Origin of the sequence: Bifidobacterium sp. ESL0728, assembly GCF_029392015.1 — a bacterium.
Classification (GTDB): Bacteria; Actinomycetota; Actinomycetes; order Actinomycetales; family Bifidobacteriaceae; genus Bifidobacterium.
In genome coordinates this window covers 346,029-576,714 of record NZ_CP113925.1, presented here as the reverse complement: position 1 = coordinate 576,714, position 230,686 = coordinate 346,029, and the positions used below count along the sequence as shown (strand labels likewise).

At 55.7% G+C, this 230,686-nt stretch carries 163 protein-coding genes, 4 tRNA genes and 8 pseudogenes (2 of these 175 only partly in view); 38 read left to right on the top strand and 137 right to left on the bottom strand.

Annotated elements, in window-relative coordinates; genetic code table 11:
* The 10 genes and pseudogenes from OZX67_RS01920 to OZX67_RS01885 all read right to left on the bottom strand — a co-directional run.
* A protein-coding gene (locus OZX67_RS01920; RefSeq protein ID WP_277143665.1) for a 3-isopropylmalate dehydrogenase crosses the window boundary here: on the bottom strand, positions 1–986 show its 5' portion. 58 nt of this gene lie to the left of the window's left edge; the window shows 986 of its 1,044 coding nt (coding positions 1–986); its start codon is at positions 984–986; its stop codon lies beyond the left edge, outside the window.
* A 134-nt stretch (positions 987–1,120) separates the two neighbouring features.
* Positions 1,121–1,420, bottom strand: coding sequence for a prolyl oligopeptidase family serine peptidase (locus tag OZX67_RS09615; protein ID WP_348519617.1), 300 nt, complete (start codon positions 1,418–1,420; stop codon positions 1,121–1,123).
* Between the two features lie 150 nt (positions 1,421–1,570).
* A pseudogene (locus OZX67_RS09610) lies at positions 1,571–2,521 on the bottom strand (prolyl oligopeptidase family serine peptidase); the annotation flags it as partial.
* A gap of 579 nt (positions 2,522–3,100) precedes the next feature.
* Positions 3,101–4,021 (bottom strand): annotated as a pseudogene (locus OZX67_RS09605) (S9 family peptidase); the annotation flags it as partial.
* A 226-nt stretch (positions 4,022–4,247) separates the two neighbouring features.
* On the bottom strand, positions 4,248–5,480 hold the full coding sequence (locus tag OZX67_RS01910) for a phosphatase domain-containing protein (protein ID WP_277143660.1): 1,233 nt from the start codon (positions 5,478–5,480) through the stop codon (positions 4,248–4,250).
* 118 nt (positions 5,481–5,598) lie between these two features.
* Entirely contained in the window at positions 5,599–6,009 is a 411-nt protein-coding gene (gcvH, locus tag OZX67_RS01905) for a glycine cleavage system protein GcvH (protein WP_277144830.1), read from the bottom strand.
* A gap of 308 nt (positions 6,010–6,317) precedes the next feature.
* Positions 6,318–7,847, bottom strand: a complete 1,530-nt coding sequence (locus OZX67_RS01900) for a L,D-transpeptidase (protein WP_277143658.1) — start codon at positions 7,845–7,847, stop codon at positions 6,318–6,320.
* Positions 7,848–8,029: 182 nt separating this feature from the next.
* Positions 8,030–9,094, bottom strand: a complete 1,065-nt coding sequence (gene nudC, locus OZX67_RS01895) for an NAD(+) diphosphatase (RefSeq protein WP_277143655.1) — start codon at positions 9,092–9,094, stop codon at positions 8,030–8,032.
* 394 nt (positions 9,095–9,488) lie between these two features.
* Complete coding sequence (locus OZX67_RS01890; RefSeq protein WP_277143653.1) at positions 9,489–10,334, bottom strand: alpha/beta hydrolase; 846 nt, start codon at positions 10,332–10,334, stop codon at positions 9,489–9,491.
* A 322-nt stretch (positions 10,335–10,656) separates the two neighbouring features.
* Positions 10,657–11,289: an NUDIX hydrolase family protein gene (locus tag OZX67_RS01885; protein WP_277143651.1), complete on the bottom strand. Its 633-nt coding sequence runs from the start codon at positions 11,287–11,289 to the stop codon at positions 10,657–10,659.
* Positions 11,290–11,449: 160 nt separating this feature from the next.
* On the opposite strand from OZX67_RS01885, the gene trxA reads away from it, so the two are divergent.
* Together trxA and OZX67_RS01875 are read left to right on the top strand one after the other, a co-directional pair.
* Entirely contained in the window at positions 11,450–11,800 is a 351-nt protein-coding gene (gene trxA, locus OZX67_RS01880) for a thioredoxin (RefSeq protein ID WP_277143649.1), read from the top strand.
* A 411-nt stretch (positions 11,801–12,211) separates the two neighbouring features.
* Positions 12,212–13,213: a G5 domain-containing protein gene (locus OZX67_RS01875; RefSeq protein ID WP_277143647.1), complete on the top strand. Its 1,002-nt coding sequence runs from the start codon at positions 12,212–12,214 to the stop codon at positions 13,211–13,213.
* 151 nt (positions 13,214–13,364) lie between these two features.
* On the opposite strand, the gene galE is transcribed toward OZX67_RS01875, so the two are convergent.
* The 8 genes from galE to OZX67_RS01835 all read right to left on the bottom strand — a co-directional run bounded on the left by galE (position 13,365) and on the right by OZX67_RS01835 (position 24,134).
* Positions 13,365–14,384, bottom strand: a complete 1,020-nt coding sequence (galE, locus tag OZX67_RS01870; protein WP_277143645.1) for a UDP-glucose 4-epimerase GalE — start codon at positions 14,382–14,384, stop codon at positions 13,365–13,367.
* Positions 14,385–14,880: 496 nt separating this feature from the next.
* A complete protein-coding gene (locus tag OZX67_RS01865; protein ID WP_277143643.1) occupies positions 14,881–16,830 on the bottom strand; it encodes a polysaccharide deacetylase family protein in 1,950 nt (649 codons plus the stop codon).
* Positions 16,831–17,020: 190 nt separating this feature from the next.
* The gene (gene rfbB, locus OZX67_RS01860) at positions 17,021–18,043 is read right to left on the bottom strand and encodes a dTDP-glucose 4,6-dehydratase (protein WP_277143641.1); all 1,023 of its coding nucleotides are present in this window, start codon (positions 18,041–18,043) and stop codon (positions 17,021–17,023) included.
* Positions 18,044–18,109: 66 nt separating this feature from the next.
* On the bottom strand, positions 18,110–18,808 hold the full coding sequence (locus OZX67_RS01855) for an NUDIX hydrolase (protein WP_277143639.1): 699 nt from the start codon (positions 18,806–18,808) through the stop codon (positions 18,110–18,112).
* A 150-nt stretch (positions 18,809–18,958) separates the two neighbouring features.
* Complete coding sequence (locus tag OZX67_RS01850) at positions 18,959–21,139, bottom strand: hypothetical protein (RefSeq protein WP_277143637.1); 2,181 nt, start codon at positions 21,137–21,139, stop codon at positions 18,959–18,961.
* Positions 21,140–21,231: 92 nt separating this feature from the next.
* Complete coding sequence (locus OZX67_RS01845) at positions 21,232–22,557, bottom strand: MFS transporter (protein ID WP_277143635.1); 1,326 nt, start codon at positions 22,555–22,557, stop codon at positions 21,232–21,234.
* 15 nt (positions 22,558–22,572) lie between these two features.
* Positions 22,573–22,839 (bottom strand): hypothetical protein, encoded by a 267-nt coding sequence (locus OZX67_RS01840; RefSeq protein ID WP_277143632.1) that lies wholly within the window; start codon positions 22,837–22,839, stop codon positions 22,573–22,575.
* Positions 22,840–23,321: 482 nt separating this feature from the next.
* Positions 23,322–24,134: a LicD family protein gene (locus tag OZX67_RS01835; protein ID WP_277143630.1), complete on the bottom strand. Its 813-nt coding sequence runs from the start codon at positions 24,132–24,134 to the stop codon at positions 23,322–23,324.
* A gap of 156 nt (positions 24,135–24,290) precedes the next feature.
* On the opposite strand from OZX67_RS01835, the gene OZX67_RS01830 reads away from it, so the two are divergent.
* Positions 24,291–26,105, top strand: a complete 1,815-nt coding sequence (locus OZX67_RS01830) for a phosphotransferase (RefSeq protein ID WP_277143628.1) — start codon at positions 24,291–24,293, stop codon at positions 26,103–26,105.
* Positions 26,106–27,090: 985 nt separating this feature from the next.
* Here OZX67_RS01830 and OZX67_RS01825 read toward each other — a convergent pair.
* Both OZX67_RS01825 and OZX67_RS01820 read right to left on the bottom strand, forming a co-directional pair.
* Positions 27,091–28,320 (bottom strand): oligosaccharide flippase family protein, encoded by a 1,230-nt coding sequence (locus OZX67_RS01825; protein WP_277143626.1) that lies wholly within the window; start codon positions 28,318–28,320, stop codon positions 27,091–27,093.
* A 189-nt stretch (positions 28,321–28,509) separates the two neighbouring features.
* Positions 28,510–29,496, bottom strand: a complete 987-nt coding sequence (locus tag OZX67_RS01820) for a glycosyltransferase (protein WP_277143624.1) — start codon at positions 29,494–29,496, stop codon at positions 28,510–28,512.
* Positions 29,497–29,776: 280 nt separating this feature from the next.
* Here OZX67_RS01820 and OZX67_RS01815 point away from each other — a divergent pair, with 280 nt between their 5' ends.
* The 3 genes and pseudogenes from OZX67_RS01815 (at position 29,777) to OZX67_RS01805 (ending at position 33,690) form a co-directional block, all read left to right on the top strand.
* A complete protein-coding gene (locus OZX67_RS01815) occupies positions 29,777–30,976 on the top strand; it encodes an acyltransferase (protein WP_277143622.1) in 1,200 nt (399 codons plus the stop codon).
* Positions 30,977–31,350: 374 nt separating this feature from the next.
* Positions 31,351–32,430 (top strand): acyltransferase, encoded by a 1,080-nt coding sequence (locus tag OZX67_RS01810; protein WP_277143620.1) that lies wholly within the window; start codon positions 31,351–31,353, stop codon positions 32,428–32,430.
* A 212-nt stretch (positions 32,431–32,642) separates the two neighbouring features.
* Positions 32,643–33,690: pseudogene (locus OZX67_RS01805) on the top strand (transposase).
* A 206-nt stretch (positions 33,691–33,896) separates the two neighbouring features.
* Here the strand turns inward: OZX67_RS01805 and OZX67_RS01800 are convergent.
* From OZX67_RS01800 to OZX67_RS01790, 3 genes are all read right to left on the bottom strand, one after another.
* Positions 33,897–35,222 (bottom strand): hypothetical protein, encoded by a 1,326-nt coding sequence (locus OZX67_RS01800; protein ID WP_277143618.1) that lies wholly within the window; start codon positions 35,220–35,222, stop codon positions 33,897–33,899.
* A gap of 341 nt (positions 35,223–35,563) precedes the next feature.
* Positions 35,564–36,391, bottom strand: a complete 828-nt coding sequence (locus tag OZX67_RS01795) for a DUF4422 domain-containing protein (RefSeq protein ID WP_277143616.1) — start codon at positions 36,389–36,391, stop codon at positions 35,564–35,566.
* Positions 36,392–36,457: 66 nt separating this feature from the next.
* Positions 36,458–38,290, bottom strand: coding sequence for a DUF4012 domain-containing protein (locus tag OZX67_RS01790; RefSeq protein ID WP_277143613.1), 1,833 nt, complete (start codon positions 38,288–38,290; stop codon positions 36,458–36,460).
* Positions 38,291–38,542: 252 nt separating this feature from the next.
* Here OZX67_RS01790 and OZX67_RS01785 point away from each other — a divergent pair, with 252 nt between their 5' ends.
* Both OZX67_RS01785 and OZX67_RS01780 read left to right on the top strand, forming a co-directional pair.
* On the top strand, positions 38,543–40,282 hold the full coding sequence (locus OZX67_RS01785) for a sugar transferase (RefSeq protein ID WP_277143611.1): 1,740 nt from the start codon (positions 38,543–38,545) through the stop codon (positions 40,280–40,282).
* A gap of 388 nt (positions 40,283–40,670) precedes the next feature.
* Complete coding sequence (locus OZX67_RS01780) at positions 40,671–42,446, top strand: MFS transporter (RefSeq protein ID WP_277143609.1); 1,776 nt, start codon at positions 40,671–40,673, stop codon at positions 42,444–42,446.
* Between the two features lie 268 nt (positions 42,447–42,714).
* On the opposite strand, the gene OZX67_RS01775 is transcribed toward OZX67_RS01780, so the two are convergent.
* Positions 42,715–43,392, bottom strand: coding sequence for an HNH endonuclease family protein (locus tag OZX67_RS01775; protein ID WP_277144828.1), 678 nt, complete (start codon positions 43,390–43,392; stop codon positions 42,715–42,717).
* A gap of 740 nt (positions 43,393–44,132) precedes the next feature.
* On the opposite strand from OZX67_RS01775, the gene OZX67_RS01770 reads away from it, so the two are divergent.
* Positions 44,133–45,335, top strand: a complete 1,203-nt coding sequence (locus OZX67_RS01770; RefSeq protein ID WP_277143607.1) for an IS1249 family transposase — start codon at positions 44,133–44,135, stop codon at positions 45,333–45,335.
* 139 nt (positions 45,336–45,474) lie between these two features.
* Here the strand turns inward: OZX67_RS01770 and rplA are convergent, their stop codons facing one another.
* The 15 genes from rplA to dapE all read right to left on the bottom strand — a co-directional run bounded on the left by rplA (position 45,475) and on the right by dapE (position 62,302).
* Complete coding sequence (rplA, locus tag OZX67_RS01765) at positions 45,475–46,170, bottom strand: 50S ribosomal protein L1 (protein WP_277143605.1); 696 nt, start codon at positions 46,168–46,170, stop codon at positions 45,475–45,477.
* Positions 46,171–46,184: 14 nt separating this feature from the next.
* The gene (rplK, locus tag OZX67_RS01760) at positions 46,185–46,613 is read right to left on the bottom strand and encodes a 50S ribosomal protein L11 (protein WP_277143602.1); all 429 of its coding nucleotides are present in this window, start codon (positions 46,611–46,613) and stop codon (positions 46,185–46,187) included.
* A 303-nt stretch (positions 46,614–46,916) separates the two neighbouring features.
* Positions 46,917–47,831 (bottom strand): transcription termination/antitermination protein NusG, encoded by a 915-nt coding sequence (gene nusG, locus OZX67_RS01755; RefSeq protein ID WP_277143600.1) that lies wholly within the window; start codon positions 47,829–47,831, stop codon positions 46,917–46,919.
* A gap of 30 nt (positions 47,832–47,861) precedes the next feature.
* Positions 47,862–48,089: a preprotein translocase subunit SecE gene (gene secE / locus OZX67_RS01750; protein WP_277143598.1), complete on the bottom strand. Its 228-nt coding sequence runs from the start codon at positions 48,087–48,089 to the stop codon at positions 47,862–47,864.
* 29 nt (positions 48,090–48,118) lie between these two features.
* Positions 48,119–48,194, bottom strand: a tRNA-Trp gene (locus tag OZX67_RS01745).
* Positions 48,195–48,525: 331 nt separating this feature from the next.
* The gene (locus OZX67_RS01740; RefSeq protein ID WP_277143596.1) at positions 48,526–49,731 is read right to left on the bottom strand and encodes a pyridoxal phosphate-dependent aminotransferase; all 1,206 of its coding nucleotides are present in this window, start codon (positions 49,729–49,731) and stop codon (positions 48,526–48,528) included.
* A 358-nt stretch (positions 49,732–50,089) separates the two neighbouring features.
* Positions 50,090–51,223, bottom strand: coding sequence for a glutamate 5-kinase (gene proB, locus OZX67_RS01735; protein WP_277143594.1), 1,134 nt, complete (start codon positions 51,221–51,223; stop codon positions 50,090–50,092).
* A 257-nt stretch (positions 51,224–51,480) separates the two neighbouring features.
* The gene (obgE, locus tag OZX67_RS01730; protein ID WP_277143592.1) at positions 51,481–53,184 is read right to left on the bottom strand and encodes a GTPase ObgE; all 1,704 of its coding nucleotides are present in this window, start codon (positions 53,182–53,184) and stop codon (positions 51,481–51,483) included.
* A 203-nt stretch (positions 53,185–53,387) separates the two neighbouring features.
* A complete protein-coding gene (locus OZX67_RS01725) occupies positions 53,388–55,826 on the bottom strand; it encodes a hypothetical protein (RefSeq protein ID WP_277143590.1) in 2,439 nt (812 codons plus the stop codon).
* A 35-nt stretch (positions 55,827–55,861) separates the two neighbouring features.
* Positions 55,862–56,089 (bottom strand): hypothetical protein, encoded by a 228-nt coding sequence (locus OZX67_RS01720; RefSeq protein ID WP_277143588.1) that lies wholly within the window; start codon positions 56,087–56,089, stop codon positions 55,862–55,864.
* Between the two features lie 7 nt (positions 56,090–56,096).
* Entirely contained in the window at positions 56,097–56,360 is a 264-nt protein-coding gene (locus OZX67_RS01715; RefSeq protein WP_277143586.1) for a hypothetical protein, read from the bottom strand.
* 535 nt (positions 56,361–56,895) lie between these two features.
* Positions 56,896–57,147, bottom strand: coding sequence for a 50S ribosomal protein L27 (gene rpmA, locus OZX67_RS01710; RefSeq protein ID WP_277143584.1), 252 nt, complete (start codon positions 57,145–57,147; stop codon positions 56,896–56,898).
* 40 nt (positions 57,148–57,187) lie between these two features.
* Positions 57,188–57,496, bottom strand: a complete 309-nt coding sequence (gene rplU / locus OZX67_RS01705) for a 50S ribosomal protein L21 (RefSeq protein ID WP_277143582.1) — start codon at positions 57,494–57,496, stop codon at positions 57,188–57,190.
* Positions 57,497–57,707: 211 nt separating this feature from the next.
* Entirely contained in the window at positions 57,708–60,818 is a 3,111-nt protein-coding gene (locus OZX67_RS01700) for an Rne/Rng family ribonuclease (protein ID WP_277143580.1), read from the bottom strand.
* Positions 60,819–61,111: 293 nt separating this feature from the next.
* Positions 61,112–62,302 carry a succinyl-diaminopimelate desuccinylase gene (dapE, locus tag OZX67_RS01695; RefSeq protein ID WP_277143578.1) on the bottom strand — a complete coding sequence of 397 codons (1,191 nt, stop codon included), beginning with the start codon at positions 62,300–62,302 and terminating at the stop codon, positions 61,112–61,114.
* 357 nt (positions 62,303–62,659) lie between these two features.
* Between dapE and OZX67_RS01690 the strand changes: the two genes are divergently transcribed.
* Positions 62,660–63,601, top strand: coding sequence for an AEC family transporter (locus tag OZX67_RS01690; protein WP_277143576.1), 942 nt, complete (start codon positions 62,660–62,662; stop codon positions 63,599–63,601).
* 374 nt (positions 63,602–63,975) lie between these two features.
* Here OZX67_RS01690 and OZX67_RS09600 read toward each other — a convergent pair.
* From OZX67_RS09600 to OZX67_RS01660, 7 genes and pseudogenes are all read right to left on the bottom strand, one after another.
* Positions 63,976–64,494: pseudogene (locus tag OZX67_RS09600) on the bottom strand (NUDIX domain-containing protein); the annotation flags it as partial.
* A gap of 363 nt (positions 64,495–64,857) precedes the next feature.
* Positions 64,858–65,667, bottom strand: a pseudogene (locus OZX67_RS09595) (nucleoside triphosphate pyrophosphatase); the annotation flags it as partial.
* A gap of 144 nt (positions 65,668–65,811) precedes the next feature.
* Positions 65,812–67,143: a homoserine kinase gene (locus OZX67_RS01680; RefSeq protein ID WP_277144827.1), complete on the bottom strand. Its 1,332-nt coding sequence runs from the start codon at positions 67,141–67,143 to the stop codon at positions 65,812–65,814.
* 234 nt (positions 67,144–67,377) lie between these two features.
* Entirely contained in the window at positions 67,378–68,685 is a 1,308-nt protein-coding gene (locus OZX67_RS01675) for a homoserine dehydrogenase (RefSeq protein WP_277144825.1), read from the bottom strand.
* A 189-nt stretch (positions 68,686–68,874) separates the two neighbouring features.
* On the bottom strand, positions 68,875–70,593 hold the full coding sequence (locus OZX67_RS01670; RefSeq protein WP_277143572.1) for a diaminopimelate decarboxylase: 1,719 nt from the start codon (positions 70,591–70,593) through the stop codon (positions 68,875–68,877).
* Between the two features lie 238 nt (positions 70,594–70,831).
* Entirely contained in the window at positions 70,832–72,742 is a 1,911-nt protein-coding gene (gene argS / locus OZX67_RS01665; RefSeq protein WP_277143569.1) for an arginine--tRNA ligase, read from the bottom strand.
* A gap of 230 nt (positions 72,743–72,972) precedes the next feature.
* Positions 72,973–74,319: a hypothetical protein gene (locus OZX67_RS01660; protein WP_277143567.1), complete on the bottom strand. Its 1,347-nt coding sequence runs from the start codon at positions 74,317–74,319 to the stop codon at positions 72,973–72,975.
* 632 nt (positions 74,320–74,951) lie between these two features.
* Here OZX67_RS01660 and OZX67_RS01655 point away from each other — a divergent pair.
* On the top strand, positions 74,952–75,302 hold the full coding sequence (locus OZX67_RS01655) for a hypothetical protein (RefSeq protein ID WP_277143565.1): 351 nt from the start codon (positions 74,952–74,954) through the stop codon (positions 75,300–75,302).
* Between the two features lie 174 nt (positions 75,303–75,476).
* On the opposite strand, the gene OZX67_RS01650 is transcribed toward OZX67_RS01655, so the two are convergent.
* Positions 75,477–75,550, bottom strand: a tRNA-Arg gene (locus tag OZX67_RS01650).
* A gap of 268 nt (positions 75,551–75,818) precedes the next feature.
* Between OZX67_RS01650 and OZX67_RS01645 the strand changes: the two genes are divergently transcribed.
* Complete coding sequence (locus OZX67_RS01645; protein ID WP_277143563.1) at positions 75,819–76,469, top strand: hypothetical protein; 651 nt, start codon at positions 75,819–75,821, stop codon at positions 76,467–76,469.
* Positions 76,470–76,721: 252 nt separating this feature from the next.
* Here OZX67_RS01645 and OZX67_RS01640 read toward each other — a convergent pair whose 3' ends face one another.
* The 3 genes from OZX67_RS01640 to OZX67_RS01630 form a co-directional block, all read right to left on the bottom strand.
* Positions 76,722–77,696, bottom strand: coding sequence for a tetratricopeptide repeat protein (locus OZX67_RS01640; protein WP_277143561.1), 975 nt, complete (start codon positions 77,694–77,696; stop codon positions 76,722–76,724).
* Positions 77,697–77,826: 130 nt separating this feature from the next.
* Entirely contained in the window at positions 77,827–78,777 is a 951-nt protein-coding gene (locus tag OZX67_RS01635; protein WP_277144823.1) for a hypothetical protein, read from the bottom strand.
* 53 nt (positions 78,778–78,830) lie between these two features.
* The gene (locus tag OZX67_RS01630; RefSeq protein ID WP_277143559.1) at positions 78,831–80,822 is read right to left on the bottom strand and encodes a hypothetical protein; all 1,992 of its coding nucleotides are present in this window, start codon (positions 80,820–80,822) and stop codon (positions 78,831–78,833) included.
* Between the two features lie 225 nt (positions 80,823–81,047).
* On the opposite strand from OZX67_RS01630, the gene OZX67_RS01625 reads away from it, so the two are divergent.
* Complete coding sequence (locus OZX67_RS01625) at positions 81,048–82,013, top strand: FKBP-type peptidyl-prolyl cis-trans isomerase (protein WP_277143557.1); 966 nt, start codon at positions 81,048–81,050, stop codon at positions 82,011–82,013.
* A 267-nt stretch (positions 82,014–82,280) separates the two neighbouring features.
* Here the strand turns inward: OZX67_RS01625 and nucS are convergent, their stop codons facing one another.
* The 10 genes from nucS to metA form a co-directional block, all read right to left on the bottom strand.
* Positions 82,281–83,144 (bottom strand): endonuclease NucS, encoded by an 864-nt coding sequence (nucS, locus tag OZX67_RS01620; RefSeq protein WP_277143555.1) that lies wholly within the window; start codon positions 83,142–83,144, stop codon positions 82,281–82,283.
* Positions 83,145–83,323: 179 nt separating this feature from the next.
* Complete coding sequence (locus tag OZX67_RS01615; RefSeq protein WP_277143553.1) at positions 83,324–83,617, bottom strand: F0F1 ATP synthase subunit epsilon; 294 nt, start codon at positions 83,615–83,617, stop codon at positions 83,324–83,326.
* Positions 83,617–85,110: a F0F1 ATP synthase subunit beta gene (atpD, locus tag OZX67_RS01610; RefSeq protein ID WP_277143550.1), complete on the bottom strand. Its 1,494-nt coding sequence runs from the start codon at positions 85,108–85,110 to the stop codon at positions 83,617–83,619. The genes OZX67_RS01615 and atpD overlap by 1 nt, the downstream gene beginning before the upstream one ends.
* Positions 85,111–85,118: 8 nt before the next feature.
* Positions 85,119–86,114 carry a F0F1 ATP synthase subunit gamma gene (locus tag OZX67_RS01605; protein WP_277143548.1) on the bottom strand — a complete coding sequence of 332 codons (996 nt, stop codon included), beginning with the start codon at positions 86,112–86,114 and terminating at the stop codon, positions 85,119–85,121.
* Between the two features lie 3 nt (positions 86,115–86,117).
* Positions 86,118–87,746 (bottom strand): F0F1 ATP synthase subunit alpha, encoded by a 1,629-nt coding sequence (gene atpA / locus OZX67_RS01600; RefSeq protein WP_277143546.1) that lies wholly within the window; start codon positions 87,744–87,746, stop codon positions 86,118–86,120.
* Between the two features lie 88 nt (positions 87,747–87,834).
* Complete coding sequence (locus OZX67_RS01595) at positions 87,835–88,662, bottom strand: F0F1 ATP synthase subunit delta (protein WP_277143545.1); 828 nt, start codon at positions 88,660–88,662, stop codon at positions 87,835–87,837.
* An 80-nt stretch (positions 88,663–88,742) separates the two neighbouring features.
* On the bottom strand, positions 88,743–89,273 hold the full coding sequence (locus OZX67_RS01590; protein ID WP_277144821.1) for a F0F1 ATP synthase subunit B: 531 nt from the start codon (positions 89,271–89,273) through the stop codon (positions 88,743–88,745).
* Between the two features lie 59 nt (positions 89,274–89,332).
* Positions 89,333–89,560: an ATP synthase F0 subunit C gene (gene atpE, locus OZX67_RS01585; RefSeq protein ID WP_277143542.1), complete on the bottom strand. Its 228-nt coding sequence runs from the start codon at positions 89,558–89,560 to the stop codon at positions 89,333–89,335.
* Positions 89,561–89,645: 85 nt separating this feature from the next.
* A complete protein-coding gene (gene atpB, locus OZX67_RS01580) occupies positions 89,646–90,458 on the bottom strand; it encodes a F0F1 ATP synthase subunit A (protein WP_277143540.1) in 813 nt (270 codons plus the stop codon).
* Positions 90,459–90,746: 288 nt separating this feature from the next.
* Positions 90,747–91,793 carry a homoserine O-succinyltransferase gene (gene metA, locus OZX67_RS01575; RefSeq protein ID WP_277143538.1) on the bottom strand — a complete coding sequence of 349 codons (1,047 nt, stop codon included), beginning with the start codon at positions 91,791–91,793 and terminating at the stop codon, positions 90,747–90,749.
* Positions 91,794–91,899: 106 nt separating this feature from the next.
* Here metA and OZX67_RS01570 point away from each other — a divergent pair.
* A tRNA-Met gene (locus tag OZX67_RS01570) sits at positions 91,900–91,976 on the top strand.
* Between the two features lie 201 nt (positions 91,977–92,177).
* On the opposite strand, the gene OZX67_RS01565 is transcribed toward OZX67_RS01570, so the two are convergent.
* The 6 genes from OZX67_RS01565 to OZX67_RS01540 all read right to left on the bottom strand — a co-directional run bounded on the left by OZX67_RS01565 (position 92,178) and on the right by OZX67_RS01540 (position 105,438).
* On the bottom strand, positions 92,178–93,035 hold the full coding sequence (locus OZX67_RS01565; RefSeq protein WP_277143536.1) for a hypothetical protein: 858 nt from the start codon (positions 93,033–93,035) through the stop codon (positions 92,178–92,180).
* Between the two features lie 379 nt (positions 93,036–93,414).
* Positions 93,415–96,174, bottom strand: a complete 2,760-nt coding sequence (locus OZX67_RS01560; protein WP_277143534.1) for a glycosyltransferase family 39 protein — start codon at positions 96,172–96,174, stop codon at positions 93,415–93,417.
* Positions 96,175–96,197: 23 nt separating this feature from the next.
* Entirely contained in the window at positions 96,198–97,091 is an 894-nt protein-coding gene (locus tag OZX67_RS01555; protein WP_277143532.1) for a glycosyltransferase, read from the bottom strand.
* Positions 97,092–97,323: 232 nt separating this feature from the next.
* On the bottom strand, positions 97,324–98,334 hold the full coding sequence (locus OZX67_RS01550; RefSeq protein WP_277143530.1) for a hypothetical protein: 1,011 nt from the start codon (positions 98,332–98,334) through the stop codon (positions 97,324–97,326).
* A gap of 353 nt (positions 98,335–98,687) precedes the next feature.
* Entirely contained in the window at positions 98,688–104,189 is a 5,502-nt protein-coding gene (locus OZX67_RS01545; protein ID WP_277143528.1) for an LPXTG cell wall anchor domain-containing protein, read from the bottom strand.
* A gap of 127 nt (positions 104,190–104,316) precedes the next feature.
* Positions 104,317–105,438, bottom strand: a complete 1,122-nt coding sequence (locus OZX67_RS01540) for a hypothetical protein (protein ID WP_277143526.1) — start codon at positions 105,436–105,438, stop codon at positions 104,317–104,319.
* A gap of 328 nt (positions 105,439–105,766) precedes the next feature.
* Between OZX67_RS01540 and OZX67_RS01535 the strand changes: the two genes are divergently transcribed.
* The 3 genes from OZX67_RS01535 to OZX67_RS01525 all read left to right on the top strand — a co-directional run bounded on the left by OZX67_RS01535 (position 105,767) and on the right by OZX67_RS01525 (position 109,723).
* Positions 105,767–107,938: an alpha-1,4-glucan--maltose-1-phosphate maltosyltransferase gene (locus OZX67_RS01535; RefSeq protein WP_277143524.1), complete on the top strand. Its 2,172-nt coding sequence runs from the start codon at positions 105,767–105,769 to the stop codon at positions 107,936–107,938.
* A 244-nt stretch (positions 107,939–108,182) separates the two neighbouring features.
* Positions 108,183–108,677, top strand: coding sequence for an inorganic diphosphatase (locus tag OZX67_RS01530; RefSeq protein WP_277143522.1), 495 nt, complete (start codon positions 108,183–108,185; stop codon positions 108,675–108,677).
* A 476-nt stretch (positions 108,678–109,153) separates the two neighbouring features.
* Positions 109,154–109,723, top strand: a complete 570-nt coding sequence (locus OZX67_RS01525) for a manganese efflux pump MntP family protein (protein WP_277143520.1) — start codon at positions 109,154–109,156, stop codon at positions 109,721–109,723.
* Between the two features lie 302 nt (positions 109,724–110,025).
* On the opposite strand, the gene OZX67_RS01520 is transcribed toward OZX67_RS01525, so the two are convergent.
* Positions 110,026–110,955, bottom strand: coding sequence for a hypothetical protein (locus tag OZX67_RS01520; RefSeq protein ID WP_277143518.1), 930 nt, complete (start codon positions 110,953–110,955; stop codon positions 110,026–110,028).
* A 308-nt stretch (positions 110,956–111,263) separates the two neighbouring features.
* Between OZX67_RS01520 and OZX67_RS01515 the strand changes: the two genes are divergently transcribed.
* From OZX67_RS01515 to ppdK, 5 genes are all read left to right on the top strand, one after another.
* Positions 111,264–112,046: a response regulator transcription factor gene (locus OZX67_RS01515; protein WP_277143516.1), complete on the top strand. Its 783-nt coding sequence runs from the start codon at positions 111,264–111,266 to the stop codon at positions 112,044–112,046.
* Between the two features lie 330 nt (positions 112,047–112,376).
* Positions 112,377–113,045 carry an endonuclease III gene (gene nth / locus OZX67_RS01510; RefSeq protein WP_277143515.1) on the top strand — a complete coding sequence of 223 codons (669 nt, stop codon included), beginning with the start codon at positions 112,377–112,379 and terminating at the stop codon, positions 113,043–113,045.
* Positions 113,046–113,132: 87 nt separating this feature from the next.
* A complete protein-coding gene (locus OZX67_RS01505) occupies positions 113,133–114,665 on the top strand; it encodes an ABC transporter substrate-binding protein (RefSeq protein ID WP_277143513.1) in 1,533 nt (510 codons plus the stop codon).
* Between the two features lie 68 nt (positions 114,666–114,733).
* Positions 114,734–117,484, top strand: coding sequence for a valine--tRNA ligase (gene valS, locus OZX67_RS01500; protein WP_277143511.1), 2,751 nt, complete (start codon positions 114,734–114,736; stop codon positions 117,482–117,484).
* Positions 117,485–118,080: 596 nt separating this feature from the next.
* The gene (ppdK, locus tag OZX67_RS01495; RefSeq protein WP_277143509.1) at positions 118,081–120,726 is read left to right on the top strand and encodes a pyruvate, phosphate dikinase; all 2,646 of its coding nucleotides are present in this window, start codon (positions 118,081–118,083) and stop codon (positions 120,724–120,726) included.
* Positions 120,727–120,986: 260 nt separating this feature from the next.
* Here ppdK and OZX67_RS01490 read toward each other — a convergent pair whose 3' ends face one another.
* From OZX67_RS01490 to OZX67_RS01480, 3 genes are all read right to left on the bottom strand, one after another.
* Entirely contained in the window at positions 120,987–121,901 is a 915-nt protein-coding gene (locus tag OZX67_RS01490) for a hypothetical protein (protein WP_277143507.1), read from the bottom strand.
* Positions 121,902–122,229: 328 nt separating this feature from the next.
* Complete coding sequence (locus OZX67_RS01485) at positions 122,230–123,084, bottom strand: alpha/beta hydrolase (protein WP_277143505.1); 855 nt, start codon at positions 123,082–123,084, stop codon at positions 122,230–122,232.
* A gap of 84 nt (positions 123,085–123,168) precedes the next feature.
* A complete protein-coding gene (locus OZX67_RS01480) occupies positions 123,169–124,404 on the bottom strand; it encodes an MFS transporter (protein ID WP_277143503.1) in 1,236 nt (411 codons plus the stop codon).
* A gap of 242 nt (positions 124,405–124,646) precedes the next feature.
* Between OZX67_RS01480 and OZX67_RS01475 the strand changes: the two genes are divergently transcribed.
* Positions 124,647–125,726 (top strand): LacI family DNA-binding transcriptional regulator, encoded by a 1,080-nt coding sequence (locus tag OZX67_RS01475; RefSeq protein WP_348519608.1) that lies wholly within the window; start codon positions 124,647–124,649, stop codon positions 125,724–125,726.
* A 3-nt stretch (positions 125,727–125,729) separates the two neighbouring features.
* Here the strand turns inward: OZX67_RS01475 and OZX67_RS01470 are convergent, their stop codons facing one another.
* The 6 genes from OZX67_RS01470 to OZX67_RS01445 form a co-directional block, all read right to left on the bottom strand.
* Positions 125,730–126,206, bottom strand: coding sequence for a chorismate mutase (locus tag OZX67_RS01470; protein WP_277143501.1), 477 nt, complete (start codon positions 126,204–126,206; stop codon positions 125,730–125,732).
* Between the two features lie 261 nt (positions 126,207–126,467).
* A complete protein-coding gene (gene rho, locus OZX67_RS01465) occupies positions 126,468–128,525 on the bottom strand; it encodes a transcription termination factor Rho (protein WP_277143499.1) in 2,058 nt (685 codons plus the stop codon).
* 241 nt (positions 128,526–128,766) lie between these two features.
* Positions 128,767–130,449 (bottom strand): NAD(P)/FAD-dependent oxidoreductase, encoded by a 1,683-nt coding sequence (locus OZX67_RS01460; RefSeq protein WP_277143497.1) that lies wholly within the window; start codon positions 130,447–130,449, stop codon positions 128,767–128,769.
* A gap of 654 nt (positions 130,450–131,103) precedes the next feature.
* Entirely contained in the window at positions 131,104–131,418 is a 315-nt protein-coding gene (locus OZX67_RS01455) for a DUF2469 domain-containing protein (protein ID WP_277143495.1), read from the bottom strand.
* A complete protein-coding gene (locus OZX67_RS01450) occupies positions 131,415–132,638 on the bottom strand; it encodes a GNAT family N-acetyltransferase (protein ID WP_277143493.1) in 1,224 nt (407 codons plus the stop codon). Before OZX67_RS01450 ends, OZX67_RS01455 begins: the two co-directional genes overlap by 4 nt.
* Before the next feature lie 223 nt (positions 132,639–132,861).
* Positions 132,862–134,331, bottom strand: a complete 1,470-nt coding sequence (locus tag OZX67_RS01445) for a CoA-acylating methylmalonate-semialdehyde dehydrogenase (protein ID WP_277143492.1) — start codon at positions 134,329–134,331, stop codon at positions 132,862–132,864.
* Between the two features lie 174 nt (positions 134,332–134,505).
* On the opposite strand from OZX67_RS01445, the gene OZX67_RS01440 reads away from it, so the two are divergent.
* A complete protein-coding gene (locus tag OZX67_RS01440; RefSeq protein WP_277143490.1) occupies positions 134,506–135,303 on the top strand; it encodes an IclR family transcriptional regulator in 798 nt (265 codons plus the stop codon).
* A gap of 271 nt (positions 135,304–135,574) precedes the next feature.
* Here OZX67_RS01440 and OZX67_RS01435 read toward each other — a convergent pair whose 3' ends face one another.
* From OZX67_RS01435 to rmuC, 12 genes are all read right to left on the bottom strand, one after another.
* Positions 135,575–136,525 (bottom strand): 3-hydroxyacyl-CoA dehydrogenase family protein, encoded by a 951-nt coding sequence (locus OZX67_RS01435; RefSeq protein ID WP_277143487.1) that lies wholly within the window; start codon positions 136,523–136,525, stop codon positions 135,575–135,577.
* 539 nt (positions 136,526–137,064) lie between these two features.
* Positions 137,065–138,564, bottom strand: coding sequence for an Asp-tRNA(Asn)/Glu-tRNA(Gln) amidotransferase subunit GatB (gene gatB, locus OZX67_RS01430; RefSeq protein ID WP_277143485.1), 1,500 nt, complete (start codon positions 138,562–138,564; stop codon positions 137,065–137,067).
* A 24-nt stretch (positions 138,565–138,588) separates the two neighbouring features.
* Complete coding sequence (gene gatA / locus OZX67_RS01425) at positions 138,589–140,127, bottom strand: Asp-tRNA(Asn)/Glu-tRNA(Gln) amidotransferase subunit GatA (protein ID WP_277143483.1); 1,539 nt, start codon at positions 140,125–140,127, stop codon at positions 138,589–138,591.
* Positions 140,127–140,426: an Asp-tRNA(Asn)/Glu-tRNA(Gln) amidotransferase subunit GatC gene (gene gatC / locus OZX67_RS01420; protein ID WP_277143481.1), complete on the bottom strand. Its 300-nt coding sequence runs from the start codon at positions 140,424–140,426 to the stop codon at positions 140,127–140,129. The genes gatA and gatC overlap by 1 nt, the downstream gene beginning before the upstream one ends.
* A 293-nt stretch (positions 140,427–140,719) precedes the next feature.
* Complete coding sequence (locus OZX67_RS01415; protein ID WP_277143479.1) at positions 140,720–142,006, bottom strand: ABC transporter permease subunit; 1,287 nt, start codon at positions 142,004–142,006, stop codon at positions 140,720–140,722.
* The gene (locus OZX67_RS01410) at positions 142,003–143,022 is read right to left on the bottom strand and encodes an ATP-binding cassette domain-containing protein (protein WP_277143478.1); all 1,020 of its coding nucleotides are present in this window, start codon (positions 143,020–143,022) and stop codon (positions 142,003–142,005) included. The genes OZX67_RS01415 and OZX67_RS01410 overlap by 4 nt, the downstream gene beginning before the upstream one ends.
* 106 nt (positions 143,023–143,128) lie before the next feature.
* Positions 143,129–143,365: a hypothetical protein gene (locus OZX67_RS01405; RefSeq protein WP_277143477.1), complete on the bottom strand. Its 237-nt coding sequence runs from the start codon at positions 143,363–143,365 to the stop codon at positions 143,129–143,131.
* Between the two features lie 9 nt (positions 143,366–143,374).
* Positions 143,375–143,644, bottom strand: a complete 270-nt coding sequence (locus OZX67_RS01400) for a hypothetical protein (protein ID WP_277143475.1) — start codon at positions 143,642–143,644, stop codon at positions 143,375–143,377.
* 287 nt (positions 143,645–143,931) lie between these two features.
* Positions 143,932–145,992, bottom strand: coding sequence for an ATP-binding cassette domain-containing protein (locus tag OZX67_RS01395; RefSeq protein ID WP_277143473.1), 2,061 nt, complete (start codon positions 145,990–145,992; stop codon positions 143,932–143,934).
* A gap of 94 nt (positions 145,993–146,086) precedes the next feature.
* A complete protein-coding gene (locus OZX67_RS01390; RefSeq protein ID WP_277143471.1) occupies positions 146,087–146,875 on the bottom strand; it encodes a TrmH family RNA methyltransferase in 789 nt (262 codons plus the stop codon).
* Between the two features lie 207 nt (positions 146,876–147,082).
* Positions 147,083–147,745: an orotate phosphoribosyltransferase gene (locus OZX67_RS01385; protein WP_277143469.1), complete on the bottom strand. Its 663-nt coding sequence runs from the start codon at positions 147,743–147,745 to the stop codon at positions 147,083–147,085.
* Entirely contained in the window at positions 147,745–149,094 is a 1,350-nt protein-coding gene (gene rmuC / locus OZX67_RS01380; protein ID WP_277143467.1) for a DNA recombination protein RmuC, read from the bottom strand. The genes OZX67_RS01385 and rmuC overlap by 1 nt, the downstream gene beginning before the upstream one ends.
* A 281-nt stretch (positions 149,095–149,375) precedes the next feature.
* On the opposite strand from rmuC, the gene OZX67_RS01375 reads away from it, so the two are divergent.
* Positions 149,376–150,575 (top strand): hypothetical protein, encoded by a 1,200-nt coding sequence (locus OZX67_RS01375; protein ID WP_277143465.1) that lies wholly within the window; start codon positions 149,376–149,378, stop codon positions 150,573–150,575.
* A 553-nt stretch (positions 150,576–151,128) separates the two neighbouring features.
* Here the strand turns inward: OZX67_RS01375 and clpB are convergent.
* From clpB to OZX67_RS01295, 17 genes and pseudogenes are all read right to left on the bottom strand, one after another.
* Complete coding sequence (gene clpB, locus OZX67_RS01370; protein ID WP_277143463.1) at positions 151,129–153,762, bottom strand: ATP-dependent chaperone ClpB; 2,634 nt, start codon at positions 153,760–153,762, stop codon at positions 151,129–151,131.
* Positions 153,763–154,083: 321 nt separating this feature from the next.
* Positions 154,084–154,899, bottom strand: a complete 816-nt coding sequence (locus tag OZX67_RS01365) for a fumarylacetoacetate hydrolase family protein (RefSeq protein WP_277143460.1) — start codon at positions 154,897–154,899, stop codon at positions 154,084–154,086.
* Between the two features lie 158 nt (positions 154,900–155,057).
* Positions 155,058–155,387, bottom strand: coding sequence for an acylphosphatase (locus OZX67_RS01360; RefSeq protein ID WP_277143458.1), 330 nt, complete (start codon positions 155,385–155,387; stop codon positions 155,058–155,060).
* A 195-nt stretch (positions 155,388–155,582) separates the two neighbouring features.
* Positions 155,583–156,377, bottom strand: a complete 795-nt coding sequence (locus tag OZX67_RS01355) for a YggS family pyridoxal phosphate-dependent enzyme (protein WP_348519616.1) — start codon at positions 156,375–156,377, stop codon at positions 155,583–155,585.
* Between the two features lie 39 nt (positions 156,378–156,416).
* Positions 156,417–156,716, bottom strand: a pseudogene (locus OZX67_RS09590) (YggS family pyridoxal phosphate-dependent enzyme); the annotation flags it as partial.
* A 341-nt stretch (positions 156,717–157,057) separates the two neighbouring features.
* Positions 157,058–157,975, bottom strand: a complete 918-nt coding sequence (gene trpA / locus OZX67_RS01350; protein ID WP_277143452.1) for a tryptophan synthase subunit alpha — start codon at positions 157,973–157,975, stop codon at positions 157,058–157,060.
* Between the two features lies 1 nt (position 157,976).
* Positions 157,977–158,123, bottom strand: coding sequence for a hypothetical protein (locus OZX67_RS01345; protein ID WP_277143449.1), 147 nt, complete (start codon positions 158,121–158,123; stop codon positions 157,977–157,979).
* Positions 158,116–159,315, bottom strand: coding sequence for a tryptophan synthase subunit beta (gene trpB / locus OZX67_RS01340; protein ID WP_277143446.1), 1,200 nt, complete (start codon positions 159,313–159,315; stop codon positions 158,116–158,118). The genes OZX67_RS01345 and trpB overlap by 8 nt, the downstream gene beginning before the upstream one ends.
* Positions 159,316–159,575: 260 nt before the next feature.
* On the bottom strand, positions 159,576–160,391 hold the full coding sequence (locus OZX67_RS01335) for a phosphoribosylanthranilate isomerase (protein WP_277143444.1): 816 nt from the start codon (positions 160,389–160,391) through the stop codon (positions 159,576–159,578).
* A gap of 301 nt (positions 160,392–160,692) precedes the next feature.
* On the bottom strand, positions 160,693–161,544 hold the full coding sequence (gene trpC / locus OZX67_RS01330; protein WP_277143442.1) for an indole-3-glycerol phosphate synthase TrpC: 852 nt from the start codon (positions 161,542–161,544) through the stop codon (positions 160,693–160,695).
* A gap of 229 nt (positions 161,545–161,773) precedes the next feature.
* Complete coding sequence (gene trpD, locus OZX67_RS01325) at positions 161,774–162,820, bottom strand: anthranilate phosphoribosyltransferase (RefSeq protein WP_277143439.1); 1,047 nt, start codon at positions 162,818–162,820, stop codon at positions 161,774–161,776.
* Between the two features lie 86 nt (positions 162,821–162,906).
* Complete coding sequence (locus tag OZX67_RS01320; RefSeq protein ID WP_277143437.1) at positions 162,907–163,494, bottom strand: aminodeoxychorismate/anthranilate synthase component II; 588 nt, start codon at positions 163,492–163,494, stop codon at positions 162,907–162,909.
* Between the two features lie 94 nt (positions 163,495–163,588).
* Positions 163,589–165,175 (bottom strand): anthranilate synthase component I family protein, encoded by a 1,587-nt coding sequence (locus OZX67_RS01315; protein ID WP_277143435.1) that lies wholly within the window; start codon positions 165,173–165,175, stop codon positions 163,589–163,591.
* 333 nt (positions 165,176–165,508) lie between these two features.
* Positions 165,509–165,835 (bottom strand): annotated as a pseudogene (locus OZX67_RS01310) (hypothetical protein); the annotation flags it as partial.
* Positions 165,836–166,102: 267 nt separating this feature from the next.
* Positions 166,103–166,870 (bottom strand): annotated as a pseudogene (locus OZX67_RS01305) (glutamate--tRNA ligase family protein); the annotation flags it as partial.
* Positions 166,871–167,220: 350 nt separating this feature from the next.
* Positions 167,221–168,060 carry a DUF3152 domain-containing protein gene (locus OZX67_RS01300; protein WP_277143433.1) on the bottom strand — a complete coding sequence of 280 codons (840 nt, stop codon included), beginning with the start codon at positions 168,058–168,060 and terminating at the stop codon, positions 167,221–167,223.
* 855 nt (positions 168,061–168,915) lie between these two features.
* Positions 168,916–169,656 carry an MIP/aquaporin family protein gene (locus tag OZX67_RS01295; protein ID WP_277143431.1) on the bottom strand — a complete coding sequence of 247 codons (741 nt, stop codon included), beginning with the start codon at positions 169,654–169,656 and terminating at the stop codon, positions 168,916–168,918.
* Between the two features lie 723 nt (positions 169,657–170,379).
* On the opposite strand from OZX67_RS01295, the gene OZX67_RS01290 reads away from it, so the two are divergent.
* Positions 170,380–170,453, top strand: a tRNA-Lys gene (locus OZX67_RS01290).
* A gap of 386 nt (positions 170,454–170,839) precedes the next feature.
* Here the strand turns inward: OZX67_RS01290 and OZX67_RS01285 are convergent.
* The gene (locus OZX67_RS01285; protein ID WP_277143429.1) at positions 170,840–171,175 is read right to left on the bottom strand and encodes a hypothetical protein; all 336 of its coding nucleotides are present in this window, start codon (positions 171,173–171,175) and stop codon (positions 170,840–170,842) included.
* A 115-nt stretch (positions 171,176–171,290) separates the two neighbouring features.
* Entirely contained in the window at positions 171,291–172,079 is a 789-nt protein-coding gene (locus OZX67_RS01280) for a hypothetical protein (RefSeq protein WP_277143427.1), read from the bottom strand.
* Here OZX67_RS01280 and OZX67_RS01275 point away from each other — a divergent pair.
* Positions 172,027–176,391 carry a BspA family leucine-rich repeat surface protein gene (locus OZX67_RS01275; protein WP_277143425.1) on the top strand — a complete coding sequence of 1,455 codons (4,365 nt, stop codon included), beginning with the start codon at positions 172,027–172,029 and terminating at the stop codon, positions 176,389–176,391. The two genes, OZX67_RS01280 and OZX67_RS01275, sit on opposite strands and share 53 nt — an antisense overlap.
* A gap of 254 nt (positions 176,392–176,645) precedes the next feature.
* Here the strand turns inward: OZX67_RS01275 and OZX67_RS01270 are convergent, their stop codons facing one another.
* The 7 genes from OZX67_RS01270 to rpsF form a co-directional block, all read right to left on the bottom strand.
* A complete protein-coding gene (locus OZX67_RS01270; RefSeq protein WP_277143423.1) occupies positions 176,646–176,837 on the bottom strand; it encodes a hypothetical protein in 192 nt (63 codons plus the stop codon).
* A gap of 37 nt (positions 176,838–176,874) precedes the next feature.
* Positions 176,875–178,641 (bottom strand): pyruvate oxidase, encoded by a 1,767-nt coding sequence (gene spxB, locus OZX67_RS01265; RefSeq protein ID WP_277143421.1) that lies wholly within the window; start codon positions 178,639–178,641, stop codon positions 176,875–176,877.
* 309 nt (positions 178,642–178,950) lie between these two features.
* Positions 178,951–180,369 (bottom strand): MFS transporter, encoded by a 1,419-nt coding sequence (locus OZX67_RS01260; protein WP_277143418.1) that lies wholly within the window; start codon positions 180,367–180,369, stop codon positions 178,951–178,953.
* Positions 180,370–180,586: 217 nt separating this feature from the next.
* On the bottom strand, positions 180,587–181,033 hold the full coding sequence (rplI, locus tag OZX67_RS01255; protein WP_277143415.1) for a 50S ribosomal protein L9: 447 nt from the start codon (positions 181,031–181,033) through the stop codon (positions 180,587–180,589).
* Positions 181,034–181,049: 16 nt separating this feature from the next.
* A complete protein-coding gene (rpsR, locus tag OZX67_RS01250) occupies positions 181,050–181,298 on the bottom strand; it encodes a 30S ribosomal protein S18 (protein ID WP_277143412.1) in 249 nt (82 codons plus the stop codon).
* A 76-nt stretch (positions 181,299–181,374) separates the two neighbouring features.
* Entirely contained in the window at positions 181,375–182,031 is a 657-nt protein-coding gene (locus tag OZX67_RS01245) for a single-stranded DNA-binding protein (protein ID WP_277143408.1), read from the bottom strand.
* Between the two features lie 86 nt (positions 182,032–182,117).
* Positions 182,118–182,414, bottom strand: a complete 297-nt coding sequence (gene rpsF, locus OZX67_RS01240) for a 30S ribosomal protein S6 (RefSeq protein ID WP_277143406.1) — start codon at positions 182,412–182,414, stop codon at positions 182,118–182,120.
* Between the two features lie 280 nt (positions 182,415–182,694).
* Between rpsF and OZX67_RS01235 the strand changes: the two genes are divergently transcribed.
* A complete protein-coding gene (locus OZX67_RS01235) occupies positions 182,695–186,186 on the top strand; it encodes a zinc-ribbon domain-containing protein (RefSeq protein ID WP_277143405.1) in 3,492 nt (1,163 codons plus the stop codon).
* Positions 186,187–186,438: 252 nt separating this feature from the next.
* Complete coding sequence (locus OZX67_RS01230) at positions 186,439–187,452, top strand: ribose-phosphate diphosphokinase (protein WP_277143403.1); 1,014 nt, start codon at positions 186,439–186,441, stop codon at positions 187,450–187,452.
* Between the two features lie 415 nt (positions 187,453–187,867).
* Here OZX67_RS01230 and OZX67_RS01225 read toward each other — a convergent pair whose 3' ends face one another.
* The 4 genes from OZX67_RS01225 to OZX67_RS01210 form a co-directional block, all read right to left on the bottom strand.
* Complete coding sequence (locus OZX67_RS01225) at positions 187,868–188,707, bottom strand: hypothetical protein (protein ID WP_277143400.1); 840 nt, start codon at positions 188,705–188,707, stop codon at positions 187,868–187,870.
* 823 nt (positions 188,708–189,530) lie between these two features.
* On the bottom strand, positions 189,531–191,153 hold the full coding sequence (locus OZX67_RS01220) for an MFS transporter (protein ID WP_277143398.1): 1,623 nt from the start codon (positions 191,151–191,153) through the stop codon (positions 189,531–189,533).
* A gap of 502 nt (positions 191,154–191,655) precedes the next feature.
* Entirely contained in the window at positions 191,656–192,612 is a 957-nt protein-coding gene (locus OZX67_RS01215; RefSeq protein ID WP_277143395.1) for a nucleoside hydrolase, read from the bottom strand.
* A gap of 129 nt (positions 192,613–192,741) precedes the next feature.
* Positions 192,742–193,764, bottom strand: coding sequence for an alpha/beta hydrolase (locus OZX67_RS01210; protein WP_277143393.1), 1,023 nt, complete (start codon positions 193,762–193,764; stop codon positions 192,742–192,744).
* Positions 193,765–193,932: 168 nt separating this feature from the next.
* Here OZX67_RS01210 and OZX67_RS01205 point away from each other — a divergent pair, with 168 nt between their 5' ends.
* On the top strand, positions 193,933–194,901 hold the full coding sequence (locus OZX67_RS01205) for a ribokinase (protein ID WP_277143391.1): 969 nt from the start codon (positions 193,933–193,935) through the stop codon (positions 194,899–194,901).
* A 160-nt stretch (positions 194,902–195,061) separates the two neighbouring features.
* Here OZX67_RS01205 and OZX67_RS01200 read toward each other — a convergent pair whose 3' ends face one another.
* Positions 195,062–196,111 carry a LacI family DNA-binding transcriptional regulator gene (locus tag OZX67_RS01200; RefSeq protein ID WP_277143389.1) on the bottom strand — a complete coding sequence of 350 codons (1,050 nt, stop codon included), beginning with the start codon at positions 196,109–196,111 and terminating at the stop codon, positions 195,062–195,064.
* A gap of 431 nt (positions 196,112–196,542) precedes the next feature.
* Between OZX67_RS01200 and OZX67_RS01195 the strand changes: the two genes are divergently transcribed.
* The 3 genes from OZX67_RS01195 (at position 196,543) to OZX67_RS01185 (ending at position 200,326) form a co-directional block, all read left to right on the top strand.
* Complete coding sequence (locus tag OZX67_RS01195; protein WP_277143387.1) at positions 196,543–197,481, top strand: nucleoside hydrolase; 939 nt, start codon at positions 196,543–196,545, stop codon at positions 197,479–197,481.
* Between the two features lie 126 nt (positions 197,482–197,607).
* A complete protein-coding gene (locus OZX67_RS01190; RefSeq protein WP_277144817.1) occupies positions 197,608–199,002 on the top strand; it encodes an MFS transporter in 1,395 nt (464 codons plus the stop codon).
* Between the two features lie 172 nt (positions 199,003–199,174).
* The gene (locus OZX67_RS01185; protein ID WP_277143385.1) at positions 199,175–200,326 is read left to right on the top strand and encodes a YwiC-like family protein; all 1,152 of its coding nucleotides are present in this window, start codon (positions 199,175–199,177) and stop codon (positions 200,324–200,326) included.
* Positions 200,327–200,600: 274 nt separating this feature from the next.
* Here OZX67_RS01185 and OZX67_RS01180 read toward each other — a convergent pair whose 3' ends face one another.
* The gene (locus tag OZX67_RS01180; protein WP_277143383.1) at positions 200,601–201,170 is read right to left on the bottom strand and encodes a DNA-3-methyladenine glycosylase; all 570 of its coding nucleotides are present in this window, start codon (positions 201,168–201,170) and stop codon (positions 200,601–200,603) included.
* Positions 201,171–201,555: 385 nt separating this feature from the next.
* The gene (locus OZX67_RS01175) at positions 201,556–204,384 is read right to left on the bottom strand and encodes a phosphomevalonate kinase (protein WP_277143380.1); all 2,829 of its coding nucleotides are present in this window, start codon (positions 204,382–204,384) and stop codon (positions 201,556–201,558) included.
* 613 nt (positions 204,385–204,997) lie between these two features.
* Between OZX67_RS01175 and OZX67_RS01170 the strand changes: the two genes are divergently transcribed.
* Complete coding sequence (locus OZX67_RS01170; protein WP_277143378.1) at positions 204,998–205,351, top strand: phenylpyruvate tautomerase MIF-related protein; 354 nt, start codon at positions 204,998–205,000, stop codon at positions 205,349–205,351.
* A 330-nt stretch (positions 205,352–205,681) separates the two neighbouring features.
* Here the strand turns inward: OZX67_RS01170 and OZX67_RS01165 are convergent, their stop codons facing one another.
* The 14 genes from OZX67_RS01165 to topA form a co-directional block, all read right to left on the bottom strand.
* Positions 205,682–206,620 carry a hypothetical protein gene (locus OZX67_RS01165; protein ID WP_277143376.1) on the bottom strand — a complete coding sequence of 313 codons (939 nt, stop codon included), beginning with the start codon at positions 206,618–206,620 and terminating at the stop codon, positions 205,682–205,684.
* A gap of 9 nt (positions 206,621–206,629) precedes the next feature.
* Positions 206,630–208,195, bottom strand: a complete 1,566-nt coding sequence (locus tag OZX67_RS01160; protein WP_277143374.1) for a formate--tetrahydrofolate ligase — start codon at positions 208,193–208,195, stop codon at positions 206,630–206,632.
* A gap of 266 nt (positions 208,196–208,461) precedes the next feature.
* The gene (locus OZX67_RS01155) at positions 208,462–210,078 is read right to left on the bottom strand and encodes a C69 family dipeptidase (protein ID WP_277143371.1); all 1,617 of its coding nucleotides are present in this window, start codon (positions 210,076–210,078) and stop codon (positions 208,462–208,464) included.
* Between the two features lie 334 nt (positions 210,079–210,412).
* Entirely contained in the window at positions 210,413–210,970 is a 558-nt protein-coding gene (locus OZX67_RS01150) for a YbhB/YbcL family Raf kinase inhibitor-like protein (RefSeq protein WP_277143369.1), read from the bottom strand.
* A 73-nt stretch (positions 210,971–211,043) separates the two neighbouring features.
* Positions 211,044–211,586: a hypothetical protein gene (locus OZX67_RS01145; protein ID WP_277143367.1), complete on the bottom strand. Its 543-nt coding sequence runs from the start codon at positions 211,584–211,586 to the stop codon at positions 211,044–211,046.
* Complete coding sequence (locus tag OZX67_RS01140; RefSeq protein WP_277143365.1) at positions 211,516–211,947, bottom strand: hypothetical protein; 432 nt, start codon at positions 211,945–211,947, stop codon at positions 211,516–211,518. Before OZX67_RS01140 ends, OZX67_RS01145 begins: the two co-directional genes overlap by 71 nt.
* Positions 211,948–212,048: 101 nt before the next feature.
* Entirely contained in the window at positions 212,049–213,200 is a 1,152-nt protein-coding gene (locus tag OZX67_RS01135; RefSeq protein WP_277143363.1) for a DNA polymerase III subunit delta', read from the bottom strand.
* Positions 213,201–213,486: 286 nt separating this feature from the next.
* Entirely contained in the window at positions 213,487–214,113 is a 627-nt protein-coding gene (gene tmk, locus OZX67_RS01130) for a dTMP kinase (RefSeq protein ID WP_277143361.1), read from the bottom strand.
* A gap of 109 nt (positions 214,114–214,222) precedes the next feature.
* The gene (locus tag OZX67_RS01125; protein WP_277143359.1) at positions 214,223–214,495 is read right to left on the bottom strand and encodes a DUF4160 domain-containing protein; all 273 of its coding nucleotides are present in this window, start codon (positions 214,493–214,495) and stop codon (positions 214,223–214,225) included.
* On the bottom strand, positions 214,488–214,868 hold the full coding sequence (locus tag OZX67_RS01120; protein WP_277143357.1) for a hypothetical protein: 381 nt from the start codon (positions 214,866–214,868) through the stop codon (positions 214,488–214,490). The genes OZX67_RS01125 and OZX67_RS01120 overlap by 8 nt, the downstream gene beginning before the upstream one ends.
* A 41-nt stretch (positions 214,869–214,909) precedes the next feature.
* The gene (locus OZX67_RS01115; RefSeq protein WP_277143355.1) at positions 214,910–215,179 is read right to left on the bottom strand and encodes a DUF4160 domain-containing protein; all 270 of its coding nucleotides are present in this window, start codon (positions 215,177–215,179) and stop codon (positions 214,910–214,912) included.
* The gene (locus OZX67_RS01110; protein WP_277143353.1) at positions 215,172–215,405 is read right to left on the bottom strand and encodes a hypothetical protein; all 234 of its coding nucleotides are present in this window, start codon (positions 215,403–215,405) and stop codon (positions 215,172–215,174) included. The genes OZX67_RS01115 and OZX67_RS01110 overlap by 8 nt, the downstream gene beginning before the upstream one ends.
* A gap of 549 nt (positions 215,406–215,954) precedes the next feature.
* Positions 215,955–216,653, bottom strand: a complete 699-nt coding sequence (locus OZX67_RS01105; RefSeq protein ID WP_277143351.1) for a hypothetical protein — start codon at positions 216,651–216,653, stop codon at positions 215,955–215,957.
* 158 nt (positions 216,654–216,811) lie between these two features.
* Positions 216,812–219,835, bottom strand: a complete 3,024-nt coding sequence (gene topA, locus OZX67_RS01100; RefSeq protein ID WP_277143349.1) for a type I DNA topoisomerase — start codon at positions 219,833–219,835, stop codon at positions 216,812–216,814.
* Between the two features lie 426 nt (positions 219,836–220,261).
* On the opposite strand from topA, the gene OZX67_RS01095 reads away from it, so the two are divergent.
* The 4 genes from OZX67_RS01095 to OZX67_RS01080 all read left to right on the top strand — a co-directional run bounded on the left by OZX67_RS01095 (position 220,262) and on the right by OZX67_RS01080 (position 228,012).
* Complete coding sequence (locus OZX67_RS01095) at positions 220,262–222,943, top strand: BspA family leucine-rich repeat surface protein (RefSeq protein WP_277143347.1); 2,682 nt, start codon at positions 220,262–220,264, stop codon at positions 222,941–222,943.
* A gap of 1,085 nt (positions 222,944–224,028) precedes the next feature.
* Positions 224,029–225,537, top strand: coding sequence for an MATE family efflux transporter (locus tag OZX67_RS01090; protein WP_348519607.1), 1,509 nt, complete (start codon positions 224,029–224,031; stop codon positions 225,535–225,537).
* A 323-nt stretch (positions 225,538–225,860) separates the two neighbouring features.
* Positions 225,861–226,400 (top strand): MarR family winged helix-turn-helix transcriptional regulator, encoded by a 540-nt coding sequence (locus tag OZX67_RS01085; RefSeq protein WP_277143345.1) that lies wholly within the window; start codon positions 225,861–225,863, stop codon positions 226,398–226,400.
* Positions 226,401–226,590: 190 nt separating this feature from the next.
* Positions 226,591–228,012 carry an MFS transporter gene (locus OZX67_RS01080; RefSeq protein WP_277143343.1) on the top strand — a complete coding sequence of 474 codons (1,422 nt, stop codon included), beginning with the start codon at positions 226,591–226,593 and terminating at the stop codon, positions 228,010–228,012.
* A gap of 391 nt (positions 228,013–228,403) precedes the next feature.
* On the opposite strand, the gene OZX67_RS01075 is transcribed toward OZX67_RS01080, so the two are convergent.
* The gene (locus OZX67_RS01075) at positions 228,404–228,961 is read right to left on the bottom strand and encodes a type 1 glutamine amidotransferase domain-containing protein (protein WP_277143341.1); all 558 of its coding nucleotides are present in this window, start codon (positions 228,959–228,961) and stop codon (positions 228,404–228,406) included.
* 129 nt (positions 228,962–229,090) lie between these two features.
* Positions 229,091–230,686: the 3' portion of a DUF6541 family protein gene (locus tag OZX67_RS01070; protein WP_277144812.1), read on the bottom strand. The gene runs 918 nt beyond the window's last position; only the last 1,596 of its 2,514 coding nucleotides appear in the window; its start codon lies off the right edge, out of view; it ends in the stop codon at positions 229,091–229,093.

Sequence of the window (230,686 nt, the reverse complement as noted above, 5' to 3'; positions counted from 1 at the left end):
TTCTCGGCGATGTCGTCCTCGACGACCTTTTCGATGCGCGCGGCGGGCTCATCCATGCCAAGGTGACGCAGCAGCATCGCGGTGGAAAGAATGGTGGCAGTCGGATTGGCGATGCCCTTGCCGGCGATATCCGGCGCGGAACCGTGGATGGGCTCGAACATCGAGGGATACTCGTTGCTCGCGTTGATGCAGCCTGACGCGGAATAACCCACGCCGCCGACCACGGCGCCCGCCTCATCGGTGATGATGTCGCCGAAGAGGTTGTCGGTGAGAATCACGTCGAAACGGCTGGGATCGGTGATCATGAAGATGGTGGTCGCGTCGATGTGCAGGTAATCGTGGCTGACTTCGGGGTATTCCTCGCCCACCTTGTCGACAATGCGCTGCCACATATCGCCGGCGTTGACCAGCACGTTCTTCTTGTGTACCAGCGTGATGTGCTTCCTGCGCTTCATCGCCAGATCGTAGGCGTAACGAACCACGCGCTCGACGCCGTAAGCCGTGTTGGTGGAAACTTCGGTGGCCACCTCTTGCGGTGTGTTCTTGCGAATCGCGCCGCCGACACCGCAATACATACCTTCAGTGCCTTCACGCACAACGACGAAATCGATGTCGCCCGGGTTCTTGAGCGGGGACTCGACGCCTTTGTAAAGCTTGGAGGGGCGCAAATTGACATACTGGTCAAGGTCAAAACGCAGCTTCAACAGCAAACCGCGCTCAAGCAAGCCGGCCGGTACTGGGAGCCGGGGGTCGCCAATGGCCCCCAACAGAATGGCGTCGGTTTTCTTGATACGCTCGAGATCCTCGTCGGGCAGCACCGCCCCATCACGCACATAACGTTGGGAGCCGAGGTCGAATTCCTCGTAGTCGAAGTCGGCCACGCCTTGTGTGGCCTTTTCCATGACCTCTTGGGCCGGCGGAATGATTTCCTTGCCAATGCCGTCGCCAGGAATGACGGCGATATGATATGTCTTTTTAGTGCTCATAGCCCATGACCATAGTCGCGAAAATCACACTGTCCGCTATTTGGTCCGGAAAATGGACATTCTCGCAAATCATGCCAAAACCACGGATCTGTCCATCTCAAGACGTGCCAGTAGCGCGCTTTGCCGAATCCGACTTAATGGTTAATTCCCATTACGTTGAGACACCAGGCATTTTCGTCGCTGACTTCCTGCCATTGCTTGTAACGCCCGGAAGTACCACCGTGGCCGGCCTCGACCTCGACGCGCACGATGGCATCCACACCCTGCGATTGCAGGCGGGCGACCCATTTGAGTGGTTCAACGTAGAGCACGCGAGTATCGTTCAGCGAGGTGGTGGCGAAAATCCTCGGGTAACGCACGGCAACGTTGTGACCTTGCCGGGCGGATTGACCCGATTTCTCGACTGCATCGCTGCTTCTAGACCGGCACGGCATATCGGCTGCGGAACCGGCATCACCATCCGCACCGGTTTTCACCGCACTTTCGCCGCACGCATTTTCACGGCTTGCCTCCGCCTTAGCCTTCTCATCCGCCTTGTCGCCATCTCCCGGTGCGGCCGTACCTTGCCAATGGCCGAACGGCGCGTTTTCGTAAGGAGAATAGGACTTCATATAGTCGTAGACCTTCTCATCGTGAAGCGGATCGCCCCACTCGTCCCATTCCGTGACCGTCAGCGGCAGCGACGGGTCGAGGATCGAGGTGAGTGCGTCAACGAAGGGCACGTCGGCTTCGATGCCCGCGAAGCATTCCGGTGCCATATTCGCCACGGCACCCATCAGAAGACCTCCTGCCGAACCGCCGTTTGCGACGGTGCGTTTGGGGTCTGCGAGTCCGGCCTGTTGCAAGGCTTTGGTGCCGTCCACGAAATCCGTGAAAGTATTACGTTTATTGAGCCTTCGACCTTGCTCGTACCACGCCCGGCCCATTTCGCCGCCGCCACGAACGTGTACCACGGCGTAGAGAACGCCACGGTCGAGCATGCTTACGCGCGCCACGGAAAAACCGGGGTCACTGTCGGCTTCGTAGGCACCGTAACCGGTGATGAACATCGGCCCGCCAACAGAAGGTCCACCACTCCCCTGTCGCGAAACGTTGCCCGAAGCCGAATCGCCCGCATCGGCGGTCTTATTCTCCGCAGCGGAACGTTCATTATTGTCACCATTGCGATTCGGCCTATCGCCATTGGCCAGGAAAGAACCACGCAGCATCGCTTGAGGCGTGGGGTTATCGGCCATATCGAGCAAATCAATGCTGCTCAAATCATCACCCAACGCGCTCATGGCCTTGCAACGATCCGGCCGCCAAACCAAAGAGACCGGCACCAGCTCGCCGTCGCGCACACGCACCCAGATACGCCGTTCGCGGTAGTCCCCCGCGTCGAAACCACCATGCACCTTTGCCCGCTTGAGCAGTTTGCTTTCGCCGGTCGCAACGTCGAGCTCACGCAACTGGCCCGGCTGCGTATAGCTCGCGAACGAATAGCGCAGGCGCGGCACATTATAGGAGGGATTGCCGCCGGCGGAAATCGAATAGAGGCGATCAGCGCAAGAAGCAGGGTCGTCATTCCCGCTTTTCGGCAACTTCGAATGTTGAGCCAAGAGACGATCCCCGGAATCCGCAGCCTTGTCGGAATCAGCCTCATTGCCGCTTCCATCGCACGCTGGCATGCAATCCGTTTCGGGCTTCAGTTCGTCGAAGCGCCATGGACGGTGCGCCAGGAAGTCTTCCAACGCATCGCTTTTGGTCATGACCGCGATATGCGGAAGGCTGTCTTTGCGATAGCTCAACACCACGAAATTGCGATACATCGCGATGCCTTCGATACCCAGTCCGTGAGCACCACGCAGGATTTCAGGATTGCCGGGATTGCTATACGGCGTATTCACCGGCTTTCTTGACGCCCCGGGTTCCACCTCATCTCCGCGCTCGCAACCATACGGCGAACCTTGGGCCACAATCACGCCCTCGCCCAATGCATACGGTGGTTCGTGCGAACTCAGATCCACCACGTCCATCTCGAAATTGGGGTTCTTCGCATTGTGGTAAACCAGCGCGACCGGGATATCCGAACCAGCCTCGCCGCCGCCTTCGAACCGCGCGAAACTCACGTCGTATTCGATGCCTTCCTGCCGCGGTATGAAGGCCCTGAACTCGCCTTCCGGATCGTCGACCGGGAGTATCAGAACCTCGCTGGTGGTTTTGGAGGAGCAGCCGATGACCATATTGCGCTCGTCAAAGCTCAGGCCGACACCGATCCAGAAGCGTTCGTCGGTTTCGCGGAACACCTCGACATCCTTTTCAACGCTCGTGCCGACCTCGTGCCGGCGCACCGCATACGGCCGCCACGACTGGTCGAGCAGAGTATAAAACACCCATTTGCCATCAGGCGTGAAACAGGCTTCCGCAATGCCCTTGAACACTTCGGGCAGTTCGTGACCATCCTCAAGACTGCGAATGCGATAGTCGTAGCGTTCGCTGCCTGCCGTGTCAACGCCATAGAGCAGCCAACGTCCGTCACGGGTCAAATCAAGCCCGCCCAAACGGAAGAAATCATGACCTTTCGCCTCGACGTTCGGATCGAAGACCACCTGCTCCCCCGGCATTGAGCCGGGCGCGTCGCTTGCCTTGATTTGCGGCGGCTCCCAGTCGTCCGGTCCGGCGATCGGCAGGCGGCACTGCACTCCATATTGCAGCCCCTCCTGCGTGCGCACAAAATACCAATAATCATCCATTCGTGTGGGCACGGACATATCCGTCTCGTCAACCCGCGACTTGAGTTCCTCGAAAAGGCGATGCTTCAGCCCATCGAAACCGGCCGTCCTCGCCCGGTAATAGTCATTTTCTTCTTGCACAAACCGTTGCAATTCCAGCGAATCCTTGTCGCGCATCCACTCGTAAGGGTCGATAAAGGTGTCGCCGTGCACCGTGCGCGGGTGCGGCTCGCATTTTGCGCGCGGAACGGGCAAAACCTGTGGAATAGTCGGGCTTTCGGCAGCTTGCGTCGACGGTGCCGTAGAGTTCGTTTCGTCTGTCATAAGCATCAAGCCTATACTCATCGAACGAACAACAATATCGAGCGAAAATCAAGGCGGCAATTCGGAAACTGCGACCATCAGAGCCTGCGAATAGCCGATTGTCGACGATTATCGGTTACACGAAATCCGCTATCGCGGTCGTGATTGTTTTCGATTACCCTGCCATCAGTCCGGAGCCAAACCTGACATCGGATGTACACCATCAGCCATCTCGCAAGGCAGAAACCTACTCGATCCCCAACGTATTACGCAAATACGGCAGCATCGTCTTCATGATATTGGACCCGGTGGTGCCGGTGAAAACGGGGACGTCGGTGACCGGCATCGGCTGGGTGGCGGTGAGCCCCGCAACTTGGGCCAAAGCCGAAGACTCGCGTGGGCTCAACTCACGAATGGCGATGGCCAGCACGCGCCCCGGGTAGCGCCGCGCGATGGTGGCGTAGGTCACCGGGTCCTTCTGCCCGTCGTCGCCGATGAGGATGAATTTCATATCCGGGAAATCCTCCATCAACTGCTCGGCGAACTGAAGTTTGTGCTCGACGCCGGAGGGAATGAAGGTCTTGGGCCGCGGATCGAGGTCGCGCAGCAGCAGAGGCCCGGCCGGATAGCCTTGATCGATGATGAAATTGCGTATCGAGCTCTCGACGTTCCACGGCGAGGTCGACAGATAGAAGAATGGCGCACCCGGCATCATATCGGCCAGCCTGGTGAACAATGCGCTCATCCCCGGCACGGTGCTGCGTTTCTTGGGATTGAGCAGAAGCAGGTTATAGGCCGCTTTCACCGGACTCGGAGCATGGGTGACCATGATGGTGTCGTCGACGTCGGTGATGATGCCCACCGACGCTGCGGCCGGCACCACGAACAGCTCCGAAGTCACCTTCCTGCGCCCGGCCACCTGGTAGGAGACCACATGAGTGCCCGGCGTATTGCCGCGCTCGGCGAGAAGATCGAGGTAACCGGCACTATCGGAGATGGCATATGCCGAGCTGGTTTCCCGCGAGGAATCGTAGCGGTCGTAGATCTCGGAAACGCCGACCTGAACCTGATTGACCGGCACCCCATCGATGGCGATTTTCACGCGCACCCCGGCCGCCGGTACCGCGAGCATGCCCCGGATACCACGCATCAGCTCACCGGAACTCGAACCGCCTGGCGCCATCACCGTCCGGCAGACGAGCCGTGCGTAGTCGTTAGTCCCGTAGCCGGCGTATGGCTCGACTTTCGGGTACCAACCCAACTTGCGTACCAGCTTGGTCGAAAATCGGGTCCACGCGCCGAATCCGCGAGTAATGGCTTTGCGGCTGCCCTGAGCCCAAGGTTCGCGCCATCGACGAGGCGCGCCGATGGCCTTCGGGGAATCAAACGACGTGGAAGCGCGGTGTACCTCAATCGGCACAGTCGGCATTTGGCCGGCCTGCTCCGAGCTCTCGTACTGTTTGACACGTTTGCGTACCATCGGCTTCCGTTCGTTTGAGATTGGGGTGCGTGTTTGGTCTGGTATTTGGTTTTCGTTTATTGATAAGCAATTATTGATATTGAATATTATTTACTAATAATCCAGTGTCGATAATGGATTATTGAGCGCGGCGAACCATGGCGGCATACTGGTCGGCATCCATCAGCTCCGGCTCATCGCCATCCATTTCGATTTTGAGAATCCAGCCTTCACCATACGGGTCATTGTTGATGACCTGCGGATCGTCGGAAACGGCCTGATTGACGTACTTGACGGTGCCTTCGACCGGGGAAATGAGGTTTTGCACGGTTTTAGCGCTTTCCATTTCCACGATTTCGTCTCCCGCACGCACCGGGGTGTCGGTTTCGGGCAAATCGACATAGACGATTTCACCCATCTGCGAGGCCGCGTATTCGGTCAGGCCGATGACGGCCAGCCCATCCACATCCTCGACCCACACATGGTCGGCGGAATATTGCAGATGGTCGGGCACATCCAAAGAAACGGATTCTGCAGCCGTGCTGGCCATCCCGGAATCGGTGGCATCGTTGGTGGTGCCGGCGTCTTCGGTTTCGTCGAAATCATCGATATCGTTTTCGTTCATACTGCCAGATTACAGCATCGGCCACTTATCCGTTTTGCATTGCGCGAAACCCGTTGTCATGCCCGGCGGTTTCCTATCGAATGCCTAGGATTTCACAGCTATCCCGATAATCACCGAGTGCAAACAGATATCTGAATGTAACTGAATGCTGCCAAACGCCTTTACATAAATCAAACGCCCTGCTTGCCGAAACAAACAGAGCGCCTAACGATAAAAACCGAACGGATCCGCGTTTAACGCACCGGACCGCCGGGCTGAGCACCGACGACCTGGACCAACGTGCCTTGCGGGCAGTTGTCGAAGATCCACTTGGCGTCCGAGATATTCATGTTGACGCAGCCGTGCGAGCCGTGGCCGGCCGGGTCGCCGGTGCCAATACCCGTCGGGTTCCAGGGAGCGCCGTGGAAGCCCTGACCACCGTTGAAATAGCTGACCCATTGCACGTTGGGGGTGACGTAATCCGCCCCGCGCATGGTCTGAACGGTGTAGCGCACGTTGATGACGTAGTTGCCGAGGCTGGTCTCGTGGCCGGGTTTGCCGGTGCACACCGGGAAGGACTGCACCTGCTGGTCGTCCTTGTAGACGGTGGCCGTCTGGGTGGAGCGGTCGACGACGATGCGCATTTCGGATTTGGTCTGCTTGACGTCGAATTTGGTGATGTCCGCCGCGGCCTGAATGGTGGCCGGCTGGCTGCTGGTCATCGCGTTGTAGACCTGATCGGCCACCGAGTTGCCGTCTTTGACCTTGACGCCGTTGACACCCTTGGTCATGGTCACAAGCACGTTGCCCGAACCATCGACGATATCCTGCTGGCTGACCATGTCCTGATCGAGCCGCTTGGGCATTTCGCTGTTCATATAGCCGGCGATCGCGGCCTTGTCGATGTCGAGTTTGATGGATCCCTTTTCGAGATCCGCGTTGGGCTTGATCCACGAAGCGAGCTGCACCACCGGCACCTCGAACTTGCCCGCATCGCCGTTGCCGATGACGATCTTGTTCGCCAGAATCTTGTTCGCGCTGTCAGCGGCAGTTCGGGCGGTCTCTTCGGTGATGGGGGTATCGATGTTCTTGTAGGAAATCTTGACGGACTTGACTTGCCCCGGGTCGGCGATCAGGGTATTGACGGACTTCTTGACGCCGTTCATTTCCGGCGAACGTCCGCCGTGCCCCGCGTTGGCCACAAACGTATTGGTATTGCCATCGAAAGCGATGCTGGAAGGAACGGCCTTGTCGCCGTCCTTGACGAACGTGTTGGTCAGGTAAGTATCGATAGGGAGGTCGGCCACGTCGGCCGCGAGCTTCACATCGGCTTTCTGGAACGGAACGATACGACCGGCGCCATCACCCTTGGCCGCCAAAAGGTTCTGCACGGTCTTGTCGGTGTCGACTTTGACGCCCAAATCCTTGAAATTGGCGGTGGCCTTCTTGCCTTGTCCGTCGGTGATGATGATCTTCGAGTTTTGTACTCGCTGGTCCACAGTCTGTTTGAGTTGCGTGGCATCCTGTCCGGCCACGGCCACATTGCCGAGGGAGACTCCCGGCGCCGCCTTGTCTTTGTAATACCAACGTGCGCCAAAGAACGAAGCCACCAATGCTACGATAAGCACCGCGAACACGATGGCCGCGATAATGATTCCCAGATGACGCTTGCCCTTTTTCTTGAGCTGCACGTGAGCACCGATACCAAGCGCGGCAATATCGGCTTGACTCAATTCGCTCGTCAAAGCCTCAGGCTCATTGCCGTTGTTGATCACGTTGTCCATTACTTCCTCCAGATACCCTTCTCAGCGTACTGAGGTACTAGGTTATCCCAGAGATATGACGTCAAGGTAGTGCAGAAAGCAATAAACGAAGCCGTTCGCCATATAGCGAAAAACGAAACGCCCAAACAGATAATCGCAAGGTATCTAAATATTTAACCTGACAAAAACAATTCGTTTTTGCATTACAGTTCTTGTCCGTACCATTCTTCGATCATGTAACGCGCGACCGTCGCCTTGCCGGGCTGCGCCACCCAACCGCTGGTCAGGGCCTCTGCGAATTCGTCTCTGGTGAAGAAACGGGCATCGAGCGTTTCATGGCCATCCACCTTGACGTCGGTGCCAAGCGCCCGCGCCTTGAATGCCATCATCAGGGAGGCGGGGAACGGCCAGGGCTGGGAGCCGAGATACTTCACTTCGCCAAGTTCCAGACCTGTTTCTTCCGAGGCCTCGCGCTTTACCGCATGTTCGAGGTTTTCGCCGGCCTCCACGAATCCGGCGCACACCGAATAGAAGGACGGATTCTTCCAAGCCTTGTTATGCTGCAGCAGCAATCTGTCCTGTCCATCGACGATCGAGGTGATCACCGCCGGCTCGATGCGTGGGAAGAGCGGCGAATGATGGGCCTTACAGTTTTCGTTGCTGCATTGCTGGGCCCATCCGGCCAATGTCGGACGAACCGCACAACCGCAACGAGGGCAGTATTTCTGATTATTATGCCAGTTGCTCAGCGCGACCGCCGTGGTGGCCTGCCCGGCTTCGCGAGCCGAGGCATGCGGGGCAAAACCCAACAGCGAGACCCAGTCGAAACGCTGCAAGGCGCGTTCGAGCACCCGGGATTGCGCGGAAGCGCTACCTGCATCGGCAATCTTTGCGAAGCCAGAAACATCAAGCGCCACAACCGCCTGTGGATGTTCGCTGCCAACACCATAGCTGCCAAGGAACATCGGGATGATACCGGTTTCTGCGGTATCGCCAAGCTGGTTCCCAAGCTCACGCAAAACGTATTCGCCGGGCACTCCGGCCAAGCGTATCTTCGCGGTTTCGTAATCGACCCGCGCGGCCTGTCCGTCGGGAACGGCCACAAGCCCGTCCCGCACGAAAACTACGGTGGTCTTCGGCTGTGCCAAAACCTCGTCGAAGAGGTTCGGGTCGTTTCTGCACTCGCTCTGGTAGTCAATGTCGCCTTGCGCAAGAGGCAGGAACGGCAGCACCTGTGTCAGCGCCAACGATGAAAACGAAGCAACCATGTCAACCTCTTTCAATCTTTCAGAAGGGTCTATTCCCGTGAATTTCGTGCGCTTTTACTTGCGCCATTATATGAAATGCTATAACAGATTAATCATTATCGAGCAACGACAGCGGGGTTTGCTCCTCAAGATGCACTTTTTGCACCCCAGCGTCAAATAACTGCACTTTAGCCAGTCCAACTTGCACTTTCCAAACAGCAGCGTCACAAAAGTGCACTTTAGCCCACCCAACTCGCACTTTCCAAACAGCAGCGTCACAAAAGTGCACTTTAGCCCACCCAACTCGCACTTTCCAAACAGCAGCGTCAGAAAAACGCACCTTAACCCACCCAACTCGCACCTTCCAAACAGCAGCGTCACAGCGATCAAACGCCACGGGCTAACCGGCAACCGCTTATACGCGTTCGACCAAATCAAGCAGGGCGTTCGCCACGGCATCGGGATGCTCGACGGCGCTGAAATGCCCGCAATCCGGGATTGAGGTGAAAGCGACGGACGGGGAGGTCATGGCGTCGGCCATCGGCCGCATCTTGGCAGGCGGACTCGATGGGTCATTCTCGCCACTGATAATCGCCACGGGAGCGGTAATGCGCGCCAGTTGGTCGGTGGTGTCGACGCGGCCGGCTGCCATACGTTCGCGCCACGTCAAACCTTCCGGACGCTGGTCGCGAATCCAACCGGTCAGCAAGTCCTGGAACGGCTGACTTCGTTTGATGGTGGAATCCCCTTCCTGCGGACGCGCGAAATGCATCACCGGCTCGACGGTGTTGTCACTTTCGCAAGTTTTGGCAATTTTCAGACGGTTTACGCGGGCCTCGGGGCTGTCGGCAGTAGTGGTGGTGTCGCATAAGGCAAGTCCGGCAACGGTTTCGGGGAACAGACGCTCAATATCCATCGCGATATAACCGCCCATCGAAAGGCCTACCCAGATGGCCTTTTCGTGGCCGGTGATATGCAAGACGGAAACGTAGGCTTCGGCCACCTTGTCCATCGCCTCGACGTAAGCGCCGTCCTCGGCAATCGTTCCGGTAGCTTGTGCATCCGGAATCGAGGCGTCGCCTGCACCCGGCGTATCCGGGGCCCAGATCGGGAACGGTGCCACCCCGCGCTGATCGCCCAACCTGATCAGGCTTGCCGCGCAATCATCCCACATTCGCGCATCCACCGGAAAGGCGTGCAGAAGAATGAGCGGAATGGCTTTTCCAGAACGATAGACCTTACTATTAATGCGAATATTCATACAACACTTCCTATAAAACCGATAAGCCCTGTAAGAACGGCCATAATCCATGCATATGGACTCTTTGCCGAATCAAGACCGGGCACGCGAGACTATCTCAAATCTTCAATCTGAACTTAATCTCGTTTTTCTTGACAAAGCCGTACCAAGTGCCGAAAACGTTCAAAACAAGCAAAGCAAGGTCATTCACAGGAACTCCGAGAGACCCAACCCAACACCAACGGCAGGTGTGCAAAGTCCCTGAAAGCAACTCGCAGGCATCGAGTCCGTCGTCTCAAAACTTTCCATATATGCCATGCGATCAAACGCCGCCACCAAACGACTATTCCTCGACGCCGGACCACGAGAGCGCGCGGCGCACAATCTGGCCGTGACCACCGGACATCTGGGCGATGAATGTGTCGAGCTGTTTGCTATCCACCTCGCACCATTCCACGTCCAACGCAGGATCGAGCGGCTTGCAATCGCCGGAAATCTGCACCACATAGCACAGCGCGATGGCATGCTGGCGCGGGTCGTAGAACTCGGAAATGCCGGGGGTCGGGAAGAATTCCGCGACGGTAAAGGGCTGGAGGCTCGCGGGAAGAATCGGCAGGGCAAGGTCGCCCAGATCCTTGGCTATGTTGCGCGCGATAGCCTCACGTATGGTCTCATGGAAAAGAATGCGGCCGGTGATCAGGGTGCGTTCCACCGAACCGCTGTCGCGCACGCGTAGAAGCGAGCCGACCTCGGAAACTCGACCCATTTCGTCGGTACGCACCGGAACCACTTCGGCGTAGACGATGGGCAGTTTGGCTCGCGCCTCGTCGATATCGTGCGGCGTCAGCCAGCCCGGAGGATTGCCGTTGCTGCCACCGCGCACAAAGTCCTCGGGTGTGATGCCATCGAATTCGCCACGATGCCGCCCCGCATCGAAATCGCCCTCGTCGGGCACTTCATCATTCAAGACTGCCATGGCTCCATTATCGTTTCACTGCCTGACGAATGCGCGAAGTGACTGACCTTTTCGTCACTGGCTTAGCAATGTTGGGGTTTACTGAGAGACTGAATATTACATCGTTGACGAGGGTAAGCCCACGAAATGGTGCAACGTACAAGCGGAAGGAGCCATAATCATGGCAACGCAGACTTTGACGGCAAAGAACTTTGAAGAGACCATTACCAGCAACGACCTCGTGTTCGTTGATTTCTGGGCCACCTGGTGCGGCCCGTGCAAGGCGTTCGGCCCGGTTTACGAGAAGGCCAGCGAGGCCAATCCCGACATCGTCTTCGGCAAGGTCGACATCGACCAGAACCAGGACCTTGCCACGGCGGCCGAGATTCAGGCCGTCCCTACGCTGATGATCGCCAAGAAGGGCCAGATCATCTTCAAGCAGGCTGGCGCACTGCGCGCCTCCGACCTTGACGAGGTCATCAAGCAGGCCCGCGCCCTTGATGTCGATGCCAAGGAAGGCGCCAACGCCTGAAATCCTCAAACTTAAGGCAGGAAATGTTCAGGTTCGTCAATTCAAACCAATCTTGAGCAGCTCTTGAACATTTTCACGTAAAGCGATATGCCGATAGCCAGCAACGTTTGGCTATCGGCATATTTGTTACCAAATCGACAGAATAACAGCGTTTCAGATAGTAATACGTAATTCACATTATCAAAATTCACTATATTATGACCGTTTATCCAAAAGATTTTTCGTGCCACCGCGTTATAATTATGTTTGTTTTGTAATGTAGTGATGTACCCGCCAAGCTGGATTGAGAAGTTGTGGCGTTGCATCCCGCGCGGCAGATACGCGCGTAAGAGATTTGAGATGAGAGTTGTGCAGTGCGTCGGTTGTTCGACGCATTGAAACTGTAGGACTACTTAGGAGTATTTAAGGCAAATGGCTAAGGCTAACCACCGTAAGCAAACCAAGACCTTGAGGTCGCTGAGCAAACGCCAGTGGACGAAGATCGCGGCCGGCGTAGCAGCGGTTGTGGCATTAGTGGGCGGCAGCGTCATCGCCGTCCATTCCCATGAAGCACGCCAGAATTCCGTCAATCGCGTCACTTCGTATTCGGCCACCGATGCCAATGCACTGGGCGTTTCCCGTGGCAGCGACCGCGAGGATCTTCGCGGCGGCAAGGCCGGCGACACCTACGTCACCGTCAAAATCAACGGCAAGAACCGCGCCGTGGTCGGCTCCCACTTCACCGACGTCAAGTCCGTGCTCGACCAGGGCGACATCACCCTTGAGACCGGTGACGTCGTCAACCCAAGCCTCAAGACCAAGGTCAACGAATCCACCGTCATCACCATCGAGCGTGCAGACGCGAATCTCGAGACAACAGAGGCTCCCATTGGTTTCAACGTCGTGACCAAGGAAACTTCCGATTTGCCCAGGGGCCAGCAAAAGGTTGAGTCCGAAGGCCAGGAAGGTGTGATGGAGACTACGAGCCTCGTCACCAAGGCCGGTCAGAAGACCATCTCCTCCAACGTATTCACTTCATTCGTGCGTCAGGCTCCCGTCGACAAGGTCATTCTTGTAGGCACTGGCTCCGGCTCCTCCGTTTCCAGCGCAGCCGCGAACATCGGCTCCACCGTTCCTGTCGGCGAGATGCAGCAGTGGGCGCATGATTACCTGCTTTCCAACGGCGGCTCCGAAGCCGACTTCACCGCCACCGTCTTCATCATCAGCCACGAATCCGGCTGGCGAGTCGATGCACAGAATCCTTCTGGTGCTTACGGCCTGCCTCAGGCACTGCCCGGTAGCAAGATGGCAAGCGCCGGTGCCGACTGGGCGACGAACTATCAGACCCAGCTCAAGTGGTTCTGGGGCTATTGCGCACGCTACGGCGGTGTGCAAGGCGCCTACGCCCACTGGCAGACGGCCCACAGCTACTAAAATCCAGCGTAGCGTAAATCTTTTCAGTTGGGGCTTCCGGTTACACGCCGGAAGCCCCAATTTGTATTTGAAATGAAAAGTAGCCGCCACCATGCATGCACACGGTGGCGGCTACTTAACTATCGGTCTATTAGAACTTATTGGAGAAACGTCAGTCCTTGCGGAAGCCCTTCGGGTTCTTGGTCTGCCAATTGAGAGACGAAGCGGCCATCTCATCGATGCCCAGCTCAGCCTTCCAACCCAGCTCACGCTCTGCCTTCGAGGAATCCGCGTAGCAAGCCGCGATGTCGCCGGGGCGACGTGGCTTGATGGCGTACGGGATCTTGTGGCCGGCGGCCTTCTCGTAGGCCTTGATGACTTCAAGGACGGAGTAGCCGTGGCCGGTGCCGAGGTTGTAGGTGTAAACGCCCGGATTCTCAATCTTGTCGATCACCGCAACGTGGCCGCGGGCCAGGTCGACGACGTGGATGTAATCGCGCACGCCGGTACCGTCGGGGGTTGGGTAATCATTGCCGTAGACCTGGACTTCCTTGAGCTCACCCAGCGCCACCTTGGCGATGTAGGGGGTGAGGTTGGCGGGGATGCCCTTCGGGTCCTCGCCGAGCAGTCCGGAGGAGTGCGCGCCGACCGGGTTGAAGTAGCGCAGCAGCACGATGGTCCATGAATCGTCGGCAACATAGACGTCGCGCAGGATCTGCTCCTGGAAGAGCTTCGAGGTGCCGTATGGGTTAGTGGTACCGCCGACAGGGCTTTCCTCGGTGAGCGGCAGATGCTCGGCCTTGCCGTAGACGGTGGCGGACGACGAGAAGATGATCTTCTTGACGTTGTGGTCGCGCATCGCCTTCAGCAGCACCATGGTGCCGGTCAGGTTGTTGTCGTAGTATTCGATTGGCTTGGCGACAGACTCACCCACAGCCTTGAGGCCCGCGAAGTGGATGACCCAGTCGACGTCGTTCTCTTCGAAGATGCGGTTCATCAGCTCCTCGTCGCGCACGTCCCCGTCGTAACGCTTCACGGTCTTGCCGGTGATCGTCTTGACGCGATCAAGCGCTTCCGGCACGGAATTGACGTAATTGTCGACGCTGATGACGTCGTACCCCTTGTTCAGCAGCTCCACATCGGTGTGCGTGCCGATATATCCGGCTCCCCCGGTAACCAACACAGTTGTCATTTTTGCTCCTTAATTGTGTCGTAACCTAACAAAACTTAACATTAACACACATATAGTACACACGCTTTGTAACAATTTGCAACATCTATATCGCTTGCGTGTTGTCAAATCGGAGCGCAAATGCCGTCCAGTATTCAACAATGTTAGCATCTCCGACACCGAACAAATAAAAACGAAAACGGCCGATACGAAACCGCCCCAAACATCGCCGTTCGAGATGAAACCTTCAAGCCAAAACCGTTCTAAACCTTACTGACCGATAGATCATCAAGACAAAAAAATTGGTTTAAACGCTACTGACCAATGCGTCACTGCCATTACCGATAAAACGAAACGAGTCCAAGACATTACCGATCGAGACGTCACTGCCTGCAAAAGCTGCTTTCACCTGGTGTTTTGACCGAGAGGTCTCACCGCAAGCCCGAAAATCCTCAGCACAGACAGGAAGCCACGTCACGAACAGGAAACCTCACCACAAACGGAAAGCCGCACCCCGTCACTTGCCGTCCATCGCCATGAGTTGATCGATGGTAACGAATTCATAGCCCTGGCCCTTGAGGCCGTCGATGATTTGAGGCAGCGCCGCGATATCCTCGGTCCGGTCGCCGCCACCGTCATGCATCAGAATCACGGCGCCGTTGTATGCCTTGGAAAGCGCCGCATTGGCTATCGCCGGCGCACCGGGCTTCTTCCAATCCTGCGTATCGATGGTCCATATCACGTTATAATCAAGCAGATCGCTGACATAAAGCCACTGGTTGGGCCCGAAATTGCCGTACGGAGCCCGCAGCATCCTGGTGGTGACCTCGGAAGCCGACTTGATGCTGGCCAGGCCCTGCGTGATGTTTTCGCGCAGCTGATCGGGGTTGAGCTTGTACATGTCGGGGTGCGAATAGCTGTGGCTGGCCACCTGGTGGCCCTCAGCCGCCATGCGCTTCTCATATTGCGGCCATGCCGCCGCGCCATTGCCGACGTCGAAGAACGTGGCTTTGACACCTTCCTGTTTCAGGATGTCGAGAATAGGTCCGCTGTACTGGCTGGGGCCGTCATCGAACGTCAGCGCGACCACCTTGTGACTTGCCGGCTTGGGCGAGAACGTATCAACAATGACGTTTTTCGGCTGCTTGACCACGCCTTTGTCGACCTTTTCGCCGGAAATCTTGCCGGTCCACACTTCCTGCCTGCCTTGTTCGCCCTTCTGAGTGAGTTTTTGTATGACACCATGGCCGTTGACGTTGACACCGAACGGAATCATCGTACGCTGAACATCATGCTTCTCGGTCAGGTTCTTACCGTCTTTTACGGTAATTTTCGCGTTTTCGGTGAGCTTGACCTTATTGAGGTCTGTGGAAGCATTGGCTGCGTTCACCGCGGAACTTTTATCACTCTTTCCCGCACTTTTCGCAGAGCCGGTAGCCTCAGCACCCTTGGCTCCGTTGGCATCCTTGATTTCCTTACCATTGAGTGTATATCTCACCGGACCGCCGCCCGCCCCTTTGAGGACCTTGCCCGAAACAGAAAGCAACATGCCCGGCTTGGCACCGAAATTATCGTTATCTGCCACCAACTTACCAAGAGACGTATTGGCGCTTACCCTCTGCTCGGCACCATTGACACTCACCGTGATAGGGCGGAATTGGCTGTAGCCCCACGCCCCGACGCCCGTAAGCGCGAGCACAACGACGAGAACGAGCGCAACGATAAGCGAGACGCGCGCCCACTTGGGCATCTTAGAGGATTTGGCCACCTTGATCGACAGTTCCTCGATAGGCGTCTCTCCGGAGGGCTTTTCTTCTGGTTCTGTAGATGAGACGGAAGCTGGTTCCGAGGAAGGTCCAGCAGATGTCGCGTCTCGGCCCGACTCCAGTGAGTAGTCATCTTCATTATCATCGGCATTTTTGGAATCATTACCATCGCCGGCGCCGGAAGCAACATCTCGATCAGCAGCATCAGGAGCCACATCGCGGCTCGCGTCATCCGGGCCATCCGCGCTATCTACATCGTCAGCGTGGCCAACATCTTCCGAATTCCCCGAATCGCCCACGTCACCTTCGCCGCCATTATCAGCTTCGGTTTTATAACCAGCAACAGCTCCGGTTTTATGACCAGTTCCGTCTTTATTATCTGCGTTGGCCTCTTGAGTGGCCTCGTCCGTATTGTCGGCATTATCGTCTTCAGCGCGGTCACTAGTTTCTGCTTCGTTACTTACCGCTTTATCGTTACTTACCGCTTTATCGTTACCTACCGCTTTATCATTCCCAGAAACAATCTGGCTCTTAATCTTTTCTTTACGGCTGGTATCAGCCTCATTTTGGCGGACTTCGTTATAATTGGCAACGTCTTTGACACCGTTCACATCGTCGTAAGCAAAGTCGGCTTTGTCGCCGCGCGTGACGACGGCTTTACCAGATATAGGCTTCCTGCGCTTATTCCTCCTGCGTGTCATCGTTTCCCTTCATCTGCCAATGCGGATTCCTCCGCGCTCTCAACGGTAGTCACCATCTAAGTAAGACACTACACAATCAGGTGGAAATGAAGAAAACCGGGAGATTCGAAGTACAGACGGTTTAACAAAATAAATAACAATCCTCTTTCGTGCATAAGCTGACCATAATTGCCGATGCACTTTTGCAAGATCACTGGCCTTGTTTCTTGTACTTGGCCTCGGTGGCCGCCGTGGCAGGCCTCCACCAGTCCTCGTTGTCCGTATACCACTGGATGGTCTGTCTGAGGCCGGATTCGAAATCGGTGTGCTTCGGCTTCCATCCCAGCTCAGTCATGAGCTTGGTCGGGTCGATGGCGTAACGACGGTCGTGGCCGGGGCGGTCGCGCACCCAGTCGAACGCGTCCTCGCTCTGGCCCATCACGCGCAGGATGTCGTGCAAGACGTCAAGATTGTTGCGCTCGCCGTTCGCGCCGATCAGGTAGGTCTCGCCGATCCTGCCTTTGGTGAGGATCGCCCAGACCGCGCTGGAATGGTCCTCGGTGTGGATCCAGTCCCGTACGTTCAGGCCGTTGCCGTAGAGCTTCGGACGCACGCCGTCCAGGATGTTCGTGACCTGACGGGGAATGAACTTCTCCACATGCTGGTACGGGCCGTAGTTATTCGAGCAGTTCGAGATCGTGGTCTTGAGGCCGTAGGTGCGGTGCCAGGCGCGCACCAGCATGTCGGCGCTGGCCTTGCTGGACGAATACGGCGAGGACGGGCGGTACGGAGACTGAGGCGTGAAGCGGTGCGGGTCGTCAAGCGCGAGGTCGCCATAAACCTCGTCCGTGCTGATCTGGTGGTAGCGGACGTCGTACTTACGCGCCGCCTCAAGCAGACGGTACGTGCCCACGATATTGGACTGAATGAACGGCTCCGGGTCAGCGATGGAATTGTCGTTGTGCGACTCGGCCGCATAATGCACGATGGCGTCGTGGCCGGGAACGATCTTGTCGAGCAGATCGGCGTCGCAGATGTTGCCGTGCACGAACTCGACCTGGTTTTCAGGCAGCCCGGCGATATTCTCGATATTGCCGGCGTAGGTCAGCGCGTCCAGCACCGTGACGTGCGTTTCCGGATGGTTCTTCGCCACCCAGCGCACGAAATCCGAGCCAATAAACCCGCATCCGCCGGTTACAATAATGTTCTTGGGCACAAATAATGATCCAGCCATCAAAACCGAACCTTTCGAATAAAAATATATTCTTAAGTAAATTTACATATCCAACAGGCAACAAATTTACTTGTGCAACAAATAAAGGAAGAACGATGAAAGCGTAATCCCGTCGACAATGCCGCCTTGCGCGATATACCTTTTAAGGTCGGTTTCCGTTACCCAACGCATGTGCGAAAGTTCCCAGTCGAGTCCTGGCTGCGAGACCCGCGAATCGGAACAGGCCTCGCCGTTGTCTGTTTCCTCGGGTACCTTGGTCAAAGCTTCCCTGCGCTCTTCGTCATCGCGGAATTCGACTCCGGTCACTGCGACATTATCGCGTAACACGCCTGTATCGGCATGGATAATCTGCAAAACCCGAACTTGTGCAACGTCTGCAGAAATCCCAGTCTCCTCATGCAACTCACGCACCGAAGTCTCCTCAACCGTTTCGCCGGGTTCACCCATGCCGCGCGGGAATTCCCATTCCCACTGCTTCACCGACGGCCGCCAGTGACGTGCGACAAGGTAGCGGTCCTCGAGTCCAGAGTCTTGTGCAGCCTTCAAAACCGCGACGCACACGGCTCCCGGCCGGTCATCCTTGACCGAAGCGAAATGGAGCGTCATCTTCTCGCCGGTCCGCTTGGCTACAGCATCCACCGCCGTCACGGTGAAATCCGCGCCGCCCTGCTCACGAAACACCTGACGTTCGCCGCTTAGTTCCAGAGGAATTTCACCGTCCTCAACCCCAAATACATCATCGTTTAAATCAGATTTTGCCGACATATTCAAACCTTCCCATTACACCCATATCCAAGATGTCTTTCGAAGCATGCAACCCATCCATTCACGACATGTTTATCACAAGAATAGCCGGTTCCGCATAGCCCTGTCACTTTCGATTTGGCTAATGAAACCAACGAATTCCACGTTTTATCACCCGTCAATGAGAACAGTCTGGCCACTGGACTGCACTTCTTTCTTCCACCGATGTAGAGTGATGAGACTGGGAAGGGTGGAAATAATCCAAGAAAGAAGCACCATCAAGACCAGAGGCAACGCGTTGCCGGGCAGAACCAAATCAATCAGCACCGCCACAAGAGCAAGCACCAATGCGAGCGCCGTATCCTCCTTCAACCCCGCATCCTGGCTGGAAAGCGTATGCTGGCTGCCGGCTTGCATAATACAGTAGCCGACATCACGGGTATTGTCTTTGTCGGTGCCATCCAGTCGCCACCTTTCAATCGCTCCCCGCGATTCATAGCAGAATGTTTGGAATTTACTATGCGGCATGTGACGCAGGGTATCGGTCACCGGACCAAAAAGCGTATGGATACCATCTGTCTTGTCTTTCTTATCCTCCTCTCCCTTTTTTGCATTCCTGTTTTTCCCCATATTCTTGGAAGCCACCCTCGCCAATTCCCTTACACGATCAAGGAAACAGTTCTCCACAAAGATTTGCCCGTCAAGATCGTCGGAATCGATGTCTTTGGGAATCTCTTTCCATTTCAGAACACGCTTTACCCAGCGCCACGCAGCAGAAGCAGCCCTTTTAATGTTCTTCCAGACTTTTTTGACGAAAGAAAGGTCCTGCTCTTTGGACCTTTCTTCCCTGTTGCTGACGTAAATCAGATTGCAGAAGCCTTCTTCGGATTGGTTCTCTTTGCACTCTTGGGTTGCCGGGAGGCCATTGCTTTCTCTCGCCGCACCACCCGGGTCATCGTTTTCACGTCCGTTGCGCACGAGTTTCCTTGCCTCTTCAGCATCGGCTTTCAGACATTCACCGATATGATCGGCCATGGCTTTCTGATAGATGTACTCATACCAACCTTCGAACCACTTATGCTCCTCACGTTTATCCTCTTCGTCTTTTCCGTTTTTGACGCCGCCGCTATTTTCGTAAACATCCTTGAAAAATTCCAGCGCTTCACTACGCTTGCACATATTGTTCTCGACGACCATCCGCGCCACCATGGCCCGTCTGCGTTTATGATCATACGAGGCAATCTCATCGGTCGCCGCCTTTCGCTTTTTCGCATCTTCGCTGAGAACAGGCAGCTCCACACTGGGATCTTCGTAGGAATCCGCGTCGTAAACAAAGCCATCAACGGCTTTCTGGACCGGAGTGGACTGAATCACGTTCTTGAATCTTTCTGAAAATTCATGGTTCTTTTGCTGCTGATAGCTAATCTCCCCACGTTTTTCGGCATCAAGCCATTCCTGCCAGCGTCTTGCCAAAAACTCGGAGAACCGCATCATTGTTGCAGTTGAAGACACAGCATCCACTTCATCATCCGGTATCCCGCATCGAATCAGTTCATCGAAACGCTGCTGATACAGTGCCTGCATAAGCACATCAACCAACGGCCGGGCAACACCCGTTCCCGCCGATCGCGTTTGTTCAGATTGGAATGCCTTCTGTATGCGTTCTTTCTGATACCATAAATTTCCCAACGCAGTCGACGCAAGATGCGTGCCCCAACCCAGTGAGGCTTGTTCGAGTTTCCCGACTCCGAGCAGCCTGCCATCCAGCGTGCAGTAGGTCTTCTCGTTGACGCGCTCGCGGTCCTTGTCGAGGACGAACGAGACCAGGTTCTCTTCCAGCGTGGCCTCCCAACCGGAAACCACAAGCTTCGCCCCGTCCTTGTAGGAGGTCCCGAGGATGCCGTTGACCGCCTTCGGCCCCAACGCCACAAAGAACACCCCATCGAACAGATCGGCGACCGTCACCACAATCTTCGGGGCATACAGATACGCTGTGCGGATGATGCCCGCAAAACACGAGGCGAACTGCGGATAAGTATTCAGCAGACTCTCGCAATTATTTTTCACGGACGACTGCGCCCACAAACCGTCGGAAAGAGACGCGGGCTGGGCCGGGCCTCCGGTCGTGGGGTTTACCCCAGGCTGCAGGAACCGAGACGAAACTTCGGCAGCGTCCTTCCTGGCGGCACCGCCTTCGCCCCCAGCTCGTGACACCCCGTCTGACCTGTTCTCAGCTTTCGGCACTCCATTGGCCCAAATCTTGAGATCACCGGCAATACGCATCCACTGCTTCAGTTGCTCCATAGAATCGAAATTCGCAACCATCGTCGTCTGGTCATTAATTGCGTTCATAAAGTCAAGTGTAATTGTCGGTATTCAAAACATTATGGTGAAGTACAGCAGAAAACCACATTCACGTTCCCCGCTGCACGTCGATTCTCTACTTAAGCAATAGTCGGCTTGTAACCATGTTTGATTACCTTAGAATTAATCAAATTGAGCACGATACCAAGAACGCTGAATATCACAAGCACAGTGAAGATGATGGAGTAGGCTTTGTTGTTTGGATAAGCATCGAGAATCCTGCCGAAGACGGGATAGGCAAAGAATACCGGACTGTAGCCGAAGAACGAGGCAATCGACATGGCTGTCGAGGAAATCTCATCCGGCACCCCGTACTGGCCCAACGGCGAATAATACACAGCTCGGATAAGGTAACACGAGAAAGTCGTACAAAGCAAGAAGATCATGGCCGGAACCACATACTTTCTCTGCTTCGGAATCATCAGGGTGATGGTGATGAAGACAACCATAAGCGTGAAGCAAATAGCCATCCAGCTTGCGCTGTTTTTAAAAAACTTGTCGGAAATAATACCGGACACCGCCGCTGCGAGAATGTTGACAGCGGTGACATTGACGATGCCGAAAACAGCTGCCAGCGAAGCAGCCATCACGAACGAATGCTGCAAATAAGGCACAAAGTAAGTACTCACGCAGATATAGGTGATATAAGCACAAGCGGAACCAAGACCGGTAACCCAGACAACCGGTATCTTGATGGCCTTGAGGACGATACGGAAGCTGATCTTCTGTTTGCCGGTTCCGTCAATCGACCTGCCCTTGACATCGTCCATGAAGTCATTCGGCATCTTGAACCAGATGAGAACGCCGAAAAGCGTCGTAATCGAAGCGTTGAGAGTCATCGCGGCCTTGATGCCGAAGAAGACACCCACGCTGGCCTGCAGGGCGGTGAATATGATGACATCGATGCTGTCGACGATCAGGCCGCCGATGCCACGTATGGATTCCATAATGCCGAATGCCCTGGCCTGGGCATGTTTCCCGCCGATGTATTTGATGGATTTCTGAATGGTTGGCCAATACATCGCGTCGCCAAAAATACCGAACAATATCCAGCAGCAAATAAGCACTACAAACGGCAGATTATGGGTAAACGCAAGGAACAAGCCGGTAAGACCATAGCCAAGCATATCAAACGTAAGAAGCTTTCGAACGTTCATACGCTCCTGAAGCCAGCCAAAAGCAACATAACCAAAAATCTGTACGAAGCCGGCGATACTCATAAGAGTGCCAAGCTGTGCATTGGTCAAACCGAGCCCATGCCTGAATGGCTCATAGAGAATGCCGCGCAAACCCACAAAAAGATACATCGTCGCGGCACTTCCGGCTACGAGCAGATACTCCAGCAGCTTGGTCGTCGAGAAACCGAGCGAGGCGAGTTTGCTTCTGATAAAACTGTTGTCTGCCATTAAAGTTCCTTTAAACTACAGAGTTTCCATGGTGGTGATAAACGGCTGACAATCAGACAGATCAGAGGGAATCATCTTGATATCACCAAACTTTACGTTCTTGGTGGTAAGTATATCGTCGATGGAATTGAATTTCACGGCGCCGAAACGATAGTTCTGATGGTCGATCTCCTGGAAGGCGCAGAGATTTATTCCCCTCTCCTTCAGAAGTTTCACCTGTTCAACGCTGTTATTGGGTCTGTTGCGCAGCAAATTAAATGTCCCGACAGTCGATACCGCCATTTTGCTCCTTTGAACAGAACATACTGTGTTTGCAATATGCTGAATCTCTTGACCACCTTGTACAGCTATCGGCTTGCCATCCGACCTTTACTTTGTTGAAACGTCATTTTACATCCAACGTGAACAACCTTCCTACTCCCATTTTCCGAGACTCGGTTAAGACCGGAAAAGCACATAACCCTCCATAGAAGTTCAGCGAATAGCCATCCATCGACCAATAACGTTTAACCGAATCGACATATTACACGGACTCATGACCCAACCAAGAATGAAAACATTAAGCAACAAAACGTGCGCCAAAACCAATCCCAAGAAATCGAGAAAGCAACCCCAAGTCTTTTCGGCATAACCTCAAGTCACTTTACGTCGAATTGCAGAAAACTTTGAGGCTACTTTGGGCATACATCCATGCCTATAATCTTCAGATTATGTTAAAGACAGCAAGCAAATCTGATCGCATTGATAAATCTGCAATAATGTCCCTAAAGGTTAATCTTCCATGCATGGATATCATGCGTCTCTCTTTGTTCGACTGGGGGAAGTTGCATATAATCTCCATACATTGCTGTCAATACTTCATCCCAATGCGCGACGCTGGGGAATTCATGCCCGCAAAACTCCAATTCAGTCATCGCATCAAAATCATCCGTACGATAAAAAGAAACAGGGAATGGCATCCAGACTAGATTACGACAGTATTCCGATCGGCCAAAAGGAACGCTACGAGCCATACGAACGACCTCTTCGTAATCGCTTTTGGAAGAATGGAGCACACCCATGGCAACCATCGGTTTACATAACGAACGGTAGATATACTTGGGGTATTTTTTCCATCCCTTAGAATTCCCGATTTTCCGAGTAGCCCTATTCAGCAGTTTCTCTGCTTTCGCGTATTGTTGACGGACAAGAAGCTCATCTTTGGGCGAGCCATCCAAAGGGAAAATATCAACCCATAAATATTCATCGTACGTAGCCAGACCATAGTCTTCTACACAACGGATGTTTTTATTGCAAAACTTTGCGAACGGAAAAGGAAAACCTGAACTTATCGGTTTTAGCAACCGGACATCTTCGGGTACTGAAGAAGCTAATTCCAGCAGCTTCTCAAAATCCGGACGAGGCATCGCCACATCTATATCATCATCCCAGGGGATAAAACCTTTATGCCGCACAGCACCCAACATTGTCCCGGAATCCAACGTATATCGCAAACCATTTGCAGCGGCAAAGCGATCGAACTTACAAAGAAGATTAAACAGTTCAAGTTGAAGCTCTTTATGGGATAAATACTTCATAATTCTTCTCTCTGTTTATATCTTCGTAAAACAAAACACACATCAGTCTAACATAATCGTTGCGAAGGAGGTTGCAACAAGAATATCCAGCATTGATTCAAACAATAATCAACTATGACCCACCCTTTCGCATGTTCATTTTCTCGTATGAGTGATATGGTATTGAACGTCACTGTAATTCAACGAAATCAGGCTCCAGTGCTGTCCAAGAAACAATTCACAACCCTCAATTACTTACGAGCTCACCCCAACGCACAGCAGCGTCTCATAACGGCAGAGACCGGTCTTTCCCTCGGTAGCGTCAACACAGCCATAGGAGAGCTCACCGATGCAGGCTACATCGCGGATTCCTGTATCACGCCTGCTGGCCTTGAAGCACTTGCTCCCTATAAGGTAGACAACGCCATCATCATGGCAGCAGGCATGTCATCAAGGTTCGCCCCCATTTCCTACGAGAAACCCAAGGGGCTTCTGAAAGTTCGCGGCGAGATTCTCATCGAACGTGAGATCAAGCAATTGCAAGCCGCCGGCATCCACGACATCACCGTCGTGGTGGGTTATAAGAAGGAGTTCTTCTTCTATCTTGAGCAGAAATTTGGCGTTTCTATCGTAATCAACGACGAATATGCAACGCGCAACAACAATGGAACGCTCTGGCGCGTGCGCGATCAACTGGCCAATACCTACATCTGCTCGTCCGACAATTACTTCACCATCAACCCCTTCGAACCATATGTATGGAAAGCCTACTATGCCGGCCAATATTCCAAGGGCCACACCGAGGAATGGTGCATGACTATAGGTCCGCATGGACGCATCATGTGGGCGGAAGAGGGAGGCTCCGACGCATGGTACATGATCGGTCAGGCATACTTTGACCGGGCTTTTTCACAGAAGTTCCGTACCATTCTCGAAACCGAACACGAATTGCCCGAAAGCACCGACAAACTCTGGGATGCAATCTATGTCAAGCACATCAAGGAACTCGACATGGAATTGCGTCCTTACAAAGACGGCAGCATCTACGAATTCGACTCACTGGATGAGGTACGGACCTTTGATCCGGATTTCCTGCAGAATGTCGACATGGATATTTTCGATAATATCGAGCGCACACTGCACTGCGACAAAGAGGAAATCCATGATGTATACCCTCTTAAACAAGGCCTGACCAATCTGTCATGCCACTTTTCGACGAACAGCGGTGAATACGTGTACCGCCACCCTGGCACAGGAACGGATGAGATGATCAACCGTCGCGCGGAGGTGGAAGCGAACGAAACCGCCAAACAGCTCGGTCTTGACCCCACGTTCATTTACGAAGATCCCGAGCGCGGCTGGAAGATTTCGCATTTTGTCGACCACGCTCGCAATGTCGACCCGCACGACCGCGACCAAGTGGCGCATGCCATGCAGATAGGACGCAAGCTCCACAAAAGCGGCGCAACCGTTAATCAACAGTTCGACTTTTATACGGATGCCAAGCGCTATGAGGCTCTACTCCGCGAAAAGGGCCCTATCGACATCCCCGGTTTTGACGAGATGGCTGCACAAGTGGAACGTGTCGCAGAATATGTCCGCGCCGACAAGGCCCCGATATGCCTTTGCCACAACGACTTCCTGCCTCTTAATTTTCTTATCGACGAAAATGGTTCCTACTCAGTCATCGATTGGGAATTTGCCGGTATGGGCGACTACGCCAACGACTTCGGCACATTCTGCGTATCCGGCCAACTTGATGAAAACGAGGTCGACGCCGCGATGGCTGCTTACTTCGGTCGCACTCCCACGCTCAGCGAACGGCGTCACAATTATGCCCATATACAGCTGGCCGGCTGGTTCTGGTATGTATGGGCGCTTGCCATGGAGGCCGAAGGCCATGTGCTGAATGAATGGCCTTATATCTATTTCCGTTACGCCACAGGGTATCTCGATCGTACGCTGGAATTGTACGAAAAGGATGAGTCCTGAAATCTGATGCAATACCACTCTCGGTGGGCGCGATACCCGTTGCTTTGGGCGTCGCGCCCACCTCGTTACTTTCTCTGAGTACAATCAGAACAGGAGCTGTAGTATGCCCAAAAAGTTGGCTCATTGGGATTGGTGCCTAGTCTCTTACACCGGAATGCATAAGACATGTGCAAAATTCATCCTAGTCAATTCTGCAGTCGAAATCATGCTCATTACCTAATCTTGTCTCCTTTTCCGCTTTTCTTTCTTTGCTCTATCAATTTCATGTTCGATGTTGTCGAAGTAGACATCAAGCACACTCCGAGTCGAGGTGCGAGCTTTTCTTATGTTATTTCATTCACCCCAATCGCATCAGGGCATATCGCATTCATCTTCAATCATGCGTTTCAGCGGCAAATCGAAGATGTCGTTCGGGCCAAACAACTACGTACGAGACACCCGTCACCGTGAATAATGTCCGTTTCTAAAATGTGATGTCGGCCCGCCATAGAAATAACGAGGAATACTATATTCAAAACAAGCCCTCTTCTAGTTAGGGGTATGACGTTCTAGCCTCAGAGCCATGGAAGATATCTCTGACTCAACATTCCAAGTACCGCTGGAACTGCACATCTTCTCAGATATACTCGTTTTTCTACGCAGTTCCATCACACAATGGGCAACGCTTCACCTTCACCGACTTTGTCCTTACACCGTTCTGCGCTATTTAGAAAGTCGTGAAATTCCGAAGAAAACAATAGGATAAAACGTCTCTTCACCCCTCAACCCCTCCCCAATCACAACCATCTCTTTTTGTCCGAAACCCAAAGAGAAACACTATTCTCCTGCACAAAATATCAGGAGAATAAGAATAATTACGCTGACTTTCAAAAATTATTCTTATTATTCAGTTGATTATGTTCGATTTGTTCACTTACTCGATTCTTTCATGTCGAAGAGCAATTTACGGATTTCACGGGCAATGAATCTAGATAGAGCCAGAGTTTCATAGACCCTCTTCCTTTATTGTTCGTATTGTAAAATAACTACGTAGTACGAGCATCACTGCTTCGGTGCAAGAACGAAGGATGGCTACTGCGGTAATAGAGAAATACCCGCTGATGCCTAAAATTACCAACCCTATAATATGGAAAATCGCAGAAACAATTGACGAGAAAGTAAGTTCTCTGACCTTTCCGACTGCGGCTAGAAGCGGGAAACCAATAAGCATGCTAGGGAATGAAAGCCAAAGGACCGGCGCAAGTTGTGCAATGATGTAACTTCCCGCAAGATATTGCCGGCCGCCTAAAACGAACATAATGAGTTTTGAACAAAGCGCAAAAAGAATTGAGCCAATGGTTACTACTATCATGCCGTAGAAGAGGAATTTCTTTAGCAGTTTGATGTCGCGAGACTTTACTATATGAGGATATAGAGTATTGATTATCGGGTTGTACAAAGATTGTACAGCTGTGATCGCGGTCATCGCCAACGACCAATAGGATATTTGCACTTGATCGGTGACGTATGCACCTATCATCATCGTTGTAAAAGCATTGAAAACTGTTGTTGCTGCATCTGACAAGAAGAAAATAGTTGATTCTTTAAAGACAGACCATATAAAATCGAACTTGACTTTAGTAAAATGAATAGAACGAACCCTGATTACATTGTCCCAAGACCAGATAAATGCTATCAGTGAAGCGACACCCTCGAAAATCGGAACTAATAATAAATCTGATGGCTTATGAATGAGGGCGAAAATTAGTAACGTAGAGACAGTTTGTGACCCTACGAAACGTTGAGTAATGATACCCATGTCTTCTAGGCCTTGAAAAACGAAATCAGGCAGCGAGGCTTTGAAGCAAATTCCTAAATAGGCGATGATGACGTATAGAATATTTTCCTTCAAGATTGAAAGGAATGGTACGAGACAAACGAGTATTACTGCTCCAACGACGCAGAGAATTCCACGCAATAGCACAATGCATGAAGTGTGCTGACGCAATTTTTCAATGTTCCCATTATCTTCTGCAATAGATTTTGTGCCAGAAAGAGTAAAACCATAATCAAGGAAGATTGCCATGAAATTCATAACAGCAAGTACGTAAGCGCGTACAGCATACTGATTTGGCCCTAAGACTCGCGTAAGATATGGGAGTGTAATGAAGGGGAATAAGTATTTGGCTACCTGTAACCCGTATTGCGAGAAAAGATTCTTGCGTATACTACTCATAGTCAGGCACTAAACCTTATGGAGCTATTTTTTCTGCAAATATATAGCTCCATTCGACACTTCCTTCATTCTTTAGATCAACGTACGGGTGGAATTTTAGTCTATGAGCACCCACGTTCTAGGCAAATAGACAACAATATCAAATTTTTTTCACACAAATTTTAAACTTGTCAGGCCAAGGATTATCTATCATCTTCTGAGTCGTATAGAAAGATTAGGAGCTAAAGCCATTATCAGAATTCTTAAACGCTGAAATAACGCGGCGTAAGAATCTGTAAAAGCAGATAATGTATGGCGTCTTAGGAAATACAGTGCTGTCCTATGTATGGACTGGATTTGACCTTTATCGGAATCTGAAGATTCTAATTTAGCAACCATTTCAAGGAGCCGACAATATTCCAGACAACAGCGAAAAGAAATTGCGGGAATTAATTCCGGGTATTTTGCTGTTGCCTGCCCCCATACCTCTTGTATGGATTTTTTGTAATCGATAAGAGAGTTGATCTTCGGCGTGCTGCTGATAGAATTGTTACGTTTCCGATAGCCATAATAACTGCCAGTTAATAGAACTGTTTGGTTGCCGTCAGCAAGTAATTTCCATGTGGTTGGTAAATCTTCATAGTCTCTATTTTCTGGGAATGGATGTTTTATCCAAAGTTCGGTACTCGCCAACTTTCCCCATGCCGATGTGCTCGCTTTTTTTTCGGAAAACAATTCTCCGACTGCTCTTTCAGACGGAAGAATTGATGCCAAATTAGATTCTTCAGCTATGAATGGCGTTCCGTCTTGGAAAACTTTGCCCTTACAAATAGCCACTTCGCTGTGAGTTGATAAAGCTGCTTTCAATAAATGTTCGATGAAGTGAGGAGAGACAAGATCGTCGCTGTCGACATAGACTGTCCAATCACCTCTACATAGTTTGGTCCCATTGTTTCTAGCTGCCGATAGACCTTGATTCGTTTGGTGAATAACTCGGATTCGTTTATCAATAGTGGCAAAGTAGTCACAAATTGCATCTGAAGCGTCTGTGGAACCGTCATCAACTAAAAGAATTTCAAGATTGCGGTAGCTCTGTTCTCGGATCCCTCTGAGACATAATTTCAGATATTTCTCGACATTATATACAGGTACGACAACACTGACTAAAGGATCAGTAATTTTGCCATTTTCATTCATACCATTAGCATACGTTAATGCATCACCGTTTGAGCAAATCTTCAAACCAAATCATCTAATGATTCAGATTCTATTACTCAAACATTTAAGGAAATTTGTTTAAATAAGACAAGGCATTGCACTGACGCTACTTCGTGCAAAAAAATCATTCCAATTTAGTATAGTTAGGTTTAGAGTGTGTAAGAGTATTCTATACGAGTGATAAGTTGCACAATTTTCCTTAACCTTTAAAAAGGAAAAAGTGGTGACCTTGGAAGGGTCTATTGTGAAGGAAACCAATGTGAGCGAAACGACAAAAGCTAAACAAAAACTGACTAGAAATTCTAACGTTGAAATTCTGCGTTTAGTAGCAATGCTTCTCATAGTTTTGAACCATTTTCCTTGGCCCAAAATAGCGATTTGGGGTACGATCTTACCATACACACAACGTTTCCCCTTAGTTTTATTGACTTCTTTTCTCTCTAATTTTGGAGGACTGGGAGATTGTCTGTTCTTTGGAATCAGCACTTGGTTTCTGTGTATGGAACAACCTGATTTTCGTAAATCAATTCGAAGAGTTTGGCAGCTAGAAAAGCAGCTCCTTTTTTACTCATTTCTTTTTCTGTTTTGCAGTTTTGCTGCATCAGCAGCCGGTATGATCACATTATCGAAGAAACTAATCTTGGTGAACATCGTTAAAGCGTTTTTCCCGGTTTTGCTGACACATTGGTGGTATCCTGCCAGTTATATTCTTTTCCTGCTTCTTTTTCCTTGGATTAACGCTTTTTTAATAAAAATGGGGAAACAACTGCATAAGTCGCTCTCTCTCATTTTACTCTTGTTTTGGGGATTCATACCTTTTGGCGCTGATCAGATTTCACATGGAATGTCATATTCCATTGTTCTTTTCATCTATCAGTACATTTTGCTCTCGTATATAGTATGGTATAAAAAGGATTTTCTGAAGTCAAAGAAAAACGCACGTAACCTGCTCCTTGCGGGCTTCATCATAGGGGTTACAACTCAATTTATCTGTGAAATGTTGCTTTGTTTCGCTAATAAGAATGTGCTGTTTACCAAGGGATGGTTAAATTGCCCCTCATGCATTCCATCCATGTTTATGGGATTGGGAATGTTAATGCTCGCAACGCAAAAAACTGAAATTTACAATAAGGTCATTAACAGATTGGCTTCATGCACTCTTGCGATCTATTTGTTAATCACTGACAAGAACATGAATACTATAATTGCAAAAGTACTGTCAATTCTTTTCACCGGGCAATCGGGTTACATAATCGTCCTTACGTGTGTTATCATGGCGCTTTTGATTTTTATCGTTTCTATTCTTCTCGATCTCATACGCCAAGGAATATTTGCCATTACCGTTAATCGTCGGCCTTATCGTTGGCTATATGCCTTGGAAAATAAAGGAAAACAATCTAAGAGACTCTCTTCCCTTTTTTCAACAATCAAATTCCCAACTTCTGACTCACTTTTATGATTTATTAACCAGCATTATTTAAGGCTCAAATTTAGCCTCCAAGAGCTACATGTCCAACGCTATTTTATCAGCAAACTTGTTGGTTGATTTGGGTTGCATCCAAACAGCCTTAAGCAATGAGCTTTAATGCCATCTCTATCAAGTGAGATTTCCCAATGAGTTTAAACGAAGCCAAAATTTACATCACCATTATAAGATTCGCGTCATGTACTCAACTGCTTATATTGCAACCCATGCGATACCGTCAAAACAGAGAAAAATGCAGACACAACCAGTCCCACAACTTCCTCATCCCCAGAACTTATTCAGAATCTTTGTCTGAATATATTGTTAACGTTGTAACGTTTATTTATCTGATGCGACAGAGAGATTGAATGCAAATGAAAGAACGGGACTATTCTCTGGATGTCATTCGAATAATCGCTATTTGTTTAGTCGTATTTAGGCATTCATCTTCTTCTTTAAGCAATAACAAAGCTCAGGTGATAACGAATACTGTCGGAACCTTGGGAGTTCCTTTATTCGTCATGCTTACCGGCTATCTAATGGTCGATCGTGAATACGATAGTTCATATATCCAACGTTTTCTGGTCAGAAATCTTCTGCCTCTCTTTGTTTCTCTCGAAGCATGGAATATACTTAATTTCCTTCATGACAAAATTGCAGGAATTAATGAAATATCTTTCGGAAGAATGATGAGAATTGCATTTTTCGTCGGCCCGACTAACTCTGCATTTTGGTTTCTTCCAATGATTTTGGGGATATATCTGGGTATTCCCATTATTTCGATAGCCATTCATCAACTGTACCGACAAAATTCACATCTTTATATCTATCTATTGACTGTTTTAATTCTATTTTTCGGTACCGTCGTACCGACAGCTGGACAGATTTTCCAATTGTTCTTTCATGGAGAAGAATTGGAAGGTGTAATCAATATGAATCTCTTTGGAACCGACGTTTGGGGTGCATCTTGTTGGATTTTGTATTTGTTAGCAGGCCTCACGATTAAAAAAATAAATAGCAAACATTTTGTGGGGCGAAGGAACATTCTTTGGCCATCTTTTTCTTTTATAGTTTCTTTGGCTCTGCTGATTATTTTTAATTTGTCATTAATCAAAATGGGGCAACAATGGTCGCCCGCTTATTCCAATATTTTCGAAGTTACAGCAGCAATATCTCTTTTTGTATTGATGAATAGAATTCATTTATCCCGATTAAACAAACAAACGATTATCAAATATATCGTTTATACTTCACAACTTTCCTTCTCTGTTTATATAATCCATATTTGGATACTTCAATTTGTTCAGCCTCTTTGGAAAAATTCCGTCGGAAATGGGATACTAGCATTTCTCGGTTCTTTCATTATAGCTTATTTAGGTTCTCTCATCGTTGGATGGATTCTTTCAAAAATTCGGTTCGTTCGTAAATGGCTGCTTTTAATGAAGTGATGATAATCAGTTTGTTACGTATTTCCGCTTCCAACTTTTCCAATAGCACCCATGCGTCTCGTTATTAAGAATGGTATCTACCTCATCAATCGGGGTAGTGTCCAGTAGCTTGCGCACTTTGGGTTTTGGGATTTGATAGGAGGGCGTGTCCCCTGCCCGTGTACGATTTTCAATCATTGACAAAGAAAACCGATTGGAAACAGGCGGGGACCATGCCCGATACCAGAATCATACAGTTCGACGAGTCCAAGTTCGAGACCGAGCTCGACAGGCTCGTCTCCTCGAAAGTCGAGGAGATTTTGAACGCGATGCTCGACGCCGAGGCCGACGAGGCCGCAGGGGCGGCCCGATACGAGCGCGGGGAAGGCAGGAAGGCGTACAGGGCCGGCCATTACGAGCGGAATCTGACGGTGAAGGCCGGCAGCATGAGCGTGAGGGTCCCCAAGCTGAAGGGCGCCCTGTTCGAATCGGCCGTGATCCAACGGTACCACACGCGCGAGTTGAGCGTCGAGGAGGCGCTCATGGAGATGTACTTCAGCGGGGTCTCGACCTGTCAGGTCGACGCGACCGGCGGGCAGCTGTGGGGTGACCGCGTGCCGCCCCAGACTCTTTCGGACGATCTGAAGAAGGTCTACTCGGAGATCGACGCGTGGCGGGATAAGCTTCTAGAACAGAAGTTCCCGTATTTATTTATGAACGGCATATGGCTGAAACGCTCGTGGGGCAGAAGCATCGAGAACGTGTCGGCACTGGTCGCCGTCGGCGAGCTGCTTCCACAGGCCCGCTAAGCGGTGCATGGTTCACTTCGAACGCAACGTCCTCTCCCCCGGGGCCAAGAAGGAGACACAAGACGTTGGCGGCCAAACTCAAAGCCATATTCGTCATGGGGGACCGAGACAAGACCCTAACTAAAGCGAATTCCGTCTCCTCTCAACTGGAAGACATGAAGCTGAAGGAGGCCGCCAAATGCCTGCTCGAGGGCATCGGCGAGACGACCGTGTACCAGCTGCCGGGATTCCCCATGAAGCACTGGAGGCTCATCCGAACCAACAACATATTCGAGCGACTCAACCGCGAAATCAGGCGCAGGACACTGGTCGTCGGTCAGTTCCCCGACGGCCGCGCAGCGCCCTCATGCTCGTCACCGCGAGGATCCGCCACGTCACTCAAGCCTGGCCGGACCGCCGCTATCTGGACATGTCACTGCTCGAACCAATGAAAGACATGGTTGAAACACCGCACGCAGGCAATCAAGGCTGAAACCAAAAGTGCATAACAAGCCAGACGTTATCTCAATCGGCCTTCTTTATCACCAATTGAAAATTATGCACAGACAAGGTCTGCACCAACTCAAATAGCAAAACCTAATTTGTGCAAGACTCTGGACGCTAAGAGAGCTATTTCAAATGAATATACGTATATAGTATCCAATTAAAAACAACCGATAATCTTATTGCAGACAATCATCACTCAAGTTGATTTACGGGTTGTAGCACTTCAGCATATTTCTCATTTTCAAATGGAACTGCATAACAAAAAGCAAGAACCACTGCAAATAATGGGTTGTTATCTATTACTATAATCGTAAACATAATCAGTATGATTATTGCGCATGTAGACTGTCCTAAATTTCTCTTTTTCACACCCCCTAAAATAAGTATTACTAATGGAATTAGATAGGGAGCCAATAACAAGATTCCACCTTGAGCTGCGACAGAGAGCAAGCCACTCGTCTGTCCATTACCACCTCCAAAAGCAATAAACGAACTCTGATAATTCCCAATTCCATGCCCCCAAATAGGACTGTCTGCAAACGATCTGACACCTACTATAAAATCTATAAAATGTATCTTAAGAGATGTCGTATTGCTTTTATTCCTTACAAGCAGGTAAGCCGCAATAGGGAAAAGAACAATAAAACAGGAAACAGCAATCAAAATGCAAATATTAAGTTTTTTGTTTTTCCTGCGAAAGTTTTTTCCTGAATCCGAGACCGTTATCCAACAAATGAAAATCAAAGGAAGCAAAATCAGGCTGGCTGTAGAAAACGTCAGTAAAGAACTTAAAACAAAAATTCCCACGGAAATCCATTTTGGACGCATTTTGACGAATAATTCAGTCATTATTCCTAGAATAAAAACAAAATTAGCCAACGGGGCCTCTATAAAAAAGAGAGTAAATCTTGGAAAACTCATACTCTTAAAGTGGGCAAGTTGCGGAGTAAAAACTAAACCTAAATAACCATTAGATACATTAGAATGTCCTCCCCATATATAATTCACGGGAAAAGAAGGAAGAATATTCCCAAATATTGAAATGATTAACCATATGCACAACCCAACAGCGCATAAACAACTTAGAACGATTCTAAATTCTTCGAGAACAATCGTAACCAAGTAGATAAATCCTAATCTTTTAAAAAGTAGCAAATATGATGGAATGAGAATCAAAAGAATCATACTTTTCTGTAAAACATAAGGTATACTTGATTCGTTAGCACTCAAAAAGATAACAAGTCCTATACAAGCAAGAGAACATAACGCGATTAAAAGTGGCTCCCGTATATCATCCAACGTCCAACGTGTAGGAATAGAAAATATCCAAATATACAGACTTATAAAAAGCAAAACTTCGAAAACCGCTGGACTTTTTGATGATTGCCTAAAATAGAGACTATAGGCACATAACAAAAGGCAAACTATATTAATATACTCAAGACAACGTCGAAAAAAAAGACCATTCTCTTTATTTATTTTGGTTTGCCAAGTGTTTTTCAAACCGGAAATCAACATACTCAACTCTTTTCTACAAGTATTTTCCTTACTCGGTACCCTTTATTATTGTCTATCTTATAAAAACTCTTACATTTTATGGAGTGATTACCAACCAATAAAGATCAGACAAAACGCGCTGTTCACTTTACGTTGGCAAACATCAAAGACTAAACCTATGAAAACGCCACATCATCTCTATAACATGATCGCATCAATCATCACCATTATTAATCCAGAAGCAACTGACAAACATGTCTAACTTTAGTAGCACTATACGCTGTATATTTAATTTATTCATTATCTCTTGCAAAATAACAGTTCCTCCACTTTATTTGCATAGGCCCATTCAACCATCAGTTTTAAAAACTCTTACTATAACTTTTACCAAAAAACTTAGCTTGTAAAAACGCACTACCTTTTTTGGGCCAGTTCACCGGCTCGGGACTCACTGTGGGAAGCTCCGTATACACATAGCTGTGTGTTTTCAGCCACACGTCAAGCAGACGCTCACTCACACGACCAGGATAACGCGCATTGAACGCATCGTACTGATTGGGATCAATGCGCTTGGTGAGCTCGTCAAGAATTGGGAAAAGCCACGCGCAATACTCATCAAACCGATGCCTGCTCATAATGAACATGTTGAATATGTGGGCGCTTTTGCCGGCCATTACCTCATCGAAGGCGGGAACATACTCAGGCTGCTTCTCCATCAGTATTTTTCGGGTTTCATCGAATTGCTCGGCATGGAATGTATGTGCGTAGTGCGAATAAACGCTTTCAATATAATAATTGCGCTTCTTCGGAAGAACGATTTCGATGGCAGAGCCGTCTTTAGTCTTCTTGTTTAAAGCCGCCTCAACATCTTCACGCTTTGCAATCCTGTCGAACCTATCCTTGGCGAATAAACGCTTCACCGTGTTCACGGTAGCAAAATGACGACGATAATGTACCAAACCTTTATAATCCGCATCGCAATTTTTCCAAAGCCAATATAAAGCAGTCACTTCGGAATACGAAGCATTGAAATCAGAAATGTTGTCACCTGTATTATCGGCAACGAATTGCGCGCCTAAATCGACTTCCGGATGCAAAGAAGCTCCTACGTGCATCGGCAGGTAGATATCGTCACTGGGCATACGATACGGCTTGTGGGCCGCTACTGCAATACAGATGTTTTTACTCATCTCCAGTTACTTGTCTCACTTTCTGCATTCTTTAGGGATGCTACTCCCGTACAACAACTTTATCCATCAAAAATTGACTTGAGTCACACCTGGGTCTTCCCAACCCATCGGGCTCTGGTCCAATTGCAAATCCGAAACTGCCTTTTCGGATGTTGTGACATCGAAAGAGAACGTAACCGTCTGTTGGGGAGGTATGGCTGCCACACTGGCAAACAAAGGCTTATCATTCAATGTCATTCGCTTGGGGGCAGTAGCTTGACCTTGTACTTTCAGATTGGTGATACTGCCGCCAGCCGGGGCATAAAACAGCGTTTTCTCCCTACCGTATCCTCGTGGGGTGCTTGGCGGAACCATACCAGTGATATAAGCGGGCAACGAGGCAATCTCAGACGGAGACATGGTATTCGTCATGCTGTAATCGACATGATACGTACGGGCTCCAGTGGCATTGGTACTGGTTCTGGTAATCTTTGAAGCCCGATGAATATACCAGCTCATCTTCGAGATATTCTGTTCGGTTACGTATACCCCGACTTCAGGATTTTCTTCACTGCTCGGCGTCTGACCGGTGTAACCGTTCTCCATGTATTTCTCTTCCAACTGCTGATCAAAAGAATATATCGAGAAATGCCGCCAACGGGCCATGTTGCCCATAATCCCAGCAATCCTGGAAATCTTGTCAAAGTTCATGTTCGAGAACATACTGCTCAAACCCTGCGTAGCCACTTCTCCGAAAAGTACATCCTGCTCCTCAGGACCATATGTCTTGTAGACCGTATTGAGAAGATATTGCGCAGTATTCTCGCCGTTAAGCACGACCCCATTTGACAGCTTGATATTGCCGTTTACACTAATCAACTGCTGTAAAAAGACAGGGTCAATGGTAATAATGCCGTCGATTGGATTTTTGGAACCATTCGGACTCTTTTGCCAAATAACCTTCATCATTTCAGCTGTTCGCGCCGTTTCCGGTACCGCCGCCAAATCACGGATGTCGAGAGACATCGTCTCAGGCCCCCATTTGTTGAACATGGCTATTTCGCTGGCTGTCGGGTTGCCTGCCCCATAATGTTCATACGCAGTATTCGGCAAGAAGCCGCCAACGACGATTTTCCCGTTGTTCGTTGTAAGACTGCCGACAGACCCAACCAAACCACCGCTGGAACGTACTTCGGAGGTGGTCATAGACATTACCGCATAATGATGCGGCTGGTTGGCACCAAGAAAATCCGGAACAATCTGGAAAGTTTTCGAAAGCTCATCTAGTTTCTGTGCCAGAGCACTCAATTTCCCATCAGCCGAGGTATAGGCATTCCGTACCTTACCAAGCTTCGCTTTTTGTGCAGGCAACTGGTGATAGGCATGAATTTCCGTTTGCATGGAATCATTGGCGACTTTTATCTGCTGTTGCGATTGCAAAATCGGCTGAAGATTGACTTGGCCATCTCCTTCGCTGAGCTGGGAGCCCTTCAGATTGTTTACCACATTGATAAACTGCGGTACTGAATCGTGCGTAATCCCGTCAACAGCCGAAGTCATACCCTGCACCGTCTTGATGTCATTTCCGACAAGCGGGGCTTTGGCTGCCAGATTCCACAATTTGCCGTGCGAAATTTCCTTGGCTTGCTGGGTTTCGCTTTGCACCTGCGGCAATTTCTGCGAAACCTGATCGAGGGAATTGAGGTCATTCGTGCTCGAGAAGCCACTGAGCATGGTTACGGCGTTTTGCTCGTGCGCTTTTACCTCTTTGGCCTGCCCGTACATGGTCTTGGCAGCGTATGCCCCGACCCCTGCCATCGCGAGCAACAGCACGAATATCACAAGAAGCACCCACGGCCAGACACGATGCCGGCGCATGGGCCTTGTAGCCGCCAAATGTCTGCCTCGTGGTTCACGCATAAAACTTCCCTTCGCCTATATAACAATGAACCATTATGCACTACCAACTTGGATTTCACGGCTTTGGCGCAAATTCTGCACAGATTCAGTATAAGTAAGAGAAGATAATGGGGATGTTAAGTATCGAAACAATAGAATAAATGCGCAACATAGTGAAACGGACACACGCCGAAGAGGATAGTAAAAACCTGTTTTGCCTACGCATTATGTATTATAGTATGAGCAGTTTTATTCGACAGAAGAGGCGACATCGTGGCACGGAGAGTTGAGGCGGGTCAAATTCCTCAGACCCCTGACGCTTCTTGCCTTGACGACAAAACCTTGAAAATCGACCAGGACTCGCAAGTCCTCTTCTCAAATACACACAAGAAACGAACCGCTTCCTCGCATCCGCATCGCGGAGATCAATCCGTAGGCAACAGTTTCTTTGACGGTTCGTATTTTCTTTCAGACAGCAAAGGCAAATTCCATTCCAAAGCCACCGATTCCAGCCATCGGCTGCTGAGCTATTCCATACCTAAATGGAGCCTCGTCTTCAACACAACCCTTATCGTGCTCGACGTCGTCATGACGCTTTTGGCTACGGCTATCGTGCTGTTCTTTGATGCTGATGCCTATGCGAATCTACGCGGATATGGGTCCAGCCCGGAACGGCTAAACGAATTCCTTATACTCATCTGCGTCGCTTGGCTGGTCAGCCTCGCCTCGCAGCATATCTACCACCGTCACGCCATGGGCGAAGGCTACGAACTCTATAGCAAAATCCTCAACGCGACCATAGTCGATTTCGTCATTATCTGCATGTTCAGCTATATCTTCAAGCTCAACATTCCGCGCTTACTGACCATTTTCATACCGCTGTGTTCATGCGTGCTGGAACTGTTGGAACGTTGGATCATGCGCCGTTCCTTGCACCATCACCGTCGCAAAGATGTCTATATGTACGACACAGTGATTGTCGGCTCCCCCGAAGGGATCCACAAGGTCATCGCGCAACTGAAGGAAAACCCGGGAATGGGCTACAAACCCATCGCCGTCTGCCCGGTGGTTTCCGTCTCCGATAGCGCTGAGAATCAAAATTCTCCGGACGCACAGCAACTCGTTTCGGTGCCGTTCAGCGCTACCTGCCCCGAGGAAAAGAACCTGCGGATATTGCCGATGGACTCTCATCTGCCACAAAAGGCGAAGGAACTCGGATCCCAGGCAATCGTCATCGCCGACGTGATGTCCCGGTATTCCGAAACGATGCGCACCTTCTCGCTGGCCGTCGAATCCATGGGCATTGAGCTCGCGTTCATGGCCAACGTCGCCGATATCGCCTCCTCGCAGCTTCATCTGCGCAGCAACCCTTCGATGCCGATGCTCACCGCGCGTCTGCCACAGTACTCGACGCTGACCAGAGTGCTCAAACGGATGTTCGATATCGTCGGTTCCACGTTCGCCATCATCATTTCCTCACCGGTGATGGCTTTCGTCGCCATTCGCGTCAAGGCTCAGGACGGTGGCCCGGCAATGTATTCCCAGCAGCGCATCGGGCTTTACGGCAAACCGTTCACGCTTTACAAATTCCGGTCGATGCGCGTGAACGCGGACAAGTATGACGAAGAGGTGGCCGAGGAAACCGGCAACACGCACGGTATTCTGTTCAAGGCCGAAGACGACCCACGCATCACCAAGTTCGGACGTTTTATTCGCAAAACCTCGCTTGACGAATTCCCGCAATTCTTCAACGTATTCAAGGGCGACATGAGCCTCGTCGGCCCCCGACCGCAGCAGCAATACGAAGTGGACCAATACGGCTCGCTCTATTCCGCACGTCTCTTGGTCAAGCCGGGCATCACCGGGCCTTGGCAGATTTCCGGGCGCAACTCGCTGAGTCAGGAGGAAAGCGAGCAGCTCGATATTTCGTATGTCGAAAACTGGTCCTTCACCGGCGATATCGCCATTCTGCTCAAAACCGTCATTGCCGTCTTCCGCGGCACCGGGGTATGATCCTCGCTCTTCGTAACGTGTGATGGCAGCCGTTGCATATGTACGGCATTTTCTATGCCAGGCGTATGAAACTTCCCTCCTGACGTGCAATATTGTTGCTTTCCAGCGTGCGGCACTTTCACCTTCCAGTGCATAAAAATCCGCGTTCCCAGCGCGCAACATTTCTGCTTTCCAACGTCTCATATTTCCTCTGCTCAACGTGTGACACCACCCGTTTCAACCATCCGGCTGATGGTGTAATCTGAACCGGGGTTATAAGGCGGTAGTGAACGACGTTTCTTCTCCGCTGAAGTTATAATCAAATGCTTTTGAATATATTTTGAATATAGTGGAAAACGTATGCAGGTAATAATGAAATTTCATCGCAACAGAGAAGGAGTGACCGAACGTGACTAATCGCGTGCAAGCACCGGTAAAATCTCCCTCGAAACCATCCTTGTCACAGGCCCTCACCAAAGAGGAATCCTACATCGACGGGCATCTGAGCCATGCGGCTTTCATCTCCATCGCCATTCTCACGTTCATTACTTTTATCGGTAATTTCACACAGCTGCAGCTGAGCGCCGCGCTGCCCACCATCGTCCATGAGTTCAACATCAACGTGACCACCGGCCAGTGGCTCACCTCTGTCATTCAGCTCGTACAGGGCGTCATGGTGCCGCTGACGGCCTACCTCACCCGTCGCTTCTCCACCCGCCAGATCGTCATCACCTCGATGGCCATCTTCACGCTGGGTTCCGTTCTGGCCTGGCTTGGACCGACCTTCATCCTCGTGCTCGCCGGACGTACGCTGGAAGCCATCGGCTCCGGCGTGATGTGGCCGGTGCTGCAAATCATCGTCTTCTCGGTCTACCCGATGTCCAAGCGCGGCATGGCCATGGGTACCGTGGGCGTGGCCATGAGCGTCGCCCCCGCCATCGGCCCGACCTTCGGCGGCTGGCAAACCGATGCCAACGGCTGGCGCTCCATCTTTGTTTCGCTGACAGTCGTCGGGGCAATCGCATTGGCGCTCGCCATCTTCTTCCTTCATAACTTCGGCGAGCGCGACAACGAAGTCAAGGCCGACTTCTTCTCAGTGTGCCTTTCCGTTATCGGTTTCGGCGGATTGCTCTTCGGCTTCACCAATATCGAAGCCTATGCGTTCACGGCTCCGGTGGTCTGGCTGCCCATGGTCATCGGCTTGATCGGCATCGTCTGGTTCGTCACCCGCCAGCTGAAGGGGGCCAAGCGCTACAAGGCCCAGCTCAAGGAGCTTCTTGCCGGGCTTGAAGAGAACGAGCACCTGCAGGAGGAAGCCGACCGCCCCCAGAACGTAGCCGAGCTGCGCGCCGCCATCAAGCGCTTGAAGGCCGATCCCGATTCGGCCGCAAGGCTTGAGGAACATTTCAAAACACCCAAGGTCCGCGAGCAGATCGAGAAGATCCGCAAACTACAGCCGCCGCTGCTCGACCTTACGGTTTTGAAGAACAAGAACTTCTGCGTCGGCACCATCACTGCGGCGATGAGCTTCTTCGCTTTCAGCTCGATTACCGTCATCATCCCGCTTTTCATCCAGAACGACCGTGGCTATTCCGCCACGATTTCCGGCCTGGTGATGCTTCCCGGCGCGCTTGGACAGTGCATCTCGCAGTTCGGCGGCGGCAGGCTGCTCGACCGGTTCGGGGCGCGCCCCGTGGCCTTACTCGGCTCCTTCACACTGATGACCGGTACTATCATGATGAGTTTCATCGGCATGGGCATGCCGATCTGGTGGGTCTCGATCTGCCAGTTCATCCGTCAGATCGGCATGGGTTTCGTACTGATGCCGATTACGACGTGGTCGCTTAACTGCCTCACCCCCGGAAGCGTTTCCGCAGGTTCCGCCGTCACGAACACGGTCCGGCAGATATCCGGAGCCATCGGTGCACCGGTTCTGGTGATTCTGATGGAAGAGTTCACCAAGGTCTTCCGCCCCTTCATGAGTTCCGGCCACACGGGTGCCATCCTCGCCAACGTCTGGGGCATCAGGATGTCGCTCATCATCAGCTCGGTCATCGCGCTGGGCATGGTGTTGCTCGTGCTCTTCGGCGTGCGCGGCCAAGGCGCCGGTTCCGCCCGCGACCTCGCCAACCGCACCCTGCGTCACGTCCGCGTTCCTCGCATCCACCTGCACAAGCAGCCCTGATAAATCATTAACTTAACAAACACAAACGCCGATGCGTCTCTTGTAATCACAGATCATGCATCGGCGTTTTTATATCCTTAAGCTGGACCAACTAGTGCTATTTGATGTCCAATCTCTTCTTTGCGGTAGACCGATTCGAAATACTCCAAGCACAATCTTTACCCTACCTTGCTGTATCCTTCTGAATTCTTCTTTCTGCTCCGAACACTTTTCGTAAGCCGAGGTTCATAACGAATTCAGAAAGATACCCGATAGCTCATCAATCCCGTCATTGTTTCGGAATCTGCTGCGCTGGACAGGTGCGTAGGACCTTCGAGATGGCTTGCTTTTCAGGGGTCGTCACCGTGAGGTTGTATTTTTGCTTCACGCCAACTTGGCGAGCGACGTAGGCGCAACGGAACCTGCGGTTTGATGGCAGCCAGTAGGCGGCCGAGGCGGAACCTTTTTGCTGGTTGGCAGGGCCGTCGACGGCCAACAAGTTGTAGGCGTCATTGCCATATTGCTGCTTTGTGGCTGCGTCCCATTTATTCGCGCCTGACTGCCAGGCGTTCTCCAGCGCCACCACATGGTCGATCTGCACCGCCGCGCTGGTCTGCCTGCCGCGCACGAAACGGATGGATTTGCCGGTATACGGTTCTTTCAACGCACCCGTCTTGACCTGGCAAGGGCTCGGTGCCTTGTATCGAATTGCCGTCATATCGCGCTTGAGGATGTCGTCGCGGATGGTGCAGCCGTCGCCATCGTCATCGGTGGTGTTGTAGCCAAACGAATCACGGTTGTAACCGCGCGTACTCGGATGATCGTCGACCGGCAGCGTCGCCAGCACCTGCGCCACTGGGCCGGTGGCCACGTACTGGCCAGTCATTTGAGCAAGTGGCCTGCTCACTTTCGGCAACACCAAACCGGTGGCGACGCCGATAAGGCAGGCAGCCACCAACAGAATCAGAAATCGTACCAGTAAACTGTTGAAGTTAATCCGTCGACGCCGAAAATGGGCATTAATAGCTCTTCTGCGATGTTTTATAGGCTGATGGCAACAATTATTAGGTCGCGAGCAAATCGCCTCTCTATTGTGCCAAATCATCATGTTTATCCTCTAGTTCTACCCGAATAATTCTTATTGTGTTGAAAACACAACGCAACGATCACACCTACCGTGATTCAGGGATATAAAAAAACGGAGGGAAAAGCAAGAAACGAACGTCGTTTTACGGAAAAATCAAGATTTCTTGATATTACGTTTTATTGGAACATACCAATACGGAGAATTCGGTCAAACCTCCATGACCAAACCATAAGCGTGAAAACCGCTATTTTATTGTGTTTCCCATTGGCGAAAACCAATCGAGAAAATAGAAATACAGTAAGTAGAAACGAAAATCAGAACGCGGTGGGTGAACTAAATGAGATGAGCGAGGCAATGGAATAGATGGGACTAGAGAGACGGAAACCGAAAATGATAGACGGCGCAATCGACGGGAAGGCCAATCCTAAAAACAACGCTTTTGGCCTATAAGCCAGGAAAGCAATTGGGGTTAAGTAAACAAAAGTGTGTCTTATGACGTCCTTCGGGCCTTGTGGGAGTAAGTGTTTGACGCTGTTTTTAACGTCCCGGGCGTTAAAACGGGTTTCCGTGTCTTCCGGCTTGACTTCGGTGCGGTGGCGTGCTGGCTGTTGCATGGCGGTATGGTCAAACGGAAATCGTCGAGGGCGAGGCGCTGCCCGCTGTGCGGGCTGCCGATGCGCAGGAACGGATACACGAAGGCCGGACGGCAGCGCTGGAGGTGCGACGCGTGCTCGGCGAGCGGCGTCGCCGCGAGGCCGGACGCCACGCGCCTGGCCGAGTTCCGCTCATGGCTCTCGTGGGCGCTGGGCCGCACGGACGTCCAGCAGGCCGCCCGGGCGATCGGGGTCGCCACCCGACAGGGGTTCGCGAAACGCACCGCCTGGTGCTGGCGGATCAGGCCCAGGCTGCCGAAGCCCCCGAAAACGCATTGCGTGGAGGTGGACGGCACGTACCTCAACGGCTGGTGCCTGCTCATCGCCGTCGACGCGGACGACGGCGCGCCGCTGGCGTTGCAGTGGTGCGACACGGAGAAGAAGGCCGCCTGGCTCGCCCTGTTCCGCCGGATCCCGCGGCCCGACGCGGTCGTCTGCGACGGCGGGCGCGGCTGCCTCGCCGCCATCGGCCAGGCATGGCCCGGCATGCGCGTGCAGCGCTGCCTGGTCCACGTGCTCCGGAACACGAGGGCCGACCTGACCTCCAGGCCGCGCACCGAGCCGGGCAAGACGCTCTACAAGCTGGCCAGAAGGCTCGTGAACGTGAAGCGCTGCGGCACCCCGGAACAGGCCGGGCAGTGGCTGGCGGACCTGAACGAATGGTACGCGGGGAACAAGGAATGGCTGGACGAACGGACCGTGGCCCGCGACCCCGACACCGGTTTCCGCCGCACCTGGTTCACCCACCAACGCGCACGCGACGCCTACCACCGGCTCAACCGCCTCAACGCCGCCGGCATGCTCTTCACATGGCTCGACCCCTCCCTGACGGCCGGAGGGCCGGTCGCGTGGAACACGAACATGCTCGAGGGCGGCGTGAACAAGCCGGTCAAGGACGCCATGCGCCGCCACAACGGCCTCAGCCCGGAACACGCCAGAAGGATCTGCGAATGGATCCTCTATATGAAGACCCGCGACCCCGACCCGGAACGGATCGCCAAAGACCGGCTCCGGAAAGGAAAACCGAAACGAGAGGAGGAGCACGACGCCATCCCGTTGCCCGGCCTCGACCGGCGCTCCGTGCAACAGACGGACCCCCAAGACCCCGCGGTAAACGCCTACGAATCAGGCTTCGGCATCAGACACGGATGGGCCGGATACTCGGCATGACCACCATCCGGACGTCATAAGACACACTTTTGTTTACTTAACTCCAAAATTGTCCAACAAAAGAAAAGTTGCCCGGCACCTCTTGCGGGGTACCGGGCAACTTATCGATTCGACTACGCTTTAAAGCGCGTTATACGCTTCAGGAAAGCGGGGCGAGGTCCAGCGGAACGCCGGGACCCATCGTCGAGGTGAGCGTCGCCTTGGAAATGTAGCGGCCCTTCACGGTGGAAGGACGCAGACGCTTGATCTCGTTGGCAACAGCCTGGAAGTTCTCTTCCAGAGCCTTCTGATCGAAGGACTTCTTGCCGATGATGAACGACAGGTTGCCGTTCTTGTCAACGCGGAACTCGATCTTGCCGCCCTTGATGTCCTTGACAGCCTTGGCCACGTCCATGGTCACGGTGCCGGTCTTCGGGTTTGGCATGAGGCCACGGGGGCCGAGCACGCGGCCCAAACGACCGACCTTGCCCATCATGTCGGGAGTGGCGACCACGGCATCAAAGTCGAGGAAACCGCCCTGCACCTTGGCGACCATGTCGTCGTCACCGACCATGTCGGCGCCGGCCTCAGCGGCTTCGGTAGCCTTCGGGCCACGTGCGAACACGAGGACCGTTGCAGTCTTACCAGTGCCGTTGGGCAGGTTGACCACGCCACGGACCAGCTGATCCGCCTTACGCGGGTCGACACCCAAGCGATAGGTGGCTTCGATGGTCTCATCGAAACCGCGCTCGGGCATGCTCTTCAGCAGTGCGATAGCCTCGGAAGCGGTGTACAGATTGCTGCCGTCGACCTTCTCGGCCGATTCACGATATTTCTTGGAATGCTTGTTAGCCATCTGTCTATCCTCCCTCAGCCTTCGACCGTGATACCCATCGAACGGGCGGTGCCCGCGATGATCTTCATTCCGGCCTCGACGTCGCGAGCGGACAGATCGGCCATCTTGGTCTCGGCGATCTCACGGACCTGTGCCGAAGTCACGGAACCGACCTTGTGGGTCAGCGGGTTGTCGGTGCCCTTCTTGATGCCGGCGGCCTTGAGCAGAAGCGCTGCGGCCGGCGGGGTCTTAAGGATGTAATCGAACGAGCGATCCTCATAGACGGTGATTTCGACAGGAACGACCTGTCCCATCTTGTCTTTCGTCGCTTCGTTGTAGGACTTGCAGAAGTCCATGATGTTGACGCCATGCGAACCGAGGGCAGGACCGAGCGGCGGGGCAGGATTGGCCTTGCCGGCCTCGATCTGCAGCTTGATCAGCGCAGTGACCTTTTTCTTAGCCATGGAAATGGCTCCTTTTCATTGTCCGTGCGGTAATGACGGTCGCCCACGACACCTTGCGATATATCAGAAAACCTTGGTATATCAGTGTCACGGGTCTCCTCCCGCAACTGATATTGCTGTGCTGTGCTAGCGGGTCTCCCCTCCAGACACAAGCCTTTCTATTATTCCAACCATGCGCGACAATGGCAATACTGATTCAAGAACCGTTATTCTTCAAATCAGTAACAATAACTCTGATACGAATGATGCCGCAGACCTTGCGACCTGCGGCATCATTACTCAAAAAACTGAACGGAACGCGACTCAGACGATCTTCTCGACCTGGCTGAAACCAAGCTCGACCGGCGTATCGCGGCCGAAGATGGAGACCAGGACAGTGAGCTTCTGCGTGGTGGGCTCGACGTCGGAAACGGCACCGGCCATCGTGGCGAACGGGCCGTCGATGACGGTGACCTGATCGCCGACCTTGTAGGAGACCTCGACGGTGCGTTTCTTGGCTGCGGCAGGCTTGTCGCCCGCTTCCTTCAAAGCCTCGGAAGCAATCATCGGAGCCATCATCTTGACGACGTCCTTGCGGCTCAGCGGCGCGGGCTCCTTGGTGGGGCCTACGAAACCGGTGACACCTTCCGTCTCGCGGACGATGCGACGGGCGTTCTCGTCGGGCCACATGCGGATGAGCACGTAACCGGGCACACGCACGCGGGTGACGACCTTCTTGCCCTTGTCGGTATGCTTCTCAACCTCTTCCATCGGCACTTCGATCTGAAAGATCTGGTCTTCAAGGCCGAAGCTCTGAATACGCGACTCGACGTTGGCCTTCACACGCTTCTCATAGCCGGAATAGGTGTGGAGCACATACCACTTACCGTCCAGACCACGCAGGCTCTTGGAGAATTCCTTGACGGCCTTGGCACCGGCATCGTCGGCGTCTTCGCCTTCGGCGTTAGTCGCAGCATCGGCAGACGTTTCAGCAGCAGTGTCATCGGTCGCTTCGGTAGCGCCTTCAGGCGCAGCCTCGGAGACCTCAGAACCCTCGGCAGAAGCCGTATCCGCAGAATCATCGGAAGTCTTTTCCGCAGCGTTCGCATTTTCGATACCCGCAACGGCATCTTGTGCCGCACTATCGACGCTGGAAGCCGCAGACGTATCCGCAGACTGCTCGTCGTTCGGCAAATCGGACAATGCGTCCAAGCCTTCAAGATTTACTTCATTATCCATGCTGTTAGTCACCTTTAAAATCGTTTACGCTCAGCCGAAGATCCAGAGGGTCAGTTTGCCAAGACCGAAATCCATTCCCGAAACAAGAGCCATCAAAATGATCACAAAAAGAAACACTGCAACCGACCAACCGGCCAGCTCCTTGGCGCTCGGGGTGACAACCTTACGCAATTCGTCGATAATCTGCTTGATGAACAAGCCGATACGCATGAAAATGTTCGGCTTGACGCTCTCTTCAGACTCGTGTGCCTTCGCCATATCCGTCCTTCGTTTGGCTTGTGATTACTTGGCAGGGAAGGCGGGACTCGAACCCACAACCTACGGTTTTGGAGACCGTTGCGCTACCAATTGCGCCACTTCCCTAGGTGAACTCTGTCTACGATACTCGAAGCACGAGACCATACGACATAAACCGCCGAGGAGATAGTCTAGCCTCTTTTACTGCTTTCGTCCACTCCACGTGTCGCGGCGAAAGCCTGGCAAACATCGCAGGGGCACTGTAAATACATCGTTTCAAACGACAAACGATCTTACTGACAACGGCGATAAGCACAGCTCCGCCGTATGCCATAAAATGCAGCGAAACCGACATCGGGCGTCGCTTTCAAACGACACCTTACAGCGCCGACAACGCGGGTGTTTTACGGTTGTCCGGCAGCACCGGCAAGCGGCGAAACCTCGCAGACAGTTGTTTTCAGCCGACCCATTCCTTGAAACGCCGCATGCCTTCGGCCAGATCGTCGTCGTCAAGCGCGTAGGAGAAACGCAGGAAACCGGGGGCGCCGAATCCTTCTCCGGGGACGGCGGCAACGTGGGCTTCCTCAAGGAGCAGCTCGGCCAGCTCCGAGGAGGTCTTGGCGACACTTCCGTTCTTGCCGAGCGGACGGTTCAGCAACGCGGTGACATCGGCGAGAGCGTAGAACGCGCCCTTAGGCGTGCGGCAGGTGACGCCGTTGATGGCGTTGAGACCGGTGACGATGGCCTTGCGACGCTTGTCGAAGGCCTTGCGCATCATCGCCACCGCATCGAGCGAGCCGGAAACGGCCGTGAACGCGGCCTGCTGGCAAACGTCGGCGACGTTGGAGGTCATGTGGCCCTGCAGTTTGGCAGCAGCTTTGGCAACCGGGATGGAGCCGATAAGCCAGCCGACACGCCAGCCGGTCATGGCGTAGGTCTTGGCAACGCCGTTCAGGACGATAAGCTGGTCGCGCACTTGTGGCACAACAGCGCCGATATACGCGGTCTTTTCGCCGTCATAGGTGAGGTGTTCGTAAATCTCGTCGCTTAAGACCCAGACGTGGTGCTCGACGGCCCACTCACCCACGGCTCGCACCGTTTCCTCGCTCCATACCGCACCGGTCGGGTTTGAGGGTGTATTGACGAAAATGGCCTTGGTACGCGGCGTACGTGCGGCTTCAAGCGCCTCGACCGTGGGCTGGAAGCCGTTTTCGGTACCGCTGAAAACAGTGACTGGCTTGCCGCCGGCAAGTTTCACAGCCTGCGGATATGTGGTCCAATAGGGAGCGGGAATGATAACCTCGTCGCCGGGATTGATGAGAATCTGGAGCGCTTCGTAAACGGCCTGTTTGCCGCCGTTGGTCACCACGATCTGGTCGGGCGAGACTTCATATCCGGAGTCGCGCAGCGTTTTTTCCGCGATGGCCTTGCGAAGCTGTGGCAGACCCGGGGTCGGGGTGTAACGATGGTTTTTCGGGTCGTGGCACGCTGCGGCGGCCGCGTCAACGATGTAATCGGGAGTCGGGAAATTGGGCTCGCCGGCACCGAAACCGATGACGTCGACGCCCGCGGCCTTCATCGCCTTTGCCTTAGAATCCACAGCCAGGGTAGCGCTCGGCGCCACGGAATTGATACGGTCACTCAACATCTGCCACTCTGCCATTTTATCTCCCGCGCTCTTAAGTGGTCATTACCAACTTAAGACTAGACCGCCGTGGCGAATTGACGAGGCGGATGTGCATATAACGAAATCGGGACGTATTCTCAAACTTTATGGTGTCGCCATTCCACAAACCCTGAAATCAATTAATCACAGACGAATAACGCTTTGAACTCCAACAGCCGTCGGGCTCGTGCGACTGCTACTTTGTTTCCAAGACTTCACGACTGGCGAATCACAACCAAATCCCGAAACGAATTTGAAATTCACTTCCAAATGCATGATCGATACTACGAAAATGGGTTATCCCTACGAAATTCCAGTAGCCAGCAGCCGGGATTACTACCACCTTGCGGAAATATTACAACAGAACAAGATTATCGCGATGCACCAGCGGATGGGCATACTCCTCGCCCAGGAGTCGTTTGAGTTGGGAGGTGTCGCGGCCGAGGGTGTGGGGAATTTCGTCGGAATCGAAACTCGAGAGGCCCTTGGCGATGTGATTGCCCTCTTCGTCATTAATCCAGACAGGGTCGCCGGCGGAAAAATCGCCGTGGACTTCAAGCACGCCGGCTGCAAGCAGGCTGGCTTTACCACCGAGAACAGCCTTGATGGCACCTTTGTCGCCAATCAACGAACCGCGCGGGTTCGCGGCGAAACCAATCCACAGGCGACGCGAGGAATCACGGTGTTGAGACGGGGCAAACGCCGTACCAGTAGGTTTGCCGCTCAGCGCGTCCTCTATATTATCGGCGCTGGTCAGCACGACGGGAATACCGGAATTGACTGCTATACGTGCCGCTTCGAGCTTGGTGACCATGCCGCCGGTGCCGACGCCGGACGAACTGCCAACCACCGAAACTTCATTCAGAATCTCGTCGGCGTCTGGGACGAAACCGACTCGTTCGGCTCCTGGCATGGAAGGCGGAGTGGTGTAAAGCCCATCGACGTCGGTGAGCAGGATCAAAGCGTCTGCACGCACCAAGTTGGCGACCAGCGTGGAAAGATGGTCGTTGTCGCCGAAACGGATTTCGTTCGTCGCCAGCGCGTCGTTTTCGTTGACAATCGGCACCACGTTAAGGTCAAGAAGGCGCTGCAACGTGCGTTGGGCGTTGCGATAGCGGGAAGCGTGCATCGTGTCATCGGCGGTGAGCAAAATCTGGCCGACACGCACACCGTAACGGGCAAAACCGGTCTCATAATGCTGCATCAACACGCCCTGACCTACCGACGCTGCGGCCTGCTGGGTCGAGACATCGTCCGGCCTCGAGTCGAAACCTAGCGGGCCAAAGCCTGCGGCGATGGCACCGGATGACACCAACACCATGCGGGTGCCGTTTTTGGCATGCTGCGCCAGAACCTCGACCAAAGCACTGACCTTATCCGTATCCAAATGGCCGGAAGGCTTGGTCAGCGAGCTGGAACCGACCTTCACCACCACGGTTCGCGCGTCCGCCACCGATTGGCGAACCTGCGATTCACTTGCTGTGTTCATTAACCGTCACCTGTTTTGCGTTTTGCGCCATCTGTCACCTTCACAGAAAGGCAAAACGCTTCTCGTTTCATCCCAAATTATATATGGACAACCATGAATGGCATATATGAAGCTAACCTATGCCTTCACCGGTCGCCGCGAAACAGTCGGTGCCAAATTGTTTCAGCCGACATTGCCGAATCACAATCCTCATTAATTTAGACAACATCAGCCGGGACAAACCCCGCAAATTCAAGGGCTGTCCCTGCGATTCCACATCAGTTATCGCTGGTGGCGTTCTCGATGTCATCATCATGGCCGCCCAAAATCGCGTGTTCGTCGTGACGGTCGTCGTCGACGCTCGGGTCAGCCCAGTGGCCGGCGAAGCGCTCCTGACGCATGGCTTCTCGTACGGCGGTTTTCGCGTCCATCATCTCATGATACTGACGACGACGCTCGGCGTTGGTGCGGCGGCGGACGCGGTTGCCATCGGCTCCGTCGTCCAAGCGCAGATCCTTGCCTCGAGCACCCAACTGAGTGCCGTCGAGCATTTCCGCGCCGGCAGCGATGGTCGGGTCCCAATCGAAGGCGACCGCGTTCTCGCCCTTGCCGATACGCACCTCGTCACCGGGTTTGGCACCGTGACGGCGCAGTTCATCTTCAACACCCAAGCCAGCCAGGCGGTCGGCAAGATAGCCCACGGCCTCGTCGTTGTCGAAATTGGTCTGGCGCACCCAGCGCTCCGGCTTCGCTCCGGTGACGGCGAACCACACGGCTCCCCTACGGTTGGTCTCGCGCTCGACATTGAAATCAAGCGAGGTGCCGCGTTCGTCATCGGCTCGGCGACGCCTACGTGCCGGCTGCTCCAACGGCTTGATGACCACGCGTTCCTCATCACGTTCGGCCTCTTCCTTGGCCAACTTCGCTCGCAGCTCAGTCACCATCTTGCCCAAAGCGAAACCAAGCTCCTTGAGACCTTCATGAGAGGCTGTCGAAACGATGAAGGTTTTGAGCCCCATCTTCTCGAACTCGGGACGCACAAATTCCGCCAATTCCTTGGCTTCGGGCACGTCGGCCTTGTTGAGGATGATGACGCGAGGACGCTCGGGAATCGGGATGACGCCAAGCGGAAGCTTCAGCTGGGCCGCATACTTCGCCAGTTCGTCTTCCAGCGCATGGTAGTCGGAAATCGGGTCGCGATCAGGTTCCAGCGTGGCACAATCGATGACGTGCGCGATGATTTCGGTACGTTCGATATGGCGCAGGAACTCAAGGCCGAGCCCCTTGCCTTCGGAAGCTCCGGGAATGAGCCCCGGAACATCAGCGATCGTATAGCGGTATTCCTCAAGCTTCACGACACCCAAGTTCGGTACCAGCGTAGTGAAGGGATAATCGGCGATTTTCGGCTTCGCAGCGCTCATCGCGGCGATCAGGCTGGACTTGCCAGCCGACGGGAAGCCTACCAAAGCGACGTCCGCAATGGATTTGAGCTCAAGAATCACATCGCGTTCTTCACCCGGTTCACCAAGCAGCGCGAAGCCGGGGGCGCGGCGTGTCTTGTTGGCCAGCGCGGCGTTGCCAAGACCACCCATACCGCCTGCAGCAGCGACGAACTTGTCACCGGCGTGGCGCAGATCGGCCAGCTCACGGCCCGGGTGCTTGGCTTTGCCTTGCGCACCCTTGGCTTCGAAAATCACCGTTCCCGACGGAACGGGCAGCACCACGTCGGCGCCTTTCGAACCGTCCTTGGTGTCGCCCAACCCCATCGTGCCGCTTTCGGCCTTGCGGTGCGGGACGAAACGATAATCCAAAAGGTTGTTGGCGTTGGCATCCGCCACAAAGATGACGGAACCGCCGTCCCCGCCGTTGCCTCCGTTCGGACCTGCCAGCGGCTTGTATTTCTCGCGCTTCACACCTGCGGAACCGTTGCCGCCATCTCCGCCCTTGACGTGGACGGTCACTCTATCTACAAAGTCTGTCATATTTCCTTACCTTACCGGTGGGTATTCATCTTCCCATACCCCCACCGACGAGACGCAAAATTATCGTTTTGGGCAAAAGTTCCGGTATTGCCTCCCCTATGAATTTGAACAATTTGCGGAAATTAGAGTCAGGCTAATTAAGCAAAACTTATCTTAAATTCCAATCAAGCAATCAACTCGACTACCAACAAGTACCTTCAAAACTATTTATCTGTCGTAAGTTCAGGTAATGAAGAATCTGCGTTTTCTTCATCAAGAAGCTTCTGAAGTTCTTTGGCGGTCTTCTTGAGATAACGAAGGCTTTTTTTAATTCTCTTGATTATTGCTTTGTCCGTCTTTTGCTCTGATCTTCCCTGTTGTTTCCCTTGTTTCGATAGCTGCGATGCCATCTCGAAATAATTCTCTAACTGGTTGATTTCAATGTCTAGCCGTGCTTGAAGCCCCATCATAACTTGCCGGCGTTCCTCTGTATCAGAAAGAATCTCTTTGCACACCGTCAATAATTTGGAACATTCATCCAAAATATAGGTATCTGACGAGCCCATCACCATAGAAGCCGCGGTGAGTGATCCACCAGCTCCAAGCATGCCGAGTACAGCACCGCCGCCTGCAATCACAGCGGTACCTCCTGCCATGCCCAAGCCTCCGACAGCAAGCGACCCTCCGCCCAACGCGGCCAAACTTGCACTGGTCAAGGCAGCGCCCGACAAACCGGCAACAGCCGAACCGGCTGTATAAGCTGCTACCGCAGGAGCAATCACAGGAGCAAATATCAGTGCCGCACCTCCGCCAACGGAGATAAGAGCAACAGTTCCAGCCACTTCTATGGCTTTATGCTTGTTGCTGCCACTAACGATGCCCTTATATTTCTCAAATGTCTTCTTGAGTCGAGAACATTCTTGTTCATGCATAACGGGACACTTGACGCACCAAATGTCATCCAAGTAAGCATTGTCAAACGGCAACTTCCCATCATGCTTCTCATGACGAGTTTCGTCCGAGGATTCTTTCTTCCTACTTGCATGATTTCCTAAATCGGCGTAAGGAGTGAACAATGCCGCCTCCAACGCAACCACATGAATCCACTCTTCATTGCTGCGTTTTACTTCGGAATCAACCCTCCGATACATCTCGTCTTCGTCATAAAGACTGAATTCTTTCGCCAGCTTTCCTTGCCACTCGTCAAGCCAAGCTTCTTTGGCGTTTCTTTTTTGGGCATTCTTCGTGTGCTCAATATCTACTTTGACGGCGCAACGCTCGAGCGAATAAAGGATAGACATCTGCTCATGGGTAAGAGTAAAGGCAGCGAACGCACGCTCCTCATTCTTCGCATATTCCTCGTCACGCTCTTTTTGCCGTTGCTTCCTTTCCTCGTTATGGTTACCCAGCACTCTCTTGGCATCAGTAACTATGGAAATAGTCAAGTAGGTGACACCGGCAAGATTTATTCGAACCACAAAACTTTTCAGATATTGTACCGCCTCAGCGTGCAAACCATTTTCTAGCACAGTACGAATGCTGGCATCAGTGACATCCAAAAGCTCGAAAGTGGCTGAAGCAATCGTATCCATTCGTGTCAGTACTGAATCCTGATCAGGCGGGATATCAGAAATCTCCAACTGTCTGAGTTCCTTGAAATCATTTATTCTCCGGTTTTTGATTTCTTGGTATAGCCTGTGCAAAACATAGCAAACCCGTACCAGAACAATATTGAGAACCACCGGAATTGCCTGCCTGCCCAATTCATGAGCGACGCCAAACTCTCCACGAAAATCAAGGCGTCTTGGCTCTTTGCGTCCCTGCTCGTTGATTGTATCGAGCAAAGTGCCGTTGAAGAGTTTTGAAATCAGCTTTCTAAAGTCAAGAGAGTCGACCTTGCCATCTTTGAAAATCGGAAGTGTTGAAATATCTTTCAAAATCGAGAGAATTGGGCCAGGTATTCCCGTTCCTTCGCCAGGGTTGTTACTTGAACCGGCCATGTCGCTGACCATGTGAAGGAACCATTCAACAGTACCATTGAAAATCTTCTTTTCAAGAGTTTTGCCTATTAAACCTTTGTCGTCGACGATTTTGATTGCCTGAAACACACCGTGCGTGTCAGTGCCGTATACACATCCTGTGAATTGCGTAAGCAGGGAAAAAGCCAAACCGTCCAGACCAAAATGGTGAGAGAAATCCCTGAGATGGTGCTGTAGACCGCCTCCAAATTGCGCTGTAGCCTTATCACCTACAAATGGATGACGCTTTTCCAAAAACGGAATAGCTTCCTCTATTGAATTACCTTTAAATTTCGAATCAAGTTTTGCGACAGAGACTACAAAATTATTGATTTTCTCAGAACCCCAGCTCTCAGCATTGTCCAGGGAAAAACTACGCACAAACAAAGAATCAACAGCAGCGGACAAAACCCCGGACGCAGCTGCCAAACCATAATCTATTCGGTGATCTTCATCGATCGTTTGATCGTCGTCAATCTCGATTCCTTCAACTCTGATGGAATCTCCGACAGAAATGTCAAGCACGGAATCGTCATCGTTGCCGGTCTTTGAAATCGTTGGTCTGTCATCGCCGAAACCATATGAATAAGTAATCGTTACATCTGTATCTTTACTTGACCAAATCTCAAGCTCTTTGCCGGTCATTGCCACCTCATTGTGTTTTTACGAATATCAAAGCACTACGCAGTTATTCCAGCGACCTGCTTCTTCGCTTTCTTGGCATCTTGAGCGTCCCAATATGCCACTGCCCTATCAATAGATGCCCGTATCTCAGGGGTAATCGGTCTAACGTGGATAATTGAGTCCGGGTCTACGTGCCATTCGCCGTTTTCGATTTCCTTATCCCACTGATCCAGCTGTTCTTCTGTTACACCAAGACTACGATTGATTTCTTCTCGATTCATCATTACCTCCTTAAATCAGTCCAAGTTCTTTCAGTATACCTTTTGTCGGTGGAGTATAGGCATGGAATATAACCCAACGGCCATCGCTATTCATCGAAAATATTAGCTCCATCGACCTTCCTTTACCATCTAGGCCGACAGCAATCCATCGATTGATACTTCTTTTTCTACGGCTGAAATCCATCAATGAATACCATGCAGCCTTCACGTCATCATCGGTGATGTCGGGATGGCGCTCGTGAATGCGCGGGTGGATAATCGGGTCTTCGTTCATGGTTCCATTGAACAGGAAATTGGACGAATTTCGTGGGAAAATCGGGTGATGTGGTCGGATGATAGGGGTTATCCACATTTGAGGCGTGTCGCGGGATCAGCCGCTGAATTATCCACATAATTACTAGAGCATTCTGCGAATTGTCCATCGAATTTTTGAGGTGTTTTAAAGACTATCCACCGGATTATCAATATAAATGAAAGATTATTGAATTCAAACTGAAAATAAACCAAATTATGCACTGAACCAATAAAACCGAGAAATCTGTCCACAATTCCGCAATGGCACAGGAAATTACCTACACACACCTGGGGCGCGTCCGAGGGAATACGGCTTCGGCATCGACTGGCACGAATTCCACACCGCTACCCTATACCCCCAACGTAACCGACCAGAGACACGTTCCAGGTCAATAACCCCAAAACATGCACTCCAATGAGTGAGACCGCAACTTGCCCGACTATGCACAAAAACCAAAAGGCCGCACCCGCATGGGGTACGACCTTTTGTTAATAACTAGATAGGCTCGACTATCTCACTCGGAGACGACGTCGACGACCTTGCGATCGCGGCGAATGCCGAACTTCACGTTGCCGTCGGACAGAGCGAACAAGGTGTGATCCTTGCCGGTGCCGACGTTCTGGCCGGCGTGGAACTTGGTGCCACGCTGACGAACGATGATGTTGCCGGCGACGACAGGCTCGCCACCGAACTTCTTCACGCCGAGGTATTGTGCGCTTGAATCGCGACCGTTGCGGGAAGCGGATGCGCCCTTCTTATGTGCCATTGTCTGTTCCTTTCAGTCTTTAATTACCGTTGTTCTACAATCAGGCGATTGCCGTGATCTTGATGACGGAAAGCGGCTGACGATGACCCTTGCGACGGGCGACACCAGTCTTGTTCTTGAACTTCTGAATATTGATCTTCGGACCCTTGGCCTCATCGTCAACGACTTCAGCCTTGACGGAAACCTTGGCAAGATCCTTGGCGGCGAGCGTCACCTTGGCGCCGTCGACCACGAGCGCGACCGGGAACTCCACGGTATCGCCCTTCTTCGCATTGAGACGGTTGACCAGGATGACGTCACCGACCTCGACCTTTTCCTGATGGCCACCGGCCTTCACAATCGCGTACATATCTCGTTCCTTGCTATTTCGAAAGCTAAACTGCCCAGCACGTCTTCGACTTCCACGGCCAGACACCAGTCTTTTAGAGTACACCGACCTACGTACTAACGTCAACCAATCCTAACGGCATGTCGGTACGTTGCGGGCGGCTTGGGGTGTTGTGTTCCCGATTTCACAAAAGAAAGGCGAAAGTGAAACCGGGAACTTTGAACTAATTTCCTCAGTCCTTATCGGTCGAGGAATCAGAGGACGAATCCGACTCGGATGCCTCTTCCTTTTCCTCATCGTTGGCCGCCACCGCAGCCGCGGCGATCTGCGCCAACTTGGCCTTGACCGCGGGGCTTGAGCCCTTCGGGGCCTGCACCTCGGGGGCGCTGCCGTGGCCGTGCTTGTTGGTGTGCACGAACGGGTCGCCGCCCTTCATCGCGTAGGGATCAGCGTAATCGGCGGAAATCGTGGGTTCGTCGTGGAGGATGAAACCGCGGCCCTTGCAGGTCGGGCATTCCTCGGAGAACGCCTCCACCAAGCCCTGACCGATGCGCTTGCGGGTCATCTGCACCAAGCCCAGCGAAGTGACCTCGGCCACTTGATGCTTGGTGCGGTCGCGCGCGAGGCACTCGACCAGACGCCGCAGCACGAGGTCGCGGTTGGCGGGCATCACCATGTCGACGTAATCAATCATGATCATGCCACCGATATCGCGCAGACGCAGCTGACGGGCGATTTCCTCACTCGCCTCAAGGTTACAACGGGTGACCGTTTCCTCAAGCGACTTGCCCTTGCCGATGAACCGGCCGGTGTTGACGTCGATGGTGGTCATGGCCTCGGTGCGGTCGATGACGATCGAGCCGCCGCTTGGCAGGTAGACCTGACGTTCCATGCCCTTGCGAAGCTGGGAGTCGATCTGCCACTTGTCAAAGACGTCCTTGCCCTGATGCTCCTCGGGGTCCCACTTTTCGAGGCGATCCTTCAAGTCAGGGGCCATGGTGTCGAGGTATTCCTCGATACGTTCGTAGACCTTGTCGCCTTCGACGATGAGCTTGGAGAAGTCGTCGTTGAAGATGTCGCGGACCACACGGATGGCGACGTCGGGCTCGCCCTGCAGAAGCTTAGCGCGCTTGCCGTTGTGATAGAGCTTGCGCTTGTCCTCGATCTTGCTCCACTGGCGCTTGAGGTTTTCAAGATCCTTCTTCAGCGCGTCCTCGCTGGCACCGTCGGCTGCCGTGCGGATGATGACGCCCATATCCTTCGGGGCGATCTTGGAGACGATCGATTTGAGCCTGCCGCGTTCGCGTTCGGGCAGCTTGCGGCTCACGCCGGTCATGCCGCCTGAAGGAACAAGCACGAGGAAACGACCCGCAAGCGTGACCTGCGAAGTCAGGCGGGCGCCCTTGTGCCCGATCGGATCCTTGGTGACCTGAACCAGAACGGGGTCGCCGGACTTGAAGGCGAGTTCGATGCGGCGCGGCTGGCCCTCGAGACGCGTGGCGTCCCAGTTGACCTCGCCGGCGTAAAGCACGCCGTTGCGCGGTTGGCCGATGTCGACGAACGCGGCCTCCATGCTGGGAAGCACGTTCTGCACGCGGCCCAGGTAGATGTTACCGACGGTCGCGACCTCCTGGATATCGGAAACATAATGCTCGACGAGCACGTTGTCCTCAATCACGGAAATCTGGGTATGCTGGCCCTTTTCGCGCACGACCATCAGACGGTCGACGTTCTCGCGACGGGCGAGGAAGTCCTGCTCGATCAGCTGGTTCTGACGGCTGCGCTCGCGGCGGTTGTCGCGGCGACGCTGCTTCTTGGCCTCAAGACGTGTGGAGCCTTCGATATCGGTGATTTCGTCGATATACTGCTGTTTGCGAGAGCGACGCGAGCCGGAACGCGACGAATCGCGGCTATTGCCGGTGTCATCGTTCTTGGAACCGCGATGGCGGCGACGGCGACGGGTCAGCGGCTGATCGTCACTGTCCTCTTCGGATTCGCGCCTGCGACGGCGACGGGTTTCACCGTGGTCGTCATCGCCACGCTCGTTACGGCTGTCACGCCCGTTACGTTCGCCATTACCCTTGCGCCCGCCGCGAGAACCACGCTCTTCGCTTTCGTCTTCATCATCGATTTCAGCGTCGTCACGATTACCGCGCGAAGAACCGCGTCCGCCACGCTCACGACGGGAATTCCGTTCGCTGCCACGCCCGCGGCGTGTCCGCCCTCCGGATTGTTCGGCTTCCACATCGTCGATGGGACGATAGGTGATGTCATCGTCTTCGAGGTCTTCCTCGATCTGTTCGATTTCGTCTGCGGCGTGACGTTCTTCGGCGTTCAGCCTACGACGACGGTGCGTGCGACGCTCAGTGCGCTCGGCGGCTTCTTCGTCGTAAATATCGTCATCATCGCCAGAACGACGCGAACGACGGACCATACGCGAGAAATTCTCGTTGTCGTCCTCGTAATCGCGGTCCCGATCATTGCTCCTGCCACGCCTGGAACCTGACCTGCCCCGACGTTCGTCCTGTTCTTCGTCCAAACGTTCATCATCGCGCTCGGAGCTTCGGCGTGAACGGCTGCCACGCCCGGAACGACGCGAACCTCTCTCGTCTTTCTCGCTCTCCTCAGCTGCGCGTGAACGGGAACGCCGCCGAGTGACCTTGGGCTCTTCGCTCTCGTCATCTCCGTCTTCACCAGGAAGCACAGGCTCTTGGAAAAGCAACGATGTCATCGGACGCGGGGTGTGATGGCTTTCGTGGCCTTTCGGAAGCCCCTCTACGGCGTCAATGACACGTTCCTCAGCGCTTTCGATGTTGGCTTCCGCTTTGGCCTCACTTGCGGATACGGAATCGGCAGACCTGCTGCGGGACCTTGCAGCGCTCGTACGGCGGCTACGGCCCGAAGCGGAAGATTCGTTCGATTCCTCAGATTTGCTACTTCCAGCATTTCGACCGAGTGTTTGAGATTCCTCATTCGCGTCTTCGTCATTGCGGACACGGCTACGTGCGCGCGTTCTCCTCACCGTGCCGGATGCAGAAGCATTCGCACGACGCGAAGTGGAAGATGCTCTGCTACCCCTCGAGTCTGTCGATTTCGAGCCCGTCTCGGCTCCGTTTTCATCGGACTTTTCTTCGGCCTTTGCGGTTTTGGCGCTTTCACGCTCTTCGACTTTCAGCGCGACGTCGGCACCGGCAGCGCCGGGACCGCGCACCACGCGACGCCGAACCGTACGGCGACGGGTCGTGGTCTCGCTTTCCGCAGGTGAAGATGAAGAAGATAAACTGGTATCGTTTTGTTTGGCGTCGTCGGCTTGACCGACCCCGCCTCGGGTTACTCTGGGCACAATGCTCCTCGTCGACATGCTGCAATCATGTCGGCTTATCCGGCCGTCTACGGCTCTCACACCGCGCTCTCACCGCGGCCACGCAACATCTGCGCTCGTAGCCGGCAATCTAAAAGTCTACGTTCGTCACGGCGGACACCGGCACTCGCGGATTAGCACACGAGGGGATCAACGCCATCGGAATTCGGCAACTTGCAGAATCACCAACTTTTATTATACGTCCATCATGGGCCAATATGGAGCAAACTACGTAAATTACCCGCGAAGCCTCCACCAAATAATCGATTGACCCACTATCGCAGCCAATCCTCAAGAATATCGGCAAGCAGTGTGAGTTGGCTTTCCGGGATCTGTTCATCGGCCTTATGCGCCAAAAGCGGGGAACCTGCGCCAAGATTGACCGCCGGGACTCCGATGGACGAGAAGCGGGCGACGTCGGTCCAGCCGAGCTTGGCCTGGGGTTTTAGACCGGTCTTCTTTTCGACTAGTTCGGCCAAGGAAACGGCAAGCGGCGCGTCCATACCTGGGCGGGCGGAAGGCGACTCGTCCTTCATCTCGATATTGAAGCCTTCGAACATGCCGCCGGTCGCCTTGTGCTCGCCGTTGCCCATTTCGGCACCGGCATCGGCACCCATCATCAACGCTTTTGCAGCCGGCAAATCCTTATCCGGAGCAAAACGATAGTTGACGTGGATGCGGCATTCGTCGGGGATGACGTTGGTGCCTTTGCCCCCGGAAATCAGGGTGGCGTTGACGCCTTCGCGGTAGGCCAGGCCGTCCACCTCGATATCCTGCGGAACGTAAGCGGCAAGCCGGTCGAGTACTGGTGCCGCTTTATGAATGGCGTTTTCCCCCATCCAAGCGCGTGCGGAATGCGCAGCGACACCGTGGGTGACGACGTCGAAACGCATGGTGCCGTTACAGCCACCTTCAATGCCGCAATCCGTGGGCTCGCCGATAATCGCGAAATCGCCCTGTATCCATTCGGGATGGGCCTTGGCGACTTTCCCGAGGCCGTTCTTTTCGGCCACAACTTCCTCATGGTCATAGAAAACATACGTAAGGTCGTATTTCGGAGACGTCATTGTGGCCGCCAGATAGAGCATCACCGCGTCGCTGGCCTTCATATCCGTCGCGCCACGGCCGAACATCACGCGCTCGCCAGGTTTCGCCTTTGCTGCCACGTCCTCGCGAATCCGCTTATCCCCCGGCTCAAGCCAGACCGGAGGGAAATTACCGATGATCGGAACCGTATCAAGGTGACCAGCGAGCACGACCCGCTGTTCGCGGTCGAATGAAGTCGAGGCGACCACGGTGTCACCCATACGGTGAACCGTCAGATGCGGCTGATTATGCAGAAACGCCTCCACATCGTCGGCGAGCGCCGTCTCGTCATCGGATACCGAATACGATTCCATCAATGCTTCGAATAGTCCATTGAGCGCGGCCTTGCGCGTAGTTCCCTGTTGTATCGTCAAACTCATGGTTTCATCCTAGCGGACCGTTTCCCGGATTTCACGCATCTGTCAAATCCGTACGCATTATCAATGTGACACAAATTCGATACGTAGGAAATTATAGAAACTAATTGAAACGTATCGAAACCTTGAGCGGTCAAATCGAAGACAAAACTGGCTTTACACCGCATGCCAAAGCAGGTACTTTCAAACTGACATCACCAAATTTTTCTTCACCGGCATCGCAGCGATAATGCCGTAAAATATACTGAACGACGGTTTTCGACCAAATATCTTCTGAGACGGACCTTCACAAACTGCGGACAATGAGATTATATTGAAGGGTGGCAAGGCTTATGTAGGTCGCAGCCAAGGGAGAGATTCATGGGTTTGCTGAGTGCGATGCAGGGATTTGTGGTCATCGCCATCATCATCGGAACCGGATACGTCGCCGCACGTTTCAATATCGGCGGGCCCACCGCGCAAATGGTGTTGAATCGTTACGCGTTCTTCGTCACCAACCCGTTTCTGATGTTCGCAATCCTCTCCAAAGAACCGATTATGGAGATCTTCCATCCCTCGATTTTCGTCGCGTTCTTTTCGGCGCTGGCCGTCGGTGTGCTCTTCCTCATTCTGAACAAGCTTTTCTACCATATGGGACCGGCCGATGCGACGGTCGGCGCGCTCAATTCGCTGTATCTGAATTCCAACAATATCGGCTTGCCCATCGCTACCTACATTCTGGGCAACCCCGCGTTGGTCGCGCCGATCCTGGTGATGCAGCAGGCGATTTTCACGCCTATCGCGCTCACGGTTCTGGACTACACGACCACTGGCAAGATGTCGCTCAAGAAAGCACTGATGCAGCCGTTGCACCAGCCGCTTTTGATCGGCTCGCTGGGCGGGATTCTCGTTTCGGCCATAACCGCTTGGATCGGTTTTTATCCGATTCCGAAGTTCATTTACGACCCGGTCAACATGATCGGACAGGCCGCGGTGCCGATGATCCTGATGGCGTTCGGCATGTCGCTGCACGGCTCCCAGCCGATGCAGAACAAGAGTTCACGTTCCGCTGTCATCGGGGTCACGATTCTGAAGAACATCGTGATGCCGTTCATCGCTTTTTTGATTGCGTTCTTCATCATGGGTTTCCGCGGCAAGGTGCTCTACGCCTGCGTCGTGCTCGCGGCGCTGCCCGCTGGCCAGAACGTCTACAATTACGCGGCCCGCTACAACGTCGGCATGACCTTCGCCCGCGACGGCGTGCTGATTTCCACGGTTACCAGCCCTATCGTCATCGCCATCATCGCCGCGCTTTTAAGCTGAAAGCGGCAGAAGGATTCCGTCTGTCACCTGAGCAACAGCAGCGAAACCTCTAAATGGATTATCAACGTATCGGTACTGTGAAGACACAGCATTGAGAAGCATCTAAGCCGAATAATTCATTCCCTGCTACAAATGCAACAATCGGCAATCTTAAATGCACGTCATTCTGCGGTTATTTCCCAGACACAATAAGAAAACACAGCACTGAACCTCTAGTCATTCTGATTTTGTGTTCAATGCTGCAAACGTGAAGACCAGCCGCTTCAAATGCCGTTTATGCCGAATTCCAGGAACCGACAACATATCAGATATAAGCTATGCAAATCAAACGTAAGTTTGGATTCCGCCTTTGCCGACGCGAATCAAGGCGCCAATTACTTGTCGCGATAATCGTTGGCCAGGATATTGAGGCGCTCGACGAAGTGCGGCCAATCGGCGTTCATCGCGGTCAGCAACTTGCGCTTGGGCACCTCGTCGATCGGAATCCAAGCGATTTCCATGCTTTCGTCATCGTTGGGATGCGGATTGACCTCGTGGCCCGGCTTTTCGAAGGCGAAAACGGTGGTATAGGCCCAAGGCCCGTGCTCCTCGCGATGGGTGCCGACCACCTCGATATCCTCCGGGGTGATATTGGCTTCCTCGTAGCTTTCGCGCAACGCACCTTCGATCGGGCTTTCGCCGTCTGCGAGCGCACCCCCGGGAATGCCCCAGGTGCCGCCTTCGGCGCTCCACATCGCACGGTGCTGCATCACCACATCCGTGACCTCACCGGTTTCCTTGCTACGACGGGCGAGCAGGACTCCTGCGGCACCGTTCAGCCCCCAGTGCCGACGGCCGCACGCGCACTGCACCCAACCATCTCCGGGCTGGTGAACGTTGTCTTTCGGCGGAACCACCGACGCCGCCTGCGCTTTCGCCCTGGCTTTCGCAGCAACAGCTTTGGCCTTAGTTCTTGCAGATAGTGATTGAGTATCAGTATCAATATTCCCGATATTTGACTTGGTCTTCGCCGACGATGATTTGGTATCATGACGGACATTTCCGTCATTTGCTGAGGCCGAATCCTCAACATCAGCGGACCCCGGACCGCTCTCGGATTGCGGCGCGCTTCCCACAGCCTCTGAAACCGCATCATCCTGCAACTGCGAACCATCGGCAACTTGCGACGCAGCTTGTGCTTCCAGCTTCTCCGCTGCCACCTTGCCAAGGCCGGCGTTCCACAGATCCGTCCAAGCGACACCCATCTTCTCGACCATTCGACGAAGCAACGGCAGGCTCAAGCCAAGCACGCCGCTCGGGTCGCCGTCGACGCCGTCGATAAACGCACCGCCGAGGCCTTCCAACGTAAAGCAACCCGCCACTTCCAAGGGCTCACCCGACGCGATATACGCTTCGATGTCACGGTCGGAATAATCACCGAAACGTACCGTGGCATGGCTCGAAGCCAGTTCCTGCCGTCCGCTGGCGAAATCAATCAGGCAATGACCGGTCCACAGCTCCCCCGACTTGCCGCGCATCGCGCTCAGCCGTTCCCACGCAACTTCCGGGGTATGCGGCTTGCCCAGTGCCTCGCCCTGAAAAAGGAACATGGAATCGCAGCCGATAATCAACGGGCCGACTTTGGCTGCGGCGAACCCCGGGTGCTCGGCCAGCGCCTGTTTCATCGGCTCGGCCTCGACCGGCACCGAAACGCCGGAAAAATCGCGGGTCAACGTCGTCGGATCACCGTTCGCCGGTTTCGTCGGGCTTGGCTTACGCTCGGAGTTATCGTTCTGTTCTTCGGCCTCGAGCGGATAAGCCGTGACCTGCTCGCCGCCCGCGTCCCGAGCTGCCTGAGCAACCTGCTGATAAGCCTGATACACGCTCCATGCCTTGGCCTGCGCGAGAATCATCACGCGCTGCTCGCAGCTCAGAGACTCGACGGCCACTCCACGCGCCCTGGCCTCGGCGGCAACAGCAGCCGGCTCATCGACGTGCGAGACGTGAATGGTCGGGCTGATGCCGGCGGCATTGAGCACATTGCGCCGCGAAGGCGACTGCGAGGCGAGAATCAGGGGAATCGACATAACACTCCAAACATTTCAAGGGCACAACCGACATAAAACGAATCTAGGTCTACCCTACCCAAATTTCGCGGCAGATGTCAGGTCCAACCCAATAAATATGAGAAATTACGAACAATAACACTTCATTGTCGGCTTGGCTACAGGCTATAATTCGATCTCAACTTGAACGCCTTGCGCACTGACAGGAAGATGGAGGACGCGCCAGTGACCGCTTTCGAGCTGGGCAGCTGCAATCTCGTCGATTTCGATTGAGGCATCGCCGTAGTGGAGAACCAGAACACACGGGCCGGCTCCGGAGACGGCAGCGGCGAAACCCTTGGCGCGCAAGGTTTCAATCAGCTTCCATGAGGGGACCATTAGTCCTTTGCGATAAGGCTGGTGGAGCCTGTCTTGCGTGGCGGCGAACAGCAGGGCGTTGGAACGCGAGGCGATGGCTGGATTATCGCCTTGTGACTGGCCTTGCTGGAATCGGAAAGTCGAATTGTCGGCTCTGTCGTTTTCTTGAGGGGATTGAAGATGACCGGCAGCAAGGGCAGCGTCGGGGCCGGGCTTATCGCCGTTATCACGAACCGATGGCTCAACATTTGACGCTTGGCCCGTCGAACCGTTCATAACGCTTACCGGGTTCATCGCGGCCGGGAGCAACGCGACACGAGAGATGTTGAACACCGCATCCTTATATGGCAGCTTCTGAGGCAAGGCCTCGCGCGCCTTTTGCGTGGAAAGCTCGAAATCAGGGACGAAAACGGCAGCGGTCATGGCCTTCGCCACCGGATAGTTGACGGTGTGGAATCCGGCACGCAGCGGCTCGCCGCCCGGAATACCTACGCTTCCCACACCTTCCGCGGTCTCAAAATTCCACGAAACCGTGAGCCCGCCGTAGACCGCAGGGGCAACATTGTCGGGATGGCCTTCCATCGAGGCGGCCATCTGGAAAATCGTCTCGCGGTTGAAATCGGCGTCACCTTGCGCGAAAGCGGCCGCGGCGGCGATGCCGGCGACAATGGCCTCTGCCGAGGAACCCATGCCACGCGCCTGCGGAATGTTGTTCTGAGCTTCAAGGGTGAAACCAAAACGACGCAGACCGAACGCCTCGCAGGCTCGGCGGAAGGCCGAAACCACCAGATGCGTTTCGTCGCGGGGCAACGTATCCTCACCTTCGCCATGAATGATTACCTTGGCAGTGGTGCCGGAAAAGCCGGAAGGAATATGTTGGATGCATTGGCCACTTTGGCTTTGCTGTCCGAATTGGTCGGTCTTATTGGATTGGCCGGATTGGCTATGTTGGTCTTCTTGACCAACTTGGTAATCTTGGCCTTTACGATTCTCCTGATTATCTACCGGTTCGTTTTCGTTAATGGTAAATGTGAGCTCGTCGTGATAATCCAGCGCCAAGCCGACGGTGTCGAAACCGGAGCCCAGATTCGCGCTCGTGGCGGGCACGCGCACCTTGACCTGCCGAACTTTCGGTGCCATTCCTGCCATAACCGTCTCCTCGTCTAACGACTATTCACTATTACCAACCGATAGCAACAGGATAACGCCGCCGGCGCAAACACGGCAAAAGATGCCCACGGTTGCGGATCATTCCCTCGCGACTTTATCGAACGGTAAGTTTACCGTCAATAAAACCAAAAGAAATCAACGTATCGTGTGGGAACGAACGCGGGTCTAAATTTCAAACGCAGCAGGCCGATAACGAGCTAAGCCCTACATCTCACGCAAAATCGAAGGCTCGCCGACGACGAAATCGAACTTGCAAACGTCATCGACCGTCTCACGCAAGGTGGTTTCGCTGCACTGGTGGGTCACGACGCGCAGGGTCTGCAGCTCGCCCGAATAGCCGGGGTCGTGCGGGGTGGGCTTCAAGTCCTGGTTGATGCCGTTGATGGAGACGTTGTGGTCGGCGAAAGTCTTGGAAATCGCGGCAAGGATGCCGGGCCGGTCACAGATGCAGAACCGCACGGCAAACGCAGCGCGGGAGGAGCTCAACGGGGCCTTGGGCAGTTTCTGGTACATCGAAATCTGCGGGCCGGTGGCGCCTTGCACGATGTGCCGCGCGACGGTGACAACGTCACCCATAACTGCCGATGCCGTGGGAGCACCGCCCGCACCACGACCGTAGAACATCAGATCTTCAGCCGCCTGCGCATGCACGAATGCCGCGTTGTAGCTTCCGTGGACGCTGGCTAGCGGGTGGTCGTCGGGAATCAAAGCCGGATAGACGCGAGCGGAGACGCCGTCTTCATCGTCACGCACGACGGCAAGCAACTTGATGACCTTATGCTCGCCCTTTGCCAACGCGATGTCGTCGGCGGTAATATTTGTAATACCTTCCATGGTGACGTCATCGATGTTCACCGGGGTGTGGAACGCTAGCGAGGCCACGATAGCAGCCTTGTTCGCCGCGTCCTCACCCTCGACGTCACCGGTCGGATCGGCTTCGGCGTACCCCTTGGCCTGCGCGTCCTTCAAAGCCACCTCGAAACTGAGGCCTTTGGTGGTCATTTCGTCGAGAATGTAGTTGGTGGTGCCGTTGAGGATTCCCAAAACGCTGGTCACTTTGTCGCCCACCAACGACTCGCGCAGGGGACGGACCAGCGGAATCGCGCCGCCAACGGCCGCCTCGAAGTAGATATCGACGCCGTCCTCCTCGGCCGCGCGATAGATTTCCGGGCCATATTTCGCAAGCAACGCCTTGTTGGCCGTGACCACGGACGCGCCGCTATCGAGCGCCTTCAGAACCAGCGTACGAGCAGGTTCGAGGCCGCCGATGAGCTCGACCAGAATGTCGCTGTGGGTGGCGACGTATTTGGTGTCGGTGGTGAGCAGGGATTTATCGATCCAAGGAAAGGTGACTTTTTCGGGATTGCGGCAGGCGATTCCGGAAATTTCGAGCGGATGGCCGATGAGCTGCTGGAGTTCGTCCTTTTGCTCGGTAAGTATTCTTGCGACTTCGGAACCGACGGTTCCCACGCCCAGAAGACCTACGCGGATCGGGGTCGAATTGCTGTGAATGCCCTTGGGAAGGACTTCCGTTTGATTATCGTTGCTCTGTACGCGTTGCTGCCGCAAACCTTCCACCTGACCCATACCGCTCTCCCATTTCAACCGCTTTTACTGCACCGCACTTACATAGACTTATCAATCCTAGGAAACGAATTCGACAGACGGTTTTCAGGCGAATTCCATTGTAAGCTCACCTTGTCAGCTGACATCCAGAGCAAGCAGATCGTCAATGGTCTGGCGGCGAAGCATCAGGTGGGCGTCTTTATCGTCGACGGCGACGACGGCGGGAATCAAAGCCTGGTTGTAGTTGCTGGCCATCGTGCGGCCGTAGGCGCCGGTGACCGGAACCGCGAGAATGTCGCCGCGCTTGAGATCTTGGGGCAGACGGCATTCGTGGACGAGGATGTCGCCGGATTCGCAGTGCATGCCGACCACACGGGCAAGCATGGAATCCTTGAGATTGCCGTTTTCGTCTTTCGCGCCGCCGCAATCGCGGTTGGCGAGCAGAGCCGTGTAATCCGCGCCGTAGAGCGCAGGGCGGATGTTGTCGCTCATACCGCCGTCTACCGAAACGTAGGTGCGCTCGCTGATTGGGTTTCCGGCTTCGTCTTTCGTGTCTTCCGGCAACGCGACATGCTTGATGGTGCCGACGCGGTAAAGCGTGACGCCAGCAGGCGCGACAATCCAGCGGCCAGGTTCGAAAGAGATGACTGGGGCGGGCATGCCGAGCGCCTTGTTGATCGAGGTGACGGCCTGTGCGAGGCGGTCGAGCTCGACGTTGATATCCATGGAATCCTCGGCATCGGTGTAGGCCACGGAATAGCCGCCGCCCAAGTCCACCTCGGGCATCGTGTAGGCGTCAGTGGCATAGAAGGTCTTGCGCAAGAGCATCATGCGGCGCGCGGCCTCGATGAAGGCATTGGCGTCGTGGATCTGCGAGCCGATATGGGAATGGATACCGACGAGTTCGAGGTCTTCCTGACGGGAGTAGATGTCTTTGAGCACGGCGAGCGCAGGCCCGTCCGCAACGGCGTTCATCGCCTCGGCAAGTTTGCGTTCCTCGTCGGAGACCTTGACATGGCTCATGTCGTAAGGGTATTTGACCGAGTAATCGAGCTTGGGCTCGTATACGGTTTCTGCACCTGCAGTCGAGTTGGCTGCAGACGGATTTATTGGATTTTTCGAGCTGGAACTAGCGGTGTTTGCAGCAGAATCGTTGGCATTGGCATTGCCATGGCCACTTCCGGCACCAGCGTTTATAGCCGAACCGTTACCATCTCCCCCCTCGGCATCCGCACTTGCACCGCCGAGCTCGTCAATGATTCCAAGCACTTCCGGGCCGACGCCAGCCGGAAGCAGCGGCACACCGAATTTCTGGTCTTCGTGGGCGGTGGAGATGTATTCGTGGCCGCCGGCGTGGATGCCGGAGGTGACGCGCAACATGACGCGGGCGCGCTTGCCCAGACGATGCGCGATGGCGGCTATGCGCGCGGGTTCATCGGGCGAATCCACGACGATTTTCGAGAAGCCTTCTTTGATGGCCAGTTCGATCTCCTCGTCGGATTTGTTGTTGCCGTGCAGCACCAGCCTGCGGCCCGGAGCGCCGGCGGCGAGCGCGATTCTGATCTCCCCCATCGAACAGGTGTCGACGTGCATGCCGGCCTTTGTCACGATGCGCACGATCTCCTTGGAAAGGAACGCTTTGCCCGCGAAACTGACGTGGGTGGTGTTGGTATTGAACGCCTTCGCTGCGGCGGCAACGAATTTCTGCGCACGGTTACGCACCTCGTCCGTATCAATCAAGTAAAGCGGCGAGCCGAACTCATCCAGCAACGACGCGGCGCTGTGCCCGTGGAACGTCAGTTCGCCATTATCGTTGAACGCGGTCGCTTCCGGCCAAATCGGAGTGATGCCCATATCTTTCGTCTCTTCTTCCCATTGATCACCATATTTCAAGCTGTACATAACGATAGCGAATCAACATGAAAAATGAATCGCTTTCTCAGCCTATGACTTGGAATGTAATCTCATATTCCAAAATCATTTTCGATCGATGAGACCATATCGCGTTCATCTAACCAACATTCAAATTCGTAGAATCCCGCCAAAACCGAAATTTCGACGGGATTCTGCGGTTCTTAAATAATGCGAACTATCACATCTTGTCAGGCGCAGTTACACCTAGCATCGCAAGGCCGGAGGCAATGACGCGCTGGACGGCGTCATTCAACTGCAGACGCGCTGCTGCACGGGCCGGTCCCGGGTTCTTGGCGATGCATGCGGCTTCGAGCTTGGTAGCGTCCTTTTCGCGGGCCTCGAGGTCGGTCAGGTCCATCGGCACCACACGTTCGAGGTTGTACCACTTGTGATACGTACCGGCGAGCGCTTCGAGATAATGCGCGATCTTGTGTGGGGCGCGCAAGTCGCCGGCCTCGGAGACAATGGACGGCCACTGGGCCAAAGCACCCAGAACCTCGCCGTCAGCAGGAGTGTCGAGCAGCGACAAATCGGCGGCATTCGCGTCGATCTTCGCGGCTTCGGCGTTGCGGTCGACGTTGCAACTGCGGGCATGCGCATACTGAACGTAATACACTGGATTCTCGTTGGTGTGCGAAGCAAGCACGTCGAGGTCGATGTCGACGCTGGTGTTGTAGTCGGTGCGCGCGAGCGAATAGCGCGCGGCATCCACGCCCACGGCCTCCACCAGGTCGTCGATGGTGACGACGTTGCCGGCACGCTTGGACATGCGCACGGCCTTGCCGTCCTTCATCACGTTGACCATCTGGCCGATGAGGATCTGCATGTTCTCGCCGGGCTTGTCGCCGAACGCGGCGCACATCGCCATCATGCGGCCGATGTAGCCGTGGTGGTCGGCGCCGAGCATGTAAATCGCGATATCGGCAGGCGCGGAAGGCGAGCCCGCACGGTGACGCTTGTTGTAGTAATAGGCGATGTCGGCGGCGAAGTAGGCATACTCGCCGTTGGACTTGATGATGACGCGATCCTTGTCGTCGCCGTGCTTGGTGGAGGCGAACCAGGTGGCTCCGTCCTTCTCGTAGATGTCGCCCTGCTCGCGCAACTTGGCGATGGCCTCCTCCACTGCACCGTCCTGATACAGGCTGTTTTCATGGAACCACACGTCGAAGTTGACGCGGAAATCCTTCATGGACTGCTGGATTTCGGCGAACATCATCGGCACCGCGCGCTTTCGGAACTCCTCGCGCTGCTCGGAATCGCCCTCGCCGAGCGGATTGCCATCCTTGTCCTTGCCACCATCGACGCGCGGCAGGTTCAGCACGTCAACGCCATCTGCCTTGGCTTCGGCGATGACACGGTCGGCAATTTCGTTGATATACGTGCCCTTGTAGCCATCGGACGGGGTCTCCTCACCGTGAGCCGCAGCAACAAGCGATTTGGCGAAACGGTTGATCTGCTCGCCATGGTCGTTGAAGTAGTATTCGCGTACCACCTTGGCACCGTTGGCTTCGAGCACACGGGCCATGGAGTCGCCGGTCGCCGCCCAGCGTACGCCGCCGATGTGGATTGGGCCGGTCGGATTGGCCGAGACGAATTCAAGATTCAAGGTCTTGCCGCCCAAGTGGTCGTTCAGGCCGAATTCCGTGGAATGAACGGTTTTCGCCTCAGTCTCAGTGCCGGCAGCTTCGGTATCACTGTCCTTGCCCTTCCAGACTTCGACACCCTTATCAACGGGCTCCATCTCAACGCCCTGCTCGAGAATCTGCGAAACCACGGCGGCCGCCGAAGCGGAATCCAGCGTGATATTGATGAAACCGGGGCCTGCGACCTCGACAGAGGCAATGCCATCGGCGTCCCGCAGTTTCGCCGCAAATGCCTCGGCCAAATCGCGCGGCTTCATACCGGCCTTCTTGGCCAGTTGCATCGCCACGTTCGACGACCAATCGCCGTGCGCACGGTCCTTCGGCCGCATCACCGCCAGCTTTTCAACCGCCGGAATCAAATCAACGGTCAGCTCGCCGGCATCCCCCGCCGAAACCAACTCATGTGCAATATCGGAAATAAGTTCACTTAACGCTTCTGGATTCATGTTCCACAGTCTAGCGTGCCGAGTGAACCAACTGGGCCACAGACCAATGACCGGAGCCGATCGATAGTATCACCACTTTTACACGGCAGCAGCCTTGATACAGACTGCGATCTCATTTGTTATCGCCACCCCAACGCCATCACCAAACCTGTGCCATGCCCCCCCCAAAAAAAACCGGTTTCAGCGCACATTCATCAACTCGGAGAAAGCAAAGCGATGCACCGAGATTCTTAAAAAACGGAAGCTCCGGAAAAGGCAAACGGAAATCTCCAGTTCTTATATTTGCCGTTGACGATATCGGGAACCAAACTGCCATACAGAAAAAGAAAGAATATGCCGAAGGCGGGCTCCCAATTGCCATCCTTCCAATAATGATTCAAAGCGAGAACAAGGCCAATGACGAAAACCACTAGCGCAATACCGACCATGAACCAGGAAAAACCTTTGAGCAAATGGAAGTTCCGCCTTGAAAAGTTCCGTACGCAAGCCACCATGATCGCAACCTCTACCAAGCAGACAACACCGCAGGCAATCAATCCAAGGCAACCGGGCATATCTGTTGGAACAACGACCATGCACACCGCTCCGAAGGCGAACGCAAACACTGCAGCTCCAACAATCTGCGCCGCAAACTGGCACATCAGCTTGCGATCCGGGCGATAACCGAAACCCGGCTCCGTAATCCACAAGCCGTCATCGGTCTCGTCATTGAAACACATTTCGTCGCCGTGCTGGCGGGCACCGTTGTCCTCGCCGATGCTGGCCACCTTGGGGCCGGTCCGGTAGGTCGGCACACCAACTTTGATGCGGTTTTCCGGAGCGTAAGGAGACTGTTCGGAGTGGCCGGTCAAAAACATGTCGATCGTCTGCTGCACGCCCTCGCCGTTGCCGACGGCAAGCTCGCGCGCGTATTCCTCAGCGCGGCCCAGTGACCACGCCATGTCCATCATGGCCTGCAAAGCCTGCGCATACGTCTCATAAAATCCGACGTGGTAGAGCTCGCAACGTTCGCGGAAATAATACACGAACCATTTGTTGTCGCATTTCGCGAGCCCGACGCTCCTACCGTGGCGCTCCATCGTTCCACACGCGAAATTCTCCTCGCCTACGCAATCGGCGATGGACTGCGGCACCTTCCATTCCGGACCGTCGTAGGAGGTGGCGAGATTCCTGATAATCGCCGGGCGCGTGGATTGTGGGTTCTTCATTTCCAGTGCCAAATAAAGCACGGCACTCTGCGGCTTTTTGACACCGACCAATTCGTTGTTCCTATGATTGACGACGCGGCCGACAGTGTACTCACGGCCTTTGGCAGAATAGGTAAACCGATACGTCGCGTGGCTTGAAACGGAGCCCACAACATCGTTTGGCCGCCTCGTACTTGCGGACGAATGCGCGGGAGAACACTCGATTACGTCACCTTGATCGAATACTTCGTATCCCGTAACAGCGGCAACGGCCTTGAGCGCACCCAGCCAATCACGTTTCGCATCCACCGATTCGGGAATGCTCAGCGCCGGACTAATTCCGTTATCGTTGACGCTGTCATCCTCGTCGCCAAGTCGATCATCTTCCATAAAGGCTACGATACCTTCTTTTTTACGTTTGGTTTCAGCAAGCTTCATCAACACGACTCAAACTGCAGACTCAAAGTTGGAAAGGGACACATCGACAAAAGCAAAAGAGGTTATTTTTAAAAACGCTAAATGCGACGTGGGAAGTTGGCGAACGTCGTGTTCAACGCATTGGATCAGGAAATCGCAGTCATATTGTAGCCGGCTATTCCAGCAGCCAATCGACCAGGTTGACGCCTTGGATGCCGTTGGTGCTGTAAGGGACTCATCTAGGGAGAGCACCGTCTTGCGATAGTTGTCATCGATTTTGGCAAGCACTCCGAACTCGCGGTCTCGCGTCTGTTCGTCGGCGACCAGATAGGAGACTGATAATATTCGGTCTCACCATTTCGGCGCGCGATGAAATCGAAAAGCTTAAAATGCACTGAAAACTTTTGGAATTTGATGGAAAGTTTAAAGTACAGTTTAAACTCTTATGAATTTTGAAAGAAGTTTAAAGTATATTGAAAACTTTTCGCGACGAGGCAGATAGTTTTTCAGTACGATTAAAACTTATTATTAGATAACGGTTTTATTCGCGTTCAACGGTTCGCGTAGTATTGAGATTGTAATGAGTACTTCGAGGAAGACGAACTATGGGAATTCTGAATGGCGGATTGAAAGCGGAACGTCACAACTATGCAACGACAGCGGACGAAACGTACAAGGCCATGCTCGACTTGTTGCGCAACAGCAAAACATTCACATTGAAGGCTCGCAATGACAAGAAGCAGGCGTGCATCTTCACCACAGGCGTCACCGCATTTGCATGGGGCGAAGACCTTGTGGCGACTGTGGATGCGGCCGACACAGGCTCAAGTGTGAGCGCACTGGTGCGTTCCAAGACGAAGCATGCGCCACTCACCCAGATCCACAAGAACAAAAAGGACATCGAACTGTTCTTCAGCGAACTCGACCAAAAGCTGGGTTCGGCATCGGCGCAATAGAGACGATAACGGCGGGATGAAGACGGCCTAGATGCTGGATCGACGCAAAGAGGCGCTGATAAAGCACAGAATAGTGACGGCTTAAACGCGGAATAGACGTAAAACAGGCATAGACTAAACGCGCAAAGTAAGCACAAAACAGAAGACAGACAAACCAATATTGGTGTAACTTTGTGGGCCCAACGGGATTCGAACCCGCGACCTTTCGCTCCGGAGGCGAACGCTCTATCCAGCTGAGCTACGGACCCAAACAACTTTTACAGCATAGCACCGCAACCGACCAACGGCGTGGCTTCGACGGTTGGCTGCAGGACATCCTCCGTCGCTCTGACGGCATCCTTGAAAGCCAGCTCAGCGACTCCGAATCATCGCCAAACCAGCATACTTTGCGTCACGATGCAAACCGATACAGCAGAAAAGGCTCGAAAATGAGCATTCACAGACATTTCTAGCGTTTCGGCTCGCATATATGCACAGGAAAGTGCACAATGCCACCATTTCGTCTAGACTTGGAATATGTCTCCTGAAATGAACGATTTTGAATTCGACCGGCGGTTCTTCTGCCGGACCATGCCTGCGGAATTGGATGACGGCAGCGCACCGACACTGATTGTGCAGAGCTATTACGTTCACTCCGACAACTACGCGCTGCGTGTGCGCCTGACGAGCCGGAAAAATCGCATCGAGATGAACGCCAATACCGACGCGATGGCTGTGCTCGACCAATACCGGGACGACTTCTCCGAAGCGTCCGTGGCCATCAAAGGACCGTCCGTGGGTGGCACCCGTTATGAGGCCGAGCGCGAGATTGATGCCGACATTGCGGCGGAACTGATCAAACGCGGCGGACAGATTATCATCAAAAACCGCTTCGCCGCATGGATCGGCGAGGATGGTTGGGACATCGACGTGTTCGGCGGTTCCAACGCACCGCTCGTCGTGGCTGAAGCCAAGCGTTCGAGGCCGGTGACAAACCTCATCATCCCGGATTTCTGCGTCACCGAAATCACCGATCAGGCTCGTTTCTCCAACGATGGTCTCGCCGGCAGACCTTTCAGCACCTGGAGCGCAGACTTCGAGCGCGAGCTGGCCGAACAGGGCCCACACTTCGAACAGATCTACGGCCACAACCGGCACGAATCATCAACCTCCGAAGCATCTTTCTGACGGCAGCGTCACAAACATGCACGTTAGCTGATCCTAAGTGCACTTTTCCGACGCTACTGTCGGAAAAGTGCATTCTGGCGATTCTATAACGCATGTTTTTGACGGCAGCGTCGCAAACATGCATCTTACGAAAAGCAAAGTGCACTTCTCTGACAGTGGCGTCAGAAAAGTGCACTTTTGAGGATTGGAAACGATGAGCAGATTCAGGCTCGGAACATCAGCATCAAGTGATGTCACCAAACCGAATTGGCCTTAGTACATCAACGTGGAGAGGCGACGGCGGGCGGCTTTGAGACGCGGGTCGTCGGGCTCGGGGATGACGAAGTACTCGAGCAGACGCTTGCGCACCGGTTCCAAATCGGCCTTGTGACCGGCTGCGAGGAAATCAAGCAGCCGCGAGAACGCGTCCTCGATCTGTCCGCCGATCATGTCGACATCAGCGACGGCGAGCTGCGCGTCCACATCGTCGGGATGTTCGGCCGCGGTAGCACGCACCTCGCGTACATCAGCGCTGCCGGAACGGGCCAGCAGCAGGGCCTTGGAACGCTCACACGCGGCCAAGGTGTCGTTCGGGTTCGCTTCAAGTACTTGCGCATAGGCTTCGGCGGCACCGGCATAGTCGCCGTCAGCCGCAAGCTGATGGGCTTGCTGGTGCTCGGGCGGCACCTGCTCGGCCGCACCGGCACCATCTTCGCCTGCAGCCGCATCGGCGTCCGGGTCACCGGAATACGGGGCGGTTCCAGTCACACCGGCCTGCTGGGCCAGCTGCACAATTTGCGGCAGCAAGGTATCGGTGATCTGCGTCAGCTCTTCATCGCTCGGCAGTCCCTCAAGAATCGGCATCGGCCGCCCGCCAATGAGCGCGAACAGCGCCGGCGCACCCTTGATCTGGAAGGCCTGGGCAATGCCGGGCTCGGCATTGATGTCGACGCGAGCGAGCTGCACTTGCCCTTTCATACCATTGATGGCGTCACCCAACGTCTTCGCCATCTTGAAAAGACGGTCGTCGGTCGGAATCCAAAGCAACAGCACCACCGGATAAGTGGCGGAAGTCTGCAAAACAGCCTGGAACGTGGCCTCGGAGACGTCAATGACGTAACCGCCAGCGCTCGGCGCGCCACCGGCCTGACCCGGCTCGGCCTGCACCTGATGCTTGATTGAACTCAGGTCGACCGCGCCTGCCAATGAAATGCCCGGATTCGACTGAGGATTGTTTGCTGCTGCCAAAAGTGCCTTCTTTCTCGCTGCGCCATTGCGACGCAGGACTTGCTACCTACCCAAAACGTATATAACAATGCCTAATCTACCTGCCGCCCGTCCCTGCAAGCCGCCGCTTTGCCTGACGGCAGACCGGGACTCAGAGCGCTTCGACCTTGATCGGCTGGCGCTCGGCACCCACGGCGACCACCTTTTTGCCCGACTTGGCGGGCGGCACATAAAAAGCCAGAACGTTGACATAGGTCACTTTCATGGTGCCGGTGGCCTTGCCCTGGCCGAAAAGCGCACGTTCGGCATCGCTGGCAGGCTGGGATTCGCGGCCTTCGCCGGCGGTACGCGTCCATTCCGAATTGATTTGGGCAACCACCAGGTCACCACCCTCGGTGGAGCGCATCACGGCAATCTGGTCTTTGACCGGGGTGAAGGTCTGCGTCTGCGTGCCATGATTGCGCTCCATACCCTGCTGGACCGTTGTGGAAAGCTTGGCAAGATCGTCGCGGAAATAATCACTGTCGAATTTCGAAGCGAACTTGCTCTGCTGGCCGTGCGTCAACACATCCGCATAATCGTCCACCGTCTGCAGCGGGGAAAGCGGAAGGCCCGAATCATCCGCGGACCCCATGCTTGCCCCGATGGAGGGGATGGCGAATTCCGGCAACTTCGCGCCTTGGAAGAGCCTCACGACACCCCACAGCTTGTAATTGCTGCGTGGGCTCGCCTGGGTCATCACCAGCAGGCGCTTGGACTGCTGATCCTGCGTGGTGGTGGTAATCGAGAAAACGGAACGCGGCCAGCCGGACTGGGTGGGAATGATCGTCTGCGCGATGTCCTTGGGAATGGTGGCCTTCGGGTCCATTGCCCCAGTGGCCTGCGCAATCGACAGTTCGCTGGTCCGCACTTCAAGGGCCGGCCCGGTGACGCGCTCCGAAAGCCCGTCGGGGGTCTTGGCCTTGTCCGAAGCGTCCAGGACGTCGAGGACCGTCTTGCGTATTGCCTTTTCCTGTCCTTCGGTGATGTCCGGGGTCTGGGTGGAGGATTCGGCTCCTTGCGGTTGCGGGGTTGATTCGCCGCACGCAGCAGCGCCTACCATGGTTGCCGCTGCTAGCACCACGGCCGTCAAAGTTTTCAACAGTTTTTTCGTGCTCATGCGTTCTCTCCGTCCCCGTTCACATTCGGCGTCTCACCGGTTGCCTCTGACGTGGCCTGGGCGGTGCCGGCCCCATCGTTCGTATCGCTGTCTGACCCCTCTTCGGAATATAACCGGGCGAAATAATCACGAAGGTCGTTTTCGGAAATCACCGTGGTCTTGGCCTGCGCGTGGTTTTTGTCGATCAATTCATCGGCGCTTGAGGTTGTGCGAACCTTGCCGTTTTGAGCGTTGGCGTGTTCGGCGTCACTGGACTCGACGTTGCCTTCGGGGCGCTCGAGCGACACGGCCACGTTGGCATCTCTATAGTCGGTGCTCTGATCTTCATGACCATTGGCATTGCCGTGGTCGTCACTGCTGCTTTGACTATTGGCAGTATCGACATTGCCATGGTTGTTGTCATTATCGTGATTGACTAAATTACTGTAATCACCAAAGACATCATTGCCGCCATGTTCGACCGTGGCATGCCGTGAATGCCTGCCGACGTGAGCCGCCGACACTGCAGCATCCGACTCGGATTCCTGCTCCGGCTTGCCGCGATGCCGCGCAAACCGACTCATATCGTGATTGTTTTCATCAGTATTTACAGCACCCGCGTCCTCGGAAGCCTGCTCAGAGGATGTATCCGTCGCTACCGCAGATTCGCTGGAACTTTCCGGCTCGGCACTCTGAGATTGAACGGTTTGTGCTTCACTGGTCGTGATTTCGCTTGTGTCCTCGATCGTTTGGGGCTGGAAAGCAGACGTCTCCTTCTGGGCATTCTGGGCAGAATCGCCGGGGGCCGGATTATTCTGGTCCGCATCCGCAGCATTGTGGTCGGGAACTTCCTCGGCACCTTCCCCTGCATTCTTGGCATCCGCTGCATCCGCTGTGTCCTCGGCGTTTTCATCAGTATCGTTCTGCATCTGCATATCGGCCACGAGATTGCGTCTGGTCGGGTCGATGATGCTGGGTGCCGAAACGTCGACATCCGAAAGTCCGGCATCCGAGCTCACGGATAGCAATGGCCCGTCGTTCAACGCCGCTCCCGTGCCACGCTCATCTGAAGACGCGGTGCTCGAACCAGCACCCGCAAGGTCGGAGGGTTGGATCTTATGAGACGGACGATGGTTATGGCTCGAATGGGTCAGGCTTGTCTTGAGCACGGCGATGCTGCCGGTCATGGCCTCCGAAATGGAGACCTCCTCGGCCTTCGCCTTCTCGCGCACTTCACGGCGCTTTTTACGCTTGCGTTTGAACGATTCGTTCGCCATAATCGCAAAGATCGAAGCAGACAGTACGGTCAACGCGACACACACAATCGCGGCGGCAAAGAACGGCATGGCGTGGTTAGGCACCCGGTCGCGCACCCAATGCATGGTGATGGTGACGCTCGGTTTCGCGGACTTCTGGGCCGACGCCCCCATATCGACGATCATCACCTGATCGCTTTTCACATCATTGAGATTCAAGGTAATCGCGGAATCGCCGCACTTCACGTTCGTCCACATATCCGAATCCTTGAACGCCACTTCGCCGTCGCCTTGTGTAGCGGCAATTTTCGGCCCGGTCGCGGTTTTCGTGGAAAGCGCCTTCCAACCATTCAGTCCGGTGACGCGGGTGTAGTCCTGGCCGGCCAGCCAGCCGGTGGCGTCCTTGGCGTTGCCCAAGGCCACGCAGGTCTGGGTTGCGGATTCGGCGTTTTCGTTTGTATCGGATTTGGATGAAGACTCTGCCGCGTTGCCCTGAGTGCCCACTTTGACATTGACCGATTTGGCAAGCAGGTTCAACATTCCCGAATCGGTGACGATATAGCGCGTTCCGGAAATCGAAGTGCTCGCGCTCACCTCACGCGCAGGTTTCCAAACGGTCATATTCAAGGTGCCCAAGACGATAAACAGCACTGCGAGCAACCCGAAAACGGGCGCGACGACACCACGCATGACAGTCGCGTGTTTGGTCGGCTTTGCGTTGTGTTTATGCTGTTTATCGTGTGTTGAAGTCATATCGCCTTATATTCTACAGGGCCTATCCGATAGAAGTCTGGGAAAAACGTTCCTCATCGAAGCCGAATAACAATAATCCATGTCCCCGAATCGCTATCATTCCTTGAAAAATCCGCGATACAACTTTCGCCGATTCTTTTGTTCAGAGATGAAATACGTCAGGATAATTCTTACAAAATGATAATTCGGCAACTAAATCAGGGTTCAGGGCTAATGTTGGGATGCATGAGCAACAATCACTCGCGAACATTCGGTCGCATTCTCGCCGCCGCCTGCGCCATCGCCTTATCATTCGGCATGGCAGCGTGCGGGTCAGGCGACAACAGCAAATCCTCCAATTCTTCTGGCGATACACAGATGGCCGGAGTCAAGGCCACCGGAACGCTCGGCAAGAAGCCGAAGATCACGTTCCATACCCCGATGACCGTGGTCAACAATTCCTACGCCGTACTGCAAAAAGGCAACGGCCCGGCGATTCAGAAAGACAACCACGTATGCATACAGGGCATCGCGCTCAATGCCAAAGACGGCAGCGAGATGATCAGCACCTGGGAGAAGAACACGCCTGACTGCTCGATGGTGATGAACGAAGAGGGCATCAACAACAAGACGTATTATAATGTGCTCAAGAATCAGAAGATCAACTCAACGATCGCTTTCGGCGTCAACGACCACAACAAGTCGAGCACCTCATACATCATGGCGATTACCCTCGTTTCCCAGTCCAAGCCAATCACTCGCGCCGAGGGCGACAAGGTCACCGATGTACCGGCGAATCTGCCCAAGGTGACGCTCAACGAAAAGGGCGCTCCGTCCATCGACTTCAACGGATACAAGCCCGGCAACGATCTCGTCGTCCAGCCGCTGATCAAGGGCAAAGGCAAGAAGGTGGCCGAAACCGACACCATCGACGCCCAATACACCGGCTGGGTGATGGGAGCGGACGGCAAGCCCTCGCAGTTCGATTCCTCCTGGGACCGTGGCAAGCCCGCGCAATTCTCGTTGCAGCAGGTTGTCAAGGGTTGGACTCAAGGTTTGGCTGGACAGACGGTCGGTTCGCAGGTGCTGCTCGTCATTCCACCGTCTTTGGGCTATGGCAACGAGGCGAAGGACAAGATTCCCGCCAATTCGACGCTCTACTTCGTGGTCGATATCCTCTACGATTACGGCCAGATGCAGACCCAGCAGTGAGCTGCTCGCCGAAATCTGAGAATTAGCGAAGCAACAAAATTCCCGGACATTCGCCATTGCGTGATGTCCGGGAATTTTCGTATCGGCCACGACCGCGCACCGACTTCGGTTTGAGGTTTATAGACCAAACACAGGTTACAACCAACTTTTTAGTCTATAACCCCGATTTGGTTAATCAGAGAGACCGATAGATGACAACCATACTGCGTAAGCAGCACACCGAATGAAGAGACTGGCGAGTTTTATTTGGCACTGATTCTTATCTCGTTAGAACAGGCGTAGGCTGTCGTCGTCGGTGCCTTTCATGTCCTCGTAGTCGAGAATCAGACAGTCGAAGCCTCGCTCGGTCGCCAAGACGCGAGCCTGCGGGGTGATGGTCTGAGCAGCGAACATGCCGCGAACCGGTGCCAGCAGTGGATCTTTGTTCAAGAGCTTGACGTAACGGGTGAGCTGTTCGACGCCGTCGATGCCGCCGTGACGCTTGATCTCGATGGCGACGTGCTGGCCGTTGCCGTCGATGGCCATGATGTCGACCGGGCCGACGGGCGTCGGATATTCGCGACGCACCAGCTTCGCGCCCTTGCCGATGCGCTCGATCTGCGCGGCCAGATAATATTGAAGGTGGTCCTCGACGCCGTCCTTGACGAGCCCCGGGTCCTCCCCCAAATCGTAGGTTTCGTCGGAATAGACATGCTGCACCGTCACTTCAAGGACGTCGGTCGACTTCTGAGCGGCCACGCGGAATACCTTCTCCGGCAACGGCTCGGAATCTGTGTCGATGTCGGAAATCGCAAGCGCACTGCTATCTGTGTCTCCATCCGCATCCGAAACTGCGGCTGTGTCCGAAGAGCCGTCTGCAACGACGTTACCGTCCGATTCCGCCACAGCTTCGCTATCTTCTTCTCGTTTTTCCGGCACACTTGCATCACCGGCTTGCGCCTCACGCTGTGGCGTGACTTCCTTGATGGTGCAGGGCGCGGCCATCCAGTTGAGCGGCTTATAGGAACCTAGTTCCGAGAAAATCAGCAGGCTCTGGTCAGCTTTGATCATCAGCACGCGCTTGGCCATGGGCAACGAGGCGTTGAGCCTTCCGGAATAGACGGCAGAGCAGTCAGCAACAATAATTCGCACGTTGGCTACCTTACCCGAACCTCTGGGCGAACCCCCAAATCCGACTCATAAGATGTGTCGTGAAAGTACCTACATATGGGTAAAGCAATCAACTATCAAGAACATAGAAAGGCGGAGACACCGAATGCATCGATGTCTCCGCCTTATTGACGAAAGTCGCCAACGGACTGGCCGAGCTATTACTCGCCGGTCGCCGTCGGATCCTTCTTGGTGTCCACGCCGGTTTCCACGGCGACGGTCAACGAGTTGGAATCGAAGGAAGCAAATCCGTCGGTCACCTCGAAGCTGTGACGGTTACCGTCGACGTCAATGGCCGAAACCGTCCCCTTGTCGATCGCCGTAAGGATAGGCTCGTGGTCAGGCAGAAGGCCCATACCGCCCTCGCTCGCGGGGATGGAAACGGACTTCGCCTCTCCCCTCCAAAGCGGACGGTCGGAAGCAACGATATTCACCTTCATCGTTGAGCCAGCCATTACGCAAGTTCCTTCTGCATGTCGTGCCACTTGTGCTCAAGGTCATCGATACCACCGATGCCGTTGAACGCCTGCTCGGGCAGCTCGTCGTATTGGCCATCGCAGATGCGCTTGAACGCCTCGACGGTCTCGTCGGCAGGAACATAGGAGCCTTCCAAGCCGGTGAATTTCTTCGCGACGTAGAAGTTCTGGCCCAAGAACTGCTGGATCTTGCGGGCGCGGTTGACGGTTGTCTTGTCTTCCTCACCGAGCTCGTCGATGCCGATCAGGGCGATGATGTCCTGGAGTTCCTTGTTGCGCTGCAGAATCGCCTTGACTCGGTTCGCGGTGTCGTAGTGCTCCTGGCCCACGTAGCGCGGATCAAGAATTCGAGAGGTGGACGACAGCGGATCGACGGCCGGGTAGATGCCCTGGGAGGCGATGTCACGCGAAAGTTCGGTGGTCGCATCCAAGTGGGCAAAGGTCGTGGCCGGGGCCGGGTCGGTGTAATCGTCGGCGGGCACGTAAATGGCCTGCAACGAGGTAATCGAGTGGCCACGGGTCGAGGTGATGCGCTCCTGCAGGGAGCCCATCTCGTCGGCCAGGTTCGGCTGGTAGCCCACGGCGGACGGCATACGGCCAAGCAGCGTGGAGACCTCGGAACCCGCCTGCGTGAAGCGGAAGATGTTGTCGATGAAGAGCAACACGTCCTGATTCTCGACGTCGCGGAAGTACTCGGCCATCGTAAGCGCCGTCAGCGGCACGCGAAGACGCGTCCCCGGGGGCTCATCCATCTGACCGAAGACCAATGCGGTCTTCTCCAGAACGCCTGCATCACCCATCTCGCCGATCAGGTCGTTGCCCTCGCGGGTACGTTCGCCGACGCCGGCGAACACTGAGACGCCGCCGTGGTTCTGCGCCACGCGCTGGATCATCTCCTGAATCAGCACCGTCTTGCCGACGCCTGCGCCGCCGAAGAGGCCGATCTTGCCGCCCTCGACGTATGGGGTCAGCAAATCGATGACCTTGATGCCCGTCTCGAACATCTTGGTGCGGCTTTCGAGCTGGTCGAAGGCCGGTGGGTTGCGGTGGATGGACCACCGTTCCTTGATTGTGATTTGCTCATCGGGCTTCTTGTTCAGAATGTTGCCCGTAACATCGAACACATGTCCCTTGGTCACGTCGCCGACCGGCACCTCGATGGGGCCGCCCGTGTCGGTGACCGTGGCGCCACGCACGAGGCCATCAGTAGGCTTCAATGCGACGGCGCGCACCGTGGAATCGCCGATCTGCTGCTCGACCTCAAGGGTAATCTCCTTGACGGTCTCGCCTTCGGTGTCGCCCACGTTGCTGATCTTGACTTTCAGGGCATTGTAGATGTCGGGCAGGTGCCCCGCGGGGAACTCGGCATCAATCACCGAACCCTGGACACGTGTGATGCGTCCGGCATTCAGGTCTTTCGCCGAATCGGCGGAGGTCGCGCTGGACTGAGCCGTTGACTCGTTTTCTGCCATGTGCGTTCCTACTCTTCCTCTTTGTTCAGCGCATCTGCGCTGCTGATTATCTCAGTAAGTTCCTGGGTGATCGCCGCCTGGCGCGAAGCATTAAGCTGGCGCGTAAGCGAATCGATCAAGTTATTGGCGTTGTCGGTCGCGGTGTGCATGGCGTTCTGCCGGCTTGCCGTCTCGGAGGCGGCCGCTGTCAGCAGGCATTCATGGATACGGGACTGCACGTATTTCGGCAGAATCGCATCAAGCACCTTATCGACGCTCGGTTCGAAGGCGTAGAGCGGTGTGGTGTCACTGTCCTGCGCCGCAGGGGCCGCGTCCGCTCCGGTTTGGCCAGTTGTCGACTTCACGCCGGCATCGGCGTTGCCGCCTTGCTTGGCCCCCGCAGCACTTTCGGCCTTCCGGTCGTTGTTGCGCACGAGTTCGACAGGCAGCATCCGCAGCACGCGGACCTTCTGCACCACCATGTTCACAAATTCCGTGAAGATGATATACAGCTCGGAGACGCCGCCTTGGGCTGCCGGTTTCATGTAGTCATCCAACAGCCTGTCCGAAATTTCCCTGGCGATTTCCGCGCCCGGTTGGTCGCTGTTGCCTTCCCATGTCGCCGCGATCTCACGATTGCGGTAACGGTAATAGGAAACGCCGCGACGACCGAAGACGTAAAGCAAAGGCTCCTTGCCCGCCTTATCGAGGCGTCCAAGCAACGATTCCGTCTCACGGATAATCGACGAGGTATAGGCACCGGCCATACCGCGATCCGACGTCAAAGCCAGAACAGCAACCCGAGGGTTCTTTTCCGTGGACTTGACAATCGGATGATCGATATCGGTATGTGCGGCCAGTGCTTGGACGGCATCGAAAATCGCGTCGCTGTATGGCTTCGCATTCAGCGCCACGGTACGTGCCTTGGCGATATGCGAAGAAGCGATCATCTCCTGCGCGTTGAAGATCTTGCCCAACGACGTAGTGGAGGCGATACGTGATTTCAATCCGAGTTGCGAAGCCATGGGTTACTTATCCCCCGCCACAATCTTTTCCTGCTCGATCTTGGTCGGCGTGGTAACTGTAGATTTCTTGACAACCAACGGCTTGCCAGCCTTGGTGACGTAGTTCTCGCGGTATTTCTCCACGGCCTCGTCCAAAGCCTTCTCCGTCTCCTTGGTGAAGTTTTCGGTGTCACGAATCGTCTTCAGAATGTCGGTGTTGTGATCGAGATAGTCCAACAGGCCATGCTCGAACGGCAGCACGTCGACAATCTCCAGATCATCGAGCTTGCCATGGGTGCCGGCCCACACGGAGACGACCTCCTGCTCCATCGAATACGGAGAGAACTGAGGCTGCTTCAACAGCTCGGTCAAGCGGGCGCCACGCGTCAGCTGCGCCTTGGAAGCCGCATCCAGATCGGAGGCGAACATCGCGAAGGACTGCAGCGAACGATACTGTGCCAGCGAGATCTTCAAAGTGCCGGAAACCTTCTTCAACGCTTTGGTCTGGGCCGCGCCACCGACGCGAGAGACCGAGATGCCGACGTCCACTGCGGGGCGCTGGTTGGCATTGAACAGGTCGGACTGCAGGAAAATCTGACCGTCGGTGATGGAAATGACGTTCGTCGGGATGTAGGCGGACACGTCGTTCGCCTTCGTCTCCACAATCGGCAGACCGGTCATCGAACCGCCGCCAAGGTCATCGGAGAGCTTGGCGCAACGTTCGAGCAGACGGGAATGCAGATAGAAGACGTCTCCCGGGTAAGCCTCACGCCCCGGCGGGCGACGCAGCAGCAGGGAAATCGAGCGGTAGGCCTCGGCCTGCTTCGACAGATCGTCGAAGACGATGAGGACGTGCTTGCCGTGATACATCCAGTGCTGGCCGATGGCCGAGCCGGTGTAGGGGGCGATGTACTTGAAGCCTGCGGAATCGGAAGCCGGGCTGGCCACGATGGTCGTGTAATCCATCGCACCTGCCTCTTCAAGGCTCTGACGCACAGAGGCGATGGTGGAGCCCTTCTGGCCGACCGCAACATAGATGCAACGCACCTGCTTCTTGGGATCGCCACTCTCCCAGTTGCTCTTCTGGTTCAAAATCGCATCGATCGCGATGGCCGTCTTGCCTGTCTGGCGGTCGCCGATGATGAGCTGTCGCTGACCACGGCCGATCGGTGTCATCGCGTCAATGGCCTTCAGGCCCGTGGAAAGCGGTTCCACAACGGGCTGACGATGCATCACGTCCGGGGCCTGCGCCTCGAGAATTCTGCGGCCTTCGCTTTTGATTTCACCCAAGCCATCGATCGGTTTGCCCAGAGGGTCAACCGTACGCCCGAGATAGCCGTCGCCGACCGGCACGGAAAGCACCTCTCCGGTGCGCCGTACCTCCTGGCCTTCCTCAACACCTGCGAAGTCGCCGAGGATAACCACGCCGATTTCACGGGGATCAAGGTTGAAAGCCAGGCCGAGCGTGCCGTCTTCGAACGTCAGCAGCTCGTTGGCCATGCAACCAGGCAGTCCCGTTACATGTGCGATGCCATCGCCGGCCGTGGCGACATAGCCCACCTCTTGAGTGGGAGTGTCGCTGGGCTTGTACGAATCGACGAAATCGTCGAGAGCCTTTCGCACATTCGCAGGATCAATGGTAAGTTCTGCCATGATCACTCCTTATTGATTAATTTGTTGACTGATAAGTCTTAGTACCGGGTGCCGTTTTCAGGCACCTTGTTTGGCTGCGCTGTTCTGCTTACATTTCCGTGGTCACTTTGCGACGCAGTTGCGAAAGCTGGGCTGCCACGGTGTTGTCAGTGACGTCCGCTCCGATCTGCACGCGCATGCCACCCAGAACCGCGGGATCGACCGATGAATTGATATGCACCGGACGTCCAAGCTTAGTCGTGTAGATCTCGGTAAGCCGTTTGATCTGCGCCTTGTTCAATGGTGTAGCCGTGGTGACGGTGACCATGGACCTGCCCATATGACGGGTGAACTTAGCGATAAGCCACTCAAGCGTCTCGAGGAAGCGGCGATGACGAGGATTCGCCACCGCGTGCTCGGCCAATCTCATGGTCACCTTGTTGAGCTTCGAATCTCCGAAAACCGCATGCAGAAGGTCAAGGCGTGCCTTGGCCGGTGCAAAGTCGTCGGAAAGCTTCGAACGCAAGACCGACATCCTGAGCATTGCTGAATGGATCTCTGCCAGTTCGACAGAAACAAGAAGTGTGCTGTCGGTCGCATCAGCGTAATACATCATGGCGTCCACCGCGAAATCCTCGACGGCGTTGGCGATATCGCTGACCCGGCTCCAATTGCGTGAGACCAGATCGGTAAGAATCTCGACCGTCAGGGGATCAGCCTGTCCAGCAAGAATATTCTTGACCAACGCAACCTTGTCGGCAGTAGGCCGGGACGGATCGGTGAGCGAACGCTCCACCTGTACATCATGGTCAAGCAGATTGGTGACGACGAACAGTTCTTCACCGATGCGCCATGTCTCGGTTCCCCTGGCACTTAGTTTCGGAGCCAAAGAATCACGCGATATGCGATCGGCGTTCACTGACGCTTCTCCTCGCATTGTTCACCTCACCTTCTTTGAATAGATGCTGTCCATCAAATCCATGTATTGCGACATACTCCGACGATTGGCGGAACCTGTCACTTCTTATTGTCCGTTTTCTCGTCGAGATTGTCGATCATGTCATCAAGCATATTGCTCTGCACGTCGCTGTCCTGAAGCTTGGAGCCCAGGATCTTGCCGGCAAGAGCCGTGGCCAATGTACCGACTTCGCTCTTCAAGCTCACCATAGCCTGCTGTTGCTGCGAGGCTATCGAACGCTGGGCGTTCGCCGTGATCTGCTCCGCTTCCTTATCCGCGCGGGTATGGGCGTCGGAGATAATCTTCGTCGCCTCGTTGCGTGCGTCATCGGTGATCTTCGAAGCATCGACACGAGCATTGTTGAGCTGGTCCTCATATTTCTTCTTGGCCGCATCCGCATCGTTTTTGGCCTTCTTGGCCTTGTCGATGTTGCCTTCGATCTTTTCGGCGCGCTCGTCGAAAATCGCGTTGAATTTGGGCATGAAGAACTTGTAGAAGAACAATGCGACGATAACGAGAATAATCAGGGACCACACAATGTCGTAGACCTTGGGAATAAACAGATCAATGCCGCCGTCCGCAAGTGTCATCATGAAGTCCTCCTTTCACGTTTTTGTTGCTGTTTGTACTTTCTTGCCAAGTTATGAGACTACTTGATAAGCAGAGCCACGAAGCCGAGCAGGCCGAGGAGCTCGACCAGAGCCAGACCGATGAACATGATGGTCTGAATCTTGCCGCTCATCTCAGGCTGGCGGGCCGTGGATTCCATGGCCTTGCCGAACAGGATGCCGAGGCCGATGCCTGGGCCGATGGTGGCGAGACCGTAGCCGATGACGCTCAGGTTGCCGGCAACCTCTGCGAGGGTGATGATATCCATTTGTTTTCCTTTCTAACGGGATGGATTCACGTTAAAAACTTGAATTCTTTTTGTCACGTTTTGTTGTTGGACTATCGCGGGCCTCTCACTCGTCCGGATAGCTCAAGTTGATGTAGACCGTGGCCAGAATCGCGAAGACGTAAGCCTGCAGGAAGGCGATGAACGCCTCGAACAGGGTCATCACGAAACCGCCGACGAACCAGAGACCGCCCACCGGGATGCCGACGAACTTGTTGGCCGCCTCGATGAACCAGTACTGGGCGAAAGCCAGGCAGGTGGCGAGCACCAAGTGGCCTGAGATCATGTTGGCGAAAAGTCGAATAGTCAGCGAGGCCGGGCGGACGACCAGCAGCTCAAGCAGCTGAATCGGCGCGAGCAGAATGTAAATCGGCCACGGCACTCCAGGAGTGAAACATTCGTCGCGAATATAGTGCCACAGGCCCTTTTCGCGGATTGCCGCGATCCAATACTGGATAAGCACCCAAATGGCGAAGACCAACGGCATCGTCACCGTTGCCGTCGCGGCCATGTTTGCACCAGGAATGATGCCGAAAAGATTGAAGACGAAAATCGTAAAGAACAACGTCGAGATCATCGGCACATAACGCTTGCCACGCAACTCGCCCATCGTCTCGTAAACGACGTTGTTGCGCACAAACTCGATGCCGTACTCGATCAGCCCTTGCCAACGACCGGGAATCAGCTTGGCACGCGCCGCAGTGATGCCGAGCACCAAAAGCAGAACGACCATAGCGACGATGCGGATGAGAATGATGCGGTTGATAGCGAATGGCGTGCCCTGGAAAAGAATCTCCGGAGGCAGGAAGTCATTGACACCCGGCAAATCCGGACCGGACGACGACGCCAACAACATATTCGCGCCAACAGCTTCGATCATGTATCCTCCCTGATTTGTCTCAGGCTTACCAGTCTATTCCACACAGCGGAAATGGAAGTGTCGCTTTCCACATATCGATGCGAATTGCCAACAATCTCACTTCTTGGGTCTTCCGGCGACAAAAAATCATGACGGATTTGACATTCCCCACACGATTCTCGACTTCGAGCGACCGGTGACGATTGTACGTCGCTTTTTCTAAAAATGTAAATCACGTCACAATTATTGCAAATACTAGCATTTACAGATAATTATCAACATCAACAATCAATTTGATGTCGGAATATTTCAACTTTTGACGTTGTTGGGGATAAGCCCATATCCATCACTTTCGAGCGGTTTGAAACAATCATTGCGCGGGGCACCCGGCTCATGTCGAATGGAACGGTCCGTGCCCAATTTCTTCTCTGCGCGAAGTTTTGGAACCGCCCTCAAATCGTACGGCGTGGTTTCGTAGACCCAGTTGAGCCAGTTACGCCAGAGCAGATTCGCGTGGGCACGCCACGAGAAAAGCGGCTCCATCGTAGGGTCGTCGTGCGGGAAATAATTGGCTGGGAACGGCACGTTGGTAAGGCCTTTGGCCTTGTCTCGCTCATATTCGTCGCGCAAGGTGTATTTGCCGTATTCCCAATGACCGAGTACGAAAACCTCGGAAAAATCGCGCGCGGCGATGAGGCCGGAACCCGTCTGGGGGCCCCAAGTGAGCACCTGCAGATCTTTGTTTTTTGCGATGTCGTCCTCGTTCATACCGGCCACACGCGAATGCGGCTGCAGGGAAATCTCGTCGAAACCGTTGGTGATGAAGCAGTATTCGTCCTGCAGATATTGCGGGAACACGCCGAAAAGCTTCTCTTTGAAATCTACTTTGCGGATGCCGTAACGATAGTTGAGACCGGCCATCGCGCCCCAGCACAGGTACATCGTGGAGAAAACGTGGGTCTGCGCCCAATCGAGGATCTGAGTCAATTCGTTCCAATAATCGACCTCTGCGAAATCAAGCTGCTCCACTGGCGCACCCGTGACCACCAGGCCGTCGTAATAGTTACTTTTGAACGCGTCGAAGTTCTCGTAGAACTTGAGCAGGTGGTCGGCGCTGACGTGCGTGGACTCGTGGGTGGAGGTCTTCATGAAATCGATGTCGACCTGCAGCGGAGACTTGGAGATCAGACGCAACAGCTGCGTTTCCGTCTCGATTTTCTTGGGCATGAGATTCAAAATGACCAACTTCAGGGGGCGGATCTGCTGCTGCTCCGCTTCCGGTTTCTCGATGGCGAAGATTCGCTCGCTCTCGAGTATTTCACGCGCCGGCAGTCCGCTGGCAATCTTGATAGGCATGGTTCCATTATGGTCGCAAATCTCCCCTCATAGCAAAAAACGCGCCGGAAATTTGACATTTGTGTCATTACCCGTAACCTTGAATATTGCTGTCTTAAACAGCCGTCGCGGGGTGGAGCAGTTCGGTAGCTCGCTGGGCTCATAACCCAGAGGTCTCAGGTTCAAATCCTGACCCCGCTACCAAAAGCCCGGAATCTTAACGATTCCGGGTTTCATTATTTTTCGATAACGCCAAGGTACGCTTAAAACTGCGCTATAACCCAGCAACGAAAGCTGAAGAAAAAAGCATATCTGAGTCTAAGCACTCCAATTCGAATGTTTGACTCAACCGCTGCTTCGCAGTTTTCAGCAAAACCCTAAAATCCTTAAAATAAACCTTTGATCTTATGCATCAATATCGTACGGATTTATCGAAACAGGTTTAGGCGGCATGTTGTAATTGGGATCACTTGGGTTAACCATTCGTACCCGGACCAGAAAAGTGGCATAACCGGAGTATTGGAAGCAACTTTGAATTCTTCCGTCCATTTGTTCATAGCCCAAAAGCGCACCCTCATTGGTGCACATCGAGTCTGAAAGCGGAAAACCGTCCGTCGTAAAATCACGAACATTGTTGTAGTAACGACCAGTTCCGGGAATGAGACCTACTATGAACGGGGAATCAGAATGAAGATGAGCTTCGTCCCAAAAGCTCATTGGCTTCCCTACTGCGCCGGAAGCATCTTCCCCACAATTATCGGCACTGATTGTTCCCTGTACCATCGCATCTGTGTTCACTCCTGTGGGAATCGCGGCATAGAAGCGGACATTACGTGCAACAAGCTGAAGGCTCTCCGCAGCTGTGTTATGAATAAGCGCCCTGACCATATAGACGTGGTCGTCAATCGCCTCTACGGAATTTGAAAAACGACTTGCCCCGTCAGCCGGACTCCCGTTTGCAGGCTCTCCGCTCATTGGTCTTCCGGTAGCAGTCGGCCCGCTATTTGGCAGTCCGGTCGCATCTCTGATGACAACGAAGGCTCGCTCGTCGCCGAACTGAGGGTCATCGGTAATCGTGTCAAAAGTAATCGAACGCGCCGGGTTCGCCATCGTATGGGTTTCGCGGTCTGGACCCCACAAGCAAATCCCGTCATGCAGTTTGCGTCTCACTGATTTGATGTGCTCTTTGAACCCGCCAAATATCAAATTATCGCCCGGCAAACCAACCGGCTGCCCTAGTACCATTCCCATTCCCGCTGCCATTATGGGTTCGCCCCCATCTTTTCAAATCTGTATTCTGCCGCTTGCTTCGAGAAAGCGAAGAAAATCGAACTTTGATTCTCAATTGGATTCTCTACAAGAAATTATATGGAATATAACAGAAATCGACAGTATTTTCCCTTTTATTGATTCTTAATACATTCCAGCCAATCTGAATAACAAAGCGAGAAAGTTACCATCCAGTTCGGCGAACAAGCCAAAGGAATATTCGTTGCGTTCAGATTGCATAGATCAAGATTATTTTTATTGGGTTATGAAGCAAAGATGCGCAGCACAAGAATAGCCGGACCGAGGAATGAAAAATCCATCGATCCGGCTATTGACAGTATTTACGCGCTATATGGAAATGAAAAGCCTCCTTTTACTTATTGGTTTTCGGTGTTGTCAGGTCGTAGATCGTCACGCCGTCGACGGTCTGGGACTTGAAGTTGGCTTTGACCCAGGTGGCGATCTGGCTGGAAGCGTTGGAACCGCCCATCTGGTTGCCGCCCATGCCGCCACCCATTTCGCCGCCACCGATGTAATAGTGGATCCTGCCCTCCTTCACGTAACGCTTGAACTGCGCAAGCGTGGGGCTCGGGTCGGAGCCGTTGAAACCACCGATCGGCATGACCGGCTTCTGTGTGGCCAGCTGGTAGCCGGACGCGCTCTGCGAACCTGTGGCCGCGGCGATCCATGTGTATTGGTCGGCATCTTTCATCAGGAGCTTTTTAAGCTTGGTACCGACCGAACTCGCGCCATCACCGCCAAGCAGGCCGCCTGCGCCACCGTGGCCGTTACGCGTGCCGCGTTGACCTCGTCCCGACTGTCTTCCACCACCGAAACCGGTTTGACCGCTTCCGTTATTATTGCCGCTTCCGTTATTGCCACCGCTTCCACCGCTTTGACCATTCGTGTTCGGAACTCCGCCGGTGGTGTTGGAATTGCCAGAGCCTTGGGTGCTGTTGCCGCTGCTTCCCGAATCCGGCTTTCCAGACATTCCAGACGTTCCATCGAAATTATTCGATCCATTACGGCTGTTCATGAATCGATTTCTCGATCTGCCGGAACCGCCGCCAGGGACACTATTGGGTCCAGCGCCTTGAGCGGATTGACCTTGCGTGGTGCCGGGAGAGGAAGAACCGTCAAAATCGTTTGAACCATTGACGTTGCCTTGATTATTCTGACCATTCTGGCTATTCTGGCCGGACGCACCGGCGCCAAAACCACCTTGGTCTTGCTGACCACGATTTCCTGAACTGCTCTGGCCTTGGCCCCGCTGACCTTGCTGGCCTCCGCCGGGCATACCGCCTCCGGGACCACCTTGGCCGCCGAAACCGCCACGGCCTCCGTGACCACCGCCGGGGCCTCCCATCGAGCCTGAAACCTCCGGACCAGCAGTGACTATCGAACCGTGATGGCCGGTGGCGACGGTATAACCTGTCCACGCGGTGGGGCCGGCGTAGAGAGTGACCACTGCCAAAACGATGCCGACCAGTCCGATCTTGTTGACCACTTTGCCACCGTTGCCGGAACGCAAGGCGTGCAGTGAACGAATCGGTAGCAGAGCGATGGCCGAAACCAGCAACGCAAGCGTCGCCACAATGCCCACAATCAGCACCGCCGGGCGCAACCATGGCAGCCACGAGGAACGCGACAGCAATTGCGCGGCCCACAACGTACTGACGAGCACCAAAATCGTCGCGAGCAGACGCGACCACAAGGCATCACGCCGTTCCCAAAGATTTTGCGCAGCCACAGCGACCATCACGGCAACCGCTGGAGCGAGTGCGACAGTGTAATACTGGTGGAAGATGCCGCCCATGAAACTGAAGGTCAACCAGGTGACGGCCAGCCAGCCGCCCCACACCATCACACCGGCACGACGCATATCGGTGCGACGGACACGAATCGAGACGGCAAGACCAATGAGAATGCCGGCAAATGCGATAGGGGCAAGCCAGGAAATCTGGGTGCCATAGACACCATCGAAAAGACGCGTGATACCGGTCGTACCCCACATACCGCCACCTTGGCCGTGGCTGCCGTGACCTTGACCACCACCGACGCCAGGAACACCGCCAGGTCCGCCGGCCATACCACCGGTCATGGCGGTGTAGGCGTTGCCCAGCGTTTCGGAAATCTTGCTGCCTGCAGAGGAACCGGCACCGGCATGAGTACCTGCGTGACCGCCTCCCCCTCCCGGGACGACGGAACCCGTTTCGTTGCCGGTCAAGCGGCCGAAACCGTTGTAGCCGAAAGTGAGTTCGAGGAAGGAATTGTTCTGCGAGCCGCCGATATACGGCCGGGATCCCGCGGGGACGATGACGGTGAGCAAAACCCACCAACCGGCGCTGACCACCATCGCCGCAAGCGCGACGAAACTGTCGACCAAACGCCGCCAGAATTTGGTGGGCGAGGCAATCAAGATCGCGAGCGCAAAGCCCGGCAGCACAAGGAATACCTGCATCTGCTTGGTGAGGAAACCGAGGCCGATGCATACGCCGGCGAGCGCCAGCCACAGGGTTCGTTTGCGGTTGTCTCTGCGGTCGGGGTCGTATTCCAGCGCACGCAACACCGAGGCCGAAGCGGCAACCATCAGTAAGACCAGCAACGCATCAGGATTATCGAAACGGAACATCAACGCGGCCACCGGTGTCAAAGCAAGGGTAGAACCGGCAATGATGCCGGCCCAATTGCCCCAATACCGCCGTACCGAGGCGTATAGCAGCCAGACGCTCAACACACCGCACAACGCTTCGGGAAGCAACAAGGCGAACGAGTTCAGACCGAACGCCTTGATGGAAAGTGCCATGAGCCATAATGCAGCTGGCGGCTTGTCGACCGTGATGGAATTCGCGGCGTCCGACGAACCCCACAGGAACGCTTCCCAATTCACCGAACCCGCTTGTGCGGCGGCCGCATAAAACTCGTTGGCGAAACCGTTGGCCGTGAGGTTGACGAACATGATCGCCACTGTGGCCACCATCATGATGCCGAAGGCGAGCCAATCGAACCACTTTCGTTTGCGCGCGATGAGGTGACGAACCGTGTGTACCGGGTCGGCGGAGACGAAACGGCCTCCGGGAATGCCGGTAAAAGCCGACTTGATGCGGCCAAATTGACTTGGTGTTTCGTTCATGGATTTGTCCTTTGTATATACGGCTAAATGGATGAGACTGCGAGCGTGTGCCGCATCCGTTTGATGCCCGCAAGGTCTTTGCGAACGGTGTCTGGGATGTCGACCGTCGTGCCGGCGTCCTCGACCCAGCGCACAGGGAATATATAGGTAGGTAGACCGTAGGTCTGGGCAAGCGTCAAGAGCTCGGTGTCGAAAAACCACTCGTTGTCTTGTATTTTCGGCAGCAAGAACCTGGCGGCGTTGGCGCTTATCGCTTTGAAACCGCATTGTGCGTCTTGAAAGGTGACACCCAACGTCGTACGCAGCAAAACGTTGTAACTGCGAGAAATGAACTCTCGCTTGGACGAACGGGTGACGTGCGACTCGTCGAGTAGCCTGCAGCCGCTTGCCACTTCGGCTTCGCCGCTCAAAATCGAGTTGACCAGCACGTCGGTCAGGCGGATATCGGTGGAGAGGTCGACGTCCATATACGCCCGGACTTTTGCGCGCGATTCGCCCCACGCCAGTTTCAGCGCACGCCCGCGGCCTTTCGCCGGAATGCGAACCGCACGAATGAATTTCGGATATCGACGGGCCAGATTGACCGCAATCGGCCAGGTATCGTCAGTGCTTGCGTTGTCGGCGATAACGATGTTCCAGCTGTATAGCGGGAAATAGGACGGCTGGGACTGCGCTAAAAACTGACTGTTGCGCGATGAGGCGAGGAACCGCATCAAAGCGAGGACGGAATCGGCGAGCTGCTCGCGTTCGTTATAGACGGGGATGACGATGTCGGCATCCACATAAGCCGGCCTCCCCACCCGCTCAGCGACGGAAAAGCGTTGGGCGGAATCGGGCAAGCTGGGCTCGAACCGACTGAAAGCATCGAAAGGATTGGAACTGTGTTGTGCCGTTTGCGGCTGCTGTTGCTTTGTCATAATGACAGTACACACGACGATTTTGGATATACGCTCGGGCAATCGTGTGACAGAACCCGAAACTTGTAACCAATACCGTGGAAGTTTACTGAGCATTATCTGAATGCGATGAATCCGGTGATTCCCCTTCAAAGCAAGGCCGCCGAAACCGACATAAAAGATGGCCCCGGCGGGAACCGAGACCATCATAAAATCGAATAATTTACTTCTTTTTATTAAGGGCAAACATGCGTCAGACTTTCCGCAACGTCGTGTCTGCAATGGTCGACAATGTGTCTGCGTCACCTAGGGTAGAACTTCCTGAGCTGGACGAAGTATCCGTTTGTGATGAACTTGTTCCACTGGAACCATGAGCGGAGGAATCCGACGCACCGCTACGTGACTTTCCGGATGACTTTCCACTGCCGCTGTTCTGAGAATCGGGCCCGCCGAACATATCCGAACCGCCTAAGGACCCCGTTCCGTCGGATTGGCTCGAATCATCTGACGAGCCGGACCCATCGGATTGACCGGAATTTCCGGACAAACCAGACCCATCCTGACCTGATTGGCCAGAACCATCGGATTCACCCCTGGCACCGGGCATCTGACCCATGCCTTGACGGCCCATTCCTGAAGGCATCTGACGTTCTATTTGCTGGGTTTGCGAAGATACCACCGATTTCGCTGTTGCGAATCCGCCGATCGCGCCACCGGCCAAGCCACACACCAAAGCTATGCCGATAATCGCACCCCACATCTTGCCGGAATGCTCCTTCGGCTTCTGACCAAGGCGTGCCAACGGGTTGTCGGCTGCAAAACTTCCGGCACCACTAGGCACACCATTTGCCGCGAAGCTTGCGCCGCCGACCGGTTGACCATTGGGACCGTAACCATTGCCACCCATTGGCCGACCATTCGCAGCGAAACTGCCGGCAGCGCTTGGATTACCGTTTGCGGCAAAACTCGGACCGCCCACCGGTTGGCCATTGCCGGCAAAATCCTCGCCACCCGATGGCTGACCATTTGGGCGGAAAGCATCGCCATTCATCGACGGATATGGCGTGTACCCGGCAGCGGCTGCAGTCTGCGTACCAGCATTCCCACCGGCGTTGGCATCCACACGGCTGTCCGCATGCATGTCCATCGTGGCGTCAGTGGCGGTTTTGACTGGGCTTTCGCTATTCACATTGCTTTCGCCATTTACGTTCTCGTTCTTCGTTGCGTTGACATTCGTGCTGTTGTCGTTCGTGTTCTTGTCCATAATGATGCTCCTGTTCGTATTCCTGTGCGTCTGAACGGTATCGTCAGACGAACCGGTAATCGTCTATCGATGAAACGGATACCTGCATCCCACCAATTGCAAGTGCCCATCTCGTCTCGACCGGAACGTAGTAAACGAATGGCCGTTTACCCGCTTTCCTTGTCGAATGGTTATATTGAACAAGGTCATCATGGGCAGGCGCTGTAGCGAAGCCCAAGGAATCCCGCTACTTTCGGAAGATATTCTTGAACGTAAGCTGAATGGTCGCTGAATCCGGCAGTTCCGTCAGACCGGCCGCCCGGGGCTTCCGAACTTGCGAAAACCCCGGAAACAAAAGGCGGCAGCCCTTCAAATCACCGGTGACGAGGGTGGTATCGGTCGCACTTGAATACCTCCAGCAGAATCGCGCCAAAGAGGAATGCACCTGCCACAAGCAGCAACAAGGTGATGGATGCGCCACTGACGACCAGAGGAACAGGAGTGGAAGCGGGAGCGGGCACGGGCTGATCAGCCTGATGCACGCCGTTCCAATCGTCAAGATTGGAGGCTACCGGTTGCATCACGCTCATGGTTCGTCCCTCGATATCGACAGTCTTCGTTTGCGCCCTATCTTCTGAGCCCGGAAGTCCGGTACCAGCGTCATCGGGCATTTGCCCGGGAATAAATCCGGGTGAAACGGCACCGCCGGGATCCAGGTTGCCACTAGCGTCTTGGCTATTCCCGTCAACCGGCGACGTGGAGCCTTCACCGCCTTGATTGGCATCACCATTGTTTTGTGACGCGCCCGCCCAGGGATTCGTATCCACGCTCTGATAATCGACAAGCGGGATTCCGGTGACTTTCGCCCGGTCCATATGTCTTGCCGTGACGTCTTTCAACGTGCCGACCACATCGACATGCTCTCCCGGCTTCAGCACAAGACTCGGCCATCCAGCAGGATATTTGAAACCGGTCACCGCTCCATCACCTGCAAGAGTGGTATCACTGATTTTCAAGTCACTGGCCTTGAACAGTGCACCATGCCCGCCTTCGTTATCGCTGGTGTTGGTGATGGTGAAGACGATTTCGGTATCTCCTTCGATGTTCAACGGGTCATTCGGATCGTCACGGTCTCCCCTAGACCAACCGCTCGGCTTGTCCCACTTTTCGATATGCAGTGAAGGAACCAGGTCCGGTGTGCGGGTCCACACCACGTTCGACTCGTTCACCTGAGTGTTAAGGGTCTCAACAAACTTGTTCTCATGACGCTCGGTCGGTTTCATTCGCCTGACTTGGATATAGGTACGCCAACCTTGCTCGTGCGAAGTGTCATGGGAAACGAGTTGACGATAGGCTTCGGTTGCGGTGACGGTGATTCGCACATGATCGGCTTGCCCCGAGGCACCGGATTGCGAATCACGAAGCGAGACTCCGCCGTCATCGGCCACAAGGGTGAACAGATCGCTGCCGAATTTGCCGATGGAATCGAATCCGTTGCCGGCAATCCTCTCACCTTTACGGGCCACTATGCTGCCGTCCTTACCGCGCAAATCCCGCGTAGCGTATACGGCCCATTGACCGGTGTACTGGTCATAGTCGGGATTGAGGTCGTCGACGATATTCCATTCGTCAACTCTCGGATACGCACGGTTTGCCGGTAGAACGGAACTGTCCAGCTGGTAGAGGAACGCACTGTCCTTATAGATATTGGAACCATCGACGGATTCGCCGCCAACCCGGACAACCACATCTTTTTCGGGACTGAGCGGCTTGAGCGGGTTGCTTACTTCGTTGGTCTCCTTATGTATCGTGTTTTCAATCTGGATGGCCTTGTTCCTCACGACATAGCCATCGCTGACCTTCTGCACAATATATGGCATCACGATGTGATAATGCTGACCAAGCAATGATTGGTCGATCGCCGGGTCGGAAAGCGGGTCATGCTTGTCTTCAAAAGCGTACGTTTGGAGATCTTCGGGCTGAGGCTCGCCTTTCAACGTCGTCCCTGTTGCAGCTACAAACGTATCGACCCGTTTGGCGAAGACATAAAGCACACCGTCGTGAATGCCGATATTGAATCTTGCGGTATAGTCCTGGCCATCATCGCCCGTCACGGCAATGTCGGTAGGGTCGACCTTGAGATATTCTTCGTCAAAGTCGTCGACAATACCGAGTTTCCAGACTTTGTAGGCTTGCCCTGTCTGTGTGGCGTCCAGGTCGATGACATAGTTGCCGCTGTCGCCAAGAAGAAGCGTCCTTCCGTCGATGGAGACAGTAGGATCACCCTGCTTTGAACTCTGGAAATCATGCTTGGCGGGGTTCAGGGCCGGAGGAACGTTGAACACCTCATTGCTTGGGGTCACGGAATTGTTCAAGGTAAGCATCCACTGGTTGCCGACCTTATGGTCCGCAGGCGCATCAGCAGACACAGTTCCCTCGAATCGCAGCTGCAAACGAGGCGTACCTCCTGACTGCCACCGGGAAATGATGGCCGTATCGGTTATATACACCATGACCTCGTGAGCCGTGTCGTTCCATTTGGTCACATATTTCGACTTGGGAACCATGTGTCCGCTGTTAAGATCCATGAGCTCAAGCGTCTGCTTGTCTGGCTTGAGATACCGGTCGTAACAATCGGTGAGCGCAACGGTCTTCACCGCATAGGCCAAGGAAGAAGGCAAGCGCAATTGGGTATCCAAATCGTATTCGACTTTCTGGCCGGGATAGACCACCTTGCCGTCCACGGAGCCCTGATCACCGCCTTGCGAGGCCTCGCTGACCACGTCCTTTTTCACCGATGGGACGTAACCGTAAATCTTCGGCAGGTTGGTGTCTTTGGACTGCCTGTTGACGAGTATCGAACCGGCATTGAGCAAATCAGCCCCACCGGGATCCGTGCCGAAAACAAGTTCGTCGCCGGGGTTTTTATGGAAGTCCTCGCGCACTTTTGCGGCACCCTTGCCGTTGGCGTAGTTCGCCACGAAAGGCACCAACATCGTAATCTGGACCGGACCGGAGTGACGCGAGAACGCAGCAAGCCAGCCCGGCTTGGCGGTGGCCGTAACCTTCGTGCCCTGTTTCGATATGTTGAAGTCCTGGCTGATATCGGAACCGGCTACATCGTTGATCGCATCGACGCTTGATTCTCTGCTCGAGCTGGCGGGTGCCATATAAACGCGCACCTTGGAGAGCGCCTGCGGATCGACCAGGTAGTCGGCCTTCGCGTAATCATCGGTCAACGAAAGTTGGTTGACGCCATACTCCAACATGCTCGGATCACTTATCGGAAGATTGATCACGGCACCCAACTGGTCGCCGTCAAGGAACGTGAGGTTGTCGGCACCGGTCGCGTTGCTCCTGTTCGGATCGACGACCAACTTCCACTTGCCGTCGCCGTCGAGCCGTACCCAGCTTTTGTCCGGATTCGGGCTCCACACATGCACCTGCGGCATATTCGTGGCGACCGTTTTCCCGTTCCACTGCTCGCTGCCCTTGTTGACGATGGTTGCGGTCGTGTGCGCGTCCAGGTCTTTGAGCATCGTTCCGCTCAATACCATCTTCACCTTGCGATCCTTGGCTTGTTTGCCACTGCCATTGAGAATCGTCGTCTTTGCACTGGCAGTGGTCACATGGCCACTGGTCTCAACATCAAAGTCGCCGCTGCGATCCACCCCATCGACATAAACCTTGACCTGCTCGTTCGGGAAGTCAGCGTATCGGGTGGCTTGCGACCAATCGTCGACAATGGCATATTGGCTCAAATCCCTGGCCAGATTCTTGGGCAAAGTTCCGTTGACAACGACCACCGCATCATCTCCGGTCACATAGGTCTTGTTGTCGGCGGCCACATCGTCGGTATGCCTCCTGTCGGCGGTATTAAAGGCTTCCTGAGTGTCCTTGACCCATACTTTGTCGGGATTCGGACTGCGTACGAACACCGGCGGCGTGTTCGTCCCGGCATCCTGGCCATTCCATTGCTCTCCCCCGGAATTGGTCATCGACACCGCATCGGTGGCTGTCATTCCCGACTTGAAACTGCCATCAAGCACGAGTTTGACCGCCCGGTCATTGACTTGATGGGCGCTTCCTGTAAGCATCGACTGACGCGCGACGGCCGTTGTCTTGAAACCGGTTGTGGTGATGTCGAAATCGGAGCTGCGATCGATGCCGTCGACATATACTCTGGCGTTTTCGTTGGGGAAATCGAGATAGCGTGAGGCATCCGACCAGTCATCGGTCAACGAATATTGCGAAAGGTCTTCTACCAAACCCTTCGGCAACGTGCCGTTGACCACGCTGGAGACCCGGTCACCCGGCACAAAGGTTCTGGCGTCGGAACCGGCTTGATTCGTATGATTCGGATCGGAGGTGGCGAGCGCTTCGTTGGGGTCGGTGGTCCAAGCCTTGTCGGGATTCGGGTTCCGGGTCGGGAACCGGTAATAAGGGCTGTCCACAAAAGACCTCCGGTTCCAAGCCACTGAAGCCTTGTCTCCTATCATATTGGTATCCGGATCATGCACCGTCACCTTGAAGGTAAAACGGAAAACATGGTCAAGAGGCAACTCACCAGAACTCTTGGAACGGTCGGCCGTCACCGTGTTCGCCGTTTTGTCCCAGTTCATCGTAAATTGACCTGACACATCCGCATTGGCGCTTGTATCGGTGACTTTCATATCCGAAACGTCATAATCGATGCCGTTGGACGAAATCACATCCTTGAAATGCATCTCATACCCACCGCGGCCAGTGTTCGACTCAATCGTGGTCATATTGGCCATACCGTTTGCGCTCGTGCCTTTCTGCACGCTCTTTGTCGGCGCTGCGGGAGTCAATGAAGAAACGCTCCATTGCTCAGAAGCGTCGGCCGAGCCCTGATGCGAAACGGCTGCATTCATCTTGCCTTGTTTGCCGACATTCACATCGAACCAGTACTGCCCCTCCTGCCAATGGGTCATGCCCAAATCAGAGGGCGAGAACGATGGTGACAAAGAATCACCGTCATTGTGGATTGCACCGGTTTTCGTTGATTCTTTTGCTGATACATACCCGTCGGGCTGACCCCCATAGTGCAAAGTCACAGCCGCATTCACATCTTCTGCGATAGGTGATCCATTGCGGCTGGCATGGATGAGATCATGAACACCATTCGTGGCGCCCACCGCGACGCCAGCAGGCATTTGCTGGCTGGTTGTCAACCCAAGATCGTAGTTTCGTGGCGGCTGCTGGTTGTTGACGGCCAGGCACACCACTTGTATGCCGGACGGTGTCGAAGCGGCCTGGGCGTTGATGCCGGCCTCGAACATGGATTTGCCCCGCTCAAGCCATCCGGAGTCCCATCCAACCAAACTTCCGGAAGGATTCGCAGCGTTCCAGTCATTGTGGAACCTTCGCATGAAATCCGTACCGTTGGTTCCCCACAAGTTGATTTTCTTGCCACCTGCAATAGAAGGCGTGGCGGATACCGTCATCATTATGCCAACTACTCGCGCCTGAGTTGCGGGGCCGTCAGTTGGATCCGCAATGGCGTTACTGACTGCGTTTCGACAAACCGGCTGAACCCTGCCATCAAAACTAGCGCCCACAGGGGTTCCGGGATTCGACACCGCAAACTGGCCATGAATCTGACTCAAGGCATAAGTGATGGAATCTTCGCCCCAACCCTGCGCCGGAGCACTAGCATAATTGCTATTATCCTGTAGCCAAAGGGCATCACTGTTGGGGCCAACGCTACCTCCCCCACTGACGCCACCGCCTCCGATGCCCATGCCGGCATTGGCCACCCCGGGAGCAAGCATCGCTAAGGCCGCCAACACGGCCAATCCCCCGGTCATCAGATGCCGCACATTTTCGGATTTCCACCAGCTACGTCTTTTCATCTTTCTCCTCCATTCGTTAGGATGGAGGAAGAGCACTCGCAAGAGTTCTCTTCCAATTATTGGAGTCGCGTTCTCTGCCAGAATCCGCCAAGATGAAGAGCAGAGAACACGACAAAAACTTTGATTATCAATTACCTGAAATTATGTTGCCATTACCGTCAACTTGATGCCCATTTCTGTCGAGACAATCATGAGGGCCAAAGCACATAATGTCATGATGGCCACCTTCCGGCCCATGGTCTAGACCAGCGCTACCCGCAAAACCATGTATTTGAAGAGGTGATGTTTCGGGACTCCGTGCCCCATAACCCGACGAATTACCCCGAGCCGCACTGGATGACTTCGTACGTCTAGAAGTCTGTTTCTGCGCAGCCTCGACCTGAGCCTGTCCTGCAGCCGCAGCTGCGGCTTGGGCATCGGCCTCCGTCTTCGCCTGCACGCTTGCGTTGACACCGTTCATCACTCCATCAAGAGCTTGTGAAGCTTGCTGCAAATCAACAAGTTTCGATTGCCCATTGCCAAGCAGCCCATTGGCGGCATCAATCTGTTGTGACAGCGCCGCGCGAGTCGCATCGTCAGCCACATTGCCGGCCGACGAGTCCAACAGTTGCTTTGCCTGACCTACTTTGGCCGCCAGCCCGTCACGGGTATCTTTCAGAATTTTCGCGTCGCGACTGGCCAGTACTGCTTTCGCGGATTTTTCAACATTGGTACGCGCCGCTTTCATCGATTTCAGAGACGAGCTGGCACCAGTCTGCTGCTTTTGAGCATCAGCGCGAGAAGTAGCATCACAAGTCGGAACTTTCCTTTGTTTCAAATCCGCCAGCTTCTTCTCACTGCCTTGCAACGCTTCCCAAGTCTTGGCATCCGCGACATTCTTCTGTTCCACTTTCGCCGCCTGAATTGCATCATTACCGAGAGATGTGCCCCTCAGCCTTCGAATCTGCCCTGTATATTGCCTGCAACTTGAGAGCGCCTCGTCCTCGACACGACCGTTCCAGATCACAACTGCAGCGATACCAGCCATGACGATGACCACGACAGCGACAACGGCAATCCACACCACCCGCCGCTTCCAAAACGGCTGCTTACCGCCATCCGCAACACTGCCCGGTTCGCTTAATGCTTCAGCACCAGCTTTTTCACCACCTACACCTGACAAGGCAGTTTGAACGTCCTCAACAGCCGTAGGCGGTGCATCCTTCTCCCTGCGTTCGTCGGTTTGCCCCGATTTCGACTCATTGTTCATCTTCTTCTCACTTTCCTGTTCACAACCCGATACTGCTATGGTTGCATGATTCCGCAAATTTCCGTGCCGATTTCGGGCACTGTGGTCGAATGATCGGGGTCTCGGCGTGTTGTGGATAACTCGATTTTCGCTATCCACATTTCGCCGTTTTCAGGTCATCCTCGACCAATTCATCCACACGATTATCAACCATTTTGCGATACAGATAAATAGTTATGCACAGCTTTTATTGTTTTGCCCGAAAAAATCTGGCATCATCAAACTTGCCTTTACAATGAACAATACAGAACGATTCACCGACGTCGAAGACCACGAGGCAGGAGCGATTATGGCAGCCAACGCAAGCAAGGAAGAATTCAGCGAACCGGCCACGCCCAGCCTGCCCGTGACAACTCCGGGCCAATTCGGACGGATGGTGATCCTGTCGGTCACGCCAAACGAAGAACGGGGCATATACCCGGCACGCGTGGAACTTGGCGAGTTGTTCACGCTCACCGCCCAGATTTTCATCGAAGGACGCAGCCAGACGGGTGCCACCGCGATTTTGCGTAACCCACACGGCGAAATCAGACAACGCGTCGCCATGAGCTCAATCAATCCGGGACTCGACCTGTGGAAAGCGGAACTTAGCGCGGGAAATCCCAGCGATCTCAAGCCTTGGGACAAGGATTTCGACCAAGTACTTCAGCAGCTCGGCGAATGGACGGTCACATTGGAGGGCTGGGAAGACGTGTATGCGTCCTGGCTGGCCGATGCACGAATCAAGGTCGAGGTCAACGATGACGCGGAAAACGCGCTGATTTCAGGTTCGCAACTTTTCGCACGTTGGGCAGAGAATAACGACGCCAAACTCGATGAAGCCCAACAAAACATCTTGCGCAAAGCCGCCCGAAAACTTGGCGACAAGTCCTTGGAAATCAAAGAACGGCTTTCCGCCGCGGACAATCCGGCCATCGAAGCATTGCATCGTTCGAACCCGTTGCGGGATGGACTCACGACGAGCGTCCCGCAACGGTTCAAAGTTGAGCGTCCCGGATTGAGTTTCACCTCCTGGTATCAGTTCTTCCCGCGTTCGGAAGGTGCGACGCGAAACCCGCAAACCGGCGAGATTACTCAGGGAACGCTCAAAACAGCGATATCCGGGCTCGACCGGGCAAAAGCCGAAGGGTTCGACGTGGTCTATCTTCCTCCGATCTTCCCCATCGGCGTCACCAACCGCAAGGGCCGCAACAACGCCCTGGTCGCGGGGCCGAACGACCCCGGTTCCCCCTTCGGCATCGGTTCGGCGCTCGGCGGGCACGACACGGTCGACCCGTTGCTCGGTACGATGGACGATTTCAAAGCGTTCTGCGCCTACGCGCACAAGCTGGGGCTGGAAATCGCGCTGGACTTCGCGCTGCAATGCTCACCCGACCACCCGTGGGTGAAAGAGCACCCGAACTGGTTCCGCCACAAGCCCGACGGCACCATCGCGTTCGCCGAGAACCCGCCGAAGAAATATCAGGACATCTACCCCATCGATTTCAACATCGATATGCCTGGTATCGAGCGCGAGACCGAGCGCATCATGGACCTCTGGATTTCCGCGGGCGTCACGATTTTCCGTATCGATAATCCACACACCAAGCCGGTGCGTTTCTGGCAGGATGTCATCAAGGCCGTGCAGCGCAGGCACCCCGAAATCCTCTTCCTCGCCGAGGCATTCACCCGCCCTGCCATCATGCGGGCGCTGAGCCTCGCCGGCTTCACCCAGTCGCACAGCTATTTCCCGTGGCGCAACACCAAGGACGAGGTTGCCGAATACCTGCAGACCACCAACAGCGACGATGCCTACTACCAACACAACACGTTCTGGCCCACAACACCTGACATCTTGACAGACTACCTGCGCGACAACGGGCCGGTTGGTCACAAAGTTCGCGCCGTACTTGCGGCCATGGGCTCGCCTTCGTGGGGCATCTACAACGGCTATGAACTGGTGGAAAACCACCAGCAGGAAGGCCGCGAGGAACAGGCCGACAACGAAAAATATGAGATCAAGGTGCGCGATTGGAACGAAGCCAAGGAATACGGCATCGCCGCGCTGCTCACCGACCTCAACCGCATCCGCCGCACCCATCCCGTCTGCCGCAGCTATCATGACCTGGCCATGCTCTGGACCAGTGACCCGGACGTCGTTGCCTTCGCCCGTTATATTCCGCCGATGTCGATCGACTTGACAGAGGAACGAAACAATGCGAGCACCACCGCCGCCAATGCAGAAGACCCAACCCTTGGCGACACCCTTATTGTCGTGGTCAACCTTGATTGCAAAGCCGCCCACACATCGGAAGTCAACTTCGACCCGGCCCTGCTTGGCCTGCCGCGCGACCACACCTTCGACGTCCACGACGAACTTGGCGGCGGCAGCTTCACATGGTCCAGCAACAACAAGGTCACCCTCGACCCGGCCGAACGGCCGGCCTACATTTTCACCGTCAATACAACACAAGAAGAATAACGATGCACCAATGAAATAAACCAAAGACGCAGAAGAGACTCGTCTGACGCCATTCCCGATGGTTATTTGAAGCGCGGTTTCAAAACATCGATTGAATCCATAATCGCTGAAGCCAAGCACTTTGAATGGAGATGAATCCATATCGGGTCGCCCAGCCACCATCGACGAGTATCTGCGCTAGACTTGATTTCGGTAACAAAACCGTACACACAACGTACGCAAAGCACGTTCAAAAGGAGCAAACATGGCTGAAACGTTCAATGTCCTCGTCGAGATCCCGCGCGGATCGAAGAACAAGTATGAGATGGACGAGGAGACCGGCCGCATCAAGCTCGACCGCACCCTCTTCACCGCGATGGGTTACCCGGATGACTACGGCTACATCGAGGATACGCTGGGCGAGGACGGTGATCCGCTCGACGCACTCGTGATGATCCCGAACTCGGTCTTCCCGGGCTGCGAAATCAAGTGCCGCGCCGTGGCGCTCTACCACATGGAAGATGAAGAGGGCGGCGACGACAAGGTGCTGTGCGTGCCCGCCGACGTGCGCTTCGACGACATCAAGGATGTCGATGACGTCAACGAGTATCACAAGGCCGAAATCAAGCACTTCTTCGAGCAGTACAAGGCTCTGGAACCCGGCAAGGAAGTCATGCCCGGAGATTACTGGACTGGCGTCGAAGAAGCCGAGAAGCAGATCAAGGCCGCTCGCGAGCGCCTCGCCGCCTCCAAGAAGTGAGTAATCGCTTATCGTGAATATCGGCCGGTTATCTAGTTGGCGAGCATCAGCCGGATAGCCACTTGACATTCAACATCGCTTGAACCGGAACATGCACTATTGCGCATCGTTCCGGTTTTCATTTGCACCAATCACCAAAGCTTACCGACCAAATCATCTAAACGTAATACATAAAAGGCGTCTGTGATTAGGCCAACATCAGGAACCCGGCAAATTTTTCGCAACCCGATAAAGTTACGCGCTATCATCAGACGCGTACTATACTAAAGGTCAACAATTGTGGCATGCGAACGGTATTCACATCGGGAATTCAAAGCCGGAACAGTAAGGAGTTGCCGGCAGTTCTCAATGCCGAAACACAAGGCGTAGGCGGGCGACCGTCGAGGCCCATCCGCGTGCGACATGCGACGGTAGCGAATCATCGTTACCGTTTTCCAACATAGCTGCGGATGAACACGAAAGTGCAAACGCAGGTTATGATCGTCGAAATTCTGCTTATCGCGGTGTCCGTTTCCATGGATGCCTTCGCCATAGCCATCGGCAAGGGGCTGGCCACCAAACATGTCAGGCCGCTCAATGCCGTCAAAACAGCGCTCTGGTTTGGCGGGTTCCAAGCGCTCTTCCCCATTCTGGGTTACTTTTTCGCTTCACTGTTCGGCAAGTACGTTGAGGCCGTAGACCATTGGATTATCTTCGGCCTGCTCGCGCTGATCGGCGGCAATATGATTCGCGAGGCATTCGGCGAGCCAGAAGAGGACGCCAAGGAGACCGCACAATTCGACTGGCGTCACATGGCGCCGTTGGCCATCGCCTGCAGCATCGACGCGTTTGCAGTGGGCGTGAGTTTCCAGTTCATGCCGCTCAATATTTGGGGAGCGGCCGCCATCATCGGCGTCATCACTGGCGCCTTCTCCATCGCCGGCCTTTACTTGGGCCACGTTATCGGCGTGAAATGGCAGCAGACCGCGCAGATCATCGGCGGCATCGTCCTCATCCTCATCGGCCTGAAAACACTGCTGGAACACCTCGGCATCATCGCTTGGTAAGCATACGAAGATAACTGCCATATGCATAGTCACAGCGAACAAATGTCCAAATCCAATTCGTCACAGCACTGAAGACTTGGCAAGCTCAAAAATGTGTTCGGCGCTGTATCGGACCAGCAGGGAACGCAATCCCAAACGAAATAAGGCTTCTCTGCTGCAAATACATTTATCGCAGCAATTTGCCTGTCACCAGAATCATTGATATTTCAACATTTTGCAATTCTCAAGCAAACAAGGCGCAGCATTGAAGAACAATCACGTCATATAAAAGCGTTCCGTGCTGTGAAATCGCAGCAATAACCTCACCCGACGAAAACAAGCAGCGCGACCAACGCCAAGAACACGACGAATCCGCCGTACATAATCGGCGCAAAACCAATGCCGATCCAAGAGTAGCGTTTGCGATCGTCGATATCCCAATGCGGAACGACCTCGCTACGATCCGGCTGACCGACGGCATCGTAATCACGCCACCAACGCACCGAGGCACACGCCAACACCACCAACAGAGCCAAAGCGACAATGACAACAATCGCCACGATACCGATTTGAGCCCCGCCGGCAACCTTCGCACCTTTAAAATTCCCCGAGAAATAGCGCAGCAGCACCGGAAGGAACACCCACCCGGAGGCGGCGGCCACGGCGACATTGACCATAAGGCTCTGCGAAAGGGAAAGTACCATATTCGTGCGTTCGCGGCGCAGCATCTGGTGAAGGAAGCCCAAAATAACGAAGGCGGCAAGCACCACCAACAACGCACCCGCCCAAAGCGTGCAGACACGAAGCAAACTGCCGGTAGCAACCTCATCGAACCGGCCGACATGCGCCCGATGGACACCATTGCTTTCACCTCTTCTGGGCAGCAGGTCCAGAAGTACCATCTGCGTGCCGCCGATCATCAGCTCGCCGCCGATGATACCGATGATCCTATCGACAATCGAGCCGCGCATCGGCCAGAAAATGATCCCGAAGACCATCATCTGCGCGATGAGTTCCGCAATCGTGAGCTGCACCTGGCCGTCCACAAGGCACGAGACCGCAAGCATCACCACGATAATGGCGTAGACCACAACCTCAAGCTTCACCACGGATTTCGCCGAACGGGCGGAACCCGTAGTCGTTGGCGCAGATGCAGGCTCGGCGGTTCCGATACCATTCCCGTCAACACAGACACGGGCGGAACCCGTCATACCGACAGTATTTTCATTGTCGCCATTCGCCGCAGCAGCCATCCGTAAACCCCGTTCCGTCTCGCTTTGTTTCCATGTCATTTTACGCACGAAAATCCCGTCATTCAAAACCTTGTTGTCTAGCCGACGGCACGCTTCAAAACCACGGAAACTCCGGCGTAACACTGCCGACACAAACAGGGTTTTCCATAAGCAATATGGTAGCGGCCTGTGTCCACAACCCGCAGGTACAATATAAATGAATCGCATAAACCCCAAAGATGTCGTATACACGATGTCGAGCTATGCGTAAGTTGGCCGGAAACGGCAAAACTGCAAACTCACGGGACACGATTGGGAGGGAGGGCTCAATGACCGATTTAACATTGATGACGATGTCCCCCAATCCTGCCAGCGTGCTGCCAAGCCTTGCCCTGCTTTCCTACCGCGTGCGCGTGCTGCCGATGGACGCCGCGAGTCTCGTGAAACTTCCCGAAAGCACCATCCTTTTCCTTGATGCGCGCGACGACCTCGCCAATGCCAAGACCCTGTGCAACTTGATCCATGCCTCTGGTCTTTCCATCCCGATTATTCCCATTATTACCGAAGGCGGCTTCACCGCCATCAACATCCAGTGGGGGGTAGCCGACGTCGTGGTGAGCAACGCCTCCCCCGCCGAAGTCGAAGGTCGGTTGCGCCTGATCTGCGAGCGCGGCAAAGCCACACCAACAATGTCCCGTGCTTCGGCAGAACAAGATAATTATCGTGAAGACGGGCAGATTCGTTCTGGCGACCTGGTGGTGGATACGAAGGGCTACACGGCCACGCTCAATGGCGAGCCGGTCAATCTGGCCTACAAGGAATTCGAGCTTCTGAAATACCTCGTCCAGCACCCGCACCGCGTGTTCACCCGCGCGCAGTTGCTGCAGGAAGTGTGGGGTTACGACTACTACGGCGGCACGCGAACCGTGGACGTCCATGTGCGCCGTCTGCGCGCCAAGCTCGGCGGCGAATACGAGCATATGATCGGCACCGTGCGCAACGTGGGCTATCGTTTCGACCCGCCGGATAGCGACGGCGATGCCGATACTGACGGCAACGACGCCACTGACGCAGGCGATAGCACTGATACCAGCAATACCGGCAATCTATGAGCCATCGGCAAAGTCGAGTATCTCAAGCAAAACGAACGACAATCGCCCTAAGCATCGAAACAAAATCGTCACCGAGACTATACGACAATAACTTCGGCTAAAACCAAAGCCTCGCCAAAACAACGTTTACGATTCGCTTTCCCGTTATCAAACGCGGCTTGCAATCGACCTGAGAAAAAATCACGAATTGACATGCCGCACACTATGCAAACGACGCAAACCAGGTGACAACCGCCAAATCCGTGCCTATAGTGGGCAGAAGATTTGTCTCGTTGCCGATAACGAGGCAGCAAACGTAACCAAAAACACCAGCAAAGGAACGGAAAGCCCATGCCCAGGGAAACCAAGCAGCAACGCGCCGAGCGCATTCACGCCGAATACGACGTGCTGTGCCAAATGTTCCCCGAAGCAATGTGCACGCTCGACTACGAAACCCCGTTCCACCTGCTCGTCGCCACCGTCCTGAGCGCGCAGACCACCGACGTGCGGGTCAACAGCGTCACGCCTGAATTGTTCCGCGACTACGGTACACCGGAAACGCTGGCGGTGGCGGATCCGGAACGCATCGAGGATATCATTCACCCGCTCGGTTTCTACCATACGAAATCCGCTCATATCATCGAGCTGGCCGCGCAGATCGTCCGCGATTTCGACGGCGTGGTGCCCCAGACGATGGAGGAGCTGACCACGCTTTCCGGCGTCGGCCGCAAAACAGCGAACGTCGTTCTGGGAGATGCGTTCGGCGTACCCGGCTTTCCTGTCGACACGCACGTCATCCGCGTCACCGGTCGGCTGCGCTGGCGCACCGACTGGCGCAACAAGCACCCGGACCCGGTCAAAGTCGAAAAGGAAATCACGCAGTATTTCGAGCCGTCGGAGTGGTCGAACCTTTCCCACCGCCTCATCCTCTTCGGCCGCAGCGTGTGCACCGCTCGCAATCCCGACTGCGAATCCTGCCTGTTGAACGACACCTGCCCTTCCGCATTCCATCCGCTCTGATTGACGTCTGCGCCCAAATCCTTCGTATTCCAAAGCTTCACATGCCTTTCAGGAATCATTCAGCACCGGATAGTAAAGTTTTGAAACATGTCACGGCATAAGCAGCAAACGAGCGGGCCAAAAAGAGGTCTCGCCTTCCTCGGCGCTGCTGTGGTTCTTTTCGCCCTCGTAGGTGTCGGCTGGGTTCATTTCGACCGTCGTTCCAACGATGCCACGTTGCTTCATTCCGGTTCGGAAGTCACTGTCGGCTTGGATGCCACGGCCCCGCAATCGCTTGACATTCGCACGGTTGCCGGCAAGGAACTCGATCAGGCGCTGATCGGCAATGTCTATGAAACTTTGGTAGGCCGCGACCAGAACAACAAACTCGTCCCCTCCATCGCCAAAAGCTGGGACGTTTCCAAAGACGGCCTCAACTATACGTTCACGCTCAATTCCGACATGCGTTTCGCCAACGGCGACGCGCTGGATTCCACCGATGTGGTCTATTCGCTTCAGCAGATTGTCAATAAAAACTACGTGGGGGCCGAGGATCTGACCGGTCTCAAATCCGTCAAAAACCCCGATACCTCAACGGTACAGATTGCGCTTTCCTCACCCAATCCAAGACTGTTGCGCATACTTTCCTCACGTGCCGGCATCGTCTACGATTCCTCGTCAAATGCCAACTATGCCAAGCAGTCCGCAGGCAGCGGACCTTTTACCGTGCACAGTTTCGACCCCGGCAATTCCATCGTTTTCGCGCGTAATCCCCTCTACTGGAAGCAGCAGACGACCAGTTCGCAAATGACCATGCGTTATTACGATTCCGAAGAATCACTTAACGAAGCCATGAAAAACGGCGATGTCCAACTTGCCGTGCTGCGCCCTTCGGATTCCCCCAAACCCTTCCAAGGCAGCAAAAAATACAGTGTTTCCAAGGGGCTCACGACTTCAAAATTGACGCTGGCGCTCAACAACAGCAGCGACTCGATCTTCTCCGACGAACGCGCCCGCTCGGCCGTCCGCTACATTCTTGACAACGAAGCAATCACCAAAAGCCAACCCAACGCGGCCTCGGTGCTTAACGGCCCGATCAGCCCGCTGGAGCCAGGCTACGACGACCTTTCCGCGATATTCCCGCACAATCTTGACGCAGGAAAGAACGACCTCAATTACTGGATTACTCGGCCCGGGTATTTCGGAGATATCACCTTCCTGGTACCTACAGAATACACAGCGCTCGGCCAGCAGGTCATCGATCAGTTCAAGACCACCCAGCTCCATCTTGTAATGCAAGTAGTTGACGACGATACACTTGCGCAACGCCTCAACAACGGCGATTACAAAATGGCCATCGTCGCCATGCAAGGGCCGGACGACCTCGGCGCATTCGCCAACGGCCGCTTCGGCTACCAGAACAGCGAGGCCCAGCAGGATTACCGCAATGCCCTGGCGTCGAGAAACGACATCGACTATCAGCAGAACCTTCGCGCCTACGCCAAGACGGTCAGCTCCGACGCGGGAAGCGCCTGGTTCTACACCGAAAGCAGCATGGTTGCCGCCGACAACAATGTCACCGGCTATCCGAGGAATATGACCGACGAATTCCTGCCGTTGCGCGACGTAGGCACGAAGTAACAAACCCGGCGTTCACATGCCAACCGCCACGGCGCTGATGTCACCATTGCTTTCTAAAATTGGTCGTTATGACTGATCAGGACAATAACACTATCAACGCAAGCCTTTCGCCCCTTCCCGACAGGGTCGGCGTCGACGGCTTGGAAGACAAATGGCGTGCCGAATGGGACAACGACGGCACCTATAATTTCGACATCCCGCGCGACGGTAACGGCGCCCCCGACCGCAAGGCCGTCTACTCCATCGATACCCCGCCGCCCACCGTTTCGGGCAGTCTGCATGTCGGCCACGTTTTCTCCTACACCCACACCGATGTGATCGCCCGCTACGAGCGCATGAAGGGCAAGCACGTCTTCTACCCGATGGGCTGGGACGACAACGGCCTGCCCACCGAACGCCGTGTGCAGAACTATTACGGCGTGCGCGTCGACACGTCGCTCAAATACGATCCCGATTTCAAGCCGCCGTTCGAAGGCACGCAGGGCAAGAAGATCGAGGCCCGCGACCAGGTGCCGATCAGCCGTAAGAACTTCGTGGAGCTGTGCGAAAAGCTCACCGCACAGGACGAGAAGCAGTTCGAGGCGCTGTGGCGTTCGCTTGGCATGTCCATCGACTGGCGCCAGACCTACCACACCATCGGCGAGCATCCGCAGCGCGTTGCGCAGAAGGCGTTCCTGCGCAACCTGGCCCGCGGCGAGGCCTATCAGAAGGACGCGCCGGGTCTTTGGGACGTCACTTTCCAGACCGCGGTGGCGCAGGCCGAGCTGGAAAGCCGCGAATACGACGGCTTCTACCACCGCGTCGCTTTCCGCTTTGAGGACGGCACTCCGATTTACATCGAGACCACCCGCCCGGAACTGTTGGCAGCCTGCGGCGCGCTGATTGCCAATCCTGACGACGAGCGCTATCAGAAGTACTTCGGCCAGTATGTCTACTCCCCGCTCTTCAAGGTGAAGGTGCCGATTATGGCGCACCCGGCCGCCGAAATGGACAAGGGCGCCGGCATCGCGATGTGCTGCACCTTCGGCGACCAGACCGATATCGAGTGGTGGCGCGACCTGAACCTGCCGACCCGTCCGATCATCCAGCGCAACGGCCGCATCATCATGAGCGTGCCGGATTGGATCGAAGACGAGGGCGGCAAGAAGATCTTCGAGGAGACCGAGGGCAAGACCACCTTCACCGCTCGCAAGATCATCGTCGAGCATCTGCGCGAATCCGGCGACCTCGACGGCGAGCCGAAACCCACCAAACGTATGACGAACTTCTACGAAAAGGGCGACAAGCCGCTCGAAATCGTCACCTCCCGCCAGTGGTACCTGAAGAACGGCGGCACCGATATGAAGCTGCGCGCCGAGCTTCTTCAGCGCGGCAAGGAACTTCAGTTCCATCCCGACTTCATGCGCGTGCGCTACGAGAACTGGGTCAACGGACTGAACGGCGACTGGCTCATCTCCCGCCAGCGCTTCTTCGGCGTCCCGTTCCCGCTGTGGTATCCGGTGAAAGCCGACGGCGAGCCGGATTACGATCACCCAATCACCCCGAGCGAAGACCAGCTGCCGATCGATCCGACCAACGATGTGCCGGACGGGTTCAGCGAGAACCAGCGCGACGTGCCCGGCGGCTTTACGGCCGAAAAGGACATCATGGACACCTGGGCCACCTCGTCGCTGACCCCGCAAATCGTGACCCACTGGGCCGAACCCGATCAGGAAAGCAAGGACCTCTTCAAGGCGACCTTCCCGATGGATCTGCGCCCGCAAGGCCAGGACATCATCCGCACCTGGCTCTTCAGCACCATGGACCGCGCACACCTCGAGAACCATTGCCTGCCGTGGGCGCATACCGCGCTTTCCGGCTGGATCCTCGACCCGGACCACAAGAAGATGTCGAAGTCCAAGGGCAACGTGGTGGTCCCCAAGGAGCCGGTCGACAAGTACGGCGCCGACGCGGTGCGTTACTGGGCCGCTTCCGCCAAGCTCGGCCTCGACGCCACCTACGACGAAGGCCAGATGAAAATCGGCCGCCGTCTGGCCATCAAGCTTTTGAACGCCACCAAGTTCGCACTGGCCATCGGCCGTGAGGACGACAACCATCACGTCGGTGCCTCCGCCACCGCCGCTTGGAACCCTGCCGACGTCACCGAACCGCTTGACCGCGCGGTGATGGCGCGCTTGGCTTCCGTCATTCGCGAAGCGACCGCTTCGATGGACAGCTACGAGCATTCCAAGGCGCTCGAAATCATCGAGACGTTCTTCTGGCAATTCTGCGACGACTATATCGAGCTGGTGAAGAACCGCGCTTACGGCACCGCCGATTCCACCGGCAAGACCCCGTCACAGGCCGCGGTGAAGTCCGCACGCACCACGCTGGGACTGGGCCTTGAGGCGTTCGCACGTCTCTTCGCACCGTACATGCCGTTCGCCACCGAAGAGGTCTGGCACTGGATGCATGCCGGTGAGGGTTCCGTGCATACCTCGTCCTGGCCGAAGGCCGAGCCTTACGAAGCCGCCGCCGGCGACGCCGATCCTGACATGCTCGTCTGGGCCGGCAAGGCGCTGGCCGAGCTGCGCGGCTTGAAGTCGCAGGCCAAGGTCTCCATGAAGACCCCAATCCTGAAGGCTACGTTGAATGTTCCCGAAGCCGGCAAGAAGGCCGTCGAAGCGAGCCTCATCGACATCGCCGAAGCCGGAAAGGTCACCGGTCCACTCACGGTCGCGGTCGACAATTCGGCCGACACTCCCGACAACGAGATCGTGGTGAAGGTCAGCGACGCCGAACTCGGTGAGCCGCCGGCCAAGAAGCCCAAGAAGAAGTAACCTCCTGAATCGTTGGTATAAAAGGCCCAACACGCTGGATACAGCGCGTCGGGCCTTTTGCATATCTGTTTGCATATTTACTCTCTGCATGTTTGTTTCATATGTCTGTTCCGTGTATCTACAGCATGCGTATCCGTTCCGCGTACCCGTAGCGTATACCTACACCGCGCATCTGTTCCTCGTATCCACTCTGCATACCCGTTTTCATACATCTACACTGAGTATCCGTTTCATGTACCCATAGCGTGTACGCACGCGTTGTATATCCGTTCCGCGTACTCGCTCTGCACACCCGTTTCGCACATCCGCTCAGCGTATCTGCAATGCGTTCATTTCAGAACTTTTAGCGACCAAAATGCGCGAAATCCTCATATCTTCATTTTGCATCAATCGTTTCCATGTCATTTCGCTTTGCGATACACCTCCAGAAGTCTCATAAACCGGACAAATCGCCTAAAAAACGTCAATCGATTTGACAACGCTCATTTTCCGACTATTTTGAATTAAACGCTGCAAGATTGTCATCACATCGCCGGTTTCGTATTCACCATGTGGCAGCCGTCCGAAATTCACAAGGTCCAATGAGGGAAAGATAGATGCACAGTAGCACACAATACGTATACCAATTCTCGGAAGGCGACGCCTCGATGCGCGACCTTTTGGGCGGCAAGGGAGCCGGCGTGGCCGAAATGACCAAGCTGGGGATGCCGGTGCCGGAAGGCTTTACCATCACCACCGAAGCCTGCCGAAGCTATATGAAAAATCCAGATGGTATCGACGCGGAAATCCACCAGCCAGTATTGGACGCCTTGGCTCAACTGGAGCAACGTACCGGCAAGACGCTTGGTGACGCCGACAATCCGCTGCTGGTTTCGGTGCGTTCCGGCGCACAGGTCTCGATGCCCGGCATGATGGACACCATCCTCAATCTGGGTTTGAACCGGGATGTGGTCGAGGCGCTGGGCGAAAAATCCGGCAATGCGCGCTGGGCCTGGGATTCCTACCGTCGCTTTATCCAGATGTACGGCAACGTGGTTATGGGCATCAATGAGGACATCTTCGAGCATCGCATCGACCAGCGCAAGGCCGAACGCGGCGTGGAATCAGACGTCGATCTCGACGCACAAGACATGCAGTGGCTCGCCGACCGCTTCCTGGAGGACTACAGGACGGCCAAGGGCGAGGACTTCCCCACCGAACCGGCCACGCAGCTGTTCGAAGCCATCAAAGCGGTCTTCCGTTCCTGGAACAACCCTCGCGCCGTCTACTTCCGCAAGATGAACAATATTCCCGACGATTGGGGCACCGCCGTCACGGTGCAGCGCATGGTCTTCGGCAACCTTTCCGAGGATTCCGGCACCGGCGTGGCCTTCTCGCGCAATCCGGTCAACGGCGAAAAAGGGCTGTTCGGCGAATACCTGATGAACGCGCAGGGCGAGGACGTCGTTTCCGGCGTTCGCACCCCCGAACCGATCGAGACCCTGAAAACCCGCAATCCCGCGCTCTACGAGACCTTCGAGCAGATTGTGCACAAGCTTGAGCTGCACTATCGGGACATGCAGGACATGGAGTTCACCATCGAGGAGGGGCACCTCTTCATGCTCCAGACCCGCAACGGCAAGCGCACCCCGCAAGCCGCCTTCCAGATCGCCAGCGACCTGGTGGACGAGGGTGTGCTCACCCAGGAGGACGCCGTCTGCTCGATTGACCCGACCTATATCACCGCCATGCTGCACCCCCGCTTCACCGACGAGGCACTGAAAACCGGGACCGTGCTGGGCACCGGTCTGGCGGCATCGCCGGGAGCGGCGGCCGGCCGCGTGGTCTTTTCCTCCGACGATGCCGAAGCCTGGTCGAATCGCGGCGAGCACGTCATTCTCGTCCGCCGCGACACCACCCCGGAGGACATCGTGGGCATGCACCACGCCGAAGGCATCATGACCGCCCGCGGCGGCATGACCAGCCATGCGGCCGTGGTGGCACGCGGCATCGGCAAGTGCTGCGTTTCCGGGGTTTCGGCGCTGCAATTCGCCGATGACGGAAGCTGCACTATCGGCGGTCACCAGCTCAATGAAGGCGACTGGATTTCGCTCGATGGCGGTTCTGGTTCGGTTTACGAGGGCAAGCTCGAAACGGAACCGGCCTCCATGACCGGCGCGTTCGGCCGCGTGATGTCATGGGCCGACCGTTTCCGCAGACTTGAGGTACGCGCGAACGCCGACACCCCCGAAGACGCACGCCGTTCGCGCGAGCTCGGGGCCGAGGGCATTGGCCTGTGCCGCACCGAGCACATGTTCTTCCGCCCGGAACGCATCGACGCCATCAGGCGGATGATTGTGGCACGCGACGAGGACGAACGACAGGCCGCGCTCGACGTGCTGCTGCCGATGCAACGTGAGGACTTCAAGGCGATGTACGAGGCGATGGAGGGCGAACCGATGACGGTGCGCCTCATCGATCCGCCGCTGCACGAGTTCCTGCCCAAGACCCCGGAGGCCGTGGCCGCGCTGGCCGAAACGACCGGCCAAAGCGTCGAGGACATCAACCGCGCCACCGCCGAGCTCACCGAAGTCAACCCGATGCTCGGCCATCGCGGGTGCCGACTCGCGGTGACCTATCCTTCGATCGCCCGCATGCAAACCAGGGCCGTGCTTGAAGCCGCTGTGGAGATCAAGCGCGAGCACCCCGATTGGACGGTCGCCCCGGAAATCATGATCCCGCTGGTGAGCGAATCGGCCGAATTCGATTATGTGAAATCAATCGTCGAAACCACGGCCAAGGAGGTCATCGCCAGCTCAGGCATCTCGCTCTATTGCTCGGTCGGTACGATGATCGAGACGCCGCGCGCCGCACTGACCGCCGGCGACATCGCCGCCAGAGCCGAGTTCTTCTCCTTCGGCACCAACGACCTGACACAGATGACCTTCGGCCTGAGCCGCGACGACGCCGGCTCGTTCCTGCAGGATTACTACGACAAGGGCCTCTTGAAGGAAGACCCGTTCTCGCATTTGGACCGCAAGGGCGTGGGCCGACTCATCAAGATGGCCGTCGACTCCGGCAGACGCGTCCGCCCGAACCTCAGGGTCGGCATCTGCGGCGAACACGGAGGGGACCCGGAATCGATCGAGTTCTGCGAAGGCGTGGGGCTGGATTACGTTTCGTGCTCCACCTACCGTGTGCCCGTGGCCCGTCTCGCCGCTGCACAGGCCGCGTTGGGACGCCACGCGCCCGAACGCCGATAACGCAAAATGTCGACAAACCACTGAATCGACAAACGCGTAAAATATGATGCTGTCTGAAACCGGAGACCTTACTGGTTTCAGACAGCATCAATTGTTATTCCCTATGGCAAACCGCGGAACAGAAAATCAACGGCACAAACGGACGTTGCCTATATGCTTATATATCTGCGATGATATGCATCTATCCGCATTCTATACGGCCCATATTCGCCTTACCATAAGTCACCAACCATGTTAACTTTATTATGATTCGATAATCCTTATTTCTTATCCTTCCCAGCTTTCCCCAAATCCAACCTTTTCAGTTCGGGAATATCCGCCAATGGGTCATCGTGGCCGGAACCGGCATGATTTTCGTTTTCCCGGCCTTTGTCCCCTTCAGTACTGCTTTCGGTGCTACTTTCGGCATCACCCTCCGGCAATCCTTCCGCCGCAGCGGATTCGCTCAGAGGCCCGGTTTCACCCAGGACTCCGGCATCCTCGTCACCGTCGGATGGCTCGAAATCCGCTTCCTCATCGGCCATGGCGTCAAAATCGATACCGGCCTCACCCTCAGTATCGCCACCATCGTCGATGTCGTCAACGTCATCCAATGCATCTACATCGGCATATCCCTTCGCATCCTCAAACGCAACGGATCCCGGGGAGTTCGGGCCATCTTTCCGGTCGTCTTTCGCCTCACGCTCCTCCTCGCGCACCGCGATGTCTCGCAATGTGCGGGCGAAACTCATCACCTGCTCGTCGGTGATGGTTGCGAGCTTGTCCTTGGTCATCACCGAACGCATGACCATGCGGATATGCTTGACGTCGAACGCAGGCCCCTTTTCACGCTTCGACTTGTCCTTCCTGGCGTAGATTTCCAGACCGTGCTTGCCCTGATGCGCATGAACAAACGGAGTCCATTTGTCACCAGTTTGCGAGGCATCGAGCAGCGTAGCGAGACGCGCAATCAGAATCGCGCTTTGTATGGTCGTCAGACCGTTCCACGAGCACATCAGATACCACGAAACCGAATGATCCAGTGTTCCACCCAGATATTCATCATATTCGTCCATCGCCATCTGCATCAACGACATCCGGTCTTCAAGCCGCTTTTCAGGGGTGTCCACATTGTCGATAATCTTGAAGTTTTTCCTGCTAATGACCTTTTTGTTCTTGCCGTGTTTCTTGCTCACATCAGCCTCCTTGCCAATATATGCTGAAATACATTACAAAGCAATACTATCATTGCCGGGCTCGAAAAATCAGCCGCGGATAGCCGCACTTGCATTCATCTGACGCCATAGGTGGCAATAAACCGATTGAAGGAAAACAGAACGGAACCAGAATCGAAATCTTCCCGATGAACGAAAGCAACATAACCCGATTATTGAAAAGCAACAAAAAGGGTGCCGCAATTCCCCTGAAATCGGAAATCGCGGCACCCTTGCAGATGAGTGTTACAGGCAAAGAGCTACGCGGCTCACCAACACCGCATCAAAATGCCTTAAACACGGCCCCAGTTCACTGCTCCCCGCGGCGAACCGTGCGAGCGATGAATTTCGTGAATTCTCCCCACAGCGGCCGAGGAATCTCATGTGCCATGCCGGGATAGACATGCACTTCGGAATTCTTCAGATGGTCGGCGATGAACCACGTGGCCGCGTCATTGAAGAACGGGTCGTTGCGGCCATGAATGACGAGAGAAGGAACCGTGCTGGCCCCGAGCTTATCGGCATCGATGGCAAAATCGGACATCGCGGCCTGCTGGCGGCGCCAGCCGTCAACGCGGTAGCAACGGTCATAGGTGATGCCGCCGAGCTCACGCGCCCACTGCTCGTCGAATCCGTAGATGGAACCTTCGTGGCAGGCACGCTCACGAGAGATGAAGATCTCGATCGCTTCGTCCCTGGAGTCCGCCGCGTCAAGACCCTTGGTCTCGCTGTCGCCCGACGAATTCGACTCTGACATCCACTGGGGCTGGTTGGCCGGCGCCGTAAAGAAAATGCTGGCGGACTTGAGACGGTCTTCGTGGTCGACCAGCAGTTGCTGCGCGATCATGCCGCCCATCGACTGGCCCAAAACATGGAACTTCTTGAGTCCGCAGGCGTCGGCGACGGCCACGACGTCATCGGCCATGTCGGCAACCGAATAGCATTTGCCGATCTGGTCGGGCCCCGCGACCTGCGAGGAAAGCCCCACATCGCGATTGTCCATCAGAATGGTGCGGATACCGGCAGCATTCAGGTTCTCTACGAAACCACGCTCCCAGCCGACCATCTGTGCGGTATAGCCCTCGACCATGATCAGTGCCGGGCCGTTTTCAGGACCGTACGCTTCGTAATACAGCGATACATCCTTGTTTTTTGCGTATGGCATTTATACCTCTTTTAATTAGATTCTATTACTAGACAATAGTTTTCAATCAGCGCCTGACTCTGTCTATCGGCGCTTTGATGAGCGTCAGCGCACCGACTTGATCAAGAACGCAAACAGGCCACCCAACAGGGCCGTAACGATTCCGAAGACGAAAATCGAAGCATACGTGCCGGAGATGTCGAGCAATGTCGAACCCACAAGCGGGGCCACGGCGGCGGGAACCGAAGTGGCGATCGCGAGGATGCCAAGGTCACGTCCTTCATCGGCCTTGCTGGGCAGCACCAGCGACATCACGGCGATATCGACCGCGAAGTAGACACCGGACGCAGCACCGCTGATCACGGCATAAATCAACATTCCGACCCAGGTCTTGGAGACGAGCGGGACGATGAACGAGACCATGTAGGTAATCGAGGAAAGCGCCACAATCATCTTTCTTCTGTCGAGCACGTCCGCAAGCTTGCCGAAAACGATGATCGCGATGATCTGCGCGACGGTAGAGAACGTCGAAACGGTTGCGACGTTGGCGGCGACATTGGCGCTCGGCAGGTTCTTCACGCCGATGTAATCGCTCAGAATATAGAACGTGAAATTGGAAACCGCGAAATTCGCGAAGAAGAACAGGAAACGGGAAAGGAAAGCCATGGTGAAATCGCGATGAAGGAAAGCGGAGAAGAACGCGGTGTGCTTGGCTGGCGCCTCCTCGGTTTCCGAGGTCTCTTGGGCTTCCTGAACTTCGACTTTCGCGCGGATCGAAGAGTCCTCACGGGCAAAGACGACGAACAGGATCGTGGTGAGTACGATGAAGACGCCAACGACGGCATAGCCGACAAACCGGCTGGTACGAGCGGCGATATTGACGAAAATCAGGATGCCGAACGGAAGACCCAAGCCGGCAGCGGAGGACGCAAGACCGCGATAATTCTCAGGAATGCGATCGGGGATGACCGCGTAAATCACGCCCTGATACCAATTGGCGAAGAACCATACGAAACCGGCCATGATAACGACGACGGGAATCGATTTTGCCGTAGCCATGATCAGGCAGGTAATCAAGGTGCCGACAGCCGAGAAAAGCAGCCATGGCGTACGCTTGCCAAACTTGGTCTGCGTGCGGTCAGAGATAGCTGCGCCCACAGGCAGGATGATGGTGCCGACCACGGATTCCACCAGCGAGGCGATGGCCATGTAATGCACCTTGCCCGACGGCGAGATTTGTGCAATCTGAGCAGGCAGCAACACCTGGTTGATCGCCTGATAAACGCCGTAGAGAGCGATAATCGTGGGCATCAGCAGGCCCAAAATGCGGGTAACGCTCATTTTATGTTTCACAACCGGCGTCTTTGCTCCAGTTGCTTGAATGTCGGAACTCAAGTTAGATCTCCTTCGGTCTCACTTGTCAGTAATTCGCTGACAATTTAAGTAACACGAGTTAGTGATTCGTGTCAGTAACACGTGTCACTAGGCAGTATAGAGCATAAATCCAATTTGTCAAAACCAAGGCCGATTTCATATAGGCAAACCCCTTCTCCTGCCTATACCTAAATCTAATTTGCACAGGCGTGCCGGTATACTACTTTGGGGAAATAACTACGTTTAAGGTTGGACGGGAATTGCATATTCATAAGACGACAAGCGCCGATGTGGCCAAGGAAGCCGGCGTGTCCCGCACAACCGTGAGCATGGTGATGAACGAAAAAGCAGGTTCGATTCCGGAACGCACACGCGAGCGCGTTCTGCAAGCCGCGCAAAAGCTGGGTTTCGTCCCATCTGCTGAAGCAAGGACACTGCGCAAAGGCCACGGCAGCACCGTCCTTTGCCTCGCTCCGGGATGGATGCCATCGGGCCGCGCCGACAGCATGTGGAACGCACTGAGCAAGCAACTCACCAACGCCGGATTGTCTTGCGTATTTTCACGTTCAGCAGGCACGACAACACCTCTGAGACAGTTGCTTTCGGACATGACGCCTGGGGTCGTCGTACCGTTCTTCGATTTTTCGGACGGTGACCGCAAACTTCTTAAGAATCTGGGAATTCCGCTGGTAGAATTCTGGTCGCCCGACGTCGACCAGGAGCCAATGCCCGTTTTTTCGCGCTTCCAATACAATCTGGGAAACACCCAAGGCAAATACCTTATTTCGGGCGGCTGCAAACGAATCGGTTATATCGGAGCCAGTGATCCCCTCGGCTTCGGTCTGCGCGCTTTCCGAATCCGCGGCGTCGAAGACGCGCTGGCACAATCCGGCCAAAAACTGACATGCAACCTTGAAATCGATCTGCAAGACTTCGAATCCGTACGTGAGGCCCTCAAAACCATCAGGGAAAAACAAACTGATGCAATCTGCTGTTTCAATGACGACTGCGCCGCCGCGGTTTTGACAGGTTGCAAGGAAATGGGCATCAAAGTGCCCGACGATCTCAAGGTGATTGGCGTCGATAATCTTTCGATGGGGCAATATTTTGAGCCTTCATTGACCACCGTCGATTTCGATCACGATATGTCGGAATATGTCGCTCAGATCAAAGAAGCAATTGACGAGAGGCAACACGAGCGTCACGGCAAGAAAAACGAAAAACAGGATAAAGACGGCATTGCACTAGGACCGCAGAATGTATGGGTTGTAAAGCGCAAATCGGCTTGATGCTCACGCGTAAATATCGAGCACACCAGGGTCGCCACCGGCTTCGGCGATGCGCTGGTGGCGCTTTTTGGCTTCGGTGACCACAAACTCACGGTAATTCTCCTCGATGCTTGGGTCGAGCCCGGCATCGATGGCGACCTCTTTGAGCCGCTTGGCCTGCCGGTTTTCGCGTTCCCGATCCTCCGGTGCAAACCCGGCCTGAGCTTTCAAGACGCCGACCTCGGCGGTGTATTTGAAGCGTTCCGCAAGCAAGGAGACGATGGCCGTGTCCACGTTGTCGATGGACTGACGCAGCCGCTTGATGCGCTGAACGGCCTGCGCAGTCTCGGGGTTGATTCGCTCCTGCGCATCGTCGATGGTGGTGTCACGCCATCCGACGGTTTTTGAAGTGTCTTTGGCGCCATCGGCATTTGCGGCGTCGCCGGTGCTAGCTGCATTGTCCGTCGCGGTTGCGTCGTTGGTCTCGCAAAAATCAGTCATGTACTCACCATACGACAAGAGCCCCACCATTATTCATTGCGTTTGCGACGCCACATGTCACCAACGCGTCGCAAATGCAAGTAACTCTTGCACATCAGACGCAAAACCACTCAGCAGCGTCTCATTCACAATCCAATCTTGCAAACGAGACGCTTTGCCCTCGATAAGCGTCGCAAATGCAACGGCTCGCGACAGCGAATAACAAAAACGGGGAACCCACCGCTGCGATGGATTCCCCGCTATACATGTATTGAATGACAGCTAGATGTTATTGGCGTTCTGCTTGATGATCGCCTGGAGGAAGTCGCGGTTCGTCGCCGTCTTCTTCAGATTAGGCACGATGGTCTGATAGGCCTTCTCCGGCTCCATACCGCCAAGCAGACGACGCAGGCTGTAGATGACCGCCAGCTCGTCCTTCGGCGTGATGAGCTCCTCGCGGCGGGTGCCGGAGGCGTTGATGTCGATGGCCGGGAAGAGACGCTTATTGGCCAGGTCTCGCGAAAGGCGCAGTTCCATGTTGCCGGTGCCCTTGAATTCCTCGAAGATGACCTCGTCCATCTTGGATCCGGTCTCAACCAGCGCCGAAGAAATGATGGTCAGCGATCCGCCGTTTTCGATGTTGCGGGCCGCGCCGAAGAACTTCTTGGGCGGGTAGAGCGCCTGCGCGTCAACACCACCGGAAAGCACACGGCCGGAAGCCGGTGCGGCGATATTGTAGGCACGGGCGAGGCGGGTCATGGAATCAAGCAGCACCACCACGTCCTGGCCGAGTTCCACCAGGCGCTTGGCACGTTCGATAGCGAGTTCGGCGACGGTGGTGTGGTCGGAGGCGGGGCGGTCGAAGGTCGAGGAGATGACCTCGCCCTGCACGGTGCGTTCCATGTCGGTGACTTCCTCGGGGCGTTCATCCACAAGCACCACCATCAGGTGCACCTCAGGGTTGTTGACCGCGATCGAGTTGGCGATATTCTGTAGAGTAATGGTCTTGCCGGCCTTCGGCGGAGAGACGATCAGACCGCGCTGGCCCTTGCCGATAGGAGCGACGAGGTCGATGAGCCTGCCCATAATCTTGTTCGGCGTGGTCTCCTGCTTCAAGCGCTCCTGCGGATACAGCGGGGTGAGCTTGGAGAACTGCGCACGGTTGGCAGCGTCCTCGACACTCATGCCGTTGATGGTCTCGATGGATTGCAGCGGCACGAACTTCTGACGCTGGTTGCGACGTTCGCCTTCGCGAGGCTCACGGATGAAGCCCTGCACGCCGTCGCCCTTGCGCAAGCCGTACTTGCGAATCTGACCCATGGAAACGTAGACGTCGTTCGGCCCCGGCAGATAGCCGGAAGTGCGGATGAACGCATAGGAATCGAGCACGTCGACGATACCTGCGACGGGAACCAGCCCTTCCTTGGAATCATTGCCGCGACGGTCGCGCGCGTCCTCTTCGTTCATACCGTCGTTGTTGCTGTAACGGTCGGCGCGTTCCATACGATCATTGCGATCGTTGCGATCCTTATAGTCATAATTGTTGTTGCGATCGCGCCCGCGCATCCTGCGCTGGTGCCGCTCGTTTCCGCGATCCTCGCGGTTGTAGCGATCGTTGCGACGGGTGTGGCGGACGAACTCACGACGGGGCTCTTCCTCTTTGACGTCGTTGGCGTTTCCCTCGTCATTGCCGACAACAGGCAGCGTCGCGAGAATATCGTCCAAATCGCGAACCTCGTTGGAAGCGGTATCGTGACGGGACTGCTGCTCGGCGCGATAGTTGCGGCGGCGGGGGCGTTCCTCGTTGCCCTCTTCCATTTCACGTTCACCGCGACGGTGCGCGACGAATGACCGGTTACGACGGTGCAGAGGTTCTTCATTGTCAAAAAGCCTGGGCTCTTGCGACGCACGTTCTTCCTGGTTTTCCTGCTTTTGCGAACGTTTTGCATTCACATCAATCGAGGAATGCCGAATGGCCCTGACCGGTGCCTTCTCGCGTTTTTCGGCGTTGCCCGACATAGCGTTTCCGGATTTGCGGGCAGGAACGGATTCCTTGCTTTCTCGGCTTGACGGTTCGTCGGCAGGTTTGGAAGCAGGAGCCTGCTTCTGCGCGACTTTGGATGTATCGTTATCGACGCTCTTCTTTTCAGCGGTTTTAGGCGCGGCCTTGGGGGCACGAACCGTGACGCCGCTGGGCGCCTCGCCGCCTGTTCTTGCGGCTTGAAGGGTGGCGAGCAATTCCGGCTTACGCATCGTTGACGTACCGCGAAGCCCCATCTGCTTGGCGAGCGTCTTCAGCTCAGGCAGCTTCATATCCTCAATATTCTGGCTAGTTGCCACGATAATGTTGCCTTTCCTTGACTTCCTACGGCATTGCCCGGAAGCTTAATGAAAAAGATGCGGTATATTTTATAAACCGCGTATGAATGTTCGATACCAACATGTGGTTTTCGAACTTTCCTTTAGCGTACAACCGATGTGCGACCTTCGCTACGCTCAAGGCAAGCGCGTGTCGGAAAACACAAAAGGCGAACGTCCCGTTTGGAACATTCGCCTTAAGCAAGGTAAAACCAGTTATCGGTTACTTCTCCTCATGGTAGGACTTTTCGGTGTTGACCGACCAGACGTTCTTCTTGTCGGCGCGACCGGACTTGATATTGCCCACAGCCTCCATCGCACTGGCCATGGAATGGTCCTGGTTGTTGTAGCGATGCTGGCCGTTGCGGCCGACGCAATACAAATTGCCAAAGGAATCGAGATAATCGATCAGCTGCGGCATCTCGTCGTAGGTGTCGAAGTAAGCGGGGTACGCCTTCTTGACGTGCTCGCGGTGGGAATCCAGGACGTCCTCGGGACCGTTGATCACGCGCATGCGGGTCAGCTCCTTGATGGCGAACGTGGTGGCTTCCTCGTCGCTCATATTCCAGAAGTCGTCGCCTTCCTCGCAGAAGTACTCGAGGCCAATCCAGACGGTGTCGTCCACATTCTTGACCATATACGGGCTCCAGTTGTTGAAGATCTGGATACGACCGACCTTGTAGCCCGGGTCCTGCACGTAGATCCAGCAGTCCGGCACGATGGGCGGGTTACCGAGCGTCTTCATGTCGGTGGTGTTCTTGAGCCTTAGATGCTTGACCAGCAGACCGACGGTGACGAAGTCTCGGTACGGCAGCCCGTTGGCGATGCGCTTCATGTCAGCGGGTACGTCTTCCGAGGTCGTGGCGACTTCCTTGGAAGGAGCCTTACCTGCGTTGCCCTTGGAATCGGAATCCTTACCGGCCTCGTCTTCCTTGGCCGCACGATCGATGGCATTGACCAGATCCTTGACCGGCATCGAGGAGATAAAGTCGTCGGCCGCAAGCTCGACGCGCTTGCCGTCGGCATCCTCGTAGACCACGCTCAAAATGCTGCCGTCGTCCTTCTGGCGCAGCTCGACAACGTTCGCGTCGGTCAAAACCTTGCCGCCGCCGTCGATGACCTGGCCCTCGACGATTTCCCAGAGCTGGCCCGGGCCGAGCTTCGGGTACCAGAACTCCTCAATCAGCGAGGTCTCCACATCCTTGGAATCCCGCTTCTTCGGCATCATCTTTTGGATGGCGTTCTTCAGCACGGAAATGACGCTCAGGCCACGCACACGCTGTGCGCCCCAATCCGCGGAAATCTCGGCGGGGGTACGGCCCCACACCTTGGTGGTGTAGCCTTCGAAGAACATCGAGTAGAGCTGACGGCCGAAACGGTTGATATAGAAATTCTCGAGATTGTCTTCGGGCAGCTTGTGGATCATGCTCCACAAATAGCTGAACCCGGCCTTCAACGTCAGCTTCAGGCCCAGCGCCTTGAACAGGCCCGGGGAAAGGGAAATCGGATAGTCCAGGAAATGCCGGTTCCAGAAAATACGAGAGACGCGATGGCGCTTGAGCATCACCACATCCGTCTTCTCCGGATCCGGGCCGCCGGGCTCAAGGTCATGGTGGCGGCCGAGCTTCTTGTCGTCATAAGACGGGGCGCCCTGCAGCGGCATGATGTTCTTCCACCAGTCCATCACGCGGTCGTCCTTCGAGAAGAACCGATGCCCGCCGATATCCATGCGATTGCCGTTGTGCTTGACGGTACGGCTGATGCCGCCGAACTCGCGCGTGGCCTCCAAAACGGTCACATCATACTTTTCGGCGCCGCCGTCCTTCAAGAGCTCCCAAGCCGCCGTGAGACCCGCAGGACCGCCCCCGATAATCACTACAGACTTTTTATCCGCATCCTCAGCCACAACTGCCTCCCGAAAAATACATACCTTGAAGCCGATACGCCCCATTACACAAGTCAGAACCAGCCTACACGAAAGCGCAAACCAGACCAATCAATCCCATATAACATACACGAACATTCTCCAAGTTCGCTGGAAATTAAATCACTTTGGAAAACTAACTCACGATGGAGGGGAAGATATACTTCGCTCGGGACGCTCCTGGCTGAACCGTTAAGCGAAAAGCCCTGTGGGCTTTTCGTAGGTTCAGTGAGCGCGATGTACGAGCGCGAAGGCAGAATTTCCAATTCTGCACAGGCTGTGTCTTACGCCCGAGCAAAGCATATCTTCCCCTCCATCTTCAACAATCAACTGTTAATAAAGGGTTTTTAACCAATAAGAGTCTTTTTTTATTCGCTTAAAAGTGCCCTCAGAACTTCGACATCGATTCAGTCGTCTCCTACTTGATTCTCCGGCTGAGGTGGCGGGGAGAAATATATGCGTTGTTTGACCGTAAAGACTCGGCCTGTGCAAAATTAGAAATTTTGCCTTCGCGCTCGATACATCGCGCTCACTTCGCCTACGAAAAGCCCACTGGGCTTTTCGCTTAACGGCTCAGCCCGGAGCGTGTCGAGCAATGTATGTCTCTGCCTCCCAGACCGTCAGTTGTAACTGTTTCTAAGCCAAAGAATCAGGAATATCGATGTCGGACTTCTGCACTTCCTCTACGTTGACATCCTTAAACGTAACAATCCTCACGTTCTTGACAAACCGCGAGGAACGATACACGTCCCAGACCCACGCGTCGGTGAGCTGCACGTCGAAATAGACATCCTGCCCGGCGGAGCGTACGTTGAAATCGACCTTGTTGGCCAGGTAGAAGCGTCGTTCCGTCTCCACGACGTAGGTGAAGAGCTTGATGACGTCGCGGTACTCCTTGTAGAGCGCCAGTTCGGCGTTCATCTCGTAATCGTCGAGATCTTCAGCGCTCACCTGTCGCTACCCCCTGATTTATCGGTTGAAGCCGTCTTGCGGTCGGCGTCGCCATTGTTCTGGCCGTTATGGCCAAGATTACGCCACCACGCCTTTTTCGATTTCTTGCTTTGCGTGGCCGAATAAGGCCATGACGTTTCGGAATCATCGTCGGCATTGCGCTTGTGGGCATTATGTCGCGCTTCACTCTTTGAAGATGGCGAAGAGAAATCTTGCGAACGGGTTTTATCCCTAGCCTCGTCGCCCTTTGAATCGGCGTTGCGAACGGATCGATTCACGGTGTCTTTTCCACCGTTTTGACCATCGCGTTCGGGCTCTCGGTCATTGCCCAGCCCGGTAGCGGGACGAGAGGATTCGTTTCTTTCGGTTTCGCCGCAACTGGCATCGGCACCGGCCACATCGGACTTGTCTTTTCTGGCTTTGTGCTGCTTGATTTCGATGGAATGTTCCCGCGCGGCCATGGCTTCCTTGACACCGGGGTTGCCTTCGATGACATGCATGCCGAAGGCGTCAAGCGAACGAATCGGATCGTATTCATCGGCAAGAGTATCAAGAACTATCAAATCCTGATACTTGCCAATGGAGGCGTCCCACAGCGAATCACGCGAGGTGCCGGATTTAATGAAGCCAAGAGATTGATACACGGAAAGCGTACGCGAGCTCTTCTCCGGCACGGCCACCCAGATTCGGTGCATGCCAAGGCCGACCGGCGGGGCGGCGAAACCATAGGTCATCACACGTGGCATCGCGTCGCGGGAATAGCCGCGGCCGCGGTAATCCTTGCCGAGCATCACCTGAATTCGGGCGGAACGTGCCCATGCGTCGATATCGATCAGGAAAATCATGCCGATGACGTTGTCGGTGGCACCGGCATCGATCTTGCCGTCGATATCGTGGTCGGCGTCCGTCAAAATCGCCCAGGCCATCGTGCGACGGGCCTCTGGGTCGCCTACTCCCGAATCGGAGGCGGCGATGCCGTTGACCCAGGCCACGGAACGCTTGACCCAAGCCTGTACGACGGCGCGCTCGGACTGCTTGTCTTTGCCGGTGTCGCCGGAAGCGTTGAAATAAACCTCAAGTTGATCGAGCTTGGGAATATCGTCGAGGGTGGCGGGGCGCAAATGCACCATTTCACCACGAATCTCCGGAATAACGATACGCTTGGGCAGCTGTCGCGCCGTCGCATCATCCACTGCGGGAATTTCGGAGTTTTCAGACATCGTCACTCACCCTCCAACAAACTCGAGACACACCTCACTACTACGATAGTGTATTCGACTGACGAGCGGAAGGGCCATACAAAGCCGAAAGTACAGTCAGTGAGGAAGAAGCACATAGCCACTGCAGCGAAGTGCAGCCCGGCGCGCAAAATGGCCTCGTGGCATAGATCACGAGGCCATTGAGAAACCTACTGTGGATTGGAATCAATCGACACAACTGCGTTCAGCGTTGGAACCTGCCCTGCTTGTATTGCGCAGTGACCACCTTGCGGTGAGTGTAGAACTCCACGGAATCCTTACCGTTGGCGTGCAGATCGCCGTAGAACGAATTCTTCCATCCGGAGAAGGCATAGAAGGCGACGGGTGCGGGGACGCCGAGATTGACGCCGAGCATACCTGCGTCGATGTTCTCGCGGAAGTAACGGATGGCGTCGGCGCTGTTGGTGAACAGGCATGCGCCGTTCGCCAGTTTGCTGCTGTTGGCCACGCTCACGGCTTCCGGCAAGTCCTTGACCCTGATGATATCGACGACCGGGGCGAAGATCTCGTCGGTCCAGATCGACATGTCAGTGGTGACGCCGTCGAAAATCGTGGGTCCGACGAAATAGCCTTCGCTTGGCAGGTTTTTGCGGCCATCGAGCAGAAGCTTGGCACCGGCCTTGACGCCGGCATCGATGTAGTTGAACGTGCGCTGCTGGGCTTCCTTGCGGATGACCGGGCCCATGAAGTAATCGTCCTCGCAGGTGTTGCCCATCGAAAGCTGCGAGGCCGCGTTGACGAACTTGCTGACGAACTCGTCCGCCACGGAATCCTGAACCACAATGACCGAACCTGCCATGCAACGCTCGCCGGCGGAACCGAAGCCGCCGCCGATGGTTTTCTCCACCGCGTCGTCGATGTCCGCGTCGGCGAGCACGATGCTGTGGTTCTTGGCTCCGGTCAGGGCCTGCACCCGCTTCATGTTGCTAGTTCCGGTCTTGTAGACGTAACGACCCACGGGCTCGGAGCCGACGAACGAAATCGCCTTGACAGTCGGGTTCTCCAGAAGGCCATTGACCACGTCCTTGCTTCCCTGCACGATGTTGAGCACGCCGGCAGGCACGCCCGCTTCGACGGTGAGCTCGACGACCTTGCCGATCAGGTTCGGGGTCTTCTCGGAAGGCTTCAGAACCATGGTGTTGCCGCAGGCGATGGCCATGGGGAACATCCAGAACGGCACCATCATCGGGAAGTTGAACGGGCAGATTCCGCCGCACACGCCTATCGGATAGCGATAATTGGTGACCTCCACATCCGTGGCGACCGTGGAGAGGCTGTCGCCCATCAGAAGGTTCGGGATGCTGGCGGCGTGCATCACGTTCTCGATGCCGCGCCCGACCTCGCCCAGCGCCTCGGCGTGGTTCTTGCCGTTCTCCAACGTGATGATGTCGGCCAGCTCGTCCTGATGCTGCTCAAGCAACTGCTCAAGGCGGAAAAGGATGCGGGCCCGCTTGGTGACCGAGGTTTTGCTCCAGGTCTTGAAGGCTTCGGCCGCGTTGTCGACCGCCGCGTCGAGTTCGGCCCGGGTACTCAGCGGCACCTTGGCGATGACCTCACCGGTCGAGGGATTGTAGACATCGAGCATATCCGTCGATGAGCTCTGCACCCATTGCCCGCCGACGAAGTTCTTGATGATTTTCACTTCACTGCTCATTTCCATACTCCTTTGTGATGGATTTACATCTGTCCGGACACGTCGTCTGGACATCATGCTGTGTGGCAAAAGTCATTCTAAATAAAAATTCTCACAAAATACACTATTCTATATATGTAGACGCGGTTCATAAACAAAGATGTTTTACGCACCAGCCCAAGGAAGGAGACTGCGATGGAACAGCACCAACAGCATCATACGAACGTTGACCCAAGTGGGGTGAAACCGGTCAAATCCGCCGCGAGGACGGTGCTGATCCTCGAATATCTGGCCAAGCACGCGGAGTCTCCCAGCACTTTGACCGAACTGTCCGCCGCCATCAAAGCCCCGCGCAGCAGCACCTACGCCCTTCTGCGCACGCTGATCGATTACGGGTGGATACGTTCGGACCATCCCGGCAACCTATACAGGCTCAATCTGCGGACGCTGCTGGTCGGGGAATCCTACCTGGACGCGGACCCTTACGTGCGTATCGTACGGCCGATACTGGCGGATCTGAGCCGCAAGGTGACCGGTACATTCAACATGTCGCGCATGGACGACGGGCGCATGGTCTACCTGCTCACCCAGGAATCAAGAAGGGATTCGACCTTGCTGCCACGAATCGGACGCTGGCTGCCCGCCTACGCCACCGGGTCGGGCAAGGCATTGCTCGCGATTCGCGGCAAGGCCGACATACCGGCTAAAAGACCACCCATCACGGCGAAAACCATTACGGACATGAAGGAGCTGACGGCCGACCTCAACGCGACCAGGCAGCGTGGCTATGGGCTGGAAGTCGACGAAAACAACCTAGGCTACTCCTGCGTCGCCGTGGCACTGCGCTACCAGTCGCCGCCACAGGACGCCATCAGCTGCACGCTGAGAACGAAGGATTTCACCGAGAAGCGACAACATACCATCATCGATGCACTGATGGAGGCACGCGACAAGATTGAAAAAGCCGCGCCTCTGCCGGGGACCTGGTATTGAAAATCCAAGGATGGACGTTCCGCAGCCGAATAGAAATATCCAAAAGTGTTAAAAACATCACTTAGTCAATATCTCTTAGTTAATTGACTGCCAGAACGACGAATACATAAACGCAAGGTATCGAAACGCGTGGTGAAGGAACGGACCGAACCCGACCAAAACATAAGGCCGGCGGCGACTTACCCGCGTCTAAGCACCTTAACGATGCTTGACACGGGAAGCCGCCGCCGGCACATACAGGAAGGTTTCACGACAGCGATAATCTCATGTTTTACTTCTTCTCCGCCTCCCTCTGGTCGCGGGCCAAATCCTCCATCAGGATGCGGTCGCGGGCGCGGATGGCCTCCGTGGCCTTGTCGCCGCTCCAGTCGTAGAATCCGTGGCCGCTCTTGGCGCCCAGGTTGCCCTCGGCGACCTTCTCCTTCAGGGTCGGGTCCTCGCCGGTATTGTTGGCCAGATCGTCGTAAAGATACTTCGAGATGTTGTCGAAGATATCGAGGCCGCCCTGGTCGATGCCTTCCAGCGGGCCCACGATGGACCAACGGCGTCCGAGGCTGTACTTCATGATGTCATCGACGGCCTCAGGGGTTGCGATGCCACGCCGGACGATTTCATTCTCCTCGCGGATGACGGCCATCTGCAAGCGGTTGCCGACGAATCCCAGCGATTCAACCTTCAGCGGCACCGCGTGCTTGCCAAGGCTGTTCATCAGGTTGACGGTGACATCGACGGTTTCCTGGCTGGTGTGCTCGCCCGGGACGACCTCGACCAGCGGCATGAGCTGGACGGGATTCCAGTAATGGGCCACCACGAAACGTTCGGGGTGCTTGAGGTTCTTGGCGATTGCGCTCGGGCTCAGGCCGGAGGTGTTGGTGGCGAGAATGGTGTCGTCGTCCACCACCGCTTCGGCCTTCTCCCACGATTCCTGTTTGACCTCGAGGTTCTCGAAGACACATTCGGCGATGTAGTCAACGCCGGCAAGATCGGCGTAATCGGTGGTCGGATGAACGCGGGCGATGATGGCGTCCTTGTCTTCTTTTACCACCCCGCCGTCGATCATGGTGGTCAAATCGCGGTCAATCAGGGAAAGACCGCGTTTCAGCGCTTCATCGGTGGCATCGACCATGGTCACGTTGTAACCGTGAATGGCGAATTCCATCGCGGCGGCATGTCCCATGGTGCCGGCACCCAGCTGGCCGATCCTGTTTCCTATGGTTTTCATTGTTAGCTCCTTTGCCGAAACCGGTTTTGTTTTTTGCGTAAGGCCCTTCTTTGTAGTCTTATCGCACTCCGCAAACGCTTTCCGGTACCGATAAAACCGTCAACCGTTTGAGGTAATTGCCATGCTATTGGAGCATTGGGGAAATGCCCTATCGTTTAGCCTGCAGCATTATTATTTGACATTTCATAATCACAGAAGCGCATAGGTGAATCTTGATAGTTCAAACCATATCGAACAGATAAAAACACTGGTGCCCGGTCAGAAAGTGACCGGGCACCAGTTGAGCCTATGAAAACCCTTGGGCTTATGAGCCAAGAACCTGAACGCTTAAGTCAGAACTCGCACGCCAAACCTGCGGTTCGGCCTTCGCGCTCGTACTTCGCGCCCACCTCGGCTACGCGAAGCCCACAGGGCTTGGAAGCAGGAACCTGAACGTCCATACCGAGACTCGCACGCAGAATCTCACGATTCTGCCTTCGCGCTCGTACATCGCGCTCACTTCAGCTACGCGAAGCCCACTGGGCTTCGCGCTTAACGCTTCAGCCCTTCATTTTCTTGATGACCAGAGCGCTGACGGCCTTGGCATCGGCCTGGCCGTGGGTGGCGCGCATGACGGCGCCGATGATGGCGCCCATCGGCTTCATGTTGCCGCTCTTGAGCTTTTCGGCCACATCCGGGTTGGCGGCAAGCGCGTCGTCAATCGCCTTGTCGAGCGCACCGTCGTCGGAAACGACCTGATAGCCGTGCTTCTTCACGACTTCATCAGGCGTGCCTTCGCCGGCGAGTACACCGGTGACGGTCTGCTTGGCAAGCTTGTCGTTGAGTTTGCCGTCGGCGACAAGCTTCTCGACCTCGGCCACATCGGCCGGGGTGATCGGCAGCTCTTCAAGCGAAAGGCTGCGCTCGTTGGCGACGCGGGAAATCTCGCCGAGCCACCATTTGCGGGCACCGGCTGCACTCGCGCCGTCTTTGACGGTCTCTTCGACCAGGTCAAGCGCGTCGGCGTTGATGATGTCACGCATCTCGAGGTCGCTGAGTTTCCATTCGGACTGCAGACGGGCGCGGTGCTCGCGCGGCATCTCCGGCATGGTCTTGGCGATTTCGTCGATGTGATCCTGCGTGATGTGGAGCATCACAAGGTCGGGATCCGGGAAGTAACGGTAATCGTTCGCGTCGGACTTCACACGACCGCCGGCCGTGGTCTGCGTGGCCTCGTCCCAATGACGGGTCTCCTGCAGAATCTCGCCGCCCTCGTCCAGGATGGCCGCCTGACGACGAATCTCATACTGCAAAGTCTTCTTGATGCCACGGAACGTGTTGACGTTCTTGGTCTCGCTACGAGTGCCGAGCTTGGTCTCGCCCTTCTTGCGCAGCGAAATGTTGACGTCGGCGCGCATGTTGCCCTGCTCCATACGGCCGTGGGAGATGCCCAGGGCACGCACGATGTCGCGGATGGCGCGCATGTAGGCGTCCGCAATCTCCGGGACGCGGTCGCCGCCGCCTTCGACGGGCTTGGTGACGATCTCGATGAGCGGAACACCGGCGCGGTTGTAGTCGACCAGCGAATGGTCAGCACCTTCGATACGGCCGTCGGCACCACCCACGTGGGTGTTCTTGCCGGCGTCGTCCTCGATATGCGCGCGCTCGATCGGCACGCGGAAGGGGGTGCCGTCGTCAAGCTCGATATCGAGATAGCCGTTGCCGTTGGTCGGCTTGTCGAATTGCGAGATCTGATAGTCGCGAGGCATGTCCGGGTAGAAGTAGTTCTTGCGTGCGAACTGGCTCCACTCGTTGATCTGGCAATGCAGCGCCAGACCGAGCTTGATCGCGAAATCGACGGCGGTCTTGTTGACCACCGGGAGGCTGCCGGGCAGGCCGAGGCTCACCGGGGTCAGTTCCGTGTTCGGTTCCGCGCCGAACTCTTCGTGCGCCGGGCAGAACAGCTTGGTCTGCGTGCACAGCTCGACGTGGGTTTCCAGACCGAATACCGGGTCAAATTCCTTGACGGCATCGGAATACTTCATCAATTTTTCAGCCATGATTTTATGCTCCTTGCCGTCCGATTACTTTGCGTTCCCGAGCCACGGGGTCTTGAGGGACTGCCAAATCGGGCCACCCCACTGTTCCTCGAGCGCCGCTTCGAGCGCGGCCGCAGGCTTGTACATCTGCTCGTCGTGCTTCTGCGGGGCCATGAACTGGAAGCCGACCGGCAGGCCGTCGTCCGAAAGCCCTGCGGGAATGCTCATCGCGGGGGTTCCGGCCATGTTCGCCGGAATCGTAGCGACATCGCTCATGTACATGGTCAGCGGATCGTTCATCTTCTCGCCGAACTTGAACGCGGTGGTCGGCGAGGTCGGGGCGACCAGCACGTCGGCCTTTTCGAACGCCTTCTTGAAGTCGTCGATGATCAGGGTGCGAACCTTCTGCGCCGAACCGTACCACGCATCGTAGTAACCGGCGGAAAGCGCATAGATGCCGAGGATGATACGACGCTTGACCTCGTCGCCGAATCCGGCCTCACGGGTGTAGGCCATCATGTTGGCGGCGGTCTGCGGCACACCAACCGGGGGCATCACGCGCAAGCCGTAACGCATGCCATCGTAACGGGCCAGATTGGAGCTGACCTCGGAAGGCATGATGATGTAATACGCTGCGAGCGCGTAATCGAAGTGCGGGCAATCGACCTCAACCACTTCGGCTCCCATATCCTGCAGCAGCTTGACCGCTTCGTTGAAGCGAGCCTCGACGCCGGGCTGGTAGCCGTCGCCGCTCAGTTGCTTGACGAGACCTACGCGCACGCCCTTGAGGTCGCGCTTGTAGCCTTCGCGGGCAGCCTTGGAAATCGGCGGAACATCCATAGGAATGGATGTGGAATCACGCACGTCGTGGCCGCCGATGATCTCCTGCAACAGTGCGGAATCAAGCACATTGCGAGAGACCGGGCCGATCTGGTCGAGCGAGCTCGCCATGGCGATCGCGCCAAAGCGGGAAACGCCGCCGTAAGTGGGTTTGACGCCGACCGTGCCGGTGAGGCTACCGGGCTGGCGAATCGAGCCGCCGGTATCGGTGCCAAGAGCAATCGGGGCCTCGAACGCAGCGACCGCGGAAGCGGAACCACCGCCGGAGCCGCCAGGAACGCGCTCGGTGTCCCAAGGATTGTGGGTCGGGCCGTACGCGGAATGTTCCGTGGAGGAACCCTGCGCGAATTCATCGAGGTTGGTCTTGCCGAGCAGCGGCATGCCAGCAGCCTTGAGCTTCTTGATGACCGTGGCGTCGTACGGCGGAATCCAACCTTCGAGAATCTTCGAGGCGGCGGTCGTGGGGATGCCCTTGGTGACGATCATGTCCTTGATGGCGATCGGCACACCGGCAAGTTCCGGCAGACCTTCGGTCTCCCCCGCAGCGTTCTTCTTGTCGAATTCGTCGGCTTGGGCACGAGCCTCGTCGGCGGAAACGTGGAGGAAGGCGTGCAGATCCGGCTCGGCGGCGTTAATCACGTCGAGTTCGGCGTCGACCAGCTCGCGGCTGGAGACTTCCTTGTTGCGAATCTTCTCCGCCATCTGCGCGGCGTTGAGCTTCACCAGTTCGTTTGTTTCGGCCATCACTCGTCACCTCCAAGGATTCGCGGCGCCACGAACATACCGTCTTCAGTGGCGGGAGCGCCGGAAAGCGCCTCTTCTCGGGTCAGCGGCTTTTCTGGGACATCGGGGCGCAGGTACGCCTCGAGCGGGACCGGGTTGGCAGTGGGTTCGACGTCGTCGGACGCGACTTCCTGCACCTTGTTGATGGAATCGGCGATGACGTTCAACTCGCCTTGCATGCGGGTCGCTTCCTCGTCGGTGAGCGCGATCTGGGCGAGATGACCCAGATGCTCGACTGTTTCTCTTGTGAAAGTAGGCATAACCTTAACTATATGAGTCGTCTGTGACGTTCAAGTGACGAGTATTCGCCAGCAAAAGCCTCATCCCGATAACGAATGTGTCAGTATTCCGGCGACTTCTGCGGGTAACAAGACAATCCTGCGAGAAAACGTACGTTTCAGAGATCCAAAACGTACGTTTTCTAGCGGAACTGTCTTGTTGCTAGCGGAACTGTCTTGTTTCTAGCGGAACTGTCTTGTTACTCGCATAATTGTCTTGTTTCTAGCGGAATCTCCCGCATACAGGGCAATTTACCGGTTACCGCATCAGTCCGTCACTTCACATCGCGTTTGCGCACGATAATCGTCCCGACAACGTAGAAGACCGCAGCCCAAGCCAGCACGAGAAGCCCGCTCTGCCACCAGTTGGGGACGAACCAGCCCTTAGGCAATGGGCTCGGAGCCGACGGGGTTGGCCCCGCCATGAACGTGTCGACCAGGCTGGAAGGCATCAGATTCGAAAGTTCCAGCGCCCATTTCATGTGCTTCGAAAGACCATAAATGATGCCAAGCACCGAAGTGGCCATGGTGTAGATGGCGATGAAAACGACCACACCACCAGCGGTCGAACGGATCATCGCGCCGAGGCCGAGCGCAAACTCAGCGATCAAAGTCACCATCGCGGCGCCGCCAAGAACGACGATCAACGGGAGCCAGTGTTCCTTTGAAGTAAGCGGCGTCTGCTTGCCGCCGCTGAGCATGACCTCCACCAAACCCCAGGAAACGAGCAATGTCACCAGAGACAGCACGAACGAATAAATGGCCACCGCAATGGCTTTGGCGTTCATGAACATCACACGGCGGGGATTGACCACCAGTGACATCTGCACCGACGAAGTCCCGTATTCACCGGTGATCGAGAGGATGGCGACCACACCGATCAGGATGAAGGCGAAGGCCATGCTTTGGGCGACGCAGTTGAAGAGCTCCGTGCGCGGAATCGGGGCAGCCGTAGCCATCCATTTGCCTCGGGCGTCGTAATGGCTCTCCTGTTTGATGCTCCACGCAAACATGGCTGCGAAACCGATGGTCAGCAGGAAGGAGATGCCGGAAAGCCACCAGGTTGAGGCGATGCTGAACAGTTTCAGCAGTTCGGCGCGGATACTGCCGAAGAAACTCAGATGCACGTGGGCCATGCTGCGATTCTGGTTGAAGTTCTTAGGACGCTGGCTGGATTTTGCCAATTGCTGGTTTTGCACGGGCTTTTCGGCCACCGCGTTTGTTGTATTTACTGCGTTTGCGGCGTTGATTGCGTTCACCGCGTTTTTAGTGTTCGTTTCGTTTGTTGCGTTCATTGTGTTTACAGCGTTTGTTGCGTTCGTCGCATTCGTCGCGTTCGTCGCATTCGCTGCATTCGCTGCATTCGCTGCGTTCGTCGCGTTCCCCGTCACCATATTCATCACGTTTATATTCGCAGTACTTGTTGCACTCGTCGTATTTGTCATCACCGCTTTCGCGTTTGTTGCGCTTGTCATGTTCATATTCGCGGTGTTCACCGTCATCATGTTCGCCGTCATCGTATTTGCCGTCATCATGTTTGCCGTCATCGTATTCGTCGTCATCGTGCCTGCCCTCCGTTCTGCTGCGCTACGTGAGTGCCGTTCTGCTGCGCCGCATTGCTGTATTGAATCGGCTGCTGGCCGGGCAATTCGTGCGTGGCATATTGCACCTGCGAATGGGTGAGCGCCATGTAGGCGTCTTCCAACGAAACCTTTTCCTCGACCAGTTCGTAGGTCACCAGTTGCGCCTGGGCGAACACCTGGGCTGCCGCCTTAAGGTCGGCTCCGCTGATATGGAACACGGCACCTTCGCGCGGGTCGGAGGCGGAGCGTTGGTCGGATTCCACCTTCACTTGCGGTGCGTTGGCGAAGATGGCGATCAGCTTCTGTGGCTCCGGAGTGACCACGCGAATGGAATTGCTCGAATGTTCGGCGACGAAATCGTTGACGGTGGTTGTTTCGAGAATTTTGCCTTGCCCGATAATGACCAGATTATCGGCGGTAAGCGCAACTTCACTCATCAGATGCGAGCTCAACAGCACCGTACGGCCCTCGCTGGCACAATAGCGGCAGAGTTCACGCACCCACTTGACGCCTTCAGGGTCCAAACCATTGACCGGTTCGTCCAGTACCAGATTGTGCGGGTCGCCCAAAAGCGCGGCGGCGATCGAAAGCCTCTGGCTCATGCCCAGCGAGAAGTTGCCGGCTTTGCGTTTTTTGACGCTGGTGAGGCCGGTCATATCGATGACTTCGTCGACGCGACGCTTGGAAATGCCATTGGTCAACGCCAGCGAGCGCAGATGGTCGTAGGCGGAACGGTTTTTATGGGCGGATTTGGCATCGAGCACCGCGCCGACGCAGGTCATCGGAGCGCTGGACTTGCGGAAATCACCGCCATCAATGAGCGCACGGCCGGAATCGGCGGAAATCAAGCCAAGCGCCGCCCGCATCGTTGTGGACTTGCCTGCACCGTTGGGGCCAAGAAAGCCAGTGACCTTGCCATCGACGGCGGTGAAGCTGACATTGTCAAGCGCGACTTTGGAGCCGAACCGCTTGCACAGATTGGTAATTTGAATCATGTTATGAATATAACATGCCGGCAACGGTGCCATTGCCCATTCCGGGGACGTTTCAGGGTCTGTTCAGGGATAAATCAGGGTTTAATTTCTTCGCTATTCATAAACTTCAACGAGCAGTCCTGACGAGTTTTGAAGCAGCTTCAGATTTTGCTTCTTCCGCGTGCTTTTGTCGATAATATTCGCGAACTTGGTTAATCGCCGTACGTTCCTCATCAGTCATGGGATGCATCTGGATAACCGGGTCTATCGGCCCCCGCCACTCGCCGCTTTCATATTCAGCAGCCTTTTCGTCAAGCTGCTGAGGCGTAAAACCGAATTGTTTCTCAATTTCTTCGCTGTTCATTATCCCTCCTTAATAAGCTCTTACTTCTTTAAGTGTACGCTCCGATGGCGGAATCATCGCGTGAAAAATAAGAAAATTACCATTCCCGTCAATAGTTGCTACCATCTCCAATAGCCTGCCGTTGCCGTCCAAACCAATGGAAGCCCAGTCGCCATTAGGCCGGCGAGGCCCCACTAATAACTTTGCATGCCAAGCAGCTCTCACATCATCATCAGTTAACTCCGGATGGCGTTGGTGAATTCTTGGGTCAACCACAGGATTTTCGTACGTTTCATTCATACCTCTATTCCACACGACGAAAGCGTTGGGACGCAAGCTAAAACGGGTACTGTGGTCGAATGATAGGGGTTATCCACATTTGAGGCGTGTCGAGGGGTGAACGCCCGAATCATCCACATTTGTGCACAAAACCAAAGAGAGGATTCGTCATTATTCACCATTGGAAACAATGCAATCCATTCTTACACAATATTCGAAAATTCGTGGAAAAATTCAGATGTCATTTGAAAGAATGGCTTCATTCCAAGACATTGCCTATGCCATGAAACGAAGCAGATAATTCTGTGCTACTTCACATCACGCTTGGATACTGCGAACACGCCCAGTCCAAAAATCAACGCGGCCCAGAACATCACGGCAAAACCGTTACCCCAGAAAGAGCCCAATACCATTTCCGGACGGGTCTTGTCGTCAGAAAAGACACTCAAAATGCGGCATATCTGAGGAATAAGCCAGCCTTTGCTGTCGGACATGAACATGCGGGGCCCGCGAAGGAAATTCATCACTGCGAAAGTCGGTACATACGTCATATATGCCTTCGCGCCCGTACTGAAAGCCTGGATGAGCATCGAGGGGAATGTCAACAATATCAGCGTTGCGACCGTGCTACCGATCATGGATCTGCAGATGGCGGCAACGCCCATGCCGATGAGCGTGACGCACGACATCATTATCGGGCCGCCGACGAAAGCGAGCAAAGCCATCACCATGCTTCCCGGCAACACCTCAACAGAACCGTATCCCGCCAACGTCGACAGGCTATGCAGCCAAGCTGTCGGAAAAGCAAACGCATATCCCACAATCGTGGCAAGCGAGACATAGATGCAGGCGGATACCGCTTTGGCCCCCATAAACATCGGACGTCGCGGATTCGCCATCAACGAGGAATCGATGAGCGTCGAGGAATACTCTCCAGCAACGGCAATGACGCCAAAAACCGCGGCGAAAAGCGATACCATCCACATATTGCCGGCCAGATGGAACCATACCGTATAAGTACTGGTGGTGAGCTGTGAATCATAGCCTTCAGGTATCAATGCGAACAAAGGCATGCAGACAACGATAAGGCCGACAATCCACCATGTTGACTTGAAGCTTGCAAGCTTGACCAACTCACAAGCCACCGATCTGCCAAAACTCACGTGCATGGACTGCGGCGAACCGGGCACGGCGGCCTGAACCGGATTCGATGGACGGATCGGCAACGACATTTGCGGCACAGTGGGCTGATTGGTTATTGCAAACCGGTTTGAGGGTTGCGGGGCCTGCTGACCGGCGGGAACGAAGCCGCCCAGGGGCTGCGGGGTTGTTACAGGCTGAGAGGTCGCAGTCGGCAGATTGGCCGGAGGACGATTGACCGCAGGCTGATTGACGGGAAACCGGTTGACAGGAGTCTGCACGGCAAAGGGCTGTGCCACCGGCTGAGGAGCGTATTGTCCTTGCCCATGGGTCAAAGCCAAGTAGGCGTCCTCAAGAGAAACCGCTTCATCCGACAGTTCATACACCGTAAGCTGAGCCGATGTAAACGCATGAGCCAATGTCGCCTCATCGGCACCGAAAAGTCGCCAGACGCTGCCTTGCCTGCTGTCTGTGGGAATACGGCCAGCTGCTTCCATGCGCAGGCCGGGGATAGAGGCGACCACAGCTGAGAGTTTGTTGACGTCATCTACCGCCACACGTATCGCATGCGAAGAATGACGGGCGACAAAATCATCAACGGTCGATCGCTCGAGAATGTGCCCCTGGCTGATGACCACCAAATCATCTGCCGCAAGCGCAACTTCGCTCATCAGATGCGAACTGAGCAATACGGCGCGCCCTTGCTCGGCGAACATACGACACAGATCACGTACCCACTTCACGCCTTCGGGGTCGAGCCCGTTGACCGGCTCATCGAGCACGAGGTTGTGCGGGTCGCCAAGCAAAGCGGCGGCGATGGAAAGCCTTTGATTCATACCCAACGAAAAAGTGCTGACCTTGCTGTTTTTCACCGCTTGAAGACCAGCCAGTTCAAGCACCTCGTCAACACGACGATCCGGTATGCCATTGCTCATCGCCAATGTATGCAAGTGGGAATAAGCGGTCCTGTTCTTATGCGCCGACTTGGCGTCCAATACCGCGCCAGCGAGGTTCATCGGCACACTCGCCTTGTTGAACGGGACACCGTCAAAGATCACCTGGCCGGAATTTGGTTTTGCGAGACCCATCGCGACACGTATGGTGGTCGATTTCCCGGCACCGTTGGGGCCTAGAAAACCGGTAACCCTGCCATCCAGCGCAGTAAAATCGACATTGTTCAGCACCGTAGCCTGACCAATGACTTTACTGACATGTTCTATGGTAATCACAGCAGCATCGCATCTTTCACATTGAATTAGTTAAGTATAATATGTTAATAAATATCATACTTCAATTAATGCAAAGACGCAGTCTACCGAGTCTTTAGTGCAGATGCTGGGAAATCCAGCAGTGCATCGCCACCGCGGCGGCGGCACCGGCGTTGATCGAGCGCACCGAACCGAATTGGGAGATGTAGACCACGTCATCGGCCAGTTCCAAGGCCCGCTGCGAAAGGCCTGGGCCTTCGGCGCCGAAAAGCATCAGGCAACGGCTCGGGAAACGGTAGGTTTCCATGGGTACCGCACCCGGGATGATGTCGAGCGCGATGACGCGGGAGGCTTTGGCATTCTCGGCGATGCGGTGGTATCGGGCCTTGTCCACGCGAAATTCGGCCTTGGCTTCATTGGCTTGCGCCTGCTCGATTTCCTCGGCGATTTCCTGCTTCCAGCTGGCCACTAGGTCTTCGATGGAAGGATGATGGTCGACGTGCTGGTAGAGCTCCGTCATCAGCGCGCCTTTGCGGTTCCACTTGTGCGGGCCGACGATATGCACCTTGCGGGCGGCAAAGGCGTTGGCCGTGCGCACCATCGAGCCGATGTTGAAATCGTGCGTCCAGTTCTCGACGGCCACTTCGAAGTCGTGACGACCCTGCTGGTCGAGGTCGGCTTTGATGGCGGCCACCGACCAATAACGGAACCTGTCGAGCACATTGCGACGGTCACCGTTGTCCAGCAGTTCCGAATCGTAGCGCGCGTCGAAATTCGGAGATTGCGGGTTGTCGGGGCGAGGTTCGTCCGGATGGGTTTGCGACCATGGGCCGACGCCGATCTCGCGGAACACCGGTTCGCCGGAAGCCTGCGCTGCAGCGGTTATGGGATTGGGTTCGCGCATATCAGTCGATACTCCCCTCGGCCAGTGCATCAAAACCAGCACCAATCAGAGATATATTACTAATGGATTTCAAATACTTAATCGCTTTGGAATGCACATGTCTGAAGTCCGCACTTCCGAGAGATTTGAGACATTCAGCATTATCGGAATGCGATAGGTTGCAATTTCCGTGACAAACTTCGGTATTGAGATTCGACCTGTACATATTCAGTCGGTTCTCTTCGTTTTAGTTGCACCACCACGCAACTCATCCTCGTCGAAAGCTCTTACGAACGGAAGACTGCGTCCCTCACCGGTAACAGGATTAATCACCTTGATATTGCTGGCATCCGCGTCACCGCTGACTCCTCCGATAAGCGAGGCGACGGCAATGACATCGGCACCCTCGTGCTCAACGACGCTGAAGTCAAGGCTCAACTCGTTGCCGTTGCGCAAGGTGACCAGTGACGAAGTCTGCACATACGATTTTTCGGAAAGCCAGGAATCAAGCAACACCACACGTTTGCCGGCGATCGACGGGCCTTTGATCGAGGGATAGACGAAATCCATGACGAAGCCGTCGGGTTCATGTCCGCGAGCGTGAGCCGCTTGCATTACGGCAGTGACCATGGGTACGGCGGCTGCGGTCAATGCACCAACCGCGTCGAAATGATCAAGAGTGAAGCCACGTTTCTCAAGCGCATCGAGCAAAGCATCACCGATCAGTTCGGCACCGCGATGGTCAAGACTCACACCAAACAACTCGCTGAACGGTTTCTGCTTTACCGCTGTTTGCAGGAGCGTTTGCAATTCGCTGTTGCCTCGCCCGTTGCCGTTGCTTTCGCCCCCGCTTCCGGCTTCTGTCTCGACTCCACCGTTTTTGGCATTCATTATTCCTGCTCCCCCGACTCAAGATTCAGTTCGGGCGCGGTCAGCTCGTGGACGTCCGTCTTTTCGGAATCGACCATCTCGACAGGGTCGATGACCTTGCTCGAATCAATCTTCTGCATTTTACGCGCGGTGACCAACACACGCGATTCCAATGACGAGGCAAAGGCGTTGTAGGCCGAAACCGTGCGGGTAATGGAATGGCCCAATTTATTGGCCTTGTCGCCCAAAACCGCGAAGCGCTCGTAGAGTTCGCGCGAAAGGTCAAAGAGCATCTTGGCATCGTCGGTGAGGCTCTGCTGCTGCCAAGCGAAAGCGACCGACTTCAAAACGGCCCACAACGTGACCGGCGAGGTCAGCGCGACTTTACGAGCGAAGGCGTCATCCATCAACGTCGGGTCGACCTTCAGCGCGGATTCAAGCAGGGCGTCGTTGGGAATGAAGGCGATGACGAAATCGGGAGTGGTGTCGAAAGCATTCCAATAGGCCTTGTCGCCCAAGGTCTTGACGTGTTCGCGCAACGCTTTGGCATGCGCCTGAAGCAATTGGTCGCGGCGCTTGAGCTCGTCTTCTGGCGCGGTGTCGGGAATTTCGCACGCACGCTGGTAATCGGAATACGGGGCCTTCGCATCGATGGGAATGGTCTTGCCACCAGGCAGATAGACCACCATATCTGGCCGTTGTACGCGGCCTTCCGGGTCGGTGACGACCACCTGCGTATCGAAATCGACATGTTCCAAAAGCCCTGCCGACTCGACGATGTTGCGAAGCTGCGCCTCGCCCCAAGCGCCACGCACCTTGTTGTTGCGCAACGCAGCCGAAAGTGAGCTCGTCTCCTTGTCCAAACGGGTCTGCTGGTCGTTCAAACCCTTGAGCTGCTGGCCCAGGGAACCCATCTCCTGCTTGCGGCCTTCCTCGATCTGCGTGACCTTTTGCTGCAAGGCGTCAAGGTTCTTCTGCACGGGCGCGAGCGCCGAAAGCACCTTGCTCTGCTCGGCCATCGCCTTGGCTTGTTCGGCCTGCTTGCGCGCTGCGGTCTCGCGTTCCTGCTCCTGCTGCCTCTGCACACGCAGTTGCTCGGCCTGCTGGGCCTGCGCCAACTGGGATTTGACGAACGCGAGTTGCTGGTTCAATCCATCGCACTGCGTGCGATATTGCGCGGCCTGCGTGGTCAGCTCCCCCACCTGGCGCCGAAGCTCATCGTTCTGCGCCTGCGCCTCTTGCATGTCGGAGTTTTTGACGTCTCGCGCGGTTTCCTGGCCCTTGGATTTGCCCAGCACAAATCCGGCCACCAGCCCCAGCACCGCTGCGAGTATGACCAATATAATTGCCACTACAGGATTTTCGAACATATGTTCTATTACACAGGATGCCTTGGACGAAACCCACACGGCAATAACAACAACCAAGACCGTCCATATCGAAACCAATAATCTTGCGGCAACAGGGCTCCCTGCCCATCCTGTCAAGCGGATAACCCTATGGCTTCGCCGATGCCATACCAACGTAAGACAAACGCGTATGATATGTCTGACCCCAGGTAGGACGTGCGTATATCTCGTGTCAATCAGCGTGTCGCACGGGATATAGTCACACAAAACTGCGATGATGAAGAGACAACCAAGGAGGGACCATGGGATTCGACTTATTCATGGGCGGTTTGGCGGTGGTGGCCGCCGCGCTGGCCACATGGCTCATCATCCTCTTTTTCCGCTCGCCCACATCGGCGCAATCCTCGGTCGAAACAGCGTTGCAAGGGCTGCGAAATCCCAATGCACCCTCCGATAATCCTTCAATTTCGACGGGCAGGGGACACAACGGCAATACAACCAGCAATCAAGGCGAACCTACAAGGCAAAATATAGCAGTCGGCCAAAGCGACGCCGGAAACAAAGCACAATCCGAACAGGCCCGAACCAGTGAAGCCCCGGAGATCGAGGCTCAGATTTCACGCATTACACGCCTGCTGATTTTTGCAATCGTGCTTACTGTAATCGTCTTCATCCCCTCGCTGTTGAGCCGCTTCAGCACCTCTTTTGTTCCGAGCTGGTTGGTCAACCCATGGCTGCAAGCCATCCTGACCACACCGACGATGTTTTGGTGCGGCGCGCCGATTCATCGCGAAGGCTGGCATGCGCTTGGCCGACACGCCCCGGACGTCAATTCGCTGATTTCACTTGGAGCAACCGGCGCTTTCATCTACAGTTTCATAATTTGCGTGGCCCGCAGCCAGTTCCCGGAAGGCTCGCGGCACGCGTATTTCGGCGGGGTCAACCTCATTATCACTTTGGCGCTGGCCATTGAGCTGGTTGAACTGCTAATTATCCAGGACGTCGAAAAATCTCAAAATTCGATTAATCCGGCAATCATGTCACAGACCGCTTCCGCGACCACAAAAGCCTCCGTTTCAAACGAAGGCTCACCTTCTGCAACAAACTACGGCTCCGCCCAAGGGGCCCGGACTTCGTCGGTCGGCGTGAAAGCTTCCGTATCCAAGAACAATTCACCTCTAGACCCTCAAACCTCAGGCGCAACGACTATCGCCACAAACGCAGGTGCCACAGCCCACGCCATCGCCGACCGCGCCTTCAACACGCTTATCGCCGGCATCAGGAAAATAGCTCATTTCACGCGCATCTTCGTCATCACCGTCATCATCATCGCCGTCTGGGCGTTCGCGCTGTTGGTGGTATTTGGCCCGCAGCCGCGCCTGACGTTCGCACTGTTCGGAGGGGTCGGCGTACTGGTGATCGCAGGGTTCATCCTTGCGATTCTCGCGCTTGTCCTTATCATCAACGGCCGCAGAAAAGCACAGCGCGACAATATCGATTAAGGCAGCGAGCGGAAAGCAGTGCCGGTTCGTAACGGATATATCCATACCGCTTACACAAATCCATGCGACTACGCAGCGCGAAAAGATTTTACGCGTATTTCTGAAGCTCACTGCCAAGGGCGGGATAATACCCATCCGATAGATTGTTGGAATTCCGCCATTTCTCAGCGTCGCAAATTACTTTTTCAACCGATTTCACAGCACGGAATGGATTCTATAAACATTTTCACCGCTCGCTGCTACGAGTCGAATATCGTCCATTCGTCGAATCGCTGGTATTCCGCGGTTTCTTATGTTCAGAAACCCTCATACAATCAATTATCACAGCACTGAACCGATTTTTCTAAGCCTAAGATGTTCCCTGCTGCAAATCAGTATGCCTAGCAACAATGCATAATCTCGGAAAACAGCAGAAGAGCCGGACCATCGCATTGCTGCAACAGTCCGGCTCTTGTGCCAGATACTACTTATCTATCTGTTATCGATAAACCTGCAGATCTCGTTGCGGAATGTTGGTTTATCAGTATTTCGCAACGAGATTCACACTGTCAGATCACTTGCTGTCGTGATCCTCGCTCAGCGGGTCCTCGGGCATCGTGCTCAGCTCGAGATGATCGCCGCCGGTCTGGTCGACCAAGACGGTGTCGCCGTCGTGGACCTTGCCCGAAAGCAACATCTTCGCCATCTGGTCGCCGACCTCGGTCTGCACCAGACGACGCAACGGACGGGCGCCGTAAGCCGGGTCGTAACCGGCGTTGGCGAGCCATTCCTTCGCAGCCTTGGTGACGTCGAGCGTGATGCGGCGGTCGGTCAAGCGAGACGCAACCTGCTTGACTTGAATATCCACAATCTCGCCCAGTTCCTCGCGGGTAAGCGGATGGAAGATGACCAGCTCGTCGAGACGGTTGAGAAACTCGGGCTTGAAGTGCGCGTGGACGGCGTCCATAACCGCCTTCTTCTTCGCCTCGTCATCCAAATCAGGCTGCACCAGGAACTGCGAACCGAGGTTCGAAGTCATGATGAGGATCGTGTTCTTGAAGTCCACGGTCCGGCCCTGGCCATCGGTCAGACGGCCGTCGTCAAGCACCTGCAGAAGGATGTCGAAGATCTCGGGATTCGCCTTCTCCACCTCGTCGAACAGCACGACGGAGTAAGGACGACGGCGTACGGCCTCGGTCAACTGACCGCCCTCTTCGTAGCCGACGTAGCCAGGGGCCGCACCGATCAGGCGGGTCACGGAACCCTTTTCCATGTACTCGCTCATGTCGATACGCACCATGGCCTTCTCGTCGTCGAAGAGGAAGTCCGCCAACGCCTTGGCGAGCTCCGTCTTGCCCACGCCGGTGGGCCCGAGGAAGAGGAACGAACCGGTCGGACGATTCGGATCGGAGATGCCGGCACGCGAGCGCCGCACAGCGTCCGAAACCGCCTGAATGGCTTCCTTCTGGCCGATGACGCGCTTGCCCAAGTAGTCTTCCATATGCAGAAGCTTCTCGTTCTCGCCCTCCATCAGACGTCCGACGGGGATGCCGGTCCATTCGGAGACGATGCCCGCCACCGAATCGGCGTCCACGTGGTCGGGAACCATCGGCTCGGTTTCCTCGCCTTTTGCGTTCTCTTCGTCCGCGGCCTGTTCGGCCAGATCCAGCTGCTTCTGAATCGCCGGAACTTCGCCGTAAAGAATCTTACTGGCCTTCTCCAAGTCGCCCTCGCGGGTGTACTTGTCGGCCTGCACCTTCTTGGCATCGAGCTGGGCGCGCAGGTCGCCGACCTTGTTGTGGCCGGCCTTCTCCTGATCCCAACGAGCCTTCAGACCCGAAAGCTTTTCGCGGGTGTCCGCCAAGTCGCTTTGCAGCTTCTTCAGGCGGTCCTTGCTGGCAGGATCCTCGGCCTTCTTCAGCTGCATCTCCTCCATCTCGAGACGGGTCTCGCGACGTTGCAGTTCATCGATTTCCTCGGGCTGGCTATCGAGCTCCATGCGCAGGTGCGCCGCCGCCTCATCGACCAGATCGATGGCCTTATCAGGCAGCTGACGACCGGTGATATAGCGGTTGGAAAGCGTCGCGGCGGCAACGAGCGCGTCGTCGCCGATGGTCACCTTGTGGTGCGCCTCGTAACGCTGCTTCAGGCCACGCAGAATGGCAATGGTGTCTTCAACGCTCGGCTCACCGACGAAGACCTGCTGGAAACGACGCTCCAGCGCCGGGTCCTTCTCGATGTTCTCGCGGTATTCGTCGAGCGTGGTCGCGCCAATCAGACGGAGCTCGCCGCGGGCCAGCATGGGCTTCAACATATTGCCGGCGTCCATCGAGCCTTCCGCGGCACCAGCGCCGACGATGGTGTGAATCTCGTCGATGAAGGTGATGATCTCGCCGTTCGCGCTCTTGATCTCGTTCAAGACGGACTTCAGGCGTTCCTCGAACTCGCCACGGTACTTCGAACCGGCCACCATCGAACCCAAGTCAAGGCTGATGAGCTTCTTGTTCTGCAGGGTCGTGGGGACGTCGCCCGCCACGATGCGTTCCGCCAGACCTTCGACGACGGCGGTCTTGCCGACGCCGGGCTCGCCGATCAGCACAGGGTTGTTCTTGGTACGGCGGGAAAGAATCTGGATGACGCGGCGAATCTCCTGATCGCGGCCAATCACCGGGTCGAGCTTGCCTTCCCTGGCCTGGGCGGTCAGGTCGGTGGAGTACTTCTCCAGCGCCTTGTAGCTGCCTTCGGCGTCCGGGCTGGTCACTTTCGCACCGCCACGCACGCTCGGAACGGCCTTGCGCAAGGCTTCGGCTGTCACGCCGTTGCTCCTCAAAATCGTCGCGCTCTCATTGGGCGCGGCGTCGGCGATGCCGATGAGCAGATGTTCGGTGGAGACGTATTCGTCGCCCATCTTCTGCATTTCCTTCTCGGCCTGAGCCAACGCGGCCGTCAGTTGGCGGCTCGCCTGCGGCTGCGAAGTCGAAGACCCGCTCGCGCTCGGCAGCGCGACCAACGCGTTGCGCACTGCGGCGCCGATGGCCTTCGGGTCCCCGCCCGCGGCGCTGATCAGTCCCGTGACCACGCTGTTTTCCTGACGCAGCAACGCATCCATCAGATGCAAAGTATCAACCTGCGGATTGCCCGCAGCCGACGCGCTTTGAATCGCGTCTCCGATGGCTTCCTGAGCCATGGTCGTAAATTGTTGTTCCATGTTTTCCTCCGTTTGTTCGCCCTGTTCCTTCGTGAATCGTTGGAATTCAAGGCATTATTCAATCTCTGCTTATTACAACCGCAAACGGAGGAGTTCTATTCCCAAAACTTGAGTCTATTCGACTCAACTTTTAGACGTCATTGTCTAGTTATGTAATTCAAATACCTGTTAATCGTCGTTTTCGTGGCGTTATACATACCTTTCAATAACAGCTATCGGATAAAAACAAACCGACCGACGGAACCCAGATTCCGCCGACCGGCCTTTTAATACATATTTATTTATGAAACCGCGATTACCAACCGCGATTGATTCTGCAGTTCAGCCTTTGACCACCACGTTACGCAGGGAGCCGATGCCCTCGATGTTGACGATGGCTTCGTCTCCGGGCTTCAGCGTGCCGTAAGCGTTCGGGGTGCCTGTCATAATGACGTCTCCCGGCAGAAGCGTCGAGAAACTTGAAATCTCGGCAATCTGCTCGGGAATCGAATGGATCAGGTCAGCCGTGGTGCCCGAAGCATCCGGCACATCCTTGCCGTTCAGCGTGAAGGAGATCTTCGCGTCCTTCCAATTGAGATCGGTCTCGACCCACGGGCCAAGCGGGCAGGAGGTGTCGAAGCCCTTGGCACGCGTCCACATCGGATCCTCACCCTGCAAATCGCGCAACGTCACGTCGTTGACGCAGGTAAAGCCGAGGACGTAATCCATGGCCTTCTCGACCGGGACGTTCTTGGCGATGCGGCCCATGACCACGGCCACTTCGGGCTCGAAATTCATATCGTTGGAATAGCCCGGAATGACGATCGGATCGTCAGGGCCGATGACCGAAGTGGCAGGCTTCATGAAAATGACCATCTCGCTGGGAGCGTGCTCGGCGGCGGACTGGCCCTTGCTGTGCATGTACTCGGCGTGGGCCTCGTAGTTTTTGGCAAGGCCGTAGACCTTGGAAGGGATAACCGGCGAAAGTAGGCGAATGCCCTCTTCGTCGATCAGATGGCGCTCGCCGGTCGGCTTCACCGGCTGGGAGCCGAAGGGATAACCGTCAAGCTCGACGAGATACTCCTTCTTGTCGTTGTTGTCGGTTTGCACAAAAGCATAGTGCGGAACATCGTTGTAGGAATAGCGTGCAATTTTCATGTTTTTTAGTTTACGCCATTTCCCCGTCTTTGGCGGGCAAAAACCGAAATACAACCAAAATCAGTATGGTCAAGAATTGGCTAAAAGTCGCTTTTCAATCCACACAGACACGCCTTCGCTGGTACGAAATTCAGTGCGTACGCTCGAAATCGACAATCTCAGAAAGCATCGCGGCGGACGCGAAATTCGAAACCTTCGTTATCACAAAGCGGGATTTCCGTGGTTTCCACGTGGTCGACGCGACCCCATTGCGGGCCGTGGCCGAGCCGTTCGACGAATGCGGAGACCAAGGTCCGCTCACCTTGCGCTTCAACTTCGACGGACCCGTCGAGACGGTTGCGCACCCAGCCGGCAACACCGCAACGATGCGCCTCATTGACTGCGAAATAGCGGTAGCCGACACCTTGCACCATGCCGGTGACCACCGCACGAACGCGAATCACGCGGCCGTTGGTTCTGGCTTTGCCCCTAACCGAAATCCCCTTCATTTTCGTCTGCTCTCTCATCATCTTCCCCCGAATGTTGATGTAACTCTCAATTCTCTCTCGTCGCCTTCCGAAAACATTAAAACATCATCGATAGCCTAAATTCCGGCAGACCCCATCTCTATTTACCATTACTTACTATATTCCACAATTCTGCGCAATTACCGGGACGCCTGCGGCCACAACGATTTCACAGTCTCAGATGAACGCGCGCTCGCCGAAAATCGCGGTGCCGACGCGCACGATGGTCGAGCCCTCGGCCACGGCGTAGTCCATATCGTGGGTCATGCCCATCGAAAGTTCCCGACATTGCGCCGTTCCGGGTTCGCCGGACTTGAGAATCGTGTCGCGGGTGCCACGCAGGTGGGCGAAGCCGTTGCGTATCGTCTTTTCGTCGTCGACATGGGCACCGATGGTCATCAAACCCTGCAATTGCAAGCCTTCGAGGGCGGCAATCTGGTAGGCGAGGTCGACCGCTTCGTCGGGTTCGCAGCCGGACTTCGACGCCTCCCCGGATTCGTTGACCTCCATCAGCACGCCGACCACGATATGGCGAGCGAGCGCGCGACGCGCGATTTTCTGCGCTTCTTCGAGCGAACCGACGGATTCGATGGTGTCAACATAGGGCAGCACCTTGCCGATTTTGTTGGATTGCAGCTGGCCGATGAGATGAAACGGGATGTGGCCGTTCGGCGCGGCTTGGGAAGCGGCAGAAACGCTGGAACCGTTGACATTTCGGGCATTCGTACCATCAGAGCCTTTGGAACCATTGGCATTCTGAGCATTCACAATAGCGGAATTGTCGGAACCATGAACATTCTGCCTATTGCCGGCATCAGAACCATTGGAACCATTAGCACTCTGCTCACTACCAGCAACAGAACCATTGGAACCGTTGATATTCCGCGTACCCGAAGCGGCAGAAGCGTCAGAAACGGCAGAAACGGCAGAAACGGCAGAACCCCGTTTTGACGGTGCCGAAGAAGACAGCAAATCTGCACCGCCACTTTGCAAACCTGCGTTCGCGGCGGCACCCAGCGAGAAACCGCGCTCGGAGCACTGACGAATCAAGCCCTCGGCCTTGGCGGAGATTTCCTGCGGACGGTTTTCGCCGATCATGCGCACGCCTGCGTCGATGGCCGCCATGATCTCGCCGACATCACGAGTTTTCGTTGCCGCGAGCAATTTGACCGATCCGGTTTCGCGCCCGGACGCCGCCTCGGCTTGTGCGATGTCGTCAAGCACGCGATGCACGCCGTCCGTGATTTCCTTGATTCGCGCCTCGTCGATGACCTCGTTGGCGAGATTCTTGTGATCCATATAAGCAGTCATCATTCCCCGCTTCCCACTCGATTTACCGACTCCATATTATGCATGCCCATGTCATCGCGACCCGGGCCAAATCGCATTTTTATACCATTGACGCGAAAAACGTGCAAAATACAATCGGGCACATGGAAAAGAGGAAAACACCTTCAACTTTCCGTCCGTTCCCCATCTCCAAAACGCACTTTTCTGACAGTAACGTAAAAAACATGCAAAATAGCGGCCGTATAGTGCACATTTTCCACAATTACGTCAAAAACATGCAAGATACGACCGCCAAAATGCACTTTTTATGCATTTACTTCCTCAGACAGCGCCGCACACATCGTGTACACGCGCAAGCCTGCTCAGTTCAGCCCGTGAACGGCTTCGGCCAGCGAGCGGACGTAATCGGTGACGTATGGCACCGCGTCCTCGCCGTATTTGCCGACCAAACGGACGATGGCCGAACCGACGATGGCACCGTCCGAATCTGCAGCCATGGTGGCGGCCTGCTCGGGGGTGGAGATGCCGAAGCCGATGGCGGCGGGCACGTCGGTGACGGAGCGCACCTCGCGCACCATGCCCTTCACGTCGCTGGTGATTTCCTTGCGCACGCCGGTCACGCCGAGCGAGCTCACGCAATAGATGAAGCCTTTCGCGTCGGAGGCGATGCTGTGGATGCGCTCGTGCGAGGTCGGGGCGATGAGGCTGACCAGATCAAGCCCAACGGCCGCCAGCGGCTCGTCGAACTCCGGCTTCTCTTCGTGCGGCACGTCCGGCAAGATCACGCCGTCGAGCCCGACTTCCGCGGCACGATGCGCGAAACGCTCGAGGCCGTAGGAATAGAGCACGTTGGCGTAGGTCATGAAGACCATCGGCGTCTCGATCTTGTGGTCGCGGCGCAGGCGCTTGACCAGCGCGAAGGCGTCGTCAGTCGTGGTTCCTGCGGAAAGCGCACGGTTGCTGGCTTCCTGGATGACCGGGCCTTCGGCGGTCGGGTCGGAGAAGGGGACACCCAGCTCGATCAAATCCGCACCGGCGTCAATCATGGCCGGCACGAGCTTTTCGGTGAGTGCAATCGACGGATCGCCCACAGTGACGAACGGGATGAAAGCCTTGCGGCGGCTGCCGTCGGGGGCGGTGAACGCTTCCAAGATGCGGGAACGGCGAGTACCGACACTCTGCCGACGCGACGTATCACCGGCATCGACAGCGCTGGCTTCCATGTTTTGTTGCGACCGCTGGTTGCCAGCCGCACCAGTAATATTCGTGGTCTCAGTCATATCAGTTGCATCCTTTCACAGCGTTTTCGTCGCTCCGCCCGTTTCCATTGGCCATACCATTTGCACCGGCTGCACCATTCACACCGGTCACCGCAAATGCACCGGCTGCACCATTCACACCGTTGACCTTGGTTGTTGTCTCAGTCATGAAGATCCTCCCCGCGGTAGCGGGCGATGGCCGCCACATCCTTGTCGCCACGCCCGGAAAGGGTGACGATGATATTTTGGTCCTTTGGCAGCGTCGGGGCGAGTTTCATGGCGTAGGCCACGGCGTGAGCGCTTTCGATGGCCGGAATGATGCCCTCGGTACGGCTCAGGTATTCGAAGGCGTCGACGGCCTCGTCGTCGTTGATCGGCACATATTGGGCACGCCCGGAATCCTTCAGCGCCGCGTGTTCGGGGCCGACGCCCGGGTAATCGAGACCGGCGGAAATCGTATAGACCGGCGCGATCTGGCCGTATTCGTTCTGGCAGAAGTAGCTTTTCATGCCGTGGAAGATGCCGAGCGAACCGGTGTTCATGGTCGCTGCGGTTTCCTTGGTGTCGATGCCGCGTCCGGCCGCCTCACAGCCGATGAGCTGCACGTCCTTGTCGTTGATGAAGTTGTAGAAGCTGCCGATGGCGTTGGAGCCGCCGCCGACGCACGCAATCACTGCGGCCGGGAGCTTGCCTTCGTCGGCGAGAATCTGCTCGCGGGCCTCCTTGGAGATGACGGACTGGAAATCACGCACCATCGTCGGGAAGGGGTGCGGGCCCATGCACGAGCCGAGGCAGTAATGGGTGTCGGAGATGCGACGCGTCCATTCGCGGAAGGTTTCGGAAACCGCGTCCTTCAGCGTGCCGGTGCCGCTGGTGACGCCGCGCACTTCCGCGCCGAGCAAACGCATGCGATAGACGTTCAAAGCCTGGCGTTCCATATCCACCTGACCCATGTAGACCACGCATTCCATACCGAACAGCGCCGCGACGGTGGCCGTGGCCACGCCATGCTGTCCCGCGCCGGTTTCGGCGATGAGGCGGGTCTTACCCATGCGCTTGGCGAGCAGCGCCTGACCAAGCACGTTGTTGATCTTGTGCGCGCCGGTATGGTTCAAGTCCTCGCGCTTCAAATAGACTTTCGCGCCGCCGAGATCCTTGGTCATATTGTCTGCGTAATACAGCAACGACGGACGGCCGGCATACTTTTTCTCGAGGTCATCAAGCTCGGCGATGAAGTCGGGATCATTTTTGTAATGATTGTAGGCCTCCTCCAGCTCGTTGACGGCGCCCATCAGCGTCTCGGGGATGTACTGGCCCCCGTGGATGCCGAAGCGCCCCTTTGAATTGGGCGAATTGGTCATGAGATTGCTCCTTTTTATATAACATCTATGACAGTTGATTGTATTTCTGGTTGATGGTTTGGTTCGGTCGGATTTCCTATTGCGGATACCCGAATTCCGGACTGACGAGACTGTGCGGCTTGCTTATTTCGTCAATAGTTACTTTTGCATTCATTTTGTCGAGTTGACAAGGTGGACATCCTCCATCGCCGATAGCATTTGCATTACAATTACGTTGAAGTACCTACGATTTCAGATTGCGGAGAGCACATACCTTTGAGTTATTCGTCATCGACTTCACCAGCTTTCGCATTATTCGACGCTTCCCGTACCGCCCTGACTGCGGCACACATCTTGGCTGGATCCTTGAGACGTTCGGTTTCGACGCCCGAGCTCATGTCGACACCGAACGGGTGCGTCGCCCGGATCGCTTCGGCCACATTTTCCGGGGTGAGACCGCCGGCCAGCATGAACGGACGATTGACATCACGAACGAGCGACCAGTCGAAGGTCTTGCCATCGCCCGCACCCGCGTCGAGCAACACCATATCGGCCGACGACTCGACGGCCCGAGCCACGTCCAACGCCTCGCGCACCTTGAACGCCTGCATGATCGGCACAGTTGCCAGCTCACGGAGTTCCGCAAGATAATCCTCGTCTTCATGTCCGTGAAGCTGAACCACGTCAAGACCTGCGTCACGCGCGATTTGCGCCACGCGCTCGGCCGGTTCGTCGACAAACACCCCTACCGCAGCTGGTGGGTTTACACCGGTTTCGCGGGCCTGGGCCTTTATATAACGAACCAGTTCGGCCACACGCTCCGGCGAAATCGAACGGTGCGATTTAGGGAAGTCAACAATGAATCCGACGGCATCACTACCAGCCGCCAACGCGGCGTCCATATCCTGCTCGCGCTTGAGCCCGCAAAGCTTGACTTTGTAGGCGTTTGCCGCTTCCGCACTCAGGTTAGCGGTGCCATCGGCCGATAACGCATTGTCCAAAATCGCACGAGAAACAATGCCATCATCTTCAAATGGCACACCATTATCGGACGATTCCGAAGACTCGGCGCGAACCGATGCTGTCGAATTACTCATCGCACTACCTCTCACTCTCAGTTACGAATAACCCTCGGACGGACGAACGGCCAAACCTGCAATCGGCAGGAACAGCCTCGATGGATGCTGTCGAATTATTCATCGCACTACTTCCGACTCCCGGCTTGTACGCAATTCGCCTGCCTGCCTTTGGGCATATGTCGAATTATTCATCGCGTTTGTCCTTTATCTTTAGCTACGAATGGCCCGTAGATGGATGAATCGCCACAATCGCAACCAACCAGAAAATCGGCAAGCACAACCTCAATGAATGCAGTAGCGTTATCCATAACTTCGCCTCTTACTTCTGCGCCGCAGACGCATTGCTGGCCGGACCGCCACGAAGCTCGGCGAGCGCCGCGGTCTTGTCGGGCGAACGCATCAGCGTCTCGCCTATCAGCACCGCATCGACGCCGGCCGCTTCAAGTTCCTCGACGTCGGCACGTGTGCGCACACCAGACTCCGAAACGAAAATGCGGTCGGGGCCGACGGTCGGGCGCAGCTTGATGCTGTGGTCGAAGTCGACATCGAAGGTGCGCAGGTCGCGGTTGTTGACGCCGACCACGCGGGCTCCGGCGGCGATGGCACGCGGCACTTCGTCCGGCTGGTAGGCCTCCACCAAAGCACTCATGCCAAGTTCGTGCGCAAGCGCGGTGTAGTCCGCAAGCTGTTTGTCGTCCAAAATCGAGCAAATCAGCAGCACCGCCGAAGCACCACAGGCGCGGGCCTGATAGATCATGTATTCGTCAACGATGAAATCCTTGCGCAGCACCGGAATGTCAACCGCCGCCGCGACCTGCCGCAGGTGCTCGTCGGAACCCTTGAACCACGTCGGTTCGGTCAGGCAGCTGATGGCCGCCGCCCCAGCCTTTTCGTAGTCGCGGGCAATGTCGAGGTAGGGATAGTCCTGCGCGATGGTGCCCTTGCTCGGCGAGGCCTGCTTGAGCTCGCAGATGAAGCTCATGCCCGGAGCCTTCAGCGCCCGTTCGAACGGGAACGCCGCGTCGCCGGTCTCCCCCACCGCAACCTTCCGCGAGTTGACCTCACGAGCCTGAGCCGCAACCAGATCCTGCGGAGTCTGCGCCTTTTCCTCGGCCACGCGCTCGCGGGTCTTGGCGGCGATGCGCTGCAGGATATTTTCGGAATCAGCCATTACCTTTGCACTTTCCTATCGTTGGTATCAACGTCCATAAACTCACAAGACAATGTCGTAAATTGACCGGAAGCCGGTCACCGAACAACTCCGAATGACCAGTTTCTTACATCTGGAATGCATGGTGCTAGAAAACGGTCACTGACGAGTCTTCAACGACCTGTTTCTTGCACAAACAGACCGAGATGCAAAAACGGTCACTGACGGTTGCCCGACGAACCTTCAGCACTTACTTATCGGCATCGGCCTTGGCGAACGCCTGCGAACCGGCGACGAACGCATCGAGCGTCTTCATCGCGGCACCGGAGTCGATCTGTTTGCGGGCGATCTCCACACCCTGCCCGACGGACGAAGCGACGCCGCAGACATACAGCGCGCAAGCGGCGTTGAACAGCGCGGCTTCGAGCTTCGGCCCGGTCTCCTTGCCGCCCAGGATGGCGCGGGTGATGGCAGCGTTCTCAGTAGGAGTGCCGCCCAGCAAATCACTCTTCTGGCAACGGGTCAGGCCGAACTCTTCCGGCGTGAGCGTCATCGGGTGATATTCGCCGTCACGCAGCTCGCAGGCCGCGGTTTCGGCGGAAAGCGAGACCTCGTCCATCTTGTCGCGGCCGTAGACGACCAGCGCACGCTTGACGCCTAGGCTTTCAAGCACGTGGGCGATGGGTTCGACGAGATATTCGTCATACACGCCGAGCAGGAAATATTCGGGACGCGCGGGGTTGGTCAGAGGCCCGAGAATGTTGAAGACGGTGCGGAAGCCGAGTTCCTTGCGGATCGGGCCGACGTAGCGCATCGCGGTGTGGTAGCGCTGGGCGAAGAGGAAGGTGAAGCTGTCCTTCTTGAGCAGATCGATGGCCTCTTCCGGCGAGAGCGAAATGTTCGCGCCGAGGGCTTCGAGACAGTCGGCGGTGCCGCACTGCGAGCTGGCCGCGCGGTTGCCGTGCTTGGTCACCTTGGCTCCCGCAGCGGCGGAAATCAGCGCCGCCGTGGTGGAGATGTTGAAGGTGTTGGCGCCGTCGCCGCCAGTGCCGACGATGTCGAGCGTTTCGATGCCGGGATGCGGCACGGGGGTGGCCAGTTCACGCATGGCGGCCGCGCAGCCCGCGATCTCGTCGATGGTCTCGGCCTCGGCCGACTTGGTGGAAAGCGCCGCAAGGAAGGCTGCGTTCTGGGTCGGCGTCGATTTGCCGCCCATGATCTCCTTCATTGCCTGGTAGGCCTCGTCGTAGGTGAGGTCGTGCTTGTTGACGATTTTGACGATTGCTTCACTGATCATTTTGTTGCTTCCTTGTGATTGATTGGTGGATAATTTTGTATTACTGATTTAATGATTACTAAATATCAAAAACTAACGATTTATGCTCAATTGCCGAACCTTTCGACAACATCGATGAAATTCCTGAGAATGTCTTTGCCCAGAGGCGTCAGGATGCTTTCGGGATGGAACTGGACGCCGAACATCGGATCCGTGACGTGAGCCACGGCCATAATCTCGTCGGTTCCGTCGGTGCGGGCGACGACGCGCAACGTTGATGGCAACGTGGCTTTGTCGGCTTCCAGCGAGTGGTAGCGCGCGGCTTGGATCCGCGAAGGCATACCGGCAAAGAGCGGGCAATCGTTGTCGAGTTCGACCGGCGAGGCCTTGCCGTGCATGAGTTCGGCGGCGGGAACGACCTTGCCGCCAAGCGCCTCGCAGATGGCCTGATGGCCGAGGCAGACGCCCAGAATCGGCACCGTTCCGGAAAGCTCGCGTACCACGTCCTCGCAGATACCGGCGTCGGCGGGTTTGCCGGGACCAGGCGAAAGCACGATGCCATCGGAACCCAGCGCGGCCAAGCCAGCCACGTCGAGGTCATCGTTACGCACCACACGCACGTCTGGCTCGATGGAGCCGATGAGCTGGTAAAGGTTGTAGGAGAAGCTGTCGTAGTTGTCGACGATGGTAATCATGCGATGCCTCCAGAGATTCGGGTGCCGTCAGCGTTCCGGCAGATTCCGTCGATTTGGTTGACTTGAGCGGCTTCGGTGGCTTCGTTGAAGGTGATCATGCGATGCCTCCATTCGCTTGATTGATGGCGTCCACGACGGCGAGCGCCTTGTTGCGGCATTCCTCGAATTCCTTGTCGGGGTTGGAATCGGCGACGATGCCCGCACCGGATTGCACGCAGACCTTGCCGTTGTGTTTGAAGGCCAGACGGATACCGATGCAGGTGTCGAGATTGCCGGAGAAATCGAGATAGCCGATGGCCCCGCCATAGATATCGCGCGGGGAATCCTCGAGTTCCGAGATGATCTGGCAGGCGCGGATTTTCGGCGCTCCGGAAAGCGTTCCGGCCGGAAGCACCGCGTCGATGACATCCAGCGCATCCTTGCCGTCGGCGAGCTGGCCGGCGACCGTGGAACCGATATGCATGACATGCGAGAACCGGAGGATATCGTGCAGCCGCTCCACTTCGACGCTGCCAAGTTTGGAGACGCGACCGATGTCGTTGCGTCCGAGGTCGACCAGCATGTTGTGCTCGGCCAGCTCCTTTTCGTCACTCAGCAGGTCCTGCTCGATGAGCTTGTCCTCTTCCGGCGTCGCGCCGCGCGGGCGGGTTCCGGCGAGCGGATAGGTCAAAAGCTTGCCGTCTTCGAGGCGGACCAGCGTCTCGGGCGAGGCAGCGGCGATTTCGATGTCGTCGCTGGACATGAAGACCATATAGGGGCTTGGATTTTCGGCCCGCATGAGCCGGTAGGCGTCGAACAGGCTGCCGGAAGCGGAAGCCACGCTGGGGTTGGAGAGCACGACCTGGAAGATGTCGCCGGCGTAGATGTGTTCCTTGGCCTTACGAATCATGGAACCGTATTGTTCGCGGTTGAGCGTCAGCTGCAGCTGCCCGTCCAGTTCCAGCGGCTTGAAGTCGTAGCGTTTGCCGTTCTCGAGAATCTCCTGCATTTGCTCGATTTGGGCCACGGCACGCTCGTAGGAGGCGTCCACATCGTTGGTGTCGACACCGGCGATGAGCTGCAGACGCTGGCGGTAGGAATCGAAGGAAATGAGCTGATCGAAGAGCATCAAGTCGACGTCAGGCAGCGCCTTCGGGTCGCGGGTCGTCTGCCGCAATGTCGGCTCTGCGTAAGCGAAATAATCGAAGGAGAAATACCCCACCAAACCGCCGGCAAACGGCGGGAACCCTTCAAGGCGAGGGCTGGAATATTGCGCGAGCACCTTGCGAATCGCGTCACTTGGGTGATCGACGTGCTTGTGTTCAACGACAACATCTTCAGCGTCCGACCCCGCAGGAGCAACGCACTTGATTCTCAAATCGCCGGCCTTGCAGGTCAGTTCCAGCGTCGGCGCGAATCCGAGGAAGCTGTAGCGTCCCATGCGCTGGTCGGCTTCGGCGCTTTCCAGCAGGAAGCAATGGTTGGAAGCGGCACGCACCCGGCGCATGGCCTCGATGGTGGTCAAGCGGTCGGCGAGCAGTTCGCGCATCACCGGAATACGGCGGTATTTGCCGGTTTTTGCCAGTTCGCGCACCTCGTCAAGCGTGGGCCGAATACCAGCATATCGTTTTCCGTCCGCAGCGCCCCGCACGGCCGCACCGCCGTTCGAACCTGCCGTAGCATCCGCACTCATGGTCACCATGGGCACCTCCCAGAGGCCTTCGCCTCATTTTGGGACTAAAAAAGCCCGTCCCAGCTGTCAATTACAGCCAAGGACGAGCGAATATATGCCCGCGGTGCCACCTTGGTTCACGGTCTCCCGTGCCCTTACGAAACGCCAACACGTCTCCGGCAACTAACGTATGCCTTACGTCGCAGCCTCATGGTCGAAATCATCCGGCCAATCGGTGCGCCCTCAGCGGCCCACTCAACGGTTCGCATCTCGTCCCGGCTCTCACCATCCCGGGCTCGCTCCTCGCGCGTTTCCGCCTACTTCCCCGCTTCATCGGTTTGTAGTGTTTTTAATTATTGATAGTTAGGCTACACTTCCGTTTTTACGCCTGTCAAATTCGTTTGCCCAATTAGGCGGAAGAATACGGTCGGATCTATCGGTGCGAATGTCGCCCAAAGTAAAGCATTCCAAGGCTTCCCGCGCACTCATGGCAACCGGGCCGGAAGCGTCCGGCATGTGGACACCCTGGGGGCTGGAGCCGCGCACACCGAGCAGCCACGCGCAGTAGCCGATGACCTGTTCCGGCTTGACCCCGTCCGCCCGCAACGCGCCGATATCCAGCGAATGCTTGCGTTTGGCCAGGCGAACCCCAGTCGGGTCGTCGATTAGAGGAAGATGGGCATAGGCCGGATATTCAGGTGTCGTGTCGGCACGGCAGGCCGTTGCGAAATTATCCGGTTTTGCGGTTTTATGGTTACCGACAAGCCTGGCATTATCCAACATTGAAGTATTACAATTATCTACCAACCGGCAATCCCCTGCCTTTGACCCCCTGCGATTAGCCACAAGCCGGTTATCATTCGTCTCCGAACCATCACGATTATCTTTATGTCGATTATTCGTTTCATCCGAATCACCATCAGACGGAATGCCGTATTTTGCGGCGAAACCTGACATGATCAAAGCCCGCCGAATCCAAATCTGCAACGCCGTGGAACGCAGCAGATCGCGACCGCGGACGATGTCGTTGACACCCATCAGAAGGTCGTCGACCACTACTGCCAGCTGGTAGGAGAAGATGCCATCGGAACGACGAATAATCGTGTCGCCGACCTGAAGCGGCAAATCAAAACGTTGCTTGCCAAATACTCGATCGTCAAACTCGACAACGCTTCCTCGCGCACCTTCTTCGGGCACTGCTATACGCAATGAGTGACGCTGGCCCTCCTCAAGCCTCGAACGCACTTCGTCGGGGTGCTCGGCCAAGAGTTTACGGCACGTTCCGGGATAGATCAGGAACCGGTCGCCCTCCTGCGGCGCCGAGGCCGCGCGCAAATCAGCACGCGAGCAAAAACACGGGTAGACCAAAGGGAAGCCAGCCGGCAGCACACAACCCTCCAGACTTGGACTTCCCCCGATACTTAAGCTTTGAGAGCAAACCCGAGAACCCCCATTTAGTAATACATTATCGTTATCCGGCGAACTAACGAAAGCCTCCGAACCGTTGCCTACAAAATGATGAAAATCAGTATCGGCAAGATCGTCCAAGCTCACCGATTCCAGCGAGCGCAACGCCTCCTCGTAGATTTCCGTGCGTTGCGACTGGTAGACCGGTTCGCCGTCCCAGTCGAGCCCGAGCCAATGCAGATCGTCCATGATCCACTTGTCGGCGTCCTTCACCGCCCGCGGCCCGTCGACGTCCTCGATGCGCAACAGCACCTTGCCACGTTGCCGATTACCGTCAAAACCCTTGCCACGCTGTCCGTTGCCGTCACCGCCCCGGCTCCCGTCACCATACCGGTCCGCATCGCCACCTCGGCCCGCATCGCCGCGCCCATTCTCTTCTCCGGCGTGCGCCGAAAGCCAGGCCGCGAGCATCGCGTAAACGTTGCCGATATGCATGCGGCCGGAAGGCGTGGGCGCGAACCGACCCACCGTGTCGATTCGCGGGGTTCTATTCGATTGCATCGCAGAAGTTTCCGCTACCGATGATTCGTCGGCAGGAACAACCCCGTCATTGTGCCCAGAACGCAACGGCCCAAACCCGCCTTCCGCGCCCAGGCCCGTCCGCCCGCTCATTTCACCCACAGCTCGGAAGCCAGCGGCCATTCGTTGGGCTGGCAGCCGCGCAAGCTCATCGATTGCTCCTGCATCAACGGCGCGGTGGCGCCCGGGGCCGGGCAGGAAGGCTGATTGTCGAGATGGCCGAGGCGGTGGCCCGTTTCGTGGTTGATAATCATTTCCCGATAACGGTCGAGACTCATGCCTGCCGCGAGCATCTGCGGGGTCGCGCCGTTGAAACGGTCCTGGTTGATGATGACGTTGTTGCCGACGCAGCAGCTGTAGTTGCTGGAGCAATTGTCCGAGAACGTCTTCATCTGCGAGGCCTGCGAAAGGTAGACGACGAAATCGCAATGGCTTGAACTGGCATTGTAGGTGAACGTGGCGCCGGCACGCGGCCACCCGCGCGGATCGTTCAGCGTGCGGAAAACGACGTTTTCGAATTTCTGCAGCACGCTGGAATCTCCCACACCGCCCTTGCTGGCCACGCAATACGTATACTGACGAAGCGGCTTGCCGCTGGACGCCGCGGTTTTCTGCGCTGCAGCAAGAATCGTGGCCCGGCTGTGATCGCTCAAAGCCTCCTGCCCGGTCGCCTTCTCCGCATTCGGTTTCGGCGGCTTTTTCTTGCCACTGTCTTTTGCCTGATCCGTCTTCGTCGATTGCCGCGAAGCCTGAGACGAGGCTTGCCGGCTTGCGGAATCATGATGATGGCCGACCGCCGATACCGCAGCCCTGCAGCCCAAAACGATGGCGACGACCACCACCAAAGCCACCACCGCCACAACGACACGGCGGACAAGATAAACCGACTTCGTGGCAGAACGCGAAGCGCTGCGAGGCTTTCGTTCCATCCCGTTTTTCCGACCCGGCTTTCGTGCTCCGTCGTCGCCCAATACGGAACCTATAAACCCTTGCGATATCCCGGAATCCCGATGAGGCGTGTTTACGCGGGAATCCCGTGCACCATGCGCCGTGTTTCGACGGGACGATGAAGCCATATGGGGTTGTTCGCGCGATTTATACGAGGCTTTTGACGTGTTCAATCCCAAGAAAACGCAAAGCGCCCGAAACCCCCGTCGCACGGCGTGATTGAACCCGCGAATGCCCGCGAGCAAAACGCCGCCAAGCCAACGCAGAAAATCGCGAACGACCATGCCGACCTGGCGTCCCGCAGCATTCGCCGATGATTTCCCCACCGGTTTTTTGCCGCGCGGAGACCGCGAGTCTGGCCGTCCACCACGTTTCACATTGTCTCCCGCCATAGGCTTTAATCGTTATGCGTCAATAATAGAGATTCTTTGTGACGAGAAGAATCCGCGCGCCGCCAATTTCCACAATCATCGCAAAACAGAATATGAGATTTTCCGGTTTCCGCACTTTACGATAAACCCATTTCCTCTATTCACGCCTTTGAATTGGCAACGGAATGAAGCGCAAACCCCGACACGAAACCGCGCACGGAGCTCCAGCGCAGAACCCTACGCAGAACCCTGCGGAACCATAAAACCATAAAAGTGGCGCGACCTGCGAAATCACAGACCGCGCCACTGCTGTTGGGTTATGGGGGAATAACGCTCAGAAAAACCTGGCATTCGGCGGAAATGAATACCCGATAAAGAACTATTCAACTATCCGGGACCGGGAACCACTATCCGGGAACCACCAAGAAATTCCGTTACTATAATGCGAGAATTTTCACCGCATGTTTATGCAAGATAGCCGAAGCAGATCTTGTAAATCCATGCACCGATGATGGCGCCGATAATCGGAGCCACAACCGGAATCCAGGCCTCGCCCCAGCGGGAGCTGCCCTTGTGGGGGATCGGGAGGATCCAGTGCAGGAAGCGCGGCACCAAGTCGCGGGCCGGGTTGAGGCCGGGGCCGGTGGATCCGCCCATGGAGGTCACGAGACCCCAGACGATGAGACCGACGACGATGGCCGCGGCGGCCGGGTCCTTCTTGCCCCAAGGCAGGCAGAGCATGCACAGCGCTCCGAGCACGAGGGCGAGGGTGCCGAAAAGCTCGTTGAGGAAGTAGACGACTTTGTTGTTGGAAGCCTCGGTGGTGCTGAACGTCGCGAAAATGGCGTCAGGATTGGTTTCCATCTTGTAATACGGAAGGTAGGTGATGTAGATGATCAGCTGGCCCACGGCCGCACCAAGCAGCTGCGCGACGATATAAGGCAGCACTTCGGACCACGGGAAGAGCCCGTTGGCCGCCTGGCCGATGGTCATCGCGGGATTGATATGCGCGCCGGAGACGGAACCGATCATCATAACCGGGAACATCACGCCGAAACCATAGCCCATCGCTATGTTGAGCCAACCGGTTCCGTGGCCTTTCGTACCTTTAAGTTCAGTGTTGGCGACCGCCCCGTTTCCGAATATCATCAGGAATGCCGTTCCGATGAACTCGGCCGCTAACTTTGTAATTAAAGAGGGACTCATTATTCTTCCTTCTCGAGTGCGACGAACGGCGCCTTCACACAGCTATGTAGTTCAGGCACAGAACATCTATCGTTCTTAGTCATCTCTCGAAAATGTTAGGCTCTAAACGTTGAACTTATCCATATCCGATAACAAGAAGTGTAACTCACTATGAGGATAAGACATTCCGATTTTGATATTTTTTTGTTTTTTCCATCACTTTGTTACGAAAATCACTTTTTTAAATCAATATGTTTTCATTTTTTGACCTAAAAAAACAGCTATTTTCTACCGATAAACTCATTCAAGGAAATTCCGGACTTCATCGCTGACTTCCTGACACATGGAAACAGCCACAATCCAAGAGGGGGTAATTCCCGACTTAGACTCAATAGAGTTATCAAAAAGCGATATAATTGTGCAAAATGCGGCAAACGTTCTTATAAACAATAAAAGAGAATTTCTGCCAAAAATACACTACCCTTAGGCTTCGCATCGTGGGATTTCACAGCGTAAAACCATCGTCGATGCAATCATTCTTTTTGTCTGTAAGTCTGCAGGCGCGATAGAGAACGCACGGCGCTGGAAATCAATGTCTTTCCGCCGAGCGCAAGCCTGCATGCGAACACGTAAACCCTGATCCTACGAAGAATACCGGGGCGCAATACCTAGCGACACACCGCCTTGCGCAACTTCGGCGGTGTATGTATACTATTCTCTTGGCTCTTGTAGTTTTAGACCAGCGCCCCTATAGCTCAGCTGGTTAGAGCAGCTGACTCTTAATCAGCGTGTCCGGGGTTCGAATCCCCGTGGGGGCACAGATGAAATCCGCAGAATCTCAAGGTTCCGCGGATTTTTGATTTTCAACTTGCGTACGAATTCCATAACAACGCTTTTGGCTTAGTATCCTTGATTTCGGATAACTCATTGTTTTTATCTATTAATATGGGCAGTACGTGCCTGATACGTCACAGATATTAGATAGTATTATGGCATTACGTTTCGGCAACAGTATCTTCGTTGAATGCTGTATATATTGAGGGAGTCGTGAAGCGATGTTAGCCAAGATGGCCGTATCTACGCTCTTATGCGCAGCCACCTTGCTTTCGCCCGCCGTTTCTGCACCAATACCGACAGATCAATCCGCGGCATCCACGGACACGACATCGGCTGCGCCGGCTGTGCCACCATCCAATCCAGCACCTCAACCAGCCGAGAAGCCGAATACGTCAAACACCCAAAAGCCCAATACAGACCCAGCTCCCGTTGAGACCCCGAACACCTCAGATACGGACACTTCAGATACCAATAAACCAACCCATAAACCGGCTCCGAGTAAAACAAAACCAAAAAACAACAACACAAAGTCTGTGTTGAAGCGGAATAATGTACCCGCACAATCCAATGATGAAGAAAAACAACCACAGACGGAATCACAGTCGCAGCAACCGACAGTAGAACCACAAGACAACACATGCACCGCCCCGACCGGCATTTGGAATGGTGCCACCGACGGACACATTTCCGGCAGTACCGACACGATTCATTGGACCATGACTGCCGACTGTAAAATGACCATCACCAGCGGCACACTCAGCCACAACTACAGTGCGTCGTATTTCCCGTGGCAAGGAACCAACCAAACCAAAATTGTCTCACTTGATGCCAGCAACCTCATTCTGCAGCCCAGCGCCACGAGCCTGGCCGGCATGTTCCAGGGCGACGCGAAACTGACGGACCTGGACCTTTCGGGCTGGGACACCTCGAAGGTCAGCGACATGGGCGCCACGTTCTGGGGCTGCGCGTCCCTGGCCACCCTGGACCTCTCCGGCTGGAAGACCGGCAGCGCCACCAGCATGGCCAGCATGTTCGCCAACGACACCGCCCTCACCAGCCTCAACCTGCACGGCTGGGACACCCGCAGCGTCTCCAGCATGGCCGGGATGTTCTCCGGCGACACCGTGCTCGCCAGCCTCGACATGGCCGGCTGGGACACCCGCAGCGTCACCAACATGGGCTGGATGTTCTACAACGACGCGGCCCTGGCCGGCCCCGCCGTCTCCGGCTGGGACACCTCGAAGGTCAGCGACATGCGGTCCATGTTCCAGGGCTGCTCGTCGCTGGCCGGCCTCGACCTCTCCGGCTGGAAGACCGGCAGCGCCACCAGCATGGCCAGCATGTTCGCCAACGACACCGCCCTCACCAGCCTCGACCTGCACGGCTGGGACACCTCGAAGGTCGCCTACATGCAGTCCATGTTCCAGGACGACGCGAAGCTGGAAGACCTGAAGATGGACGGGTGGAGCACCGTCGGCCTGGACGCCTCCTCGTCGTCCGTGAACCCGGTGGACGGCATGTTCGCCGGCGACGCCGCCCTCACACCGCCTGGACATGGCCGGCTGGAAGACCGGCCAGCGCACGTACACGCTGATCGACAAGGCCATCGCGACCGCGCCCGCCGCCGCCACCCTCGACATCCACGGCCTGGACACCGGCGACGCCACCGACATCTCCACGATCCTCAACAACACCAGCCTGCGAACCATCAACGCCGACGACTGGACCGGCAGCGCGGCCCGCACCAGGATGACCTACCTGTTCTCCAACAGCCCGAACCTGACCACCGTCTCCGCCAGGAACCTCGCCACCGCGCGCGCCACGAACCTGGCCGGCATGTTCGCCGGCGACGCGAAGCTGACGGACCTGAAGACGGAAGGGTGGGACATCACCGGCCTGGACGCCTCCTCGCCCACGAGCCCCGTGGACGGCATGTTCGCCGGCGACACCGCCCTCACCGCCCTGGACATGGCCGGCTGGAAGACCGGCCAGCGCACGTACACGCTAATCGACAAGGCCATCGCGACCGCGCCCGCCGCCGCCACCCTCGACATCCACGGCCTGGACACCGGCGACGCCGCCAGCATCGACCGGATCCTCGCCAACCTCAACCTCACCGGCATCAACGCCGACGACTGGACCGGCAGCGCGGCCCGCACCACCATGACCTACCTGTTCCTCAACGACACCAACCTGACCACCGTCTCCGCCAGGAACCTCGCCACCGCGCGCGCCACGAGCCTGGCCGGCATGTTCCAGGGCGACGCGAAACTGACGGACCTGGACCTTTCGGGCTGGGACACCTCGAAGGTCAGCGACATGGGCGCCACGTTCTGGGGCTGCGCGTCCCTGGCCACCCTGGACCTCTCCGGCTGGAAGACCGGCAGCGCCACCAGCATGGCCAGCATGTTCGCCAACGACACCGCCCTCACCAGCCTCAACCTGCACGGCTGGGACACCCGCAGCGTCTCCAGCATGGCCGGGATGTTCTCCGGCGACACCGTGCTCGCCAGCCTCGACATGGCCGGCTGGGACACCCGCAGCGTCACCAACATGGGCTGGATGTTCTACAACGACGCGGCCCTGGCCGGCCCCGCCGTCTCCGGCTGGGACACCTCGAAGGTCAGCGACATGCGGTCCATGTTCCAGGGCTGCTCGTCGCTGGCCGGCCTCGACCTCTCCGGCTGGAAGACCGGCAGCGCCACCAGCATGGCCAGCATGTTCGCCAACGACACCGCCCTCACCAGCCTCGACCTGCACGGCTGGGACACCTCGAAGGTCGCCTACATGCAGTCCATGTTCCAGGACGACGCGAAGCTGGAAGACCTGAAGATGGACGGGTGGAGCACCGTCGGCCTGGACGCCTCCTCGTCGTCCGTGAACCCGGTGGACGGCATGTTCGCCGGCGACGCCGCCCTCACCGCCCTGGACATGGCCGGCTGGAAGACCGGCCAGCGCACGTACACGCTGATCGACAAGGCCATCGCGACCGCGCCCGCCGCCGCCACCCTCGACATCCACGGCCTGGACACCGGCGACGCCACCGACATCTCCACGATCCTCAACAACACCAGCCTGCGAACCATCAACGCCGACGACTGGACCGGCAGCGCGGCCCGCACCAGGATGACCTACCTGTTCTCCAACAGCCCGAACCTGACCACCGTCTCCGCCAGGAACCTCGCCACCGCGCGCGCCACGAACCTGGCCGGCATGTTCGCCGGCGACGCGAAGCTGACGGACCTGAAGACGGAAGGGTGGGACATCACCGGCCTGGACGCCTCCTCGCCCACGAGCCCCGTGGACGGCATGTTCGCCGGCGACACCGCCCTCACCGCCCTGGACATGGCCGGCTGGAAGACCGGCCAGCGCACGTACACGCTAATCGACAAGGCCATCGCGACCGCGCCCGCCGCCGCCACCCTCGACATCCACGGCCTGGACACCGGCGACGCCGCCAGCATCGACCGGATCCTCGCCAACCTCAACCTCACCGGCATCAACGCCGACGACTGGACCGGCAGCGCGGCCCGCACCACCATGACCTACCTGTTCCTCAACGACACCAACCTGACCACCGTCTCCGCCAGGAACCTCGCCACCGCGCGCGCCACGAGCCTGGCCGGCATGTTCCAGGGCGACGCGAAACTGACGGACCTGGACCTTTCGGGCTGGGACACCTCGAAGGTCAGCGACATGGGCGCCACGTTCTGGGGCTGCGCGTCCCTGGCCACCCTGGACCTCTCCGGCTGGAAGACCGGCAGCGCCACCAGCATGGCCAGCATGTTCGCCAACGACACCGCCCTCACCAGCCTCAACCTGCACGGCTGGGACACCCGCAGCGTCTCCAGCATGGCCGGGATGTTCTCCGGCGACACCGTGCTCGCCAGCCTCGACATGGCCGGCTGGGACACCCGCAGCGTCACCAACATGGGCTGGATGTTCTACAACGACGCGGCCCTGGCCGGCCCCGCCGTCTCCGGCTGGGACACCTCGAAGGTCAGCGACATGCGGTCCATGTTCCAGGGCTGCTCGTCGCTGGCCGGCCTCGACCTCTCCGGCTGGAAGACCGGCAGCGCCACCAGCATGGCCAGCATGTTCGCCAACGACACCGCCCTCACCAGCCTCGACCTGCACGGCTGGGACACCTCGAAGGTCGCCTACATGCAGTCCATGTTCCAGGACGACGCGAAGCTGGAAGACCTGAAGATGGACGGGTGGAGCACCGTCGGCCTGGACGCCTCCTCGTCGTCCGTGAACCCGGTGGACGGCATGTTCGCCGGCGACGCCGCCCTCACCGCCCTGGACATGGCCGGCTGGAAGACCGGCCAGCGCACGTACACGCTGATCGACAAGGCCATCGCGACCGCGCCCGCCGCCGCCACCCTCGACATCCACGGCCTGGACACCGGCGACGCCACCGACATCTCCACGATCCTCAACAACACCAGCCTGCGAACCATCAACGCCGACGACTGGACCGGCAGCGCGGCCCGCACCAGGATGACCTACCTGTTCTCCAACAGCCCGAACCTGACCACCGTCTCCGCCAGGAACCTCGCCACCGCGCGCGCCACGAACCTGGCCGGCATGTTCGCCGGCGACGCGAAGCTGACGGACCTGAAGACGGAAGGGTGGGACATCACCGGCCTGGACGCCTCCTCGCCCACGAGCCCCGTGGACGGCATGTTCGCCGGCGACACCGCCCTCACCGCCCTGGACATGGCCGGCTGGAAGACCGGCCAGCGCACGTACACGCTAATCGACAAGGCCATCGCGACCGCGCCCGCCGCCGCCACCCTCGACATCCACGGCCTGGACACCGGCGACGCCGCCAGCATCGACCGGATCCTCGCCAACCTCAACCTCACCGGCATCAACGCCGACGACTGGACCGGCAGCGCGGCCCGCACCACCATGACCTACCTGTTCCTCAACGACACCAACCTGACCACCGTCTCCGCCAGGAACCTCGCCACCGCGCGCGCCACGAGCCTGGCCGGCATGTTCCAGGGCGACGCGAAACTGACGGACCTGGACCTTTCGGGCTGGGACACCTCGAAGGTCAGCGACATGGGCGCCACGTTCTGGGGCTGCGCGTCCCTGGCCACCCTGGACCTCTCCGGCTGGAAGACCGGCAGCGCCACCAGCATGGCCAGCATGTTCGCCAACGACACCGCCCTCACCAGCCTCAACCTGCACGGCTGGGACACCCGCAGCGTCTCCAGCATGGCCGGGATGTTCTCCGGCGACACCGTGCTCGCCAGCCTCGACATGGCCGGCTGGGACACCCGCAGCGTCACCAACATGGGCTGGATGTTCTACAACGACACCAATATCAAACAAATACGATTGGACCAACACACGGATACATTGATACCCTCAATTCGATCCGACGTATTCCCTGCCAGCCGTAACCTTATAGTCATGGTTGAAGGGGAAACCACCACAACTGGTGGACAGGGCTCCTTTGCATCTGACAAGGCCGAAGACAGCAACTATAAAGTCAACCAAGCCACTTGGTTCAAGGTCGCCGACCGCGGCATCATTTACAGTGGATCAAGTAGTTATGGCATTTATCCGCCGGCATGCGTCAGCTGGAGCAATGACTCCACTTCCACCTGCACCGTCGCCGGATCAGCGGGGCTGACACCTCCCATGGGCCAACAACTCCTGAGCTGGAAGTCCACCACCGACAACACCACCTACAGGCCCGGCCAAACCGTATCGCTGACCACTCCGTCATTCGTCACGGTCACCCCCCAATGGGGAATCCTCGAAACTGTATCCGCACTGCCTCTGACCGGCGCCGACAAGCACCAGACGCTCGTCAAAATGCTGCTGCTCGCCGCCGCCTTGCTCACACTCGCCACCACCACTGTCCTCCGCAATCGTCAGCGCAACAGCAGCGCGGAGTAAGAGCTACATATATATACTCTTATAAGAATTTCGGCTTTATGGAAGTTTGTGATATGTTCGAAATGTCGGTTGAGGTCGGTTCACTTCGGGGCACTTACCCGGGTCTTCAAAGCTTCGCCTCGTTGGGCTTCACTGATAGGGCAGCTTATTATCTCTGTCCTCTTTTTTAATCGATTCGTGCGGGTCATCGGCTTCGGCTGGTGGCCCGCACGAGTTTTCTCTAATTTACTTTCAATGCCGTTAAATCCGAGCATTCAACGACCGTAAGGCTGGCCGATAAGGTCTTCCAACGTGGCACGAACCGACGGGTCGACGTCGTGCGGGACGCCGCCGGAAGCGACGCGGGCCGACTCGGCCAGGGCGATGTCGTCCGTGTACTTGTCGAGATTGAAGCGACGCGCGACGATGATGCAGATTATGAACGAAACGACATGCCATCCAATCATCAACGCTCCTCTGCTCCCGCGCACGGCCGAACGAATTCTACAGCTCGATGCGGCGGCTCAGACTATGCTTTTCAAGCAACTGGCCGACCGGCACCAGACCCTCGGAATGGTAGGTGCGGGCGAAGGCGTCCACATCCGCCTGGGTATGGTTATCGTCCGGCTCAAGCACGAGCTGCTCGACCGGCAACGGACGCGCGCTGCTGATCTTCACGTCGATGACCACCGGGCCGTCTTGCGGTTTCGCGGCCTCGGCGAACGCCGCATCGAGCTCGGCGAGCGTGCGGACCTCGAAGCCCTTGGCTCCCAGCCCTGTGGCGGCATCGGCGTAATTGCCGTCGATCAGATCTACGCCCGAACGAGGCTGGTGGTTATCGTCCTGCTCCCCCACGATGAAGCCCAGCTCCTCGTTGGTCAGCACGATATTGATAATCGGCTCGTGATACTTGACCTGCGTCAAAATATCCTGCATATTCATCGCGAAACCGCCGTCGCCACTGATCGAGAAGACCTGGCGGCCGGGGTAGCTTTCCTGCGCGCCGATGGCCGACGGCAAGGCGTTGCCCATCGTGGCGTACCAAGCGGAGGTCGCAATCTTCTGGGTGGGCTTGATTTTGAGCAGACGATACGATTCGATGGTCACGTTACCGACGTCCACCGAGAAGATGGCGTCGTCCTTGGCCATACGGTTGATGCGGGCGAAAACAGTATCGACGTCAAGCGGGGTGTTATTGAGATCTTCGCGCGCGGCAAGCCATTCGCCCCAATTTGTGCGGTCTTCCACCAACGCGTCATAATAAGGCCGCGAATCAACGGTCGGCGCAACCTCAATCATGGCTTTCAGCGTCTCCTTGGCGTCCGCAACGATGCCGAGATCCACGCGATGGCGCTTGGCGATATCGGTCTGCTTGTTGGTAACCTGAATGAATTGCGTTTGCGGATGGATAAAGAAAGGTGCAAACGGCATGTTGGTGCCGATGAAAAGAACAACGTCGGCTGTGGAGGCGGCGTCGACTCCCGGCTTGGAAGCCACTCGTCCGGCGCTCAGCATATACGCCTTCTCGTCTTCCGGCAGTACACCAATGCCCAAAACCGACGACATCATCGGAATCTTCATTTTGTCGGAAAGCGCCTTGAGCTCGGCGGCCGCGTCCTTGGCCCCGGCACCGAAGTAGATCAGCGGCTTCTTGGCATTGTTCAGCATTTCGACTGCTTTGGCCACGTCCTTGGCGTCCGGTTTGAGGCAAGACTTGCCGAGCGTGAAATCGTGCGCGGTGGAATAGGTGACGTCGTCAATCGGTGCCCAGCCCAAATCCTTGGGAATGACGACCACCGCGACGCCGGAATGTTCGTAGGCCTGACGGATGGCCTGGTCGACCACGCTCGGCAGCTGCTTGGCGGTCATCACCGTGCGGTCATAAACAGACACGTCCTCGAAAATCGGCCCTTCGTCGATTTCCTGGAAATAATCGGTGTTCATCATCGAGGTCGGCACCTGCGCCACCAGCGCGAGCACCGGAACGTGGTCGTACTTGGCGTCGTAAAGGCCGTTGAGAAGATGAACGGCACCGGGACCTGCGGAGCCGAAGCACACGCCGATCTTGCCGGTGAACTTGGCCTCACCGACGGCGGCGAGCGCACCCGCCTCCTCGTGACGGACCTGAATGTATTTCATGGTGTCGCGCCGGTTGTAGAGCGCATTCATCGTGGAGTCGAATGACCCTCCGGGGAGTCCGAAGATATGGTTTACACCCCAGTCTTCAAGTACCTTGATCATCGCGTCGGATGCATTGATTTTGTCAGCCATCGTCGGCCCCTTTCGCTTCATTGCCAATGTTGGTTCACGATGTCGGGTGACGTTTGCCGCTTCCTACGCTCTTGCCGAATCTCACGTTCTCCTTTTAAACGTTCAACACCAAACGGCTTTGTCGATCGGAGAACCAACAAACGCTTTCGCATCGGTTGCCTTAACAATAATGCAGGAGACTTCGATTTAAGTATTACGAAGTCGTTTTCCAGCCGTAAGCGAATGTGATGAAACCTACCCTGTGATGTTACTTGCATTGTGCAGGAAACGCGACGCTTGCAGCACCCGCATAATCGCACAAAGCAACGGTCACACTTCGACCTTCTGCATTTCGACGGATGGGGTCTTGCGGATTTTGATGGAGACCAATGTAATGCAGAGCGCGACCACCGAGAGCACAATCAGCAGGGCGAAAGCGTTCGTGGCGCCGGCGGCCGAAGCGGCCTTGACGTTGTGCGGGATGTGGGCCTCGCTCAAGGAAAGCGACGCGGAAAGCACCGTCGTCCCCAGCGAGCCGGCGTACTGTTGCAGCACGTTGAACAGCGAGTTGAAATCGGTCTGCTGCGCCCCGGAGACGAATTTGCTGGCGTCCGACATCGTGTTGCCGTAACCGAAGTTGAACCCGGCGCGAAGGAACATGTAGAGCAGCGTCAGGATCACGACGGTCGCCTTGCCAGTCAGAGCCCACAACGCACTTGCGCCGACAATCAGCGAAATGTTCGAGACCAGCAGCACCAGCGTCGGGCCTCGACGGTCGTAAAGTCTGCCGACGAACGGGGCGATGAAAGCGCCGAGCAGCGAACCAGGCAGGAGCATCAGGCCGGCGGCCAGCGAATCGATGCCAAGGAAATTCTCGGCGAACACCGGAAGCAGGAAGGAGCTGCCGATGTTGATGAACTGGAGAATGGCGTAATTCGCGCCCCGCAGGCTCACGATTGCGTTTTTGAAAAGACGGAGATTCAGCAGCGGGGACTTGGAGGCGAGGCAGCGCCAGATGAAGAGACCGAGCAAAACCACTGCCGCGCAGATCGCGATGGCGACTTTGTACGACCAACCGCCGCCGGCTCCGAACTGGTCGAAAATCTCGGTGAAGCTGATCATGAAGAAGCTCAGCAACACCAATCCGATGCCGTCAAAGGACTTGCCCGCGCCCTCGGCCTTCAAGCGCAGATTGGTTTCACCCAGAATCCACGCGATGACCAGCAGAGGCAGCGTGAAGACAAAGATGATGCGCCAGGAGAAGTAGTGATTGATGAGGCCGCCGTAGGTGGGGCCGAGCGCGGGCGCGAAGGAGGTGACCATATTCGCCACCCCGACGTACGTGCCGCGCCGGCTGACCGGCACCAGCGCGAGAATGACGTTGATCATCAAAGGTGTGGAAACGCCCGTGGCCGCGGCCTGGAGCAGGCGGCCGAGCAGCAAAAGCCAGTAGTTGAGCGGCAGGCAGCACAGAACCGTGCCGACGATGCTGACAATGACGGCGCAGCGGAAAAGCAGACGCGTATCGAAACGCTTGAGCAGGAACGACGACGTGCTCATCACGATGGTCACCATCAGCAGGTAGCCCGAGGTCAGCAGCTGGATGGTGGAAAGCGGCAGGCCGAATTCCCGCGTCATCGTCGGGAAGCAGACATTCAACGAAGTCTCGGTCAGAATCCCGATGAAGGAAAGCAGCGCAGCCGCCGCGATGGATAGTTTTGTCTGTGTGGAAACACGTTCTTCTTGCAAATTCTTTAAACCTCAACATACTTTTGCCGAAACAGGCATTGAAGGGTGTGGCAACAGTTGGCGCGCTCCGACCCCCCGAACACGCAACTTATCTAGTATACGCCGATAGCCGCGATCGTTTTAAAATGAAAAATCCCGCCTGCGCGATTGACGTGCAGCGGGATTTCTCTTGCTTAAGCTTGCGGTTTTTGAAAACCGATTTCGGCACAAACCGGAATTACTCGGCGACCACCTTGACGGTGAAGTTCGCGGAGATTTCGGGGTGCAGGGCCACGGTGGCGGGGAACTCGCCGGTGGTCTTGATGGTCTCGACCTTGATCGCCTTCGGATCGACGGCGGCCTTGGATTCGAGCGCGGTTGCGATGTCCATGGCGGAGATGCCGCCGAACAGCTTGCCGGACTCGGAGACCTTGGCCTTCAGCTCGACGACGGTGCCGTCGATGGCGGTCTTGGCGGCCACGGCGTCTTCACGGGTGGCGACGGACTTGGCCAGGCGTGCGCGCTTCATCGCTTCGATTTGCGAAGCGGCGCCCTTGCTCCACGCGAAGGCGAGGCCCTGCGGGATCAGGTAGTTGCGTGCGTAGCCGGACTTGACCTCGACAACGTCACCGGAGTGACCGAGGTTGGAGACGGACTTGGTAAGAATAACCTTAGTTTCAGCCATTGTTCGTGCCCTCCTATCAGCGGCCGTTGGTGGCGTAAGGCAGCAGAGCCATCTCGCGCGCGTTCTTGATGGCGCGGGAAATCTCACGCTGCTCCTGGATGGTCACGCCGGTGATGCGGCGCGAACGGATCTTGCCGCGGTCGGAGATGAACTTGCGCAGCAGAGCGGTGTCCTTGTAATCGATCTCGGTGATCTTCGCAGCCTTCAGCGGGTTCGGCTTTTTCTTGAACGGCTTGACTGGTGGTTTTGGCCTTTTACGTGACATATCAATGTCTCCTTAACACTTATAAACGTCTATTTGTTTGATGCTTTACGCAACTTGCGCGTTACCGCGGCTATCGCTAGAACTCCGGCTCGTCGGAATCCCCGCCGAAATCGGAGCTTCCTCCGAATGTCGAGAATCCGTCGCCCGAGTTGTTGGAACCGCCCCACGGATCAGCTGCGGGGGCCTGGGATTGGCTCTGCTGCTGGGATTGCGAAGCCGAAGCTCCGCCCGAGTAGCCTGCGCCGCCCTGGTATCCGCCGTTGCCGCCGGCATTGTAGCCGCCGCTGTAACCGCCGCCATTGTTGCCGGCACCGCCGTTATAGCCTCCGTTGTTGCGGGAACTACCTTGGAACCCGCCGTTCGAAGAGGACTGGCGTTGCACCTGGGCGGTGGCATAGCGCAGGGACGGGCCGATCTCATCGACCGTCATCTCCACGACCGTGCGGTTTGTTCCGTCGTTGGCGGTGTACGAACGCTGCTGCAAGCGGCCCTGCGCAATCACGCGCATGCCCTTGGAAAGCGAGGAAGCGCAATGGTCGGCCATATCCCGCCACGCGGAGCAGCGCATGAAGAGGGCGTTGCCGTCTTCCCACTGGTTCGTGTTGCGGTTATAGGTGCGCGGCGTCGAAGCGATCGTGAAACTCGCGACCGATGCCCCGCTGCCGATTGTGCGCAGCTCAGGGTCAGCCGTAAGGTTGCCGATAATCGTGATAACCGTATCTCCTGCTGCCATGACGTGCCTTCCTCACCAACTTTTGGCTTTGTCGATAATGATAAAGCAAAAGCAAATAGACTAAAATTTATTATTCCTAAACGGAATTACTTGACATCCTTGCGAAGAATCTTCGTGCGGATTACGGACTCGTTCAGGTTCAGGACGCGGTCCAGCTCATCGTTCGTTGCCGGCTCGCAGCTGTAGTTGACCACGACGTAGTTGCCTTCGGTCTTGCCATCGATCTCATAGGCAAGCTTGCGGCGTCCCCAGATATCGGGGTCGGAAACGGAACCGCCCTCTTTGGTGACGATTTCCATATATTCATTGGTCAGCTTCTTCAAGGCTCTTTCGTCAAGCTCCGGATCGGCGATGAACATCAGTTCATACTTGTGTGCAGACATCACCCACCTCCTTCGGACTAAAGTCGGCCGCGGTCTTTCCGCGACAGGAGTGTGTATGCGTGCCATCTCAAGGCGCAAAAGCGCGCCAGACATAGCTTTTCTATATTAGGGGTTCCCGCCGACTTCATCGACCGGTCAATCCAGTCCGATACAGGTGCATATTTTGCGATAAACGTTGCCACAGAACCCTTTAGTTTTGTTGACCCTGCGTCATATTCTTGGCAGCGTTGGTAATACCCTAACGTTGGGGTCAAGAAGAGATGAAAATCAGGGAGAAAAGATGATTTGCCCTCACTGCGGTGCAACAATACCTGAAAACGCCAAATTCTGTTCACACTGCGGGCAGCGCACGGCATCCGCCGACTCACAGCCGTCGCAGAATCTCAATGGCGCGGCAAGCAACGCACCCTCGAAAACACCGATCCCCGCCAAGCCGACACCCTCGCCTTCGATTCCTCTGCCGGGCAGGCAAAACCCTGCCCCTTCCCCTTCCCCGACGGCAGGAGCACCTGCAGCCGGCACTCCAATACCCTTGTCTTCCGGGCAACCGACCGGTGCCACTGCACCATTCGGCGCCGCGCCCGGAACGCAACCGGCATCCTCCGCCACGCCGTTCACTGCGACACCCACACCGGGGGCGAGCGGGCCTCAAAGTCCCGCGCCCGCAGGGCAGCCAAAGAAAAGTTCCAAGTTCACCGCCGAACTGGGCAGAATATTCAAAGACATGGTGACGCAACCCAGCCTCAAAGCCATGGGGACCTCGCTCGGCATCGGACTGGCCGCAGCCATAGTGCTGGCCCTGATCAATGCCATTGTCATCACTTCAAAACTCAGCAGTGTCATCAATATGGCCGAAGTCGCCGCACAAGGCTCCACAGCCTCGGGAAACCCGGCATCCATCAGCATGCCGAATTTCTTGCAGGTACTAGTTTCCGCCCTCATCAGCGGCGTGGCCGGTTCCTACTCTCTGAAAATCTCGGCCATGGGCATGGATGTGGACAAAATCGGCGCCCATATCTCGTTGTGGGGGCCGATGACCCTATCCGGGGTTGCGCTGCTCATCGGCGCGGCATTCGGCGCCTATCTGCTCGCCCATAAAACGACCTCGCGCTTCAAGTGGGACGGCATCGCCAACTCGGTTGTGGTCGGTTTGCTGACCGGTCTCATCTACGTCATCCTCGGTGCCATCTTCCCGCTTTCATTCAGCGGTGCCATCTCCGGCGGCTCATCACCGCTCAGCGACCTTTCCAGCAGCCTGATGGGCGGTTCCCAATCGTCCAGCGCAAACGGATCGATGCTCGTCAGCGGCGCCACGCCACGCACTTTCCTCATGGCCACCGTCTTCGCCGGGTTCGGCGCTCTGCTTGGCTTCGCGCTGGCGCAATACGCCCCCGACAGCACCAACGTCTTCAAAGCGGCATGGCGATGGGCCCACCGCCTGCGCGGGTTCGCCCGCACCACCGTGGAGGCGTTCTCCATCTATACGCTGGTCTACACGGTTCTCGGACTCGTGGCGTTCATCGTTCTGGCGTTCGTGGTCAAGATCCCATCGCTGCTGCTGTTCATCCCGTCGCTATTCCCGCTCTGGCCTCTGTTTCTGCTGGAGTTCTCCTCGTTCGGCGGCCTTGGGCTCTCAGCTTTGGGCATGGTCTCGGGCGATCTCACCTGCTTCACGTTGTTCGGATGGACCGGACTGGCCAAAATCAACGGCAACGGCGATATCGTCAAGTCGGTGCCGCCGCAACTGACGACGCCCGGGGCGCTGCCCATTCCCGGCGGTCTCATCGCGATAACCATCGTGCTGATTGTCGTCTTCATTCTCACCACCCTTTACATCGCGCTACGTGCCGCCGCCCGCAATATGCAGGACCGCTATTACATGGGCTGGAAGCATACATGGAAACAACCTGTGGCGGTGGGAATCTTCTGGCTGTTCGCCACATTCGTGTCCGCCACCGGTCTATCGGTGAAAATCGGCGGTGTCGCGGGCATGGCCACGAATCTGCTGGGCGGAGTGATCAGCTCGGCGACGGGCGGCATCGACCCCTCAAAGCTCCACGGCTCCATCTCGTTGGAACTGTGGTATTTCCTGGTAGCCATGGTCTGGGCTTTCCTCATCGAAGTGGTGGCCATGACTTTCGGCCCGACGCTGGTGGCATCCATGCCCTTCCTCTGGAAGATATTCAAGGGCGGGCAAGTAGAAGCGACCCCAGCCGCCGTACGCCAATATGTCAACGCATGTGACGCCCGGTTCGGCAAAGCCCAGAAGAATGAGCGTGGAGGGCAAGCCGGCCCCGGCGGAAATACCCCAGAAGGTTCAGCCGGCTCAGCCGGCTCCCCTTGGCCCGGCAATCCGAACGGCTCCACCGGCCCCAACGGCTCCACCGTACCGGGCTCCCCCAACGCGCCGCAGGGAACGGCCAATGCCACTTTCCCACTGCCTACACAAGGTTCGTCACTACCAACATCCGGTCCGTCGCTGCCCACGCCGAATCCTGCATCGACCGGTCCGCTCCCGGCTCCAAGTCAAGCCGGCACGCCGCAGGGCAACGGGCCCAGCCCCCTGCCTGGAACCCAACCGGTCAACGGCGAATATATGCGTTCGATGGCCGGCGATGGCAGCGATGCCCTTGCGAGTCCCGCCGAAACGTATATGTCGACTTTCGCCGACGACAGCCCCCAAGAGAACCTCGTCCCACCGGCGCTGAGTGGAGCCGCAAGTACGGCAAAGCCGATCAACGCCAAGCAGAAGCGGATTATCATCATTTGCTCGGCCGTTGTCGGGGCATGCGTGTTGCTCGGCATCGTCTATGGTGTGCTGAACGCGACGGTGTTCAGCGCGAAGACGGTGGTCAACCAATACACCGACGCCATCGCCTCCGGTGACTTCGACCATGCTAATGCCATCGCCGACCCGCAAGTAAGCGGCAAGAAAGCCGCACTACTGACGAATAAAGCCGCAAAGCAGGGCTCCACTATTTCCAACGCTCGCGCGACCTCCACCACGAGGAACGCCGATGGCTCGACCTCGGTGAGCCTTACCTACACCCTTTCAGGCAAAACCCACAACGAAACGTTGAATTTGGCTTCAAAAGGCCGTCAACTGCTTATTTTCAACAAATGGGTCATCACCACCCCGTTGGTCTCGAACCTGCATGTTTCCGGGCCGAACGCGGTCAAAGAGCTGAATATCAACGGCATCAGCATTACCGACGAAAATTCAAGCGATACCGGCAGCTCAGGGTCGCGATCGAACAAGGCATACAGTTTCAAGGCCTACCCCGGCACCTACACCGTCAAAGCGGCGGCGAGCGATTACATGACCTGTAATACACTTTCGTTGGAGCCGGTTTCACCGAACGGCGGTTCCTCTGCTCCAAGCGATGACAATACCCTCACGGCAAAGCCGACAGACAAACTCAAAGACGCCCTCAATGAGGAAGTCAAGAAGAAAATCGACGAATGCGCCTCGTCCACGGACGCCGAGCCAGACGGTTGCCCATTCGGCGATTCGTATTATCAAAACAATTCGGATTATTCGGATTTCTCCTGGAGCGTCAGTTCCTATCCCGAAGTCGACGAGGCCAATATGAGCGACTCGTCGTTCACCACCGCAGCCAACAGCGGCGAAATGGACTTCTATTACAAATATCGCTACTTCTACGACGATGACTGGGAATCGGAAAACACCAAATGCAACATCAACGAAATGAAGGGAACGTTCAGCATTGACGGCAACAAGGTGAACGTGAAGTTCCATGATTTTGACTGATATGGTTCAAAGTTCGCTTATATCTCAGGCGGCGTATTACGTATACCGGTAGCGGAAAAGTCTACTGAAACAAAGCCCACAGCACGGCAAAATATGATTGCAGCCCCGCGCAACCCGCCTTCCGACGATTTGCGCGGGGTTGCGCTATATTAGAAGAGGTTTCTTGTGATCCATCCTTGTTCCGCCGCATCCGGTTCATATAATGCCGGGTTGCCGATACGGGCGCAGAGACGATAAAGCGGAAGGCGAGATATGTCGGCGATTCTTGAAGGAAAGCCCAAAAAACGACTGGCATTGGTGACAGGTCGAGCGTATCCGGAACAGGCAACGGCCACGGCCGAGTGTCTGGGTACCGTGCCGCTTGAAACCACCGCTTATGACTTCGCGAACGGCGAGATGTATGTTCGTTATACCGAGCCGGTGCGCGGCGCGGACGTCTTCGTGCTGCAATCGCACACCGACCCGATCAACAAGTGGATCATGGAGCAGCTGCTGATGATCGACGCCTTGAAGCGCGCCTCCGCCCGCTCCATCACCGTCGTCGCGCCGTTCCTCGGCTATTCGCGTCAGGACAAGAAGGGCCTGGGCCGCGAGCCCATCACCGCCCGCCTGATGTTCGACCTCTTCCAGAGCGCCGGAGCCGACCGCATCATGACCGTCGACCTGCACGCCTCGCAGGAGCAGGGCTTCTTCGACGGGCCGGTCGACCACCTGACCGCGATGCCGGTGCTGCTTGATTACGTGAAGAACTCGATGCCGCTTGAAAACGCGACCATCGTCTCCCCTGATGCAGGCCGCATCAAGGTTTCCGAACGCTGGGCCGCCAAACTCGGCGGACTGCCGCTTGCTTTTATCCATAAGACCCGCGACGTCACTCGTCCGAACCATGCCGTGGCCCATGGCATCATCGGCGAAGTGCGCGGGCGCGACTGCGTGGTCGTCGACGATATGATCGACACCGCCGGCACCATTTGCGAGGCCGTGCGTACCCTGCGCGAGGCCGGCGCGCAGTCGGTGACGCTCGTCGCCACCCACGGGCTTTTGTCCGGGCCGGCCGTCGAGCGGCTCAAAAACTGCGGTGCGCGCGAAATCGTGTTGATGGACACCGTTCCGGTTCCCGAGGAGAAGCGTCTGCCGAACATGACCGTGCTCTCCATCGCCCCGCTGCTGGCCGCCGGCATCCGCTCGGTTTTCGAGTCCGGCTCGGTCTCCGGCCTGATGGAAGGCCTCCCCGACGACATGCACCCGCGCAACATGTACGCGTAATCGGCCAGCCCATGTACGCGTGACCGCCAACCCAATTGCGTTTACGACGCTGCCACTCTTCCACTCGTCGCATACGCAATCTCATCCTGCGTTCGAGACGCATAGACGCCACTCACCGTCACATATCAAATCTCACCTTGCAAACGCGACGCCATGAATCCCCCAAGCGTCACAAATACAACACAACCTTGCGTTCGAGACGCATAAACGCCACTCACCGTCACATATGCAATTGCTCCTTGCAAACGCGACGTATCAGCCGCCACAAGCGTCCCAATCGCAATTCCGACTTGCATTTCCGATGCTTAATCATTTAAAACTGTCGCAAATGCAATAGCAGACTCGCAACATTCTGATTGTGCCGCAAATTACACATAGCGCAAAAGCATAATTTACGTAAAATATCTAAACCAATCTAAGCTGATTTTACACAGGGTATTTTGGCGCTCAACAACTTTTGAATCATGACTTTCCGCTGGGCAACATCGCGATAACGAAGCCTGACCACTTCCGAAATTCCGCAATCTCGTAATAAAAAGCGCTCCCTCTGCTGTTCGTCATTGATAATTTCCTCTATCGGACGTCCTTTTGTCATGTCGGAATCGACATATTTACCCATTCCATCAAATTCAACAGCAACATCTCTGCCATCACGAAGATGATAAAGAAAATCAACCCGATAAGTAGAACCGTCTGGCTTGGGAAATTCAACCTGAAGTTTTGGAACCGGGAATCCTTCCTCAATAATCGTCCCGCGGCAAAAGGATTCGCCACCATTCTCGCTGTTTGAATCCGCATAGTTCAAAAGCCTCTGGATTCTAAGATAATCGGCACCCCTCTTCTCGCCTATCCCCTTCACTTCGGAAGCGCTGGCAAGTCCAAGACGAAATGCCGAATCATACATAGGCAACACATCACGGAACGGGTAGCGCGCTCCGCATTCGACCAATGCCTCAGCGGTAGACACCACCGGTAATTCGCCATAGGTTTTGCCCTCCAATTCATTGCAAGAGACATAATGCAACTTGGGATTTTTCGATGCCTTTGGACTTTGATGAGAAGCTATGAAGGTACTTCCATCATGCAGGTTTCGCCGATATTCCAATCCGTATATATTGGCCGCCGTAATTCCTGCGAACCGCCAAGACGGATGGACTATATGCAATGCACGAGCTATGAATAACATCTGCTGACGAGCATCAAGCCTCTGCCAGGCAACTGCATCGAAGAACAACCCCGGATAAGGATTCACCACCTCACCGCAGGCGCATCTTCGGTATAGCGCACGCTGCACTTTTGAATCGGAACATAAACAGCACCGACTTTCCCGAGTGGCTTCGGAGAATAACCGATCAATTTCGTAATATTGTCGCATAATTTGAAACTAGCCCATATCCGAATAAAACGAGACATTTTCTGGCTACTGTGGTCGAACGCTAAGGGTTATCCACATCTCGGGCGTGTCGCGGCTTAATTATCCACATTCCATTACGCTCTAACTACTGGTTATGCACCATAACTGTGGTTTCAACAGATTAAAAATTGCAAACACGACGCCGGCAGAGTTTTCTGCGACACAAACGCAAGCTGTTATTGCGAATAAGACGGAATCAGAAGTTTTACCGTCCCAAACGCAAGACAACATTGCAAACGCGACACCAAGAGCACAGAATACGTCACAAACACAATAAGCCATTGCAAATAAGATGGCAACAGAGGCACCAGCGTCGCAAATGCAAGAGGGCATTGCAAATCGCGACGCCAGAGGCACAGGTTGCGACACAAACGCAAGCTGTTATTGCGAATAAGACGGCAACAGGGGTTTTACCTTCACAAATGCAAGGAGACATTGCAAACGCGACACCAAGGGCTTAGATTGCGACACATTTGCAATGGAAAACAACGACGGATGGGGCGGTACGGTTGTTGAAACCGTACCGCCCCATTTTTGGTTGATGCCGTAAGCCGTAGCGCACGAATGACTACCGGCAGGTTCACTGCTACCAGCAGGATCACAGGATCGCGGCTTACGAATGGCTACGGCTTATGGCTTGAGTATGCCCTATACCTCCTACCGCTTACGCCTTTGCCTTTGCCTCAGCTTCGGCCTCAGCGGGGTGATAGACGTCCTTGCGAATCAGCAGGAAAACAATCAGGCCGATGGCGATGATGCCGGCGCCGAGCAAGAGGATGTTCGCGCAGTTGGCGGCAACGCCGTGGGCGCCGGTCAGCGAGAACCCGGCGAAAGATTGGCTGTTCATGATGCCGCCGAAAATGGCAATACCGATGGACGCGGTGATGGCCATAACCAGATCATTCATGCCAACGCCACGGCCAGATTGTTCCTTCGGCAGCGTACCCAGAACCGTGTCAACGACCGGCGAGTAGAGCAGACCCATGCCGGCATAGAAAATGCACGCCATCAACGTCAGCCAGATAAACCCGGCATTGACCAAAAGCGAGGCGCCGACGAAGCCACAAATCATGAGGATCGCCGCGGCGATGATGGCCACCGTGTGGCCGATGCGGTCGACAATGGCACCGGAGCTGGTGCCGACAATCGCCGCGACGACGTAGGCCCACACGATGTAATGCGAAACTTGGATAGTCTGCATGCCATAGACGCCGGAACCGATGGCGTTCAGGATCGGAGCCGCGGAATAGTTGGTGAAGTAGAAAAGCAGGATGAGCATGATCGCCTTGAGCCAGCGGGTGTTGTGAAAGAAGGCAGGCGTGACGAACGGCTCTGCGGGCCAGAAGGAAGGGCGCGACTTAGCGGACTTCGCAACGGGCTTGACCGGATTGACCGGCTTGGCTGCGGACTTGTCGAACGTGGCTGCAGACTTGACCTCAGATTCACCAGCAGATTCTGTCTTGGTGGAACCCTGCGCGGCGGCAGCCTGAGCGGCGTTTGGCGACTTATCATTATCGCTGTTGCGATGGATATAAACCGCGAACAGGCAGAACAGCAACACGGAAACGGCGAGCATCCACCAATCCATATATGAGAAGAAGAGGGTTACGAAGGCGCAGGCGGCACCGAAAATGGTGAAACCAAGCCAATCAACACCCTTGCCGGTGCTATGCATCGCCGGAAGATATTTCATCAGCGCAGGCACGAAAAGAATGGTGACCGCAGGAATCAGGAAGAGGAACTGCCAGTGAATCGAGCTCAACAGGCCGCCGGCGAAAACCCCAATCGCGGAAGAAAGCTGGTAGCCAGCGGTATAGATGCCGAAGAAGATGACTTTGAGCGAACTGCGCAGATATTTGGTCGTGATGACCAGATAGGCGGAACCGGCCACCTGCTCGCCTGCCGTCTGCAGCACACGCGCGATGATGACGGTCCACAGGTTCGCTTGGAAGAAGAAATTGGCCACAAAACCAAAAATGGAGCCGATGAATACAATCACCAACCCTGTCGCAACCAATTTTTTCAACGATACAAAATCGCCAAGCGAGCCGTACAAGAAGCAGACTATACCAAGAACGATGCTCGGCAAGGCGGTAATCAGCGAGGCCTGCGCCGGCGAACCGACGGCCTTGCCTACCTGCTCAAAAACAAGGTTGAAGCCCTGAAGACACAGGGTTCCAAGGATGAAAGTGATGAGTAGGAGAATCAGTGCCTTAATGGCAATTCGGTTGTCAGCGTCGGAAATCTCTTCGGTTTCCACGGCTGTTTCGTGTTCATTTGCACTCATGATATTCCTTTATAGATGGGTTTTCACCAACATCGGCAACGTCGCAAAGCCGCACCATACGGCAGAAAACAGTCCACACAGCACAAACCGGCACAACTCAACAACAGAAAACTGCGATATGGAAAAAGACAATGGAAAACGAAACCGACGAGACAATGATAACGCGACCCGATAACCGCGAAAGCAAATCCGAGCCTCAAATTTGTGGCTTTATCCGTTAGTTTCAATGACTCAAAAGTGAGTATTTCCAAGACAAACGGCATTGTTCACCTAAGCCGGATAGACCCGTATAGCGGCTGGTGCAGATATCGAATATTGATACAGTAATAGCTTTGATGCATTACAATAAACACACCAAAGCTATTCTTTATGCCAGATGATTGGAATCAGTGAAAGGGGAATTCCGCTTGCTGACCGCTCACCTTTCCAGCTCACAGGTTTCGCAGTTTTCCGGTTTCCGGGTTTGTTGCTTTTCTAATTTCCGCTTTCAACTTTCCCGTTTTCAGCCGACAGACTGGGCCAGACGGGTGATCCTGGTCATGAACTCATTGAGGAACCGCGGCACGTCCACGCTGATCGCCGCTTGCGTGGTTTTGACCTGATCGTTCAGCCGATCGTTATCGCCGATGGTGCGCCCGCGGGTCGGCCCCTCGGTTTCGACCTTGAGGTTGCGCGGCAACGTCGTCACCAAGGTTGGATCGATAGCCACCGCAACGGCCAACGGATCGTGCAGGCCACAGCCGCCCAAAGCCGGAGCCGTGGTTTCGTACGCTTTGATATAAAAATCGGTCATCGTGGCGAGAAAATCGCCAGCCGCATTGTGCAAATCGCGCCAACGTGCCGTTTCCTTATACGTCAGCAACGTCTGGAGCGTGACATCGAGACCAATCATCGTCACCGGAGCACCCGAGCGGAACAGCTCGTTGGCAGCATCCGGATCCTGCGAGATGTTGGCCTCGGCCCATGGCGACACATTGCCGCACACAGTCAACGCACCACCCATAAGCACAATCTTGCCGATTTCATGCGCGATTTCCGGGGCTTTTTTGAGCGCCGCAGCGATGTTGGTCATCGGGCCGGTGGGCACGTAAACGAGATCGTTACCATACATCTTGACTGCGTCGATGATGAAGTCCACAGCGGACTGCGATTCCGGACTTCTTGAAGAATCGGGGATCTGTGCCTCGCCGATGCCGTTCTTGCCGTGGATGAAGGCCGAGACCTCTCCGACGGCAAACGAATCGGTTTTGCTGGCGTGTGGCAGGCCGGGATAGACCTTGACTTCGGGATGGCCGTAAAGGTCGGTGATCGCCAAAGAATTGCGCATGCCCTGCTGCAGAAGCACATTGCCGTAGGTGCCGCAAATGCCGATGAGTTCCACTTCGGGGCTGCCCAGGGCATAAGAAATCGCCAAGGCATCGTCGACACCAGTATCGAGATCAAGTATCAGTTTTTTCATGGTTTTATTATCGCTCAGACGGCAACCTGGCACAAACCGAAGTTCCTGATTCAGCCGTTACCTCACCATAAATACACAGCAGAATCCCAAGTCGAAGCAATCGACGGAATCAGGAACCCAAGAAGAAATCTAGAGAAGGCTGTACGAGAAATCACGAATCCGTCGCAACGCCTTTTGACTCTCGTCGAGCCAGGTCATGTTGACCGGATAGATATGGCCCAGCGACTCACCCTTCTTCGTGTGGCAATCGTTCAGCTCGAAATCCTTGCCGTTCGCGTAAAGCTCGGCAGCGAAACGCAAGGTGTCGCCTTGGATGAAATCGTCATTGCTGGTATTGAGGTAGACAGGCGGCATATCGGCCTGCTTCGTCAGGTAGTCGAGTTGCGCGCAGTCGGCGTGGTTCTCTCGCATGTCCTTGAAGAAAACGGGAGCGACGGCTTCGATGCCGAACGAAGGCGAGGCGAAGTTCATTTCGCCGGCTTCCCCGTCGAACGCGAAATACGGGGTGATGTCGAAAAGTCCGGAAACGAACGATGCGCCTCTGAATTCCAAACCGGACGGCGTTATGCCAAGTTCCTGCGCAAAGGCATTGGAATGCTCGACGGCTAAGGCATAGACCCCAAGGGTCGCGCCGGCGGAATCTCCAGTGAGAAAAACCTTACCCTGATCGACGGGGTAATCCTTTTGATGCTCGCGGATCCAAGAGAACGCCTTTACGACATCCGCGACCTGCCCGATGAAATCAGTTCCTGGAGCAAGGCGATAATTGACCGAGAACACCGCGAAACCGAGCTCGGCCAGATGCATGTTGAAGTTGCGGTTGATCTCCTTGTGGGCGTACATGAACCCGCCGCCATGCACGTCAACATACACGGGAAGCGATTTCCCGCCACGTACGTAGGCGTCATGGGGAAGATAGATATCAAGCTTGTGCCCGCGTAACCCGTCATCGATATAAGGGATGTCGCAAATCGTATCGATGCCCTCGGGCAGCTGCCAGCAGTCGGTGCGGAAACGGTCGCTTCTGGCGAACATCACCCTTGAGGTGAACATCGCATTCGCCAATTTCTGGCTTGCCTCGCCCAGGTCTTCGTCAAGTTCGGTCCATCCCGTAAGGACCTTGCGCTCCGTCGCGTCCAATGTTGTACCCATATCAGCCTGCTTTCACATCATTGTTATGAAACCATATAACATCGTCAATGCTGTCTAATTACATGAAACATCATTCATCGCAAAACATCGGTAATGTTGACTTTTATGATAAAGCGTTTTATCATAAAAGTCAACATCGCAGTTTTTAGCGTAAAGAATGAGGGAACAATGAGCGCAGCGGCTATTTCTGTTTTAGATCACATCTCCGGGTCCGTCAGTATTCTCGGATCCCTGAATGCCGATTACACCGTCATGTCTCATAGACTTCCGAATCCCGGAGAGACCGTCCAAGGCGGCCCTCTGACGATACTGCCCGGCGGCAAATCAAGCAACCAAGCAGCGGCAGCCGCTCGAATCGGCGCCAACGTAACCATGTTCGGCGCGGTAGGAGAGGATACCAACGCGGATTTCCTTATTTCCCGTCTTAACGACGCCGGAGTCGACACATCACACATCAATCACGTTGCCGGCCCAAGCGGCACCACGGTGATCACGGTCGATGCAAACGGGGAAAACACGATTGTCTATTCCCCCGGTTCAAACGCGACCGTGGACCTCAATTACCTGCACAGCCAAGAAGCGACATTGCTGAAATCGTCAGTACTCGGCCTGTGCCTGGAAAGCCCCATCGAAGTGGTCACCGCTGCGGCGAAGATATGCCATGAAGCCGGAATCAAAGTCCTGCTCAACGATTCCCCGTTTACCGCTACCCTGCCGGCGCAACTTGTTGAATATGCCGATATTCTGCTGGTCAACGAACACGAAATGGCGCAGCTGCTCGGCATCGAAGAGCCCGAAGACAGCGATTGGCTCGCTTGCGATTGGGACGTATTTGCCGCTCAGATGGATGATTTCGGTTTCCACGAGGCCATCGTGACGATTGGCGGGGACGGAGCCATGGTTCTGCGCAACCGGCAAACAAGCCATGTGACCGCAGTAAAAATCAAGCCCAAGGACACCACTGGATGCGGAGACGCCTTTATGGGCACGGTTTTGGCCGGCCTCGCGTCAGGCTGTGAACTCGACCAATCAGCTGCTCTCGCCTCGTATGTCGCCACTTACGCGGCACTCGGATCAGGAGCTCAGGCTTCCTACGGCACCGCCGAGCAGGTGCGGGATTTCATCGAGAAACATTAATCTTTTGGCCTTTTAGTTGTATCAGCCGCCTAAGCTGTATCGTGCCATATCAGCCGAAAGCTTGGTAGTTTCAAGCGAGCTAGGCTATTAAAAAATCGTTTCCTATTTTATAAATAAGCAGGAAACGATTTTTCATTGAAAGTAGGGAGCTACGGACGCTTCAAAATGTGTATACCGTAGCATTCTCTACGAGCTTTGGCTGCACTAAATATTGACGAGGCTGTTTGAGCCAAAGCTGTGATTTCTTTTTGCCTCTCGCCTTTTTGTCTTCGCCATGATCGTCAGAGGCGAGCTGCTCGAGTCTTGACATCATGCAATCGCTGCATGCGAGCGCCACTGAATTGATGTCCTGATCGATGGTCGTAAGTTCGGATTCAAGCCCCAGGCATCCGGCGACATCGTCATAGCCAATCACCGAACAGTCCTGCGGGCATTTCAATTGGCGTTCATTGAGACGTTTGATGAATCCAAGAGCCATCAGATCGTTGCCGCAGAACACCGCGGTGGCACCTTGATCGATGATGTGATCGGCCTGCCGATAGCCGCTGCTGAAATGATAGTCGCCGTCGCAATCCAAGGAGGGATCCAACTGCAAACCTGCCTTTTCAAGCCCTGAAACGAAACCCGACTTCCTCGCATTCATGTTTCCCGAACCGTTGGTACCGCTGATACAAGCGATTTTTCGATGCCCCTGAGCGATAAAGAACCTTGCAGCCAATTCGCCGCCCATAAAATTGTCGGATCCAACGGCATCGCACCATTGCTCGTCGACCAAACGATCGCCCAATACCACAGGAAAATAGAGACGGGAGACATCCTTATGCAAGCCCTTCGAATCGGCAACAGACTCCAAGGAAGGCACCAGGAACAGACCATCAATACCTCTGGCTTCCAATCGCTGGAGAATATTATGCTCTTCCACTGCAGAGTCATCGGAGTTGGCGATAATAAGGGTATATCCGTGCTTGCTGACGCTGTCTTCAAGTGATTTGGCCAGAGAGGCGAAAAACAGATTCTGAATATCGGGGACGATAAGCGCCAAAAGCATCGACCGGTTTGTGGCAAGACTTCGGGCGGTTTGGTTGGGAACGTAATTAAGTTGCTTGGCCGCATCCAATATCGCCGCGCGTTTTTTCTTTGAAACCCGCATCGGACGATTATTGAGGACCAAGGAAGCCGAGGTAATCGAGACTCCCGCCTCCTTCGCCACATCCCTCAAGGTGATTCTATGCGGCATGAGCCCTTCTCCATTCTCGAAACTGAGCACATTATACCTTATTGCGAAAACCACACCGACCCATCGGAAACCGCAAAAGTCCAAGCAACTATAGGTATCGAGACGATTGAAACGTTAGCGTCGGATTGTGCCCATACCCGCTTCTACAGACCGGCATTGATGCAACCGTCTATCGGTTTAATTCGATGAATTAAGCCTTTCTTACAACTGATTCGAAGAAAAATAACTAGAATACACAAACTAATTTGACTACATTGGTAAAACGCTTTATTCTTGATTGTGATATTGGTAAAGCGTTTTATCGATACCATAAAACAAGGTAGTGTGAGAATGAAGAGTTTCTTTCCGGGTAAAGATCAACCCTTTCTTTCATAATGCACCATCCTCAAAGAAGAAGGTTGGAAATGAAAAAAATCATTTTGGATTCAGACCCTGGTCATGATGATGCCATGGCTATCCTTCTGGCGCTCGGCAATCCCTCGATAGAGCTGCTGGGAGTGACAACCGTGGGCGGAAATCAGAGCCTGGATAAAGTAACCTATAACGCGCGAAGCGTTCTGGAAATGGCGCACGCCACCAACATTCCGGTTCACGCCGGTTGCGACCGGCCGATGTTCCGTCCGCTGGAGACGGCAGCCTCGATCCACGGACAGACAGGTCTCGACGGCGTTGAATTGCCGGAGCCGACGCGCCCGCTCGATAAGGGCCATGCAGTCAATTGGCTCATCGAAACCATCATGAACAACGAGCCAGGCACCATTACGCTGGTTCCCACGGGACCTTTGAGCAATATCGCCATGGCTGTGCGTATGGAGCCGCGAATCGTCGACCGCGTCAAGGAAGTCGTGCTGATGGGCGGCGGCTACCATGTCGGCAACTGGAGCGCATGCGCCGAGTTCAACATCAAAACCGATCCTGAGGCGGCGAAAATCGTCTTCGACCAATCATGGCCGCTGACCATGGTCGGGCTTGATCTGACGCATCAGGCGCTGTGCACACCGGAAGTGCAAGGCAAGATCAATGCGATCGGTACCCCGCTGGCCAAGTTTGCCAGCCAGCTGATGGATTATTTCCGCAAGTCCTATCAGAACAATCAGGATTTCGTCGATCCGCCGGTTCACGATCCTTGCACCGTGGCCTACCTGATCGATCCCAGCGTGGTACAAACGCGCCGTTGCCGTATCGAAGTCGAAACCGCCGACGGCCCTGCGCTCGGAATGACCGTGGCCGATCTGCGTGGCCCGGAACCTTCTGCCGAGGAATGCAACAAGCAAGTCGCCACGAAGCTTGATTTCGACAAGTTCTGGAACCTCATCATCGACGCCATCAAGCGCATCGGCTGAATCCGAAGTCCGAAAATCAACTCCATTGATTACGGCCCAAACAATATCCGCACTCTTTAGAAGAAAGAAAAAATGACTAACCAAGATATACAGCCCGATACGCAAGCCGGTGCTGACAAAGAAAAAATGCTTGATAAGGGCGGCAAATCCATCGTCGCGCTGATGGCAGCTCTGCTGGTGGCGATCTTCGCCTTCCAGCTCAACGCATCCATGCTCTCGCCGGCATTGACGACGATGCAGAACGAGCTACACACCAGCGCCGCCCAGATCGGGCTCATCCAGACCGTCTTCTACACCTCCGCGGCGCTGTTCGCTCTCTTCCTGCCGCGTCTGGCCGATATTGTCGGCCGCAAAAAGGTGCTTCTCGGAATCCTGATCGCCACCACGGTCGGCTGCATTATTTCGGCGATCGCCCCCAACGTGCCGATTCTTATGTTCGGCCGTATTCTGCAGGGCACCGCCGGCCCGCTGCTGCCGATCTGCCTGATCATGCTCCACGTGCGCATCACCGACGAGAAGCGCTATGCAACCCTCATGGCCATTCTGAGCAGTGTCAACGGCGGAATCGCCGGCGTTGACGCGCTTCTGGGCGGCTGGCTCGCCGGGACTTTCGGTTTCCGTTCCGTTTTCGCCGCTATGGCGCTGGTGGCCATCGCCGCAATCATCATGGTTTGGATCTTCACCGATGAGTCGACCGCTGCCGATACCCCGAAGATGGATTGGCTCGGTGTCGTGTTCCTAGTGCTGGCCTTCCTCGCCACTTACCTCGCCATCAACGAGATTCAGAAGCTCGCCGCCGCGAACTGGGCATTGGTTGCCATCCTCTTCGTCGCAGCTGTCATCTGCTTCATCGTCTTCTGGCAGGTCGAGAAGCGCAAGAAGGACCCGATGGTCGCCACGCATTATCTCAAGCAGCGTCGCACCTGGGGTCTGCTCTCCACAACCCTACTGACCATGACAGGCGTTTTCGCCATCATGAACGGCGTCGTTCCTGCAATCGCACAGGACACCAAGTTCGGCACGGGACTGAGCGCAAGCGTGGTCTCCTTCGCCACCCTTACCCCTTATGCTCTTGTCGGCCTGATCTTCGGACCGGTTGCCGGCAAGCTTGCCGGTAAGTTCGGATATCGTCCTGTGCTGCGCGTGGGCCTGATTGTGACCATCCTCGGAGCCATTTTCGGTATCTTCGTAGCCCACGACCCTGCGATTTGGGCGCTTGTGCTGATTTCCGTGCTTCTCGGCGTCAGCTATGCGGGCACTGCCAACATCATGCTTAATGGACTGGGCATCGTGCTTTCCCCGGCCGACAACACTGGTTATCTGCCAGGTATGAACGCCGGTGCCTTCAACCTCGGCTCCGGTTTGAGCTTCGCGATACTCTATGCGTTCATGAACGCGTTCACGAAGTCCGGTGGTCCGGTGATGGGTTACTCCGCAGCAATGGTGGCCGGACTGGTGTTGCTCTTGCTCGCGTTTGCCTGCTCCTTCCTCATTCCAAAGCCGGAAGGCGACCAAGCGTGAACGCACGCCAGGTTATCGGACTAAGCGATTTTCGATTAATTCGGTAATCGCTTAGTCCGATGATTCCAACAATCTAATATTTTGACGCTTCTTGAACGCAAGTTCGGGGGGCGTCAAATTTATATCCTCAATTCAACCCGCAGACGTTCGCCGGCTATGTATGATAAGGGATATGAGTAACAACGAGACAAAGTCGGATAAATCCGTCGCAAAAAATGGATTGATGCGAGAATCCGAAAACGATGCTTTTCCTTCCAAAGGAAAAAAGGAAGCCGCAGCTGCCGGTGAATTCCGTTCACCTTTGGCTCGGAAAACCAACAAAGCGGCAACGAAACCGCCACACCACACCAACATCTGGCTGCCGGACCAGCCGGGAGCTTGGGTCATGGCGCTGTTTCCGGCGGTTGGAGGCGCTATCATCAGCGGGATCTGCTGGCGCAACGTCTGGCTTCTGGTGGCCTGGACGCTGTGCTACTGCTTCCAATTCTCCGCCGCCCGTTGGCTTGCAGTCCGCTCGCACGAAGCCAAAGATGCTCGGAAACGCCGCTCAAATATCTACTTCGTTCCGGCGGCGGTTTATCTTATTGCCACAGCCGTAGTCGGCATTCCGGTTTTCATATTCGCGCCAAGACTGCTCTGGTGGATCCCGGCCTACGCCATTCTCGCCGCGCTTTCGTTTGTGGCCGCTTGGCTGCGGCGCGAACGGACGCTCTGGGGCAACGCCGTCGCGGTCATCGCTGCAGGCGGCATGGCGCTGCTCACCGCCTCACTTGGCTCGAAGTACTTCGTTCCGGCCACCCCACACGAAAGCCTCGCATCCAGATTGTCTCCGATTTTGGCTTTAAATAGCACTGTCGCCGCCAATTCAGGCAATGCCGCCACCATGGTTTACCAGGGCAATTCCCCGTCCGTTTCATACTTCTCACTCACGTCGCAGTATTTCCTGGACTCACCGCTGTTGCCGAAAGCCGGCGTCATCGCCGCGCTTACTTTTATCCTCACCGAATATGCTTCAGTCGTTTTCGTCAAGACCATGTTCCGCAAATACGGAAATCACGGTTATTACGCACTGTCCATTATTTACCACGCAATCCTTGCTGCGCTTGGTTTCCTGGCACCAACGCTGTTGCAGAACCTTGCCGGATTGGCATTTCCCCATGGTGCCATGGCCGGTACTCTGCTTTGGGGCATCGCCTCCACCCTGCTGCTGCTGATCGCCATCATCGCACCACATCACAAGCGCATGAAAGCCATGCAGGTCGGCGGCATCGAAGCCGGCACCAGCCTGATGAACCTCATCGTCATCGTGGCGACGTTGGCATAAGGCAACGATTTGACGACAACTTTCCAGCGACACTTCACCAGAACGACGGCAAACGGCCACAAGCATATATTGCTGCCGACAAAAGGCGCCTAAGAAACCACAGAAATCCGTTTACCCGCACCAAAGCGCGCTCATACGTGGAGACTACACTTTGCACCCATCAACATTTACCAGTCGCAAAACGCACTCACGCGTGGAGACAATACTTCAAACTCATCAACGTACCAATTACCAGCAGCAAAGCGGATACAGCAACATCTGCAACGCCTGAAACCTACCGTGAAAGATAAGGGTTGCCGGCGATGATGAAGCGGCGCGGGCGGTCTTTGGCCTTGCTGATGCCGATGCGCTGGGTGGCCTCGATGCGTTCGCCGGGACGCAACGAACCTGTTTCCAAGCTCAGCGGCGGCTTGCGAAGATCGTGGCCGTAAAGATCCATCGTGATGCCGAGCGACTTGCAGATCTTGCCCGGGCCGTTGAGGCAGTCCTTGATGCGGCGGCCACCACGGCGCTTTTCAATGATTTCAACGGTTCTGGCATCCATGGGTTCGGCGGCGCGAATCAGTGCACCTGCGCCGAAGCCTTCCTCGAATGCAGTGACGTTCATACACAGATTCATGCCATAAATCAGGTAAATATAGGCGTGGCCGGACGGGCCGAACATCGCGCGGTTGCGTTCGCTCAAGCCACGAAACGTGTGGCTTGCGGGGTCGAGCTGGTCGTAAGCCTCGGTTTCCACGATGCGCACGGCCAGGGTCTCGCCGTCGATTTCACGAATAAGAAGGCAACCAAGCAACCCCTTCGCCACGGTTTCGGCGTCTTCACTCAAAAATGAAGGAAACATAATTCCATTGAAGTCCTCATGCGGGATCTGCGCAAGGCGCGTCAAGCGCCAGTCCGGTTTAATCCGGAACAAAGACGATTCCTCTTATCTTCAGGAATACTTGTAAATCTTTATTCGGCTAAAAAGCAAATTCATTCCATAATGGCGAAAAACAACAGCAATCATAATTAATTTGTATTGCATAATAGCATTGAAGCCAAATAACTCACAAAAAAATCCTCGCTGCTACGCCTTGTCATGGCACAAAATCAAAATCGTTGAAATTCCAACGTTTCTGATTTGCCATTTGTTGCCTTTACAGCAGTGAAGCAATATCATCGCCAATCAAGCCTTTAATGCTACGAATAAGATTCTTGCATCGGAAAACACGCTATTGACGTTTTCCTCAGCAACGTTTCGCGAGCGCCGGCAAGTCGACTCCCAGCAAACGCGCCTCTTCGGCGGTTTTGCCGGTGACCAACAGGTCCGTAGCACGCAAACCGTCAACGGTTTTCGCGCCAAGCAGCGCCATCAGCGAACGCACCTGACTCTTCCAACTGTTGATTTCGGCAATCAGACCATCTTCACCGGATGCGTTCAACACCTGCAGAAAATGGCCTGAAATACCCACTGCCTTCGCACCCAACGCCAGCGCCTTCACCACGTCCAGCGGGTTGCGCACGCCGCCGGAAGCGAGCACGGCAACGCCAGTTACGTTGGTATGGTTTCCGTCATTTTCAGCGTTGTCAACACCGTCGGTATCTGCGACGGCATAGGCCACATCGGAATGTTCTGCATTATTCGCGTCGGAACCGGCCACATCGGAACGTCCGGCATTATTCGCGTCGGAACCGGCCACATCGGAACGTTCAGCATTATTCGCGTCATCGGTACGCGAGCCGACAATACCCACATTAAGTCTCGTCTTCCCATTTGTTGGACCACCGGAACTCGACGCGGATTTGCAAACGCCATCGTTATTCAATGCATCACACTCACCGGGCAGCAACGCCAGCAGGCACAAGGCCGTGGACTGGCCCCAACCGGCCATGTAGCCGTATTCGTGCCCTGCTCGCCGAGCGTTTTCGATACGTGCGAAATCGGTACCGCCACGGCCGCTGACATCGACGGTCTGCACACCGAGCTCAGCCAGTTGCCGCATGGTCCGCGCGCTCATGCCAAAGCCGACTTCCTTGACCATCACCGGCACCGGCGAGGCCTTGACGATGGCGGCGATACGCGTCGGCCAAGCGTCGAAATCGCGGGTACCTTCAGGCATCACAAGCTCCTGGGCGGCGTTGATGTGAATCTGCAAGGCGTCGGCTCCAATCATCTCGATGGCATGCAACGCCTGCTCGACACTCACCGAAAGCCCAACGTTCGCGAAAACAAAACCGGATGGATCATGCTTACGAATCGTGGTGAACGTAGATTCAAGTTGCGGGTCGCGAATCGCGGCGTGCTGCGAACCGGAGGCCATGGCCACGCCGGTCGCAGCGGCGACACGGGCGAAGGAAGCGTTGATTGCCCCGGTTTTGGCCGATCCGCCGGTCATCGCGTTGATATAAAACGGCACGTCCAACGTCGCCCCACAGACTTGCGTGGTCATATCCACATCGGCGACATCGATGCTGCCCAAGCTCTGATGGATAAAGGCCAAATCGTCGAAGGCGTTGCGCTGCTCGTCGGCATGCTCAGCGAGCGCCAGACGCACGTGGTCGTCCTTACGATTCGAGCCAGCCCCGGAAATCCCTGAATCTGCGCCAAGTACATGACCAGCGGCAATATTTGAAACAGGTAAATTCGACATTCCCGAACCGCCGACACCAGCACTGTGGATACCGGCATCACCAGCAATACCAGAATCGTCAATGCCGCCGATACTGTCAACGCCACCAACACTACGAATATCCGGGACACCGGCATTGCCAACGACGCCAGCGGCACCAGCTACCCCGGCAGCACCAGCAGCACCGGCGGCTTGATTACCGCGAGCCGGTCCTAAAAAATTTTCCTGGGCACGCGCACTCCCCATAATTCCAGCAGACACATCGTCCAAAACGCCACCCGTCCACTCGGCCAGCTCGACCTGCGGAGCATGGACCGACAAATCGAGCGGAACGATGCTTTTCTCCTGCCAGCCACGGGTGATGGCGGACCTGTCGGCGTTCGGCCCGGCAATCGCGATGCCGCAATCGCCACCGCCCGCACCGGAGCTTTTCGCTGCCACGCCATGGCTTTCGGCCACCTCGACCAGCGCACGCAAGGCCGGGGTCTCGATGGTGACGCCGGTGAACGACGAAAGGTCCTGCAACAGTTTGCGAGCCTCGCGGACGTGCGCGATGACGCCCTGCTCGTCGTCGGCGACCAATGCTTGGGCCAGAGCATCAACACAGGCATCACTACCGCTCAAAAAATTCTGATACAACCGCTCGTGCTCGGCAGCGCTTTGCTGCTGGACGTGGCCGACCAGAGAAGGCGTGGACGAGGGGTTGCCGGTCCAACCGACCATCAGATGCAGGCTCGAGCCGGGCTTGAACGCCCGGAGTCGCGCAATGCTCAGCCCAGGCCAAGGCATATCGATCAGGTCGCTCAGCGCGGTGTCCTGCAAGCGGTTGGTGACCCACTGCCGGTCGACCGCCGTGAAACGGATGCAGCCGCCGAAAAGGCTCGCCGCCAGATCGCCGCCGGAACCGACTTTCTGGGCGCGGCTGGCCGAAACAAAGGCCAGTTTGTATTGCTGAATCGGGTCGAGTTCGAGGCCATAGAAAGCCGTCAGCGCTTTCATCATCGCCACCGTCACCGCAGCCGACGAGCCTAGCCCGTATTTGCGTCCGGAGGCATCGTCAAGTTCGCTTTCGATATTGACGTCGTAGATTTTGAGGTCTTTGCCCTGCTGCTGGGCCAGTTCCTCAACCGCATGAATGACAGAAAGCACAAAAGCCGCGCCGGGCTGCTCCACGTCGGGCACCGCACGCCCAGCGCGACGCCGCCAAGTCACGGAAGCCTCGGGATGGCCCGCGGAATGGATACGGCCAACGGGGTCGACGCCGAAAGGCTGAGGCTGATTGGCGGAAGTGTCGAGCTCGGTGATACGGGCGGTCAGAAGTCGGTTGACAGCGACGAGAATCGCGGGATGACCATGCTCGACCACGGCGTATTCGCCGGCGATATACAGTTTCCCGGGGGCCGTCGCTACGCTGCTGCCTGGTTCCTGGGCTCGCCTACCGCTCATCGTTATGCCGTTCCTTCCCTTCATAATCCGCCAACCACGTTCATGCGCTGCTATCAGTTTTCAGAATCCCTAAGTATCATCAAGTGATACTTTTTAAGACAGCATGACATATCATGCCACATCAACATTCTTAATGTACGCACAACTCTGCCAAAGAAGACCGGCGTTGGCATACTCTGCACCAAATACCCCGATAATCTGCCCAGCACCACCACATTACCCGCAGTCGGCGCGTCGCCGCTACGCAAACGTACACGACCACCGATTGCAAACGCGACGCAAACCAGCCCCGGGCCGTCGCAAACGCAATGTCGGATTGCAAACACGACGCTAATCAACGCCAAACCGTCCCAAACGCAAGGCCAGATTGCAAACACGACGCGGGGCAGGGCGCCAACGTCGCAAACGCAAGGCTGGATTGCGAATGCGACGCAAACCGGGAAACCAGCATCACAAACGCAAGCCACCATTGCAAACACGACGCGGAACGAGGCATTGGCGTCGCAAACGCAATTACGTAAGGCCGGAAATGGAATGCGCACCGCCTTATGCGTAACGTTTGTCATAAAATATCAGTGACGATAACGATTCATCGCAAACGCAAGGAGCTACCATGCCAGTCATTCATACCCACGTTTCCGTTTCCACCACGCAGGCCCAACGCGAGGCGCTCAAGGCTGCGTACGGCAAGGCCATCACCACCGTCCCCGGCAAGACCGAGAGCTGGCTGATGTGCCCATTCGAAGACAATATGCCGATTTACTTCGGCGGCACCGACGAGAAGCCGGCGGCCTACGTCGAGGTCAACGTCATGGGCGCGCCCGAGAGCATCGACCGAACCGTTTGGGAGGCGATGACCAAGCAGATCATGGCCGCGCTTCATGACGAGCTTGGTGTGCCCGAGGACCGCACCTACATCCGCTACACGGCCACAGGCGACTGGGGCTGGAACGGCGGCAACTTCTAAGTTCCTTGCATCGACGTTGAACAAAGCTGACAACAATCATTAAAAGGCGATAAGCCCACCAAAGAATTTCGATTGGTTTGGCTTATCGCCTTTTGTCATGTGCTTTGCAAAATCAAGTGGCCTGATGGCGACGGGTTGTCTGACAGCGCGCACAACCTTTGTACACGTCCAAAACGAAAGCGGCAGAACGGTTCGCGGGGAGATTATTTTTCGATAACCCCGATGCGACCATCGCGTCCGGCTGCCAGGTAAACAGCAAACGGACCGCCAAATTCCGCCAATAGACCACGGCTGCGCCATAGCAATCACGCGTCATTAGGTACAGCTCGCTTACTTGAAATCGAGATACCTTACGAAAGCTCGCGGGTGGTCCTTGCCACTTTTGACGTTGGCAAAACCGAACAGCGCGTCGCCCGGCAGACCTTTGGCCTTCCATGTCTGCGAACGGGAAAGATCGAAATAAACGGCTTCTTTCGCGCTCGTAGCCGGCTTGCCTTGCGCGTCGATCAGAACCCCCATATCCAGATACCGCTTGAGCTCCAAGGCCGTGAGCACTTGCGAAGGCCTGTTGACCAAGCCACGCTTATTGAGCGTAGCCAAGGTTTTCCTTTCGGAAATCATGGCGTTGATCTGACCGGCCGCAATCTGGGTCATGATTTTCGGCGAATCGTCGGTATAACTGCTTTTGCCGATGTTGAGATTGCTGCCGAAACTCACCAAGCGCGCGTCCTTGACATTATCGTATTTGACGAATCCGTCTTTCAACGCGCTGATTTGCTGGGAATTTTCGCGCATATTCACCGCTTCCAGCGTGAAGACCGGGGTGGGCGGCTTGGTCAGGTAGGTGACCACCAGCGAAATGACGATAGCAAGGACGACGACGACCACGACCGTGCCCAGCAGGAAATTCTGGACGAAAAAAGAACCTTTCTGACCAACGGGAAGCTCGCGGAACGTGGTCCACTTGGATTGCCTGACGTAAACATCGTCTTTGGCGAGGCCCGAAATGGCCGCACGCTGGTCGGCGCTCAGCTGGGTATTGTCGGTTGCGGTCTGGTCAGTGCCCACCGTGCTGCTGTCCGGCGCGCTTTGGTCAACGCTCACCGAGGCGTGGCCCGGCGCGCTATGGCCTGTGCGAGTTTCGTTTTCGGAGTTGCTGACGGTACCGCTGCCATGACTGCTGCCATTATTGCTAGCCATACCACTGGCTGTATTACTTTTAGTGGCGCTATCCTTATCGCTCTCGTCTCTCTCGCTATTCCCAGCCATAGGGCGGCCTCAGACGATCTTGGGCATCGGGGTCGTCAGAGAAGTGGTGAGGTTGACCTGAACGACGCCGGCGCCGAGATGCGGCTCAACTTTCTTGAGCGTTACGGTGCGTTCGTCGGTTGCGGCGGAATCGTCGTCGGTCATCGTCGCCGGGGACTTGACCGCGACCACCGCGAGGTCGTCGATGCTCGTGCCGACGCCGTTGCAAAGTTCGGTCGCTGCGGCAAGGGAGTCGGTGAAGCCCAGTTTGAAGAGCACGCGGTCGGCAGGAACGCCGTAAGCGTTGTCGGCAATCCACTTCACGTCCTCGACCAGGCCCATGCCCTTGTGGCTGGCGCGGTTGTTCGCGGCTTCCGGGTCGGCGGAATCAGCGGGAGCGTTCGTGGAGTTGGCGGCGTTATTCGCCGAATCCAGCGCGTGCACGAACGCATCAAGCTGAGGGGCCAGAGCCTCGCCGCCGTCACGGAAGAGGTTTCCGATAATCGGATTGCGGAAGTTCAGCGACTTGGCAGTGTCGCGCAGGGAATCGATCTGGTCATCCTCGCCGTCCCAGAGATTGACCAGCGGGAAGGTTGGAATACCAAGGTTTTCGAGGCGATGCACGTGGAACGGGTAGCGCCAGGCGAGCTTCGGGTCGTCGCGCCAGGTCGAGGCGCGGGTGACCACCACGGCAGCGGCCGGCCATTCTGCTCCAAACTCGCGGCAGGCGATGTCAAGCCATTTCTGGGCACCGGCATCGGCACCATAACCGGCCTCGACCACCACCACGTCGTGCAAAGCGCAGGCCATCTCCACCGAAATCAGGCTCGGGATACCCAACGACACGTTGGCGAATGGGCCGCAGTGCACGTAGACCGGCGAGCCGTTGACGGTTTCGGTCTGAGCCGGCTTCACCGCGTCGCCGAGGATACCGGTGATGCGCCACAAATCAATGAATTCACCGAAAGTAACGGGGTTGCCGTCCTTGGTGCCGGCCACCATTTTGGAGACGCGCCCGGCGATCTCGTCCATGGAATGAGAAAGAACCACAATCTGCATCAGTTCGCAGGTCGGAGTCAACACCACGCGCTCGGGCACGTTTCCCTTGCCACGGTCCACGGCAATCTGACGCAGCGAGCGCGACGGGACTTCCGAGACACGCGGCACGAGAATCGTATCGATACGACCTTCATCCACGGCCTTCTCCGCGAAGGAAACCAGCAGGTTCTGCGCGTTTTCGATGGCGGCCATTTCGCCACACAGACCCCAGTCAATCAGCTCGGGATGCGAAAGCGAGGACTTGCCGCCGCCGGAAGCGCCGCCTTTGGAACCTGCTGCGGTGATGCCCATGCTCGGCTGGCGCAGCACGGCGGTCGCGTCGATACCACGGGCACGCAGGGCGTCAATCAATGCGATGGTGGTGGTGGTTTTGCCCTCACCGCGCGAAGCCTTCAATGGCGTATCGGCGGTGACCAGCACGACCTGTCCGTGTTTGCGCGGCTCTTCGGCGTGATTTTTCAGGTAATCGAGATACCCGAATGCGTCGATTTTTTTGACCAGTCCATACTGGGTAGTGAATTGATCGATCAGAGCCATGCCATACCTGCTTTCATTGCGTGTAAGAATAATCCGAAGTCATGGAATTTTATCATTACTGGCACACAGCTTAACCTACGAATCAGCCATGCCGATAAACCCGCGACCAATACCCAAAGCCTATCAGCAGCCGCGCCCGCAAGTGGGAAACATGCCAAAAACATGGGGATAGCAAAAAGGCCGGTCGATAGGAAATCAGGAATGGCGGATTGACACCATTCATTGATTTCTATCGACCGACCTTTTAGCTAGCGAAAACTGCCGCTTCAGTTGTCGGAGCGGTTGAAACCGTTGGACATCTTCATCGAAGCCGTGTAGAGCACAGAATCGAGCAGCGCGTCGGTCTCCTTCTTGATCTGATCGGCCATCGACTGGTTGGCGGCACGCAGAATCTCGCGCACCTCGGCGTTGCGGGTGGCGGCGATGATCTGGTCGGGCTCCATCGGCTCGACGTCGCCATCGGGGTTGCCAGCGTTGAGCTCGGCCTGGGCCATCGATTCGGCGCTGGCCTCCTTGTCGCCGCCGAGTCGGGCGATCTGTTCGTCGGTGGCCGCGACCATACGGTGCCCCATGCCACCGGTGAGCTCCTGATAGCGCTCGATGGCATTGGAGGTCTCGGCAAACGCGGAGTTGCAGAGCGCCGCGATGATGCGGTTCTCCCAATAAAGGTTCTCGGAAGTCACACGGGTGGTGGTCGCTTCGAGGTAGGCCGGCGTGGTGTCGACGTTCGGATAGAACGGAACCAGCGCGTTGAACGGGTTCGAGCCGTAGGAAATCCACTGGATGGCTCGATCGGACTGTGGACGATAGGGACGAATCTGCATCACAGAAAGCTGGCTCTGGCGGTTGATGCCGATGCAACGGTACATATGGCGGGTGTGCTCGTCTCCGAGATGGCCGTACGGGTCGTAAGGCGTGCCTTGATAGTGCGAGCTCAGCACATACTTGACGTCTTCGATGGTGACCTTGCGCTCGGGCTGGCGCGCCCAGGGAATGTCGTCGGATTCGGGGGTATGGTCGGCGTCCGGGCCGTCCCACACCTCGTCATACGGGTTCAGCGTGCGCTGCATGTACCAGGCGCGCGGGGTGTTGTAGACGTGGTCGGAATCGGAATGCGAACCGAAGGCGTCGCGTGGGTTGAACGGGGTGCTCGCTTCGACCGCAAGGTCGAGATGGTTGGCCTCGATGAACTCGTTCAAGTCGGCGGAGCACATATGATTTTCCTGCTCGCCGAATGCGTCTTCCAAATCAAACTCATCGATGCCCAGCTGGTTCGGCATCGTGACGTAAGCCTCGTCCGGCACGCGCTTGGCGATCCAATGGTGGCCGCCGACGGTCTCAAGCCACCAGATCTCGTTGACATCGCTGAAGGCGACACCGTTCATCTCATTGGTACCGTACTGCTCAAGCAGCAAGCCCAAGCGCTCCACGCCTTCGCGGGCGGTCTTGATATACGGCAGGACGATGGAGAGGAAATCCTCTTCGCTGATGCCGCCGGCGACTTCCGGCACATAGTCCGACTCGCCTTCCTTGCCTTTGGCCGGCTCGAACTCGACGAACGGATCGGCGCCGAGGACGCGCTCATTGGTGGTCAGGGTTTCGGTGGCGCTCATGGCCACGTTCGCCTCGTTGACGCCCGCCTCGCCCCAGAGGCCGTCTTTGAGGTTGGCGTTCGGCAGCGACGTATACTGCAACGGATTATCCGGCAGCTCGATGTCGAGATGATTGAGCACACTGCGATAATGCCGCGGCTGGTCGGCGGGCTTGACCACGACGAAACGCTTCGGGTTGAACTCCCCGTTCGCCGAATCCTCGTTGCGCGCGATGATGGTCGAGCCGTCATAGCTCGCGTCCTTGCCGACCAAAATGGTGGTGCATGCCATGGTTGTTGTTCCTCTCAATGAATTATTGAATGTTGATATCAATGATAATAGGTGGCGCCACTTGAATGTTGTATTATCATCCTCTCGCACTTCTTTTTTGCGTTGACTGTCTAAATTCTCCATTTTTAAGGCATCCTGGCGCGCCGAAGAGTCCCAAAAATCCAGAATCAAGCCATATTTTTCGAAAAAGGGGTGCTTGACGCGCCAGAAGCTCAAAAAATGAAGATTCGAAAGCGAATCTTCAAAGAATGTACCTCTTGGCGCAGCAAGAGGCACAAAAAGCTGGATTCATCGAAACACTGTAATGGGAAATTATCTGCCCACTCAGAAAAGCTTATTTGGCCGGATTACCGATAAAAGTAATCTCAGCGTCATCAATCGGGCCGCTATAAGCAAGAATCTTATGGTACAAATCGTTGAGCCAGAAGCCCTGACGCATATCCGGCAGCGGGTCGACCGTGGCCCAGACGTGCAGCACATAACCGTGGGGCTTGTCGGGAGGGGTCGGGCCGTTGTAACGCATCGTCACCGAGGGATTGCTCGAACCTACGAACTTGCTGGCAGCGCTCGTACGTCCCTGCGCAGCCTCGGGAATCATCGTCGGCAGTTGGCGCGAAAAGTCCGGCGGAATCTGCAGGGCATGGGAATCGTTGAAATCGAACATCAGCGCGTCGATTGGCACGTTGGCGGCCGACCAATGGATCCACTCGAAGCCACAGACGGGAATCGAGTCCGGGTCGGTCAGCTGCCAGTGCAGATAATGCATGTTGGCCTGCACCTCGTCGATGTAGAACGGGAACGAGACGATCGGCGTGCCGTCGACCTTGTATTCGGGCGCCGCTGCCCCGGTGAAATCGTCGGGAATAGTCGTGAAATCTGCTGAAATCTTCATATCCCAAGTATCCCTCAGCCTTGTGACGAAACGCACTCACATCTTCCAACCAAGAAATCAAAAACAAAGGAAGTCAGACTTCTATCAGTTCCACCTTCTGCGCTCTGCCGGTGCCGTTATGCTCGTTTGCGCCTTCACTGTCTTGCGGGTTCGCCAAGTTGGTCGGGAACCCTGCCGGTTGGCCGGGGTTCACCGAGAGCCAATCGCAAAACGCGCCGATTTGAGCATTCACCGATTCGCCATCAAAAACCTCGATATGCTGCTGATCAAGTTCAAAAGAGGAATGAAGCTCAAATCTAAGAATCTTTATCGAATCAGAAGAATCACGATCGGTGTAGTACACACCAAGAATGATGTTTTTACGACGCGTGGTATTGAGCTTCGCGCAGACCTCACCCAAAGTTTCTTTATCGCTGACAGCGACGATAGGCATCTCCGCGGGCTTATAACCCTGCGCAATCAGCTTGGCACGATTGTCTTCATCTTCGACATACGACAAAACGGCCTTGGCAGCATCCAAATCATAATCGCTTGGTTTCAAAGCTTCACTGCTCATATTCACACCACCTATCATATTGTGTTTGCGCTTTATCCATGACCATGCCTTGATACCCATGATAACGCTCATTGACAAATTTCTGACCTTCTATACCATACGGAATATTTTCCAGAACGGTTTTCACTCCCGTGTTGTCGCCCGGAACGCAAACATGCTCGTGGATATTACCTTCTGCGACGTCAATACGGTATATGCATTGCGGATCGTCGAAACCGTTTCCGGCATCCAGAAGCATTATTGAGAATCCGACTATTTTATGTTCATATCTACGGACCCGGGACTTGATATCATACATTCCCAAGGACAATGACGATTCATCGTACGAAGCTTCAGCGGGAATTTCATAGCAACGATTAACAGCAGAGTTGACGACATGTCTATCTTGCTGCCGACGCCGCTGCCTACCGAACTTGACCATTGCTCAAATACACCTCCAACCTTCCCTATCTTCGCTATCAGCGTCTGCACCTCGACACTTCAAAAAACAGACCCGAATGTGGACGCCGCAAAGACCGATATTCACGCCAACAGCGCGCAGAACAAGGCTTCAAAGAGGAGCGTCTGATTGCCGTTGCCGTTGAGGCGGCGGCGGGCGACGGAGATGGCCTCGAGTCGGTCGACCACGCCTTGGCGGGTCAGACGCTCGGCCAGATTGACGAGGGACGAACGCTTTTCCCTGTTGATCAGGCCGGCCGATTCTTCGGCGTTGTTTTGCAACACGGAGACGTCACGATAGATGCTGGCGACGGTGTTGAGATCCCGGTCGAGCACATCGCGGCTGCGCCTGGTGGCTCTGCGCTTGATATCGGCCTTTTTGCCGATCTGGTTGAAGGCACCCCGCAATTGCGGCGGAATTCGGTCCTTTTCACCCAAACCATTGATGCGCCGGAACTCTGCTTCCTGCTCGCCCGCCTTCTCTTCAACGTCACTTTGCGCCTGGGCCTTGGCGTTGTCGATGAGCTGACCCGCAAGCAGTACAGCATCCGAGGCTTTACGCATATTGAGCACGCCAGAAACCAGCTCAGCACGGTCACTACGCACCCGCTCGTTGGTGGCGTAGAGCTTGGCTACGCCGATATGCCCTTCCGCCAGACGTGCACACTGAGCGGCCAGTTTCGGTTCGATGTTTTCCTGCGTTTCCAGGAATTTCGCGACGGATTGCGTTGACGGCACCGCAAGATTGATGACGCGCGTGCGCGAACGAATGGTCGGCAGCACATCCTCGGCACTCGGCGCGCACAAGAGCCAGATGGTGTGGGGGCTGGGTTCCTCGATCTCTTTCAGGAGCACGTTGGTGGTGCGTTCAAGCATACGGTCAACATCTTCGATGATGATGATCCGCCATGGAGCGATACTCGGCGTCTGCTCGGAAGTCTCGATCAAATCACGAACCTCATCGATGCCGATGGTGACCTTGTTCGTCGCCAATATGGTGACATCGGGATGTGTTCCGGCCAGAACCTGTTCGCTTGAACGTTCCGGTTCGTTGCTCAAGCCGTGACTTGGGCTTTCCAAAGCCGCTGCGAACGCACGCGCAACGTTGGATCGACCGGATCCGGGAGGGCCGCAAATCAGCCATGACTGGGCGATGGCTTTCGGGTCGCCGGACGCGACGGCACGCAGCCGCTCCACGACCTGCTCCTGGCCGACGATCGAGTCCCATACGCTCATTGTTCCTCCACTGGTTTTGTCATCACCACACTATTTCAAACTACCGATAGACAGCATAATCGTATTACTTCAAAGTTTCGTTCGAACCTACCAGCATCAGCGGATTCGCGCATGCCCTGTCGCAATATCCCACAAAACGCTGCAAACCAAATCGCTTAACTGTCGAAGCAACCATCCGGAACACTGTGTACTACGTTATGCAATCCGATATGGCCTGCCAACTTACGTCCACACAGGCCAGCTGAAGAGACGAGTCGTCGTCCACAAGTTCCGACAGTTCCATCGATTACAACCCGCACGACCAATCCGCCAGCAAATCATCGGCATCGGCGCGAATCTGATTCCATACCTCATCAATCGGCTTGGACGCATCGATGACCTTGAACCGAGATTTTTCTTGCGCCGCCAAATCCAAGAATGCCCAACGCGTCCGTTCCTGGAACCCGTCACCGGCCGATTCCATACGGTCCTCGCTGTGGTCAAGCCGGCCGTGCGAAGCCGCAGGATCCATATCAAGCAAGTACGTGCGTTCCGGCAGCAGATTATTCGTCGCCCACAGGCTCAGCTTGCGCACTTCCTCTTGTGTCAGCTCGCGCCCCCCGGCCTGATAGGCCAGCGACGAATCGATATAACGGTCGGAAATGACCACGGCTCCCCGCGCGAGCGCCGGCCGGATGACCTCGGCGACATGCTGGGCACGATCGGCGGCAAAGAGCAGCGCCTCTGTGCGCGGTGCGATATCGCCGCCATGAAGCAGCAACTGCCGCAACGCCACCCCCAGCTTGGTTCCGCCCGGTTCACGGGTGACCACGACCTCGCGCCCCAGCTCTTCGACATAGCTTTTCAGGCGCTCGACCTGCGTGGTCTTCCCCACCCCGTCGACACCCTCAAACGAAATAAATACCCCGCTCATAATCCTCGATCCCGCTTACCGATAATTTCTGCGATCCATTCCAATTATCTGTTACGACCATACTTTTAAAGACAACAACAGCAATAAACAGCCAGCACTGATCAATACACTATTTATCGAAATGGTAATCGCTGCCAAATTGGTATGACCAACGATCAACGATTTTCTTGTAACGCTCCTCGACTGCATCCTGAATCTTCAAAATCTCATAGTCGGAAAGCCCGCCCCGATTATGTGCCAGAGAAGCATGACCGTCTTTGGTCAGGATAAATTTGCCAAGGTCGCGTTTCCGTCCCTTCCCGACATGAACGTGAACACCATGATGCATATCTTGCGAGCTGAAAAATACCGAATAACCCATCACACGAAACAGTTCAGTCATGGCCGTACTTCCGATCTATCGACCGGGCACGCTCAATCATCTTGTAATTCTGCCGGAAATATCGATGAACAAAATCCAAGCTATCTTTCGGAAATGTCGACGAAATGACATTCCCTTCATTATCGAGCACCGCCTTCCTGCCATACCCGATTTCCGTAATGGTCACTGTATCCGCGTTATATCCCAGCCGAATACCATCTTCCTCAAGGAAGTCATCGCACTGCATATTCCACCTCCTTTCCTCCTGCAATACCGCCAATTGTAGCGGAAATGCGGGAGGAGGCGAGATGGCGCGGACGCGGTTCGGCTGGCTTCGAATCCTTTTATTCCTGAATCCTTGTTTGTTGCCGTTCAATGATGAAAGACCAGACATATTGTGCTCCTCTTACTGTTATGGAATCTTCGCTGATTCCCTCACCGGTCGAAATGATGTTCGCCGAATGTTCTGTCCCAAGCGGCGACAATAAAAACGTATCGTCGGGCCAAATCATTTCGTATTTTCTTCAGCACTTTCGGAGGCACATTTCCCCTGTTGTGCAGCAATACAACATCGCCGTCCTTGGCGAGTGCGAATTTCGCGATATCCCTGTTTCGCCCCTGTGAAACATGCACGTGCACTCCATGACCGCCATCATGGTCATTGAACGATACTTCATAACCTTTAATGATAAATTTTTCAGTCATCGCCAAGCTCCCGATCATCTTCGCGGGAGCCCTGCACCAAGTCATAATTCAGCTTGTAATAATTCAGCAGAAACGGCATGAAATCTTCCGGAAAATTCGACGAAAGCAAGTTGCCCTTGTTGTCGAACACCGCTTTACGGCCGTAATCCACTTCCGTAATCGTCACAGTATCCTCGGTATACCCCAGACGCACGCCGTCCATCTCAAAGAGATCATCGCACTCCATATTGCACCTCCTTTCCTCCTGCAATACCGCCAATTGTAGCGGAAATGCGGGAGGACGCGAGATGGCGCGAGTATGAGAAGGCCGAACAGGAACCCTGATGTTTGCAGGCTTGCGTTTGCCGCGATCTGCGATTGAGCGAGCCGACATATTCCGCTCCTTTCGCTTGCGTGAAATCTCCATTGATTCCATCGAAGCACAAAAGGCAAAATTACCGGGACAAAAACGGTTACTGTGGTCGAATGATAGGGGTTATCCACATTTGAGGCGTGTCGCGGCCCGCATCCGCCAGTTGTCCACAAAAGCCAATAATGCCAGCGTTTTATCCACAAACAGGACCGGAACCGTCTTACAACAAAGATGCATCCCGGTCCCGGTCGCTCCAATCAGCTGAGTTTCACGGCATTCCGTAAAAGCGAATAATGAGACTGCGAAGCTACCGGGAATTCTCCCTGCTCCCCCAAGCGCAGCGTGGCACCTTCCAAAATCCTGTCTCCGCGAGGCATACATGCATGTCTTGGCCGCCATAATAGTCATGGCAATCCATCGAACTTACAAAAACAGACTGTGATCCAACTTATGGCAACGCCCTTGAACCAACGGGAATTTCGGGCATACGCCAATCGTTAACGTCATGCCTTCGGCAGTGATGTCCATGGTCGCCAAACGGAAAACAAAACCAGACCCCTCTTTTCTACGAACAGATACAAAAGTGGAAAGTGGCAGGTGCCTGCCTTTAACGCAGACTGCAGAAAGTTTGGAAAAATCCCCGTCATTGGCTCTCCGCAATTTGGCCACCGCGGCGGGGTCGGTCTCTGGATTGCTGAAGTCTCCGCCATACCAATACAGCCCATTGACCTGATACAATTTCGCAATATCGTTAGAAGGGTACATACGTTGCCCTGGCTTCAACAACATCATCGACGCCATACCGACGGCGGCAAGCACGCAAACAACCGCCTGCAGCCAAGTATAAAGCCAACCTGCCATACCGCAGAACACCCGAAACCGATCCACGGCAGCAACCGTGCACCCGGTAGTCTTCATTTCGTGCAAACCGTTCCACGCCAACCACGCGAAATATACGACCGCCACGGCAAGGCAGGCTATGCCTAGCCAACCGGTATATTGCTTGAACGTTTGAGGCTTCAGAACCTTATCGGGAAGAGGCGCACAATCTCTTTCCATATTCGCATTCGCGCCGCTGCCGACCTTTTCGCAATCAACAAGGCTCATTGAAGATTCACCCATGATATTCCTCATCAATTCCCGATAGTCAATAACCCGCTATTCATATTTTCCAGTCCGACGCATACAACGCGAGAAATCAGCGCGGAATTGCTGCCCTAACCCAATATCTCTCCGTCGCAAGGTGTAAAACCTCCAATGCTCCGGTTCGGCCATCTCGTCTACTTCTTAGCAGTTGTCTTGCGCGTTGTGGTCTTCTTGGCACTGCTCGTCTTGCGTGTTGCGGTCTTGCGGGTCGTGGACTTCGTTGACTTGCGAGTGGCCGTCTTGCGCGTAGTCGTCTTACGACGGCCGCGACGCTTGGTGGGGCCGGCGGCGCGCTTTTCGGCAAGCAGCTGGAAGGCTGTGGCCGGATCGATGGACTCCGGGGTATACTGCTTGGGAAGTGTGCGGTTGGTCTCGCCGTCGGTGATATAGGCGCCGTAGAAACCATCTTTGATGGTCACGTTCTTGCCGTTCTCCGGGTCCGCACCGAGGTCGCGCAGCGGCGGCTTGGCCGCTCCCCTGCCCCTGCCGCGGCCGTACTTCGGCTGGGCGAACAACGCCTTGGCCTTCTCCAGATCGACCGTGAAAATCTCATCCTCGCTGCCGAGTGAGCGCGTCTCGGACTTGCCGTCCGCACTTTTCTTGGTGAGGTAGGGGCCGTAACGTCCATTGCTCGCGGTGACGACAGCCTCGCTTGTTTCGCCGGTTTTGGCATCGGTCTCGTCGTATTTGCCGACTTCGCGCGGCAGGCTCAGCAGCTTCAACGCATCGTCAAGCGTGACCGTATCGGGGCTCATCGTCTTGAACAGCGATGCCATCTTGGGCTTGGGCACCGTGGATTTGGCGGATTTCTTCGCACGCGTCTTGGTGGTTTTGGCCGGCTTTGCAGAAGTCTTGCCACCCTTGCTATCCGTGCTCTCAGTAGAGTCGGCGGCGGCCGCAGCCTTCGCCGCAGCGGCCTTGGCCTCGCGCTCGGCCTTCATCTCCGCCTCGGCTTCGGGAGAAATCAAGGCAACATACGGCCCGAACCGTCCGCTGCGAACCTCTACCGTGCCACCGGTCGCCGGGTCTTTGCCCAGTACACGCGGCCCACCGGCATTGTTCTTGATGAGCTCATGGCCGGCCTCGACACTCAGCTCGTCAGGAGCCATCGTCTCGGGAATCGAGGCGTGCTTGGGGTTGCCTTCGGCATCCAGATTCTTCGTATCCTCAAGGTAGGGGCCATAGCGACCGACGCGCACCTGCAGCCCATCGCCGATCTCGATGGTGTTAATGGCGCGCGCGTCGATGTCGCCGAGCTGCGCGACCTGCTGCTGCAGGCCCTCATGCGCCTCGTCCTGTGATTTCGCCGCGTCCTTGCCATCGCCGAAGTAGAAGCGGGTAAGCCATTCCTTGCTGGTTTCCTTGCCTTGCGCGATCTTATCAAGCCCGTTTTCCATATCGGCGGTGAACTGGTAGTCCACATACTTCGGGAAGTTGGTTTCAAGTAGTTTGGTTACGGCGAAGGCGAGCCAGGACGGAATCAGCGCCCGTCCGCGTTCGTAAACATAGCCGCGGTCGATAATCGTGGAAATAATGCTGGCATAGGTCGACGGACGGCCGATTTCCTTGGCTTCGAGCGTCTTGACCAGCGAAGCCTCGGTATAGCGGGCAGGGGGCTGGGTTTCGTGGCCGTCGGCCGTGACCGACGTGGCGTTGAGCATTTCGCCGGTTTTCATCGGCGGCAGCGCTTCGTTGTCCTCGGACTTGGCGGCTTTGGCGGTTGCTTTGCCGTCCTCTGCCTTCGCCGCTGCAGATGAACCGGCCGAAGACCCTGAAGAACGACGCGGCCAGCCGGAAGCCTTCAGGAATCCCGGGAATTCGATGACAGTGCCAGAGGCCTGGAAAATGGCTTCTCCACGCTCCCCGGCAGGCGCAGAAAGCCGCACGGTGGCGGTGAAGCCGGTGGCATCGGCCATCTGCGAAGCCAGCGTACGCTGCCAAATCAGGGTATAGAGCTTGAGCTGATCCGGCGGCACCTTGGTGGCCAGTTCAGACGGGTCATGGAACTTCGAACCGGCAGGACGGATGCATTCGTGCGCTTCCTGTGCGCCTGCGGTCTTGGTGGCGTACTGCTTGGGCTTGTCAGAAAGATATTCCTTGCCAAAATGCTTGGTGACAGACTCGCGAGCCGCTTCGATGGCCTCGTGCGAAAGTGTCACCGAATCGGTACGCATGTAAGTGATAAAGCCGTTTTCGTAGAGGCCCTGGGCGGCACGCATGGTCTGGCGCGAGCTCATCGAAAGCCGGTTGCCGGCGGCCTGCTGCATGGTCGAAGTGGTGAACGGAGGCACCGGACGACGGTGGTACGGCTTGGATTCCATGGAGACCACGGTGAACGGCGCATGTTCCAGCGCCTGCGCTATCGCCTTGGTCTGGGCTTCATCAAGCTGGCAGACGTTGTCTTTCTGAGCGGCGGCGGTCAATGCGCCGGTGGAAGTGAAGTCTCGGGAATTGGCCAGACGAGAGCCCCCCAGCGAGACCATACGAGATTCGAAATCGACGTTCTCACCCTGTGCGTCGGGCGCGGAAAGCTCGGCGATGACATCCCAATACGGCGAGCGCACGAACGCCATGCGTTCCCGTTCGCGCTCGACGATCAGACGCGTGGCCACGGACTGCACACGGCCCGCCGAAAGCCCCGGGCCGACCTTGCGCCAAAGCACCGGCGAAAGCTCATAACCATACAGCCTGTCGAGCACACGCCGAGTCTCCTGTGCGTCGACCATGTTGGCGTCAACGTCGCGCGTCTTGCCGACGGCGGCTTTGATGGCGGACGGGGTGATCTCGTGGAAGACCATGCGGTGCACCGGCACCTTGGGCTTGAGCGTCTGCACCAAGTGCCACGCGATGGCCTCGCCTTCGCGATCCTCATCAGTCGCGAGGTAAAGCTCGCTGGCATCCTTTAACGCACTTTTGAGCTGTGCGACGGTTTTCTTTTTCTCGGGCCCAACAATGTAATACGGCTCGAAGCCGTCATCGACGTCAACTCCGAAGCGTCCGAATTTCGCCTTCTTGGAAGCGGGCACCTGGCTGGGCTGCGCGAGGTCGCGGATATGGCCGACGGAGGCCATGACCGTGTAGTCCTTGCCGAGGTAGCCACCGATCTTCTTCGCTTTGGTCGGAGACTCCACGATGACAAGTTTCTTACCAGTCGCCATAACCGCTCCTTCACGTCTTGAGGTTACGTTCGTCATATTACTTACCACTCACCCACAGCATACAGCGAAACATCAGTGTAGCGCGTGGCGCAACATAATAATAAGGACTACCATACCTCACCGAACATTCGCGCCGCTGCGCCAAACAATGGCGCCCTCAGGCAATATCACGAGGCCGCCGATCCACGACTCACCCGATTCCAACCCAACCTTCGCACCACGGTTTCGGCTTTCTCACCCTTTCGGACCATTCGCCTCCTAAAGACGAACGATAAAAAATAATGGACGAAATAATATTTACTGTTAGTTAAATTGTACATTTATTCGTCTAATAGGCGTATTACTCTACTCTTTAAAGGTTAGTAATACAGCATTTGAATCATTACTGCCGTATTCCTTATCTATTGAAAAATTGAAGGGAACAACATGCGCAAGGACATAAAGACTGCGCTTGGCTTCGCCGTAGCTGCTGCGATGCTGATGGCACCGGTACTAGCCAACGCCGATGACTCTGACGGGACGCAACCGCAAAAGGACGAGATATCACAGGCAGCAATGCCAGCACAAACGAATCAGAATCAAAAGCTTCCGACACAAACGGCAGCGACGCCAGGCCAAAAAACACAGAAGCCACAATCACAAAATCAAAGCACCGCAAAGAAATCAACCTCAACAATAGCGAGCGCTTCTACTGCATCGAAACCGGCAACAACATCAGCCAAGCCGGCGCCGAGCGTCGGCCCACAGAACGAATCCCCCTGCAGCGACAGTGGCGCGACACAAGGCAATCTGGCAGGCGGCAGCTGGGAGCTTTCAACAGCGAGCGGAACCTGCACCCTCACCATCAACGCCGAATCCGGCCAAGAGGTGCAGATACCCAACGACTTCTTCAGGAACATGTACACTACCGGCCATTCCATGTACACGGACGTTGACTTTGCCGGCAAGACGCAGCTGCCCGCAGACAGCAGCAATCTGTTCAACGGCATCCACGGCCTTAAGCACCTGCATCACACCGATAACGTGGACGCGAGCCGTGTCACCAATATGTCTCAGATGTTCAATGACAGCGATTTCGGAGAGCTCGATCTGAGCGGCTGGGACGTCAGCAACGTCACTCAAGCGGACGCATTCAGTAACCTGCACAGCTGCAGGAGTCTGAACCTGGGTGGATGGAAGCTGAATAGCCTTCAATCCACGTCTGGACTGGTAAACGCCGGAGATTCCCTGGAAACATTGATCCTCGACGATATTTCCGCGCCTCAGCTCACCAGTCTCGGGTCTCTGATTACCGATGCGCCCAATCTGAAGACTGTCAACATGCGCAACTTCAGCGCGGCAAGTGCCACAGATATACGGCACCTGTTCGATTCACCGCGTCAGAGCCTTGAGAAAATCGACATGAGCCATGCCACTTTCCCCAATGCCACGAACCTGATGGGCCTGTTTTCCGAAAGGCCCAAGCTCACCACGCTCGATATCAGTTACTTCAGCGCACCGAAGGCCATGGACATGAGCTACCTGTTCGAAAACCTGTATGCCCTGAAGAATCTCAACATCTTCAAACTCGACACCAAGAATGTCACGAACATGTCGCACATGTTTGACAATTGCACCAGCCTGACCAGCGTTGATCTGAGCAGTTGGGACACCGAATCGGTCCAAGAGATGAGCGCAATGTTCCGCCAATGCCAGCATGTGGCCTCCATCGATTTGAGCAATTGGGACACCAGAAACGTGACTATGATGGATAGGCTGTTCACCGGCGACGACAAGCTCGCCGTCGTCGACCTCAGCACGTTCACCACCACCAACAACACCTATATGAACAATCTGTTCGAAGGCGACACCGCCATCAAGCAGATATCCATCGGTCCCCACACCCAACTGAGTGGCTGGCAACCTGCACTGTTCGCTTCGTTCAACGAACCGTACACGGGCAAGTGGGTGAAGGTCTATCAGCCAGGTAGCCCTTTGACCGCCGAAAAGGCGGCCCAGACCTATGACTGGAGCGATATCCAAAACGAAAGCACAACCAATACCGCCCAAGCCGCCGGGACATACGTCTGGCAGGAAAATCGCACGCTGACACTCCAGCCCGGAACGCCGCTGCCAGCCGGTACCCATATCGGCGACACGGCTGCCAAGCAATACCAACTCATCGGAGGCCATGCCACAAGTATTCATATCGACGGCCAGTCTGCTCCGCAGGATGCCAGCACCTTGACCATGACTCTGCCGGATAGCCCGTACAAGCTTCTGGATGCCGACGAATCCAACGCCAAGGGCTACACGTTCAAGTGGAACACCGCGGCAGACGGCAGTGGCACCGCGTACGATGCGGCGGACGTTTTCGATCTCGCCAACGGCAATGTCACGCTCTACGCAACATGGAAAGTTACGCCGAAGCCGCAGCCAAAACCACAGCCAAGCAAGCCTGCAAAGCCGGCAAAAAAGCCAAACAAGCCCACGCAAAAACCGAGCAAACCGGTGCAAAAGCCAAGCAAGCCCACGCAAAAACCGAGTAAACCGGTGCAAAAGCCAAGCAAGCCCGCTTCTCCCTCAGCAACAGCTGCCCACTCTCAGACTCGTCCAGAAAACAAGCCAAACAAGCCGTATAACCACAAGGCCCATGCAGCATCGAGCAAGACGGGCGTTATGGTCATCACTCCGTCCGTATCTGGCCCAGGTGCCCCTGCAGCTCAAGCTCATTCTCCGGCTCAAACGACCGGTTCCGCACGCCGCACAACCGCGACTTCGAACCCTCGTGGCATTTTCGGTCTGACAGTGGCCGGCCCGCAATTGCAGATGCCCAATGATCGGTCACTCGGCAATGGCAACAACGCCTCGAAGAACGCAAGTCCGAAGAAGAGAATACCGGAGGGTTGCGAGCCAATCGCATACCTTCAAGGTTCCGCCTCCCCGGTCATTTACAGGTGCGACACACAAGATACAGCCGCCTCGAGCGCCGTGGCCCAGTCCGACTCGACGGGAGCCGTAGCGATCTGGCTGTATGTTCTGTTGATTGCGATTGCCATTGGCGCGATGGTCTATACCTACGAACGCAGAAACAGCATGACGATTAGTTCGCAACACCGTGCCTACTAATCAAGGAGCCATCAATAGCGCTATAACTTAATAATCCTCAAAAGAGGCCGTGCATCATCTACTGGCGTGTGGCCTCTTTTGATATCTTTTCTGCACTTTGAACCCCGCGCATTTTCATGGTTTCATCAACACAAGCGGAATATGGTTTCTAACTATAGTTCACCCACAGCAGAAAATATTTGATAGCGGCAAGGACCGAAACCGATTGCGAAACGAATACGCGTCAGATCGCCTTTCACAATGAATAGAAGGCCACGCTCGGATCACGACCCGACAAAAAGGCCAGCATCCGTTGGCCTCGGATTTGGAAATCAGCAAAATAAAATACTTCTTCGACAATGGCAGCTTCTATCTCGCTGCGGGAAGGCCGGTAAGAAACCAGCGCATGGATTTTGCTTGTCGTGACGAGATTTAATATATCGACATCGAACGGTAGAACATAACGAATCAAGCGGCATTTATCGACGGTTAAATACTTTATTTATCCGTCCAATGTGTACATTAATGTCTTTTCTTGGGGGAGAAAATACGTCATTTATATATTTATTGCCGTATTTCTTACTTACTCCAAATTAAGGGGAAGAGGATGCGCATGGACATGAAAACTGCGCTCGGCACCGCCGTAGTTGTGACGATGCCGCTGATGCCAAAGCTCATCAACGCCAATAACATCGGCGAAGGCTGAAACCGCAACAGAATCAGGCTTCGAGGGTTCCACATCCCCATCAACCATCAGTATGGCATCCAAGACCATATCAAACGCCGCCGTGCCATCAAGAACGGCATGGCGGCTTCGGTCCGGTCCTCTAATTTGCCGATTGCATTGTTGCCCGCACAATGGCCTACCACCATGGGCACAGACAAGCAAGACCTGTCGGATCGCAATGGATGGCACAACAAATAAAGGAGCCGCCAATAGCCCATAACTCAATAATCCGAGAGGAGGGGCCTTGCAACGTCTGCCGTTGCAAGGCCCCTCTTTTATGCTGCCAAAGAGAACTGAAGAAATACTGGCGCTCCATCTTTGGCATCGTTACAATAGCTATCGAAACGCTTAAAACCTAAGAATTCAGAAAATCAGCATAGTGACCAAAACGCCAGTGACAAATGGAAACGATCGAACCGACCCGCTTGACGGGACCGAGCAAGCAGCAGACAAGACGACCACCGAAAACCGGACTAAAGGCAACGCAACGACTTACTGGCAATCGGCTGACAACTCACAAGCGTTCGAACAATCCGCAGACACCACACAAACCTACGACCGAGCCGAACGCAAGCGTATCAACCGGCAGATACTCGCGCTGGCGATTCCCACCTTTGGCCAGCTGATCGCCGATCCGCTTTTCGTGCTCATCGACACGGCCATTGTCGGGCACATCGGTGACACCGCGCTGGCCGGGCTTTCCATCGGTTCCACCGTGCTGCTCACCGTCGCCGGGCTCTGCAACTTCCTCGCCTACGGCACCACCTCGCGCGTGGGGCAACTGATGGGAGCCGGACGCAAACACGAAGGACTGGAGACCGGGGTCGATGGGCTTTGGCTGGCGCTCATCATCGGCGTTGTTATTTCGGCGGCGTTTTTCGTTGGAGCCCGACCGTTGTGTTCGTTGATGGGGGCGCGCGACGAGGTGCTCGACAACGCGACCATTTACTTGCAGGCCGTCATTTTCGGACTTCCGGGAATGCTGCTGGTCTACGCAGCCAACGGCATCTTCCGCGGGCTCAAGAAAGTGCGCATCACGCTTGTTGCCGCGGTTCTGGGCGCGGCACTCAATACCGCACTTGACTTCCTTTTCGTTTTCGGGCTTGGCCTCGGCATCATGGGCTCCGGGCTTGCCACGCTGATCGCGCAATGGTTTATGGGCATTTACTTGGTCATTCCTTCGTTGAAGTGGTCGCACGAGGCCGGCGCTTCGCTTGCTCCGCGGATTTCGGGCATCACTGCCACGGCAGCTGACGGGTTGCCGCTGTTCATCCGCACACTCGCCCTGCGCATCTGCCTGGTGGCCACCGTCGTGCTCGCCACGCACATGGGCACGCAGGTGCTCGCCGCCTATCAGGCCGTCAATTCCAGCTGGAACTTCGTGCTGAACATCCTCGATGCCATCGGCATTTCCGGTCAGGCGCTGGTCGCCACGGAAATCGGAGCGAAACGTTACGGCCGTGCCCGCGAGATGACACGTATTTCCGCGAAAGCCGGACTTTACGGCGGTATCGGCATCGGTATTGCACTTATCGCACTCGGTTTCGCCGCCGCTCCCCTGTTCAGCCCAAACACAGCCATCCAGCACCTCATCGTCATCGGTATGATTGTCGTCGCGCTCTTCCTGCCGCTTGCGGGATGGATGTGGGCGCTTGATGGCATCCTCATCGGCGCCGGCGACTACAAATACCTCGCCGTCACCTGCTCGATCGTCACCATTATTTATCTGCCGCTGGTCCTCGTGCTCAACTTCATCGACGGCGCCTACAATCCCAGCGCCACCGTCCGCATGGTCCTGCTCTGGGCCGTCTTCAACATCGTCTTCATCGGCGGCCGATCGATTTTCAACGGCCTTCGCGCCCGCGGCGACAAGTGGTTGAAGAAGTAGAAATCCGAAAACAGCGTGCATACCAATCAGAAACGAAGGAATATGCTTAAATCGCCATCGAAACCATGGCGAAGGAATTTAAGCACATTTTTGAGCGCAGAACATGCTTAAAATGCTGGCGAAACCGTATCGTAGGAATTCAAGCGCATTCTGAGACGAAAAATATGCTTAAATTCCTATTTGACACAATCCGGCGAACATGCCGACACCAGCAGTCCATATCAAATGTCCTGACCCTCGATATTATTTGTTAGTTAGCTAACGAATTAATTTTTGTCGGGCCGGCCACGCGCCGGCTCGATTGTCGAGAAGGCAAGAAGAATATGACCGATACGCCGGATGGGCGGCCGGAGAACTACGGGCGCCTGCTGCAACAGTCCTCGAGCGCGATGTCACAGCAGCTCGGGCGGTTCGCGGCACGCTACGGGCTCACCGAGGTGCAGATGTCCGTCATCAACTTCATGAGCTCGCAACCTGGCGGCGAAGTGGCGCAGCATGCCATCGAAGAGGAGTTCCATATCCAACGCTCCACCGTCACCGTGACCCTGCAACGCATGGAAGCCCGCGGCCTGCTTACGCGAGAACAAGCTGCCGATGACGCTCGATGCAAGAAAGTGAAACTCACCCCACGCGCCAGGCAAAGCGTCGAGGCCATCCATGGCTATATCGACAACGAGCAGCGCGAGTTCGAGCGTCGTTTCTCCTCCACGCAGATCGCCGACTTCAAGGAGATGCTGGCGTTCTTCGCCCGCGCCCGCGACGACGAACCAATATCACCGACGGCACAGACCGGAGCCTCATCGTCCGCCGCAACTTTCAAACGCGATGACGACCCAGGGATCGAACAGCAACCGCCGCGATAATCGAATCTTAATTGCCAACGGCAGCTTCGATAACCGAAACTTTGTGATTCCTCCCCAGCTTCGGCAGCAACCGGAAACGGGCTGGGAACCGCATTGAAGTATCAAGACACTTATGCACAACGCCTCAATGCTCCAAACTGAAATCAACATCAACTATTTGCAAACAAAAAATAAAGGAACCATACAACCAATGACCTCGCAAACAGCAACAAAAACCACGGCTGCTACGCAATCGCAGCCGCCATCCGAGAAAATCCCGGGCAAAGTCTTCGGCGCCATCATCGCGGCCGGCCTGCTCTCACTGAGCGGCGTGACCGTGGAAACCGCCATGAACGTCACCTTCCCGACGCTGATGAAGGAATTCAGTATCAGCACCGAAACCGTGCAGTGGGTGACGACGGCCAACCTGCTCACCATCGCCATCGTCGTGCCGCTAAGCGCGATGCTCAAAGCGCGTTTCCGCACCAAGTCGCTCTTCATCGTGGCCAATCTTTCGTTCCTGGCTGGCCTCATCATTGAGATTTTCACGCCGAACTTCCCATTGCTCGTGACCGGCCGCGTCATTCAGGGCATCGGCGCCGGCATCGCACTGCCGCTGATGTTCAACATCATTCTGGAAACCGTTCCGCCACAGCGCATCGGCCTGATGATGGGCTTCGGCACACTGCTCACCGCCATCGCCCCGGCCATCGGCCCCACCTTCGGCGGTGTCGTTGTCTCGTACACGAGCTGGCGTGTCATCTTCGCCTGTCTGCTGCCCGTCGTGCTCATTTCGCTGATCCTCGGCATCGCGTGCATCCAGCAGAAGAGCAAGATCCGCGACGTCAACTTCGACATCCTGAGCATCGCCCTTATCGCCATCACGTTCGCCGGCCTCATCTTTGGCTTCAGCTCCATGACCACCAAGCCGATTTTGAGCATCCAGGTCGCCGGCACCATCGTCATCGGCATCATCGCGCTCGTTCTGTTCTGCATGCGTCAGCTGAAGATCGAATCCCCGATCATCGACATCCGCACCTTGAAGAACCTCCGCTTCTCCGGCTTTGTCATCGCGTTCTTCCTGCTGCAGGCCATTTCGCTTGGTCTCGCGTTTATCCTGCCGAATTACCTGCAACTCACCGATCACTCCTCGCCGTTGATCGCCGGCCTTACCTTGCTGCCGGGTGCCGCGTTGGGTGCCGTCCTCGCGCTGCTCGGCGGACGTGTCTATGACGCCGTCGGCCCGAAGCCGCCGCTGATCTTCGGCGGAGCCTGCGCCATCATCGCGATGGTCTGCTTCTTCATGTTCGGCCACCATCTTTCCAGCGGCGCCGCGGCCGGATTCTACCTGCTCTACATGCTCGGCATCGGCCTGAGCTCCGGCAACATCATGACCACCGGCCTTTCGCACCTGAACAACCACGAGCAGAGCATGGGCAACGCCATCTTCAACACGGCCCAGCAGTTCGCAGGAGCCGTCGGCACTTCCATCGCCTCCGCAATTCTCGCTGCCGGCCAGGCTGGTGCCACCAACATGGCCACCGGCACGGCTATCGGTGCGACGATGACCTTCGGCGTGCTGTTGGTCGCCCTCGTCATCGAGTTCGTCGATATCCTCCGTTCGCTGTTCTAAAGATGGCAGGCACCGGCCGATAATAACCGGTCAGAATTAATAGCGGCTGTGATGACGTTGCAATATCGTCATCACAGCCGTTTTATATGTTGCTTTACCGCCACAAATAGTAATACAAAGTAAACAGTTGGTCAACGCTACCAACGAAAATACGCAATCCATTAACTTCCGGATCACGGAACGGGTCATTATTCATCACTGCGTTTCCGTGCTATCAAATCGCCAAAACAGCCAATATCAAATGCCGGAATGCCGCCATTCTCATTCCTGAAGACATCTATCCGACAGCACTGAAGCTCGTTGCAGCCAACAAAAAGCTTCAGCCCTGCTTCTTCACAGCAGTCTCACCTCAATTATTCGCATTTCGTATTGCGTGCTGCAAATGGATCGCTTACTCCCCGAGCACTTCCTTGATGGCGCCGACGAACGCATCCAAATCGGCGGGCTTACGGGAAGTGATGAGTTTCCATCCATTGGCATTGTCGACATGAACCTCCTCGTCGACGTATTTGCCGCCAGCGTTCTTGATGTCCGCGGCGATGTAGCGGCAGGCGGTCAGCGTCTTGCCTTTGAGCAGGTCGGAGTTGACCAAAAGCCAGGCGCCGTGGCAGATCGAGGCGACCGGCTTGCCCGCGGCGGCGAAGTCACGAGCAAGCTTTTGCGCCGCCGGGTCGACACGCAGTCGGTCGACGTTGCAGGTGCCACCGGGCACAACAAGCATGTCGAAATCGGAGGCAGAGACCTCGGAATAGACGGCATCCGGCTCCACGACTTCGCCGACATACCGGTCGTGCCGCACGGTTTCGATAGGAGCCAATTCTGCCGCCGCCAACGTCACGGAAGCCCCTGCAGCTCGCAAATCGTGCAACGGTCGCGTCATCTCGGTCTCTTCAATCCCCCAATTGCGTACGATAATCAGTACTTTCGCGTCCTTAACCGATGCGGCCATGGCCTGTCTCCTTTATTGTGACTGTCAAACGGTTTCATTGTATATTTATTGGCATCTTTATCAAAGAGATTCACCCGACAGTACCGCCCACGGATATTCGCCGCTTTGCTCCAAAAATCAATCCAACGCTCAGTCGGATTGCCCGCACTGAATGCTGTAGAGCGCCCAATCCTTGGCATAAGGACCGTAGAAGCCGAAATCGATGACTTTGTGCAAGACACCGGCGCGCACATAGCTGTCGATCAGATCCTGGCGATGGAACACATCGTACTGCTGTCGGAACGTGAACATCTGCAGACTCGGCGCCTGCGGACCCATCGCAAGGAAGTATTTCGGCACGTTGCCCTGAATCGGGCAGGTCGTCGCGGTCAATTTCGCGGGATCGCCGGAAGCAAAGGCCGCTTCGGTCTGTCCGAAGATCGCGCCGTTCCTTTCGTGCATGGGGTTGTAAATCGGATAAAGCATATTCGCATCGAACATCGCCGATCCGTACATGGAACCGTTGAGCGGGTCAGAGATAATCACCGGGCCATTGCCGGCCACCTTGACGGTTTCTTTCAATGCATCATACTTTGCCTTGGTGAGCTGCTCATCCTCGGGTTTGCCTTCCATGATGACGTTGGAAGCGACCATCATCCCCAAATCCTGACGATTCACATTGCCGAACTGGCAGGAAATCGCAAGCGCAGCCAGCACGATCACCGATATGGCCTTCCCACCGTTTCGCGAGCACCAGTCAACGAAAACGGTCCATGCCGAGCGCTGCGAGGCCATCGTATGCAGGCCGGAACCGCGGGGAATCGCAGCGTCGGCACGTCGTTCGGAAGTTGCGATAGAGGCTTCGTCGATATCCCTCAACCAGGAAGTGCCGGGTTTCTTTGAGGCATCCGTAGGTGCCGGAACCGTTGCAATGGTTTCTGACACCGACGAAGCAGCACCCGAGGCCGTGTGCTCATCCGACGATTCCGAGCCAAAACGGGGCTCCCCGTCGACAGTATCGAACAAATAAGCCACCGAGCATGCCGCGAAGACCAGCAACGGTATGATGGCGAACGGAATCATCGTCAGGGGACGGGTTTCGGCACGGTACCAGGCGGCTGCCACAATATTCGGGAACCAGCCTGTCAACGAAGTGGAGCAGACATAGACCAGGCACACCAACGCGAACGCGAGAAGCAGGGATACAGCGTCCTTGGCCATCAGGGGCGTCGGCGTAGCGAACCGAGAAGGCCGAGCATAGCCGGTCGCAGAGTGATGGACGGAATCATGCCGACGGCTTGAGCCGGTATCAGACGCATCTGGCGTAACGGCAGAATCATTATCCCCGCCGTTTTTGGGATCTGTGGCTACTGGCGTTTTTCTCTCGGCAATGGATGCATCAGCCGAAACCCGAACTAAGTCTTCTGCACCCGCCGAAACGTTCCCTGCCTTTTGCCCGCCTGCCCGTCCGTCAAACCTGATAATCACAAGTTTCGATTTGATATAACCGAATATCACCGCAATCGCAACGATCAGCGCGACAATGACCACGACTGCCATGAACCCGCTCACGACGCCGCTGATGTTGTCGGTGAAGAATATTTGCAATGCCTGCGAGACGGTGTGGTTGGGCTTATAGGTATGGAACCAGCTCGACGGATCGAAATAGCGGGACGAATGATAGTGCCCGATCATATAGAAGAAGAACGCAACCGCGCAGACCACGACCGCCGCAAGCAGGCCAAG

Excerpts from the sequence above, each read along its gene's own strand:
- OZX67_RS01660 (WP_277143567.1), bottom strand. The coding sequence starts at position 74,319 with ATGGAAGATGATCGACTTGGCGACGAGGATGACAGCGTCAACGATAAC.
- OZX67_RS01595 (WP_277143545.1), bottom strand. The coding sequence starts at position 88,662 with ATGCGAGGAGAAGCGTCAGTGAACGCCGATCGCATATCGCGTGATTCT.
- OZX67_RS01300 (WP_277143433.1), bottom strand. The coding sequence starts at position 168,060 with ATGGAACGAAAGCCTCGCAGCGCTTCGCGTTCTGCCACGAAGTCGGTT.
- OZX67_RS01505 (WP_277143513.1), top strand. The coding sequence starts at position 113,133 with ATGTCACGGCATAAGCAGCAAACGAGCGGGCCAAAAAGAGGTCTCGCC.
- rpsF (WP_277143406.1), bottom strand. The coding sequence starts at position 182,414 with ATGTCTGCACACAAGTATGAACTGATGTTCATCGCCGATCCGGAGCTT.
- OZX67_RS01190 (WP_277144817.1), top strand. The coding sequence starts at position 197,608 with ATGCTTGATAAGGGCGGCAAATCCATCGTCGCGCTGATGGCAGCTCTG.
- spxB (WP_277143421.1), bottom strand. The coding sequence starts at position 178,641 with ATGGCTGACAAAATCAATGCATCCGACGCGATGATCAAGGTACTTGAA.
- OZX67_RS01175 (WP_277143380.1), bottom strand. The coding sequence starts at position 204,384 with ATGAGCGGTAGGCGAGCCCAGGAACCAGGCAGCAGCGTAGCGACGGCC.
- OZX67_RS01405 (WP_277143477.1), bottom strand. The coding sequence starts at position 143,365 with ATGAACAGCGAAGAAATTGAGAAACAATTCGGTTTTACGCCTCAGCAG.
- OZX67_RS01820 (WP_277143624.1), bottom strand. The coding sequence starts at position 29,496 with ATGAATGAAAATGGCAAAATTACTGATCCTTTAGTCAGTGTTGTCGTA.
- galE (WP_277143645.1), bottom strand. The coding sequence starts at position 14,384 with ATGACAACTGTGTTGGTTACCGGGGGAGCCGGATATATCGGCACGCAC.
- OZX67_RS01850 (WP_277143637.1), bottom strand. The coding sequence starts at position 21,139 with ATGAACGCAATTAATGACCAGACGACGATGGTTGCGAATTTCGATTCT.
- OZX67_RS01095 (WP_277143347.1), top strand. The coding sequence starts at position 220,262 with ATGCGCAAGGACATAAAGACTGCGCTTGGCTTCGCCGTAGCTGCTGCG.
- OZX67_RS01145 (WP_277143367.1), bottom strand. The coding sequence starts at position 211,586 with ATGGGTATCAAGGCATGGTCATGGATAAAGCGCAAACACAATATGATA.
- OZX67_RS01670 (WP_277143572.1), bottom strand. The coding sequence starts at position 70,593 with ATGGGCATCACTCCGATTTGGCCGGAAGCGACCGCGTTCAACGATAAT.
- valS (WP_277143511.1), top strand. The coding sequence starts at position 114,734 with ATGACTGATCAGGACAATAACACTATCAACGCAAGCCTTTCGCCCCTT.
- OZX67_RS01400 (WP_277143475.1), bottom strand. The coding sequence starts at position 143,644 with ATGAATGAAACGTACGAAAATCCTGTGGTTGACCCAAGAATTCACCAA.
- rpsR (WP_277143412.1), bottom strand. The coding sequence starts at position 181,298 with ATGTCACGTAAAAGGCCAAAACCACCAGTCAAGCCGTTCAAGAAAAAG.
- OZX67_RS01615 (WP_277143553.1), bottom strand. The coding sequence starts at position 83,617 with ATGGCTGGCTCAACGATGAAGGTGAATATCGTTGCTTCCGACCGTCCG.
- OZX67_RS01085 (WP_277143345.1), top strand. The coding sequence starts at position 225,861 with ATGACCGATACGCCGGATGGGCGGCCGGAGAACTACGGGCGCCTGCTG.
- atpE (WP_277143542.1), bottom strand. The coding sequence starts at position 89,560 with ATGGATATCATCACCCTCGCAGAGGTTGCCGGCAACCTGAGCGTCATC.
- topA (WP_277143349.1), bottom strand. The coding sequence starts at position 219,835 with ATGGCGACTGGTAAGAAACTTGTCATCGTGGAGTCTCCGACCAAAGCG.
- OZX67_RS01840 (WP_277143632.1), bottom strand. The coding sequence starts at position 22,839 with ATGGCGGTATCGACTGTCGGGACATTTAATTTGCTGCGCAACAGACCC.
- OZX67_RS01440 (WP_277143490.1), top strand. The coding sequence starts at position 134,506 with ATGGAACAGCACCAACAGCATCATACGAACGTTGACCCAAGTGGGGTG.
- trpD (WP_277143439.1), bottom strand. The coding sequence starts at position 162,820 with ATGATCAGTGAAGCAATCGTCAAAATCGTCAACAAGCACGACCTCACC.
- OZX67_RS01235 (WP_277143405.1), top strand. The coding sequence starts at position 182,695 with ATGATTTGCCCTCACTGCGGTGCAACAATACCTGAAAACGCCAAATTC.
- OZX67_RS01875 (WP_277143647.1), top strand. The coding sequence starts at position 12,212 with ATGGCTAAGGCTAACCACCGTAAGCAAACCAAGACCTTGAGGTCGCTG.
- nudC (WP_277143655.1), bottom strand. The coding sequence starts at position 9,094 with ATGGTTGCTTCGTTTTCATCGTTGGCGCTGACACAGGTGCTGCCGTTC.
- rmuC (WP_277143467.1), bottom strand. The coding sequence starts at position 149,094 with ATGTTCGAAAATCCTGTAGTGGCAATTATATTGGTCATACTCGCAGCG.
- trpA (WP_277143452.1), bottom strand. The coding sequence starts at position 157,975 with ATGACTGAGACCACGAATATTACTGGTGCGGCTGGCAACCAGCGGTCG.
- OZX67_RS01540 (WP_277143526.1), bottom strand. The coding sequence starts at position 105,438 with ATGAACAATGAGTCGAAATCGGGGCAAACCGACGAACGCAGGGAGAAG.
- OZX67_RS01215 (WP_277143395.1), bottom strand. The coding sequence starts at position 192,612 with ATGAAAAAACTGATACTTGATCTCGATACTGGTGTCGACGATGCCTTG.
- OZX67_RS01080 (WP_277143343.1), top strand. The coding sequence starts at position 226,591 with ATGACCTCGCAAACAGCAACAAAAACCACGGCTGCTACGCAATCGCAG.
- rplI (WP_277143415.1), bottom strand. The coding sequence starts at position 181,033 with ATGGCTGAAACTAAGGTTATTCTTACCAAGTCCGTCTCCAACCTCGGT.
- OZX67_RS01245 (WP_277143408.1), bottom strand. The coding sequence starts at position 182,031 with ATGGCAGCAGGAGATACGGTTATCACGATTATCGGCAACCTTACGGCT.
- OZX67_RS01410 (WP_277143478.1), bottom strand. The coding sequence starts at position 143,022 with ATGATTCAAATTACCAATCTGTGCAAGCGGTTCGGCTCCAAAGTCGCG.
- OZX67_RS01810 (WP_277143620.1), top strand. The coding sequence starts at position 31,351 with ATGCAAATGAAAGAACGGGACTATTCTCTGGATGTCATTCGAATAATC.
- OZX67_RS01390 (WP_277143471.1), bottom strand. The coding sequence starts at position 146,875 with ATGCGCGAACCCAATCCCATAACCGCTGCAGCGCAGGCTTCCGGCGAA.
- OZX67_RS01825 (WP_277143626.1), bottom strand. The coding sequence starts at position 28,320 with ATGAGTAGTATACGCAAGAATCTTTTCTCGCAATACGGGTTACAGGTA.
- OZX67_RS01800 (WP_277143618.1), bottom strand. The coding sequence starts at position 35,222 with ATGTTGATTTCCGGTTTGAAAAACACTTGGCAAACCAAAATAAATAAA.
- OZX67_RS01105 (WP_277143351.1), bottom strand. The coding sequence starts at position 216,653 with ATGGGTGAATCTTCAATGAGCCTTGTTGATTGCGAAAAGGTCGGCAGC.
- secE (WP_277143598.1), bottom strand. The coding sequence starts at position 48,089 with ATGGCGAAGGCACACGAGTCTGAAGAGAGCGTCAAGCCGAACATTTTC.
- OZX67_RS01075 (WP_277143341.1), bottom strand. The coding sequence starts at position 228,961 with ATGGCCGCATCGGTTAAGGACGCGAAAGTACTGATTATCGTACGCAAT.
- OZX67_RS01435 (WP_277143487.1), bottom strand. The coding sequence starts at position 136,525 with ATGAAAACCATAGGAAACAGGATCGGCCAGCTGGGTGCCGGCACCATG.
- OZX67_RS01450 (WP_277143493.1), bottom strand. The coding sequence starts at position 132,638 with ATGTCTGAAAACTCCGAAATTCCCGCAGTGGATGATGCGACGGCGCGA.
- trpB (WP_277143446.1), bottom strand. The coding sequence starts at position 159,315 with ATGACCAATTCGCCCAATTCAAAGGGGCGCTTCGGCATCCACGGGGGC.
- OZX67_RS01165 (WP_277143376.1), bottom strand. The coding sequence starts at position 206,620 with ATGGCTGGGAATAGCGAGAGAGACGAGAGCGATAAGGATAGCGCCACT.
- OZX67_RS01185 (WP_277143385.1), top strand. The coding sequence starts at position 199,175 with ATGAGTAACAACGAGACAAAGTCGGATAAATCCGTCGCAAAAAATGGA.
- OZX67_RS01230 (WP_277143403.1), top strand. The coding sequence starts at position 186,439 with ATGTCGGCGATTCTTGAAGGAAAGCCCAAAAAACGACTGGCATTGGTG.
- ppdK (WP_277143509.1), top strand. The coding sequence starts at position 118,081 with ATGCACAGTAGCACACAATACGTATACCAATTCTCGGAAGGCGACGCC.
- OZX67_RS01110 (WP_277143353.1), bottom strand. The coding sequence starts at position 215,405 with ATGGAGTGCGATGATCTCTTTGAGATGGACGGCGTGCGTCTGGGGTAT.
- OZX67_RS01645 (WP_277143563.1), top strand. The coding sequence starts at position 75,819 with ATGTCTCCTGAAATGAACGATTTTGAATTCGACCGGCGGTTCTTCTGC.
- OZX67_RS01125 (WP_277143359.1), bottom strand. The coding sequence starts at position 214,495 with ATGACTGAACTGTTTCGTGTGATGGGTTATTCGGTATTTTTCAGCTCG.
- OZX67_RS01835 (WP_277143630.1), bottom strand. The coding sequence starts at position 24,134 with ATGAAGTATTTATCCCATAAAGAGCTTCAACTTGAACTGTTTAATCTT.
- OZX67_RS01320 (WP_277143437.1), bottom strand. The coding sequence starts at position 163,494 with ATGATTACCATCGTCGACAACTACGACAGCTTCTCCTACAACCTTTAC.
- OZX67_RS01170 (WP_277143378.1), top strand. The coding sequence starts at position 204,998 with ATGCCAGTCATTCATACCCACGTTTCCGTTTCCACCACGCAGGCCCAA.
- OZX67_RS01715 (WP_277143586.1), bottom strand. The coding sequence starts at position 56,360 with ATGAACGAAGACCCGATTATCCACCCGCGCATTCACGAGCGCCATCCC.
- OZX67_RS01470 (WP_277143501.1), bottom strand. The coding sequence starts at position 126,206 with ATGACTGATTTTTGCGAGACCAACGACGCAACCGCGACGGACAATGCA.
- rpmA (WP_277143584.1), bottom strand. The coding sequence starts at position 57,147 with ATGGCACATAAGAAGGGCGCATCCGCTTCCCGCAACGGTCGCGATTCA.
- OZX67_RS01630 (WP_277143559.1), bottom strand. The coding sequence starts at position 80,822 with ATGACTTCAACACACGATAAACAGCATAAACACAACGCAAAGCCGACC.
- OZX67_RS01855 (WP_277143639.1), bottom strand. The coding sequence starts at position 18,808 with ATGTCGGCAAAATCTGATTTAAACGATGATGTATTTGGGGTTGAGGAC.
- OZX67_RS01365 (WP_277143460.1), bottom strand. The coding sequence starts at position 154,899 with ATGAAAATTGCACGCTATTCCTACAACGATGTTCCGCACTATGCTTTT.
- OZX67_RS01725 (WP_277143590.1), bottom strand. The coding sequence starts at position 55,826 with ATGACCGGCAAAGAGCTTGAGATTTGGTCAAGTAAAGATACAGATGTA.
- OZX67_RS01525 (WP_277143520.1), top strand. The coding sequence starts at position 109,154 with ATGATCGTCGAAATTCTGCTTATCGCGGTGTCCGTTTCCATGGATGCC.
- OZX67_RS01865 (WP_277143643.1), bottom strand. The coding sequence starts at position 16,830 with ATGACACGCAGGAGGAATAAGCGCAGGAAGCCTATATCTGGTAAAGCC.
- OZX67_RS01890 (WP_277143653.1), bottom strand. The coding sequence starts at position 10,334 with ATGAATATTCGCATTAATAGTAAGGTCTATCGTTCTGGAAAAGCCATT.
- obgE (WP_277143592.1), bottom strand. The coding sequence starts at position 53,184 with ATGACAGACTTTGTAGATAGAGTGACCGTCCACGTCAAGGGCGGAGAT.
- OZX67_RS01560 (WP_277143534.1), bottom strand. The coding sequence starts at position 96,174 with ATGAACGAAACACCAAGTCAATTTGGCCGCATCAAGTCGGCTTTTACC.
- OZX67_RS01625 (WP_277143557.1), top strand. The coding sequence starts at position 81,048 with ATGAGCAACAATCACTCGCGAACATTCGGTCGCATTCTCGCCGCCGCC.
- nth (WP_277143515.1), top strand. The coding sequence starts at position 112,377 with ATGCCCAGGGAAACCAAGCAGCAACGCGCCGAGCGCATTCACGCCGAA.
- OZX67_RS01135 (WP_277143363.1), bottom strand. The coding sequence starts at position 213,200 with ATGAGCGTATGGGACTCGATCGTCGGCCAGGAGCAGGTCGTGGAGCGG.
- OZX67_RS01545 (WP_277143528.1), bottom strand. The coding sequence starts at position 104,189 with ATGAAAAGACGTAGCTGGTGGAAATCCGAAAATGTGCGGCATCTGATG.
- atpB (WP_277143540.1), bottom strand. The coding sequence starts at position 90,458 with ATGATCGAAGCTGTTGGCGCGAATATGTTGTTGGCGTCGTCGTCCGGT.
- OZX67_RS01280 (WP_277143427.1), bottom strand. The coding sequence starts at position 172,079 with ATGGCCTTGTCGATCAGCGTGTACGTGCGCTGGCCGGTCTTCCAGCCG.
- OZX67_RS01590 (WP_277144821.1), bottom strand. The coding sequence starts at position 89,273 with ATGACACTTGCGGACGGCGGCATTGATCTGTTTATTCCCAAGGTCTAC.
- clpB (WP_277143463.1), bottom strand. The coding sequence starts at position 153,762 with ATGGAACAACAATTTACGACCATGGCTCAGGAAGCCATCGGAGACGCG.
- OZX67_RS01535 (WP_277143524.1), top strand. The coding sequence starts at position 105,767 with ATGGCAGCCAACGCAAGCAAGGAAGAATTCAGCGAACCGGCCACGCCC.
- OZX67_RS01910 (WP_277143660.1), bottom strand. The coding sequence starts at position 5,480 with ATGGTACGCAAACGTGTCAAACAGTACGAGAGCTCGGAGCAGGCCGGC.
- OZX67_RS01445 (WP_277143492.1), bottom strand. The coding sequence starts at position 134,331 with ATGAGCAGTGAAGTGAAAATCATCAAGAACTTCGTCGGCGGGCAATGG.
- OZX67_RS01160 (WP_277143374.1), bottom strand. The coding sequence starts at position 208,195 with ATGGCTCTGATCGATCAATTCACTACCCAGTATGGACTGGTCAAAAAA.
- OZX67_RS01335 (WP_277143444.1), bottom strand. The coding sequence starts at position 160,391 with ATGAGTAATTCGACAGCATCGGTTCGCGCCGAGTCTTCGGAATCGTCC.
- OZX67_RS01360 (WP_277143458.1), bottom strand. The coding sequence starts at position 155,387 with ATGAAGGGGATTTCGGTTAGGGGCAAAGCCAGAACCAACGGCCGCGTG.
- rplK (WP_277143602.1), bottom strand. The coding sequence starts at position 46,613 with ATGGCTAAGAAAAAGGTCACTGCGCTGATCAAGCTGCAGATCGAGGCC.
- OZX67_RS01885 (WP_277143651.1), bottom strand. The coding sequence starts at position 11,289 with ATGGCAGTCTTGAATGATGAAGTGCCCGACGAGGGCGATTTCGATGCG.
- OZX67_RS01315 (WP_277143435.1), bottom strand. The coding sequence starts at position 165,175 with ATGGTGACCATGAGTGCGGATGCTACGGCAGGTTCGAACGGCGGTGCG.
- OZX67_RS01515 (WP_277143516.1), top strand. The coding sequence starts at position 111,264 with ATGACCGATTTAACATTGATGACGATGTCCCCCAATCCTGCCAGCGTG.
- OZX67_RS01550 (WP_277143530.1), bottom strand. The coding sequence starts at position 98,334 with ATGGACAAGAACACGAACGACAACAGCACGAATGTCAACGCAACGAAG.
- OZX67_RS01120 (WP_277143357.1), bottom strand. The coding sequence starts at position 214,868 with ATGTCTGGTCTTTCATCATTGAACGGCAACAAACAAGGATTCAGGAAT.
- OZX67_RS01845 (WP_277143635.1), bottom strand. The coding sequence starts at position 22,557 with ATGGCAGACAACAGTTTTATCAGAAGCAAACTCGCCTCGCTCGGTTTC.
- OZX67_RS01520 (WP_277143518.1), bottom strand. The coding sequence starts at position 110,955 with ATGGCTGCTGCGGCGAATGGCGACAATGAAAATACTGTCGGTATGACG.
- OZX67_RS01770 (WP_277143607.1), top strand. The coding sequence starts at position 44,133 with ATGGTCAAACGGAAATCGTCGAGGGCGAGGCGCTGCCCGCTGTGCGGG.
- OZX67_RS01150 (WP_277143369.1), bottom strand. The coding sequence starts at position 210,970 with ATGAAGATTTCAGCAGATTTCACGACTATTCCCGACGATTTCACCGGG.
- OZX67_RS01830 (WP_277143628.1), top strand. The coding sequence starts at position 24,291 with ATGGTATTGAACGTCACTGTAATTCAACGAAATCAGGCTCCAGTGCTG.
- OZX67_RS01180 (WP_277143383.1), bottom strand. The coding sequence starts at position 201,170 with ATGTTTCCTTCATTTTTGAGTGAAGACGCCGAAACCGTGGCGAAGGGG.
- OZX67_RS01485 (WP_277143505.1), bottom strand. The coding sequence starts at position 123,084 with ATGCCATACGCAAAAAACAAGGATGTATCGCTGTATTACGAAGCGTAC.
- metA (WP_277143538.1), bottom strand. The coding sequence starts at position 91,793 with ATGCCTATCAAGATTGCCAGCGGACTGCCGGCGCGTGAAATACTCGAG.
- OZX67_RS01205 (WP_277143391.1), top strand. The coding sequence starts at position 193,933 with ATGAGCGCAGCGGCTATTTCTGTTTTAGATCACATCTCCGGGTCCGTC.
- OZX67_RS01115 (WP_277143355.1), bottom strand. The coding sequence starts at position 215,179 with ATGACTGAAAAATTTATCATTAAAGGTTATGAAGTATCGTTCAATGAC.
- OZX67_RS01375 (WP_277143465.1), top strand. The coding sequence starts at position 149,376 with ATGGGATTCGACTTATTCATGGGCGGTTTGGCGGTGGTGGCCGCCGCG.
- trxA (WP_277143649.1), top strand. The coding sequence starts at position 11,450 with ATGGCAACGCAGACTTTGACGGCAAAGAACTTTGAAGAGACCATTACC.
- argS (WP_277143569.1), bottom strand. The coding sequence starts at position 72,742 with ATGAATCCAGAAGCGTTAAGTGAACTTATTTCCGATATTGCACATGAG.
- gatA (WP_277143483.1), bottom strand. The coding sequence starts at position 140,127 with ATGGCCGAAACAAACGAACTGGTGAAGCTCAACGCCGCGCAGATGGCG.
- atpA (WP_277143546.1), bottom strand. The coding sequence starts at position 87,746 with ATGGCAGAACTTACCATTGATCCTGCGAATGTGCGAAAGGCTCTCGAC.
- OZX67_RS01530 (WP_277143522.1), top strand. The coding sequence starts at position 108,183 with ATGGCTGAAACGTTCAATGTCCTCGTCGAGATCCCGCGCGGATCGAAG.
- OZX67_RS01140 (WP_277143365.1), bottom strand. The coding sequence starts at position 211,947 with ATGGTCAAGTTCGGTAGGCAGCGGCGTCGGCAGCAAGATAGACATGTC.
- nusG (WP_277143600.1), bottom strand. The coding sequence starts at position 47,831 with ATGGATAATGAAGTAAATCTTGAAGGCTTGGACGCATTGTCCGATTTG.
- OZX67_RS01740 (WP_277143596.1), bottom strand. The coding sequence starts at position 49,731 with ATGGCAGAGTGGCAGATGTTGAGTGACCGTATCAATTCCGTGGCGCCG.
- rfbB (WP_277143641.1), bottom strand. The coding sequence starts at position 18,043 with ATGGCTGGATCATTATTTGTGCCCAAGAACATTATTGTAACCGGCGGA.
- OZX67_RS01635 (WP_277144823.1), bottom strand. The coding sequence starts at position 78,777 with ATGGTAGGCGCTGCTGCGTGCGGCGAATCAACCCCGCAACCGCAAGGA.
- OZX67_RS01220 (WP_277143398.1), bottom strand. The coding sequence starts at position 191,153 with ATGAGTGCAAATGAACACGAAACAGCCGTGGAAACCGAAGAGATTTCC.
- OZX67_RS01900 (WP_277143658.1), bottom strand. The coding sequence starts at position 7,847 with ATGGACAACGTGATCAACAACGGCAATGAGCCTGAGGCTTTGACGAGC.
- OZX67_RS01690 (WP_277143576.1), top strand. The coding sequence starts at position 62,660 with ATGGGTTTGCTGAGTGCGATGCAGGGATTTGTGGTCATCGCCATCATC.
- OZX67_RS01195 (WP_277143387.1), top strand. The coding sequence starts at position 196,543 with ATGAAAAAAATCATTTTGGATTCAGACCCTGGTCATGATGATGCCATG.
- OZX67_RS01565 (WP_277143536.1), bottom strand. The coding sequence starts at position 93,035 with ATGGCAGCGGGAATGGGAATGGTACTAGGGCAGCCGGTTGGTTTGCCG.
- OZX67_RS01295 (WP_277143431.1), bottom strand. The coding sequence starts at position 169,656 with ATGAGTCCCTCTTTAATTACAAAGTTAGCGGCCGAGTTCATCGGAACG.
- trpC (WP_277143442.1), bottom strand. The coding sequence starts at position 161,544 with ATGGCTGATTCCGAAAATATCCTGCAGCGCATCGCCGCCAAGACCCGC.
- proB (WP_277143594.1), bottom strand. The coding sequence starts at position 51,223 with ATGAACACAGCAAGTGAATCGCAGGTTCGCCAATCGGTGGCGGACGCG.
- OZX67_RS01345 (WP_277143449.1), bottom strand. The coding sequence starts at position 158,123 with ATGACTGAGACAACAACCAAGGTCAACGGTGTGAATGGTGCAGCCGGT.
- OZX67_RS01210 (WP_277143393.1), bottom strand. The coding sequence starts at position 193,764 with ATGGGTACAACATTGGACGCGACGGAGCGCAAGGTCCTTACGGGATGG.
- OZX67_RS01680 (WP_277144827.1), bottom strand. The coding sequence starts at position 67,143 with ATGGCACCGAAAGTTCGGCAGGTCAAGGTGCGCGTGCCCGCCACGAGC.
- OZX67_RS01155 (WP_277143371.1), bottom strand. The coding sequence starts at position 210,078 with ATGGCATGCACCACCATTTTGGTCGGCAAGGACGCGAGCTATGACGGC.
- OZX67_RS01270 (WP_277143423.1), bottom strand. The coding sequence starts at position 176,837 with ATGATTGGATGGCATGTCGTTTCGTTCATAATCTGCATCATCGTCGCG.
- OZX67_RS01655 (WP_277143565.1), top strand. The coding sequence starts at position 74,952 with ATGGGAATTCTGAATGGCGGATTGAAAGCGGAACGTCACAACTATGCA.
- OZX67_RS09615 (WP_348519617.1), bottom strand. The coding sequence starts at position 1,420 with ATGCCGTGCCGGTCTAGAAGCAGCGATGCAGTCGAGAAATCGGGTCAA.
- OZX67_RS01275 (WP_277143425.1), top strand. The coding sequence starts at position 172,027 with ATGGCCGGCTGGAAGACCGGCCAGCGCACGTACACGCTGATCGACAAG.
- gatB (WP_277143485.1), bottom strand. The coding sequence starts at position 138,564 with ATGGCTGAAAAATTGATGAAGTATTCCGATGCCGTCAAGGAATTTGAC.
- tmk (WP_277143361.1), bottom strand. The coding sequence starts at position 214,113 with ATGAGCGGGGTATTTATTTCGTTTGAGGGTGTCGACGGGGTGGGGAAG.
- gcvH (WP_277144830.1), bottom strand. The coding sequence starts at position 6,009 with ATGGCCAGCACGGCTGCAGAATCCGTTTCTTTGGATGTGCCCGACCAT.
- OZX67_RS01795 (WP_277143616.1), bottom strand. The coding sequence starts at position 36,391 with ATGAGTAAAAACATCTGTATTGCAGTAGCGGCCCACAAGCCGTATCGT.
- rplA (WP_277143605.1), bottom strand. The coding sequence starts at position 46,170 with ATGGCTAACAAGCATTCCAAGAAATATCGTGAATCGGCCGAGAAGGTC.
- OZX67_RS01720 (WP_277143588.1), bottom strand. The coding sequence starts at position 56,089 with ATGATGAATCGAGAAGAAATCAATCGTAGTCTTGGTGTAACAGAAGAA.
- OZX67_RS01555 (WP_277143532.1), bottom strand. The coding sequence starts at position 97,091 with ATGACAAAGCAACAGCAGCCGCAAACGGCACAACACAGTTCCAATCCT.
- OZX67_RS01385 (WP_277143469.1), bottom strand. The coding sequence starts at position 147,745 with ATGAATGCCAAAAACGGTGGAGTCGAGACAGAAGCCGGAAGCGGGGGC.
- OZX67_RS01605 (WP_277143548.1), bottom strand. The coding sequence starts at position 86,114 with ATGGCTTCGCAACTCGGATTGAAATCACGTATCGCCTCCACTACGTCG.
- OZX67_RS01480 (WP_277143503.1), bottom strand. The coding sequence starts at position 124,404 with ATGAGCGTTACCCGCATTTTGGGCCTGCTGATGCCCACGATTATCGCT.
- rplU (WP_277143582.1), bottom strand. The coding sequence starts at position 57,496 with ATGTACGCGATTGTGAAGGCCGGTGGCCATCAGGAAAAGGTCGAGGTC.
- dapE (WP_277143578.1), bottom strand. The coding sequence starts at position 62,302 with ATGAGTTTGACGATACAACAGGGAACTACGCGCAAGGCCGCGCTCAAT.
- gatC (WP_277143481.1), bottom strand. The coding sequence starts at position 140,426 with ATGCCTACTTTCACAAGAGAAACAGTCGAGCATCTGGGTCATCTCGCC.
- OZX67_RS01790 (WP_277143613.1), bottom strand. The coding sequence starts at position 38,290 with ATGCGTGAACCACGAGGCAGACATTTGGCGGCTACAAGGCCCATGCGC.
- OZX67_RS01415 (WP_277143479.1), bottom strand. The coding sequence starts at position 142,006 with ATGACGACGAATACGATGACGGCAAACATGATGACGGCAAATACGATG.
- atpD (WP_277143550.1), bottom strand. The coding sequence starts at position 85,110 with ATGGCAGAAAACGAGTCAACGGCTCAGTCCAGCGCGACCTCCGCCGAT.